The 230,686-nt window shown below is 35.3% G+C and carries 202 protein-coding genes, 3 tRNA genes, 1 pseudogene and 2 riboswitches (1 of these 208 running past the window's edge); of the genes and pseudogenes, 117 read left to right on the top strand and 89 right to left on the bottom strand.

The features are described 5' to 3' along the window. The first annotated feature begins 135 nt into the window (after positions 1–135). Positions 136–313: riboswitch (cobalamin riboswitch) on the top strand. 33 nt (positions 314–346) lie between these two features. Both EL260_RS19915 and EL260_RS19910 read left to right on the top strand, forming a co-directional pair. Continuing rightward, entirely contained in the window at positions 347–2,179 is a 1,833-nt protein-coding gene (locus tag EL260_RS19915) for a TonB-dependent receptor plug domain-containing protein (RefSeq protein WP_123857261.1), read from the top strand. Between the two features lie 18 nt (positions 2,180–2,197). Next, positions 2,198–3,274: a hypothetical protein gene (locus tag EL260_RS19910; RefSeq protein WP_123857260.1), complete on the top strand. Its 1,077-nt coding sequence runs from the start codon at positions 2,198–2,200 to the stop codon at positions 3,272–3,274. Positions 3,275–3,432: 158 nt separating this feature from the next. On the opposite strand, the gene EL260_RS19905 is transcribed toward EL260_RS19910, so the two are convergent. The 12 genes from EL260_RS19905 to gldB form a co-directional block, all read right to left on the bottom strand. Then, positions 3,433–4,854 carry a CCA tRNA nucleotidyltransferase gene (locus tag EL260_RS19905; protein WP_123857259.1) on the bottom strand — a complete coding sequence of 474 codons (1,422 nt, stop codon included), beginning with the start codon at positions 4,852–4,854 and terminating at the stop codon, positions 3,433–3,435. Positions 4,855–4,891: 37 nt separating this feature from the next. Then, entirely contained in the window at positions 4,892–5,236 is a 345-nt protein-coding gene (locus tag EL260_RS19900) for a nuclear transport factor 2 family protein (RefSeq protein WP_123857258.1), read from the bottom strand. A 108-nt stretch (positions 5,237–5,344) separates the two neighbouring features. After that, the gene (locus EL260_RS19895) at positions 5,345–5,893 is read right to left on the bottom strand and encodes an L-threonylcarbamoyladenylate synthase (RefSeq protein ID WP_123857257.1); all 549 of its coding nucleotides are present in this window, start codon (positions 5,891–5,893) and stop codon (positions 5,345–5,347) included. A gap of 316 nt (positions 5,894–6,209) precedes the next feature. Next, positions 6,210–6,638 carry an IS200/IS605 family transposase gene (gene tnpA / locus EL260_RS19890; RefSeq protein ID WP_123857256.1) on the bottom strand — a complete coding sequence of 143 codons (429 nt, stop codon included), beginning with the start codon at positions 6,636–6,638 and terminating at the stop codon, positions 6,210–6,212. 198 nt (positions 6,639–6,836) lie between these two features. Next, positions 6,837–7,319, bottom strand: a complete 483-nt coding sequence (gene tnpA / locus EL260_RS19885; RefSeq protein ID WP_228445550.1) for an IS200/IS605 family transposase — start codon at positions 7,317–7,319, stop codon at positions 6,837–6,839. Between the two features lie 280 nt (positions 7,320–7,599). Beyond that, entirely contained in the window at positions 7,600–8,112 is a 513-nt protein-coding gene (locus EL260_RS19880) for a DinB family protein (protein ID WP_123857255.1), read from the bottom strand. A gap of 77 nt (positions 8,113–8,189) precedes the next feature. Continuing rightward, positions 8,190–8,636, bottom strand: coding sequence for a GNAT family N-acetyltransferase (locus EL260_RS19875; RefSeq protein WP_123857254.1), 447 nt, complete (start codon positions 8,634–8,636; stop codon positions 8,190–8,192). Positions 8,637–8,705: 69 nt separating this feature from the next. Beyond that, the gene (locus tag EL260_RS19870) at positions 8,706–9,845 is read right to left on the bottom strand and encodes a cystathionine gamma-synthase (protein ID WP_123857253.1); all 1,140 of its coding nucleotides are present in this window, start codon (positions 9,843–9,845) and stop codon (positions 8,706–8,708) included. A 115-nt stretch (positions 9,846–9,960) separates the two neighbouring features. Further along, positions 9,961–10,284, bottom strand: coding sequence for a gliding motility protein GldC (gene gldC, locus EL260_RS19865; protein WP_123857252.1), 324 nt, complete (start codon positions 10,282–10,284; stop codon positions 9,961–9,963). A 24-nt stretch (positions 10,285–10,308) separates the two neighbouring features. Further along, the gene (locus tag EL260_RS19860; protein WP_123857251.1) at positions 10,309–12,510 is read right to left on the bottom strand and encodes a thioredoxin-like domain-containing protein; all 2,202 of its coding nucleotides are present in this window, start codon (positions 12,508–12,510) and stop codon (positions 10,309–10,311) included. Between the two features lie 7 nt (positions 12,511–12,517). After that, on the bottom strand, positions 12,518–13,420 hold the full coding sequence (locus EL260_RS19855) for an ABC transporter ATP-binding protein (protein ID WP_123857250.1): 903 nt from the start codon (positions 13,418–13,420) through the stop codon (positions 12,518–12,520). 83 nt (positions 13,421–13,503) lie between these two features. Continuing rightward, a complete protein-coding gene (gene gldB, locus EL260_RS19850; protein ID WP_185145921.1) occupies positions 13,504–14,490 on the bottom strand; it encodes a gliding motility lipoprotein GldB in 987 nt (328 codons plus the stop codon). Between the two features lie 46 nt (positions 14,491–14,536). On the opposite strand from gldB, the gene EL260_RS19845 reads away from it, so the two are divergent. From EL260_RS19845 to EL260_RS19815, 7 genes are all read left to right on the top strand, one after another. Next, positions 14,537–15,181: a leucine-rich repeat domain-containing protein gene (locus EL260_RS19845; RefSeq protein WP_123857248.1), complete on the top strand. Its 645-nt coding sequence runs from the start codon at positions 14,537–14,539 to the stop codon at positions 15,179–15,181. 4 nt (positions 15,182–15,185) lie between these two features. Further along, positions 15,186–15,710 carry a GNAT family N-acetyltransferase gene (locus EL260_RS19840; RefSeq protein ID WP_228445549.1) on the top strand — a complete coding sequence of 175 codons (525 nt, stop codon included), beginning with the start codon at positions 15,186–15,188 and terminating at the stop codon, positions 15,708–15,710. An 8-nt stretch (positions 15,711–15,718) separates the two neighbouring features. Further along, positions 15,719–16,252, top strand: a complete 534-nt coding sequence (locus tag EL260_RS19835; protein WP_123857246.1) for a GNAT family N-acetyltransferase — start codon at positions 15,719–15,721, stop codon at positions 16,250–16,252. 14 nt (positions 16,253–16,266) lie between these two features. Next, positions 16,267–17,061, top strand: coding sequence for an NAD(+) synthase (gene nadE / locus EL260_RS19830; RefSeq protein WP_123857245.1), 795 nt, complete (start codon positions 16,267–16,269; stop codon positions 17,059–17,061). Positions 17,062–17,144: 83 nt separating this feature from the next. Next, positions 17,145–17,660 carry a ribonuclease domain-containing protein gene (locus EL260_RS19825; RefSeq protein WP_228445547.1) on the top strand — a complete coding sequence of 172 codons (516 nt, stop codon included), beginning with the start codon at positions 17,145–17,147 and terminating at the stop codon, positions 17,658–17,660. Between the two features lie 82 nt (positions 17,661–17,742). Next, positions 17,743–18,363: a Zn-dependent protease gene (locus EL260_RS19820; protein ID WP_123857244.1), complete on the top strand. Its 621-nt coding sequence runs from the start codon at positions 17,743–17,745 to the stop codon at positions 18,361–18,363. After that, on the top strand, positions 18,360–18,668 hold the full coding sequence (locus tag EL260_RS19815; RefSeq protein WP_123857243.1) for a barstar family protein: 309 nt from the start codon (positions 18,360–18,362) through the stop codon (positions 18,666–18,668). Before EL260_RS19820 ends, EL260_RS19815 begins: the two co-directional genes overlap by 4 nt. A 462-nt stretch (positions 18,669–19,130) precedes the next feature. Here EL260_RS19815 and EL260_RS19810 read toward each other — a convergent pair whose 3' ends face one another. Beyond that, entirely contained in the window at positions 19,131–19,613 is a 483-nt protein-coding gene (locus EL260_RS19810) for a cytidine deaminase (protein ID WP_123857242.1), read from the bottom strand. A 100-nt stretch (positions 19,614–19,713) separates the two neighbouring features. Between EL260_RS19810 and namA the strand changes: the two genes are divergently transcribed. The 3 genes from namA (at position 19,714) to tssD (ending at position 21,682) form a co-directional block, all read left to right on the top strand. Next, entirely contained in the window at positions 19,714–20,766 is a 1,053-nt protein-coding gene (namA, locus tag EL260_RS19805; RefSeq protein WP_123857241.1) for an NADPH dehydrogenase NamA, read from the top strand. A 39-nt stretch (positions 20,767–20,805) separates the two neighbouring features. After that, positions 20,806–21,090: a DUF2752 domain-containing protein gene (locus EL260_RS19800; protein WP_123857240.1), complete on the top strand. Its 285-nt coding sequence runs from the start codon at positions 20,806–20,808 to the stop codon at positions 21,088–21,090. A 187-nt stretch (positions 21,091–21,277) separates the two neighbouring features. Then, entirely contained in the window at positions 21,278–21,682 is a 405-nt protein-coding gene (gene tssD, locus EL260_RS19795; RefSeq protein WP_045499934.1) for a type VI secretion system tube protein TssD, read from the top strand. Between the two features lie 69 nt (positions 21,683–21,751). On the opposite strand, the gene EL260_RS19790 is transcribed toward tssD, so the two are convergent. The 3 genes from EL260_RS19790 to EL260_RS19780 form a co-directional block, all read right to left on the bottom strand. Next, positions 21,752–23,545 carry an endonuclease gene (locus EL260_RS19790; RefSeq protein ID WP_123857239.1) on the bottom strand — a complete coding sequence of 598 codons (1,794 nt, stop codon included), beginning with the start codon at positions 23,543–23,545 and terminating at the stop codon, positions 21,752–21,754. A 330-nt stretch (positions 23,546–23,875) separates the two neighbouring features. Further along, positions 23,876–24,403 (bottom strand): DUF4136 domain-containing protein, encoded by a 528-nt coding sequence (locus EL260_RS19785; protein ID WP_123857238.1) that lies wholly within the window; start codon positions 24,401–24,403, stop codon positions 23,876–23,878. A gap of 1 nt (position 24,404) precedes the next feature. Continuing rightward, positions 24,405–24,587 (bottom strand): DUF5522 domain-containing protein, encoded by a 183-nt coding sequence (locus EL260_RS19780; RefSeq protein ID WP_007842321.1) that lies wholly within the window; start codon positions 24,585–24,587, stop codon positions 24,405–24,407. Positions 24,588–24,628: 41 nt separating this feature from the next. On the opposite strand from EL260_RS19780, the gene EL260_RS26070 reads away from it, so the two are divergent. From EL260_RS26070 to hemL, 4 genes are all read left to right on the top strand, one after another. Continuing rightward, the gene (locus EL260_RS26070; protein ID WP_123857237.1) at positions 24,629–24,955 is read left to right on the top strand and encodes a hypothetical protein; all 327 of its coding nucleotides are present in this window, start codon (positions 24,629–24,631) and stop codon (positions 24,953–24,955) included. Positions 24,956–25,121: 166 nt separating this feature from the next. Further along, on the top strand, positions 25,122–26,030 hold the full coding sequence (locus EL260_RS19770) for a 1-aminocyclopropane-1-carboxylate deaminase/D-cysteine desulfhydrase (protein ID WP_123857236.1): 909 nt from the start codon (positions 25,122–25,124) through the stop codon (positions 26,028–26,030). Between the two features lie 15 nt (positions 26,031–26,045). Further along, a complete protein-coding gene (locus tag EL260_RS19765; protein ID WP_123857235.1) occupies positions 26,046–27,104 on the top strand; it encodes a glucosaminidase domain-containing protein in 1,059 nt (352 codons plus the stop codon). A 75-nt stretch (positions 27,105–27,179) separates the two neighbouring features. Beyond that, entirely contained in the window at positions 27,180–28,469 is a 1,290-nt protein-coding gene (gene hemL / locus EL260_RS19760) for a glutamate-1-semialdehyde 2,1-aminomutase (RefSeq protein WP_123857234.1), read from the top strand. A gap of 56 nt (positions 28,470–28,525) precedes the next feature. On the opposite strand, the gene EL260_RS19755 is transcribed toward hemL, so the two are convergent. After that, the gene (locus EL260_RS19755) at positions 28,526–28,879 is read right to left on the bottom strand and encodes a hypothetical protein (protein WP_123857233.1); all 354 of its coding nucleotides are present in this window, start codon (positions 28,877–28,879) and stop codon (positions 28,526–28,528) included. Between the two features lie 55 nt (positions 28,880–28,934). Then, positions 28,935–29,270, bottom strand: coding sequence for a hypothetical protein (locus EL260_RS19750; protein ID WP_123857232.1), 336 nt, complete (start codon positions 29,268–29,270; stop codon positions 28,935–28,937). Positions 29,271–29,544: 274 nt separating this feature from the next. Here EL260_RS19750 and EL260_RS19745 point away from each other — a divergent pair, with 274 nt between their 5' ends. From EL260_RS19745 to EL260_RS19730, 4 genes are all read left to right on the top strand, one after another. Continuing rightward, positions 29,545–30,879, top strand: coding sequence for an amidohydrolase (locus EL260_RS19745; protein WP_123857231.1), 1,335 nt, complete (start codon positions 29,545–29,547; stop codon positions 30,877–30,879). A 12-nt stretch (positions 30,880–30,891) separates the two neighbouring features. Continuing rightward, the gene (locus EL260_RS19740) at positions 30,892–31,563 is read left to right on the top strand and encodes an ankyrin repeat domain-containing protein (RefSeq protein WP_123857230.1); all 672 of its coding nucleotides are present in this window, start codon (positions 30,892–30,894) and stop codon (positions 31,561–31,563) included. A 382-nt stretch (positions 31,564–31,945) separates the two neighbouring features. Beyond that, positions 31,946–32,791 carry a helix-turn-helix domain-containing protein gene (locus EL260_RS19735; protein WP_123857229.1) on the top strand — a complete coding sequence of 282 codons (846 nt, stop codon included), beginning with the start codon at positions 31,946–31,948 and terminating at the stop codon, positions 32,789–32,791. Between the two features lie 80 nt (positions 32,792–32,871). After that, entirely contained in the window at positions 32,872–34,110 is a 1,239-nt protein-coding gene (locus EL260_RS19730; RefSeq protein WP_123857228.1) for an amidohydrolase, read from the top strand. 309 nt (positions 34,111–34,419) lie between these two features. Here EL260_RS19730 and EL260_RS19725 read toward each other — a convergent pair whose 3' ends face one another. After that, the gene (locus EL260_RS19725; RefSeq protein ID WP_123857227.1) at positions 34,420–35,826 is read right to left on the bottom strand and encodes a hypothetical protein; all 1,407 of its coding nucleotides are present in this window, start codon (positions 35,824–35,826) and stop codon (positions 34,420–34,422) included. Between the two features lie 46 nt (positions 35,827–35,872). Then, positions 35,873–38,662 carry a TonB-dependent receptor domain-containing protein gene (locus EL260_RS19720; RefSeq protein WP_123857226.1) on the bottom strand — a complete coding sequence of 930 codons (2,790 nt, stop codon included), beginning with the start codon at positions 38,660–38,662 and terminating at the stop codon, positions 35,873–35,875. Between the two features lie 324 nt (positions 38,663–38,986). Here EL260_RS19720 and EL260_RS19715 point away from each other — a divergent pair, with 324 nt between their 5' ends. The 15 genes from EL260_RS19715 (at position 38,987) to EL260_RS19645 (ending at position 61,332) form a co-directional block, all read left to right on the top strand. After that, on the top strand, positions 38,987–39,661 hold the full coding sequence (locus EL260_RS19715) for a response regulator (protein WP_123857225.1): 675 nt from the start codon (positions 38,987–38,989) through the stop codon (positions 39,659–39,661). A 48-nt stretch (positions 39,662–39,709) separates the two neighbouring features. Beyond that, complete coding sequence (locus tag EL260_RS19710) at positions 39,710–40,741, top strand: sensor histidine kinase (RefSeq protein WP_123857224.1); 1,032 nt, start codon at positions 39,710–39,712, stop codon at positions 40,739–40,741. Positions 40,742–40,875: 134 nt separating this feature from the next. Further along, on the top strand, positions 40,876–41,472 hold the full coding sequence (locus EL260_RS19705; protein WP_123857223.1) for an IS1096 element passenger TnpR family protein: 597 nt from the start codon (positions 40,876–40,878) through the stop codon (positions 41,470–41,472). 384 nt (positions 41,473–41,856) lie between these two features. Continuing rightward, entirely contained in the window at positions 41,857–43,206 is a 1,350-nt protein-coding gene (locus EL260_RS19700; RefSeq protein ID WP_123857222.1) for an alpha-amylase family glycosyl hydrolase, read from the top strand. Between the two features lie 118 nt (positions 43,207–43,324). After that, positions 43,325–43,765 (top strand): hypothetical protein, encoded by a 441-nt coding sequence (locus tag EL260_RS19695; RefSeq protein WP_123857221.1) that lies wholly within the window; start codon positions 43,325–43,327, stop codon positions 43,763–43,765. Between the two features lie 16 nt (positions 43,766–43,781). Beyond that, entirely contained in the window at positions 43,782–44,432 is a 651-nt protein-coding gene (locus tag EL260_RS19690; protein WP_123857220.1) for a hypothetical protein, read from the top strand. A 157-nt stretch (positions 44,433–44,589) separates the two neighbouring features. Next, on the top strand, positions 44,590–45,384 hold the full coding sequence (locus tag EL260_RS19685; protein ID WP_123857219.1) for a thymidylate synthase: 795 nt from the start codon (positions 44,590–44,592) through the stop codon (positions 45,382–45,384). Between the two features lie 98 nt (positions 45,385–45,482). After that, positions 45,483–46,922: a hypothetical protein gene (locus tag EL260_RS19680; protein WP_123857218.1), complete on the top strand. Its 1,440-nt coding sequence runs from the start codon at positions 45,483–45,485 to the stop codon at positions 46,920–46,922. 348 nt (positions 46,923–47,270) lie between these two features. Continuing rightward, positions 47,271–47,489: a hypothetical protein gene (locus EL260_RS19675; RefSeq protein ID WP_068944240.1), complete on the top strand. Its 219-nt coding sequence runs from the start codon at positions 47,271–47,273 to the stop codon at positions 47,487–47,489. Between the two features lie 24 nt (positions 47,490–47,513). Continuing rightward, entirely contained in the window at positions 47,514–50,024 is a 2,511-nt protein-coding gene (locus EL260_RS19670) for a M1 family metallopeptidase (RefSeq protein ID WP_123857217.1), read from the top strand. 234 nt (positions 50,025–50,258) lie between these two features. Next, positions 50,259–51,587 (top strand): hydroxymethylglutaryl-CoA synthase family protein, encoded by a 1,329-nt coding sequence (locus EL260_RS19665; protein WP_123857216.1) that lies wholly within the window; start codon positions 50,259–50,261, stop codon positions 51,585–51,587. A 416-nt stretch (positions 51,588–52,003) separates the two neighbouring features. Beyond that, complete coding sequence (locus tag EL260_RS19660; protein WP_123857215.1) at positions 52,004–54,889, top strand: SusC/RagA family TonB-linked outer membrane protein; 2,886 nt, start codon at positions 52,004–52,006, stop codon at positions 54,887–54,889. Positions 54,890–54,967: 78 nt separating this feature from the next. Continuing rightward, a complete protein-coding gene (locus EL260_RS19655) occupies positions 54,968–56,488 on the top strand; it encodes a RagB/SusD family nutrient uptake outer membrane protein (RefSeq protein WP_228445544.1) in 1,521 nt (506 codons plus the stop codon). Positions 56,489–57,049: 561 nt separating this feature from the next. Next, positions 57,050–59,851, top strand: a complete 2,802-nt coding sequence (locus tag EL260_RS19650; RefSeq protein ID WP_123857213.1) for a SusC/RagA family TonB-linked outer membrane protein — start codon at positions 57,050–57,052, stop codon at positions 59,849–59,851. A gap of 14 nt (positions 59,852–59,865) precedes the next feature. After that, positions 59,866–61,332 carry a RagB/SusD family nutrient uptake outer membrane protein gene (locus EL260_RS19645; protein ID WP_123857212.1) on the top strand — a complete coding sequence of 489 codons (1,467 nt, stop codon included), beginning with the start codon at positions 59,866–59,868 and terminating at the stop codon, positions 61,330–61,332. Positions 61,333–61,462: 130 nt separating this feature from the next. Here EL260_RS19645 and EL260_RS19640 read toward each other — a convergent pair whose 3' ends face one another. Beyond that, entirely contained in the window at positions 61,463–62,389 is a 927-nt protein-coding gene (locus tag EL260_RS19640) for an AraC family transcriptional regulator (RefSeq protein WP_123857211.1), read from the bottom strand. A 180-nt stretch (positions 62,390–62,569) separates the two neighbouring features. On the opposite strand from EL260_RS19640, the gene EL260_RS19635 reads away from it, so the two are divergent. From EL260_RS19635 to EL260_RS19625, 3 genes are all read left to right on the top strand, one after another. Then, complete coding sequence (locus tag EL260_RS19635; RefSeq protein ID WP_123857210.1) at positions 62,570–64,099, top strand: aldehyde dehydrogenase family protein; 1,530 nt, start codon at positions 62,570–62,572, stop codon at positions 64,097–64,099. Positions 64,100–64,343: 244 nt separating this feature from the next. Then, positions 64,344–65,378 carry an alcohol dehydrogenase AdhP gene (adhP, locus tag EL260_RS19630; RefSeq protein WP_123857209.1) on the top strand — a complete coding sequence of 345 codons (1,035 nt, stop codon included), beginning with the start codon at positions 64,344–64,346 and terminating at the stop codon, positions 65,376–65,378. A gap of 72 nt (positions 65,379–65,450) precedes the next feature. Further along, positions 65,451–65,834 carry a DUF779 domain-containing protein gene (locus EL260_RS19625; RefSeq protein ID WP_123857208.1) on the top strand — a complete coding sequence of 128 codons (384 nt, stop codon included), beginning with the start codon at positions 65,451–65,453 and terminating at the stop codon, positions 65,832–65,834. A 23-nt stretch (positions 65,835–65,857) separates the two neighbouring features. Here EL260_RS19625 and EL260_RS19620 read toward each other — a convergent pair whose 3' ends face one another. After that, on the bottom strand, positions 65,858–67,057 hold the full coding sequence (locus EL260_RS19620) for a dicarboxylate/amino acid:cation symporter (RefSeq protein WP_123857207.1): 1,200 nt from the start codon (positions 67,055–67,057) through the stop codon (positions 65,858–65,860). 93 nt (positions 67,058–67,150) lie between these two features. Between EL260_RS19620 and EL260_RS19615 the strand changes: the two genes are divergently transcribed. From EL260_RS19615 to EL260_RS19605, 3 genes are read left to right on the top strand one after another with little or no spacing between them, the layout of a single operon-like run. Continuing rightward, complete coding sequence (locus EL260_RS19615) at positions 67,151–68,065, top strand: DnaJ C-terminal domain-containing protein (protein WP_123857206.1); 915 nt, start codon at positions 67,151–67,153, stop codon at positions 68,063–68,065. 3 nt (positions 68,066–68,068) lie between these two features. Next, complete coding sequence (locus tag EL260_RS19610) at positions 68,069–68,371, top strand: chaperone modulator CbpM (protein WP_123857205.1); 303 nt, start codon at positions 68,069–68,071, stop codon at positions 68,369–68,371. Positions 68,372–68,404: 33 nt separating this feature from the next. Beyond that, positions 68,405–68,932, top strand: a complete 528-nt coding sequence (locus EL260_RS19605) for a hypothetical protein (protein WP_123857204.1) — start codon at positions 68,405–68,407, stop codon at positions 68,930–68,932. A 50-nt stretch (positions 68,933–68,982) separates the two neighbouring features. Here the strand turns inward: EL260_RS19605 and EL260_RS19600 are convergent, their stop codons facing one another. After that, positions 68,983–69,966: a PLP-dependent cysteine synthase family protein gene (locus tag EL260_RS19600; protein WP_123857203.1), complete on the bottom strand. Its 984-nt coding sequence runs from the start codon at positions 69,964–69,966 to the stop codon at positions 68,983–68,985. A 116-nt stretch (positions 69,967–70,082) separates the two neighbouring features. After that, positions 70,083–71,312, bottom strand: coding sequence for an ABC transporter permease (locus tag EL260_RS19595; protein ID WP_123857202.1), 1,230 nt, complete (start codon positions 71,310–71,312; stop codon positions 70,083–70,085). A 4-nt stretch (positions 71,313–71,316) separates the two neighbouring features. Between EL260_RS19595 and EL260_RS19590 the strand changes: the two genes are divergently transcribed. Continuing rightward, on the top strand, positions 71,317–72,513 hold the full coding sequence (locus EL260_RS19590; RefSeq protein ID WP_123857201.1) for an exo-beta-N-acetylmuramidase NamZ family protein: 1,197 nt from the start codon (positions 71,317–71,319) through the stop codon (positions 72,511–72,513). Between the two features lie 90 nt (positions 72,514–72,603). Here EL260_RS19590 and EL260_RS19585 read toward each other — a convergent pair whose 3' ends face one another. From EL260_RS19585 to EL260_RS19570, 4 genes are all read right to left on the bottom strand, one after another. After that, positions 72,604–72,810, bottom strand: a complete 207-nt coding sequence (locus EL260_RS19585; protein WP_123857200.1) for a hypothetical protein — start codon at positions 72,808–72,810, stop codon at positions 72,604–72,606. Between the two features lie 4 nt (positions 72,811–72,814). After that, positions 72,815–73,447 (bottom strand): DUF3575 domain-containing protein, encoded by a 633-nt coding sequence (locus tag EL260_RS19580; protein WP_123857199.1) that lies wholly within the window; start codon positions 73,445–73,447, stop codon positions 72,815–72,817. Between the two features lie 8 nt (positions 73,448–73,455). Beyond that, positions 73,456–74,631, bottom strand: a complete 1,176-nt coding sequence (locus EL260_RS19575; protein WP_123857198.1) for a thioredoxin family protein — start codon at positions 74,629–74,631, stop codon at positions 73,456–73,458. A 187-nt stretch (positions 74,632–74,818) separates the two neighbouring features. Further along, on the bottom strand, positions 74,819–75,181 hold the full coding sequence (locus EL260_RS19570; RefSeq protein ID WP_123857197.1) for a winged helix-turn-helix transcriptional regulator: 363 nt from the start codon (positions 75,179–75,181) through the stop codon (positions 74,819–74,821). Positions 75,182–75,328: 147 nt separating this feature from the next. Between EL260_RS19570 and EL260_RS19565 the strand changes: the two genes are divergently transcribed. From EL260_RS19565 to EL260_RS19455, 23 genes and pseudogenes are all read left to right on the top strand, one after another. Then, positions 75,329–76,273 carry an alpha/beta hydrolase gene (locus EL260_RS19565; protein WP_123857196.1) on the top strand — a complete coding sequence of 315 codons (945 nt, stop codon included), beginning with the start codon at positions 75,329–75,331 and terminating at the stop codon, positions 76,271–76,273. A 6-nt stretch (positions 76,274–76,279) separates the two neighbouring features. Then, positions 76,280–76,845, top strand: a pseudogene (locus EL260_RS19560) (cysteine hydrolase family protein). A gap of 255 nt (positions 76,846–77,100) precedes the next feature. Continuing rightward, positions 77,101–78,696: a histidine kinase gene (locus EL260_RS19555; protein ID WP_228445542.1), complete on the top strand. Its 1,596-nt coding sequence runs from the start codon at positions 77,101–77,103 to the stop codon at positions 78,694–78,696. Between the two features lie 113 nt (positions 78,697–78,809). Next, entirely contained in the window at positions 78,810–81,395 is a 2,586-nt protein-coding gene (locus EL260_RS19550) for a zinc-dependent metalloprotease (RefSeq protein WP_123857195.1), read from the top strand. 6 nt (positions 81,396–81,401) lie between these two features. Beyond that, the gene (locus EL260_RS19545; RefSeq protein WP_123857194.1) at positions 81,402–84,734 is read left to right on the top strand and encodes a SusC/RagA family TonB-linked outer membrane protein; all 3,333 of its coding nucleotides are present in this window, start codon (positions 81,402–81,404) and stop codon (positions 84,732–84,734) included. An 11-nt stretch (positions 84,735–84,745) separates the two neighbouring features. Continuing rightward, the gene (locus EL260_RS19540) at positions 84,746–86,065 is read left to right on the top strand and encodes a RagB/SusD family nutrient uptake outer membrane protein (protein WP_123857193.1); all 1,320 of its coding nucleotides are present in this window, start codon (positions 84,746–84,748) and stop codon (positions 86,063–86,065) included. A gap of 73 nt (positions 86,066–86,138) precedes the next feature. Beyond that, positions 86,139–86,903, top strand: a complete 765-nt coding sequence (locus tag EL260_RS19535) for a LytR/AlgR family response regulator transcription factor (protein WP_123857192.1) — start codon at positions 86,139–86,141, stop codon at positions 86,901–86,903. Positions 86,904–87,143: 240 nt separating this feature from the next. Next, a complete protein-coding gene (locus EL260_RS19530) occupies positions 87,144–88,604 on the top strand; it encodes a hypothetical protein (RefSeq protein WP_123857191.1) in 1,461 nt (486 codons plus the stop codon). Between the two features lie 2 nt (positions 88,605–88,606). Further along, on the top strand, positions 88,607–89,158 hold the full coding sequence (locus EL260_RS19525) for a hypothetical protein (RefSeq protein WP_123857190.1): 552 nt from the start codon (positions 88,607–88,609) through the stop codon (positions 89,156–89,158). Positions 89,159–89,167: 9 nt separating this feature from the next. Next, the gene (locus EL260_RS19520) at positions 89,168–89,746 is read left to right on the top strand and encodes a hypothetical protein (RefSeq protein ID WP_123857189.1); all 579 of its coding nucleotides are present in this window, start codon (positions 89,168–89,170) and stop codon (positions 89,744–89,746) included. A gap of 98 nt (positions 89,747–89,844) precedes the next feature. Beyond that, positions 89,845–90,243 carry a hypothetical protein gene (locus EL260_RS19515; RefSeq protein ID WP_123857188.1) on the top strand — a complete coding sequence of 133 codons (399 nt, stop codon included), beginning with the start codon at positions 89,845–89,847 and terminating at the stop codon, positions 90,241–90,243. Positions 90,244–90,391: 148 nt separating this feature from the next. After that, positions 90,392–91,051, top strand: coding sequence for a hypothetical protein (locus EL260_RS19510; protein WP_123857187.1), 660 nt, complete (start codon positions 90,392–90,394; stop codon positions 91,049–91,051). Positions 91,052–91,318: 267 nt separating this feature from the next. Then, complete coding sequence (locus EL260_RS19505) at positions 91,319–91,576, top strand: hypothetical protein (protein WP_123857186.1); 258 nt, start codon at positions 91,319–91,321, stop codon at positions 91,574–91,576. Between the two features lie 524 nt (positions 91,577–92,100). Further along, complete coding sequence (locus EL260_RS19500) at positions 92,101–92,607, top strand: M15 family metallopeptidase (protein ID WP_123857185.1); 507 nt, start codon at positions 92,101–92,103, stop codon at positions 92,605–92,607. 328 nt (positions 92,608–92,935) lie between these two features. Beyond that, positions 92,936–95,083 (top strand): hypothetical protein, encoded by a 2,148-nt coding sequence (locus EL260_RS19495; protein WP_123857184.1) that lies wholly within the window; start codon positions 92,936–92,938, stop codon positions 95,081–95,083. Between the two features lie 29 nt (positions 95,084–95,112). Beyond that, positions 95,113–96,885, top strand: a complete 1,773-nt coding sequence (locus EL260_RS19490; RefSeq protein WP_123857183.1) for a hypothetical protein — start codon at positions 95,113–95,115, stop codon at positions 96,883–96,885. Beyond that, complete coding sequence (locus EL260_RS19485) at positions 96,854–97,432, top strand: hypothetical protein (RefSeq protein WP_123857182.1); 579 nt, start codon at positions 96,854–96,856, stop codon at positions 97,430–97,432. Before EL260_RS19490 ends, EL260_RS19485 begins: the two co-directional genes overlap by 32 nt. A 418-nt stretch (positions 97,433–97,850) precedes the next feature. Beyond that, complete coding sequence (locus EL260_RS19480; protein ID WP_123857181.1) at positions 97,851–104,759, top strand: vWA domain-containing protein; 6,909 nt, start codon at positions 97,851–97,853, stop codon at positions 104,757–104,759. A gap of 11 nt (positions 104,760–104,770) precedes the next feature. Next, positions 104,771–111,019: a hypothetical protein gene (locus EL260_RS19475; RefSeq protein ID WP_123857180.1), complete on the top strand. Its 6,249-nt coding sequence runs from the start codon at positions 104,771–104,773 to the stop codon at positions 111,017–111,019. Between the two features lie 85 nt (positions 111,020–111,104). After that, on the top strand, positions 111,105–112,811 hold the full coding sequence (locus EL260_RS19470; RefSeq protein WP_123857179.1) for a hypothetical protein: 1,707 nt from the start codon (positions 111,105–111,107) through the stop codon (positions 112,809–112,811). 2 nt (positions 112,812–112,813) lie between these two features. Further along, the gene (locus EL260_RS19465) at positions 112,814–114,622 is read left to right on the top strand and encodes a hypothetical protein (RefSeq protein WP_123857178.1); all 1,809 of its coding nucleotides are present in this window, start codon (positions 112,814–112,816) and stop codon (positions 114,620–114,622) included. A 2-nt stretch (positions 114,623–114,624) separates the two neighbouring features. Next, positions 114,625–115,998, top strand: a complete 1,374-nt coding sequence (locus EL260_RS19460; RefSeq protein WP_123857177.1) for a hypothetical protein — start codon at positions 114,625–114,627, stop codon at positions 115,996–115,998. Positions 115,999–116,000: 2 nt separating this feature from the next. Further along, complete coding sequence (locus EL260_RS19455; RefSeq protein WP_123857176.1) at positions 116,001–117,566, top strand: hypothetical protein; 1,566 nt, start codon at positions 116,001–116,003, stop codon at positions 117,564–117,566. Between the two features lie 125 nt (positions 117,567–117,691). On the opposite strand, the gene EL260_RS19450 is transcribed toward EL260_RS19455, so the two are convergent. Then, positions 117,692–117,764 (bottom strand) — tRNA-Phe (locus EL260_RS19450). 202 nt (positions 117,765–117,966) lie between these two features. After that, positions 117,967–118,428: a hypothetical protein gene (locus EL260_RS19445; protein ID WP_123857175.1), complete on the bottom strand. Its 462-nt coding sequence runs from the start codon at positions 118,426–118,428 to the stop codon at positions 117,967–117,969. Between the two features lie 276 nt (positions 118,429–118,704). On the opposite strand from EL260_RS19445, the gene EL260_RS19440 reads away from it, so the two are divergent. Then, a complete protein-coding gene (locus tag EL260_RS19440) occupies positions 118,705–119,700 on the top strand; it encodes a class I SAM-dependent methyltransferase (protein ID WP_123857174.1) in 996 nt (331 codons plus the stop codon). 88 nt (positions 119,701–119,788) lie between these two features. Here the strand turns inward: EL260_RS19440 and EL260_RS19435 are convergent. From EL260_RS19435 to EL260_RS19420, 4 genes are all read right to left on the bottom strand, one after another. Continuing rightward, positions 119,789–119,861: transfer RNA gene (locus tag EL260_RS19435), tRNA-Phe, on the bottom strand. A 370-nt stretch (positions 119,862–120,231) separates the two neighbouring features. Next, positions 120,232–120,304, bottom strand: a tRNA-Phe gene (locus EL260_RS19430). Between the two features lie 109 nt (positions 120,305–120,413). Then, positions 120,414–122,255 (bottom strand): lysophospholipid acyltransferase family protein, encoded by a 1,842-nt coding sequence (locus EL260_RS19425; RefSeq protein WP_123857173.1) that lies wholly within the window; start codon positions 122,253–122,255, stop codon positions 120,414–120,416. Between the two features lie 22 nt (positions 122,256–122,277). Beyond that, on the bottom strand, positions 122,278–123,516 hold the full coding sequence (locus EL260_RS19420) for an aspartate kinase (protein WP_123857172.1): 1,239 nt from the start codon (positions 123,514–123,516) through the stop codon (positions 122,278–122,280). 591 nt (positions 123,517–124,107) lie between these two features. Between EL260_RS19420 and fbp the strand changes: the two genes are divergently transcribed. Both fbp and EL260_RS19410 read left to right on the top strand, forming a co-directional pair. Then, entirely contained in the window at positions 124,108–125,124 is a 1,017-nt protein-coding gene (fbp, locus tag EL260_RS19415; protein WP_068944199.1) for a class 1 fructose-bisphosphatase, read from the top strand. Continuing rightward, the gene (locus EL260_RS19410) at positions 125,124–126,128 is read left to right on the top strand and encodes an o-succinylbenzoate synthase (protein WP_123857171.1); all 1,005 of its coding nucleotides are present in this window, start codon (positions 125,124–125,126) and stop codon (positions 126,126–126,128) included. Before fbp ends, EL260_RS19410 begins: the two co-directional genes overlap by 1 nt. Here EL260_RS19410 and EL260_RS25700 read toward each other — a convergent pair whose 3' ends face one another. The 7 genes from EL260_RS25700 to EL260_RS19405 all read right to left on the bottom strand — a co-directional run bounded on the left by EL260_RS25700 (position 126,129) and on the right by EL260_RS19405 (position 129,419). Then, positions 126,129–126,281 (bottom strand): bacteriocin-like protein, encoded by a 153-nt coding sequence (locus EL260_RS25700; protein ID WP_164464457.1) that lies wholly within the window; start codon positions 126,279–126,281, stop codon positions 126,129–126,131. A 154-nt stretch (positions 126,282–126,435) separates the two neighbouring features. Then, a complete protein-coding gene (locus EL260_RS25695) occupies positions 126,436–126,600 on the bottom strand; it encodes a hypothetical protein (protein ID WP_164466556.1) in 165 nt (54 codons plus the stop codon). 48 nt (positions 126,601–126,648) lie between these two features. Beyond that, positions 126,649–126,819 carry a bacteriocin-like protein gene (locus EL260_RS25690; RefSeq protein WP_164466555.1) on the bottom strand — a complete coding sequence of 57 codons (171 nt, stop codon included), beginning with the start codon at positions 126,817–126,819 and terminating at the stop codon, positions 126,649–126,651. A 249-nt stretch (positions 126,820–127,068) separates the two neighbouring features. Further along, entirely contained in the window at positions 127,069–127,224 is a 156-nt protein-coding gene (locus tag EL260_RS25685; RefSeq protein ID WP_164466554.1) for a bacteriocin-like protein, read from the bottom strand. A 104-nt stretch (positions 127,225–127,328) separates the two neighbouring features. Next, complete coding sequence (locus EL260_RS25680) at positions 127,329–127,499, bottom strand: bacteriocin-like protein (protein WP_164466553.1); 171 nt, start codon at positions 127,497–127,499, stop codon at positions 127,329–127,331. Between the two features lie 142 nt (positions 127,500–127,641). Further along, entirely contained in the window at positions 127,642–127,809 is a 168-nt protein-coding gene (locus EL260_RS25675; protein ID WP_164464460.1) for a bacteriocin-like protein, read from the bottom strand. 479 nt (positions 127,810–128,288) lie between these two features. Continuing rightward, entirely contained in the window at positions 128,289–129,419 is a 1,131-nt protein-coding gene (locus tag EL260_RS19405; RefSeq protein WP_123857170.1) for an alpha/beta hydrolase, read from the bottom strand. A 108-nt stretch (positions 129,420–129,527) separates the two neighbouring features. On the opposite strand from EL260_RS19405, the gene EL260_RS19400 reads away from it, so the two are divergent. From EL260_RS19400 to EL260_RS19390, 3 genes are all read left to right on the top strand, one after another. Next, positions 129,528–131,831, top strand: a complete 2,304-nt coding sequence (locus EL260_RS19400; protein WP_123857169.1) for a hypothetical protein — start codon at positions 129,528–129,530, stop codon at positions 131,829–131,831. 74 nt (positions 131,832–131,905) lie between these two features. Further along, on the top strand, positions 131,906–132,538 hold the full coding sequence (locus tag EL260_RS19395) for a hypothetical protein (RefSeq protein ID WP_123857168.1): 633 nt from the start codon (positions 131,906–131,908) through the stop codon (positions 132,536–132,538). 87 nt (positions 132,539–132,625) lie between these two features. After that, entirely contained in the window at positions 132,626–134,296 is a 1,671-nt protein-coding gene (locus tag EL260_RS19390; RefSeq protein ID WP_123857167.1) for a glutamine--tRNA ligase/YqeY domain fusion protein, read from the top strand. Between the two features lie 164 nt (positions 134,297–134,460). On the opposite strand, the gene EL260_RS19385 is transcribed toward EL260_RS19390, so the two are convergent. Continuing rightward, a complete protein-coding gene (locus EL260_RS19385; RefSeq protein ID WP_123857166.1) occupies positions 134,461–136,401 on the bottom strand; it encodes an oleate hydratase in 1,941 nt (646 codons plus the stop codon). A 90-nt stretch (positions 136,402–136,491) separates the two neighbouring features. Then, the gene (locus EL260_RS19380) at positions 136,492–137,370 is read right to left on the bottom strand and encodes a helix-turn-helix domain-containing protein (protein WP_123857165.1); all 879 of its coding nucleotides are present in this window, start codon (positions 137,368–137,370) and stop codon (positions 136,492–136,494) included. A gap of 304 nt (positions 137,371–137,674) precedes the next feature. Between EL260_RS19380 and EL260_RS19375 the strand changes: the two genes are divergently transcribed. Beyond that, the gene (locus EL260_RS19375; protein ID WP_123860585.1) at positions 137,675–138,868 is read left to right on the top strand and encodes an MFS transporter; all 1,194 of its coding nucleotides are present in this window, start codon (positions 137,675–137,677) and stop codon (positions 138,866–138,868) included. 79 nt (positions 138,869–138,947) lie between these two features. Here the strand turns inward: EL260_RS19375 and EL260_RS19370 are convergent, their stop codons facing one another. Then, positions 138,948–139,928, bottom strand: coding sequence for a YpdA family putative bacillithiol disulfide reductase (locus EL260_RS19370; RefSeq protein ID WP_123857164.1), 981 nt, complete (start codon positions 139,926–139,928; stop codon positions 138,948–138,950). Between the two features lie 189 nt (positions 139,929–140,117). On the opposite strand from EL260_RS19370, the gene EL260_RS19365 reads away from it, so the two are divergent. Beyond that, positions 140,118–140,762: a hypothetical protein gene (locus EL260_RS19365; protein WP_123857163.1), complete on the top strand. Its 645-nt coding sequence runs from the start codon at positions 140,118–140,120 to the stop codon at positions 140,760–140,762. A 108-nt stretch (positions 140,763–140,870) separates the two neighbouring features. On the opposite strand, the gene EL260_RS19360 is transcribed toward EL260_RS19365, so the two are convergent. The 9 genes from EL260_RS19360 to EL260_RS19320 form a co-directional block, all read right to left on the bottom strand. Continuing rightward, positions 140,871–142,163: a glycosyltransferase family protein gene (locus EL260_RS19360; RefSeq protein ID WP_123857162.1), complete on the bottom strand. Its 1,293-nt coding sequence runs from the start codon at positions 142,161–142,163 to the stop codon at positions 140,871–140,873. A gap of 68 nt (positions 142,164–142,231) precedes the next feature. After that, positions 142,232–142,465: a GIY-YIG nuclease family protein gene (locus EL260_RS19355; protein WP_317127337.1), complete on the bottom strand. Its 234-nt coding sequence runs from the start codon at positions 142,463–142,465 to the stop codon at positions 142,232–142,234. Between the two features lie 135 nt (positions 142,466–142,600). Then, positions 142,601–145,141 carry a YfhO family protein gene (locus tag EL260_RS19350; RefSeq protein WP_123857161.1) on the bottom strand — a complete coding sequence of 847 codons (2,541 nt, stop codon included), beginning with the start codon at positions 145,139–145,141 and terminating at the stop codon, positions 142,601–142,603. A gap of 31 nt (positions 145,142–145,172) precedes the next feature. After that, positions 145,173–145,403: a hypothetical protein gene (locus EL260_RS19345; protein ID WP_123857160.1), complete on the bottom strand. Its 231-nt coding sequence runs from the start codon at positions 145,401–145,403 to the stop codon at positions 145,173–145,175. 65 nt (positions 145,404–145,468) lie between these two features. Beyond that, entirely contained in the window at positions 145,469–146,518 is a 1,050-nt protein-coding gene (locus tag EL260_RS19340; RefSeq protein WP_123857159.1) for a DUF6263 family protein, read from the bottom strand. Between the two features lie 32 nt (positions 146,519–146,550). Further along, on the bottom strand, positions 146,551–147,294 hold the full coding sequence (gene rlmB / locus EL260_RS19335) for a 23S rRNA (guanosine(2251)-2'-O)-methyltransferase RlmB (RefSeq protein WP_123857158.1): 744 nt from the start codon (positions 147,292–147,294) through the stop codon (positions 146,551–146,553). 63 nt (positions 147,295–147,357) lie between these two features. Continuing rightward, a complete protein-coding gene (locus tag EL260_RS19330; RefSeq protein ID WP_123857157.1) occupies positions 147,358–147,750 on the bottom strand; it encodes a four helix bundle protein in 393 nt (130 codons plus the stop codon). A 33-nt stretch (positions 147,751–147,783) separates the two neighbouring features. After that, entirely contained in the window at positions 147,784–148,254 is a 471-nt protein-coding gene (locus EL260_RS19325; RefSeq protein WP_123857156.1) for a DinB family protein, read from the bottom strand. Between the two features lie 320 nt (positions 148,255–148,574). After that, positions 148,575–149,912: a peptide-N-glycosidase F-related protein gene (locus tag EL260_RS19320; RefSeq protein ID WP_123857155.1), complete on the bottom strand. Its 1,338-nt coding sequence runs from the start codon at positions 149,910–149,912 to the stop codon at positions 148,575–148,577. A 239-nt stretch (positions 149,913–150,151) separates the two neighbouring features. On the opposite strand from EL260_RS19320, the gene EL260_RS19315 reads away from it, so the two are divergent. From EL260_RS19315 to EL260_RS19260, 12 genes are all read left to right on the top strand, one after another. Continuing rightward, on the top strand, positions 150,152–151,453 hold the full coding sequence (locus EL260_RS19315) for a hypothetical protein (protein ID WP_123857154.1): 1,302 nt from the start codon (positions 150,152–150,154) through the stop codon (positions 151,451–151,453). Between the two features lie 20 nt (positions 151,454–151,473). Beyond that, complete coding sequence (locus EL260_RS19310) at positions 151,474–151,938, top strand: hypothetical protein (protein ID WP_123857153.1); 465 nt, start codon at positions 151,474–151,476, stop codon at positions 151,936–151,938. Positions 151,939–152,226: 288 nt separating this feature from the next. Next, positions 152,227–153,231: an AAA family ATPase gene (locus EL260_RS19305; RefSeq protein WP_123857152.1), complete on the top strand. Its 1,005-nt coding sequence runs from the start codon at positions 152,227–152,229 to the stop codon at positions 153,229–153,231. Next, entirely contained in the window at positions 153,231–153,689 is a 459-nt protein-coding gene (locus tag EL260_RS19300; RefSeq protein ID WP_123857151.1) for a GNAT family N-acetyltransferase, read from the top strand. Before EL260_RS19305 ends, EL260_RS19300 begins: the two co-directional genes overlap by 1 nt. 115 nt (positions 153,690–153,804) lie before the next feature. Beyond that, positions 153,805–154,668: a DUF58 domain-containing protein gene (locus tag EL260_RS19295; protein ID WP_123857150.1), complete on the top strand. Its 864-nt coding sequence runs from the start codon at positions 153,805–153,807 to the stop codon at positions 154,666–154,668. Between the two features lie 56 nt (positions 154,669–154,724). Then, positions 154,725–155,621, top strand: a complete 897-nt coding sequence (locus tag EL260_RS19290) for a BatD family protein (protein WP_123857149.1) — start codon at positions 154,725–154,727, stop codon at positions 155,619–155,621. Next, positions 155,614–156,606 (top strand): VWA domain-containing protein, encoded by a 993-nt coding sequence (locus EL260_RS19285; protein ID WP_123857148.1) that lies wholly within the window; start codon positions 155,614–155,616, stop codon positions 156,604–156,606. Before EL260_RS19290 ends, EL260_RS19285 begins: the two co-directional genes overlap by 8 nt. Beyond that, complete coding sequence (locus EL260_RS19280; RefSeq protein WP_123857147.1) at positions 156,606–157,613, top strand: vWA domain-containing protein; 1,008 nt, start codon at positions 156,606–156,608, stop codon at positions 157,611–157,613. Before EL260_RS19285 ends, EL260_RS19280 begins: the two co-directional genes overlap by 1 nt. A gap of 99 nt (positions 157,614–157,712) precedes the next feature. Continuing rightward, on the top strand, positions 157,713–158,459 hold the full coding sequence (locus EL260_RS19275; protein ID WP_123857146.1) for a tetratricopeptide repeat protein: 747 nt from the start codon (positions 157,713–157,715) through the stop codon (positions 158,457–158,459). After that, complete coding sequence (locus EL260_RS19270) at positions 158,459–160,198, top strand: BatD family protein (protein ID WP_123857145.1); 1,740 nt, start codon at positions 158,459–158,461, stop codon at positions 160,196–160,198. The genes EL260_RS19275 and EL260_RS19270 overlap by 1 nt, the downstream gene beginning before the upstream one ends. A gap of 44 nt (positions 160,199–160,242) precedes the next feature. After that, positions 160,243–160,845, top strand: coding sequence for a MarC family protein (locus EL260_RS19265; protein ID WP_115973180.1), 603 nt, complete (start codon positions 160,243–160,245; stop codon positions 160,843–160,845). Positions 160,846–160,850: 5 nt separating this feature from the next. Beyond that, the gene (locus EL260_RS19260; RefSeq protein WP_045499691.1) at positions 160,851–161,048 is read left to right on the top strand and encodes a hypothetical protein; all 198 of its coding nucleotides are present in this window, start codon (positions 160,851–160,853) and stop codon (positions 161,046–161,048) included. Positions 161,049–161,349: 301 nt separating this feature from the next. Here the strand turns inward: EL260_RS19260 and EL260_RS19255 are convergent, their stop codons facing one another. From EL260_RS19255 to EL260_RS19230, 6 genes are all read right to left on the bottom strand, one after another. Then, a complete protein-coding gene (locus EL260_RS19255) occupies positions 161,350–161,871 on the bottom strand; it encodes a hypothetical protein (protein ID WP_123857144.1) in 522 nt (173 codons plus the stop codon). A 150-nt stretch (positions 161,872–162,021) separates the two neighbouring features. Beyond that, entirely contained in the window at positions 162,022–162,990 is a 969-nt protein-coding gene (locus tag EL260_RS19250) for a chorismate-binding protein (RefSeq protein ID WP_123857143.1), read from the bottom strand. A gap of 221 nt (positions 162,991–163,211) precedes the next feature. Beyond that, entirely contained in the window at positions 163,212–163,640 is a 429-nt protein-coding gene (locus tag EL260_RS19245) for a PaaI family thioesterase (protein ID WP_068944176.1), read from the bottom strand. Between the two features lie 61 nt (positions 163,641–163,701). Then, positions 163,702–164,286: a 1-acyl-sn-glycerol-3-phosphate acyltransferase gene (locus EL260_RS19240; RefSeq protein ID WP_123857142.1), complete on the bottom strand. Its 585-nt coding sequence runs from the start codon at positions 164,284–164,286 to the stop codon at positions 163,702–163,704. A 314-nt stretch (positions 164,287–164,600) separates the two neighbouring features. Further along, on the bottom strand, positions 164,601–166,319 hold the full coding sequence (locus tag EL260_RS19235) for a PspC domain-containing protein (RefSeq protein WP_123857141.1): 1,719 nt from the start codon (positions 166,317–166,319) through the stop codon (positions 164,601–164,603). An 11-nt stretch (positions 166,320–166,330) separates the two neighbouring features. Further along, a complete protein-coding gene (locus tag EL260_RS19230) occupies positions 166,331–166,660 on the bottom strand; it encodes a PadR family transcriptional regulator (RefSeq protein WP_123857140.1) in 330 nt (109 codons plus the stop codon). 404 nt (positions 166,661–167,064) lie between these two features. Here EL260_RS19230 and EL260_RS19225 point away from each other — a divergent pair, with 404 nt between their 5' ends. The 3 genes from EL260_RS19225 to EL260_RS19215 all read left to right on the top strand — a co-directional run bounded on the left by EL260_RS19225 (position 167,065) and on the right by EL260_RS19215 (position 169,578). Beyond that, the gene (locus EL260_RS19225; protein WP_123857139.1) at positions 167,065–168,075 is read left to right on the top strand and encodes an acyltransferase family protein; all 1,011 of its coding nucleotides are present in this window, start codon (positions 167,065–167,067) and stop codon (positions 168,073–168,075) included. 212 nt (positions 168,076–168,287) lie between these two features. Further along, positions 168,288–168,986 (top strand): XAC2610-related protein, encoded by a 699-nt coding sequence (locus EL260_RS19220; protein WP_123857138.1) that lies wholly within the window; start codon positions 168,288–168,290, stop codon positions 168,984–168,986. A 1-nt stretch (position 168,987) separates the two neighbouring features. Further along, positions 168,988–169,578 (top strand): HD domain-containing protein, encoded by a 591-nt coding sequence (locus EL260_RS19215; protein ID WP_123857137.1) that lies wholly within the window; start codon positions 168,988–168,990, stop codon positions 169,576–169,578. A 47-nt stretch (positions 169,579–169,625) separates the two neighbouring features. On the opposite strand, the gene EL260_RS19210 is transcribed toward EL260_RS19215, so the two are convergent. The 5 genes from EL260_RS19210 to EL260_RS19190 form a co-directional block, all read right to left on the bottom strand. After that, positions 169,626–170,009 (bottom strand): acyl-CoA thioesterase, encoded by a 384-nt coding sequence (locus EL260_RS19210; protein WP_047098292.1) that lies wholly within the window; start codon positions 170,007–170,009, stop codon positions 169,626–169,628. Positions 170,010–170,125: 116 nt separating this feature from the next. Beyond that, a riboswitch (cobalamin riboswitch) is annotated at positions 170,126–170,306 on the bottom strand. A 34-nt stretch (positions 170,307–170,340) separates the two neighbouring features. Continuing rightward, positions 170,341–171,138, bottom strand: coding sequence for a hypothetical protein (locus EL260_RS19205; protein WP_123857136.1), 798 nt, complete (start codon positions 171,136–171,138; stop codon positions 170,341–170,343). A gap of 77 nt (positions 171,139–171,215) precedes the next feature. Then, positions 171,216–172,103, bottom strand: a complete 888-nt coding sequence (locus EL260_RS19200; RefSeq protein ID WP_123857135.1) for a hypothetical protein — start codon at positions 172,101–172,103, stop codon at positions 171,216–171,218. 32 nt (positions 172,104–172,135) lie between these two features. Continuing rightward, positions 172,136–172,798 (bottom strand): hypothetical protein, encoded by a 663-nt coding sequence (locus EL260_RS19195; RefSeq protein ID WP_123857134.1) that lies wholly within the window; start codon positions 172,796–172,798, stop codon positions 172,136–172,138. 110 nt (positions 172,799–172,908) lie between these two features. Further along, positions 172,909–175,056: an endonuclease MutS2 gene (locus tag EL260_RS19190; protein WP_123857133.1), complete on the bottom strand. Its 2,148-nt coding sequence runs from the start codon at positions 175,054–175,056 to the stop codon at positions 172,909–172,911. 127 nt (positions 175,057–175,183) lie between these two features. Between EL260_RS19190 and EL260_RS19185 the strand changes: the two genes are divergently transcribed. Together EL260_RS19185 and EL260_RS19180 are read left to right on the top strand one after the other, a co-directional pair. Next, positions 175,184–175,690 carry a GNAT family N-acetyltransferase gene (locus EL260_RS19185; protein ID WP_123857132.1) on the top strand — a complete coding sequence of 169 codons (507 nt, stop codon included), beginning with the start codon at positions 175,184–175,186 and terminating at the stop codon, positions 175,688–175,690. Between the two features lie 116 nt (positions 175,691–175,806). Further along, positions 175,807–176,448, top strand: a complete 642-nt coding sequence (locus EL260_RS19180; RefSeq protein ID WP_123857130.1) for a uracil-DNA glycosylase — start codon at positions 175,807–175,809, stop codon at positions 176,446–176,448. Here EL260_RS19180 and EL260_RS19175 read toward each other — a convergent pair. After that, entirely contained in the window at positions 176,435–176,932 is a 498-nt protein-coding gene (locus EL260_RS19175; RefSeq protein ID WP_123857129.1) for a hypothetical protein, read from the bottom strand. The genes EL260_RS19180 and EL260_RS19175 overlap by 14 nt on opposite strands. Before the next feature lie 18 nt (positions 176,933–176,950). Then, complete coding sequence (locus tag EL260_RS19170; RefSeq protein WP_123857127.1) at positions 176,951–177,442, bottom strand: DUF456 domain-containing protein; 492 nt, start codon at positions 177,440–177,442, stop codon at positions 176,951–176,953. Between the two features lie 181 nt (positions 177,443–177,623). Here EL260_RS19170 and EL260_RS19165 point away from each other — a divergent pair, with 181 nt between their 5' ends. The 9 genes from EL260_RS19165 to EL260_RS19125 all read left to right on the top strand — a co-directional run bounded on the left by EL260_RS19165 (position 177,624) and on the right by EL260_RS19125 (position 187,419). Further along, on the top strand, positions 177,624–178,892 hold the full coding sequence (locus EL260_RS19165) for a mechanosensitive ion channel family protein (protein WP_123857125.1): 1,269 nt from the start codon (positions 177,624–177,626) through the stop codon (positions 178,890–178,892). 160 nt (positions 178,893–179,052) lie between these two features. Beyond that, positions 179,053–179,772, top strand: coding sequence for a pyridoxine 5'-phosphate synthase (locus EL260_RS19160; protein WP_123857123.1), 720 nt, complete (start codon positions 179,053–179,055; stop codon positions 179,770–179,772). Positions 179,773–179,861: 89 nt separating this feature from the next. Then, positions 179,862–180,641: an alpha/beta fold hydrolase gene (locus tag EL260_RS19155; RefSeq protein WP_123857122.1), complete on the top strand. Its 780-nt coding sequence runs from the start codon at positions 179,862–179,864 to the stop codon at positions 180,639–180,641. Positions 180,642–180,755: 114 nt separating this feature from the next. Beyond that, positions 180,756–180,974: a microviridin/marinostatin family tricyclic proteinase inhibitor gene (locus EL260_RS19150; protein WP_123857120.1), complete on the top strand. Its 219-nt coding sequence runs from the start codon at positions 180,756–180,758 to the stop codon at positions 180,972–180,974. 90 nt (positions 180,975–181,064) lie between these two features. Further along, positions 181,065–182,021, top strand: a complete 957-nt coding sequence (locus tag EL260_RS19145) for an MvdC/MvdD family ATP grasp protein (protein WP_123857118.1) — start codon at positions 181,065–181,067, stop codon at positions 182,019–182,021. Next, entirely contained in the window at positions 182,014–183,018 is a 1,005-nt protein-coding gene (locus tag EL260_RS19140; protein ID WP_123857116.1) for an MvdD family ATP-grasp ribosomal peptide maturase, read from the top strand. The genes EL260_RS19145 and EL260_RS19140 overlap by 8 nt, the downstream gene beginning before the upstream one ends. 495 nt (positions 183,019–183,513) lie before the next feature. Next, entirely contained in the window at positions 183,514–184,527 is a 1,014-nt protein-coding gene (locus tag EL260_RS19135) for an NAD-dependent epimerase/dehydratase family protein (protein ID WP_123857114.1), read from the top strand. Beyond that, positions 184,524–186,293 carry an AMP-dependent synthetase/ligase gene (locus EL260_RS19130; protein WP_123857112.1) on the top strand — a complete coding sequence of 590 codons (1,770 nt, stop codon included), beginning with the start codon at positions 184,524–184,526 and terminating at the stop codon, positions 186,291–186,293. The genes EL260_RS19135 and EL260_RS19130 overlap by 4 nt, the downstream gene beginning before the upstream one ends. Positions 186,294–186,363: 70 nt before the next feature. Beyond that, complete coding sequence (locus EL260_RS19125) at positions 186,364–187,419, top strand: diphosphomevalonate/mevalonate 3,5-bisphosphate decarboxylase family protein (protein ID WP_123857110.1); 1,056 nt, start codon at positions 186,364–186,366, stop codon at positions 187,417–187,419. 46 nt (positions 187,420–187,465) lie between these two features. Here EL260_RS19125 and EL260_RS19120 read toward each other — a convergent pair whose 3' ends face one another. Then, positions 187,466–188,581, bottom strand: a complete 1,116-nt coding sequence (locus EL260_RS19120) for an endonuclease/exonuclease/phosphatase family protein (RefSeq protein ID WP_228445538.1) — start codon at positions 188,579–188,581, stop codon at positions 187,466–187,468. Between the two features lie 144 nt (positions 188,582–188,725). Here EL260_RS19120 and EL260_RS19115 point away from each other — a divergent pair, with 144 nt between their 5' ends. Both EL260_RS19115 and gloA2 read left to right on the top strand, forming a co-directional pair. Then, on the top strand, positions 188,726–189,166 hold the full coding sequence (locus tag EL260_RS19115; RefSeq protein ID WP_123857109.1) for a nuclear transport factor 2 family protein: 441 nt from the start codon (positions 188,726–188,728) through the stop codon (positions 189,164–189,166). A gap of 29 nt (positions 189,167–189,195) precedes the next feature. Then, complete coding sequence (gloA2, locus tag EL260_RS19110) at positions 189,196–189,573, top strand: SMU1112c/YaeR family gloxylase I-like metalloprotein (protein ID WP_123857107.1); 378 nt, start codon at positions 189,196–189,198, stop codon at positions 189,571–189,573. On the opposite strand, the gene EL260_RS19105 is transcribed toward gloA2, so the two are convergent. Together EL260_RS19105 and EL260_RS19100 are read right to left on the bottom strand one after the other, a co-directional pair. Beyond that, a complete protein-coding gene (locus tag EL260_RS19105; RefSeq protein WP_123857106.1) occupies positions 189,574–189,957 on the bottom strand; it encodes a DUF1634 domain-containing protein in 384 nt (127 codons plus the stop codon). It abuts the gene before it with no gap. Beyond that, the gene (locus tag EL260_RS19100) at positions 189,957–190,787 is read right to left on the bottom strand and encodes a sulfite exporter TauE/SafE family protein (RefSeq protein ID WP_123318315.1); all 831 of its coding nucleotides are present in this window, start codon (positions 190,785–190,787) and stop codon (positions 189,957–189,959) included. Before EL260_RS19100 ends, EL260_RS19105 begins: the two co-directional genes overlap by 1 nt. A gap of 97 nt (positions 190,788–190,884) precedes the next feature. Here EL260_RS19100 and EL260_RS19095 point away from each other — a divergent pair, with 97 nt between their 5' ends. Both EL260_RS19095 and EL260_RS19090 read left to right on the top strand, forming a co-directional pair. Continuing rightward, positions 190,885–191,436, top strand: a complete 552-nt coding sequence (locus EL260_RS19095) for a DUF1543 domain-containing protein (RefSeq protein ID WP_123857104.1) — start codon at positions 190,885–190,887, stop codon at positions 191,434–191,436. Between the two features lie 24 nt (positions 191,437–191,460). After that, positions 191,461–192,573, top strand: coding sequence for a 5-(carboxyamino)imidazole ribonucleotide synthase (locus EL260_RS19090; protein WP_123857103.1), 1,113 nt, complete (start codon positions 191,461–191,463; stop codon positions 192,571–192,573). Between the two features lie 82 nt (positions 192,574–192,655). Here the strand turns inward: EL260_RS19090 and EL260_RS19085 are convergent, their stop codons facing one another. From EL260_RS19085 to EL260_RS19075, 3 genes are all read right to left on the bottom strand, one after another. Beyond that, the gene (locus EL260_RS19085) at positions 192,656–193,327 is read right to left on the bottom strand and encodes an SH3 domain-containing protein (RefSeq protein ID WP_123857101.1); all 672 of its coding nucleotides are present in this window, start codon (positions 193,325–193,327) and stop codon (positions 192,656–192,658) included. A gap of 181 nt (positions 193,328–193,508) precedes the next feature. Further along, on the bottom strand, positions 193,509–195,632 hold the full coding sequence (locus EL260_RS19080) for a cation:proton antiporter (protein ID WP_123857099.1): 2,124 nt from the start codon (positions 195,630–195,632) through the stop codon (positions 193,509–193,511). Between the two features lie 6 nt (positions 195,633–195,638). After that, positions 195,639–196,202 (bottom strand): hypothetical protein, encoded by a 564-nt coding sequence (locus EL260_RS19075; RefSeq protein ID WP_123857098.1) that lies wholly within the window; start codon positions 196,200–196,202, stop codon positions 195,639–195,641. Positions 196,203–196,441: 239 nt separating this feature from the next. Here EL260_RS19075 and EL260_RS19070 point away from each other — a divergent pair, with 239 nt between their 5' ends. Next, positions 196,442–197,362 carry an alpha/beta hydrolase gene (locus EL260_RS19070; RefSeq protein ID WP_123857096.1) on the top strand — a complete coding sequence of 307 codons (921 nt, stop codon included), beginning with the start codon at positions 196,442–196,444 and terminating at the stop codon, positions 197,360–197,362. A 79-nt stretch (positions 197,363–197,441) separates the two neighbouring features. On the opposite strand, the gene EL260_RS19065 is transcribed toward EL260_RS19070, so the two are convergent. Next, the gene (locus EL260_RS19065) at positions 197,442–198,350 is read right to left on the bottom strand and encodes a DMT family transporter (protein ID WP_123857094.1); all 909 of its coding nucleotides are present in this window, start codon (positions 198,348–198,350) and stop codon (positions 197,442–197,444) included. Between the two features lie 254 nt (positions 198,351–198,604). On the opposite strand from EL260_RS19065, the gene purE reads away from it, so the two are divergent. Further along, positions 198,605–199,108, top strand: coding sequence for a 5-(carboxyamino)imidazole ribonucleotide mutase (purE, locus tag EL260_RS19060; RefSeq protein ID WP_123857092.1), 504 nt, complete (start codon positions 198,605–198,607; stop codon positions 199,106–199,108). 57 nt (positions 199,109–199,165) lie between these two features. Here purE and EL260_RS19055 read toward each other — a convergent pair whose 3' ends face one another. The 4 genes from EL260_RS19055 to ahcY form a co-directional block, all read right to left on the bottom strand. Next, positions 199,166–200,842 (bottom strand): BspA family leucine-rich repeat surface protein, encoded by a 1,677-nt coding sequence (locus EL260_RS19055; protein WP_123857090.1) that lies wholly within the window; start codon positions 200,840–200,842, stop codon positions 199,166–199,168. Positions 200,843–200,989: 147 nt separating this feature from the next. Next, positions 200,990–201,382, bottom strand: coding sequence for an inner membrane protein YiaA (yiaA, locus tag EL260_RS19050; RefSeq protein ID WP_089737179.1), 393 nt, complete (start codon positions 201,380–201,382; stop codon positions 200,990–200,992). A gap of 164 nt (positions 201,383–201,546) precedes the next feature. Then, on the bottom strand, positions 201,547–202,377 hold the full coding sequence (locus tag EL260_RS19045; protein WP_123857088.1) for a hypothetical protein: 831 nt from the start codon (positions 202,375–202,377) through the stop codon (positions 201,547–201,549). A gap of 98 nt (positions 202,378–202,475) precedes the next feature. After that, on the bottom strand, positions 202,476–203,789 hold the full coding sequence (gene ahcY / locus EL260_RS19040; RefSeq protein WP_123857086.1) for an adenosylhomocysteinase: 1,314 nt from the start codon (positions 203,787–203,789) through the stop codon (positions 202,476–202,478). Positions 203,790–203,954: 165 nt separating this feature from the next. On the opposite strand from ahcY, the gene EL260_RS19035 reads away from it, so the two are divergent. Then, on the top strand, positions 203,955–204,473 hold the full coding sequence (locus EL260_RS19035) for a HugZ family pyridoxamine 5'-phosphate oxidase (protein ID WP_123857085.1): 519 nt from the start codon (positions 203,955–203,957) through the stop codon (positions 204,471–204,473). Positions 204,474–204,666: 193 nt separating this feature from the next. Next, positions 204,667–205,281, top strand: a complete 615-nt coding sequence (locus EL260_RS19030) for a 4'-phosphopantetheinyl transferase family protein (protein ID WP_123857083.1) — start codon at positions 204,667–204,669, stop codon at positions 205,279–205,281. Here EL260_RS19030 and EL260_RS19025 read toward each other — a convergent pair. The 4 genes from EL260_RS19025 to porU all read right to left on the bottom strand — a co-directional run bounded on the left by EL260_RS19025 (position 205,262) and on the right by porU (position 213,674). Then, entirely contained in the window at positions 205,262–205,990 is a 729-nt protein-coding gene (locus EL260_RS19025) for a hypothetical protein (RefSeq protein WP_123857082.1), read from the bottom strand. The genes EL260_RS19030 and EL260_RS19025 overlap by 20 nt on opposite strands. 77 nt (positions 205,991–206,067) lie before the next feature. After that, positions 206,068–208,323 (bottom strand): FUSC family protein, encoded by a 2,256-nt coding sequence (locus EL260_RS19020; protein ID WP_123857080.1) that lies wholly within the window; start codon positions 208,321–208,323, stop codon positions 206,068–206,070. 246 nt (positions 208,324–208,569) lie between these two features. After that, the gene (porV, locus tag EL260_RS19015; RefSeq protein ID WP_123857078.1) at positions 208,570–209,718 is read right to left on the bottom strand and encodes a type IX secretion system outer membrane channel protein PorV; all 1,149 of its coding nucleotides are present in this window, start codon (positions 209,716–209,718) and stop codon (positions 208,570–208,572) included. A 59-nt stretch (positions 209,719–209,777) separates the two neighbouring features. Continuing rightward, complete coding sequence (gene porU, locus EL260_RS19010; RefSeq protein WP_123857076.1) at positions 209,778–213,674, bottom strand: type IX secretion system sortase PorU; 3,897 nt, start codon at positions 213,672–213,674, stop codon at positions 209,778–209,780. A gap of 165 nt (positions 213,675–213,839) precedes the next feature. Between porU and gldJ the strand changes: the two genes are divergently transcribed. Both gldJ and EL260_RS19000 read left to right on the top strand, forming a co-directional pair. Next, entirely contained in the window at positions 213,840–215,441 is a 1,602-nt protein-coding gene (gldJ, locus tag EL260_RS19005) for a gliding motility lipoprotein GldJ (protein WP_123857074.1), read from the top strand. A gap of 144 nt (positions 215,442–215,585) precedes the next feature. Further along, positions 215,586–216,857: a UDP-N-acetylmuramoyl-tripeptide--D-alanyl-D-alanine ligase gene (locus EL260_RS19000; RefSeq protein ID WP_123857072.1), complete on the top strand. Its 1,272-nt coding sequence runs from the start codon at positions 215,586–215,588 to the stop codon at positions 216,855–216,857. On the opposite strand, the gene EL260_RS18995 is transcribed toward EL260_RS19000, so the two are convergent. Beyond that, on the bottom strand, positions 216,850–217,461 hold the full coding sequence (locus EL260_RS18995) for an NUDIX hydrolase (protein ID WP_123857070.1): 612 nt from the start codon (positions 217,459–217,461) through the stop codon (positions 216,850–216,852). The two genes, EL260_RS19000 and EL260_RS18995, sit on opposite strands and share 8 nt — an antisense overlap. Before the next feature lie 290 nt (positions 217,462–217,751). Between EL260_RS18995 and EL260_RS18990 the strand changes: the two genes are divergently transcribed. The 3 genes from EL260_RS18990 to EL260_RS18980 all read left to right on the top strand — a co-directional run bounded on the left by EL260_RS18990 (position 217,752) and on the right by EL260_RS18980 (position 219,279). Then, positions 217,752–218,207, top strand: a complete 456-nt coding sequence (locus EL260_RS18990; RefSeq protein WP_198418052.1) for a type VI secretion system amidase effector protein Tae4 — start codon at positions 217,752–217,754, stop codon at positions 218,205–218,207. 11 nt (positions 218,208–218,218) lie between these two features. After that, positions 218,219–218,680 carry a hypothetical protein gene (locus tag EL260_RS18985; RefSeq protein ID WP_123857068.1) on the top strand — a complete coding sequence of 154 codons (462 nt, stop codon included), beginning with the start codon at positions 218,219–218,221 and terminating at the stop codon, positions 218,678–218,680. A 209-nt stretch (positions 218,681–218,889) separates the two neighbouring features. After that, complete coding sequence (locus EL260_RS18980) at positions 218,890–219,279, top strand: SRPBCC family protein (RefSeq protein ID WP_123857066.1); 390 nt, start codon at positions 218,890–218,892, stop codon at positions 219,277–219,279. Positions 219,280–219,314: 35 nt separating this feature from the next. Here the strand turns inward: EL260_RS18980 and EL260_RS18975 are convergent, their stop codons facing one another. The 5 genes from EL260_RS18975 to EL260_RS18955 all read right to left on the bottom strand — a co-directional run bounded on the left by EL260_RS18975 (position 219,315) and on the right by EL260_RS18955 (position 224,355). After that, positions 219,315–220,370, bottom strand: coding sequence for a hypothetical protein (locus EL260_RS18975; protein ID WP_123857064.1), 1,056 nt, complete (start codon positions 220,368–220,370; stop codon positions 219,315–219,317). 70 nt (positions 220,371–220,440) lie between these two features. Then, the gene (locus EL260_RS18970; protein ID WP_123857063.1) at positions 220,441–221,307 is read right to left on the bottom strand and encodes an AraC family transcriptional regulator; all 867 of its coding nucleotides are present in this window, start codon (positions 221,305–221,307) and stop codon (positions 220,441–220,443) included. 117 nt (positions 221,308–221,424) lie between these two features. Beyond that, complete coding sequence (locus EL260_RS18965; RefSeq protein ID WP_123857061.1) at positions 221,425–222,468, bottom strand: anhydro-N-acetylmuramic acid kinase; 1,044 nt, start codon at positions 222,466–222,468, stop codon at positions 221,425–221,427. Positions 222,469–222,479: 11 nt separating this feature from the next. Further along, a complete protein-coding gene (lptC, locus tag EL260_RS18960) occupies positions 222,480–223,070 on the bottom strand; it encodes an LPS export ABC transporter periplasmic protein LptC (RefSeq protein ID WP_123857060.1) in 591 nt (196 codons plus the stop codon). Between the two features lies 1 nt (position 223,071). Continuing rightward, a complete protein-coding gene (locus EL260_RS18955) occupies positions 223,072–224,355 on the bottom strand; it encodes a hypothetical protein (protein ID WP_123857058.1) in 1,284 nt (427 codons plus the stop codon). A gap of 331 nt (positions 224,356–224,686) precedes the next feature. Here EL260_RS18955 and EL260_RS18950 point away from each other — a divergent pair, with 331 nt between their 5' ends. Then, complete coding sequence (locus tag EL260_RS18950; protein WP_123857056.1) at positions 224,687–225,805, top strand: DNA polymerase III subunit; 1,119 nt, start codon at positions 224,687–224,689, stop codon at positions 225,803–225,805. A 34-nt stretch (positions 225,806–225,839) separates the two neighbouring features. On the opposite strand, the gene EL260_RS18945 is transcribed toward EL260_RS18950, so the two are convergent. Beyond that, complete coding sequence (locus EL260_RS18945) at positions 225,840–226,067, bottom strand: hypothetical protein (RefSeq protein WP_123857054.1); 228 nt, start codon at positions 226,065–226,067, stop codon at positions 225,840–225,842. A gap of 45 nt (positions 226,068–226,112) precedes the next feature. Continuing rightward, positions 226,113–227,237 (bottom strand): hypothetical protein, encoded by a 1,125-nt coding sequence (locus EL260_RS18940; protein ID WP_123857053.1) that lies wholly within the window; start codon positions 227,235–227,237, stop codon positions 226,113–226,115. Positions 227,238–227,346: 109 nt separating this feature from the next. Between EL260_RS18940 and EL260_RS18935 the strand changes: the two genes are divergently transcribed. The 4 genes from EL260_RS18935 to EL260_RS18920 form a co-directional block, all read left to right on the top strand. Continuing rightward, entirely contained in the window at positions 227,347–227,973 is a 627-nt protein-coding gene (locus EL260_RS18935; protein ID WP_232534816.1) for a TetR family transcriptional regulator, read from the top strand. Further along, complete coding sequence (locus EL260_RS18930) at positions 227,957–229,273, top strand: TolC family protein (RefSeq protein WP_123857049.1); 1,317 nt, start codon at positions 227,957–227,959, stop codon at positions 229,271–229,273. Before EL260_RS18935 ends, EL260_RS18930 begins: the two co-directional genes overlap by 17 nt. Before the next feature lie 16 nt (positions 229,274–229,289). After that, a complete protein-coding gene (locus EL260_RS18925) occupies positions 229,290–230,393 on the top strand; it encodes an HlyD family secretion protein (RefSeq protein WP_123857047.1) in 1,104 nt (367 codons plus the stop codon). 93 nt (positions 230,394–230,486) lie between these two features. Beyond that, positions 230,487–230,686, top strand: partial view of a DHA2 family efflux MFS transporter permease subunit gene (locus EL260_RS18920; RefSeq protein ID WP_123857045.1) — the 5' portion only. The gene runs 1,378 nt beyond the window's last position; 200 of the gene's 1,578 nt are visible here — the first part of the coding sequence; it begins with the start codon at positions 230,487–230,489; its stop codon lies beyond the right edge, outside the window.

Genomic DNA, 230,686 nt, shown 5'->3' with positions numbered 1-230,686 from the left:
CATTCCACTCCGGAATGTTTTTTTATTTTACATACACTGGAAGGTTATTAATTCTTTTTTAGATCAGGATTCAATCGATTTTGCTTTCGTCTTTCTTTCATAAAATTCACTTTTTGCCTAATACATTTAAAAAGCTATCTTTGCAAAAATTTTGGTTTCCAGTATATTGGAATGAAAAGGGAATTGGGTGAAACTCCCAAACTGTCCCCGCAACTGTAAATCGCAATAAAAGTTTCTGTAAACAGCCACTGTATAAAAACGGGAAGGCACAGAAAGCGAAAGTCAGGAGACCTGCCAGAAAATTAATCAAAAAAACATATTGCTTTCGGAGGAAAAGTAGAAGGATATGGATATAAAAAGATCTCTAATACTATTTTTGTCATCTTATGGCTGTTTTCTTTTCGGACAGGAGAAAGCTGTAGATACTATTTATATTTTCGACAGCCAGATGAACAAGGTGAAACAATTTCACCCTGTGAAAACAATGCATGCTGAAGATGTTGAAAAAAACTCCAGCAATCTTTCCGAAGTATTAAGATTTCAGTCTTCCATTTATATTAAAGAAAACGGACGTGGTGGAACTGCCTCACCATCATTTAGAGGTACTACTGCTCAACAGACTTCTTTTGTTTGGAATGGAATTAATGTTAATTCCAATTTTCTAGGGCAAGGAGATGTGAACAATATTTCCCTATTCGGATATGACCAGATCGGAATAAAAGCAGGGGGAGGAAGTGTGACTTATGGTTCCGGCGCTATTGGAGGGAGTATTCACCTGGACAACAGCCTTAATTTCAATCAAGGTTTTCACGGCAGTCTATTTTCTGAAGCTGGGTCTTTTAATACCTTTAATAATTTTGTTAAAGGCTCATACAGCAATGATAAATTCAGTTTTAAGGCTTCAGGAAATTATTCTATCAGTGAGAATGCTTATGAGGTGAATAAAGAACCCCGGAATTATATAAACCTTAACGGAGAATATTACAACACAAATTTTAATATTTCAGCTGCTTATAAATTAGCTCCACATCATCAGATTTCATGGATTTCTGAATGGTTTAATGGTCAACAGCATTTTCCAATCTTATTTGACAGAGAAACGGAAACAAAATATCAGACTCAAAATGTAAGAAGCCTAATTTCCTGGGACTGGAATAAGACCCGCTTTAATAACTCTTTTAAAGCAGCTTATACGGAAGAAAATTTCCAGTATTTTAATGATATAGACAGACCTAAATTCAGTAGTGGAATTGGAAGGAATTATATTCTGAAGAATGATTTCAATTATTTTCTTACCTCAAAGTGGAACTTCAATATCATTGGAGAATACCAACTTAATAAAGGTGAAGGTTATGGTTCAGGAATAGACCATATCAGTAGAAATATGGGGTCCATTGCTGGATTGATAAGATATTTTCCTACCACTGATTTACGTTTTGAAGCAGGAATAAGACAGGATTTCGTTGGAGTGACTAAGTCGCCTCTTTTATTTTCTTTTTCAGGAAAATGGAATGCTTTAGATTGGTATAATCTGGGATTAAGTGTTTCAAGGAATTTCAGAGCTCCTTCTTTCAATGATTTGTATTGGAGACCGGGTGGAAATGAAAATTTAAAACCGGAAACTTCTTATCAGTTTGAATTGAGAAACCAATTTAAAGCTGGTGATTTTAAACTCTCTCTGGTTCCTTATTATATGGATATCAGAGATATGATAAGATGGCTTCCTACTTCTTTTGGATATTATAGTCCTGTAAATACTGAGCATGTAAGATCTTATGGAGTAGAAGCTCAAGCAGAATTTGCTAAACGCTTTGGAAAACATTTTCTGAATGTAGGTTTAGGATATGCCTATACAAATTCTCAGGATCTTGAAAAGAAGAAACAGCTGATGTATGTGCCATTTCATAAGTTTACCGGAAATATTGATTATCAGTATGAATTTATAAAAGTATATGCTCAGGGATTGTTTACCGGACTTACCTATACAGATTCCAATGAGAAGAAAAGTGAGGCGCTGAAAGAATATTTTGTTATAAATGCTGGTGTTGGGGCTACGTTTTTAAAGAATTATACTTTGGGCTTTAAGATGAATAATATTTTCAATCAGACTTATTATACCATGTTTGCTTATCCGTTACCCGGAAGAAATTACAGTGTAAATTTAAATATCAACTTTTAAAAATAAAATTTAATATATATGAATATCAAAAGAATTTTACCTCTTGCATTTGCGTCTATGCTACTTTTCAATGCTTCTTGTAGCAGTGATAATGATATAGAAATTATTCAGAAACCTTCATCAGGTGCTTATGAAAACGGAATTATTGTTTCTAACGAAGGAGGGTTCTCAAAACCTACTTCTGATGTAACCTTTATTACTAGTAATCTGGGAACGGTTTATACTAACATATACTCTAACAATAATGGAGGAGAAGCATTCGGGAAAGTACTTCAGAGTATAGGCTTCAGTGGAGATAAGGCTTATCTTGTAGCCAATAGTCCCAGTAAAATTGATATTGTAAACCGATATACATTTAAAAAGCAGGTTACAGTAACAGAAAATCTTGATAATCCAAGATATATTGCATTCTCCGGGAATAAATATTTTGTAACAAATAATAATTTTGCTGGTAAAAATAAGCTTAATGCCTATAATATTTCAGATAATTCATTTTTTGGCAGTATGGGATTTCCGCGTTATGCTGAAAAAGTAGTTGAGGCAGAGGGTAATATTATTGTGCAGACAGATGGTATTGGATATGATATTAATCCACCCTATAACTCATTTGCCACTGGTTATACTATCACAGTTGTAAATCCTTCTACAATGGTTAATCCTAAGATCATTACATTACCTACTAAAGGAATTATCAAAGATCTTATTGCTTACAAAGGAATTGCTTACGTACTAGTTTCTGATACAACAGATTCTTACATTTATAAAATCAATTCAGTCACTGGAAACTATACTACAACTACACTTGCTGGAATTGCTGATGTTCAGAAGCTGAGAGCTGATAATAATATGTTTTATTTTATTACAGGTTCTAACAATATTTATAATATGACTGTTGGTTCTTCTTTCGTTTCTAAAGTTCCTATTGTTAAAGCATCCGGTAATGTATATGGTTTTGATGTAATTGACGGTAGAATTTTTGCATCAGATGCCAGCTTTACTGAAGATGGTAAAGTAAATGTTTATGATGCACTAAGTGGTACTCTATTGAAAAACTTTACAGCAGGTGTTGGAACAAACGGGTTCTATAAAAACTAAAAATTACGCTTCGGCGTATATAATATAATTTTTTATTTTTTCATCATTTGTGTTTTTTTCCGGGCGGGTTCTTTAGAACCCGCCCGGCTTTGGTATATACCTTATTGAAGCACAAAAAAAGCTGGATGAAAATCCAGCTTTTTTTTATTGAGTAAAAATTAATTCATTTTTAATCCCAGCTTTTCGGCTTCAGTGATCACAAATTTTGTTGCTTCTTCCTTTTCATTAGCAATTTCACCTTCAAGGATTGCTTCTTTAACTTTTTCCTTTAAAATACCGATCTCACGGCCCGGCTGAAGGTTAAACATTTCCATAATCTCTTCTCCGGTAATAGGAGGCTGAAAGTTTCTTACCTGATCTTTTTCCTCTACTTCTTTGATCTTAACGGCTACATATTCAAAATTTTTCTTGAATTTTTCCTGCTTTTTAGAGTTTTTAGTCGTGATATCTGCCTTACAAAGGGTAAACAGTTCTTCAAGATTTTCTCCGGCATCAAATAAAAGCCTTCTTAGTGCAGAATCTGAAGCATCGTCGGTAATCAGAGCAATAGGTCTGGAAGACAGTTTTACCATCTTCTGAACATATTTCATATCGCTTCCCAAAGGGAGTTTCAATCTCTGGAAAAGAGTTTTTACCATTTTGGAGCCTAAGAATTCATGCCCGTGAAATGTCCATCCTGTACCTTCTACAAATTTTTTCGTAGGTGCTTTTCCTATATCGTGAAGTAATGCAGCCCAACGCAGCCAAAGGTTATCAGTATTCACAGAAATATTATCCACTACCTCAAGAGTGTGATAGAAGTTATCTTTGTGAGTCTGTCCTTCAACTTCTTCAACTCCTTTCAGTTCAATTAATTCAGGAATAATAAGCTTTAAAAGCCCTGTTTGCTCCATTAATTTTAATCCTACAGAAGGTTTTTCAGACACCATGATTTTATTGAATTCCACCATGATTCTTTCCATAGAAACAATCTTAATTCTTTCCGCTTCCTGCTTGATGGCTTCTAAAGAATTTTCTTCAATTGTGAAGCCTAAAGTTGAAGCAAAACGAACTGCTCTCATCATTCTCAAAGGATCATCAGAATACGTTTGAGCGGGTTCCAAAGGAGTTCTTAAAATCTCTTTTTCCAGATCTTCAATTCCATTGAACGGATCTATAAGTTCCCCGAAATTATCTTTATTCAAAGAAATAGCCATTGCGTTGATGGTGAAATCTCTTCTTTTCTGATCGTCTTCCAAAGTTCCACCTTCTACTTCCGGTTTTCGGCTGTTCTCTGTATAGCTTTCCTTTCGGGCACCTACAAATTCCAGCTCAAGATCTTTATATTTGATCATAGCGGTTCCATAGGTTTTGAATACGGAAACCTTTAATTTAGGATCGATATCCTGAGCGACATTCTGTGCCAGTTCTATACCACTCTGTTCCGTCACAAAGTCTATATCCGTAGATGCCTTTCTCTTCATCAGAAGATCACGAACATATCCACCGACAATATATACAGACTGGTTATTCCTTTCTGCAGCCTCAGAAATTATTTTAAAAAGTTTTAAATTCTTATTTTGAGTAAGATTAATTTTCATCGTTTATAATAGCGTCAATTTCTACCAATGCTGCTCATTAATCATAATGAGCGTACATTTTATTTATTTTTCCTTCTTCATTAAAAAACATTACTTCTACAGCATGTTTATCCATGATAGACCTATAAAATAATGCTACAGAATTTACCCCTGCTGTGGAATGAATCAGATCAAAATGCAGATCCGGAAACTTATCCAGCGCCTTTCTCCAGTAATCACGAACGGCTTCTTTTCCCTTTAAAGAACTTTCTTTTCCTCCGGTAGCCATAGCAATCATGGGGGTGGTAATCTCAATATCATCAGAATAGTGGGAGAGTATACTCTCTAAATCGTGAGAGTTCCAAGCATTTATCCACATTTGAGCGAATTCTTGATGATGCATAACATGTATTTTACGAGTTGGATTTTGCAAAGATAGAATTAAAAAAAAGAAATCCTGCCGATATGAACAAGCAAGACTCTAAAAAATAAACGGATTAATACAGAATTTTTATTCTCTAAGAACTTTTATCCTGTTATCACTCCATATTTTGATCACCGAAGATCCTGAGTATTTTGAAACTTTCTCTCTGTCTTCTTCTACAGCATAATCTACAAGACTGATGATTTCCGGAGAAATATCAGAGAATTTCAATGGACTTTTATCACCACTGAAATTAGCAGAGGTAGAAACCAAAGGCTTATTCAGCTTGGTGATTAGTTTTTTACAAAAATCATTTTTCACCAATCTTATTCCGATGCTGCCATCTTCCGCAAGCAATTCTTTAGGCAAACCTTTTGGGTTTTCATAAACAATAGTTACCGGTTTTTCACTTAAATCAATAATTTCCCATGCCATTTCGGGAACTTCTACCAAATCCTGAAGCCTCTTTTCAGACTCAACCAAAATAATCATGGATTTGTTTTTTTCACGTTTTTTGATGTCAAAAATTTTGTTGACAGCTTCTATATTGGTGGCATCACAGCCAATTCCCCAAATGGTATCAGTAGGGTATAGAATCGTTCCGCCGGATTTTAATATTTCAATAATAGGTTCCATATTTTTATTACATTCAAAACAGTGGATAAAGGTAGAGAATATATGAATTTTGTACAAAAAATTGAAGATAAAAAGGATGGTGGCATTGGTATGTTTTTAGGTTTTGGCTAAAGCCAATGGATTTGGAATAAAATTAAAAGACGGGCTAAAGCCCGTCCCTATTGATATTTTATGTATGTAGAATTGTAAATATGTTATTTATTATCTAGGAATGAAAATAAATCTCGATTATAGCGTTCAAAATTATCTTACGACATTGTATCAGATTCAATAGAAACGGGCTTTAGCCCGTTTAATAATAAATAATGTATTCAATTTACACATTAAAATTATATTTTTCAATAAATTCCCGATATTCCTCTGTGAAACTCTTTTTCTGATGATGCTTTTCCTGATTCTTAATATAATTCCTTACAACATCTAATTTAGTTTCGGAAACAGAAACAGCAAAGTATTCATCCTGCCAGGAAAATTTATCTTTGGTAAGTTGATGTTTATTGATCCAATAAGATGACTCTCCCTTCAATAATTGTACAATTTTTTCTATATTCTGATGGGATCCTAAGGAAACCAGGCAATGGCAATGATCTGAATATCCATTGATCATATCTAAGAAAATGCCTTTTTCTGTTGCATATTCTTTGATGTGCTTCCACACTTTTATTCTTAGATCGAATGTATTGAGATGGGGCGTTCTGTTTCTTGTTGAGAAAACAAGGTGAACATAAACTTTGATAAAGGGCATTTGTGTTGTTTTATCAAAAGTAATGTTTTTAAATTAAGTTTTGGCTAAAGCCAATGGATTTGGAATAAAATTAAAAGACGGGCTAAAGCCCGTCCCTATTGATATTTTATGTATGTAGAATTGTAAATATGTTATTTATTATCTAGGAATGAAAATAAATCTCGATTATAGCGTTCAAAATTATCTTACGACATTGTATCAGATTAAATAGAAACGGGCTTTAACCCGTTTAATAATAAATAATGCATTCAATTTACACATTAAAATTGTATTTTTCAATAATTCCCGATATTCCTCTGTGAAACTCTTTTTCTGATGATGCTTTTCCTGATTCTTAATATAATTCCTTACAACATCTAATTTAGTTTCAGAAACAGAAACAGCAAAGTATTCATCCTGCCAGGAAAATTTATCTTTGGTAAGTTGATGTTTATTGATCCAATAAGATGACTCTCCCTTCAATAATTGTACAATTTTTTCTATATTCTGATGGGATCCTAAGGAAACCAGGCAATGGCAATGATCTGAATATCCATTGATCATATCTAAGAAAATTCCTTTTTCTGTTGCATATTCTTTGATGTGCTTCCACACTTTTATTCTTAGATCGAATGTATTGAGATGGGGCGTTCTGTTTCTTGTTGAGAAAACAAGGTGAACATAAATTTTGATAAAGGGCATTTGTGTTGTTTTATCAAAAATAATGTTTTTTTAATTAAGTTTTGGCTAAAGCCAATGGATTTGGAATAAAATTAAAAGACGGCTAAAGCCCGTCCCTATTGATATTTTATGTATGTAGAATTGTAAATATGTTATTTATTATCTAGGAATGAAAATAAATCTCGATTATAGCGTTCAAAATTATCTTACGACATTGTATCAGATTCAATAGAAACGGGCTTTAGCCCGTTTAACAATAAATAATATATTCAATTGGCTTTAGCCAAAACTTACTATTTCATCACATCCATCCCAATTTAGATAAATATCTCTCCTCAATAATATTCAGGTGGTGATAATTATGTCCAATAATCAGTTTCCCTATGGTCTCCACTGAGATTTCGTTACCATTGGCAATACCTGTATATTGTAAAGCTGCTGGATTCATTGTCTCTAATAGAATCTGAGTAGATTTCCTTACCAGTTTATATTCTTCCACTAAAGATTCTAATGATCTTTCACTGGCGAAAGACTGATCTGCGTATTCATTTTCATCAAATCCGGGAAGATTGTTTTTATCACCTCTGGCAAAAGCTAGTATTCTGTATTGAAAAACTCTTTCAGTATCGGATAAGTGAAGGAGTAATGCTTTCAATGTCCATTTACCTTCAGCGTAGGCGAATTTTGATTGTTCTTCAGTAAGATTAGAATAAATTCCTACTGTTTTGTCTTCTGATATTTTTAATTCAGCTAACCAATTCTCTGATGGAATCTGGTCTAAGTATCTTTGAATGTATTTTTGAAAATCTGTCATAGTTTTAGAATTTGACAATTTAGCAGTCTAACAATGTAGCAATCATTGGTAAACTGTTAAACTGATACATTGTTATATTATTTATTTATCCACTCGTAGAAATTGACGGAGTCATACAACTCAAAACCGCAGGCAGGATACAATTGATTACCTACATCATTACTTTTTCCTGTTTCAAGTAGGATTCCACAGGCGTTTGAAGCTTTGCATAGCTCTTTTGCTTTTTCAATAAGCTCTTTAGAGTAGCCTTTTCCTCTATGGTTAGCATTGACGTACAGATCATTCAGCAACCAATAACGCTGCATTCTTGTGGAAGAAAATATTGGGTATAATTGTACAAAGCCGGTTAGGATCTCATTTTCTTCTGCAACAAAAATTTCAGAGTCTTTATTTTCAATTCTTTCCCGGAGAAAGTCTAAAGCTGCAGGGATATCCGAGGATTTGTGATAGAATATTCTGTATTGATCAAACAATTCAGCCAGTTGAGGTAAATCTGCAACGATTGCTTTTCTTGTGTTTTTCATAGGTATTTGGTGGGGTAATAAAAAATGAGAAAGATAGTAAATCCTTCTCATTTTGTGTATTATCATATCTTACGAAAATGCTCTTTCCAGATCTGCAATAAGGTCTTCAGCATCTTCAATTCCAACGCTTAAACGCACAAGGTCATCTGTGATTCCTAATTCAGCACGTTTTTCTGCCGGGATAGAAGCGTGAGTCATTAAAGCAGGATGGTTTGCTAAAGATTCCACACCTCCTAAAGATTCAGCTAAGGTAAATACCCTTACTTTTTCCAGGAACTTGATGGCATCTTCTTTCTTTCCAGATTTGAAAGTGAATGAAACCATACCTCCAGATTCCTTCATTTGAGATTTTGCCAGCTCATATTGAGGGTGAGATTCTAATCCCGGATAAATTACTTTATCCACTGCAGGATGAGTTTCAAGGTATTTCGCTACCGCAAGACCGTTGTCAGAATGTCTTTGCATTCTTAATGCTAGTGTTTTGATTCCTCTTAATACAAGATAAGAATCGTGAGGACCTAAAATACCACCACTTGCAAATTGAATAAAGTGAAGTTTTTCACCCAATTCTGCATCTTTAGCAATAAGAGCACCTGCAATGACGTCAGAGTGTCCCCCTAAATATTTGGTGGCAGAGTGCATTACGATATCAGCTCCCAGATCAATGGGTCTTTGAATATAAGGCGTTGCAAAAGTATTGTCTACGGCAACTAAGATATCTTTTCCTTTAGCAATGTCTACTACAGCTTTGATATCTACCAGTTTCATCAATGGGTTCGTTGGAGTTTCTACCCAGATTAGTTTGGTTTTATCTGTAATTACATCTGCAATTTTAGAAACATCATCAAAATTCACAAACGTGAACTTCAGCTGATATTTTTCAAAAAGTCTGGTAAACATTCTGTAAGTTCCTCCATAAAGATCATCTACTGCGATTACCTCATCACCAGGATTTAATAACTTCAAAACGCAGTCGATAGCAGCAAGACCAGAACCGAAAGCCAAACCTCTCGCTCCATTTTCAATACTGGCTAAAGAATCTTCTAACGCCTGTCTTGTTGGGTTAGCAGCTCTTGAATATTCGTATCCTGAATGTACTCCAGGGCTTTTCTGTGCAAACGTAGAGGTTAAAAATACAGGAACGTTTACAGATCCCGTTGCAGACTCATGATGCTGCCCTCCGTGAATTACTTTGGTATTAAAATTCATATTTATATAATTTGATAATTTGATAATGCGGTAATTTGAAAATTAAACTGATCTTGTTACAAATACCAGTCCTTTTATTTTCAAATTCTCAAATGACTTCATTTCCAAATTGTTTTTACTTTATAGCAGATTTCACTGCAAACTCTTCTGCAATTTCTTCCATCCACTGTGCTACATCCTCTTCACCAGTTGCTCTCTGATAAGTACTTCCTAAAGAAACTAAAATCTGGTGGATAAACATCTTCATTTGATCTACCGGCATTTCTTTTGTCCAAAGGTCAATTCTTAGCGCTTCCATTGCCTTATCATCCCACACAGAGATCATGGTAGCTTTTGTTTCCTCCTTTTCAACACCTCCGTCCTGAGCATTCCATGTAATATTTTCAGGGATGTGGTTTTCATCAAGCTCTACATCTATCGTAATCTGAGTTTTTCTCATATCAATCTAAAATTTTTGACAAAGTTAATACTTCTTAAGCTTATCCAAAATTTCTACGAAATTATCTTCATCAGGAAATGGAGAATTAAAGTTAAAAATTTTACCTTCCGGATCTATGATAATAAACCTGGGAATAGACTGTATTTTGTATTTATTCATAAATTGCTCTGCATTTAGCAGCCAAAACTGCGGAAGATTGGATGTTTTTGTTTTTAAATAATTGGTCCATTTTGATTGATTTTCATCGAGGCTGATAGAAATAAACTGAATATTATCATAATATCTGTATTGATGGCTTCTCGTTTCAAACACAGGTTTGATCTGTTTACATGGTCCGCACCAGGTTGCCCAGAAATCAATGACCACATATTTACCTTTATATTTAGAAAGTTTTTGAGTGATACCTTTATCAGTAAGAAGAGTAAGGTCGGGAAATACAGCTCCCTTCTGAGACCTGTTAATCCGGTCAAGTTTTGCATAAAGCTCTTGCTTGTAATCTGTATTGCCTACCTTGTTGATTTCAGCATCAAAAACCTTATTTCTTGTAAGGCTATCTGTTTGTAATTCTATAGTCTTAGCTAAATGTTTGGATAGTAGCTGGTCTTTTGAAATTCCTTTAGGCATTTGGTTGATCTTTACAAAAAGGATACTGTCAGGGTTGGAGATCTGATCTTTATCAGATAATAACTGATCCAGTTTATATTGAAGGTAATTATCATTTTTGCTTAACAGAGGGCTTGGTTTTTGAATGTTTTCATTTAATTCCTTAATGAAAGATGCAGGAGGAGCAAATTTTGAATCAGTCAATGAAGTCATTTTTCTATAATTATTGATCTCGTTGAGATATTCAATAGACATAAGTTCTCTTCTGTATCTTTTGTAGTCTTCAGAAAGCGCGTTGTTTTCGGGATCAGCAAATACATTCAGGATTCTTTTATTTTCTTTCCAGTCAGATTCGGCTAAGTCATAGAATTTTGTAGGATCATTGATGTAATTCTGTTTTTCCAATGCAGATTCAAACTCGTATCCAAAAGAACTTTCATTGTTGTTGTATACCTGATCTGCTTTTCTGTTAGATCGTAAAAAATAGATCCGTTTTGTATTATTTAATTGGATATCAAAATCAAACCAATCACCACTTGACATAATGAAGTTTATTTTTTTATTCCCGATTTCAAGGATATATTCATCCAATGGAATAGGATGGGCGGTCGTCCAACTGAATATATTGTTTTTGACAGCTGCAGCTCCTATTTTTTTGTGAAAATCTTTAGAATAAATTCTCACAGAGTCTATTTTAATATCAGTTTCCAGTTTTCCTTTAATAGAAACTCCGGTTCCATCACTCTGATAAGGCTTTGGTTTCTGGAAAATGTAAAGCAATCCTGAACCAATGATTAACGCCACGACAGAAATAAAAATCTGTTTTCTGTTTTTAAGAAAAGCATTTTTAAATCCTTTTTTACTGTACCAAAAATAGCCCAGACTAAGAAAAATAATCATCCAGAAAAGGCTCATATACTCAGAGTGAGAAATGAAACTGTTCAGACCTTTTATTTCCGGAGCGTTCCAAAAAGTGTATAGAGAACTATAAGGATTGAAGAAAAAAGCCTGCTTCTGTACAAGAGAAGTAATATTGGAAGCCACTCCCAATGAACCGATAAGAAATGACCAGATGAAGCCTTGAAATGCTACAGAAATACAAAGCTGAAGCGCTGCAATTCCTAAAATAGTCACCCAGATCCTGATAAAGGTTTTTATCATCCAGGCTGCATCGAAAGTAAGCAGTTTCGCTGGATCAGGATGTACATAATAATCTATTAAAGCTAAAATAATATTAAATCCAAAATAAGAAGCAATACATAGGGTACAAAGAAATATCAGAATAATGTACTTTGAAAAATACAACTGAAGCCTGCTTAAAGGCTGCGTTTCCATCAGTTGCCACCCATTGTTTTTATGATCAGTCTGGGCAATCCTGTTGGAAGCGATAATCACAAATAAAAGTAATACGAAAAATGTGAAATATTTAATAGCTTCACCTCCTATGGCTTTTTCAAATACAGAATAGTTCAACATTTCATCTATTATGATGTTCTTTTTGAAAAATTCAGGAACAAAACCCAGCAGAGGGATCAATGCTCCCAAGATAAGAGCAATATAAGTGAGTCCTAACCCTTTTGTTTTTAGCCATTCTGTACCGATGGCTGTTATTAATTTTTTCATCTGTGTTTTAGTTTTTTGTTATTTCCATAAACCAGTCTTCAAGACCTGCATTATTTCTGATCTCAAAGATCTCTGCATGATTCAAAACCAGGTTTTTGATAAGGGTAACAATATGTTCTTTAGATTCTGCAGTGATTTCTACAGTATTCTCATTGATGATTTTAGGAGAATATTGCTCCGGAATTTCATGGATAAACTGGGAGGCATTGTTGATTCCTATTCTGATATGATTGTATCGGTAGAGTTCATTAAGATCCTGTATGCTTCCTGTAAAGCGTATTTCACCATGGGAAATAATGGCAAGATGGGTAATCATTTTTTCTATTTCCTGAAGTAGATGACTGGAAATGAAAATAGTAACCCCTTCCTCTTTGTTGAGTTTCATCAAGAGTTCCCGTATCTCCAGCATTCCATTCGGATCAAGACCGTTTACAGGTTCATCCAGAATCAGCAAATCCGGTTTTCCAAGTAAAGTCATGGCAATAGAAAGTCTTTGTTTCATTCCCAGAGAATACTTTTTCATTTTCATTTTTCTGCTTTCCCAAAGGCCTACGAGATTCAAAACCCTTTCACATTCTGATTCAGGTAAGTCTCGAAGCCTGGAAATGATAATGAGGTTATCCCATCCGGAAAGATGGTCATAAAATGCAGCTGTATCTATCAGGCTCCCAATTTTTTGGAATCCTTCCGGATAGAGATCAGATAAATCCTTGTCAAAAATCCGGATGGTATGGTTGTCGTCAGGAATACTGCCGATCAACATTTTCATCGTTGTAGATTTTCCGGCACCATTGGCTCCCAGGAATCCAAAAATACTTCCTTTGGGGACCGAAAGATCAATGTTTTTCAGAATCAGCTGATGGGGAGTAAATCCATAATTTAGATTTCGAATACTAATTAAATTTTCCATATATACTGTGTTGATGAAAGGTGAAAAATAAAAAAAAGACTTTCTGTAGTTACAAAAAGTCTTATATAGGTATGAAATAACGGTTACTTTGTTACACGAGGCTTATAACCGGATTCGTTAAAAATTTGCGTAGCATCCATTTTCAGGAAGTCTGTTAGCTTTGTTTCAGGTTTCTCTTTAAGATAAGCTTTACAGATCTGCCATCCTGTAAAAATCCCGATTTGTGGGGAAGATTCGTTATCTATTTCAGTATAGAACTTTGAGAATGGTCCCGGAGCAATAAAGCGCTCTCCCAACCTTGGATCATCTCCAAATAAAAGGTTACTTTCTACAAAATAATTCCAGATATTGGCTTCATTGTATGTAGCCCATTCATATTGTTTCTTTGTATAATTCATTTTCAGATAATCTGGAAAATCAGGAAGAAAAGCATCCTGTAGAATCATCACTTTTCCATTAAGAATGACCTGATCTATGAATTTTTGATGGTCCGGAGACTCTGTTACAATATTTTCAGCAAAAAGCTGAGAAACCTTAGGAACAATATTCTGTGGGTTCATCGATTTCTGAAAGTAAACCTCCAGTCCTTTGTAATGAGCATTGCCATCACCCATAAAACCGGTAATATCTATGAATAGAAGATTTCCTTTTTCATCATAAAAGATAGGGTCCTGAACCATTTGTAAGGCCGATGAAAACAGATATACTTTTGGGCTTTTAAATTGTGGAAAGTAATGTTTGATATGTGAAAATAAATTTTGAAGCTCTTTCTGTAATTTCGCTTGGTCTATTTTTCCAATGGCTTCCTTATAGATCTTAATTTCTTCTGAATCAGCTCTTCTTTTAGAGAAGTCAGCATCAGAAACGGTTCCCTGAAACCACGGAAACTGAGCTTTAAACTGGTCTAATGCAACATTAGGATTATAAAACGCTTTGGAAATGTCCGTCATTTCAATTTTTTCGGTGGTATCTTTTACCTCTATTTTCCATTGGTTTTCAGGTTCTTTTTTACAGGAATTCAATCCCGCAACTAAAATAGAAGAAAGGGCAATGTATCTGAAAATCTTCATTATTTTTACATTAAGTTTACAAAAATAAGGATTAAATGGAGATTTCATGATGAAATTTAAAATATTTACAGCATTCATCGGTATTTTCGGATTTGCTTTTTTACAGGGACAGAAGCTTGAGTTTAAAGATAAAAATCTGGAAAAGGCAGTCATTGAAAATTTTGATCTGAATAAAGATGGAATGATAAGTAACTTTGAAGCAGAAGCCGTTAATAACCTGTTTCTGGTCCAAAAAGGGATTACTTCTACAGATGATCTGCATTTCTTTAAAAATGTAAAAATGATTATGCTGGATGAAAATGCTATTTCTACGATCGTTCTGAAGGATATGGATAAACTGAATCTTTTTTCATGTACAGGATGTAAGGTGAAATCATTTAAAGCTGAAAACCTGGGAAATATTACGTCTTTATATATGGATAATAACCTTTTGGAAACTATTTCCCTGAAGGCAACACCAAAAATTGACCAATTAACATTATCTTTAAATCAGTTAAAAACAATTGATTTGTCTCAGCTTAAAAATTTAAGAAGACTGAATGTGGAACATAACAAGATTTCTAAAATTGATATTTCCGGAAATCCTGGTTTGCAGACTTTAAACGTAGGTGGAAATAAAATGAAAGAAGCAGATATAAAGAAAGGCTTAAAGACAGATGTTACCATTTTCGGAACCGATGAACAAAACTAATGATATGAAAATTGAAACCCAAAGATTGATTTTAAGAGAATTTGAAGATGCTGATTTTGAGCAGGTGTTCCTTATGGATTCTGACCCTGAAGTGATGAAATATCTCGGAAAACCAGTGATAAATGTTGATGAATCAAAAGAAGCAATCAAAATGATTCAGAAACAATATGAAGAAAATGGAGTTGGCAGACTTGCGGTAATTGAAAAAGAAAGTGATTTGATGATTGGATGGAGCGGCTTGAAATTATTGAAACAACCTATCAACGGACATGTGAATACATTGGATTTGGGCTATCGTTTTATTCCTGAATTCTGGGGCAAAGGTTATGCCATAGAAGCAGCACGAGCATCTCTGAACTATGGTTTTAATGAGTTAGATGCAGACGCTATTTATGCCTACGCAGATTCTGGAAATACAGGATCAAATTATATATTAAAAAAGCTGGGCTTCAAGAATACAGAAGAATTTGAAGACTCAGGAGTTAAATGCCTTTGGTATGAATTGAAACGTGAAAAATATTTTCAATAGATAAGATAATGATAACAGTAAGACAAGAAGAGGCAAAAGATTATGAGGAGGTTTTTAAATTGACAGAAGAAGCCTTTAGGGAAATGGAGCATAGTGATCATCAGGAACATTTTCTTGTTGAAAAGTTAAGGAAATCTAAGGCATTCATTCCTGAATTGTCATTAGTTGCGGAAGATGAGAATGGAGTGATTGCCGGACATATTTTGTTTACAAAACTTATGATTGAAAATGGTTCAGAAATTTTTGAATCGTTAGCTTTGGCCCCTGTTTCTGTAAAACCTGAGTTTCAAAATCAAGGAATTGGCGGACAATTAATTCGTGAAGGTCATCTTAGAGCTCAAAAGTTAGGATACCAATCGGTGATTTTAATTGGACATGAAGAGTATTATCCAAGATTTGGTTACAAAAAAACAAGTAATTTTGGGATCTCATTTCCGTTTGAAATTCCGGAAGAAAACGGAATGGCCATTGAATTGGTAAAAGATGGATTAAAAAATATAAAAGGGAAGGTAAAATATCCCAAAGAATTTGGAATAGATTAAAAAAAATATAAACGATGCAGACACAGAAAGTGATAGATCATATTGTTGGCTGGTTAAAGGATTATGCCACAAAAGCCAGAGTAAATGGATATGTAATTGGAGTTTCGGGAGGAGTAGATTCCGGAGTGGTTTCTACCCTGGCCGCAATGACTGGACTAAAAACATTATTGATCGAAATGCCAATCCGTCAGAAAGCTGACCAGGTAGACAGAGCACAGGATCACATGAATGACCTGAAATCCAGATTTCCCAATGTGGAAATCATGTCTGTAGATTTAACACCTGCTTTTGAAGAGCTTTATAAGACTTTTGACGTAAAAGATGATCTGTATCCGAATGAGAAACTGGCATTTGCCAATACAAGATCGCGTTTAAGGATGCTTACACTGTATTATTACGGTCAGATTAATGGACTTTTAGTATGTGGAACCGGAAATAAAGTGGAGGATTTCGGAATTGGATTTTATACGAAGTATGGAGACGGTGGAGTAGACGTTTCTCCAATTGGAGACCTTTATAAAACAGAAGTGTATGCTTTAGCAAAAGGGTTGAATCTGATTAAAAGCATTCAAGAAGCAATTCCTACGGACGGACTTTGGGATGTAGACCGTACAGATGAGCAGCAAATTGGAGCAACGTATCCGGAGCTGGAAAAAATTCAGAAAGAATACGGAAGCAAAACAGCTGAAGATTATGAAGGCAGAGATAAAGAGGTATTCCAAATCTTTGACAGAATGCATAAAGCAGCAAAACATAAGATGGATCCTATTCCGGTTTGTGATATTCCTGAAGATTGGAGAGAAACATAAATAAAATGTACTATTTAGCAATGTACCAATCATTGGTATATTGCTAGACTGATACATTGTTATATTAATATTATATTGTTACTATGAATAGTAAAATAAGAGCGGTATTTTTTATATGCTTGGGCCTTCTTTTCGGAATGTCTGTGATGTATATCTATAATAATTTTATTAAGAGTAAGGATCATTCATCCCCAGCTAAAACTGAGGCTGCAAGCTATGGAAGTACTTCCACAGAAGATCAGTATAATACCGGGAATTCATCAATACAGGTTTCTATTGAAAAGCTGACTGAAGAAAAAACAGTGATCAGTTATGTGAAACAAAACCACAGACTTCCGGATTACTACATCACAAAAAATGAAGCCAGAAAACAGGGCTGGAATCCTTCAAAAGGAAATCTTTGTGAAGCAATTCCAGGAAAAGCTATTGGCGGAGATAAATTTGGGAACAGGGAAGGGAGATTACCTGATGGAGATCAATATTTTGAAGCCGATGTTAATTACCATTGTGGTGGAAGAAATGCAGACCGGATTATTTATACCGAAAATGGAGATGTTTACCTTACCAAAAACCATTATAAGAGTTTTGAAAGACAGTAATTATCACTGTGAGGAACGAAGCGATAACAGGATCTAAAGTAAAAAAGGATAATTTGTATTTAAACCAGGATAAGTAGTATTTTTGAAAAATAATAGTTTTGCTTATTTACTGTTTTTATTTCTGATGTTTTCATGCTCGGAAAAACAAGGGAATGTAAAAGTACAGAAACAAAAACCTGCAATAACCATACTCATTCAGCCATTCAGAGGTATACAATCTGAAAAAGTGAAAACAGTAGCTGAAGGGATTAAAAAAGTATATCCTAATGTTAAAGTTCTTGAAGCTATAGATTTTCCTGGAAATGCTTATTATAAAGAAAGAAACCGCTATAGAGCGGATTCAACGATTAAGTTTTTAAACACTAAGACCAGGGAAGGCTTTGTTACCATTGGACTCACTTCAAAAGATATTAGTGTGACCAAAGGTAAAATAAAAGACTTTGGGGTGATGGGTTTAGGTTATAGACCGGGAAAAGCTTGTATAGCATCAGATTTTAGGGTAAACAAGAAAAACTCAGATGAGCAGTTTTATAAGATCGCTATTCATGAGCTTGGTCATACTCAGGGGCTGCCACATTGCCCGGAAAAAATGTGCTTTATGAGAGATGCAGAAGGTAAAAATCCTACTAATGAGGAAACGGATTTTTGTAAGAAATGCAAAACTTTTTTAATCAGTAAAAATTGGAAATTTAGTTCAATATGAAGACAGTATATATAGATTTTACAGAAATAGGCGATTATGAGGATTTCTATGCTCAATTAAAAGAAAAAGTTCAGCTTCCTGAACATTTCGGGGATAACCTTGATGCGCTTTTCGATACCATTACCGGAGACCTTGAAATGCCACTTCACATTGAATTCGTGAATATGACGGTAGATCAGCTTGAAATTTTTGAAGACCTACTGACAACATTAGAAGATGCAGAGGAAGAAGTTGAGGATTTCACTTTCAGCTACTATCTGGAGCAATATGAAGATGACGAAGACGAAGAGGAAACAGAAGACTAGTTGGTAATGTAAAAAGTAATAGGGTTGTTTTAGAAATAGAACAACCTTTTTTATTGTTTAAAGATTAGCTCAATCAGCAAAATCAGCGAGAGTTTTAAGTTATATGGAGAGTGTTTTTAAGTAGATTAAGGGGATTTCACAAGTTTCTCTTTGATACTGTTTGTTGAAAAACGTATATTTTGAGGAATAATATCTATGTACTTATGTGGTTAAAAAATTAAACGACATAGATACATAGGTTTCAGGCTACATATCATTCATGGCTATAGGAGCACAAACACGGTTGCATTAAACTTGAATGTAGACAAAATGTAGGGATTAAAAATAAAAACCAACAGAACGACTGTTGGTTTTAAATTCAATATAACTCACCATAACATGTAAGTCCGTATTATTTTAAATATTACAGCAAAAGCCGAATATTTACTTTAAAATCATACATTACAAATCTACAGGTTCACCTTATAAAAAGGTAGAATCAAAATAGAACGGCAATAAATCCTTCACTGCATGAACTTTCACAACCTCCTCATTCATACTTGAAAAATAAAGGTCAATGTTTTCGTTTTGCTTGGTTTCATATTCTATTAAACTTTGACGACAGGCCCCACAAGGTGGAATTGGTGGATTTTTTTCGTGAAATTCTTTAGGACCACCCACAACGAAGATCTTTTTTACCTTCACATTGGGAAAGTTGGCGGCTACCCAAAAAAGAGTAGTTCTCTCAGCGCAAAGCCCTGAAGGGAAAGCAGCATTTTCCTGATTGTTTCCGGAATATATTTCTCCGTTTTCCAACAGCACAGCACATCCTACAAAAAACTGAGAATAGGGTGCATAAGCGTTTGCGCGAGCCTCTTTGGCTCTTTCGAATAATTGTTTTTCTATATCGCTCAGTTCGCTGCTATTTTTAAAATATTCGTAACTGATCTGTATGTCTTTTTTCATATATTGTAGACTAAAAAAGGGGGGTAAAATTAGTTCTTTTTAATGAGGTGGGCAATATTTTATTCTTCCAATGAAAAGTTCAATTTTTTAAGACTAGAAAATGTTATATACTTCAATACAATTCAGAAATATAGAACTGAAAAACCGCTGGGTAATGTCTCCTATGTGTATGTATTCATGCGAAAACGGGATGGCCAACGACTTTCATCTGGTGCATTACGGGAGCAGAGCACAGGGAGGAACCGGCTTGCTTGTAGTAGAAGCTACAGGAGTAGAACCGAGAGGAAGAATTACCAATCACTGCATGGGAGTTTGGAATGATGAACAAGCAGAAAAGTTACAGCGAATAGTAGAATTTGTTCATGAAAATTCAGACAGCAAAATAGGCATTCAACTGGCTCATGCCGGTAGAAAAGGTTCCACATGGAATAATTTGCAGATTCCTATTGAAGAAGGTTGGGAAACCATTGCACCAAGCTCCATTCCTTATCATCCTTCAGAAAGAATTCCACATGCGTTGAGCACAGATGAGATAAAAGAACAGGTTCAGAATTTTAAAAAAGCAGCCCGAAGAGCAGTAAAAGCAGGTTTTGATGTTATTGAAATTCATGGAGCGCATGGTTATCTTATCCATCAGTTTTTGTCACCGTTATCCAATATCCGGACAGATGAATACGGCGGAAGCTTTGAGAACAGAATCCGTTTTCTCATGGAAATTGTAAATGCAGTGAATGAAGAACTGAATGAAAATACGGCACTTTTTGTAAGGATCTCTGGAACAGAATATGCAGAAAATGGCTGGGATATTCAGGATAGTGTAGCGTTGGCGAAAGTCTTAAAAGAGCATTCCGTTGACCTTGTGGATGTATCAAGTGGCGGGAATATCCATGGAGCAAAAATTTCAGTTTTCAACGGATATCAGGTTCCTTTCTCTTCCCAGATCAAAAGTGAAGCTGGGGTGAAAACAGGAGCTGTAGGCTTAATTACAGAGTTGGAGCAAGCCGAGACAATTCTTCAGCATGGAGAAGCAGATCTGATCTTTGTAGCAAGGGAAATATTAAGAAATCCCTACATTGCAGTTCAGGGAAGTTTTGAAATGAAAGAAGAATGCTTTTTCCCACATCAATATACCAGAGCGAAGATCTCATCATAACAAGACAAGATAGGAATATCATCATCCTAAAGAGAAGAAATGAATATAGAAGACTTTATGCTGACCTGCCCAAGTAAGAAATTTCTGGGGGTAGAATGTTTGGGTTGTGGCGCTCAGCGTGCCATTGTTTTGGTCTTTGAAGGGAAATTTTCAGAGGCATTTAAAATGTATCCTGCTGTATACACGGTATTGCTGTTTTTTTTCATTTTGGGATTAAGTTTTATAGATAAGAATAGAAAATATTCCCCTGTTCTTATGACCCTGATTGTCATCAATCTTGTCATTATGGTTGTTTCCTATGTTTACAAACATTTCTTATTATAGGGAAGGGAAAAATGTAAATCGAAGTTTTTTTTTGAAAATTCTATAATTTTAAAAATCATAGAATCGTAGAATTACTACAATTTATGAAACAGTTCACCCAAAACTTTTTAAATTAGGACCTGAAGTTTATCTTTGTTATAGAAAATCCTTTAAACAGGGCTATCATTAATGATTTAAATTTAAGAATATGGCAGGAAATTCAAGAGGAATCTTAAAATTCAATGGAGGTGAAGGTCAGAAGTTATTAAAACTTAATTACAGCGTTTCAAGAGCTACTGACGTTTCAGGGCGTGTAGCATCAGATCCGTCAAATGCACTGATAAAAGTAACCATCGAAGCAACAGAGAAATCTGATGTTCTGGAAAGTTTACTTAATAGCAAATATAAACCTACATCAGGAGAAATCAACTTCAATAAATCTCACGAAGAAGGTACATTAATTACCTTGAAATGGGAAAACGGATATGTTATTCAACATGAAGTAGACTTTGATGCAATAGACAGCAACAATATGCTGATTAGCTTTGTGGTAAGTGCTGAAACCATTACTTATGGTAATTCTGAATACGCAGGACTTTGGCCAAGCAGCTAAATATTCATCTCTTAAAAACAAAAGACTGTCTTAATCAAAGACAGTCTTTTTATTATAAATATACTTGGATTATTTTACTAAAAACTGCATTGTAGTTCCATCCAGTTTCAAAATATAAACTCCCTGATTAAGATTTCCGGTTCTGATTACATTTCCATTACTGAAAGGTCTGTCAATCGTCTGAATAACTTTCCCCTGAAGTGTATATATTTCAGCTCTTTTAATATCTTTAACTTCACCTTTTACAATGATCTCCTGATTGGTGATCGGGTTAGGAGTAATTTTAAAGTTTTGCGTGGTCTCTTGGGTAACACTTTTAGCTTGCCTGGCAGAAGAGCTTGAATAACATGTCCATTTCAGGTCATCAACAGCCACTCTGTTGCTGGCTGAGTTATTTACCAGACTTACCGTTACATTTCCGGAAACATTAATATTATTAATAGTTGTTGTAGCAGCAGTCGTACTATAAGGAACCGTACCCACTGTTGTTCCGTTCACTTTTACATCAAGAACCCCGTTGCTTCCTGAAAATTTCAACTGTGTAGTTACTGTTAAAGAGCCAATTCCGTTTGCCGAACTTCCGGATGTTAATGATCCATTTCTTACAGTAATAGCCTTATTATTGATTGTTTGGTCTGTTCTGGAATCTGTAGCAGTCCAGGAAATACCGCCATTGCTCCATGTTTTGGTGGAATAAGTAGAGCTTGCAGCAGGAATGGATTCGAAATTTTCATTGGCACAGTCTGTAGATGGATTAGGAGTTGACGTTCCTGTATTCGTTGTTCCTGAAACGGTAGAACTGTTGGACGATGAATTTCCTGCAGCATCTTTAGCTACAATAAAGAAACTGTAATTGGTAGATGGAGCCAATCCTGAAATTGTTGTAGAAGTTGAACTTGCTGTTGTTTTCAAACTTCCATTCATATAAACATTGTAAACAGAAACTCCCACATTATCAGAAGCAGCATTCCATGTAAGAGAAATACTGTTGGATGTTTTGGAAGAAATGGCTAAACCTGTAGCAGTTGTAGGAGCTTGAGTGTCGCTGGTTGGTTGTTGAGATCCCCAGATAAGATTTACATAGCTTGGGTTATCAATGAAAGGATTTCTGTTACCCTGATAAGTATATGATGCATTATTCCTTTTAATTTCGGCTTGAGATACCGGATCTTGATTATGCCATGCTAAAAGAACATTCAGTTCCCAGGTCTGAAGTCCGGGAAATGTAGAACTTCCCAGCATATTTCCTGAAGAAAAAGAAGAAAGCTTACTCTGATAACGCGTTACAAAATAAAAGATCATACGGGCAACATCCCCTTTAAACTCATCAATCGGCTCAAAAACGACTCCGGAATATCCTGAAGAAACAGAATTACCCAGCTTTGATCCATTCTTAGAGGTAAAAGTTGCACTTCCAACCTTTCCAAACGGATAATTGCTTCTCATTCCGTTTACTTTGCCATCTGTAGCTCTGATAAAATGAATGTCAGCCACCATTGGTGAAGCCTGATTAAATAAACTTTGAGGGATAATATGTTCTCTGTTGTAACAGTTTCCTTCTGTAGAATAAGTCCCGCACTGGTTTGATCCTGGAGTATATTTATAGGGGTCAGCACCTACAGGTTTTTCTGAATAAATATCAAGGATAGAACCATCATTTTCGTAGTCTTTATCAATGTCGGTCGTTTTATAGGCAGTCCATAATCCATTGTAGCCTTTGTCCTGGTGTCCGCTGGTAATAATGCTGCTCAAAGCAGTTTTAAGTGCCGCACCACTCAATCCATTGGCCGAGTTGTAGTATCCTGTAGGAGCCTGGGCATAGACAAGTCCCGAGAATACAGAGAATAAGATAATTTTTTTCATATTAATATAATTTCCCACAAGATTACTACATTTTCATGAATAAGAAATTACATTATTATTAATTTTGAATGTACCGCATTTAGCTTTCACCATTGAATGATAAATGATGATTGATTATGATAAATGATCTCCAATTAGTAAACATATATGATAGGAAATTTCTCGATCGCTTTCATCTTGGAGACATTTAATATTGTGATCCATAAACCTAAAACCTGTATTTCTGAACTTGTCCTTCGAATCTCGAAACCTATACTTGAATAACCCCGGTCATAAAAATAAAAAAACCGGCACAAAAGTACCGGCTTATATAATAATAGCTATAATTTTTTATTTTCTCTGTGGCGGATAATTTTTCATAATCTCAGCCAAAATTTCAGGAATCTGTCTCTGTTTAGATTTTGGAGAATCTACAGAAATTCCGCTTCCTATACCTTGCCAAACCAATTTATTGGATTTTGCATCAATAAGGTCAACGATTAAGGCACCTTCATTATAATTGCTTGTCCATGTTCTGTTCATTCCAACACCCCATCCGAAAGGTCCGCCCCAACCCCACATTCCGTAAGGGGAAGAACTTTGTATATCCGTAATTTTTTTATGGTTTGCTTTTACGTTGATAATAAGATCAGGATTCTCTCCGGATTGAAGGCCTTTGCTTTGAAGTTGTCTCGAAAGCTCGTTTAGAACTCTGTCTTTATCAATATCATTCAATTTTAGATCATCAATTCTTATTTTATAAGTTTTGTAAGAATTGAAATTGGCGGTTTCAGCATAATCTGAACGTACCTGAAACGGGCTACAAGAAGTTAAACCTAATGTAGCAGATGCCAACAAAATAAAAATATATTTTTTCATTTTATTTATTTTTTTTATCATTTTTAATGAATGTATCAGTCTTTTTATCGTACCCGTAAGGACAGTGTCTGCAGCCGCTTTTACAGCAATATCCTCTTTTCAGATGAAATTTTTCTGTAAAAACTTTGTATCCCTGTTCATTATAATAAAAGTCTTCACCTTCTTTGATGTCATAATGGGCCATAAGTTAAATGCAAAGTCAAAAAACTTTTTATATTTGTTACTATGATAATTGTATGCCAAAAGCCATTAAAAAAACTAAAAATTAACGGCATTGCTCTTTTTCCCTTTATCTTCATTAGGAAACCCGAAGATAAGGAAAATAATACACTTATCAATCACGAAAAAATCCATCTTCGGCAGCAAAAGGAGATGCTCGTCATATTCTTCTATATTTTCTATGTTATTGAATATTATTATTGGTTTTTCAAACTGAAAGATGGCTACCAGGCATACAGAAGGATCTCATTTGAAAGAGAGGCCTACGCTAATGAAAGTAATCTGAATTATTTGCGTAAAAGAAAATTCTGGAACTTTAGGAAATATTTTTAAAAAACATCAATAGAGGTGGGTTTTAGCCCAACCTAAAAATTTAAATATATTACGCAGCAATACAACATCATTATCCGTGAAAATCTGTGTAATCTGTGGGAAACTTAATAATTAATCTTTTATTATTTTTGTACCCTATAACCCATGAGCAGTCTAAAAAACTAAAATGCTATTACAATTCCCAACAGAACCTATTCCCATTCAGGAAATCCAGATTCATAAAAATGTAACACTCTTCATCAAGAGAGAAGATCTTATCCATCCCCAGATTTCTGGAAATAAATATTGGAAGTTGTTTTATAATATTAATCGTTATCTGGAAGGAAATCCTGAAAAACCTTATATTATTACATTTGGAGGAGCTTTTTCCAATCATATTGCTGCTGTTTCTGCGGTAGGTAATTTAGCTGGTATTCCAATATTAGGAATTATCAGAGGAGAAGAATTACAGCACAAATGGCGGGATAATCCTACCTTACTTTTTGCCAAAAGGAATGGAATGAACCTGAAATTTGTCACCCGTGAAGAATACCGTCATAAAGAAAAGCTCACAGAATTCCTGCAGCAGGAGTTTCCTAATGCTCTGGTTATTCCTGAAGGGGGAACCAATGAAGAGGCTGTGGAAGGGGTGAAAATGATGCTGAATGAGCAAACAAAAGATTTTGACTATCTTTGCACCGCAGTTGGAACAGGAGGAACCATTGCCGGAATTTCAAAATTTTGTGAAGATAATCAGAAAGTTATAGGATTTAAGGTCGTTGACGATGCTTCACTTGAAAATAGAATATTTGAATTAACTTTGAAACAGAATTTTAATCTAATAGATTCATGTTTTGGAGGTTATGGTAAAATAAGTGATGAGAATATCCGTTTTATCAATGATTTCAAAGAGAAATACAACATTCCTCTGGAACCGATTTATACAGGAAAGATGATGCAGAAGGTTTTTGAATTGATTGAAGAAGATTATTTTCCTGAAAATAGCAGGATTTTGTGCTTTCATACTGGTGGATTACAGGGGATTGAGGGAGCTAATCTGCTTTTAGAAAAACAGAATAGAAATTTAATTATATAAGTAAAATTGAAAAACATGAAAAGACTTTTTCTATCCATAAGCCTTTTAGTTTTATCAAAATTTTCTGCCCAGAGTTGGGCAACCGAAGATCAATACATCCAAAAATTTGCTAAATATGCAGTAGAGGAAATGGAAAAATATAAAATTCCTGCTTCTATTACTCTTGCGCAAGGACTTCTTGAAACAGGAGGCGGGCAAAGCAGGTTGGCACAGGAAGGTAAAAACCACTTCGGAATCAAATGTAAAGAAGATTGGACCGGTAAAACAATGAAACATACAGACGATGCTCCTAACGAGTGCTTCCGGGTGTATGACGATCCAAGACAATCTTACGAAGATCACTCTATATTTTTATCTACCAGAAAATATTACGCTAATCTTTTCAACCTGGATATGAAGGATTACAGAGCTTGGGCATATGGCTTAAAAAAGGCCGGATATGCAACCAATCCTCGTTATGCTTCCATTCTGATCACCAAAATTGAAAAATATAAGTTATACGAATACGACAACACCAGTTCTAATGAAGTGTTGTATGCTGTTCTTAAAATGTACCCGGATCTGAAAGATGACAGAACTTTTATGGCACAACTGGAGCCTTCAAAAGCGACAAAGAAGGCCAAAGAGCCGGTGACCGTAGAAGTTCCTTATAAACAGACTTCTTACGCACAGCAGCAGAAAAGAGTGGAGAGAATCAAAACAAAAGCTGAGATTCTGAATTCTATTCTTATCAAAAGTCACCCGAACGACGGGCTGAAATATATTATCATTCCTGAAGATACCGATATTAAATTCATTGCCAATAAATTCAAGGTCAGCGAGAGCCGCCTGATGAAATGGAATGAACTGGACAATGAAGCATTGAAGAAGAATGATATCGTTTTTCTTGAATCTAAAAATTCATCAGGAAATACAGCTACTTATAAAGCCGTATCTGGAGAGGATATGCATGATATCGCCCAGAAATTCGGAATCAAGTTACATAAATTATACGCTAAAAACAGAATGGATGAAGGACAGCAGCCATCTGCAGGACAGCTGATTTATCTGATTGATAAGAAACCAAGAAACTAATTTAAATTTTTTGTTGAGAGTTTATTGTTGACACTTAACCGCCAACCAGTAACTGTCAACCAACGACAAATATATATGAAGTATCAAAGAAGTTCGGCTTTATTTGATGAAGCCTACAAATACATTCCGGGAGGAGTAAATTCTCCGGTAAGAGCATTCAAATCAGTGGGAGGAGTTCCTGTTTTCATGAAATCGGCAAAAGGAGCTTACCTTACCGATGCTGATGATAATACGTATATCGATTACATCAATTCGTGGGGACCTGCTATTTTAGGTCACACGCATCCTGAAGTATTGGAAGAACTGAAAATCCAGGCAGAAAAAGGATTCTCTTTCGGTGCTCCTACAGAACTGGAAACTGAAATTGCTAAATTCATCATTGAAAACGTTCCGAATATTGACCAGATCAGAATGGTTTCTTCAGGAACGGAAGCATGTATGAGTGCTGTAAGACTGGCAAGAGGCTATACTAAAAGAGATAAGATCGTAAAATTTGAAGGCTGCTATCACGGACATTCGGATTCATTCTTAATTAAAGCGGGAAGTGGAGCTGCTACCTTTGGAAATCCAAATTCTCCGGGTGTAACAGAAGGTACGGCAAAAGATACTTTATTAGCTCGTTATAATGATTTTGAACAGGTTCAGGATTTATTCCGTCTCAATCCGGGAGAAATTGCTGCTGTAATTATAGAGCCGGTTGCAGGAAATATGGGATGTGTATTGCCTGAGAATGATTTCTTACAAAACTTAAGAAAGATCTGTGATGAAAACGGAGCTTTATTGATTTTTGATGAGGTAATGACTGGTTTCAGATTAGCATTCGGTGGAGCACAGGAGCTTTTCAATGTAAAAGCTGATCTGGTAACGTATGGAAAAGTAATCGGAGGTGGACTTCCAGTGGGAGCTTTTGCCGGAAGAAACGAAATTATGGATCATCTGGCTCCAAAAGGTGGTGTATATCAGGCTGGAACATTAAGTGGAAATCCGTTGGCGATGAGAGCAGGATTAAAAACGCTTCAATTGATTAAAAACGATGCTGAATTCTTCAACAGATTAAGCAAAACAACCCAAACCTTAGATCTTGAAATTGGAAAGATTTTAAATGAAAAAGGAATTGCTCATAAAATCAACAGAAAAGGATCTATGATGTCTGTGTTCTTCCATACCAACAGGGTTTCAAACTTTGATGAGGCACAGGAAGCAAATCATTCATTGTTCAATAATTTCTTTCATCAGATGCTTCAAAATGGAGTATATCTGCCACCAAGTGGTTATGAAACATACTTTATCAGTGATGCGATCAAAGAAAAAGAAATTGATATGACGCTGGAAGCCGTAAGAAAATTTGAATATTCTAATTTATAAATAACAAGAGACTGTCTTAAAGGCAGTCTCTTTTTTTGTATCAAAAATTAAATTTATTAAGCAAAACCATAGCAGAGTAAACACATCCATCGTCCTTCATGATTCGCCTCATCAGCATCGAAAATATAAAGACCTTTACTTTGTATATGTTCTCTTTGGCTAAGAGCGTCTCCTTCAGAAGCATCCGTAATATATATTATGGTACCATCCTGCTCTTTTCCATATAATGAGTTTCCTTTGGCCGTAAGTTCTGCACGGGTTAATCGGGGAGGTAATAATCCATCAATGGTTAGGACATCTTTTTTGGCGGTCACGTCAAGGGTAGCTTTAGGGGTTTCTGTATTGATCCCTGTTTGGGCAAATACAATAGAAGTTGCACATATCGAAATAATGCTAATTAATTTTTTCATATTTTTTTTCAAAGGTAAATTTAAAATCCAGTCTCTTTTTTATTTATTAATTTGATTAAAGAAAGGCATAGCAATATAGGCACATCCATCTTCCTTCATTGTTGGAAGCTTCCGCATCAAAGATATAAAGACCTTTACCTTCAATATATTCTCTTTGGTTTTGTCGATCGCCTCCGGAAGCCTCCGTAATATATATTATGGTACCATCCTGTTCTGTTCCATATAAAGTATTACCTTTCTCTGTAAGTTCTGCACGTGTCAATCTTGGAGGTAATAAGCCTTCAATTGCTAAAGCGTTTTTTTTTGCGGTAACATCTAAGGTTGCTTTAGGATTTTCAGTGTTAATACCTACTTGAGCAAACGAAATAGATGTGATACCTATTAAAATCAAGCTAATCAATTTTTTCATGTTTTTTTCTTACAAATATAAATTATACAAAAAAAATAAAGTTCATATTTTATTACTTGAAATGTATTAAAGAGGTTGATTTATAGTGTAATAGTATGTGTATAAGAAGTTATTTTGGTGAGAAAATAATTAATAATGTATTATTATAGTGATTTTTATTACAGTGATAAAAAAGTATAAATTATACAGATTTTGTAATAAACTATACACTTTGTTCAGAACACTTCTTTTTAATTTTGTCATAAATAGATTGGAAATGAAGACTTCAGACAATAATATGTCCCGCAAGGATTTTATCAGAAATTCAGCAATGGCAATGGCAGGATTAACTTTAATACCTAATATCATGACAGCATCCCCTTTTTTGGATGAGAAAAACAGTGTAGCAAAAGGAAAGTTGAGCCTAAAAAATGTTCGTTTAGAAACGGGTTTTGAATATGACGAAGGAGAAGTTTCCGCCACAAAAACTGATCTGTTCTATGTAGAAGTTGAAAATGGAAAAATCTCTAAAATTACTGCAAACCAACCTAATTCAAAAGCTATAGATGCGAGAGGTTTATTAATGCTTCCCGCCTTTAAAGACATGCATATCCATCTGGATAAAACATTTTATGGAGACAAATGGCAAGCTGTAAGGAAAAGAACCGGTGGAATAAAAGGGATGATTGAGCTGGAGCAGAAAATGCTCCCTGAAATGCTGAAAAAATCAACATTAAAAGCTGAAAAATTGATTGAATTATTACAATCAAAAGGAACATCCTATGCGAGAAGTCATGTGAATATTGAACCTACCTCAAAACTTCAGTCATTAAAAAATCTACAGAAAGCTTTAGAAAATAAAAAGGAAGGTTTCGGAGCAGAGCTGGTGGCTTTTCCGCAACACGGAGTATTCTATACAGATTCAGCACCGTATCTGAAGGAGGCTGCGAAAATGGATATTGATTTTATTGGTGGAGTAGATCCTTTTAATGTCGATGGGAATATTGAAAAAGTAATGGATTTTACAGTTCAGTTAGCTTTAGACCATAAGAAAGGAATAGATATTCACCTTCATGAAACGGGAGATTCCGGATTGAAGACGGTAGAATATCTGATAAAAAAAGTAAATGAAAACCCTTCTTTAAAAGGGAAAACATACTTGAGCCATTGTTTTATACTGGCGAAATTAGATGAAATAAAGCAGGAAGATATTGCTGCAAAATTGGCCGATGCACAGATTGGAGTTGTTTCTACTATTCCTTTCGGAAGACTGATTATGCCAATTCCTACTTTATACAAACATAAGGTAACGGTACTGACAGGAAATGACAGTATTGTAGATCATTGGAATACTTTTGGAACCGGAAGTGTACTTCAGAAAGCCAATTTAATGGCACAGCTGTACGGATATTCAACTGAGTTTTTATTATCAAGAAGTTTAAAACTGGCAACCGGAAATATTCTTCCATTGGATGATAAAGGAACTCAGCAATGGCCTAAAACAGGGGATAAAGCAGATTTTGTTTTGCTGAATGCCAGTTGTTCTGCGGAAGCGGTATCAAGAATCTCTAATGTTGAATCATTGGTATATCAGGGAAATGTAGTTTTTTAAATTTAATTTAAAATGAAGAAAATATTGGTATTTCTTTTAGCATTCGGGAGTCTGAGTGCCTGTCAGGAGAGATCCGGGAATTTTTCAAATGAGAATATCATGCAGGAAAAAGACATCATCAATCAGGTAAAGAAGAATAATATTTCTGCTGTTAAATCTGCTTTGGAAAACGGAACAGATGTGAACACACGAGATGGAAAAGGACGTTCTCTATTGCTGATCGCAACCGTAGAGAAACAAACCGAAATGGCAAAGCTGTTGGTTTCCTATAAAGCAAATGTTAATCTTCAGGATAACCAGTTAGACAGTGCATTTTTATACGCTGGAGCAAGCGGACAAACGGAATTGGTAAAGCTATATCTTGAAAATGGAGCCCGTTTCGATTTGTTTAATCGTTATAATGGAACAGCTTTGATTCCTGCCTGTGAACGTGGGTATGTGGAAACCGTGAAGGTGCTCGTTAAAACAAAAGGTTTTCCGGTCAATCATGTGAACAAATTAGGCTGGACAGCTTTAATGGAAGCGGTAATTCTTGGAAACGGAACCCAAAAATACCAGGAAATTGTCCAGATCCTGAAAGATCATGGAGCGGATCTTACGATTCCTGATCATGCAGGAAAAACACCTTTACAACATGCCGAATCATTAGGCTTTAAAGAAATAGCTATGATCCTGAAATCATAAAAAATAATATTTACAGCTTATAAAAGTGGTATTAAATTTTATCGGAGATAAAATCTTTGCACGTTAAATACAGCATCATGAACTAAACCTTAGCGCCGTTGCGATTCCCAACATTTGCTTTTAAGTATTATCACCTATGTGCCTATGGGTGAGAAATAATTTTTTTTATAGATTAATTACAAATGAATTATTGATGGTGGAAGTATAAGATTTTTCATCTTATTGGAAATGATCTAGAGATGTTTCAATAGTAAAGAATCATAAAATTCAGATATATAATTGAGTTGGTGTTTTAGCCACAAAGGATACTTATACTTCTTTTGTGGCTATTTTAATTTTTTCTCACATAAATTTTATTAATTTTAGAAGAAATTCAGGTAGCGTGAATTATCATACAGATCATTTTCCCATTTTAGGAATTCAGGAGTTTAGCGAGAACCAGCTTAGTGGCTGTCATTTGCTGTTTAATGAACTCTATGGGGCACGTTCTATTGATGATCCCCATAAACATGATTTTTTTATCATCAATCTTTTTGAACATGGAGTAGGTTCCCACACTATAGATTTTACGGAACATCAGGTAAAGGATTATCAGATTCATCTTGTTTTTCCAGATCAGGTACATCAATGGGTGATTGAAAAAGAGACGGTAGGCTATCAATTGATGATTAGCAGGGATTGGTTTGAAAGTTTTTTGCCATCACTGAGATTTTCAGCCTCTTATTATCAGAATCATCCTGTAATTAATCTTTCCCAAGATGTTTTTAAAACCTTCCTGTATGAATTTCAGGCTATTCAGAAAGAATTGAGTAGTGAAAACATATTTTGGGAACTGATCAAAAAGAGAAGTGAATTGATTGGTTTATTGGTAAGCCAAACTGTGGAAGGCGTTTTTAAGGATTTTGAAGTTTACAATTCAAATCCCATTATTTCTAAATTTTTACACCTGATTGATGAACATTTCAGAACTGAAAGATCTGTTTCCTTTTATGCAGATAAACTGAATATTTCTGCCAATTATCTGAATATTGTCTGTAAAAAAAATCTCAATGCTTCTGCATCATCTCTTATTCAGGATCGTATTTTACTGGAAGCAAAGCGTCTTTTGAAAGTTTCGGAAATGTCTGTAAAAGATATTGTGTATGACTTAGGGTTTTACGATCATGCCAGTTTTTCGAAATTCTTTAAAATGCAAACGGGAATGACGCCATCTCAATTCAAGGAATAATTTATACAAAACAAGACATAATTGATACACCGGTTTTCATAAGAAGCCGGTGTAATTTTGTAGGGTTAAAATATTAAATCATGCAATTTCCCTATCAATTAACTGCAAAAGGAAACTATTCCCTTAAAAATGTCCGCCTGGAAACAGGTTTTGAATACGAAAATGAAGAGGTTATCGGAACAAAAACAGACCTTTTCAGTATCGAAATTGAAAATGGAAAAATTAAATCAGTAAAGGCTAATGATCCTGTATCCAATGCTATTGATGCCAAAGGGTATCTGATGCTTCCTGCTTTCAGGGATATGCACATTCATCTGGATAAAACTTGGTATGGTCTTCCCTGGCAGGCACTTTCTTCTAAAAGAAAAACGGTAAAGGATATGATCGCTTATGAACAGGAGATCATTCCTGAGCTATTAAAAACTTCAGTGGAAAGAGCTGAACAGCTTATCAGTCTGCAACAGCATTATGGAACCCATTTTGCAAGAACTCATTTCAATATTGATCCTACCTCAGGTTTAAAATCATTGGAACATTTAGAACAAGCGCTTCAAAATAAAAAAGATTCCTTTAAAGCAGAGTTGGTTGCATTTCCACAACATGGGGTGTATTATACAGAAACAGCTCCTTTAATGAAGGAAGCCGCAAAATTAAAAAGTGTAGCTTTTATTGGTGGAGTAGATCCGTTTAGCCTTGATGGAAGTATTGAAAAAGTAATGGATTTTACCGTGCAGCTGGCACTGGATCATAATAAAGGAATTGATATTCACCTGCATGAAGTAGGAGAGTCCGGAATGAAGACGATCAACTATCTGATTGATAAAACGATTGAAAATCCTGCACTTCAAGGGAAAACATTTGTAAGTCATGCATTTGCATTGGCTCATCTTTCCCCAAAAGAGGCAGAGGAAATTTCAGAAAAACTGGCAGCCGGAAAAGTAGGAATCGCTTCATCAGTACCCTTTAAAAAGACCATCATGCCAATCCCAACGTTGAAAAAATATGGTGTAAATGTTTTGATCGGAAATGATAATGTACAGGATTTCTGGAGTACTTTCGGATCCGGAAGTATGTTACAGAAAGCCAATCTGATCGCAGAACTCTATGGTTATGCTACTGAATTTGCCTTGTCAAGAGCATTACAGTTTGCAACTCAAAGCATTGTTCCTTTGGATGACAAAGGCAATCAGCAGTGGCCTAAAGCGGGGGATGAGGCCGCAATTGTTTTAGCAGACGCCTCATGTTCTGCAGAAGCTGTTTCCAGAATGTCTAAAATAGAAGCCCTGATGCACAACGGGAACCTATTCTGGAGAAGTTAAATTTTACGTAGTATATATTTTTTATACACTTGTTTTTTGTGAATCAGCCACCGGGTTTTTCCGGTGGTTGTTTTTTTTATTGATATAAAAGTGAAAAGTTCTTTAGCTAAAATTTAAAATCAGAAGGTCAACAGGCTACTCAAATCATCATTTTTATGTTGACAAAAGACAGGTTGATCTTTTACATGTTAAAATGTCTTAATATTGAAAACTGCTATAATCCGTTATTTTGGATAATCATGCTAAAAAAAGCCTTCGGAAAACACTTCCGAAGGCTTTTTATGAATAAAATCTAATTACTATATTATTTTATAAATTGTAGTTGGTCCATCCAGCGTACCAAGTATCATTAATGTCTGCCACAGCACCTTTGTAAGCTACTTTTTGGAACCAGTTACTTACTTTAGTATTGGTGAATTTAGCTCCGGTCAATAGTGGAGATCCTGAAGCAGGAGCAAAGTTCGGAGTAGTTCCGCCAGGAGCCCATGCGTTAGTAAGTTTTATATCAGCTGTAGAACCTAAGATTGAGTTTCCACCATTATTAAACCAAGTGGTAAGAAGTTCTATTGAATACGTTGTAGGAGTAGAAGGTCCGAATTTCAGAGGAGTAGTATTTCCTGCTAAAACATTGTTTTCAAAGAATAATCTATTTCCTGTAATATTAAGATCTGTTGCAGTTCCTTTAGTAGCATCAATAAACAGACCTACAGGATATCCTGTGAATACAGAGTTGAATACAGAGATAGAAGAGTTTCTTCTGATTTGTAATGCATTTTGGAATAAAGCATTGATTTGACCAGGGGCAGCAGAGTTGATTGGCCCAATAATGGTCATGTTAGAGAATGTAGCTGAGGTTTGAGGTGCAGTAACAGAACCATTAGCATCATTATCAGATTCAAATGCGTTAGATCCTGAAACGTCCGCAACCTGAGAATCTCTTACAGCAATACCGAACTGAACATTCCCTGAATAACCATTATCAGTATCGAAATCATCATCAAGACCTTTGTAGGCAATAAGGTGAGAACAGTTTACCGTTCCTCCGAACCACTCGAAGCTGTCATCATTAGCGTAAGCAACCTCAACATAGTCTACAAGAGTTCCGTTACCTACTCCTCCGAATGTGATCCCGTTGATCTCTTTATCCGGTAAGAAAGCATATCCTGCATATTCTACTCTTACATATTGTAATACACCACTGTTATCAGCTGGGTTATTTCCTCCATAAAGTCCAAGACCATCAGCGTCATTGATACCTCCTTCCATTTCTCCAACACCGTTTTGTCCTTTAAAAGTAGCATTGGTAGGTGCATTTCCTAAGATAACAAGACCTGCCCAGTCACCTCTTTTTGGACTAGGTTTTTCTGAAGTAAAGATAATGGGATTGGTAGCAGTTCCTTTAGCCATGATTTTACTTCCTCTCGTAATGATTAAAGCTCCATTTTTATCAGCTTCACCTACGATTTTTGTACCAGGCTCAATAGTTAATGTTGCTCCTTTGGTTACATATACTAATCCTCTCAGCTTATAGATTTTATTAGCTTTAAGGGTAAGATCAGATGTGATTTTTCCTGAAAGAATTAGGTTTTCAGTATCCCCTCCGTTTCCGTTACCTCCATTTTGAACGATGGTCGGTCCATCTTCTTCTATATTTCTACATGCAGTAGTTGACACTAAAGCACCAAGCATTAAAGAATATAAAACGAACTTTTTCATATTGTAAGAATTAAATTATTTTTATTAGATTATTTTGAATGAATTATTAAAAGCTGTACCCTAATGTTAAACTGAAGTTGGTACCTGTTAATCGATCTATGGCAAGAGCATCAGTAGTATCATACTTTTTGTTATTGTTCAGATCATGATAGAATTTTGCACGACGGTTCAGGATATCAGAAACGTTTAGCTTGATTTCTCCTTTTTTATTCCATATTTTCTTAGCAATCTGGAAATCTAAAAGTGGTCTTGGAGCTTCCCAGATTGGTGGAACCTGATCATTTCCTACGTAAAGGATTCTTCTTCCGATCATATTGAATAGTACAGTAGAAGACCATCCTGACTTCTCAGCATCATACTGAAGACTTAAGTTGATGGTGTATGGAGACTGCCCCTGCATGGGTCTGTCAATTCTGGTAGCCTCATCGGTTACTTTATTTTTAATATAAGCGAAGTTACCACCCAATGTGAAGTCTTTAAGAGTGCTTACGAAATCCAGTTTTTTTCTGAATTCCAATTCAACTCCATATGCATCAGCCTTATCTACATTCAGATAATTGAACGTGTTACTTGTTCCTACCCCCGATTGGTTGAAGTACAATTCGATCGGTTTTTTGAAGTTTTTATAGAAAGCAGCTACGGAAAGGATCTCACCGTTTCTTGGATAGAATTCCCAACGAAGGTCTGCATTGGTGATTTTAGTTCTTTCGATATCTTTACTACCAATTACGGTAGCTCCCAAATCAAAATCATAATATGCCAAAGGAGAAACTTCTCGGAACTCAGGTCTTACCACAGTCTGAGAACCGGCAAGACGTATATTCATTTTAGGATTTACTTTGAAAGTCAGGTTAAGTGCCGGTAAGAAGTCTGTAACTCGTGTATTTACAAATCGGTCATCGCTTCTTTTTGTACTCCCTACCAACTGATCAAAGTTTTCAACTCTTAATCCCCAAATAGCTCTTAGCCATGGTGTAAAGTTGTTGTCAAACTGTAAATATCCTGCATTAAGGATTGTGTTGGCAATATATCGGTATTGGTTTCCGGCAATTTCATCAAATGTAAATCTACCGTCAGTTCCGAAGTTTTCAGGATTAAAAATCGTCTCAAAAGGTTGGGAAAGTAATCCCTGGTTGTATTTTTCAAGTCTTACAGAGAAAGGTCTTGAGTTGTATATCCTGTCTTTTACCTTGAATAAATATCCACCCTTGATAGTTTGTTTCTCTCCGAATAAAGTAAATGATTTAGAAATATCACCTCCTGCATTGTATAGATAATCGCTCAATGTAGAATAGAAAACACTTCCTGATTTCTGGGAAAGACCATTCGAGATTAACGCAAGATAAGGACTTCCCTGCATATTCGTATATTGGTTGTACTGCAAACGCTGTAACAATGGAATATACTGATCCAGGATCCCGAAGCTTCCGTACCAGTTTACGGTAAATCCGCCAAGAGCATCTATTTTGTGCGTTCCGGAAAGGGTTGAATTATAGAAAATAGTTTCTTTAAATCCTATTTCTCTTGCCTGAATATTGGTTCCATTGATAGGATCGAATTCAAAATCCTTTCCTGATCTGAAAGACATGTGGTTCACCGTATTGTTGGTGATGATGTTCTTCAGGGAGATTTTATTGTTGCTGTTAAACTTCAGGGCTAGATTCAACATCCCACCAAGAATAACATCGTTGGTATATTTTTCAGTATAATAATCGAAGTTTGTATTGGCTATTTCGTCGTTGATGGTAAAGAAACGGTTGTTGGTTACGGTTCTTCTTTTGTTGTTACTGTAGTTTAAAACTGCAATAACCCCCAAATCTTTTCCGAAAACCTTTGTATTGAAACCTCCGTCTAACTGTAAGCTTACATTTTCAGGATATCCTACCGTATTGTATCCTAAATTTTTAGTAAACCCTTTACCAATATCTGTTTTTTGACCTTCATTCAGAATACTGAAAGCATTCTTTGCAGGCATATTAGTAGGTAATTTTCTATAACCGTCATCAATTCCTAGAAAGTCCCATTTTCCTCCTTTCTGCATAAAGAACTCATGGTTCATGGTAATGTTGTTACCTCCTACACCCACTTGTACATTGAAGAAATCTTTATTGGGAATATCTTTAGTGTTTACCTGAATCAGACCACCTCCCCATTCACCCGTATATTCAGGAATAAAGGTTTTGTTGATGACAAGCGTTTCGATAACATTGGCAGGGAAAAGGTCAAAAGAGAATGTCTTTCTGTCCGGCTCCGTACTGGATAACTGAATACCATTTAACATGGCTTGGTTATAACGGTCAGATAATCCTCTTACTACAATATATTTTCCGTCAAATAAACTCACCCCGGACACTCTTTTCAGAACTTCACCAGTGTTTCTGTCCGGACTTCTTTTAATTGCTTCAATACCGATAACCTGAGAAACTACACCCGCATTTTTCTGTAATCCGATGGTAGAAGCTATGGTTTCTTTTCTTGCATTAGATTTAATGACAACTCCCTCAATCTCTTTCTCTTTAGCAGTTGGTTTTTCCAAAACAATATCAAGATGAGTATTGCCGTCATTTTTTACAATAACTTCACTGATCTCCTTTCTGTTGTACCCGTTAGAGCTTACTGTTATTATATAGTTAGTACCAGGGGATAAGTTGATAGAATAGTATCCGGAAAGGTCTGTAACTACTTCCTGGTCATTTACCTTTACTTTTACACCTTCTATAGGAGTGTTGTCTTTCTCATCCAGTACCCTACCTTCAAGAATTTGGCTTTGTGCAAAAGCATAACCAGCAGAAAACAAGGCAAGCAGCATAATGCTCTTGTGGAGTTGTTTTTTCATTTTACTTCTTTTACTTCTTTTTCAAGGGCAAAATAAGGGCTAAGTTTTTAAGAAAAGTTTAGGAGAATTTTAATTAATTGTGAAGTTTGTATTAATGAATTATAGTTCTTTTAACTTATTGATCTTTGTTTTTTTTAGGGTTTTATTTTGTTTGTTTTTTAAAAAATGTTTCGTATATTTGATTTTAATGTATTCATTTATTCTTTTTATTGTTGATTTTTTAATTCAAATGACAAGATTTGCTTTTTAATAATTAGTTAACATTGGGAGAATAGATGAAATCAATGAAAATAGTTACTTTTGTGGGAATTCTTAAACTAGAAGATGAGCAAAAAAATTCTTTTAATAGACGACGAACTGGACATTTTAGAGATTCTATCTTACAACCTTGAAAAGGAAGGATATGAAATCTATACTGCTACCAATGGTAATGAGGGAATAGAAAAAGCTAAGGAAATAATTCCTGATCTTATTCTACTGGACGTAATGATGCCAGAAAAAGATGGTATTGAAACTTGTCAGGAACTTCGTAAAGTGAAAGAACTCCAAAAGACACTTATTGTTTTCCTTTCTGCAAGAAGCGAAGAGTTTTCTCAGTTAGCAGGCTTCCAGGCAGGAGCTAATGATTATGTTGTAAAACTGATCAAACCAAAAATTTTGATTTCTAAAGTAAATGCTTTATTGAAATTAACTTCTCAGGTTTCTGACAATGCCAAGCTGATCGAAATTGGTGATCTCATAATTGATAAAGATAACTTCAGAGTTTCCAAAAGCGGACAGCAGTTTCTTCTTCCTAAAAAGGAATTTGATTTACTTTACCTTTTGGCTTCTAACACTGAAAAAGTTTTCAAAAGAGAAGAAATTCTTGAAAAAGTTTGGGGTAATGATGTGATTGTAGGAGAAAGAACTATTGATGTTCACATCAGAAGATTGAGAGAAAAATTGGGTATTAATACCATTCAGACTTTAAAAGGAATTGGATATAAACTAATTGTTTAATCCTTTAAAAACCTTACCTTTACGTTCAATCCTTAAAACTTTGTAAAATTGAAATTTTACAGACTTACACTTGTTGCCTCCTGTCTACTGACATTGGTAATGCTTTTCTTAGTGGTCGTTTTCGACTCACTTAAAGATATCTATTATGAGACCCCTTTATTTAAGACGGGTCTTTTAATCTGTATTGTCCTTATCTTTATCATCAACTTTGTAGTATTGGAGCTTCTATTCAATTATTACGGAAGAAAGCAGGTAAAAGGACTTTCCGGAATACTTCCGCAGGAAATGGTAAATGAGAATGATGAGAATATCACCATCAAAGAATTGGGAGAACGATTTTCAGACCTTAATCAGCAGAGAGCCACAGAAATTGATATGATGAAGGAAATGGAGAGCTACCGTAAAGAATATATCGGTAATGTTTCCCATGAACTTAAAACTCCGTTATTTTCCATCCAGGGCTATGTAGAAACTTTAAGAGATGGGGGAGTAGATAATCTGACTATTCGTGATAAATACTTGGAAAGGATTGATAAATCTGTAGAAAGGCTTATTGCGATTGTTACCGATCTTGATATGATTAACAGGCTTGAGGCTGGAGAAATTAACCTTACTGTTTCTAAATTTGATGTCAATCTTTTGATCAAGGAGATTTTTGACCTGCTTGAATTTGAAGCTGAAAAACATAATACCACATTACAGATACAGACTTTGCATCCGCAGATTTTCGTAGAAGCTGATAAACAAAAGATTTCCCAGGTCTTTATTAACCTTATTTCCAATGCTATTCATTATGCTAACAGACAGGAGGCAAAAGTGATTGTTAAAACCAGTGTTTTAAAAAATAAAGTATTAATTGAGGTCATTGATAACGGAATGGGAATCAAGTCTGAAATTCTTCCAAGAATCTTCGAGCGTTTCTATCGTGTAGAAACCAGCAGAAGCAGAAGAGAGGGCGGTTCCGGATTAGGACTGGCCATCGTAAAGCATATCCTTGAGGCTCATAACGAAAACATTACCGTAGAAAGTGTTTATCTTGAAGGAACGAAGTTCAGTTTTATGCTAGAAAAAAGTAAATAATTCCGGCAAAATGTAAGAAAAAAAAATATTTTAAAAAATCCTGAAATATTTTTTTGTCACCTGTCATTTATTATATATTTGCACCAGAGATTTATCATAATTATAAAGGCAAAAAAGTAATTTAAGAAACTGATATGGTTTACAAAGTCCGCGTAATATTAGATGCGAAAGAGGATATTTTCCGTGATATTGAAGTTAAGGGAAAACAAACATTATGGAATTTACATTTAGGAATTAAGAGTGCGTTCAATCTGCAAGGAGAAGAACTTTCTGCTTTTAATTTGTTAGAGAGTGATGGAACAATCGTAAAAAGTGTCCCACTCGAAGATATGAGTGATGATGGTGATGGTGAAATTATGTCAGATGTATATATTGATGAAGCTTTTGAAAATATAGGAGATAAAGCGCAGTTTCAATATGGACTTCTTGATCTTTGGGAGTTTTATTGTGAACTTGTAGAAATCATTGACGAGAAAAAAGGAGTTACCTATCCTATTACTGTTTTCAGATTTGGAAATGTTCCTTTGAAAGCGCCTAGCAAAAGCGGAAACGCTGGAGGATCTAAAAAGAAATCAGCAATGCCTCTTATGGAGGATGATTTTAGCTTTGAAGATGATTTTGGAGCTGGAGGAAACTTCTCAGATGAAGATGACAGTTTCGATGATGATGAAGATGATGACTATAACGATGACATCTTTGATGAAGAGGATGATAACGATGACGAAAGATAAGATGTAGATATAAAATAAAGCCCGGATTTTTTAGTCCGGGCTTTATTTATGGAAACAAAAGAAGCTTATACTCTTTTATTTTTCAAAAGTTATGGATCAGATAGAAGATTCAAGCTTCAATATGACTATAAGAATTAATAAGCTTGATTTCCATCTTCGCTTTCAAAAATATAACAGAATATATTTAAAAACCTTACTTCAAATTTTACCCGTTCATATAAAGCTTTATATTTTCCAACCTTTATGGCTCTCTTTGGATAAAAGAAAAAATTCCCATAAAGCAAATGCTTTTCTAATGTGTATTATTTCAAAATAGCTTTTGTAATTTTAGTTTTTAGCTCCTTTCCCTGAAAAACAATCCTTACTTTTGTTAAAAATAGATTAATGAAGAAATTAATTTTATTAGCCGTAATTGGTCTGGGAATTGTTTCCTGTACCACTCAAAAAAATACTGGGAAGATGACAGAACTGCCAAAAGAATGGAAACATACTACTAATATCTACGAAGTAAATATCAGACAATATACTCAGGAAGGAACTTTTAAAGCGTTTGCAAAAGAGATGCCCCGACTAAAAGCAATGGGAGTACGAACACTCTGGTTTATGCCGATTACCCCAATTGCACAACAAAATAAAAAAGGAAGCATGGGGAGTCCTTATGCTGCGTCAGATTATACTTCCATTAATCCTGAATTTGGGACAATGGAGGATTTTAAAGCGATGGTGAATGAAGCGCACAGACTTGGATTTAAAGTTATTATTGACTGGGTAGCCAATCATACAGGTTGGGATCATGTCTGGACCAAAACCCATCCTGAATTTTATCTGAAAGATCCGGACGGGAAATTCCATATCGCTTCCGGAATGGATGATATTATTGAACTGGATTACAAAAATCAGGAAATGCGTCAGGCAATGATTGATGCCATGAAGTTTTGGGTAGCAGAAACGGATATTGACGGCTTCAGATGTGACTTAGCTTCATGGGTAGAAGTTGATTTCTGGCAGCAGGCACGCCCGGAAGTTGAAAAGGTAAAACCACTTTTCTGGTTAGGAGAATTTGATGAGCTGGAAAGTCCAGAATACGGAAAAGTTTTCGATGCAAGTTATTCCTGGAAATGGATGCATAAATCTGCAGATTATTATAAAAAGAATGAACCGCTTCAGGAGCTGAAGGACCTATTGGTACAATATTCCAACATTGGAGACAACTCAATGAGAGCCTGGTTCACAGCGAATCATGATGAGAATTCTTGGAACGGCACAGAATATGAAAAATATGCAGTCATTACAAAACCAATGGCGGTATTCTCAGCCACATGGAATGGCGTTCCATTGCTGTACTCAGGTCAGGAGCTTCCTAATATGAAGAGACTTGAATTTTTCGAGAAAGATCCTATTAAGTGGACAAAAACTTATCAGCTTGCCGATTTCTATAAAACATTATTGAATTTAAAAGCTTTCAACCCTGCTTTAAGAGGTGGTGATCCAAATGTGACAACTTATTTACTGAATACTACGGCGAATGACAAGATCTTAGCTTATGTAAGGAAAAATGGAAAAGATGAAGTGCTGGTTGTTTTAAACATGTCAAAAGAACCTGTGAACTTTACGATTGAAGACGGAAATATTTCAGGAACATTCAGAAATGTGTTTGAAAAAACAAAAAGAGACTTCGATGAAGGTAAAGACTTTAATTTCAAAGTTTCAGATTACGCCGTATTCGAAAAATAAAATCTTAACCACCAGTTTTTAAACGGTATTCCATTCCCCTCTTCTGAAGGAATGTCAAAATCTGTGATTTTGGCAGGGTGGTCTTACCTATCCACAGTACAACTATTTGAGCATTACAATGAACAAACAGGAAATAATAAATATCATTAAGGCTAAAATAACAGATAAGATCCAGTATTTTGAAAATCTAATTGAAGAAACTCGTGCTTCCAATAATGACACCAAAAGTTCAATGGGTGACAAGTATGAAACCGGCAGAGAAATGCTTCAGCAGGAAATCAATAACCTTCAGAGACAGCTTAATGAAGTATTGAACCAACAAGCTGTTTTGCAAAAGATCACTTCAGATCCTTCTGAGAAAGTGCAGAATGGTGCTTTGGTGAAAACCAATAAGGGATTATTCTATGTTTCAGCTTCCATGGGAGAAATTCTTTGTGAAAAACAGAAAATCATGACTGTTTCTACAGAATCTCCTTTAGTAAAAGCAATGTTTGGCAAGAAAATGGGAGAGACATTTACCATCAACAATATCAATCAGAATATTGAGTATATCTGGTAAATCAATCTTTAATACTATGAAATTTAAAAATTTACTTCTCTTTGCCTTTTTATTAGGCAGTTGGTTGATCAATGCGCAGGTTCGTGCTACTGTTTCAGGGAAAACTTATGATCTTGAAACGGTAAAACTTACCGTAGATGGTTTTGTAATAACCCTTAATGCAGACGGATCCATTTCCGATTTCAATGCCCCTGATCTGAACGGGAAGATTGAATATTATGAGGATAATGTTTTTGATAAGATTAAATACGGGAAACTTAAAAGCATTGGAGGAGTCAAAATAGATTATTGGGATGATTCTTTCACCCATAGAGAAAAAGCAGGTAAGCTAAAAAGTATCGGAAATATTGCTGTAGATTATTGGGATGACACTGCTTTTAACAGAGAAAAAGCAGGGAAAGTAAAGAAGATAGGAAATATTACTATAGATTACTGGGGGGATGATATCATGGATAACAGCAGGCTTGGAAAATTGAAAACAATAGGTGATATCTCCATAGATTACGGAACAAAAGATATTATCGATCAAAGTAAATTCAAGAAATTGGTAAAATTTGGTCCCGTGGAACTGGATTATTCAAACGATAAATTTATTGACAAAAACAGATATGGGCAGCTGAAGTCGATCAATGGAAACAGTGAAAAAATTAGTGTTACCGTATTATAATAGTATCAAAAAGAAATAATTATTTTTAATATCCATACATAGCAGATATACAATTGTTTAATAGAAAACGGGTATACCTCTTATCAAAAGCATTCATATAATGGGTGCTTTTTTTCATGCTTTTTTACTAAATTTGGGGCATAAAATTCCTTTCAAAATGCAAAACTACCTGGATCTTTTACAGCATATTTTAGACAACGGAACTGATAAAACCGATAGAACCGGTACCGGCACAAGAAGTGTTTTCGGGTATCAGTTAAGATATGATCTGTCAAAAGGTTTTCCATTGGTAACTACTAAAAAAGTGCATTTGAAATCCATTATCTATGAATTGCTTTGGTTCCTGAAAGGAGAGACTAATATTAAATACCTTAAAGATAACGGAGTAAGTATCTGGGATGAATGGGCCGATGAAAATGGTGATTTGGGACCTGTTTATGGGGCACAATGGAGAAGTTGGAATGGAGCGGACGGAAAAGTAGTAGATCAGATTACAGAAGTCATTGATCAGATCAAAAAGAATCCAGATTCCAGAAGGCTAATCGTTTCCGCATGGAATGTCGCTGAAATTCCTAATATGGCATTGGCACCTTGTCACGCATTATTCCAGTTTTATGTAGCTGATGGAAAATTATCATTGCAGTTGTATCAGAGAAGTGCAGATGTCTTCCTGGGGGTTCCTTTCAATATTGCCAGTTACGCATTGTTATTGATGATGGTAGCACAGGTTTGTGACCTTGAAGTAGGGGATTATGTTCATAGTTTTGGAGATGTTCACATCTATAATAACCATTTTGAACAAGTAAACAGACAGCTTTCAAGAGAAACAAGACCTCTTCCTACAATGAAACTGAATCCTGAAGTGAAAAATATCTTTGATTTCAATTTTGAAGATTTTACTTTAGAAAATTATGATCCACATCCGGGAATTAAGGCTCCTGTAGCTATTTAATATAGTTTCAACTGTTTATTATCTTTTGTAATTGACGGATTTCTGCTATTTTTGAAGTTTGTGAGAGTTTATTTCACCACAAATTTTGAAAAAATAATATGGAAAAAAAATTAAACAATACGTATCTGATATTTCTGAATATCCTGATCGTTGTTTACAATCTTTATATAGCACTGTGTGTTTTTACAGAAAAGGTTATTGTAACAGATGACTTAAAAGAAGCATATAGCGCCAGATATATCTCGGAATCTTATTTCAGTTATATATATTCCTATTTGGACTCCTCCAATATGGCGGCAAGACCGGTATCCGGATGGGTGACGGGGACTTTAGTTTTTCTTTCAAAGTATGACGCGTCTATTTATCTTTTAGGAATACTTTTTTTTCCCCTCTCATTGATCGCTGTTTATTGGGTTATGCAAAAAATTCTGTCAAAAGAATTAGCGAGTTTAATCACTTTACTGTACTCCTGTTCCTTAATAGGTACAAGTATTCAGTTTTCTCCCATCATGCTGAATTCAAACCTGGCAACAATATTTTTTAGCCTAAGTATTTATTATGTCTATATTCGTAAAAATATTCTGCTCAGTTCTCTGTTTTTTATACTGTCTATATTAAGTTATGAAATTTTCCTGCCGCTTATTCTTCTTAATCTTTATTTAATTAAAGACAATAAAAAAAGACTGGTATTCCTATTGTTAACACTTGGATCAATTCTTCTTTTCAGAAAAGTAATTCAGCCGGGAATATTTGCGAACTCTTATCAAAGGGATGAAGTAGGGAATATCTTTCAATTGAAGAGGGTGATACACATCACTATTTTAGCATCGAAGCTGTTTCTCAAAGATATTTTTGTGGGGATTTATAAAGGAGTAATGAATCTTAAAAGCCTTCATGTTATAGAAATACTATTAGCCTTGCTCATGTCTTCCATTATTTATAAAGTTTTCTCTGGCTATGATTTTAAAAGCAAATTAAAAGATAGTAAAAATACAGGATTGATTTCTTTGGTTTCAATTGTACTGGCTCTAAGTGTTTTCTATGTTTCTGCCTATATTCCTACTCTTTTTGGATTTGATAACCGAAACCTCGGAGCGATAAGATTTTTTTATACACTTTTGGTCATTTCAGGAATCATTTATCTAGGTTGTAAATTGAGGTTTGGAAATAAAATGATCAGTTCCCTTTTTGCAGCAATTGCCTTTTTTCTGCTTACCACTAACCTGAGTGTGAAAAATGCCTGGATCTATGCCAGCCAGTTTAATCATATCATGTTTAATGAACTGAGTAAAACATTGAAAGCTGAAAATATTGAAAGTGGAGTGGTGTGTTTAAGATATGATATGTTCAATGAATTAAAAACTAATCCACATTTTATCCTGAGAGAACCTATTTTTTATAACAATTGGGAATCCCGTATGCTGTCTGAAATGAATGGTATTAATACTAAAAAAGTACAGGTTTACAATGTCGACAGACAGACAGAATGTGAGATGGTATTTTTATATAAAAACGGGAAAATAATCAGAGAGAAATAAATGAGGAAGTTATTTTGCTTATAAAATGACTGATAACTCATTTTTAATTGTTGTTGGTAATAATTATTCTCTTCATTTGAAGGCCTGCGAACATAGTCTAGGAGTGAAATGGAGAATCTATTTACAATTTATAGTATTTTCCAGCGCAGGAGAAGGACTATTTTAGAATGACTGAACATTCAATTTAGGCTCATAATCGCTTCCAGCCTCCTTAATACTACTTTTTCCATAAAAATCTCTTTAAAAAGGACTTACAGGCCTATTGTTTCTAAAATAAGTTTTAAATTTGAAAGAACTTGGTTTCAACCCCTTAACAAAAGGAATAATTATACATCCAATCACAAGATCATGAAGTATTTAAAAATAAATATTGAAGAAAATGCCGATCCTGAAGTACTGAAAAATATTGTGCTTCAGTTAAAAGGTGTTGCTTCAGCAGAAATTGTTGACGACGAAAATCCGGAAAGTGAATTGAAAAAAGCTTTTGCCAAAACAAAAGAACAATTGAAAACAGGAGACTATGAGACATTAGTCAATGATATTTTCGACATCATAATAAAAAAATAAACTCTAAAATTATAAAGTAGACAGATGAGAAAGGCCATTTTATCGATTGCAATACTTGGAATTTTGTTTTCCGCTAATGTATCAGCCCAAACCGAAACTTCAGGAAGAGAAAAAGTGTACAGGGCTACCCATACCAAGGTGACAGAACTGAAACATACAAAGCTAAAGGTAAACTTCGACTATCAGAAAGAACAGATGAATGGGGAAGAATGGCTGACTGCCGCACCTTATTTTTATGCGACCAATGAGCTGATCCTCGATGCAAAAGCAATGTTGATTCATGAAGTAGCTCTTGATAATAATGGAAAAAAATCTCCTTTAAAATACGAATATAAAGATGATATTCTGAAAATAACACTGGATAAAACCTATCAGAGAAATCAGGATTATACAGTTTATCTCAAATATACCTCACGTCCGAACGAAGTGAAACAACAGGGAAGCGTAGCTATTAATGATGCAAAAGGTCTTTATTTCATTAATGCTCAAGGCACAGATCCTGAACTTCCTACACAAATATGGACACAAGGAGAAACTGAAGCGTCTTCTGCGTGGTTTCCAACCATTGATAAACCTAATCAAAAGACAACACAGGAAATCTATATGACGGTTCCTGATAAATATGTGACCCTTTCGAATGGGATACTGAAAGATTCTCAAAAAGAATCCAACGGACTTAGAACCGATCACTGGGTAATGGATAAGAGGCACTCAACTTACCTTTTCTTCATGGGAGTGGGAGAGTATGCTATTGTAAAAGACAAATGGAAAAACATTCCGGTTGATTATTATATCGAGAAAGAATATGAACCTTACGCAAAACAGATTTATGGGAATACCCCGGAAATGATTGATTTTTTCTCTAAAAGAATGAATTATGATTATCCGTGGGCGAAATATGCACAGATTTCCGGTAGAAATTATGTGAGTGGTGCTATGGAAAATACAACGGCAACGCTTCACGGTAGTGATATTCTTCAAAAACCGGGACAGCTTATTGATGAGAATACATGGGAAGATACCATTGCTCACGAATTGTTTCACCACTGGTTTGGAGATCTGGTTACAGCAGAAAGCTGGAGCAATCTTACTGTGAATGAATCTTTCGCTAATTATTCCGAATATCTTTGGAATGAACATAAATATGGAAAAGACCAAGCCGATTATCACTTGATGACTGATGTGAACAGATACATTCATAATCCGTCAGATTTTAATAAAAACCTGGTAAGATTCAATTATGCATCACGTGAAGATGTATTTGACCTGGTAACCTATCAGAAAGGAGGCGGAATTCTGAATATGCTAAGAAACTATTTGGGAGATGATGCTTTTTTTGCTGGAATGAATGATTATCTGAAGACTAATGAATATCAGAATGCAGAAGCTCATCAGTTGAGACTTTCCTTTGAAAAAGTTTCCGGGAAAGACTTGAATTGGTTCTTTAATCAATGGTATTTCGGAAGCGGAAATCCAAAGATCAACTATTCATTTACATTTGAACCTGTAAAAAAACAAGTTGCTGTGACGATTAATCAAACCCAGGACCAGATGTTTGAATTTCCTTTGGCTATTGATGTTTATGATAGCGGCAAGCCGAAGAGATATAATGTTTGGGTAAACGCTGATGCAAAGAATACATTCAATTTTGATGTTTCCAAAGCTCCGGATCTGGTAAATATTAATGCTGATGGTGTTTTATTGGCAGATATTACTGATAAGAAAACTCCTGAGCAGAATCTTTTACAGTTTACAAATTCCAAAGAGTTTAAAAACAGATATAATGCTTTAGCGGGAATAAAAGATCAGACAGGAAAAAGTCCTGCTGTAACAAAATTATTGGCAGCAGCATTGAAAGACCCGTTCTTCAGAGTGAGAATTCAGGCTTTGGAATTAGTTGATCTTAGCAATCCTGAACAAATGAAAGCCCTGGGAGCTGAGGTTGAAAAATTAGCATCCAATGATCCTAAAACATTAACGCAGGCTGCAGCAATTGCTGCTTTGGCAAAAACAAAAGATAAAAAATATCTTCCGCTCTTTGAAAAAGGAATGGGTGCCGTTTCTAATGCTATAAAAAGAAGTTCGTTAGGGGCTATTATTGCTAATGATCCTTCAAAAGCTAATTCATTAGCTGATAAAATAGATCTGGATGGTGCTTCGGATGATTTGCAGGCACAATTACTTCCAATTATTGTAAAAAATAAAGTAATTTCTCAAATGCCAAAAATTGCTCCATTGGCCGCGTTTTATCCATTTATCAAATTTCAGAATCCAGAATTGGGTAAATCAGCAGAAGAAGGATACAATTGGATTATGTCATCTGATAACCTAAAAGCAACTGAAAGCGTAACCAAAATTTTAGGATATGCAAAAAATCAGATAGGAGATAATCCGCAGGCTAAAATGATGGTGGTGCAAATGCTGAAGGATGGTTTAAGTAAAAAAATGGAATTACTGAAACAAAATCCACAAAACGCAGCAAGTATCAATAAACAGATTGATATTATCAACAAAACCATTGAAAATTATAAGTAATATATAAATAAGATCTAGAGCCGGCTATTATGCCGGCTCTCTTTTTATAGAAGGCTCTGAAAAGTATTGCTTACAACATTGAAAGGATTTTACACCTAAAAGAAAAAGATGAAAAAGTGATTTTGTAAAATTTAGCTGCATCTTATTTATTTTTAATAATATTACAAAAATCAGTTATTTTCAGTACTGTTTTTTGCGTTATCTTTCATAAATTCGTTTAAAATTTAAAAAATTATGAGTTTTGGAATTGAGGCGGCGAGCTATCATGTGCCTTCTTTATATTTGGAAATTAAAGAATTAGCTGAAAAAAGAGGCATAGAACCGGCAAAACTGGAGAAGGGGTTGGGGCTTCATAAAATGGGATTGCCTGATGTACATGAAGATGCTGCTACTTTTGCTGCGGAAGCATTGTTAAGATTGATTAAAGATTATTATATCAATCCTAAAGAGATTTCAAGAATTTATCTAGGGACGGAAAGTGCTGTGGATGCGGCAAAGCCAACCGCTTCTTATGCAATGCAAATGGTTGAAAAGGTATTGGAAGCAGAATATGGTGGAAGAGTTTTTAGGAATTGTGATGTAGTAGACATGACTTTTGCCTGTGTTGGTGGAGTAGATGCTCTACATAATGCGTTAGATTTTGTAAGAGTTAATCCAGATAAAAAAGCGGTAGTAATTGCTAGTGACTATGCAAAATATGAATTGGCTTCCTCGGGAGAATATACTCAGGGAGGTGGAGCTGTTGCTCTATTAATTTCTGCAAAGCCTGATCTTCTTGAGATTGAAAATAACTGGGGAGTCGCTACAGAAAGTGTTTTTGATTTCTTCAAACCAAGAAGGCAATATATAAAAGAAGATTTGAATGGTGCGCCTGAGGTGTATCCTGATAAAATAGAAATCTTTACTGATGAACCAGTTTTTGATGGGCAATATTCCAATCAGTGCTATCAGGATAGAATAAAAGAAGCTTATCAACATTATAAAGAGATTGCAGGTAAGGAAAAACCTTATCAGGATTGGAAGTATATTATTTTCCATCTTCCATACGCTTTCCATGGAAAAAGAGTCTTTACAGAAATCTACAGCCTCGAAAATGGAATTTCCTACGAAACTCCGGACGAACAGAAAGCTGTTGCTAAATCGGAAAATTATATACAGTTGATTAATTCGGCTATTGAAAAGACTCAAAGGGCATCTTCAGAAATAGGGAATATGTATACAGCTTCTATTTTTATGGCATTTCTTTCTGGTCTACAGACTTCCTTTAACGAAAATGAAGAGCTATCCGGAAAAGAAATTGGATTCCTGGGATACGGCAGCGGTTCAAAATCAAAGGTATTTGCTGGTAAAGTATCTGCTAATTGGAAAGCTGTAGTAGAAAAATGGAATTTATTTGAAAATCTTAACCATAGAAAGGCTATTGATTTTGAAACCTATGAAAAACTTCATAGAAAGCAGCTAAGTCACTCTGTGAATCCGGACTATAAAGGATTTGGTCTTACTTCCATAGAAGCTGAAAATCCTGTTTTAATAGGGGCTAGATATTATAGCTATCAAAAATAGAGATATTATTGATTTTATTGAAAGCATTCCTAAAATTGGAATGCTTTGATTTTTTTATAGCTTTTTTAGGTATTTTTTTATTGATTTACTATGTAATTTGTTGTTTTTAACACAAATCAATCATTTGTGAATTTGAATTTTATTCATTTAAACATGTTATTTAATTAATATTTTTCATTTTAATTTAATTTTTAATTAATGCTGATTGAAAATTTAATTGTTGTTAATATTATGTTAAAGTTAAATTAAATGTACTTATTTTCATTAATTAATTGAAATTGGTTTTAATTTTTCGCTATTTAAATGTTTTTATTGTAAAATATTAATCTTTATCTATTTTTTAATAGAGTTTTATTATTTGAAACTTTCTTTCTTATTAACATATTTGTCTTCGGAATATCTTAAAATTTGTTAATATGAATGGAAAATTATCTGTGTTAAGTGCTGGGGTTCTATTTTTTATAGGACAGGGCATTATGGCGCAAAAGGTAAAAAAGGATACGATTTCCACAAAGGAAATTGATGAGGTCCTGGTAGTAGGATATGGTACTCAGAAGAAAAAAGAAATTACAGGAGCTGTAACTTCTATTAAAGCTGCTGATGTTGCCAATATAGCTGCTCCAAGTTTTGAACAACAGCTGGCTGGTAAAGCTGCCGGGGTTCAAATTACAAGTACTACAGGAGTGTTGGGAGAAGCTCCTAGGGTAAGGATTAGAGGAGTGGCATCCATAAATTCGGGAACATCACCTCTGTATATTGTCGATGGTATTCCGATTTTTTCAGGGGATATTGGAGGGCAAACCTCAACAAACGGATTGGGTGATATCAACCCAAATGATATTGAATCTTTCGAGGTTTTAAAAGATGGGGCAGCAACGGCAATCTACGGTTCAAGAGCAGCTAATGGTGTAATTCTGATAACTACTAAGAAAGGAAAAGGAGGACGATTAAGTCTGAATTTCAGTAACTATGCAGGGTATGCAATGCCGGTGGGTTTGTATAAATTACTTCAAACTCCAGAGTTTATAGCAATTTCAAATGAAAAAAGATCAAATGCGGGACTTTCTGCTATTGCTGTGGGAACAGAATATAATACAGATTGGCAAAAAGCGGTTTTGAGATCAGCTGCATTTCAGACAGATAATCTTTTGTCTGCCTCGGGTTCATTTGGTAAATCCAATTACTATACCTCTATAGGATATACAAAGCAAGAGGGAGTGGCAATACCTAACGAAATGAAAAGATTTTCTACCCGGGCAAATATAGATCATCAAGCTTTTGATTGGTTGAAGATCGGAACGAATCTCAGTTTTACAAAAACAGACTATGTGGGTTTAAATACTGGATCTTCTTCACTTTCCGGTAATATTTATAACGCAATTAAACAGTTGCCTAACACTCCGATTTATAACCCAAATCATCCAACAGGATACAATATCGATTTTCAAGATCCCCGGATAGTAGGAAGATGGCAGAACTTATTGCAAGCAGGAGATAATATTACCAATATTATGTATGTGCTTGATCATAATAAATTGCAATCCAGTGTAAATAGATTGATTGGGTCTGTATATGCAAATATAAGACTGTATCCTTTTTTAGATTATAGAATTCAGGTGAGTGCTGACCAGTCTCAAACCAAAGGGTTTTATTATTATAACCCAGTACATGGTGATGGGCAGGGAGGAAATGGTGAAATCAGAAATGATTTTTCAGATTATCTAAGAAATAATATCCAAAATATTTTGACATTTAATAAAACATTTGCAGAAAAGCATAATGTCACCTTAGTATTGGTAAACGAATATCAAAAGCAAAAACTACAAAGCTTTTATGGTGGTGGAAAAGATTTATCTAATACGTTTTTTAACAATGGAGTTATTTCAGGTTCTATTGGGACTCCACAATCAGGAGGAGGAATAACCGAACAAGGTATATTGTCATACGCAGCGAGGTTTAACTATAACTATAATGGTAAATATTTTTTACAGGCATCTGTTAGAAGGGATGGATTGTCTTCTTTGCCGTCGAAAAATAAATGGGGGAACTTTCCAGGAGTGTCTGCGGGTTGGACTGTTAGTAAAGAAAACTTTATGCAGCGTTTCAGTAATGTAATATCTGATCTTAAGCTAAGAGCTTCTTATGCCAAAGTTGGAAATACTGATATCGGTAATTATCCATATTTAGGGTTATTTAGTAATTTAAAATATGCAAATTATAATGGCTTGGCGTATTCGCAGATTGGGAATAATGAATTACGATGGGAGACAAGTAAAAAAATTGACTATGGAGTAGATTTAGCATTGTTTAAAAATAAATTGAGATTTACATTTGATTATTTTGAAAACAAGATTTCAGATATGATTTTGGATGCTCCTTTAGCACTGTCGCTTGGAGTGCCTAATAATAGCATTTCTAAAAATATTGGAGATATGCAGAATAAAGGGCTGGAATTTTCAGTAGACTACAATGTGATTAATGCACAAAATTTTGGATTAGATGTCAACGCGAATGTTACGTTTATGAAAAATAAGGTGTTGACTCTTGCAAATAATAATGCAGATATTTTCTCAAGTGCTAATAATATTATCCGGGTTGGTGAGTCTTTGAGATCTATTTATGGATTTGAGTACTGGGGAGTAAATGCAGCTAATGGGAATCCTGTATATTACAAAGCAGATGGGAGTTTGGTTCAAGGAGTTGTGGGGAAGGGGGTTTATGCAGTATTTGATCCTTCTAATCCTAATGATGTGTCGAAAGCGGCTAATTTAAGTGCATTAACAGATAGAAAGGTGTTGGGAAGCTCTTTGCCAAAGTATTTTGGAGGGTTTAGCTTTAAATTTAGATTCTATGATTTCGATTTGGGTACAACTGTTCGATTTAGTGGAGGTAATAAAATATTTAATGCTACCAGAAGAGATTTAATGACATTGAATTTTAACAATAATTCAACTGAGATTTTGGGAAGATGGCAGAGTCCTTCAAATCCAGGAGATGGTATGACTCCGAAATTATTTTTTGCAGATAATACCCTTAGTAATTCTACAAGTAATGCTTCGTCAAGATTTTTGGAAGATGCTAGTTTTATTAAGTTTGATGTGATTAGTTTAGGATATAATTTTCCAAAGGAGGCTCTTAAGGCTATTGGTGTGAGAGGTTTGAGGGTTTATTTTCAGGCTCAAAATGCTTTTATCATTACTAAATATAAAGGATTAGACCCAGAAATGGAGTCTGCTGGTGTAGATTTTAATGGTACACCTCGTCAGAGAGTATTTAGTATGGGGCTTAATGTTTCATTATAAATTAAGATAACAATGAAAAAAAATAATATAATAAAAAAAGGAGTGTCAATTTTATCGATATCGTTATTAATGACAATAATGAACTCTTGTTCAGATAGAGAAACCTTAGACTTGCAGCCGTACAATAATGTAGATGAGAATTTAGCTTTTTCAACAGCAGGGAATGTTGATCTTTCTATAATGGGAGTTTATAATGCTGCACAAAATGGAATTTATAAAACGAGTCCTGATGCTCTGAATACTCCTAGAGGGTATGTGTTTGGGGCGGCTTATGTAGAGCAGAATGATATGCGTGGAGAAGATATGGTGAATACGGCAACTTTTTACCAACTGACATATACGGCAACTTATGATGGTGGTTCACTTAATAATGTTCATTATTGGATGAATGCTTATGGATTGATTAATAAAGCGAATATCGCAATAGAGGGGCTGAAAAAGGCAGGAGGTAGTGGTGTGATTACAGGGGTAGTTCGTGATAATTATTTGGGCGAGATGTATTTTTTACGAGCGTTGGCTCATTTAGAGCTGTTAAAACATTTCTCCAGACCCTATAATTTTACGTCTGGTGCAACTCATCCGGGAATACCTTATCGAGTGACAGCAATTACTAGTCCTAGTACAATTGATGAAGCTCTTAAAGTAGGTAGAGGAACAGTAGCAGAAACATATTCAAAAATTCTTGCTGATTTAGATATGGCAGAAACCCTGACGGTAAGTAATAGTGCTAGAGTTGGCAATATCAAGATTACAAGAGCAACTAAAGAAGCTGCTATTGCATTGAAAGTTAGAGCTTACTTAAATATGAGAGATTGGTCAAAAGTCCTTACTGAGGGAGCGAAGTTAAATTCGGTTTATTCGCTTACTTCTTCTCCTAGTCAACCATTTACAAATAATTATAATAATTCAGAATCTATTTTTTCTATTGAAAATTCTGCTAATACAAATCCGGGGACTAATGCGGGGCTAGCATCTATATATAATAATAGATCATTAGTTTGTATTAGTCCTATCATCTGGAGAAATCCTAGGTGGTTAGCTGATGATAAAAGAAGAGAAGAAACGACAATGGTAAGAACTGCTTCTTCAGGAGTTAAATTTGTCAATAAGTATAAAGATGTTACTAATTTATCAGATGGATCTCCGATTATGAGGTATGCTGAGGTGCTTTTATCTATGTCGGAAGCTAATGCCAGACTGGGTAATGCAGCAACGGCAATTACTCAGTTGAATCAAGTGAGAAACAGGTCGTTGGCTAATCCTGCTACTCAGCAATATACAGCAGCTTCGTTTACTGATGCTACTTCTTTAGTAGATGCTATTATAACAGAAAGAAGAATTGAATTTTTAGGAGAAGGGATGAGATGGGGAGATATCCACAGGTTACTATATGATGATTTAGTACCTACTCCTGGTATTCCTGCTAAAATGGCAAATGCTATGCCTACTGGAGCGTCTTTTGCTTTAGGGACTCCATATACAGGACCATTGGGGGTTGCAATGATTCCTAAAACAGATTTCAGAATTTTATGGCCACTTCCAAATGATGAAGTGGTGAATAATCCCACTCTTGCGGCTCAACAAAATCCAGGTTGGTAAAAAAATGAATTCCAAGGCTGGTTTAAAAAAAACAGTTTATTTATTTTGTAGAAAATATAAACTAAATGGCAAAAATAAAGTCAGAAATTATTCTCAAAAGTAAGCTGGTTTAGACTGATTTTTGGATATCATATATTAACAGATTTTTAATATTATTTTCACGGAGACTACCTTTTTAGTAGTCTTCCTGATTTTTGTCAGGTTATTTTTCATGTTGTTTTAAGAAAAAGTAGTTTTTTTTTTACTTTTTTTGGCTAAAAATCGGAGTGTGCTTATTTTATTTTTTTCTTTTATGTGAATTTTATTGTTAATTTTTTTCATTAAATGTTTTAAATTAATGTACTTTAATTTTTATTTTGATTTTCTTTAAAATCCCACTAATGCATAAAATGCTTTGGTATTTGATAAAATTTAAAATAGAATTGAATTTTTTATTTATCATTTTTTAGAGTTATTTGCGAATGATCCTTATCTGGTGGGCGGTTTTCAGGTTTTAATAAATTGATGGTGTTAATATTTATTAACATATTTGTCCCCTTGAATATATTAAAATCTGTTAATATGAATGTGAAGTTACATGTATTAAGTGCTGGAGCTTTGTTTTTTTTAGGACAAGCTGCCTATGCGCAAAAATCTAAGAATGATTCTATTCTGAAGGAGAATAAGATCGATGAGGTAATCGTTACTGGATATCAGAAGAAAAAAGCAGATGAAATTACCCAGGCTCAGGCCGTTGTAAGTGGTGATGCTATCAGAAGAAACTCTCCTACAACATCTATCGGAAACTCTCTACAAGGTAGAGCTTCAGGGGTATATGTACAAAGTGCTACCGGACAGCCGGGTTCTACTGCTACCATTATGGTAAGAGGGGTTGCCGGTGTTGGTGGATCTTCCGAGCCTACTTATGTAGTAAACGGAATGTATATGACTGCTAGACAATTCAGTGCAATCAACCCAGCGGATGTAGAATCAATTTCCGTACTTAAAGATGCTGCCGCTACAGCTCAGTATGGTGCGAGAGGGGCAAACGGGGTAGTTGTAGTAACTACGAAAGCCGGAAAAGTTGGAAAAACTAACTATTCATTTGAAAGTAAGTTCGGTTTCAGTGAAAAACTGAAGGACAAAAACTTCACAATGATGAATTCCAGGGAGTTAATGAACTACCAGAATGAGTTAGGTTATTTAGGTGTAACGCCAAGATCTCAAGATGAAATTAATGCACTTGCTGTTTATGATCACAACTGGCAAAAAGACCTGTTGAGACCTTCAAGTATTCAGTCTTATTTGTTCAGTGCACAGGGAGGATCCAGAGAAAGTACATTCTACTATTCATTGGGCTATGATGCTGATAACGGTATCCTTAGAGATGTGGACGGACTTAAGAGATATACAGGTAACTTTGGATTTACAAATAAATTAAGCGAAAAGTTAAATGTTGGAGTTAACATTGGTATTCAATATCAGGTTACAGAAAACTTCAGAGACAGAAATAATACACAGAACCCATTTGCGGCAATGTATAAGTATGCTCCATATGAGCCTATTTACAACCCAGATGGAAGCTACAACCAAAAAATGAGAGCGGGTTCAAACACTGTAGAGCAGATTCGTAATAACAGATCTGAAGATCAAAGGTTAAGAATCCCGGTAACTTTATTCGGAGAATATAAGATCACGAACGGATTGAAATTTAAAACTAATTTCAACGGGCTTTACGATTGGTACATGAATACCACTTGGATGAAAAAGGGATCTAACCTGGATTTAACTACCAACAAGATTCCTACAGGTTCATTAGCAAAAAACTCATTATATGGATTTAACTATACATGGAACAACTCATTAAATTATAAGAAATCATTCGGAAAACATAATTTCGATTTCTTAGGATTTATCGAATATAATGACAACTTCACTGAATCATTGAATGCAAGTGCTTATGGATTAAAATCTACTACACTTAGTGTTCCATCTATCACAACTCCTTCTGACAGAAATACATTTACCGGAACTAAAATCAGAAATACTCTTTTCAGTTTAGCAGGTATGGTAAACTATGATTATGAAGGTAAATATTTAGCAACAGGATCATTAAGAAGAGATGCTTCTTCAAGATTTGGAGCTAATAACAAGAGCGGGATCTTCTGGTCAGCAAGTGCTGCTTGGAACATTGCGAAAGAAGACTTCATGAAAGGTGGTTTCATCAACGACTTAAAACTTAGAGGTTCTTACGGTACAACCGGAAATGACGGTTCATTATCTGATTATTACAACGTAGCCAATGTTGGTTTCGATTTATACGGAAATAATGCAGCTTTATTCCCTGGAACCTATAACTCTTCTGAAAAAGTTTACATTATTGGTAATACGAATCTGAAATGGGAATCTAATGCGGTAGCCAATGCGGGGGTTGATTTTGCAATGTGGAAAAGAAGAATTCGTGGATCTGTAGAAGTTTACCAAAACAAGAGAAAAGATTTCGTACAATTAGTACCATTAGATAAGCAGGAAGGATCATATTATCAGTATATCAATGCGGGAGATATGACTCAAAGAGGTCTTGAAGCTGAATTAAGCTTAGATGTGATCAGAAAGAAAGATTTCCAATGGACTGTACGTGCTAATATCTCTTTCCAAAAATCAACTCTTGATAAGCTAGCAGACGGGCAGACTGAAAGAAACCTTGGATATACTTATCTTAAAGTGGGCGAAACTCCATATGTATTCTATAATGTTAGATTTGCAGGAGTAAACGCTCAAAATGGAAACGCTCAATATTACGATAAAGAAGGAAAAATTACTGAAACATACAGTGCTTCTAATGCCGTTCCAATTACAGATAAATCTCCTTTCCCAAAAAGCTTTGGAGGTTTCGGAACTACCCTTCAATATAAAGGATTTGATTTTAGTGCAGACTTCACATTCAAATTAGGAGGATATACATATAACAACATGTATTTACTTGCTAATGATCCAACTCAAGCGAAAGCAGGAAGAAACATGGCGCAATCAGCAGCTAATATGTGGAGAAAACCAGGTGATACAGATGTATTACAAAGAGTAGACTCTAATGGTTTGCGTGATTCTGATCAGTGGATTGAAAAATCAGACTACTTAAGATTAAGATCCCTTACATTAGGATATACATTTGATAAAAAAATTCTTGGAGAAGATTCACCAATTAATAAACTAAGAATGTTTGTACAGGGGCAGAACTTATTTACAGTAACTGGTTTCCACGGAGAACCTGAAATTTCTGTAGGATCTGGCGAATCTACATCATTATTTGTTCCAGGATCATTTAACCTTTATACTTATCCTGCTGTAAGAACGATCATGGTAGGAATGCAATTAGAATTTTAATATTGAATAGCTTTATGAAAAAGAATATAATAAAAATAAGTTTAGCTGCGTTGACTGTTTTTGTATCGTTAACGTCTTGTGAAAGAAATTTGGATCAGATTTCATCAGTGAATGAAGCAGAGGAGCAGGCAATGACTAGACCTGAATCTTTCAGACAGGCTTTAGATGGAGCTTATACGGCATTTAAAAGCGGAGGTTATTATACTAGTGATACAGGTAGTCAGCTTATTATGGGTGACCTTACTACAGATAACCTTATTATTTCAGATGGAGGAAGAAACTCTAACGCTGCAGCTTCAAACTTTGAATTCTCTTCAGATAATTCACAGACGACAGGGTTGTTTAGTGCTGCATATGCGGTAGTAAGCAGAGCTAACTTTGTTCTTTCTTATTTAAATAATGGAGTATTAGCTGGTATTCAAAAAGATAATATAGAGGCTGAAGCTAGAGCAATCAGAGCAGCAGCTCATTTCGATATCTTAAGAGCTTACTCTGTAATCCCTACACAAAAATCATCAGCAAAGAACCAATACGGTATTTATTATTCTGAATCTTTTAATCCTTTGAATAATAATTCATCTAGAAGTTTATCAGTAGCTGAGTCGTATACAAAAGTAGTTAATGACTTATTATTTGCTGCTGATAAAATTACTCAGAATGACGCTGATAAAGGAAGATTCAGTAAAGCTGCTGTATACGGATTATTATCAAGAGTATATCTTTACATGGGAGACTATGCTAATACTGTAAAATATGGTCAGTTAGCATTAGGACTTTCACCAAGTGTTACAACGTTGGATAACTTCAACAGAATCTGGAAAGAAAACGAAGGATTGGCTAAAATTGCCGACGGAGTTTTATTCCAGATCTCAAATGCAGCACCTGAGCGTAATACAGTAGGGGTTGCCTATAACCAGTTAATTGACGGTCAATACAGATCAGAATTTGTTGCAGATTATGCTTTCTTCAACTCTTTTGCTGCTAATGACGTAAGAAAAACTACTTATTTTACTACAGCTTTGTACAACAAAAAAATGTACAACCATATTACAAAATATGCAGGTAACGGTGGACCAGTGAACATTGTTCCAGTTAAATATCTGAGAACTGCTGAAGTATTACTGAACGTAGCAGAAGCATCTTACAGATCAGGCGACGCAGGGACAGCTCTTACTTTACTAAACCAGTTGAGAAAAGAAAGATATACTTCATTTACTCCTGGAACAGAAGCTGGATCGGCTCTTTTAGATGCTATCCTGAAAGAAAGAAGATTAGAGCTTGCCTTTGAAAATGACAGATGGTATACCCTAAAAAGATTAGGTCTTTCCGTTCAAAGATCTGGTAAAGGAGATATTGCTGATGGTAGTGGGTCAAAAGCACTTACCCAAACGCTTTCATCTACTAGCGATTTATGGCAATGGCCAATTCCTGTCAATGCAATTCAGGCTAACCCGAACATTAAGCAGAATGACGGTTATTAAGAATTAATATTTTTAATATACATAAGAAGAGCTCCATGAAAATGGAGCTCTTTTTTTATTTGAATTTGATAATCAGAATTAAATGAAGTAAAAAGGATGGTATAAACCCATGTCTTCAATCTATTCAATTTTATTCTCGTACAATCATCCTATTTTGATAACTCTTCGGTGTTATTCCTTCCAACTGCTTAAAAACCCGGGTAAAATAATTGGTATCCGAAAATCCTGTTTGGTAGGCTGTTTCTTTAATGCTGTTTTGAGTAGCCAGTAATTCTTTGGCCTTACTGATTCTTTCCTGTAGAATAAAATCATTCGGAGAAGTACCTAGTTCATCTTTGAACATTTTGAAAAAATTCGATTTACTCACATAAGCAAGTTTCGCAATACTCTCAATAGACAGTTTCTGGTGTAGATTTCTTTTAATATAATCCACTACAAATCCAATCCTCGATTTATTCTTTACAATATTTCTTTCCACCATACTTCTGGCCTGTGTTTGCATAAGCCGGATCAGAAGTTCTTTCAATGCGAAATCGGCCATGATATCCTTTTGGGAATTATCATCCATAGCGATTCTCATAATATTGTTGGTGGCAGATGCCAATGCCTGATTGTTAAAGAGAAAATATTCATCCAGCTGAATATTCCATTGTGAGGATTCATCTATCTTGGGGAGATGATAGTTTAAATAATTAAGAGAATCCTCTATAAAATCATGATTCAAACTTAAAGAGATGCATTGTGTAGGAGTGTTGTCAGCATCAGGAAAATCAATAACCATGGTTTCACCGGGAGCTACTAAAATGCTTTCACCAGGGAAATAGTCAAAATAATTGGTCTTATTATCCAGCTTCATATGTTTTTTACCTCTCAGCATTGCTGTAAAGGCAATATTTTCAAAATGAAGTTTCACTCCAAAAGCCGTTTTATGCGTTTCGTAGATACTGAACTCACAATTATTTAGATTGAATTTTGTCTGGTTTTCAACAAGACTCAATAGTTGGTTTTCCTTACGTAATTCAGGAGTATTTAATAAAATCTTACTATTGTTATTCATTTCTAAATTTTTTGATAAGGGCAGTGACTCAAATATAATAAATTTGAATCAACGTTGCTGTTAAGAAAATAATAAAATTAAGTTCTGTACTATTTTGCACTTTTTTTATACGATTGTGCTATGGGTTGTTCACACATCCGTGTAATTTGGCAGTATTGAAAAATTAAAATAAATACTGATATGAGTACTCTTACAGAAACAAAATCAACGACTCTTCTACAGCGTCCCGAGTTCAAAAGCAGATACGATAATTATATTGACGGGAAATTCACACCTCCCGTTAAAGGGCAATATTTTGACGTGGTTTCACCTGTTGACGGTAAGAATTTTACCCAGGTAGCCCATTCCTCTAAAGAAGATTTGGAGCTGGCTGTAGATGCAGCTGACAAAGCATTTCAGACTTGGAAGCATACATCAGCAACAGAAAGAAGTATTATTCTTAATAAAATTGCAGACAGGATAGAGCAAAATTTAGAATACCTTGCCACAGTAGAAACCATAGATAACGGTAAAGCAGTAAGAGAAACTCTAGCTGCTGATCTTCCTCTGGCTATTGATCATTTCAGGTATTTCGCATCTGTTATCCGTTCAGAAGAAGGGTCTCACAATGAATTAGACAAAGATACCGTATCTCTGATCGTTCATGAGCCTCTGGGGGTTATTGCTCAGATTATTCCATGGAACTTCCCGATTCTTATGGCAACCTGGAAGCTGGCCCCGGCATTAGCTGCTGGAAATTGCGTGGTTTTAAAGCCTGCAGAAAGTACTCCTGTTTCTATTATGATCCTCATGGAACTGATAGGAGATCTCTTACCCGCTGGAGTTGTCAATATTGTGAACGGCTTCGGTGCAGAGCTTGGAAGAGCACTGGTAACGAATCCTAAAGTTTCCAAAGCAGCTTTCACCGGATCTACAGCTACAGGACGTTTGGTAATGCAGTATGCAACAGAAAATATTATTCCTGTAACGCTGGAGTTGGGCGGAAAATCACCTAATGTTTTCTTTAACTCTGTGATGGATGCTGATGATGAATTCTTAGATAAAGCCATTGAAGGTGCTGTTCTTTTTGCTCTTAATCAGGGAGAAATCTGTACATGTCCGTCAAGACTGTTGGTTCAGGAAGGGATAGCAGATGCCTTCATCGAAAGAGTGATTGAGAGGGTAAAAGCCATCAAAGTAGGTAACCCATTGGATAAAACTGTAATGATGGGAGCCCAGGCCTCAAAAATTCAAAAAGAAAAGATCCTTTCCTATATCCAGCTGGGGGTAGATGAAGGCGCTGAAGTATTGGTAGGAGGAGAGGTAAATCACCTTGGAGAAGACTTGGAAGACGGATATTATATTCAGCCAACAATCTTCAAAGGAAATAATAAAATGAGAATTTTCCAGGAAGAGATCTTCGGTCCTGTATTGGCGTTTACTACTTTTAAGGATGAAGAAGATGCGGTAAAAATTGCCAATGATACTATCTACGGATTAGGAGCAGGAGTGTGGACGAGAGATGCACACCAGCTATACAATATTCCACGTCAAATTGAGGCAGGAAGAGTTTGGGTAAATCAATACCACTCATATCCGGCAGGAGCTCCTTTTGGAGGATATAAGCAATCCGGAATTGGAAGGGAGAATCATAAAATGATGCTAGATCATTATCGTCAGACTAAAAATATGCTGATCTCCTATAACAAAAATAAGTTAGGTTTCTTTTAATATTATGTAGGACGTGCCCGATTGCCTTGGCTTTTCCCAAGGCAAACGGTCGGGCTATGCAGGGCTTCACTGCGTTTTGGTGCTTCATTACATTGCGCACCGGCTCGTTCCTCGCCGCCCTTACTATCCCTCACGCAAAAAGAATACTATTAATATACATACTACACTAAAAAGTAAATTTTAAAAATGAGAATTGGATAATTACTCAAATAACTATGATAAAAACTCATCCAAAAAATAAAATATGATCCCAAAAACGATGAAGGCTGCGGTAGTTCAAGGCTATGGCCAGCCCCTGAAGATTGAAGAAGTTCCTGTTAGAACCCCTGGAAGATATGAAGTACTGGTAAAGGTTATAGCCTGCGGTGTTTGCCATACAGATTTACATGCAGTAGACGGAGACTGGCCGGCTAAGCCCAAAATGCCGCTTATTCCCGGGCATGAAGGAGTAGGAATTGTAGTAGCTTGCGGGCCTGAAGCTTTTGTAAAAGAAGGCGATGCAGTAGGAGTGCCATGGCTTTACAGTGCTTGCGGTTGCTGTGATTACTGTATTACAGGATGGGAAACACTTTGTGAAGCTCAGAAAAATGGAGGGTATAGCGTAGACGGAGGATTTGCGGAATATGTGATTGCAGATTCAAGATATGTAGGACACTTAAAGTCAGATGTAAACTTTCTGGAGATTGCTCCCATTTTATGTGCAGGAGTAACAGTTTATAAGGGACTAAAAGAGACTGAAACCAAACCTGGGGAATGGGTTGCCATCTCAGGAATTGGCGGATTGGGACATGTAGCAGTCCAATATGCAAAAGCGATGGGAATGCATGTAGCTGCTATTGATGTCGCAGATGATAAACTTGAATTGGCAAAAAAACTAGGCGCAGATCTGGTTGTTAATGCAAAAAATACAGATCCTGGCGAGTATTTACATAAGGAAGTAGGAGGAATGCATGGGGCATTGATTACTGCTGTTTCACCAATTGCTTTTAAACAAGGGATAGATGTTTTAAGAAGAAAGGGGACTATTGCTCTCAATGGATTGCCGCCCGGATCTTTTGAACTTCCGATTTTTGAAACTGTATTAAAGAGAATTACCGTAAGAGGATCCATTGTAGGAACCAGAAAAGATTTACAGGAAGCATTGGACTTTGCTAATGAAGGACTAGTAAAAGCTACAGTAACCTCAGCAAAACTAGAAGATATTAATGATGTCTTTGATAAAATGAAAAAAGGCCAGATCGATGGCAGAATCGTATTAGATATTGCAGGCTCAAATTAAATAATGAAGTGATTGATCCCGGTTAAAAGTTTATTTTCCGGGATCTTTTATAAATGCCTTTAAAACAATAAAATGGAAACAAAAATAACAAGACTTTCTGCAACAGAAAATGCTCTTGAAGTCATTCGTGAACTTGAAGAAAAATATGGTGCTCTCATGTTTTACCAGGCAGGAGGCTGCTGTGAAGGAACTCAACCACAATGTTTCGAAAAAGGAGGCTTTTTCCCAAGAATGAATGATGCCATGATTGGAACAATTAATGGACACGAATTCTGGATAGACCGTGATCTTTTTGAATATTGGAAATATTCCCATTTTACCCTTGATGTGACAGACGGTTTCGGACCCGGAGGTTTCTCATTAGAAACTCCGCTCGGAAAGACATTCAAAGTACAATACAGGCTTTTTACTCCTGAAGAATATAAAAACCTTGAGGCGGTAAAGAGAAGCGAATAAATTTTAAAATTTGATATTATTCATCAATCTTTGACAAACCGGTTGACGAACATGGCGGCGACAATATCTCCTACAGAATTCAAAACAGTCGCTAAAGGATCTACCAGGGTTCCGATAATCATCACCGCCGGAATAGCTTCCTGAGGTAATTTATAAACCGAAATCATTAACATTTCCCCAATATATCCACCATTAGGAATTCCACCAGCTACAATACTTACAAAAACAGTGATGCCCAAAGCTAAAAGTAAGTTGGCAGGGTCAAAGAAATCTTTTCCAATAATTAAAAAAGCTACATAGATTTTAATAATTGATGACATGGAAGACCCGTTTTTATGTAACGTTGTCCCAATTGGGATTACCAGATTAGCAATGGAATTAGGAATTCCAATCTTAGATGCGGCCTGTAAATTGGCAGGCATAGTGGCAAAACTGCTGCAGGTACTTATTGCAGTAAGAGTTGGGTAAATAGCATTAGTCCAAAAACTTTTCACTCCTTTCTGTCCGCTCGCCATAAACGCATAAATGGAAAAGAAAACAAGAAAATAAATAATTCCCGCCACATAATATAACCCTAAAGGTTTAGCATAAAATCCAAAAAGCTGTGGTCCTAATGTAGCAACCTGGTAGGCGAAATAAGCTCCCAACCCAATAGGGGCCAGTTTCATCACCAATAAAAGAAGTTCCTTCATCACTTCATATCCTGATGCTATAAAAACTCTGAAAGGTTTTCCTGCTTCTCCCGTTTTTCTGGCTGCAAAACCTGTCATGAAAGCAAAAATAAGGAGTGCCAGCATATTTTGTCTTGAAAACAAGGCAGTGAATTCTCCCACGGTAAAGAAACTTACAATTCTATTTCCCCAATTGTCCTCATTTGCCGCTTCTGTAATCATTTCAGAACTTCCTGAGACCCCGGAAACCGGAAACAGATAGACTGCACATATCGTAAATACAGCAGCAGTAAGAATAAAGAACAGAAAGGTAAGCGCCATAATAAGAATAATCTTCCCGAATTTAGATTGCTGCTCCAGAGATGCTATAGAATTAGATACAGCAAAGAAGACCAAAGGTACAACACTTACAAAGAGAAGATTCAGGAAAATGTCTCCCAACGGTTTAATGTATTCCACAAAACCCGGAGCAACGATTCCTATAATGCTTCCGATTGTGATTCCCAGAAGTAAAAATATAATTCCGGAGTAGTTTTTCAGTACCTCTTTCATGTAGCGGTTTTTATCAAAGATAGGTTTATTTTTAACACTTTGTTATGCAATTTTCAGACCTAAATTTCATAAATTTGAGTAAACATCGTTTCTATGGCTTATATAGATTACTATAAAACTTTGGGCGTAGATAAAAGCGCAACACAGGATGATATTAAAAAGGCTTACCGGAAATTGGCCAGAAAGCTACATCCGGACCTTAATCCTGATGATAAAGAATCAGAAAGAAAATTCAAAGAGCTCAATGAAGCTAATGAAGTTCTCAGCAATCCGGATAACCGTGCAAAGTATGATAAGTACGGAGAAAACTGGAAACATGGTGAAGAGTATGAAAAAGCTCAGCAGCAGCAAAGACAGTATCAGCATCAGCAGAACTACGGTGGTGGTTATTCCGGGGCAGACTTTGGTGAAGGTGAAGACTTTTCAGACTTCTTCCAAAATATGTTTGGCGGTTCTTCAGGAGGCTTTGGTAAAAGTTCAAGAGGAAGAGCTTCAGGAAAGTTCAAAGGACAGGATGTACAGGCAGAATTAACCCTAAATTTAAGAGATGCTGCCGTAACTCATCCTCAAACTTTTGAAATCAATGGCAAAAAAGTAAGAATTACGATTCCTGCCGGAGTCTTTGATGGGCAGAAAATTAAATTAAAAGGTCATGGAAATCCGGGAGTGAATGGTGGTCCCAACGGTGATCTTTATATCACATTCAATATTCCTGTAGATCCTGATTTTGAAAGAGTAGGTGATGATCTTAAAACAAAAGTTACTATTGATTTGTATACCGCAGTTTTAGGAGGAGACGTAAAAGTAAATACACTGGATGGAAGTGTTAATCTTAAAGTAAAACCGGAAACCCAAAGCGGAATGACTGTAAGACTGAAAGGTAAAGGTTTTCCTGTCTATAAGAAAGACGGGGAACATGGCGATCTTTTTGTAACCTACGAAGTGAAAATGCCTGTTAACCTTACCGATAAGCAGAGAGAGCTTTTTGAACAACTTAAAAATTCCTAGGCTATGAGTGAAAGAATATCACGGGAAGAACTCGTAAGAATATACAATATAGAAATCACCTTTTTTGATGAACTTGTAGATTATGGTCTGCTGAACATACACATTGAAAATGAAGTTCATTACCTCATGTATGAAGACCTGCCGGATCTGGAAAAATTTGCCAACTGGCATTATGACCTTGAAATTAATCTTCCAGGCCTGGAAGTTATTCATAATATGTTGAAAAAACTGGATGCTTTAAAACGGAGAAACAGAGAGCTGATGAACAAACTTTCGGCTATCAGTGACCAATATGAAGATATTTAGCTTAGTTTTGTAGCTTTTTAAAGCAACAATATTATGAGTGAGGAAAAAGTGATTACTTTAAAACCTGAGAGAGCGATTTTTGAAGATATTTATTTTAGCGGAAATCAAGGGAGTCTGCTTTTTTCTCCTACCACAAAAAGTAAAACAATAACAACCATTGCTGCTGCTGTTATTTTACTGATTGCATTTCTTCTGAAAGATAATTTCAACAAGGAAAGCCAAGGTATCTTGTACTTTTTTAGTTTTATCTTGTTGCTTTGTGTTGTTTACTTATCTGTAAGTGTTAATAAGGTCTCAAGATGGAAAAAGCAGGTTAATCACTACCTGAATATTTTGGAAAAGTGTAAGGCTTACGAAATCAGAATTGAACAGAATTTTTTCACAGTCAATATTGATGGTGAAAAAGAAACGAGTGAATGGAAGGATTTTACGTTTTTTGACAGCAGCCATGATTTCATTTCCCTTGAAGGAAAATACAACTATATGTTTCCCAGAAAATCAATGAGTGAAAGAGACTATTCTTTACTCAAGACCATTTTAAAAGATAGAATACAATCATAAAAAAATCAGAGCAACGCTCTGATTTTTATTTTATAATATAGTCTTATGGCTTATTCCAGCCAGCCCATTTCCTTCATCCACTCATCATTGTAGATCTTACCTACATATCGTGAACCGTGGTCGTGAAGTAAAACTACGATAACATCATCTTTAGTGAACTGATCTTTCATCTGTATTAATGAAGCGATAGCACTTCCTGCAGAATATCCGCAGAAAATTCCTTCTTCTTTAGCCAGTTTTCTTGCATAGATCGCTCCGTCCTTATCCGTTACTTTTTCAAAGTGATCAATAACAGACATATCATAGTTTTCAGGGATGATATCTTCTCCAATTCCTTCCGTGATGTACGTATACGCGTGGTCGTAGTGTAATTCTCCGGTTTCGTGGAACTCCTTAAGGATAGAACCATAAGTGTCAACTCCGATTATCTTAATATCCTTATTTTTTTCCTTGAAGAATGTTCCACATCCTGTAATAGTTCCTCCAGTTCCTGCTCCTGCTACAAAGTGAGTCAGTTTTCCTTCCGTCTGTTCCCAGATCTCAGGTGCTGTAGACTCATAGTGAGCAGTTCTGTTGGATAGATTGTCATATTGGTTTACATACCAACCGTTTTCTGTTTCTTTAGCCAGTCTTTTCGATACCGAATAATAAGAGCGCGGATCTGTAGGCTTCACATCCGTAGGGCAAACAATTACTTCAGCACCTACAGCACGAAGAATATCACACTTTTCTTTAGATTGTTTGGAATTGGTTACAAAGATACATTTGTACCCCTTGATGATGGCAGCTAATGCCAATCCCATTCCTGTATTTCCGGAAGTTCCCTCAATAATGGTTCCTCCAGGTTTTAATCTGCCGTCTTTCTCGGCATCTTCGATCATTTTAAGAGCCATTCTGTCCTTTACAGAGTTCCCAGGGTTGAATGTCTCAACTTTTGCTAAAACTAATGCTGGAAAATCTTCACCCAGTACATTGTTAAGTTTTACCAATGGTGTGTTTCCTATAGTTTCAAGGATATTTTTTGCGTATTTCATAAATGTTTTATATGCGGTGCAAAGATAATGCTTTTAAAATTATCTGTATGGAGATCATGAGTGATTAAAACTCAAAACAGATGAGTAAAAGCTTAATTTTAAACCTAATAATAAGGTTAATTATACTTAATGGCTTTCACCGGAGAAATCTTACTGATCAGATAACTCGGAATAATTAAGGCAAGAGCAGATATCACCAAAATCCCTAATGAAATAGAAATGATAGCAATAGGGTTAAGATCTACCGGTACTGTGCTTACGTAGTAATTTTCCGGATTAAGTTTAATCACTCCAAAGAATTTCTGAATAAGAATCAATCCCAACCCAATAGCATTCCCATATAAAAGCCCAGGGATCATAATGATAAGGGTATAATTGATAAAAGTAGCCCTGATTTGAGCATTGCTTGCACCTAAAGTCTTAAGTAAACCAATGGAGTTGGTTCTTTCAATAATAAGGATCAGAAGGACCATAATAATATTGATAACCACTACAACCAGCATGATGATGATGATGAGCGCAATATTGGTATCAAAGATGCTTATCCAGTCAGTGATTTGTGGAAATTTTTCTGTTGCCTTTTCAGCATAGTTTTTATAACCGATCAGTTTTTCAATGTCTGGAAAATCTTTATCAATATCATTGACATTTTTCAGGAAAATATCAATTCCGCCAATTTCATCAGGTTTCATATCCTGAATTTTTCTCGCATGATTAATTCCACCAATAACAAACTGTTCATCGATGAGCTTAATGTCTGTTCTGTAGATTCCGATAATTTTAAACTTTCGGTAAAGAGGTTTTTGATCGGCTTTTAAGAAGACAGTAACGATACTGTCATTAACTTTAAGGTGAAGATCATTGGCTATTTTTTGTGAAATAGCAACATCATTGTTGAACCCTACTTCTGTCACCTTGGGAGTAGTTCCGGCAATAAGGAATTTTTTAAACCTTAAACTGTCGAAATCCTTTCCAATTCCTTTAAATATAATTCCTGCAAAATTATGTTCATTACGCATAATTCCGGTAACCGTTACATATTTTTGGATCGTTTCCACATCCGGAAGCTCTTTGATCTTGGCAATATTCAGTCCCTGATTATCCAAAACCGAAGTATTATAGGAAGAGTTGGATCGGGTAGATCTTACTGTGATATGTCCGCTGAAATCTGCCAGTCTCTCTTTAATAGCTTTTTTAGAACCAAATCCGGTGGCTACAGTAATTAGAGAAACAATAATTCCCAGTGCTACGGAAAGCCTGCCAATGAAGATGATAACCCTTGAAAGGTTATTTTTGTTATCTTTGGAAAACGCTATTTTTCTAGAGAAATATAAAGGAAACTTCAAGCTTATGAATTTAGATTTCAAAATTAAAAATTTACTTCTGATTTGCCTAATTTTTTTAGGAGTATTCAACCAATATTATTCTCAAACTCAAGTTCAGCCAGATTTTAAAACCGGGGCAGATCAACCTGAGCTTTATCTACCTCTATTGAAGGATAAAACCATTGGAGTAGTGACGAATCAGACAGGCTTAATGAATGACAGAACTCATTTGGTAGATTTTTTAGTCAAGAATGGAATAAAGATCAAAGCTATTTTTGCGCCTGAGCATGGTTTCAGAGGAGATGCTGATGCAGGAGCAAAAATAAAAAATGGAGTAGACGTGAAGACCGGAATTCCTATTGTTTCCCTGTATGCCAGTAATAAAAAACCGAAGCCTGAACAATTGGCAGGAATTGATCTTGTGGTTTTTGATATTCAGGATGTAGGAGTGAGATTCTATACTTATATTTCTACTTTAGCTTATCTAATGGAAGCGGGTGCTGAAAACAATGTTGAAGTAATGGTCCTGGACCGTCCCAATCCACATGATGGATATACTGACGGACCTGTTTTGAGAAAAAAATGGGCTAGTTTTGTGGGAATGCATGAAGTTCCGGTTGTCTATGGATTAACCATTGGTGAGTATGGAAAAATGGTGAATGGAGAAAAGTGGCTGAAAAATGGAGTTCAGGCCAAATATACCTTAATCCCAATGAAGAATTATCACAAAAAACAACGTTATCCGATGCTGGATAAGCCATCACCGAATTTGCCTAATGATAAAGCAATTAATTTATACCCAAGTTTGTGTTTTTTTGAAGGGACCCAGGTTTCTGTTGGAAGAGGAACGGATCAGCCTTTCCAGATCTATGGTTCACCATGGACTGAAAATCTTCCATACAAATTTACTCCAAAGCCAAGCTACGGAGCAAAAGATCCATTTCTGAACGGGAAATTATGTTATGGTGAAGATTTGTCCAATTATCCTAAAGATTTAAGAGAATTGAATCTTGAATGGATAATCAAGGCTTATCAAAACTATAAAAATCCTCAGCTGGATTTCTTTTTGAAAAATCTTTGGTTTGATACTCTTTCCGGGACTGATGAATTCAGAAAGCAGATTATTGCCGGAAAATCAATTCCGGAAATTAAAGCTTCGTGGAAAAAAGATCTGGAAGATTTTGAAAAGATTAGAATCCGATATGTGGTGTACGAAGATTAATTAGAATAGGCTGGAGATTATGGAAGTCATTGAGTGATAATATGACTAAAAATAATTTCCAGCCTCAAGGTTTCTGTTTCCAACCTTTCATTAATCAAAATTTTGGGGCGGATTTTTATCATTTTTGCCCTTATTTAATATAAAGAGTCCGATTGTTAAACCTACAACTCCTGCAAAAGCAGTTAATAAGGCTCTTTGTAATTTGTCTGGAAGATCATTTCCAAGATAGTTCATTAAAAAAAGGATCATAAAAGTGATCACAGAAATGATAATATGATTTTTTCCGAATGGCTTCATTGTATTATTTAAATTTGTAAGAGATCATAACTCCACCTCTGTAGGGTATAATTTCACCACTTTTGTTAAGTCCTTCTACCCCAATATCATAACGTTTTCCTGTAGTTCTGTCATACCCTTTATAAAAACTTTGTGCAGTTCCAATAGTGGCATAAAGATCAAGATTCCATCTTTCAGATAACTGAAATTGATAACCTCCCGTCACTCCTAACATAATAGAAAAACCTCTTTGATACAGATTAGAAATAATGAAAGTTTCTCCGTTGTCTGCTACAGAGACGCTATTGTCATTCCAGTAATTCCATTTCTGTGCATTATAAGCAGCAACAGAGACATTAGCTCCAATATACCAGTGTTTGAAAGCTTCTTTGAAATAATATCTTCCTTCAGCAGAAACAGAGTAAAATTGCAATTCATGTCCTGAAAAAGACTTCCATGGTGAGATAAAGACATCTCCCTGAAGAGTATATTTGGGACTAATCTGCTTTTCTACACCGAGATTGAGAATACCTATTGGTAAAAAAAGAGCATTACCTTTTACATACAAACTTTTCTCTTCGCTTTGTTCCTGCTCCTGAGCTTTTAGTGAACCTATGCTCAGAAACGCCAAAGCTCCCATTAATACTCTGTATTTCATCAATGTGTTTATTTTATTTTATTTAATAATTCCTCTGCTAATTTGGAATCTCTTTTAGCTTGAACGGCTATATTTCTAGACATTTCAGCATAGTTTTTGGCCATTTCTTTATTTCCTGTTAAGAAATAAAGTTTAGCCAGGATATAAGTGTTTTCTGAGTTCTCTCCCATCATTACCGATTTTTCAGCCCATTCGGTTGCTTTCTTTAATGAAGATGGTGTTTGGATGTTATCAACAAATACCCATGCTGCTCTTAAAAGTTCATCAGGATTAAATGCATCCGAAGCTTTGTAATAATCCAATGCTGCTTTTTCATATTCCGGGAAATTGGCATTTTGCTCGTAATAGGCAAGCTTGGTCTGGTTGAGCTTCGTCATTGCTGTTTGTTTTCCTACCAATGGTTCAGCTATTTTCATAAAGTATTCATCATTGATTTTTTTGTTTTTATCATCAATGGACTGCTCTACGATTTTTGATAGTTTTAACTGAGCATCAAATTCGTTATATGTTTCTTCGGGAAGATATTTGATGATTTCTGCTTTTCTGGAAGCAAAAGCTTTATAGTTGCTATCTTCTGTAGATTTCAGGAAAAATAGCATAAATCCTATTTCATCTTTTGAAAGAGGTTCAGTTGCTTTTTTGTTTTCAAAGTATCTTTCAGAAGCCTTTTTTGCAAACCCGTAATCTGTATCAGAATTAAGTTTCATAATATTGATTAGAAACTCTGGATCTTTTTCTCCGTTAGCAAATCTCTCTTTCAGAGATCCTTTTTTATTTCCTTGTGAATTAATATCTTGTGCCATTGCCACAAACATACTTTCTTCCATATAGCCTGTATTTCTGGAAACAAGCTCGCCTTCACCATTTAGAAAAAGATAAGTAGGGTAGGATCGTACACCAAATTTAGATGCAAGATCTCTTCCTTCTCCTTTTTCCATATCAAATCTTGCATTGATGAAATTGGTATTGAAATATTCACTCACTGATTTCTGAGGAAAAACATTTTTTTCCATCATTTTGCATGGGCCACACCAGGAAGCATATGCATCAATAAAAACCAATTTCTTTTCTTTTTTGGCTTTTGCGATAATTTCCTTAAATGGTAGTTCCTGGAACTGTATAGTCTCTTGAGCAGAGATGACAATAGAGCAAAAAATAGATATCCCGGAGATGATCTTCTTCATTTTCAAATAAGATTTGGAGCGAAGATAAATAATTTTCAAAATATAAAGGTGGGAATCGGGAAGTTGAATGATGATATTAACTAATTTTAAGACTTATACCCTTAGATCTCGATTATGTAAGCAATTTAAAAAGTAGGATAGAGTAACTCAGGTTTCTTTTCTTTCATAACAAAATCATAATGAATAATTACTCCTTTTTCTTAGACTCTTTATGTTCCTTCCCCCAAACTTCCAATTGGCTTAAGACAGGAAGTAATTTTTTACCTATTTCGGATAATTCATATTCTACTCTGAGAGGAACCTCAGCATACACTGTTTTCACCACCAGATTTTCCTGTTCCATTTTTTTGAGCTGAAGGGTAAGCATTCTTTCAGAAATATTGGGAATTCTGTTTTTCAGTTCAAAAAATCTTAGCTTTTCTTGTTTGAGATGATAGCAGATAGAAAGGATCCATCGACCACTGATAAGATTCACTGCATAAATTTCAGAACAGCTGGATTCTAACGTTTTTTTATTCTCGTTATTGGTGGATGTCTCTTTAATACTCATACTAACATTTTTGTTCGCTCCATACAATCTATTGTATGGTTGTACCGTACAGAATTGATGATTTAAATTTACAAATAAAACAGAAAATATAGGTTGTATGTCCTATTTTCAAGGACTTTTATAATAGATTTTTTATATGATAATGTTATGGATTTGAATAGAATTAATAAAGAATTGAAAGCGAGTATTGACCATATTTCCTATTCATTGGAAATCGATGAGAATATATTTTTGAATGCTCCGGAAGTGATCCAAAAAGAAAGAATAGAATTTGTAAAGACACATCCTGTTCAACGGCCGGATCATATCAAGGTGAAAGATATTTTCATCTCAAGTTTGGTGGATGGTAGAGAAGTACGGCTTCATATTTATCAACCTGAGCAGTATGACAGGAATAGAACATTGATTTATTTTCACGGTGGTGGTTATGTTTTTGGTTTGCCAGAACAGGTAGATAGTCAAATGTTTGAGATTGTGGATGAATTACAGGCAACAATTATATCTGTAGATTACAGGTTGTCTCCTCAGCATCGGTTTCCCATTCCTATTTTAGACGGTTTTGATGCCTTGAAATGGGTGATTGGAGAAGGAGAAAGACAGTTGGGAATAAATGTTGAGCAGATTACCATAATGGGGGCAAGCGCTGGTGGGCATTTAGGTGCAGCGGTCACTCAGATGGCTGCCGATCAGAATATTAATAATATAAAACATCAGTTTTTATTGTATCCGGTCATTCATAATAAGCTGAATACTCCTTCTATGCAAGAATTTACAGATTCACCGTTATGGAGTAGAAGATATGCTGAAATAGCATGGCAGCATTTTCTGGACAAAGAAAATAGAGGAAAAAGCATAATGTATTCAGATCTTACCCTCTATCGTAACTTTTCTGTGTTGCCTCAAACTACAATTGTAGCTTGTGAACTAGATCCTTTGAGAGATGAAGGTATTGAGTTTTCGCAACTTTTATATCAGGCAGGTGTTGCCACTGAATTATGGGTAGTTCCCGGAGCAGTACATGTATTTGATCTCTTTGATTGTTCTTTGACTGATGAATACAAAAAGTTTATGATGAGCCGACTTTTCAAATAAAAAAATATGAAACTACGAGATAAAAAACCAGCTTTAATTCTTATTGATATTCAAAAAGGATTTCTTGATGAAAGCTATTGGGGTGGAAACAGAAATAATAAAGAAGCAGAAAAAATAAGTGGAAACATATTGCAAAGATGGCGGGAATTGAATTTACCCGTATTTCATATCCGGCACAGCTCAACCCATCCTCAATCTAAATTGCATGAATCTGATCCGGGATTTGCATTTAATGATCATGTCTTGCCCCAAAATGATGAGTGTATTATCACTAAAAATGTAAACAGTGCTTTTATAGGAACTGATTTGAAAGAAAAATTAGATTTTCAGAGAATAAATACTGTAGTTATTTTAGGAATTACAACCAATCATTGTGTTTCTACCACAACAAGAATGGCTGGGAATTTCGGATATGAAACTTATGTTATTTCAGATGCTACAGCAGCTTTGACAGAGTAGGAATATATGGAGAAGAATACAACGCAGAACTGGTTCATCTCATGGCACTTGCCAATTTACATGAAGAATTTGCAACCGTACTGAATGCCGAAGAATTATTAAAAAAGCTGTAGAAAAAAAACTTGAATCTATTTGAACTGCTATATGTATGGCAGTTTTTGTTTTTTAGAAAGGAAACCATTTTATCTTAATTATTTTTTGCCAGAATTGTTTGTATTTAACATATTTTTAATATAATTTTATTTCACTCGATGGTCCTGGAATCTTTGTTATATCTTTGCAAACGAATAAATTATCTACAAAATAGGTCGTGGAATTAGAGCCTTTTACTTCCAAGTATTACCAGATTCTTTTTGTAGGAATAAAGAATGCAGAAGAAATTGAGTATTAGTTTTAAACACGCCTTATCCCAAAAATCTATTTACGTTGCCGCTTTATCCACCTGCCTGATTGCAGTAGTGGCTTTTGCCATTTTAAGCCTTTTAATCGCTGAAGATAACCGTAAAAATAATGAGGATTTTGCAAAAAAAACGTTTTTCAGGAAATATGAATCAGTAGAAAGTGAATTCAGGAATATTGAAGACTATCAATATTTGCTTCGTGAGTTGATTCAGAAAGATGGATTGAAAAACTACAGAGATTATTCTTTGGTCTTAAATGATTTAAATAAAAAAAGAAATCTGCTGACTTACAGTTGGTATTATTATGACCATAGTAAAACGGGAAAATATGAAAGTAATAATCCTTTATCTGGTCTTTTCAAAGATAGGGATAAGACGGAAAGCTCTATTGCTATAAAAAATAATAGTCCCGGTCATTTTAAAGATCTTCTGATAAGCCGTAAAGATAGTATGTACTGGGTAAGTTATGATTCTCTTGTATTACCGGAAAAAAATATTCTCTATTATGGTTCTACCGTAAGTTTAGATGATCTACATCAGTATTTTACCAATGTAGATAAAAGTTCAAATACTTATGCATATGTTTTTACCAAGGAAGGAATTTGTATTACCCATCCTGAAAAGAAGTACATCGGAAAAAACGTTTTCGATTTTACAGATATTAAAGTAAAAGATACTTTATGTGGTAAGGCAAAATCGGAATATACAGAAGGTGTTGCCACTTCAGAGTATTTGGGAATGGAAGTTACGCGATTTATAAAACCTTTGAAAACGGATAACTTTGATGGGTATGCCGTGGTGAATCATGTCAATTTTATCATTGATGAAAATACAAATAAGGTGAAAGCTTATACCATTTATATATTTCTGGCTGCTTTATTTCTGATTGTTACGGTTTTTATTTTATTCCAACGATCTACAAATATGGCTTACAAGGAAAAAGAAAAGATACAATCTGAAAAGAACCTGCTGCTTATTGATAATGAAAAGATGCATAAAGCAGAAGTTATTAATCAGCTTCAACAACTTAAGAATAATATCAATCCGCATTTTCTGTTCAATTCACTGAATTCTCTTTATATGCTGATTGGAATTAATAAAGATAATGCCCAGAAGTTTACCATGAATCTTTCTAAAATCTATAGGTACCTGATTGTTCCCCCAAAGGAAAATATTGTACCCGTTGCCAAAGAGGTAGATTTTATTCAGAAATATATGGAACTTCTTAAAAGCAGATTTGATGAAGAACTGAATTTTCAACTGATTATAAAGGATCCTGAAAGTTTAAAGAAACGGATCCCGTATTTGTCGCTTCAGATTGTAACGGAAAATGCTATAAAACATAATGTTGCGACCATAGATCAACCCTTGGAAATCACAATAGAAGTGGATGAAAAAGGTGTTACTGTAAGGAATACTTATCAGCCCAAAACGGAAACGGTTCAGGGAGAGAAATTCGGAATTGATTATTTGAATCAGGTTTATGAATATTTTAAACAAAATTCGCTTCATATTTCCGTAGATGGTGAAAACTTTATATGTTTTTTGCCATTAATGAATTAAAATGAAAAAATCCACTCACTCCCGAATAATCACCTTTCACTCCCTAATACACTATATATAATTCACTATACCTATAGCTTTGCCAGCTGAAACTAAGATATTTACTATTTGGAATGAATCGGACTATTTTAATGAAGAATTACAGGCTTGCGCTGTATCTTGGACTGGCCATCGCATCGCCGGCAGTTCTGGCACAGAAAAAAGACACTGTAAAAACGACCAAGGACAAAACCGAAAAAGCAGATCTTTCATCATCAAAGAAGGCAAAAAAGATTGACGAACTGATTAAAAAAGGAACTTACAAAAAAGGGATTTTCAATACCATTCAGGTAAAAACAGATCTTTATTTTGAAATTCCTGACAGTTTGATGGGACGTCAGTTTTTGGTAGTGAACAAACTCTCTCAGGTACCAATGCAGGTGAATGAGGCAGGCCTTAATAAAGGAATGAACTATGAAAATAAGATCATTTCTTTTTACAGGGACAAAGTTGCCAAAAAAGTATGGGTGAAAACTTCTGAAGCGAAGGTATCTTCTCCTAAAAATGATGCTATTACAAAATCTGTTAAAGACAATTTTTCAGAATCTGTGATTGAGGTTTTTGATATTGAGGCCCAAAACAATGATTCTACTTCGGTAGCGATTAAAGTGAATAAGGTTTTTGACGGAAATCAGAAAAGCTTTAATGACGTGTTGGCTAATGTAGGTCTTGGTGGATCAGTAAAATCAAGTCTTTCGTTTATTGAAGGAGTAAAAACATTTCCAGAAAACCTTGTGGTGAAATCTCAATTGAGTACTTCTGTGAATGAAGGCGGTGTGGATCTTCCGGTAACTCTTGGAGTAACCAGTAATCTGGTATTGCTTCCTAAAGTTCCCATGAAACCAAGGGTGGCAGATGCAAGAGTAGGATTTTTCAGTGAAAAGCATTGGTTCTTTAATGACCAGCAGCAGAAAATGGATGAGAAATTCTTCATTACGCGTTGGAACTTAGAGCCTAAAGATGAAGACAAGGAAAAATATCTGAGAGGTGAACTGGTAGAACCTAAAAAGCAGATTGTTTATTATATAGATCCTTCCACACCCAAACAATGGCGTGAAAAGATCATTGCAGGAGTTCATGACTGGCAGGTGGCATTCGAGCAGGCAGGGTTCAAAAATGCTGTCATTGCTAAGATGCCGGATGAAAAAGATGAAGACTTTGATATTGATGACGTAAGATATTCCGTAATCACATACGCTGCTTCTCCTAAGTCTAATGCAATGGGACCATCTGTAGTAGATCCTAGAAGTGGTGAGATCCTAGAAGCAGATATCATTTGGTGGCACAATGTAATGACTTCTCTTCAGGAGTGGATGAGAATTCAGATAGGGCCTATAGATGCTAGAGCAAGAGGAAATAAATTCAGTGATGAATATATGGGTGAAGCGATTCGTTTTGTATCCTCTCATGAAGTGGGGCATACTTTCGGATTGAAACACAATATGGGATCTTCTTTTGCATTCCCGGTAGAATCTCTTCGTTCTAAAGAATTTACCGATAAAATGGGGGGAACAGCTCCTTCTATCATGGATTATGCCCGTTACAATTACGTGGCACAGCCGGAAGATGGTGTTACTGCAATCACTCCGAAGATCGGAATCTATGATAAATATGCAATTGAGTGGGGCTACCGTTGGTATCCTGATGAATTCGTAGAGAAAAAGGCGCTTAGAAATTTAATAGAAAAGCATGAAGACGATCCGTTGTATTTCTATGGTGAACAACAAAGTTACCTGGAAACAATAGATCCGCGTTCGCAGTCTGAAGATCTGGGTGATGACGCGATGAAAGCCAGCGAATATGGAATGAAAAACCTGAAAGTTGTAGCCAATAATCTTTTAAAATGGACTTATGAGGACGGTAAAGATTATACAGATGCAGGAAGATTATACATGGGCGTTATTGGCCAATGGGATCTGTATACAGGACATGTAATGGCTAACGTAGGAGGAATTTACCTGAATAACACGGTTTTTGGTAATAAGAAAAAGGCTTATGAAGCAGTTCCTGCTGAAACCCAGAAAAGAGCAGTGGATTATCTTGTTAAAAACTCGATCAACCTTCCAGAATGGTTATTCTTTAATCCGATTACTGAGAAAACATATTCGGTTAAAAATTCACCTATGGGACCATTTGAGCAGACTCCATATACTTTAGCGAGAGGAATGCAGTATGCTAATATTTACTCCCTGTTTATGGATGACAGATTGCTTAGACTCCTTGAGAACGAGTTGAAGCATGAAGTTTCTGGTTCAAAAGAGAAAATCTACACGGTAGAAAACTTATTTGAACAGGTAAGAACAGCCATTTTTAACAAGAAAGGAAGCCTTACGATGCTTGAGAAGATGGCACAAAAGAACTACGTGGATGCATTGATTGTTTCGGTGAACAAATTATTCGAAAAAACAGCCGTAAAAACATTGAAGACAGATCAGACATTAAATATGCCAATGATCTGCAACTATCATGAAGAAGGTAAAAACCTTAGAAACATCAATTATTCATCCATGAAGAGAGTATCTGAAGTAACTACGTACAAAAGAGCAGAATTACAAAAAGTTCTGAGCTTCTTGAATGGAACCAGATACAGAGGTGATGACGCTTCAAGAGCACATTACACAGATTTAATTATTCGTATTGAAGAGGCTTTAAACAAATAAACAGCAATGAAAAAAACTCTAATCCTTTTACCTCTTTTAGCGGCTCAGGTTGCGTTGGCTCAGGAAAAAAAGACCATTACAGGAAAGATAGAAGACGGTAATACTTCCAGCGTAATTGCAGGAGCATCTATCAAAATAGAAACCCAGTCTGTTTCTACAAAAACTGATCTGGACGGAATTATCGAAAGTGTATCTGTAGGTACAGTAGCTGATAAGGATGGGAAATTTATACTGGAAATTCCAGTAGGAACTAAATCTATCCTGGTAAGTTCTCCAGGGTATGAATCCCGTATCATTCTAATCAATGAAGATAAAACAAACTATATCGTAAGATTGGTTTCTGAAGTTTCAGATAAAAATAAGATTCAGGAAGTAATCATTACGGGATATCAGAAGATTGAAAAACGTAAGCAGACTTCAGCGGTTGCTACCGTAAAAATGGATAACATCAGCCAGGCTGGGGTGGCGAGTGTAGACCAGATGCTATCCGGGCAGATTGCCGGGGTAGTAGTGACTCCGGAAACAGGGTCTCCGGGTGGACCTGCAAAGATCAGAATCCGTGGAACAGCTTCTCTATCTGGGCCGCAGGACCCGCTATGGGTAATTGATGGTCTTCCATTAGAAGGAAATGATGTTCCAAACTTCAGTGATAAAGATAATATTGACCAGCTTCAGAACTTTTCCATTGCTGGGTTGAACCCGAATGATATTGAAGATATTACTATTCTGAAAGATGCTGCAGCAACGGCTATTTATGGAGCCAGAGCAGCGAACGGAGTAATTTCCATTACCACAAAAAGAGGAAAGAAAGGGAGTATGAGGTTAAACTTCTCTGCGGATACTTTCGTAACTGCCCGTCCTGATTTTGAAAAATTAAACCTGATGAATGCATCAGAGAAAGTAGATCTTGAATTAATGCTTGCCCAGCGTGCAGATCTTACTTACCGTGCAGATAAAGGAGAGGTGATGAGAATTTTAACTCAGAATAACCAGCTTAATGATTTTAGAACTGGTGGTCTGGGAGCTTTAAGTCCATTGACTCTTAACCAAATCAATGCGTTAAGAAACAACACCACTGATTGGGGAAAACTGTTATACAGAAATGCCATCAATAAACAGTATGGAGTAAGTATTTCCGGAGGTGGAGAAACTTCAGATTACTATTTCTCTTTAGGGTACTATGATGAAGAAGGGACAACGATTGGTACAGGATTTAAACGTTATAACCTGACTTTAAAGAATAATTATAAGTTAAGTGATAAATTAACGGCTGGGATCTCTGTTTTCGGTACTCAGAGCGAGAAAGAGTCCTTTATGACGGATGCTGATGCTTCTGCAAGCCCTATCAATTATTCAAGAAATGCTAACCCGTACATGAATCCGTTCAATCCGGATGGAAGTTACAGATATGATAAAGATATCGATGGTTTCGCGGATACTTATATTCCTTTCAACTTCCTTGAAGAAAGACAAAATACAAGTTATACGCTGAAAAACCATTCATTAAAGGCTATTTTAGATTTGGAATATAAAGTTTCAAAAAATCTGAAATTCACGTCTCAGTTAGGTATTCAGTATGATACTAACAAGACGGAAAAATATGCCGGACAAGAGACATATTTTACCAGAAAGATGAAGGAAGGTACCCGTTATTATAAAGATGGAGGGTATAAATATTTCCTTCCTGCCGGAGACATCAAACAAAACTGGGATAATGATTTCTTCCAATACAACTGGAAATTACAGGGAACTTACAGTACGAAAATCAATTCTGTACATGAAATTGATTTGATGGCAGGAACGGAGCTTCGTAAAACGGAAGATAACACAACGCTTACCAGAGCTTTTGGATATAACAAAAATACAAGAACAGCAACTCCAATTGCTTTCCCAAGTGCCAATTTCGCTGCTGAAAAGAAGTATGAAACATACCGCGAAATGCCACCTGTAGAGAATGCATATGCTTCTATGTTTGCTACAGCATCCTATACTTACGATCAGAAATATACTTTCTTCGGAAGTGTAAGATATGACGGGACGAACTTATTTGGAGTTAACAAAAAGTATAAATATCTTCCAATATGGGCTGTTTCCGGTTCATGGCTGGTAACGAAGGAGAATTTCATGCAGAATGTAACACCTGTTTCCAACCTAAGATTGAGAGCGTCTTATGGTCTACAGGGAAATATTGACCGTAATACTTCGCCTTTCTTTATTGGGGAATACAATTATGCGAATATTCTTCCGGGAATGAGGGAAGATGTCATCAATGTGATCAGTCCGCCAAATGATAAACTTCGTTGGGAAAAAACAACCAATGTCAACTTTGGTCTTGATTTAGGATTATTCAAAAACCGAATTAACCTTACCGCTGATATATACAGCAGAAAGGGAACGGATATGATCAGTATGAAGGAAACTCCTCTTGAATCAGGTTTTGAGTATACCATGATGAACTGGGGAAGCCTTACGAACAAAGGTTTTGAATTGGCGTTATCTACAAGAAACATCGATAAAGAAAACTTCAAATGGTCTACTACCATCAACTTTGCTCACAATAAGAGTAGAGTATTGAGTGAGCAGCCTCGTGATAATGCGATGTTGCCATCTAGAGAGGGACTTCCTGTAAATGCCATTTTTGCTTTAAAAACAGCGGGAATGGATGCTTCAGGAAACCCATTATTCTGGAGAGGAAATGAAAAAGTATCTGCTGAAGATTTCTTCAAACTGTATGATGTATATGCAGACTTTCTTCCGGGGCAGTTTGTAGATACAAAATTAACAAATGAAGAACTGAGAAACCTCTTTACTTACGTAGGAGACAGAGATCCTAAGTTTACCGGAGGGATCATCAACAACTTTAAGGTTAAGAATTTTGACCTTACGGTTTCTGCAACATTCAACTTTAAGCAGACAGTAATGCGCAGTCCTTCTTACAGAGGAATGGAGCTTGATAGAGGAAGAAACTATACAAGAGAAATCTATGAAGCCGGAGGTTCATTACCAGGAATTACAAGTCCTGATATGGATGCAAACCCTAACGGCTGGATGGCTAATAAATGGTTTGCGGGTAACCGTTCCAACACGTATGGATTGCTTGATGTATGGGCAAAGGAAATCAGTTATGTAAGAATCAGCAGTATCCGTCTGGGCTATACACTTCCAAAAGAGTTTACGGCACCTATGGGAATTAGCAGTTTGAGACTGAGTGTGGAAGGACGTAACCTGTTTGTATTCAGTAATGGGTATAAAGGATATTTTGATCCGGAAACGTATGGTAATATTTATGCACAGCCTATTGCTAAATCTGTGACAGTAGGATTTAATGTTTCTTTTTAAAACTTGAAAAAATGAAAAAAATAACAACTATTATAGCATTAGCGGTTATCAGCTTTACCTCTGTAGGATGTGACAGATTTTTGGATATTCAGCCAGAAGGAAAAGTAATTCCAACCAATGTTGAAGATTACCGTAAAGTTCTTACCTCAGCGTATGCAAAATATCCTAACCATAAATCTTTGTCAGTTCTTCGTACTGATGAGATAACGATCAACGAAAATATCAGTGATTTCAATGTTTATCGTGAAATTGCGATGTGGAAAGATGCGAATAATGATTCCGCAACGGCAGAATTTCCATGGGTGAGATTTTATTCAGTAATTTTTTACCTGAATCAGATCATTAACGAAGGTGTTAAAACAATGGCAGATTCTCCTGAGAAGCAGCAAATTCTTGCAGAAGCCTATGCATTGCGTGCTTATACCTATTTTGATATGGTTAATCTGTATGCAAAACCGTACAATAGTGCTACAGCTTCTACAGACAGAGGTGTTCCTATCAATCTTGAAATGGATATTGAAGCTGTATTGAAGCCATCCAGCGTACAGGAAGTTTATAATCTGATTCATGCAGATATGAGTAAGGCAGAAGGTCTTATGGTAGAGCAGAAGCAGGCCGCGGGTATCAACTATAGATTCTCTAAGATTGCATTAATGGCTTTACAGGCCAGAACAGCTCTTTATCAAAATGACTGGAACAAAGCTTTGTATTATGCAGAACAGGCATTAGCTATGAAAGGGGATTTGGTTGACCTGAATACAAGTACTACTGCACCTCATCACTATATGTCTGTAGAATCTATTATGGCGTTGGATGATGTATTTGACAGTGCTGCACAGAACTTATCTTTTGCCTCTTCTGAGCTGATCTCAAAATTTAATAGCAATACAGATAAAAGGTTCAAACTTTCTTTTGAAAAAAATGGAAGTCAGTATAAGATCATCAAAAAAGGAAGTTCAGAATTTAAGGTATCTTTCAGAACTACAGAAATGTATTTTATAAAATCTGAAGCTTTACTGAAATTGAATAAACTTGATGAAGCAAAGCAAACGTTATTAAAAGTTCTTAAAAACAGATATACTCCGGAAGGATATACTACTGTTCAGAATGCAATAACCCCAATGAATGCTGCAGACTTTATGAATTTCATCCTTGATGAAAGAGCCAGAGAGTTTGCTGTAGAAGGGCACAGATGGTTTGATCTGAGAAGAGCCAACCAGAAAGAAATTAAACATACCATTAACGGTAAAGACTATATTCTTCAGCAGAATGATCCGAGATATACGATAGAATATCCAATGAGTGCGAAGAAGAATAATCCTAATTTATAACATATTCATATTAACAACCCCTGAAACCGCTAGAGCTTAATCGTTCTAGCGGTTTTTTTGTACTTTTGTATTTATGAAAATTGCCATTATAGAAGATGAATTGCTGGCTGTTAATTATCTGAAAGATCTTTTGGATAAACAAAGCATCGTTCCTGTTACGGAAGTCGTAGTTCTTCGTTCTAAAAAAAAGGCAATAGACTTCTTTGAAAACGATGCTGCCGATCTTATTTTTATGGATATTCATCTTGGTGACGGGATGAGTCTGGAGATCTTTGAACAGGTAGAACTTTTTACTCCTATTATTTTTATTACGGCATTTGATGAATATGCAATGCGTGTTTTCAAGCATTTTACCATAGATTATCTCCTGAAGCCTTTTGAAGAAGAAGATTTGCATCAGGCATTACAGAAATTTGTTTCCATCAGGAATAATTTTGATCCTGAACCTGTATTGAAATCTATTTCCACCTTACGGCAAGGAGAAGATGCCGAGGTGATGAAACGTTTTATGGTAAGAGAGGGAAATAAGCTAAAGTCTGTAGATGAACAAAATACTGCTTATTTCTTTGCATCCGGGAAATACCTTTTCCTGACGACAATGGATAACCAAACCTATATTTATGATGATACCATCAAGGATATTATCCAAAAGCTGAATCCACAGGTTTTCTTTAAAGTAAACCGTAAGTTTATTATCAATAAAGAAGCGATTACAGAAATTATCAAGCACTCTAGTCAGAAAGTAGAATTAAAACTTTCTCCGAAACCGGAAGTGAGCGCTGAGGTATTTATTAGTAAAACGCAGATTACGGAGTGTCTGAACTGGCTGAAGAATTAATGGGGCTAAAGGTTTGATGCTGGAATAGGGAAGTACTTGTAGTAAGAATACATTCTTAAGTTCTTTTTATATTGTCATTAAATCCTTTTTTGAATTTTCAAGTTTTGTCATTGGCTACGCCGAATCTTCGATTTCTGACGAAGGAAGAATCTCAATATCCCTCTTCCAGCTTCTCAATCTTTCCCTATCCATTTTTTTTGTATTTTCCCTACCGAAAACTAATTGTTTAAACTCAGGACTATGAAAATATACTTATTGCTTACTGTAATACTTTCAGGTGTCGTATTTTCACAAAAGATACAGCTCAAAAAAGATAAGATTTTTTTCAATGAAAAGGAAGTAGGAATTCTAAAATCACCTTACAGAGATCATTTTGAGTTTTATAATCTGGCTAATGAAAAGGTTTTTGATGCCGATTTAAAAGGCGTTACGCTAGCAAAAGAACAGTTTCTATATTATCTGGATATGAAATCTGCAGATGGAAAAGCCACTCAAATTCCTTATGAAGTATTGATTACCTCATTTAAGGTGGATCGAATTGTAGCGTATCAATTGGCCGTAAAATATCACCTTTTCAATGAAAACGGTTTTGATAAGGCAGAACTGCAAAAATTCTTTACTACTCCGAGAGAAAATCTGGGTGACAAATATCTGGCTGCAAAAACTAGCAGTATTGCAGAAGATAATGCAAGAAAAAGCAGATTGGATAACATCAGAAGTCTTTATAACCCTAGAATGGGATCCAATGGAGAAATTTTGATCAATAATGGAGGCTTTCAATCTAAAATTATTGGATATTCAAGAGCGTTTAATTGTGTAGGATTCAATAATACAGGACCGTGTTTGGAAGTGAGTGATCTGGATGGGGTGAAGGTGGCTTCTATGTATCAAACCAATCAGGGATTAAAGACGTATTTGGTAAGAACTTTTGATAATAATGAATTTACCTTTACCGCGACAAGACCTTATGCGCCTTCAGATTATGCATTTATCAATGAGTTTGTTGCCAATCTTTTTATTGAAGGTTATACGCTAGAACATCAGGCTTACTATAAAAACCAGGAACTTCATCAGGCAAAAATGAATGATGCAGTGAATCGCAGTATCAATTTATATGATGTTCCGGGGTATTTGGTTGAGAAATCAGGTAAGAAAACAGAAGGATCAATGACCATCTGGTTTGAAATGCTCGATCCGGAAAGAACAGGGCAGAAATTGCCGCAGGATGGAGCCGATCGGTTTGGGCAGCGTGTAACGTTGAAGAAAAGATTACCAGGTATGAATAGTATGGCGACCAAAGTATATGATGCCGATTCAGGAGTACATTTCTGTGTTTCTCAGAATGGAAACGAAGAATGTTACTACGGATTGGATGTAAAAGGAGAGTTCATGAAAAAAATGCAGAATTATGGAAGCCTGCATGGTAATAATTCCTATTTCTACAGGTTGGTTGCAAAAGAGAATAAGATTATGCTCCTTCAGGATCCTGTGGAACTTCAAAAATATGTAATCAAAACAGATCTGCAACCTAAAGGACAGATGCTGGACAACAGATCCAATGATAAACTTTCCGAAAAGCTGGCAGACTATCTTAAAGACTGTAAGCTAGTTTCTGATCAGCTTAAAAATGAAAGTCTTGATCTTAAGAATGAGGAAAACCTGATACAGATCATTTCTGACTATAGTAAGTGTAAAAAATAGAGATGAAAACGATAAGTTACGAGAATGTATATGGCCAGCTTATTACGGAAGAAGAGATTCAAAGTGCCCAGATCTTTACCCGAATTATTAAAGTTGATTCCATAGCAAAAATTAAGGAAGAATTCTTTTATGGAAAATTGAGTAATGTTGTATTTTATCAGGAAGGAGAAACTATTGATGAAATATTCGGTCAGTATCCGGAACTCAATGTTATTGATATTGCAAAAAGAAAAGAAGTTCATGGAAATTATGTGATAGAAGAGATCTTCGGATATTGTAAAAATGAAGGATTAAAGCTGCATTCATTTAATATAAATGATGTCGTAAGGGGAAAGACCATTTGTTTTGGAGACTATGATTCACAGACGGGTAATATTATTTTAAAAAGTGTCATGAAAATACAATATGATCAATTTTTGGATATTGCCTATTATTTCTATTATAACAGTTTAGGTAAAATAGATCGTATTGAAGAAGTAAGTGGTGAAAGAGGATATAATGAATACTCTCAATCCTATTATAATAATGTGTTACCTCTGTTTCCTGAAATATAATTAATGTAAATGAATACAATAATAAGTTACGAAAACGAATATTTTGAATCTATCACAGAGGAAAAGGCACTGGTTTCCCATGAATTTGTGAAAGTTATAAAGATTAATGGTCAAACAAAAATCAGAGAAGAATATGTTGGAAATACGATCGTTGAGGTCACTTATTATCAGGAAACAGAAACTATTGCTGAGATTTTAGATCTATATCCGCCACCAATACTGGTTGATATTATTCATAGAAAAGAAATGCAGGGGAATTATCTGAGAGAAGAGGTTGCTACTTACAATGATCGTGTGAGTGGACTTTGTGCATTTAGTATAGTGCATCATACTACTGAACAATGTATTTGCTTTGGCACTTATGATTCTGAAACAGGAGAAGTGAAAAAAAATAGTGTTGTTAAAACGAAATATGATGCTTCCGGGGATGTGGCATATACGTATTATTATGACTTATCTGGTAAAATATATGTTATTGAGAAAGGAGATGGGGGAAATTTTTCCGGAGAATTTCCTGAAAGTTACTATAATTACACTTTACCTTTATTTCCTGAAATAAATAATATCCAAGATATGGGACTTTCGTAACAGATTATAATCCATATTCTAATAACCTCTACAAAAATGAAATTCCTTTGTGAGAATCAGTAGACAAAATTAGCTCAAAATTAATACCAGTAAACATTATGAATCAGAATATAGCAGACCAGTACAACCTCACTTTTGAAGATGAAGTACAGGATTGGGGAATACACGGGAAGAGCATCAATAAAATTGTAAATACTAATTATCAATATTTAACCACTTTTTTGAATAGTTGGAACTCTGCGGAACAGATCAATGCTTCATTATTACCGGATATTAATGATGGATTGAACAATCCACATGAAGAAATTGATAGTGATGCTGCTACCATAGATATTATCATTCACAGGAATGAGGTAGATTTTTATGATGATGTAAAAGGATATGTAGGCAGTATTCCCTTGCAGGACTTTAAAGAAATTATAATAGAATGGAGAGATTTCCTGAAAAGAACCCCATCAGGTGGATCGAAAGTTCGTCGTATTTTTAACTTTTTTTGAGTGTAAACTATTTTCTTTGGAACTTAGATATATTTATGAACCCTTTACTACTAAAGAAAGTTACTTAAATACAAAGTCTTATCAAAATTTATTAATACATATTAAAAAAAAAATAATCTCTGCTTATAATAAATAAAAAACCAATGAAATGAGCGCAAAAATGATTTTTTTTACCACTCCTTATGATGAGGAATTTCTTACTGAAGAAGAAGCATTGGAGATAGGGAACTATAGAAAACAGATATGGATCAATAATGCTTTAAAAAAAGAAGAATCCTATAGAGAAAACCAGCTTTGGGGTGGAGTTTATTATTTATCACCTGAAGAGAACGTTGTAGAGATATTGATTGCATTGGGGCAAAATCTGAATTGGACTCTTAAAGATAATGAGCAGAAAGTAAAGGGTTACACGGTTTGGGATTGTAAGTTTTATAATGCTCTGGAGCAAGCACCTACATACTCAAAAATCGTTTTGGATGCTGATGGAAAAAAAATAGCCACAATCACGCATGACAGTCTTACTCATCAGGTAAAAGGAGGATTGAAGACTTATGAATTTGGAAATCAGTCTATTCCATGGGGAGGTTCTGATGATGTATTTGATGAAGATTCTGATATCGTTTTCATATTTGGTGAAGATGGTGAAGTAGATGCTGTACATGTGAGTGATTTTCTTTTTAGCAATGATTTTACTTATACAGCTTCCCAGTTCTTCCGTGCTGCGGGTAATTTTTTTAAGGAAATGGGGCTTTCTGATCAAGAAATATATTATTATACCCATGCAGAGCCTCTGGTTCCTAATTTTTAAATTTAGCATGGGTATACTTTTGAATGAAAAATAAGAATAATATATTTTGAACTGGATGACTTATGTGATTATCTCATTTGAACCTATACTTTTACCTTCTGTTTAAAATGATTTCAACATGAACTTAAAAGACTTTACCATGATCAATCACCAAATAAGTTTTAATAATCCATATTACGCTAATCTGGAGAACTTATTGAATAACGATTTTAGAACCATAGTAAGTGTAAATCAATTTTTAACTGAGCTGGTTTACCTGAATGAAAATTGAGAGAATATAGCGGTAGAGAAGTATTTATAGAAAAAGAAGGCGGCTATTGGGATTGGCAGGATCTCTTAGATTTTAAAGTCACAGGAAACTGGTTTACATTTTTTAAATTTGAAGATCTTGGAGGTTATATTAATGTTGATACCAAAGCTTTTTATCTTGAAAACGCTCTACTTCCTAATGAATCAGTTATTGATATGCCATTGGAAGAGTTTATAGAAGTTTTACAACAATGGAAGCATATTCTAAACGAATAATTATCCAATAATTCACTCTATTGAGCGGATGTATAGCCTATCGCTTAATCAGCGGTTTGTTGCAAATCTCAGCCCTCTTAAAATAGCACATCTGAATAATTTTCCTCAATTTCATTAAGCTTTTGTTGGGACTCAGATTTTATACTTAATTTTCTATAGGCTTATCTTTCAATTCCTTTGTAAGGAATATAAACCTGTGGGGAATAGATGAGTATAATGAATTACTCAACAACAGCAGGCAGCGCAGTTGATGGATTTTTTAGAAAATTAAAAAAAGATATAATGCGTCAAGTTTTGACGTTGAGGGCTGCTACTTTTGTTTCAGAAATTAAACAACAAGCTATAATGATGATACCACTTTTTATGAAAATGATATTCACTATCCGAAAATCAAAGATCATAACAAAGGACTGTACCAATTTCACATTTTTTTATTAGAAAATATAACACGTCAAGTTTTGGCGTCAGCCTGAAATAGCTTTGCTTAAGAATCAAACACCAAATCACAAAATAGTAAACCATCCATGGATAAACCAAGTGAAAACAGAATAAAAAATCTCCATCCATTGGTAAGAAAAGAAGTCACACAGATTGTAAAAGAATGTGATGAAGCCCTTACCGGGAGAGCAAAAGTGAGGATTACTCAGGGATTAAGGTCCTTTAAGGAACAGGATGCATTATATGCGCAGGGAAGAACAAAAGCCGGAAAGAAAGTCACCAATGCCAAAGCCGGTCAAAGTGTTCACAATTACGGATTAGCGGTAGACATCTGCCTGATTATCGACGGAAAAGCAGCAAGTTGGGACACTGCGAAAGACTGGGATAATGATGGCGTAGCCGACTGGTACGAATGTGTGAAAATCTTTGCCAAACATGGCTGGGAATGGGGCGGAAACTGGAAAACCTTTAAAGACCTGTCGCACTTTGAGCGCAGATTTATCTGGAAAGGAGAGCGTAAGATCAACGCGACCTGGAGAAACTTACAAAATTTACCAAAAGATAAAGACGGATATGTAATTTTTACGAAATAGTCCCGGGATTATTTCCACTGTGAAAATCAATATTACAATCAACCGGAAGGATTGTACAGGAAGGATTTTGTCTTTACCGGAAAAAATAAAACACTTCTTATTGAACATTTGCTAAAACCTAAAAAAATCTGAATAAAAAATTATTGAAGCCGCTAAGATGCATGAAGAAAAATCATATTGGATTTTTAAGAAAAACACTTTTAAAAAATAACCAGGCTTACTATTCTTACAGCCTTCATTAACCTTAAGGGTTCAGAATACTTTTTCAGTTTTATCAGACTTATTATTACCACCGTCTTATCTTTTATTAACACCAAAAAAAATATATATGCCATACGAAATACCAGCGGGTACACCCGATGTATCCAAGAAATATATTGGCAGAAATGTCAGTAAGGAATTGATGCCTTCATCTTCCTTTTTTATTGATGTCAATACTGGTTATACTCAAACACCAGCTAATAAATTTGGAATTATAGGACAGGGAGAAAATTCAACATTCAGAACTACAGCTAAAATTTCCTATACGGGAAGTGTATTTGCTGCCTGTCAGGGATTTGTCCTTATCCAACCCAATAGTGCAGATCCCAATAAGGTAAATCTTATTTTAAAACCTTTTTCTCAACCGATTAAAGGGCTTTCAATTAAATATTTTATTTACAGGGGACTTAATAAGAACAGCTTTTTTACTGCAGACGGAAAAGTTGTTTCAACTGGAGCCCTTTCAGAATTTGTAACATTAGTCAGAAAGGATTTTACTGAATTTTACCAAAAATTAAATGTTACTGTTCCTCCTTTTTTAGCAGAATATATTGGATACCCAAGTTCAGATCCAAATATTCCTTCTAATCAGCGGCAGAAGGTGACCGATTTAATCGATGATTATTTTTTTAAAGCTGTACAAATTGAAAATGGAAATGAAAATGCAAAAGAAGCATACGAATTACCCATTATCCCTCGTGGAACACATTTAGGCAACGCTACCGGACAACTGGGAATTGATATTGTTTTGGATGAAGGAGATTATTCCCTTGAAAACGATCCCAATCCATTCCAGTTGAATCTGGGATTTGCCAGACTGGCAGAACATGTCTTAGATCCAGCTGCGGTTTCAACTATTTTTGAAAAGAAACTCTTAAAAGAATCTGCAGCCAACTTTATGGATATTGCGGCCTTCTACGGAATGCATGCCGAAACAAAAGGGAAAATTTATACGGCTCCGAATACTTCGATTAAAGATAAAGATGCCATCTATAATTTGATCAAAGATTTTAAAACGAGCAATACTTTTTATCTTTATATACAAAGTAACAGACAACGCTCTTATAATTATTATGGCAACTATAAAACCCCAACTGGGCTTAATATTAAAATAGGTGATGATGAGAATAGTTTGCAGACTCAAACTTTTGAAACAGAAACCTGGCCAGTGAAAATTTTTGATGCGAGTTCTTATACCAAGTATTTCCTAAGCTTATTGCATGACAAAAATTATAGGGGGAATTTATTTTTTATAGAAGTCGGAAAGCAGAAAGGAAAAAATAAAAAGAACAATTTTGCTATTGAAGGGGACTACATCAATTTTGCCACAAATGTTCAGTTGGATTACACTTTACCGATTGAATTTGAAATATCAGGTATTGCTTCCATTAACAGACTTATGTATCTGGGAGCCAACGTGACCTATGCAAACAATCAGAATACTTCATTTATTCATTATGATTATATGAAAGAGCTGTATCCTGTTATCAATGTCAGAAGCCGATTTAGCGGAACAGATACTGATGATTTTTCTAAAATTTCATATTACCATAATGCAGCAATTAATTTAAGTGATTTCTCTAATACACAATACCATTCTATCATTCAGAATCAGTTGATATTCTATAATGGAAAGAAAGAGGATGCCGGTAATATGGTTGAAAAAAGAAAGGTTTTATTATTGGGTAAAAAGAAAGATAACCTAGACAATGTCAATGCAAATGATGCTTTAAGTGCTTTCGGATCTGTTAACAGTTTTACTGTAAAACATAATGATAAGGATGATTATCTGAAGTTTTTGATTTTTGGTAACAGCAATTTTTCTATTTATCATAGGGAAATTACTGAAACAGAAGGTGATGTTGCATTTAAAGTTTTGAATATTAAAAAAGATAAAAGAGATGAACGTGCGTTCTTTTCGATAGGGGTTACACATACAGAATTTCAAAACATTATTAGTGCCGTTCCTCAAAATTCAGCCAATGTAAGATACTTTTTAAAGATTGTTGCTCCGAATGTAAGAGCGGATATTCATAATATAGGATATTATAAATATTCTCTTGGAGTTTCCTATGATAGTGCTCAAGGATTAGGTGTATCATTCCCTGCTAACGAAGTGTTTATCTATGGCGACAGACTCAATTTTCTTTGTTCTAAGGAGTTTTCTGAGTATGAATGGGGGACAGTTCCGGAAGAAACAGTTCCGGATGAGTAAATTTATCAAAAACCAACAAAATATTAAAAATGAGTGATCAAAATTATAGAGCCATTAAATTATTGGAATATATAAAATACAAAACCGTTAAGAGACAGGTTGATCCCAATGTCATTGAACATCTTGGTTTCAGCGGGATGGGGGAATCAGATATTTATGTTTCAAAAGATTCTGATTTGGTAATGCCGGAAGGTTTTACAATTAATTTTAAACTAATTCGTTTCAATTGGGCAAGTACAGCTTTTGACGGAGCTGGAAATATTATTAATGCCAGGAAAGCCCTTTACTTTGAATTCAGTAATGGAACTAATGGTTTACTGAAAGAAAATTGGTATAAAATCTTCACACGTAATGGAGTAGAATACAGAAGGTATATTTTTAATTCGAATTTTTATAAAGAGCAGGTCCAAAAAGACCCAAACGGAGTAGCCAATTGGATCAATACCTACGATAATCAGAATTATATCGAATCAAACGACGGTGGTGGAGATTTTCCAATGTCAGCGGTCATCACAATTAAGAACGATGATATAAACAGGGGAAGATTTGAACAATTTATGAAGATGAGCTACACGGACTGGTCTGTATATTTTAATAATAAACTTCAGCGCTTTTTACTGAATGGTGAAGCAGGATTATTTGATTTTTATCCAACCCAGGTTATTGTAAGTCATCTTTCAAAAGGTACTGCCGGAAATGTAGATAATTCTAAACTCATTCAGGTTTTACAAAAAATTGGCCATGGATGGGGAAACAATATTGGTGAGCTTAGCGGAGAAAGAAGAACCCGGATATTACTCGATATACTTTCTCAGATAAAACCCGAAAATGCCAAAGATATTTATGATGAATTCTTTAATACCCCATCTGAAATATTTTACAACAGTCTCTTAGGCTATATGGATGAGGATTATAGAATTCAATTCATCTTAATGTTGTTAAGGCTCTTTTACAAACAAATGTCACAACAAGATTTACAGGCTTATGAAAATAAGATTGTGAACTTAAAAAAAGATAATATTCTTCCTTTTATAAAGAAAGGTATTAAAGCTCCGAATGCAAAAACAGCGGTTGATATTGGACCTTTTCCTGAAATTGAAACATCTGGTTCTGGCATTTTGCTTAAGCGGGTTAGATTTTATACTTATAAAGCTGATGATCCATCAAGAAAAGAACTTTTAGGAACAGATAATCCATTTAACCATTTACAAAATAAGACCTATGCTTTTAATGAGGTCATTGGAGCACTGGCATGTTTTGATAACCAAGATCTTGGTTTTATGCAGCTTAATGTCTATCCGATACCTGCATTTGCCTTTGAAACTTTTCATAAAACCACGTCTTCATACTATAAGTTTAAAGATCTTATCAATGAATTAGCAGTAAGTGCATGTATTGTATTTCCATATTTTAGGATAGTGCAACTTGAAGCTGTTGCAAGCAACATTATATCATTAGTTTTTGGAGGATTTGGTGCAGTTTTGACAGATGATTTTAAGAATTATCTAAATAATCTATCAAATACCCCTAGTGATCCTCATGGATATGGAAAAAAATTTGTACTTATGTATACTCTTTGTAGTAATTTTTGGGTAATTAAAGATCTAACAATAGTTGCTATAGAAAACGTGAAGGACTTAATTGATGTAGAAAATTTGTTAAGTATCTGGGGATTATTACAAACAGCCGACAGTTTTAAGAACGGAAAGCAGCAGCATAAGGAGGCTTTTGATGAAGTTATTAAAACTATGGATATAATGAAATTAAAATATGAGATTGCGAAAAAGAAAAATAAAATATAACCTAGGGTTAGGTTTATTACCATTATTGGTGGTATTTTCATGTAATTCTTTAGACAAAGATGAGTACAAAATTCTGAATACAGTTGTTGATATGCATATTCATCCCGAAATGGATACGGCTCGGCTTAGAGAAATGTTAAAAATGGATTATCCTGTATTCATAAAAGAATTAAATCTTGCTAAGGAAGAAATGTCAACAATGCCATATACTTTTGCGCTTTCCGATACGATATATCCTGTCATATTGCCTGCTTCTTTAAAAGAAGATCTTCATACGAAATTGTTTTTCTCTGAAATAGAGGACAGATCTGATAAGCCTCTTTTAGCTGATTTTAATCAGTTGAAATTCAAAAAAAATCTGAAAAGAATTCCTAAAGCTGTTAATGGAGCTAATTATATTGGACAATTTAAGCTGCACAGAGTACTTTTTGATAAAACAAAAGAGAGAGCTTATGTACAAATTGAAACCCCTCTTAATAATTATCCGTCATTCGTTGGGATTCCATTTAAAAAAGTAAAAGGAGAATGGGTTGTAGGTGATCAATAAACAGTTATTAAGCAATTAATAATTATTTATTCTCTTTAGAAATTTTTTCAAATAATGATCAACCATAGGTAGAATTTACCTAAGGATGCATTCATACTGTCTAAAAACGACATTAAAAAGTAAATGATCAAATCCTCTTTAAAATGTTAATAAATAAGGTAAAGTAAAGAGAATTTGATGATTAAAAAATTCAACAAAGGATACGGATCATTAATGCTATGAAATCCTTTGATGGAATAAATTTCATTTGCATCTATTTCTAATGATAATCATTAATTTATCAAATCTGTAAACTTAATGTTCAAGAAAGAAAATGGAAGAAAACAGATATTCTGCAATTGAATATCGTGATTGCTTTCATTATTTAATTACTGTATAGGCTTGCTTATACATACTAAAACCAAATACAAAATATTTTATGCCAAACCAACCAATAAAGTATAGGTATTATCCTAGACTCTCATCCATCATTTCCGAAAATGACATTCCGGATATTCTGGGATTCGTGAAGGATGGGATAGTTAATTTGCTTGACCACATCTATTTTAAGGATATGCAGTCAAGTAAAAGTCCAAAAGGGGACTCAGCTTTTTATAGCTTATCAATTGTTTCAAAAAAACTTCAAATAGAAATTCCGGGTACAGAGATTGCTCTGGTACTGAATCCGGATTCTGTTGGAGGTAACTCAAATATTTCATCATTTCCTATTACTGTAGAATATCAATGGAAAGTACTTGCATTTTTAAGAATGTTCAGTGTAGGAAATTTTTCATTTGAACCACAGCAGATATTTGAAATATTGCTTACTATCCTTAATGTTTCGGAAGAACAGGCAATTGAAAATTTTATAGAAATTTTTGTTACCCCTGAAAATCAGAATACCACAGCTCTACAACAGCTTGTAAAGGATTTAAATAAAGCAAATCCGGGATGGGCAACTCCAATTCCCCAACCTTCAGGCTCAACCTCCATTACAGAGGTTGTGCAGCAAATTATTTCTAAGGAAGGAAAAGAAGCTGCTATGGTAGCATTTGCTGCCTATATTCTAAGTAATAGTTCGGGCTTGAGCCTGGAAAAAGTCAAAATCTTTTTCAATAAATTTCTTCCGAATGATCTTGATGAATTTATTAAAGAAGTAGTTCTCCCTAAATTCAGAGCAACACTGATGTTGTCTGCAGCCATTGAGTTTCCGAGAAGTATTTTAAAACCTGTATACCCGGCCAAACATCCATCAACACCTTTGGAACCATTGCCAGAGGATAGTAATGGGGGACCAAAAGTAAGCATTAGCTTCGGAGAAGCCTTATTTTATGCGGATACTGAAAGAGGATTCGGGTATAATATGGATATGGTACTCAATATGAGTTACCCTGCTCAGATTGGAAATACAGGATTCGTAATTGATATTCATAATTTGAAAATCGACCTTAGCAAAACGGAAAATATTGCAGAAGCAGACGCCGATGGAAGACCGAAAGAATTCATGGGTGTGTACATGGAATACACCGAAGTTTTTCTTCCTAAAAAATGGTTTGAAAAACAACAGACCGGACAGACCATTGGAATCTCAGCTAACCATTTACTGATCGGAACGGGAGGATTGTCAGGAAATATAGCAATCCGCCCTACTTATAGTACTAAGACCGTGGGAAATACTACTGAAGTAGTTGATTATTTCGAAGATTTCTTCTTTTTGGATTATAACGGTCTGTCAGTAAAATCTATGGATGGAACTTCAACCAAACAGATTGCGGACAAAGTTCAGTTGCTTAAGTATATTAATGAACTAAATTCTCCTTCAGAGTTGAAATTTGTGTATCCTATGAAGTTGACAACAATCACAGGGGAACATAGAACTTTCGATAAAGAAGAAGATTATTACAAATTTATCGGTAGTCTGAAAATCCAAGATCTTGCTGATGTCAAAAAGCAAACATTATGGTTTAAATTAGGAAAAGATCCTGAAAAAGCATGGGAATTAGGATTCAGTAATTTTGATATTGATTTCCATCAGGGACAGGTCGTACGCTCCTCGTTGAAAGCTGCATTGAAAATCAAAAAGTTTAAAGGCTATGATGGAGAGTCTGACTTAATCATTGCCGTAGACGGAGAATGGGAAAGCAAGGAAAACTTTAAGCTTGCTGCTGCATTCCTTCCAAGTGGTTTGAAAATGAACCTGTTTAAGCTTCTTATCTTCAACCTGCAAAGAATAGAAATTGGTAAGAAAGATGATAACTTCTATATTGAAGCAGATACTAAGATTAGTTTCCCTTCGGGTTCATTCGGAGAAAAACTTTTAGGTGAAGAAGGAATTGATCTACCAGCAATCCGCTATTATGCCAACGGTAAATTTGAAATTGCCGGTGGAAGTTCTATTATCCCAATCAATGTTCACCTGAACTTAGGTCCGGTACGTATGGCCGTTACAGCCATCCATATGGGAACCATCCAGAGAATGTTCAATGGTAATATGCGTACCTATAATTATATCGGATTTGATGGTGGTATTAATATCAATCCACTAGGTCTTGATGTAAGAGGTAATGGGGTAAAATACTATTATACTGCTGATAATGATGAATTCGGTGGAACTAAAGATGATTATTTCCATATTTCAACCTTAGAAGTTGATTTAGTAATTCCGGGAACAGCCAGTGCAAGTGCTGCAGTAGCCATTATCAAAGGGGCTCTTACCATTCCTGAACCAGGAAAATCTACAGAATATAGAGGTAAAGTTTCTCTTCAGCTGCCGAAAATGAATATTTCCGGTTCTGCAGAAATGGCTTTTGATCCTAAATATCCGGGATTCCTGGTAGATGCAAGCGTCGAATTGCCATTCGTGATCCCATTAGGTTCATTTGGTATTTTCGGATTCAGGGGGCTTATCGGATACCGATATGTTGCTCATAAGAAAGCTATTGGAATGACAGAAAATGATACCTGGTATGATTATTATGTACATCCGCAGCGAGGAATCAATACCGATAAATTTATCGGACCTCAGTATACTCAGGAGTATAGCGCACCATTCTCCTTTGGAGCAGGGGCATCTCTGGCAACCTTAGACGGACGTCTTGCTTCATTGCGTGCCATGGTATTGCTTTCAGTACCAAGTATGTTTGCGATTGACGCCGGATTAACGATTATCAGTGAGCGTCTCGGATTGACGGAGGATGACCCTAAAGTTCCGCCATTCTATGCATTCGTTATCGTCGGTGACAATTCACTGGAAATTGGAGCAGGAGGTAACTTCCAGCTTAATAAAAATAACGGGTCATTTATTGATATTAAGGCCGAAGTTCAGATGGGCTTCTTCTTTAAAAATCAAAGGCCATGGTATGTCAATTTCGGAACAAGGGACAAACCGATCAGGGCTAGTCTATTTAAAGATTCGGTAAATATTAAGGCAGAATCTTATCTGATGATTGCTGCCAAAGGAATTGAAGCGGGAGCAAGGGTAGATTTCAACCTGAATTTAATTATTGTAAAAGTGTATGCCGCTATTGAAGTGGGAGCTCACATCAGTTTTGAAAGACCACAGGTAGGAGGATATATTTATGTGGAAGGAGGAGCAGAGATCAATCTTTTCATTGTAAGTGTTGCCTTATTTATCTCGATCTATTTCAGGGTAGAACTTATATTCCCGTTCCTGATCCTGGCAGAATTCAAATTCGAACTCAAGATTAAGCTGGTGATCTTTAAAATTAAGCTTAAAGTTCATTTAAGTATCAAATGGGAGAAAGGAGAGAATAAGGTAGATACGAGTGCTGTACCGCCTCTTACTTATGTATCTGATCCACCAAATGTTGATTATCCGAAAGAAGAGCGATTGAAAAATGCAGTCAAAGGAGTTCACATGCTTACCAATGAAACTTTTGATCTTCCAGTAGTACTGGTTAATGAGGTTCCTACATCAGCAATTAAAGATCATGAAAAACTGCCTATCATTCCATTAGATACCTATATTGATATTAAAATTGAAAAAGGGCTTATTCCAACTACAGCTGCAGGAGAGAAAATTGGAGGACATACAAGCGGAGCGACTGAATTTACAGATCTTATCCCGCCTCAGAAAACGCAGCCGGGAGGCCACGTACTTCGCCAGGTGAAGCACCAGTATTCTATTGAAGATGTAGAAATTAAAATCCTTAATAAACAAGGGAAATGGAATAAATACAATCCTTACAAGGCTGTATTAACCAAAGATGAAGCAGATCAAATCACTAATCTTGATAAATTTAAATTAGGATTCTGGCAGAAAACAAATGATAAGTATGATACCATCAGAATTTTGGCATCTACACCATTCTCATTCTTAGATGCTGCACAACCGGGATGGTTTATTCCTGAACAATACGGAATTACGGCTTCGTCACTATTCTGTACAAAAACAGAAAAAGTATGGCATGAGTCTAATGTAAAAGATAAGGCTGTTGGAACGGTATATTATCCACCGGCAGGAGCACCATATAACTTCATTAACGGAGCCTATTACAACCTTTTAGGAACAGTATCGGACGCTGCGGATTATATGACGGTTTCCAATGCATCCAACCCGCATAATTTTTCTAAATCATTGAAGATTACTAATGGAAATACAATGGTTCTCTTACTTCCTGAAGCATCGGCAAGTATAGAATTATTGCTTTCAACAATGGCCAGCTCAGTGACAGTCAGATACTATAAAGATGTATTCTCTACTACAATTTATCAGAATTATGCCCTGATTGAGGAAGTAACCAAAACTAAAGCAGAACTGGCATCAGAACTGATTTATGAAGCAGCTAATCATGGAGGTCAATATGTAAGTAAGATTGAAATTATTCCATACAATGCCAACCAGCAGGAAATTGATGATATCAATGCACAAATTGACCAGATCTGGGCGAATGCAACAGCCAATACGACAGGTGAGGTAACCAGTGTTGTCCTTTCTCCAGAGCAACAGGCTGAATATGACAAGCTTGTTGAAAAGATGAAAGAATTGAAATCAGGAGGATGTACTACTTCTCAATGCAATGAGCTTGATTTTGATGTAATGCATGTTGAAGATGGATATAATGGATTCTGGGGTAATGGGAACATAAACTTTGATATGTCTAATATAGCCACTAAATGGACAGATTACGAAACTCAATATATGATGATAACCTCAGGGAATACCCCACCATATGTTGACTTCAATACACATTCTGTGATCTTCCTGTTTTTACCTAGCGGTCCTCTTAGTCGATTGATTAAGCATAATAGTGTGATCTCAAAAATTACAGATCAATCTAATGGTATTGATATCTGTTACTCAAGTGATTATCCGAAAGAAAACATCAATAAAGTAGTGATCATTAAGGTAAGTAAAACTACACAAAAACCTCTTAACCTGAAGTTTACTCCTGATTGTGGATGTAATTCTAAAGCAGAACCTTGTACAAAAGATACAAAACTTTGTGATTTCCTTACCGGGCTTATGTATAATCTTAATAAATGCATTGTTTATCAGGGAGTAGATGAAGTAACTCAATTAAGATATAGTTCAAAGTGTTTCTTCATGTTCATCGATGCCATCTACCAGTTTGATAAAGCGTTTCCACAATATAATCTCATCCAAGGAGCAGGATATGTAAGAGACCTTGTAGAGAAGTTGAGAAGCTACCTGAATACTGAAGGTGCTAAAATGTCTGTAGCGGTACAATTAACAAAAGACATTTATGATATCATTTTTAAACTAGGAAACTGTGGATGTGGTGATGATGATGGTAATGGTAATACAGTTAACCTTTGTCATACTTTATTTCATCAGGTGAGATGGATGACCGCTGAAGATTATGAATATCAACAGACCATCCCGTCACAAGATGCTGTAACAGAAGATATGCAGCTGATGCAGGAAGCCATGAGTAAAGTGGTACAACCGGTTTGGAGACCAAATAGTGTATACTATATCAATCTTAAACTGAAAGATAATGTAAATGGAGATACACCTCATATCATTGATTATTATTTCGCCTTTAAAACAGCAGGACCTATCGGACACTTTGAGAAGAAAAATGAAGACTACATTGAAGATCTTAAAGATAAAGATGGAAATAAGATCCCTAATAAGAAGAAGAATATAGATGAATATCCAATTACTTCTCTGAAATCATATATCGATATGAAAAAATCATATCCTAATGTAGACGGAGACCTTTTGATGGCAAAACCATTATTCTATGGTAATGAACAGAGTAAAATTGTCCTATCATTTACTAAGCCTTATATCTATAATATGCTGAAAACATGGGCTGCTCATCATGATACTGAAATAGATGTTGAGGAGATCATCGGAAGTGTTAATATCGCGATTAAAGATCCTATTACAGGTATCAGTATTCCATATCCATTACCTTCGACCTGGAAAAAGCATGAAACAATACCGGTAACTAAAGAAAGCTGGGCAGAAGACGATCCAAATTTACCATTGGGAGTTCAGCAGATGCTTAATTATGTGAATCACGTTAATCAGGGGAACACAGGCATGGCTTGTAGCATTGACCTTGGGAAACCGGTTACACCAAAAGCATATAAATACTCCGTTAAACTGGAGGATCTGAGTCCGGAAAAACTATATACAGCTATGATCTACAATGCCTTTGATGATGACGGAGATGGAAAATATGAGCCACAGCCTACACCAACATTGGAAGATCCTTACAAAGTATATGAAGAGAACCAGAAGATTCATGAGTTTGTATTCAGAACTTCAAGATACAAGGACTTTAAAGAGCAGGTAGAAAGTTATAAGCTAAAAAAATATAATGATAAAAACGAAGTGATTGGACAGAAGGATGCGATCTATGAAGTGAAAGCAGATCTTAAGCCACAACAGCTTAATGACCTTTATATCCTAGCTTCAGAAGGTATTGAGAATCCAAACTTAAAAGGGCTTGCAAATACCTATTCAGAAGTATTTGACAGGGCTTTTGAAGGAGTAATGGGACTAAAGCCATTAAATCCTCCTACCAATACGGAATTTGTCAAAATAGTTAATACCAATAATGATGTGGTGGCATTACTTATCAGGAATCCGGAACCATTTAATGATCCGAAAATTCCATTGAAGAAAGTGAAGGAATGCCTTCAGGTTCTTAATGCAGTAAACGAACATATTGAAGATTTCCAACTTATCTATGCTAAAGACTATTCTCAGATTTTAGTCGTGCATAAGAGCAATAGGATCAAAGATCTGAAATTAAAACTGCAGTTTATGTATAAATACTGGAATGGATCAGTCTACACTGAATTTCCGGGAAGCAGAGTGGTAATCAACGAATTAAAACTAAACAATTAATTAAATCTAAAATGAGTTTTTTAAAAAATCATAATTATATAAGTTCCAAAGGATCAGTTAACTCTTCTACGAGGAACCAGGGGAGGGTAATGCAGGTAGGAAGCATAGATCTATCCGGGCTGATTACAGTCCTTGATGAAAGTGGTAAGATGAAATGGAACAGAGGTTTTAAACCCTCCCAAGGAGGATACACTACCTTTGTGAAGGTAATGCCATTCAAAAACGGTGATTTTGCCGTTGTGGGAATCGATTCCTCAACAACCCCTCTTGTAATGAGAATTAATGTGAACGGAGAAGTACTATGGTGTAAAAAATTTCCTTCGATTGTAACCGATGAAAGACGTATTTATGCTGAAATACTTGCTGATTCTTTAGTTTATATTACTTTTTATAGTGTAAGCACAAAAACCAGTGGAACTCTTGTGTTGGGCTCAGACGGAAGTGTAGAATCAAGAACAAATCTTATTAATAAAGGTAATCCAGGGGCAACCCTGGAAGTTACCGGAATCTCTACCTTTAATGAAGTTGTTCATATCTGTGGTAATGAAACCTATAATGGTGTAAAACGAGGTGTTTCCTTCTACGGACAGGTAAATGAACCGGTACTTTCTGCTCAATATCCATCTGTAAATGATACTCCTGTTGTATTAAACGGAGTTTACTGCCACCCGATCCCACAAGGGAATTATGAATTGCATTGGGGAGGTAAAATTAATAATACTCCTGTACTCTTAGCAGATGTAGCTGGTGCAAGAGCATTTTTATTTAAAGAATGGGAATATCAATCAGTACAATTTATTCATGGCAAAGATTTTTTCTACGCAACTACAGGTGCAGGTTTTAATTTCTGCTATTCTACTTATAATTATAAACCTGTATGGACGCAGCAATCATTAATCAAAGGATTTTATATTGATCAGATTGTAGGAAATGAGGTGACCGTAAAAGGAATACATACTTCAGAGTTTACAGGGCTTGTATCCAGTGGGATTAATACTTGTGTTACCTCACATGTTAATAATGTTGATGTATCGGAAACGTCTTTTAAGCTCCATGATGCACCCTATGGCTATCTCAAATTAGATGTAAAGGAAGAGGACATTAAATTTGATATTGTTACTAAGCCCTACGCTAGTGACAATACATGTGGTACGAATGGCGGTGATGGAACAGAGATTACCTTTAATGAGTTTTCAGGACTGCAGACCCCTAATTTCTACCTTCAGGCTGCAGGATCCAAAGGAGATGACAGTACCAAGGGAATTCACCTGAGATGGGGATTCGGAGGTGAATTGGGAGAAAATCACCTCCCTAAAGGAAAACTTACCGACAACAAAAATAACTTCAATAAACCTGAAGATTTCGTTAAAGTATATAGAGCCCCTTATGAAAAAAATATTTTCAACTTTGATTTTAAACAAGCTCCTCAGCTTATTGATGAAAGTAAGAAGATGTGGGTATATAAGTTTAATGGTGACAAGAGAATTTTGTATGTCTATTTCAAAAATAAAACAAAATACACACAGGTAAGACAATCTGTTGACCCGATGTCGGATCCTCTTAAATTCATGCAGCAATATGGTAATGAAATTGTAGAGATTCTTTGTAAAACAGATATTTTCTTTGCTGCAGAGTTAGAAGTGGAAAATCAACAGTCAAATTCAGTAGTTGAGCTGGAAGCGCTTTCTGTAGCAGACCCGAATAATATATCCCAACAGCAGCTTTCTTATAGAGCACACCCTTATAGTTTTAATGAGCTTTCTAATACCTATTTTAATGCTGAAAATGGAAAGACATTGCGTTTCAGACCTACCAATTGTCTTGTTACCGGGATTAAATTTGAGTTCTATTCAGATTTTATCATCAGCAGAAATCAGGCAAATGCATGGGAATTAATGGGTGAATTCTCTCTTACTGATGAGCGCGATAAGGCTTTTGAGAGACTAGATCCTCTGCCTAAAGAGAATCCTGTTCATGGAGCATGGTTAAGATATAATGATGGCGCGTATGTAAATACAGATAATTATCGTACGAAGTGGGAACATGCCTCTACCGGTCCTTTAGACAGAGATATTCAAACGGTAGTCAAAAGATATGTACAGCTGAGTAATGATCAGCCGAATCCAAAAGCCAATGAAACCATTTCAATCAATCTTTCTCCTACTGGTTCACAACAGGTAGTTGATATTAGCACGAATCTTCCTCAGGATGGAGATATGCAGGTGTCCAATCTCGATATTTTAAATATTGCTGCTTTGGATTACCACGTAGCACGAATGCTGGGATTAGGATATCTGGATATCAATGATGAAGTTTTCGGAAACGAATATATTTATATCACAGAATATTATACCAATAAAAATCTGGATATCAATTCGGATGATAAGACCTATCAGTTGCTCTCTATGTCTCTTCCTGTTTCTACAGAAATTGAAAGGCTTTCGTTGCCTGTAAAACTGATGAAACTGAATAAAGGAATGGATTCTAATAATCCGCAATCTGCCGGATTGTATGATAGCGAAGGATATTCTCATAATGGAAAATACCGTTATATCAGTATTTATAATCTGCAGGTACCAGAACTTGAAGTAAACCCTACATTCTTTGGATCATCTGATAAACTGGATGCCTCTTCATTTACATTCCCGGTATATGCAGGTCTTGAATACCGTGTTGTAGAACCAGGCAAAACAGATGATTATATGTGGATTAAGCCGGAACTGTGCCATGATACCAAATATGCAAATATTGATAATGCAGCAGACTCTTTTGAAACGTTACCGCTTCAGATTCCGGATACCTATGCTCCACTGTATATGCATAAGCAGGATAAAAGTGGAACTTATTTTTACAAAGGATATGGAATCAACTGGTTCTCCAGAGCGCAGATTGGAGGAGAGGAACTGTCAATTGACACCAAGATTAAACCTAACAACAGGTTATTACCTCCAACGACAACAACAGCCTTCCTTATCCAGAAAGAATATCCTGTAACCCTTACTTCTCAGGGAGAACAGGATCGTAGAAATGCAATCGCGGATTCGGATAAAACATTGGTAAGACTTGGTTTTGATCATCATATTTATCAGGATGAAATTGTATATTCTATTCCATTTGATTCTACGCTTCAGGATGGTTACTATCTGAATCCGGATGCAATATTCCCGGATGATAAAGAAGTTATGGCTGATGAAGTGGAAATCTTCTACAGAAATTATACAATGAAAGAGATTTCTGCGAAGGTAGCCAGTATCAATCATCATCCGAATAATCAGCTTTTGGCAGAGATCAAAACGGTAGATTATACCCTTCCAAGTTCAGGGGGAGGAACTCCGTCTGCCCAGCCTTCAATTCCATCAAATATCTTAAGATCGGAAATTCCGGCAGGAACAACTATTAATGATTTTATTGGAGGAATTTTCTTATTAGATGGTGAAAGTTATATCATTAACGGAATTGAAGTACAACCTTCAGGATTGAAATTTACAGTGTTCAAAAAAGCACCAAGTGCGGCTATTATTTCAGGGACTTCACCGGTAATCGATCAGAGCAGCCTCGTACTTCCTACATTCAGTCCTGGCACTGAAGGATTGTTCAATGCCACTGAAAATATGCAGAATACGCCAACCTGGGGACCAAAAAATCCGAACTCATTGAAAGTAAAAATCGGAACCAATGATTGGGGAATTCATAGAGAAATTATTCATACCCAACAATCGGACGGATCTGTTCAGAGATTCCTTGAAAAAAGCAGAGGATTCTGGAAAAATACTGAAATAGAGATGCATTATGAGACAATTGATAAGTATCAAAACAGTGAGGGAGTAGTTATAGATAAACCTGTTAAAGAATATAGGGTTCATAGAGGGGTTTATAAAGTGACATTCCCTGGATTCAAGCTGGCACAACATTCTCAGTTTTCATCCAATTCAGATTCTGTAGAATGGCTGAATGGTATTGTAAGGTTATTTACATTAGAAGATTATAATAATGGAGTTCCCAAAGAATCCAGATCGGTTTTCAAAGTAGTAAAAACAGAGAATATTGGAACAAATAAGGATCTTGTAGTATATATTTATGATGAAAATTTCAGAATTAAAGAAGATACAGCTCACTTACCTATATTTAATTATCATCCTGATGATCTGGCAATAATGATATCTAAGCCATTAACCCCACCAGTATATCTTACTGATCCTGTTATGGGCAAAAATATGCTTGTGAATTATTATCCTTCCTATAGAGTATACCTATATAAGAATGCTGCTAATAATTTAATTGAGGACGTTGTTTTACCACCTGAAAATGAAGATGTAAGATACTCTATCTTTGGATTTAAGAGTGTGGATCATGACAATGTAGATATGCAGGGAGCTCAATATAAGTCTAAATTCAGTGTTCCTGCTGTGATGTTTGCTAACAGAATTGTAGAACCTAAACCACCGAGAAAGCCAAAGGGGTCTCAATATGCGACCAGACCGGATAAATTCGGAAAGTCAACCTATAGCTTTATCACAGAATATGAGCATAAGCCATATTCAGTACAGTTTTTCAGAGCGAATAATGCTGTATTGTTAGCTTCTTTATATGAACCAACAAAGATTGAGGAAATTAAAAACAACCTTAATGCTCTTGGAGGGAATGATGAAGAGTTTTTTACTGACAGATGGATGAATTTTGTAGACTTTGAAATGCTTCTTAATACAACTAAAACAGAATTTGAAGCCTTTCCACCGGATGGCCCTGTGAAATTTACTATGCCACTTCCGAACAGTAAAATATTATTTGAAGCAATTAATTATTTCATTATGAATCATAACGAACATTTTGGGCTACAAGTAGGACAAAGTGGATATGCTAACGTATTGGATGAAATAAAGTGGAAAAATGGAAAGTATCCGATTAATTATCCTGTTATTGAGGCAGTACCGGGTGAGGCAGGTCAGCTGCGTTTAGGTCATTTTATTAAAGAAGCAATGATTAATTGTTTCCTACCACTTACAGAAGTACCTATTATTTATCAGCAGATTCATAATTTTGATTTCAATGATCTGAAAGGACATAGACCTAAAAATAAAAAACAGAATATCAGGGATGCTTCAGGGTATTTACTGCCTACTACACATGATGATTTTGATATGGCTCCAATGGCAGCTGTATACAGCCAAGGTCAGGGAGGTGCTGCTCATTCAACATTGTTTACTGACTTTACGCTTGATGGGGCTTCGGATAATTTCTACTTCTATGGAGTAAGAGAATTGGGGAATCAATTGCAAATGGGAGAGTTCAGTAAATTTCAAGGACCTATTAAACTGGTTAATACCAATCCGGCTGAACCACCAAAGATCTTAAGCTTACTACCAATAGTAGATAATGCTACATTAGGAATTTCTGCCAAAGTAAGAATTGAAGTCAATTCTTATACCGATGTTCACAAGATCAACGAAATCTCTATTTACAGAGCAACCAACAAACTGGATGCAGATTCCATATTAAGTATGAAACACATTAAAACGGTGAAGATTACTGATGTAGAAGTAAACCCTGAAAATGGATCATGGACGGTGTATGATGAATTTGAAGATCTGGATGAAAAACCTTATGGTGATCCACTTTTCTATCGTGTAGTGGCTTCCAGAAAAGTGGAGTATACCACAATAGATTATGCTGTTTCACCTCCTGCAGCTAAAACGGAACAGAAACAGGCTCCGTCATTACCTTCAAAGACTACGGTAACCATGTTGGTAGAAAATTATAATCCGCCGGCACCTGTCTTAAGATATCATTCGGAGCCAGTAGATTCTGATGTGATCAACTGGGTAATCTTATCCTGGGATCAGGTTTGCTATAAAGGGAAATATCACCTTTATAAAATGAGTCCTCTGGGGAACTGGAAAGAAATTGCCAGAATAGATACAGATGAAAAAGATACCTCAAAAGCAAAATTGTATCTGTATGGTAATAATCCGGCAACCAATACTGAAGAATGGTTCTTTGCAGAAGCATTTGATATGACGGGGAATGAGTTTTTCCTTCCAGTTGAAAAATTAGGTCTGGATCCTATGAAGATTAAAGATGAAGAAGGAAGAGTACTTTATCATCATTTCAAAATGGTGTCTCAGAATACATCTAATATGTTCAGTACTGAAGAAAAGATTCTTACGATTTACAAAAAAGAAACCTGGACTGATATCGGTGGAATTTCTCACGATGGAACAGACGGTATGATCTTACAGGGGACTTTCATTGTAAGACCTTAATTAACCCTTCATAAATTAATAAATATAAAATAGTTCCTCCTTCCCAGTAGGAAAAGGAGGAACTATTCACCAAAAAACAAAAATTATGGCAAAAAAAACAATTGCAGCTTTAAAAGAATATTTTAAGGTTGGAAAGAGACCAACAGAAAGTCAGTTTGGTGATCTTATCGATAGCTACGCCAATTTAGACGATAAAACTATTTTCCCTGATAACCATAAATATAAAGATCTATATGTCGAATTTCCTCACCAGCAAGGCGACATGGCGGTGGATGTTCTCTTGGGAAATAATTATCTGAACGGAAGTTTGGAAATTGAAATTACGGGTACGTTTGCTCATCAGACAAGTGTTGGGATTATAAAAAAACAATTTGAGGTTGGCCTTAATCCTGATGGGGGCGTTTGGTATCCCACTACAGCCAGAATTGTAGAAGCAGCAGGAACAATTTTAGATAATATTTACATTGGAGATATTGTATGGGATTCAATAAGAAATGAATATAAACTGACCATTTATCATACAAGTACTAATCAGAATCCATATGCTATAAGAATCAAGCAGTTTTCTTATGAGAAAGCATTTGTAGATCAGGCTAGACTTTCGGATATATATGTTAAACCATTTATTGAACAAAAAAAACATTCGGTATACTATAATGGAAATCTTGGATTAGGAACAGATAATCCAAAGTCTAAACTGGATGTTTGGGGGAATGTTCTTGCCGGCAGAAGTGATGCTACGGAAGGAATTAATGCATTTGCCATCCGTTATGAAAATGGATCTGTAAATAACTGGGGTTCATTAAGAAGTGGTGCGGAAACTTATATGAGTTACGGAGTTAAAGCTGATAATAAAACAGCGTATGGCTGGTTATCAGGTAATGGATCTTACGCAGGCTATAAAACGGCGGTAACTGTTGGTGGAGAAGGAATTAAGTTTTTATCTTCTAGTTATCAGCAGGCAGCACAGGATTCACCGGTTGCTCTTTCTGAACTTATGAGAATAACACCCAATGGAAGTGTAGGTATTGGTACAGAAAATCCACAACAAAAACTGGATGTAAGAGGATCAATTGTATCACAGGTAGGGAGTAATGAAGGTGGATCTATCTTTTTTCAGAATCCCAATAAAACAGCACCCGGAACCGCTCACCAATGGGCAATCTATAATATGACCGGAGGATATGGCAACGGATTGCAATTCTGGAGCTACGCCGCAGATGGTAATAATTATGGTTCCAGAATGATTATTGCTGATAATGGGAATGTGGGGATTGGAAACGCAAGCCCTCAGGCTAAATTGGATGTTGAAGGAGGAATTAATATTGCTGCAGGATCTCCTATCCAGTTAGGTGGAAATACTTCATCTCATGGCCTAAAATATAAAAGACAAAACAGTGATAATTCTTTGCTGGATGGCCCTTTTCTTTATGGTTGGACAGGAGGTGCCTTAGGAATTAAGAAAGGTGATATTGAATTCAATGTTTTAAATTGGAAAGAAAGCGGAAATGTTGCTATCCAGGGGAAGTTAGAAGCAAAAGATGTAGTCATTACACAAACTCCTACAGCGGATTATGTTTTTGCTTCAGATTATCATTTAAGAGGAATCAAGGATCTTGGAAGATTTATTAATGAAAACAAGCACCTCCCGGAAATTCCTTCTGCAAAAGAGATGACGGATACAGGGCTTTCCGTGGCAGATTTTCAGATAAAACTCCTACAGAAAATTGAAGAAATGTCACTGTATATCATTTCTTTAGACAAAGAGATTGATGTTTTAAAATCAAAATAATCATGGCAAAGAAAAATAAACAAGAATTAAAAGCATATTTCAAAGCTGGAAAGAGACCTACTGAAAGCCAGTTTGGAGACTTAATAGATAGTTATGCTCATCTAGATGAGTTCTCAGAGTATTCCACTTTTGTAGAATTTCCTGCAAATTATAAGGTAGGAGACTACATAGAGTTTTTAGATTTTGCACCTTCCAGTGCAAGTGCAGGAGGATTCTATGAGATATCTCTGGCTTATACAAGAGGAAATATTGCTTGTGGAGCCACTCATAGGGCAGGCGTTTCACATTCAAATCCGGATATCTGGAAAGAATGTGGAGCAGTTAATAAGAATAATTATATCGATAGTGAACCCAATTATAGTTTTACAGTTGATGTAAATGGTGGAAAATGTAGGTTTCGGATCAGGGCAATTCATACCTATGGATCGACAGACCAGGTGTTAAAAGTTTTTATTAAAATAAGATCGATTAATAAAAATGATGGATGGGCAGCAATAGATAACAGAGGCAATAGCTCCACTTCTGTTCCTCTTCAGCCGATGACCAATGAATGGAGCCTATTGGTCGGAAATCTAGCCTCTAAAGAAAGTGCTAAAATAGCATTAAAAGTAAATAGAGATGGAAATGTAGGTATTGGAACTGCTACCCCTGAAACGAAACTTAATGTAGTGCATGAAAACTCTGCTAATCAGAACGCAACGGTTGCAAAATTTACCACTACCGGAGCTACAGGGGGAAGTAATATATTAAGCCTCTCTTACCATAATAAAGCCAATTTGGAATTAAATTCCGGGTTTTCAGGCTTAGGAAGACGATACGGAGATTACTTTGACTTCAATATAGAAAATGATAATTCTTATGATCCTAACTTTGGATCTATCAATTTCGTAACCAGTCAAAATATTAAAATGACTGTAAAACCTAATGGAAATGTAGGAATAGGAACCGTTAATCCATTATCTAAGTTGGATGTCAGGGGAACTATTTATGCAGGGAACGGAGACGGTACACAAGGGAATAATGCCATGGCGATCCGTTATGAAGATGGTTCGGTAAATAACTGGGGATCATTAAGAAGCAGTGCAGAAACTTATATGAGTTTTGGAGTTAAAGCTGATCCTAATGCTGGATTAAAATGGTTATCGACAACGAGTGCCTTTCCTCGCTTTAATACAGCGGTAGTTACAGGAAGTGAAGGAATTAAATTTTTAAGTTCAGGTTTTCAGCAGACCGCTTTAGATCTTCCAGTCAGCATGAATGAACTGATGAGAATTAGTCCAAATGGAAATGTAGGAATTGGCACAGAAACTCCACAGCAGAAACTTGATGTACAAGGAGCAATCATGTCCCAGATCAGTAGCAATGAAGGGGGAGCTATCTATTTAGATAATAAGACTAAAACAGCACCGGGTACAGCAAACAGATGGGCCATTTATAATATGACAGGGCAATATTCCAATAGTTTACAATTCTGGAATTACTTTTCAGATGGTGGAGGTGGTGCCAGACTCGTATTGTCTGATACCGGAAATATGGCATTACATGGTAAACTCGAAGCAAAAGACGTAGTGATTACAGCTACTCCTACAGCAGATCATGTTTTTGCAGCTGATTATAAATTGCGAGAGATAGCTGAACTTGAAAAATTTATTTCTGAAAAAAGCCATCTTCCGGAAATTCCTTCTGCAAAAGAAATGACTGATAGTGGATTGTCCGTAGGCGATTTTCAGATCAAACTCCTTCAAAAAATTGAAGAATTAACACTCTACATGATCTCTATGAAAAAAGAGATTGACTCAAAACCTAATTAATCATGGCGAAAAAAGAAATTACAGTATTAAAGGAATACTTTAAGGCTGGAAAGAGGCCTACAGAAAGCCAATTTGGGGATTTTATTGACAGCTTTGCTCATCTGGATGATGCCAATATATTTTCACCCAACTATAAAGAGAAAAGTAACTTTAAATTTGTCTTTCCCGAACAAAAGGCAGATCAGGCAATTGATGTATTGCTAGGAAACGTGACAATTCATGGATGCCTTGAAATTGAGGTAGCGGGGTTTTATAATTTTCAAAACAGTGTAGGTACAATTAAAAAACAAATTGTTATTGGAGCTTTTAATGATAATAATATTTGGAGACCTCCGGTATCAAGAATTATAGAAGCTTCGGGAGAAATTGTTGATAATATTTATATCAGTGATATTGTTTGGGATAATACGATTAAACAGTATAAAATAACAATTTACCACACCAATTCAAGAGGGAATGAATATGTAGTAAGGTTGGCACACCAATCAACAGCAAATGCGGTTGTTGATAAAGCGGTTCTTTCAGATATTTATACCAATTCTCTTTCGGGACAGAAGAAACATTATGTACACTATAATGAAAATGTAGGGATAAAAACAAAAAAACCTGTCGCTCCGTTGGATGTTCAGGGAAAAATACTATTTGATACTGAATCTCCTGTTATAGGAGGTGTTGCGATCAGAGGCTACGATACGATGTGGGCTAGAGGGTATCATTTTCTTTCATCCGATGGAACTCAAAATGCAGGAGGTTTTGCAGCGGTGGGTGTACAGGATAAGGTTAATCTCTATTATATCGGAAAGTATGAAAGTAAGGTTGCCTCATTTAATCCGGAAAATAATCACAGTGCTTTCAGTGGAAATATCGAAGTAGCTGGAGAAGTAAAGTCTCAAAGCCAAAGAGTTTTCGACTATTCACCAACTATTTATTTAGATAGAAGTGTTGATTATGGTGGATATACCCAAGGAATCCAGACAAGATTATCTAATGGTACCAACAATTGGTTCTTTGGAAATGCCCATGAAGATACATTTGTAGTATCTACCGGATCATATGATGGAGGAAGGCAGCTTGTAGTGAATAGAAATGGTAATGCAGCCTTTAAGGGAAAAGTAGAAGCTAAAGACTTTGTAGTGTCTACGACTCCCACAGCAGATCATGTTTTTGCAGCTGATTATAAATTGCGAAAGATAGATGAACTTGAAAAATTTATTTCTGAAAAAAACCATCTTCCGGAAATTCCTTCTGCAAAAGAAATGACTGATAGTGGATTATCCGTAGGCGATTTTCAAATCAAACTCCTTCAAAAAATTGAAGAATTAACACTCTACATGATCTCCATGAAAAAAGAGATCGATGTTTTAAAACCGAACTAATCATGGCAAAAAAAAAAATTACAGAATTAAAAAACTACTTTAAAGCAGGAAAAAGACCTACAGAAAATCAGTTTGGAGATCTTTTGGATAGTTATTTACATCTGGATGATCCTACATCATTTCCCAGTAATTTTAAATATAAAGATCTATCAGTTAGATTTCCAAATCTGGAAAGCAATTTAGCGGTAGATATTTTGTTGGGAAATACAATACAAGGAAATATAGAAGTACAAGTTGTAGGAGCATGGAATAATGAAAATACGGTAGGTGTTATCAAAAAACAAATTATCATCGGAGCTAACCCTAATGGTGGTATATGGTATCAGCCTTTATCGAGGATTATAGAAGCATCGGGGCCTATCACAGATCATATTTATCTGGGAGATATCCTATGGGATAGCAGTATAGGGCAGTATAAATTAACAATCTATCATACACGCCAATCCGGAAATTCATATGCTATCAGACTAATGCAGCATTCTAATTCAACTGCTGTAATTGATAAAGCAGTATTATCTGACATTTATACCAATGTTCTTACCGGACAAAATAAACACTATGTTAACTACAATGATAATGTAGGAATAGGAACCAAGAAGCCTCTAGCTCCATTAGATATTCAGGGACGAATTTTACTTAATGCAGGGTCTAGCGTTGTAAGCGGTGTGGGAATTGTGGGATATACTACCCAGTGGTCCAGAGGATATAACTTTGTATCTCCAGATAATACACAACATTTGGGAGGTTTTGGTGCATTAGGTACTAATAGCCAAATTGATCACTATTTTGTGGGAAAATATGGTGGAAGTATTGCTAAATTTTTCGTGGGAGATGATCGTGTTTTTCTTAAGGGAAATGTAGGGATAGGAACCGAGGCTCCTGCAACAAAACTAGATGTGGTAGGAGAAATATTATCAGGAAGCAAATCTGCAACAGAAGGAGTGAATGCTTTAGCTATACGATACGAAAATGGTTCATTTAATAACTGGGGATCATTAAGAAGTGGTGCAGAAACATATATGAGTTATGGAGCCAAGGCATCGCCTTCCACAGCGTATGGATGGGTATCAAGTAATGCTTCATTTTCCAATTATAAAACAGCTATTACTGTAGGGAATGAAGGAGTGAAATTTTTGGGAAGTGCCAATGCACAAACAAGTATAAATTCACCAGTTGCTATGAATGAATTTATGAGAATTACTCCAAACGGTAATGTAGGAATTGGAACAAAGAATCCGGATCAGAAGCTTACGGTAAAAGGGAAAATCCACGCTGAGGATATTGTTGTGGATATGAATGTCCCTGCTGATTATGTCTTTCAAAAATATTTTGACGGACAATCTTCTATCAGACCAGAGTATCAAATGCCAACAATTCAGGAATTGGAATCTTTTGTACGAGAAAATAAACACCTTCCGGAAATTCCTTCCGGAGAAGCTATTGTAAAAGACGGTGTTAATCTGGGTGATTTTCAAATGAAATTACTTCAGAAGATTGAAGAATTAACACTTTATGTCATTTCTCAGAATAAAGAAATAGAACACCTGAAAGCTATTATTAAAAAATAATACGATTCAATATAACTTTTCAATATAAGGACTCCCTCAAATTTAATTTGAGGGAGTTTATTGTTGATCAAAAATCTAGATTATATAAAAACAAAAAAACCTCTGAATGATCAGAGGCTTTAAAGTGGTTTCTCCAGGAATCGAACCAGGGACACATGGATTTTCAATCCATTGCTCTACCAACTGAGCTAAGAAACCATATATTTAGTATTGACTTACTTCGTTGTTTTAAAGTGTTGCAAAAGTATAACATTTTGTAATATCACGCAAGTTTTTCTGGGTATTTTTTCTTGGAAAATACTGTATTTATCTGTTTTTAATTCCAAGAGCTTGCTCATCAGTGACTTGTTAAATGTACTTTAATCGTAAAAATAATACCTTATCTATTATATGGATTGTTTTACTGAATATCTTTTCTGTAAAAAGTAATGTTGTAAGATGTTTCAGAAGCTCCAGGAAATTTTACTACACAAAGTTTAGCAAAATATTCTTTTGATTGGTAAGAAGAACAGACATCTTTGTCACTTGAGGTTGAGCCTTCCAGATTAAGCCCTGTTGTATGGATTTCGTTCTGTATATTTTCAAAATTATTTTTGTCTTCAGGAACATAAGATATAACAACACTTTGATTATCTAATATCCGCATTACAACCATGGTGCGGCTCAGCTTTCCTTTTTCATAGTAAACTTGTTTTGTGCCATCGCCTATTGTTCTTTCCTGCCTGAAAATATAGCCTTTATTTTTTATGTATTCGATATTTTTATCAATTTTGTTACTGGCCAAAAAAGAAAGGTCTTTATAATTCAATTGTGCTATACACCAGAATGGAGATAATAAAAGAAAGAGGAGTAAATTTTTCATAACTATTTTGGATTAAAAAGCGACGGGCAATAAATGTTCTATATCTAATTTTAAAATAATAGATCATTTATTGATTGTGTTTTTCAAATGTAAAAAGTTTTTGAATAGAAAGTTAACAAAAAAATCAGAATCATTCAGATGCAGACCCAGCTTTCATCCCTGTTGAATTGTATTACTTTTTTTAATGAATAATAGACGAATCCAGATCATATGTGTGAGAAAGAATATTTTTTCATTCTTTGTTTTTTAATTAACTTGCGAAGATAAAAATTAGTAATGCGCCTTGTAACATTAGAAGATACCAGAGATATTTTTATTAAATTTCATCAAAGAGGATTACCCTTTCTTTTTTCCAAACTAAAAATAGATTCTTATCAAAGAACGAAAAGTGCTTTTAATGAAAAAGAAATTGAAACATCTAATTTTTGGTGCATTCCTGAAGTTCGGTTAAGATGGAATCAGTTGGTTACGGGTGATCCCAATACTACATATGAAGAATATCTCAGCAGAAATTATTTTAGAGATTCTGCAGAAGTAAAAGTTCTGGCATTGGGTTCTGGAGTTTGTAGTCATGAGCTCCTTCTAGCAGAGCTTAATCCTCACTGGCAAATAGACTGTTTTGACTTCTCAGATAAACTTCTGTCTACTGCTAATGATATTGCAAAAGACAAAAACCTTCATAATATTTCTTTCTATGCAGAAAACATCATGACCTATGATTTCGAACCTGGAAAGTATGATATGGTATTTTTTCACGCTTCTTTGCATCATTTTGAACATATTTTTCAATTTTTAAAAGACGTAGTCATAAAAAGTTTAAAACCTACAGGTCATTTAGTTATTAATGAATTTGTTGGAAAAAGCAGACTTCAATATTCAAAAGAACAAATTCATTATATCAATAAGGCATTAGAGATCATTCCTAAACAATATAGAAAGATATATAAGACCAATCTTTACAAAAACCATTATTATGGAAGTGGAGTCTTAAGGATGATCATAGCAGATCCTTCCGAATGTGTAGATTCTGAAAGTATCATTCCTGCTATTCATAAATATTTTGACATTGTTGATGAAAAAGCAGTAGGAAATAATCTACTTCAAAGTGTATTTAAAGACATTGCTCATCATTTTGTAGGAAATGAGATGCCAGACTCAGAAAAACAAAAAATACTACAGGAAATTTTCCAATTAGAGGATGAGTTCCTGAAATCAAATCTAAGTGATTTTGTATTCGGAGTATACCAATTAAAAGAAAATAATATTGATTAGGCTCAACATATGCCTATCTCTTTAAAAACTTTAGAAAATCACAATACAAAAAAATAAAAAGCCTCTGAATAATCAGAGGCTTTTCAAGTGGTTTCTCCAGGAATCGAACCAGGGACACATGGATTTTCAATCCATTGCTCTACCAACTGAGCTAAGAAACCATTATATTTTGATTTACTTTGTCGTTTTTAAAGTGGTGCAAAAATATACTATTTTGTAATACTATGCAAGTTTTAATACTTTTTTTTGTTTTTATTTAATATTGTAACCTTCAGAATTGTTTTCTAAATCATTCCAACCGAAATCTCTTATTCATTTGCCTGATAAAGGTTTATTTATTCCTACAAAAAGAACCTAAAAATAATAAAGTCATTATCCAAGGTGCAAGGCTGTTATAGTCGATAGAAATGCTGTTAAAAGATTAACAGAAGAAGAAAATGCTACAATATAAATTAGTAACCTTAAGCAGATATATAATTTGTAGACAAATAAGAAAACAAAAAAACCTCTGACTAATCAGAGGTTTTAAAGTGGTTTCTCCAGGAATCGAACCAGGGACACATGGATTTTCAATCCATTGCTCTACCAACTGAGCTAAGAAACCATTATATTTTTGATTGACTTACTTCGTTGTTTTAAAGTGATGCAAAAGTAGTAAGTTTTAGTATACAAAGCAAGTATTCATCGTGCTTTTTTTAATTAAAACTAAAAACTTATTGATTATCAGTTGGATTATTTTCCTGCTCCTTTCTGATTTGTTCACTCATTTCTTCCAGTACAGGTTTTATCGTACTTTCAGGAAGATCACTGATTCTAATATACATCAATCCGTCAATAGCATCGTTAAAGTTCGGATCAACATTAAATGCAATTACTTTAGCATTCTGTTTGATATATTTTTTAATCAAAACGGGTAATCTTAATTCAGGTTCCAGGTCGTCAATAATCTTATCCAATTTGTTAAGATCCGATTCCATTTCGTCAAAGAAAAGACTTTTGTCTCTGTCTCGAAGCTTTACCTTATACTCATTTCTTGGAGTGATATACTGAGCCACTGCGGAATCAAAATAATTGGAACGCATAAACTCAATCATCAGAGATTTGGAGAATTCAGAAAACTTATTCGAGATACTGACTCCTCCCATTAAGAATTTATGATCAGGATTTCTCAGACAAACATGTACAATTCCTCTCCATAAAAGGAAAAGTGGAAGCGGTTTCTGCTGATATTCCTGACAGATGTAAGCACGGCCCATTTCAATTACCTTTTTAAAAAAAGGGTGAATGTCCTGCTCAAATTCAAATAAAGAGCTTGTATAAAAACCTTTGATACCGTATTTTTTCATTACCTCCCTGCCTAATGCCATTCTGTAGGCTCCGGCCAGTTTTTTCTCACCATTATCCCAGAGGAACAGATGATGGTAATGTTTGTCATACTCATCAAGGTCAAATGGAAGATTACTTCCTTCTCCTACCGCACGGAAAGTTAATTCTCTCTGGCGTCCAATCTCCCTCATAATTGAAGGAATTTCTTCGTAGGTGGTAAAGTAAATTTCGTAGTTTCCGTTGCTGAACAGCATTTTTTCTGTCCCTCTCAGTTTATCAACATCTTTTACGATATCTTCTATAGGAGTTTCATCAATAATGTTCTGAACAATATTTTCCTCTTTCAATAAAGGGAATTTTACAGAAAGGTTTTGAAGATTGATGCTTTGGGCCAGAGATTTTCTTTTTTCGTAGTACGATTTCATCATATAAACCTTACGTTTTAGAAATTCTCCCAGTTCCTCAATCGTTTCCATCTCATCCATTGCTTTTACAGAGATTGGTTTTCCAATCCTGATTCTGATAGGTTTCTCTCTATCATTCATCATTTCTGCAGGAAGCATAAGCGTTTGTAAACTTGGGTGAAGTTTAGCTACCTGATAAAAAAGGCGGCTGTTTTTTGCATGGAAATACATAGGAACAACGGGCACTTTAGACATTCTGATAAGCTTTAGTGCCGTTTTTTCCCATTCTTTATCTAAAATTTCTCCATAAGGATTGTTTTTGTTAGAAACTTCTCCTGCCGGAAAAATGCCTACACAGCCTCCATTCTGTAAGTGCTTGAGTGTTTCACGCATTCCAGAAGAACTGCTGTAAGCTTCTTTTCTGTTTTCAAAAGGGTTCACTGAGATTACGTACGGTTCCATAGGCTTGATCTTTTCCAAAAGGAAATTTCCCATTACCTTAAAATCGGGACGAACCTCCGATAAGATCTTGCACATTAGAATTCCGTCAATAGCACCCAGCGGGTGATTGGAAACCAAAACAAATGGTCCCGTTTTTGGAATTTTTGCCAGATCCTCTTCAAAAGCTACATAGCTTAGGTTTCTTTCTCTTACAAATGAGTCGAAAAAGTCTTTGCCTTCCTTATCTTTTAGTTTATCGTATAGTCTATTTACTTCATTTATTTTAGCAATGCTCATCACAGCAGATGCTACCGGGTTCTTAAGGAACCCGATTTTACTTAAGCCGGAAGCTTTGATCAGATCGTTTTTCGAAATTAAACTCATGTGTGTTTAGTCGCAATTAATATTATTGTGTTACCATTTGAAGTGTATTCTTGGAAATTTGTTCCAATAATACATTTTTTTCGTGGTAAAATCTATCAATGTGATCCATCTTCGCATTTCTTACTGTGAATAAAGATACATTTTTAATTGCTTTGGTTTTAAAAATTTTTTGAAGCTCTTCGTTAAGTTCTTCAAGGTGATTAAATTTATCTTCCAGACATAATGCCAGGGATATGGCAGAATTCTGCATTAGGGAAACTTTAATTTTATATTTGGATAAGTATCCGAATATCAAGCTCATGTGGTCTTCGGCAATGAAAGAAAAGTCTCTGGTAGAGATTTTTAAAAGATCCTGATTCTCTTTAAGAATATAAGATTCCTCTTGCTGATTCTTGTCCGAAGCACCTACTTTAGTTCCTTCTTTAGTAGGATCTACGAAAGATTTTACATAAAAAGGAATATCTTTTTGTTGTAATGGCTGTAACGTCTTCGGGTGAATTACACTTGCTCCATAATAAGCCATTTCAATAGCTTCTTCATAAGAGATATTGGAAAGCAGAGAAACATCATCAAATTTTCTTGGATCTCCGGTCATCACTCCCGGTACATCCTTCCAGATCGTCATGGCATCAGCATTTAAGCAGTACGCAAAAATAGCAGCAGAGTAGTCAGAACCTTCTCTTCCTAATGTTACAGTAAAGTTATTGTCATCAGAGCCAATAAAACCTTGTGTTACATAACAGATCTCAGGATTTAAATTGGAAATAAACTCTTCTGTTTTTGCCCAGTCTACAGTTCCTTCTCTGTAGGAATTGTCAGTTTTAACATAGTCTCTTGCATCCAGCCATTGATTGGTAAATTGAATCTCATTCAGATATTCACTTACGATTTTGGTGGAAATCATTTCTCCGCAGCTTACTACCTGATCATACACGAAGTTATAATTAGGTGATTTATTTCTTCTTAAGAAAGAATCAATATCGTCAAAAAAGAGATTGATTTCAGCAAAAACCGCATGATTTTCAGGAAACAGACCGTCCGCAATCTCGATGTGTTTTCGTTTTATCTTTTCAATCTCAGTTTGATAGTTATCTTTCTTGAAATAAAGTTCTACAACTTTTTCCAACTCATTGGTCGTTTTGCCCATCGCTGAAATTACCAGCAAACATTTAGCAAATCCCTGGCTTTGTAGAACCATGGACACATTTTTCACACTGTCGGCGTCTTTCACAGACGCGCCACCAAACTTGAAAATTTTCATTAAATTGTTAAAAATAAAATTGTTAGATAAAAATTACATGAGTTTTTTACGGACGACAAAATTATAAATTTACAGCGAGATATGAAATAGGCTGATGATAACGGAGAATTAAGATTTCCTTAAAATACCCATGAATGAAATATTTGGCAACGGTTGAATGCAGGAATAGAGGGGATTAAGTTATATTAAGAATCTTATTTATTCCATACTTTTATTTGATATTTATTTTTTGGAATTCAAAAAGAGAAATCTGTATCCATAACCTTTGATTTTCAGGAGAGACAACTTTTAGCTTATTTAATAGAAAAATAAAAAACAACTGCCTTAGCCAAAACCTAAAAATTCGCTTAAAAAAGGTTACAATTATAATATTTTTTTCATTTTCTATTCAAGCTTTATATTAAAAATAGATAATCAGAATTTTTCATTGGTTTGGGATAACGAAATGGGAAGGCGAATCATTGATTGTATTTATTATTATGTTTTATTTGGTCTGTATTGTGTTGATATACAGTGTTTAATCTCTTTTGTAATTTAATTTTCTTAATGCAATAAATTTTCCGAAATTTGGGAAAACGTAAAAAGTAAAATATGTCAAATCAACCATTACAGACTTTAGGAGAATTTCTTATCGATAAACAGGACGATTTTCAGTATTCAACAGGTGAATTTTCTCGTCTTCTGAGTGCAATAAGATTGGCTTCTAAAGTGGTTAACAGAGAAGTAAATAAAGCCGGAATTGTAGATATTACAGGAGCTGCAGGAAACCAGAATATTCAAGGGGAAGAACAGCAGAAATTAGATGTCATTGCAAACGAAATTTTTATTACAGCTTTGTCTCAAAGAGAGGTTGTTTGTGGTATTGCTTCTGAGGAAAATGATGATTTCATTGATATTAAATGTGGAGAAAACGGCCATTTAAGTAAATATGTGGTATTGATTGATCCTTTGGATGGGTCTTCAAACATCGATGTGAATGTTTCTGTAGGAACCATTTTCTCAATTTACAGAAGAGTTACCGAACCAGGAACCCCAGTACAGCTTGAAGATTTCTTGCAGAAAGGAGTTAATCAGATCGCAGCAGGATATGTAATCTATGGTTCTTCTACTATGATTGTTTATACAACAGGAAATGGAGTGAACGGATTTACATTAGACCCTTCTTTAGGAACTTACTATTTGTCCCACCCGAACATGACTTTCCCAAAAACAGGTAAGATTTATTCCATTAACGAAGGAAATTATATTAAGTTCCCTCAGGGAGTAAAAAATTACCTTAAATATTGCCAGATGGAAGAAGGTGATCGTCCTTATACTTCCAGATATATTGGTTCCCTGGTTGCTGATTTTCATAGAAATATGCTGAAAGGGGGAATTTATATTTATCCGTCTTATTCTCAGGCTCCCAATGGTAAATTAAGATTATTATACGAGTGTAATCCAATGGCTTTCCTTGCAGAGCAGGCAGGTGGAAAAGCTACAGATGGTTTCAGAAGAATTCTGGAAGTAGAACCTACAGAACTTCACCAGAGAATTCCGTTTTTCTGCGGAAGCATCGACATGGTGGAGAAAGCAGAAGAGTTTATGCGTATTGACAGCGTAAAATAATGAAAGCATCCTATTTTAAATATGTATTAGAATTCAAACGCCCGAGTGGAACATCTCGTGGCGTTTTGCTTGATAAGGAGACCTTTATCCTTGAAATTTCAGAAGATGGAAAGAAAGGAATAGGAGAGTGTGCAGTCTTCAGAGGGCTGAGCTTTGATGATAAGCCGGACTATGAAGAAAAGTTAATATGGCTTTGTGAAAATATTGACCTAAATCCGGATTTCTTAAAAGAAGAATTAAAAGACTTTCCATCTATTTGGTTCGGATATGAACAGGCTGTTCAGAATCTAAAGTTGGGTGAAAATCTTTATTTTCCAAGTGAGTTTACAGAAGGAAAATCTGCTATTACCATCAATGGGTTGATCTGGATGGGTGATGTTGGATATATGGAAGAACAGATCCAGGATAAACTCGAAAAAGGATTTCATTGCATTAAATTAAAAATTGGTGTCGATTGGAAATCTGAACATATTATTCTTCAGGAATTAAGAAGGAAATTTTCAAAAGAGCAGCTGGAGCTCCGGGTAGATGCTAATGGTGGCTTCAGTATAGATGAAGCTGGTATAGTTCTGCAACAATTGGCAGATTTACATATTCATTCTATTGAACAGCCTATTAAAGCCGGAAATTGGAAGGGTATGGCAGAATTGTGTGCTCAGACGCCTACTCCTATTGCTCTGGATGAGGAATTGATTGGAATTACAGACTTGGAAGAGAAGAAAAAGCTTTTAGAAACCATAAAGCCGCAGTATATTATTTTGAAACCTGCGCTAGTAGGAGGTTTTGCTGGTTCCGATGAATGGATTTCCCTGGCAGAGGAGCAGAATATTGGGTGGTGGATTACTTCAGCATTGGAAAGTAATATCGGCTTAAATGCCATTGCACAATATACCTTCACAAAAAAAAGCCCAATGCCACAAGGTTTAGGCACCGGAGCTTTATTTACAAATAATTTCGAATCCAATCTGGAGCTTAGAAATGAGCTGTTGTGGTTCAAAAAATAATTAGCAAGTTGGATTACCTGAATGTTCCCAATCCCATTCTTTGCAACATCTGGCTCTGGAGTCCCATATATTGCAACCTATGGGTACAACCGGGATATTTCCTCCGTTAATGATTTTCAATTCTCTTTTTTCTAATTTTTTTAGATTTTTCATAATTAATTTTTTTATGATGAGGTAATTGGATCTTGACTTAATAAAAAACTCCAATGTTATAAATTTTTAAGTATTGGAGTTTTTATGGATCAATAATTCTGATTCAGTTTAGATCTCAGAAATGAGTCATAATAGTTCAATATGTAGAATGGAATTAGCAAGTTGGCCTGCCTTGATTCTCCAAATCCCATTCTTTGCAACATCTGGCTCTAAAATCCCACCTGTCACAGCCTATAGGGATTTCCGGGGTATTTCCTCCATTAATGTTTTTTAATTCTCCTTTGCTTAGTTTTTTTGAGTTGTTCTCTAGGTTTTTCATGATTGTTATTTAATTTTGTTTGATAGTTTTATCGAGTGATGAGTAAGATTAGCCACAAAATGGTGGTGGTGCATCTGGGCATGTAGGACTGTTACAGTATTCTGTTTGCCACTCCCTACAACATCTTTTTCCTGCATCCCATGTGTCACAGCCAATAGGAATATCTCCTCCTTTAACGATTTTTAGTTCTGCTCTCTGAAGTTTTTTTAGATTTTTCATAACTGACATTTTTAAATAATTGATAATTAGGCATAGTTTGGGAATGAAATTATTCAGGAGATGTAAGGGAAGGGGGAATCCCAAAATTTACAGTATGCTGTAAAATAATTTCATTTCAGAGCCAATAGAAGAGTATTAATAAAAAAGTCCAATGCCACAAGGTTTAGGCATTGGAGCTTTATTTACAAATAATTTTGAATCAAGCTTAGATCTCAGAAATGAGTTGTTGTGGTTCAAAATATAAATATATTAAGGGCAAGTTGGTTTATCCGAATATCCCCAATCCCATTCTTTGCAACATCTGGCTCTCTCATCCCAGAGGTTGCAGCCTATGGGTGCTACTGGAATATTTCCTCCTTGGATAGTTTTTAGTTCTCCTTTTTGTAGTTTTCTTAGATTTTTCATAATTACTATTTTTAATGATTAATGAGTTTTTGCTTATTTATAAAGGTCCAATGTCATAGTATTGAGACATTGGAGTTTTATTTTTTTGATATAATGGCGAAAAATTAATTACAAAATGGAGGTGGTGCATCAGGACAGCTAGGATTGTTGCAGTAGTCAAGTTCCCACGATCTACAGCATCTGTTTCTTCCATCCCATTCTATACATCCCATAGGGATATAACCTCCTTTGATAGTTTTTAATGTTGCTCTTTTTAGTTTTTTGCTATTTTTCATAACTGCTATTTTTGGTGATTTTAACGGAAAAGTCCAATGCCACAAAGTTTAGGCATTGGAGCTTTGTTTGTAAATAATTTCGAATCCCGTTTTAATCTCAGAAAGAGCTTATTTGGGTTCAAAATAGGAATGAAGTAATTAATTAGCAATATGGAGGAGGTGAATCCGGACAAGTGGTACCACCACAGTAGCCTTCTGCCCATGCTCTACAACAAGCTGCAGCCGGATTCCAGTTATTACATCCCAGTGGAGGTCTTCCTCCATTAATTCTCTTTAATTCTCCTTTGTTTAATTTTCTTAGATTTTTCATTGTATATATTTTAATTTGTTTGATAAGTAAATATCTAAAATCATTTTAAATTATACAATATGTGGTGAATTAATTTATTGATTTTTAACAGAATAATAGAATTTTTATATCAATATGTCAAAAGTGAAAGTTGAAATATATTAATCATCATTCATGAAAAAAGTCACTAAGAAAAATCCCTGCAAAATAATGTAGGAATTATAATAATGGAGTTCGGAGATATTTAAAGGGTAAAGTAATTATAGGGTCGGATAATTAATTGTTTTTTTAAAAAAGGTTATTATTCATTTAAATCACATCTTTTACGAAAATGGCTTTCTTTATATAAGTTAAAATATATGAAAACCTTTTTTTTATATTTTTCATGATAAAAAAAATTGTAATTCTCTATTATTTGAATTGGCAATCATTATGCCATTTATAAGGTCCATGGCAACTTTAACATAAGGCTGATTTTATAGGATTTTTTTAATTAATCGTTAAGAAATAATTGTGAAAATATTTTCGTTATTTTTAATTCTATTGCTAATAAGATTCCTATCTACTCCATATAAATTTTGAAAAATATCATTCTGTACCTGTGAACTGGAAAGGTATCCCCAATGGTTTCCGACTTCAAATTTAAAGCTGCTTAATACATCATCTTTCACGAAAGTACAATCGATGATAGAAACGATATCTTTATAAGGCGTAATATCACTCGGTCCGTTTTTACCAAGTCTTGGAGTAAGAATATTCTTGGTAAACTGGGAGACTCCCAGGATGAGATCCTGCCTGTTCAGATAAATAGAAATCCGGTTAGCCAGCAGAGGTAATTTATTGAAAGAATCTTCAGAGTCTTCAAATACTTTATAAGAAACATCAGCATTCAATAAAATTACCTGATCGATAACCCTTAGAATATTTTCTCTTTTAAAACTGTACAGCATACTTTGAAGTACTCTGTTTCCCAAAGAGTGAGCCATAATATGAATTCTCTGGTTGCATGGGATCAGGTCCCGGTTGGAAAAAATATCCTTTAAAAATTGGGTGTAAAAATAAAACAGTCTCAGCAATGATGTTCCGGAATTGATGCTTGATGCCTTGTCATCAAAATAGCTCAATGGAATAATACTGCCGGAAGCCGGCCAGCTCACAAATAAAATATGTTCAACAGGAGAAGCTGGATTGTCAATGAATATTTTTTTTAGATCAAGAATAGCCTTTAACTCATCATCAAAGTCATACAGATAACCATGGATGAATATTAGAACATCACTTCTGTCCTTGGTGGCAGACATATTTTTGTATAATTCGTAGAACAGTCGTTGGGTTCCGCCAAGATTATTGGCTGTAAGGGGAGAGGATTGAATCCCTTTTTCATTCAGTAAAACTTCCAAAACTTCTTCATAGCCTTGCTTTTCAGGTTCAGAGAACAATTTGTAATTCAGAATGTTTCTGTTGGTATAGTCTTTTTTCTTTTTGGCCGCAGCTGTAGGTTCCTTATAACTGTCAAAATCACATTTTGCAATCCTGAAGTTAGGAATTGAATATTCGTCATTGGAAAAAGAATCTACTTTTTCGCCTTTATGACGGACGATTTTCCGATTGCTTAAGATGTAAACGGCCATGATTAGTTTTTTATAAAGTTAATAAAAATAATGAATCAAAATACCCCTTTCGGGTGATTTGTTAAAACTCCTGGTTTAGGTAATTTTAATACCACTAAAACTAATACCATGGAAACCTTTATCTACTATGTGGAAAAGATTTATAATACCATTAAAGCGAATGGGATTTATATCTTTTTGTCTGTTTTCTTTGTCTTTTTACTATTCGTAGTTTCGGATGTAAGTAATGATTTTATTTATGCTTTGGGTGATGCAGGCAATCTGCCTAATATCTTTTATATTGTGTTAGCATTTATATTACTTACTATTTCCTTATGGGTAATTCCAGGAGCATTTTTAAAAACATTTTTAGGTTCTAAAACAGAGCCTAAAGTCGTAGAATTTTATTATCGTGGTTTTGAAAAGATCTATAACGGCCGGAGAAACAAAAAACGAAACCAGGTTCCGGTAAAGTATATAGCGATAGCTCCCTGGATTATTTATAACACTACATTAGTGGTGTGTTTGGCAAAATCTTTAGTTGAGTTGATAAAGAAGGAGGAACGTAAAGAGTGGATAGATAAAGACTTAACATATATTGCCTTATTTGTACTTATATTGATTTTATCCTTTACTGTTTTAGCTGTATTAAATCAAAAATCAAGTAAGCTATATCGTCTTTTTATAGCCAATAGAAATCACAAAAAGGTATTGAATGCATTTTTGATGTTTTTTGTCACTTTTCTTGTATTTCCGTTAATAGTTTTCATTTTTAAAGATATACAATTGGAATTAAGTACAGAAATATCCTATTGCTACTTTTTGATTGCTCTGATCATTTACAATTTCTTATGCATTTTGATGACATTTTTATTTTTGATTTATAAGGAAAAAGAGAGAGCAGATACAAAATCCAGGTATGAATTCAGTAGAAAAATTCATCGAGCAGTACTGATTTTGAGTGGACTTTTTTTATTAATTTTCTGTGTGCTGAGTTTATATTCCAAGCTGATATGGATATCTCCTACAGTGATATTAATTATTGTTTCTGCTGTTTTGGTATTGGTCTTCGAATTATTATATACAACCCCAAGAATTATTATTACGATCAGCTATAGCAGAAAGAAACCAACAGCTAAGTATGATTGGCAGGAGTATATTTTTTTGGGAAGCTTAATTCTGTTAGCTCTCTATTTTTTAATTCTTGGGGATAAAAAAATCTATATGATAAAAGGCTCAAATGAGGATGTATTTCAATTTACAAAAAAACCAGATACATTGATAGATAAGAGAGATACCTTAGAAGATAAATTTTGTGAATGGCTTCGTCATAACCACCATATTGATGATCCAAATAATGATGAACCTATTGATGTGTTTCTTATTTCCGGGCAAGGAGGTGGGTCTACTGCCGGAACGTGGCTGCTTTCGGGATTACTTAATGCGGATGCTACCAATCCACAGTTTTATAAAAATATTTTTAGTATTTCCACAGTTTCAGGATCGTCTAATGGAGCCAATTTTTACCTCGCCATTAAAACTAATAATGTTTTGTCTGAAGATATCGATGCCAGTTTTATTAAAGAAGAAAGGGATAATATAGTACGTAAAATTTATAACAGAAATTATTTTAGCAGTAATTTTTTAGGGTTGATGTTTTCTGATTTCACGATTAATCCTCTTATTTCCATTTCCAGTAAAAAGATTGATAGAAATTATATCCTGCAAAAGGAAGAAGCTAATGCAATGGGAGAAGCAGCTGAATTAATACATGTAAAGAATTTGGATTCTGTTAGATCTTATTTTGATCAGAATTATTTCAATTTGTGGTATCCTAAGGAGGAGAAGATGAACTCTCAAAAGCCTTTAAACCCTTTGCTTTTTCTTAATACAACGTTAATGAATACAGGCGAGAAAGCCATTTTTTCTCCTGTTAAATTTTGTAATCGAGGAATTCGTGCACGAGATATTGCTGAAGAATTTGCCAAAACAAAAGAAGGTGAAAGTAGTTATATTCCCATTTCTGCTGCTGTTGCACAAAGTCAGGCATTTCCAATATTGAGTACCTATAATTTGGTGCCTGGCACAAGAAATCTTGGGGATGGTGGATTTTATGAAAATACAGGAACATCTACTACACTGGCAATTTATAAAAAGCTCAAAAAATATTATAAAGGAAGCCTTTCAGATCAGTATCCCAATAGGAAAATCCGGTTTATACTCATGTGCTTCATTTCAGAAGATGAGGAAGAATTAAAAAAGAAAAAAAATCTAGAACCTGCTAAAGAAAATACCTTTAATATTTTTGGGAAATCTATGATCTATTATACCATAAGCCAAACATATAAAACACCTTTTAAAGGACATGCTGAGGACGCATTAAAAGCTTTAGAGGAAGAAGTGAATATGATAAGCAAGAAGAAGGCGGCATAGATGAATTTTTAAGAATAGAGAATTCTGAGAAATTTGCGACCACAAGATTGATCAGTAAAAAAACAATTAACGAAATGCTTCAGTATGGAAGAAAAGATAAGGGAGCAGGAGTTATTATTGGTAATTTAAAAAGAATAGAAGCTAGCCGGAATGATTATTTCGCAAAGAATAAAGAGATTTCGGAAAACGAAAGAATAGTTCAGGGCCCAAAAAGTATGTATCATGGTTATGAATTGACTTCTAATGTGAAAAATATGGCAGGTGAATTGGGCGGGAATGCTGTAAGATATAAAAGGTTTTTAGATAGTATATCGACTGCAATGCGTAAAAATATTTCTGTCCCTACAGATAAAAAGATGTCTACAGTTTACCTTAATTATACTAAAAATGTTGATGAAAAACTTGTTAATGATATCAGTAATTATATCCGCAATAAAGTAAGTGCGACAATTTCTGAAGGAAGAAAAAACAACACCTATGTGTTTACGGTGCCAGGATATCAGAAAGTCTCTTTCTCAGGAGAAAATACGATACGGTATTTCAATATAGGAGATAAGGATTTGGCGGAAAGTCTTCAGAAAGAACTTTCTAAAAAAGGGGTTTATTTTGGGGTAAAGCCTGCTGGCTCTGAAAAAATATCAACTGTTGCTCCAAAAGGACGATTGGACATTTTAATCAATGATTTAAAAAATTATGAAAAAAGATAGTAAAGCTGTTATAAATTAGGGTTTTCTGAACCCCAAATTTTCCGTAACTTTGTACCACTTTTTTTGCTATAAACAAAAGCTAATTTAATGGAAGAAGAAAAAAAATCACTCAATTTTATTGAGCAAATTATTGAAGATGATCTGGCAAACGGTTTGAACAAGGATCAGATCCGTTTCCGTTTTCCACCTGAACCTAATGGTTACCTGCATGTAGGGCACACAAAAGCCATCTGCATCAACTTTGGGCTGGGTGAAAAATACAATGCTCCCGTAAACCTTCGTTTCGACGATACGAATCCTGAAAAAGAAGAACAGGAATTCGTAGATTCTATCATGAAAGATGTTGAATGGCTAGGTTTCAAATGGGATAAAGTTTTGTACGCATCCGATTACTTCCAGCAGCTTTACGATTGGGCAGTACAATTAATTAAAGATGGAAAAGCTTATGTAGATGAGCAACCCTCTGAAGTGATTACCGAGCAAAGAAAAAACCCTTCAGAACCAGGAATTGAATCTCCATATAGAAACCGTCCTGTTGAAGAGTCTTTAGATTTATTCGAAAGAATGAAAAACGGAGAATTCGAAAGCGGTTCAATGTCTCTTCGTGCAAAAATCGACATGGTTTCACCAAACATGAATATGCGTGACCCTGTTATGTATAGAATTTTAAATAAGCCTCACCATAGAACGGGTACGGCTTGGAAAATCTATCCAATGTACGATTGGGCTCATGGTGAATCCGATTATATAGAACAAATTTCGCATTCGCTTTGTTCTTTGGAGTTTGAAAATCACAGACCGTTGTACAACTGGTATTTGGATCAGGTTTATGAAGAAGGTAAGGTTAAGAACAAGCAAAGAGAATTTGCAAGAATGAATGTATCTTACATGATTACTTCTAAAAGAAAACTACAAAGATTAGTAGCTGAAGGAGTAGTGACAGGATGGGATGATCCAAGAATGCCTACCATTTCAGGAATGAGAAGAAAAGGTTTCACACCCACTTCTATCAGAAATTTTATTGATAAAGTAGGGGTGGCAAAAAGAGAAAATCTGATCGAGATCCAATTGCTTGATTTCTGTGTACGTGAAGACCTGAATAAGGTGGCTAAACGTGTAATGACCGTAGTAGATCCGGTAAAATTAGTGATCGAAAACTATCCTGAAGATAAAGAAGAATGGGTGGAAACTGAAAATAATCCTGAACAGGAGAATGCAGGAACCAGAGAAATTCCTTTCTCTAGAGAACTGTATATCGAACGTGAAGACTTCAAAGAAGAAGCTAATAATAAATTCTTCAGACTGAAATTAGGGGGTGAAGTTCGTTTAAAATCAGCATACATTATCAAAGCTGAAAGAGTAGAAAAAGATGAAAATGGAGAAATCACAACCATCTATGCTACTTATGATGAGAAGAGTAAGTCCGGAAGCGGAACAGAAGAAAGCTTAAGAAAAGTAAAAGGAACACTTCACTGGGTGTCGGCTAAACATGCAATCCCTGTAGAAATAAGAATTTACAACCAATTGTTTACCGTAGAACAGCCTGATGCTGAAAAAGATGTAGACTTCTTAAACTTTATCAACCCCGAATCTGTAGCTACGATTCAAGGTTTTGCTGAACCAAGCCTGAAAGATGTAGCTGTGGGTGAACCACTTCAGTTCCAGAGAATCGGATACTTTACAAAAGATCAGGATTCTACGGATGATGCATTGGTATTCAACCGTACAGTAACATTAAAAGATTCTTTTAAGCCTTAATAAGCTATAAGGAATAATCCATAAATAAAAAACAGGACTTAGAAATAAGTTCTGTTTTTTATTTATGTAAATTCTATGTGACTATGGGGTTCAAAATAATTTAATTTTTATTTTACCACATAGATACATAGAATATGACTTCCAATATTAATTGTCAAAATGTTTTAGCCTTTCACGCCTTTGATCCAATCCTGGAATTTACCAACCTGCTCCATAAAGAAAGATTCATGTTCCTCTTTTTCTTCAGGACGGTCAACCAATATATGCTCAAAGTAAGTATTTTTCAGGATCTTTCTTAAAATTCCTTCTCCTAAGAACGGTTTATAGTCATTTAATGCCTGAGTCGCTTTTAATAAATGTCGGATATCATACTGTAACGGGTTAATATCTGGAACCTGCTTGTTGAGATTAAGAAGATTATATACCGCTATTCTGGCTGTTCTTACAGAACTTTCCATAGTGAACACAACATCATTGTTAGTTTCTACAAATTGCCCAACCAAACCTAAGTTAGTACAGCCTTCAGGAACTACTCTTGGACGGTCTCCCTGAGCTCTAGGCATAAACATAGAGGTAATATAAGGCATAAATGCAGTACGGACAATTGTATTTTCAATCACATTATCAAGCTGATCTGTCATTCCGAGGTGATGGCATAATTCAGCAAGAATTTCATTTCCAGTACATTCTGGCATTGTTTTTTTGATGTAATTTCCTTCTTTATCCATCAATAAGGCATATACCCATACTACTAGGATATCATCCGGCTGGGTCGGGTAGTGTGGCTGTCTGTTGCAGGTAAAACTCATTACCCAGTTAGAATCTGTAATTGTAATAATACCTCCAGTAGCTGTTTTTCCGGAATAAGGATCATTCACACATAATTCTTTTAATTTTTCTGTAAATGCAGAAGGACGGCACGTTAATGTTGCAGATTCCCATGAAGACTTTTCAATATGGCTACAGAATTTTTCAGGTTTCCCGAAGACCTCAGATTTGGCGGCAAGATTTTTCCATAATTTCCATCCGGCACTTTGTCCGGCACTGCTGTTGTCTATGGTGACTTCCGGCACTGTATTGTTATCTCCGTAGAAAGTACTTTCCGTCATAGATCCGGTAGTTACAATTACGTAATCATCTTTTCCGATGGGTATTCTTACTTCTTCTCCATTTTGTTCAGTAATAATGCCTTCTACTGTTTTTCCTTCCGTATTAATATGAACATCAAGATCTTTTACCAAAGTATCGAACTGGATTTGTACTCCTTTCTCTACCAGGAAGTTCTTCAGAGGGGTAACAAAGGTATCATACTGGTTGTATTTAGGGAATACAAGGCATGAAAAGTCTTTCATTCCATCAATAGCGTGGAGGAATCTGTGCATATACAGCTTCAGTTCCAGTAAGCTGTGCCAGTTTTCAAAGGCAAACATTGAACGCCAGAAGAACCAGAAATTACTGTTCAGGAATGATTCTGAGAAATAATCTTCAATGCTGAGATCATCAAGCTCCTCTTTTTTCTTTAATAAAAGTTTGACAATAGCCAATTGATCTTTTTTCTCCAATCCGAATTTGCTGAAATCCTGAATTTGTCCCTGGTTATGAATTAATCTTGCTTTTGAATAGTTGGGGTCATTATCATTGATGAGACGGTATTCATCCAGGACACTGTAAGGTGCAGGCAATTCCAAAGCAGGAATATCCTGGAATATATCCCATAGATTTTCATAAGTCATATCCATTTCACGTCCTCCACGGATGATATAACCATCTTTTGGATTCCCGGCTCCATCTAATGAACCGCCTTCTATAGCAAGCTGGTCCAGGAAAATGATGTTTTTACCCGGAACATGGCCGTCACGGATGAAATAGTATGCTGCAGACATCCCTGCAATTCCGCTTCCGACAATATAAATTTTGCTGTTTTCGTAGGATTGTAAAGGAATCCCTTTATTTCTTTGATAGTTTCCGATCTGGTCTGAAAAAGGCATGGTCTTTTCAGGAGTGTTAATCTGAACTTCTTTGCTTGAATCCGGTTCGTGATTTACTTTCCCAAACTGATCAGAGGTATTTAAAACGTTGTCGAATTTTGAATTGATCGTACTCATTTTGTTTTTGTTTTTAATGAACATGATAAAGGTACCCCTATTCAAAATGCGATGTATATCCCTAATGTCAGAATTAGTATCCCGAAATTCCTAGGACTGGATATTTTCCGTTATTCTGTACTCAGAAGGAGCAAAGGATGTATGTTTTTTGAAAAAACGACCAAAGGCAGAGGTGGAATTGAACTGAAGTTCAAAAGCTATTTCTGAAATTGTAAGGTCCGGATTTCCCAGCATGACATAAGCTTCTTTCAATAAGGCTTCGTCAATAACTTCATGCGGAGTCTTTCCACTGGCTTTTTTGATGACCTCGATAAGGTATTTATTGGAAACACAAAGCTGATCGGCATAGAATTGAACCGTTCTGTGTTGTCTGATATTTTCCCGGATCAGTTGACTGAATTTAAGGAACAGATCTTTTTTTCCTTCTTCCTTATCAGAAGCTGTCATATGTTTCGTTTCCAGGATTTCTGCGGTTTCCAGCAGAAGATTGAAAATAATGGTACGAACAATTTCTTCAGTAAATTTTCCCTGTTTTCTGGATTTCTTTTTGAGGTAATTCAAAAGATCTTGTAATACTAAAGCATTTTTAGGAGTGGTTTTTACAATACTGTAGGAACCTTTGGAAAACAGGTTCATTTTCTCAATGATAAAAGGGTTAGAGATATTTTTGATCAGAAAATTCTTATCGAAGAATAATAGTTTCATCCTGAAATCCTGACTGGTTTTCAGAAATTTTACAATTGTAGACGGAGCAGCCACCAGAATACTGTGTGCATCTGCTTTATACTGATGATGATCTATTTCAACACTTATTTCTCCCGCAGTACAGATACAAAGCGCATAATAATCCATTCTGAAAGACGTTTTTGGGAATTCAAAAATGGGTTTTCCGGAGGATATGTAGTAGGATTCGCGGCAGTCAATACTATAAAAAGACAGCGTATCGTGTAAGTTTTCGTAGGTTACCATTCTTACTGTTGGTTGATTTTTTATAGATGTTCAATAAAATTTAAGGTTAAAAAACCTGTTGTTACTGCAATTTACGAATTTTATAAATGATTTTAAATCTTATATATCGAAAATATTCGTTTTTATCCGGATACAGTTGATTGTTTATTCTTATAAATGTTATTCGTAAAAAAGGCTTAAAATAAAGGGTGTTACAGTGATTTTTACCTAACTTTGCACTTTCAAATTTTCCCCCCAACATATTATTGTGAAACTAATAAACATATACACGAGTTCTTTCAAAGGACTCTCGCAGGAGAGTTGGATGCTGGCGTTGGTAATGCTCATCAACAGGGCAGGTTCTATGGTACTTCCTTTTTTGGGAGTTTATATGACAGATCATTTACATTTTAGCATTGAGAATTCAGGGATTGTCCTGAGTTTTTTTGGAATCGGTTCGGTTATTGGTTCATGGCTGGGTGGAATGGTCACCGATAAAATTGGTGAATATAGGGTACAGAGTTTGAGTTTACTGCTCAGTGTACCTTTGTTCTGTATGATTCCTTTATTTGAAACTGAAGCAGGGCTGGCAGGGATTATCCTTGCTCAGAGTATTGTAAGTGAAACATTTCGTCCGGCAAACTCCGTAGCAATTACCAAATATGCGAAACCGGAAAATATAACAAGAGCTTTTTCTCTGAACCGTATGGCCGTTAATTTAGGATTTTCCATAGGCCCTGCATTGGGAGGAATTCTGTCTGCTATTTCCTATGAATTCCTGTTTTACAGTAATGCGCTGGCTGCCTTATTGGCTGGACTGATGTATATTTGGTTCTTTAAAGGCCGGGCAAAATTGGCTAAACAGGAATCGAAAAAAGTAAAAGAAGCAATAATTATTAAAAAAGAGAACTCACCTTATCAGGACACTAAGTTTTTAATTTTCTGTTTTCTATGTATGCTGTTCTCGATTTGTTTCTTCCAGCTATTCAGCACGCTGACAATCTTCTATAAAGATACAGCTCATTTGAGCCAGCAGAATATAGGTTATATTTTAGGATACAGTGGTTTCCTGATTGTTCTTCTTGAAATGGGATTTGTACAGCTTTCAGAGAAGTATTTTACATTGGCTTTTACGATGTTGGTCGGAACATTTATATGTGGATTATCCTATGCAATGTTAGCTTTTGACTATAGCATGATTACTTTATTGGTCTCTATGACGTTATTATGTATTGGGGAAATCTGGACGCTACCTTTTATGTCAACCATTACTGCATTACGTTCAGGAGCGAATAATAAAGGAGCATATATGGGACTGAACGGGATGTCTTTTTCCATAGCATTTATCATTACACCTTATATAGGAACTCTGATTGCGGATAAATTAGGCTTTAACACTTTATGGATTGGAACAGGAGTACTGGCAACGGGAATTGCCATTGCCTTTTATTTTGTTATTCCGTGGATGCTTAAAGGAAAGAATCAAAAAGAAGAAGATCTTGTTTTTAAAGAGAATTAAGAAATAACCATAGCCCCTGATTACATATGACTTAATCAGGGGCTATGGTTTATACTTTCTAATTTTTTAACAGGAAAAGCTATGATTGATTTACAGAAGATTTAGATAAAATAGAATTAACAATCAAATGGGCATGAATCCTTGAATTTTCGATGAACCAAAGATGTGTATCCTTTCCACCACAAACGACTCCTGCAAGATATAGATCAGGAATATTAGTTTCCATGGTTTCAGAATTATAAAACGGATTCAGGCAATCCCCATTCAGGACAATTCCGGAATTTTTCAGAAATTCAAAATCAGGAAGGTAGCCTGTCATGGCCAGAACAAAATCATTTTCAATCTCATGAATTTGGTTTTTTTCATCCTTGAAAATCACAAAATTTTCTTTTACCTCCATCATTTCAGCATTAAAATACGCTTTAATATTTCCTTCTGCAATTCTGTTTTCAATATCCGGTTTTACCCAATATTTCACACTTTTTGAAATCTCGGAATGACGGATAATCATAGTCACTTCAGCTCCTTTTCTATACGTTTCCAGAGCAGCATCCACCGCGGAATTGCTTGATCCTATCACGACCACTTTCTGCCTTGCATACGGATAAGGTTCGGTATAATAATGCTTTACCTTCGGAAGTTCCTCACCCGGAATATTCATAAGGTTCGGAATATCATAAAACCCTGTGGCAATCACGACATTTCTAGCTTTATAATTTCCTTTTGTTGTTTCGATATCAAACATATCAAGGGTTTTGGATATGTTCAACACTTTTTCATAAAGGTGAATATTCAGATTCTTTTGCCGGGCAATTCCCTGGTAATATTCCAAAGCATCCTGCCTTCCCGGTTTGGGAGCGGTGGAAATAAAGGGAGTTCCATCAATTTCCAGTTTCTCAGCGGTAGAAAAGAACCGCATATATAAAGGATAATTGTATAATGAGTTGACAATGGTTCCTTTTTCTATGATTAAATAATTCAAGTTGTTTTTCTGGGCTTCAATGGCACAGTTGATACCAATAGGCCCTGCTCCTATAATGAGAATATCCAAAATTTCCATACCCCAAAGGTACAATGTAATTGGGAAAAAGCCTTCATTGAAACAGAGAAGATTACTGATAAGCAGCCATGAAGAATAAAATAGGAAAAATAAAACTATTGAAAGAATACTAACTTGGAACCTTACACTTTAAAACACCGCATTGGCATCAGTTTTGGTGTTTTTCTATCTATTACAAAACTAAAAGATATGAAAAAACTATTCGTTTCAATACTTATGCTGAGCCTGGTGGTAGCCTGTAAGAAAGAAGCTGGAAAGCCGGTTCCCAGTGAAATTGATACCATTACCCGTGTAACACCATTGGATAGTGCAACAATTGCTAAAGAAAAAGTAAAGAAAGAAGGTGATATTAAAAAGGTCAATGATGAGGTCTTACAAGCCTTGAAAGCTAAGGATTATAAAACATTTGCTTCATTAATTCATCCCGAAAAGGGAATTAGTTTCTCCATGTATGCTTTTGTAGATCCCAAAGGAGATAAACATTTCTCTAAAGAAGAGTTTGAAAAATACCAGCCTACCAAAACATTATTTACCTGGGGGGCAAAGGATGGTTCCGGAGATCCTTATAAAGCAACAATTAATGACTATCTTGGAAAATGGGTTTTTGCTGCAAATTTTACTGCATCTCAGTATTCTTTGAACAAATTTATTGGTGGTGGAAACTCTCTGAATAACCTTGAAAAAATCTATCCTAAGAAAGATTTTACAGAAAACTATATCAAAGGAACTGAAAAGAATGGTGAAATGGACTGGAAGACCCTTCGTTTTGTATTTGAAGAGTTTCAGGGAAAATACTATCTGATTGCCGTGGTGAATGACCAATGGACAATTTAAGAAGGGTAAAAAAAGATTAGATACTTTCAAGTTTAATCACAAAAGCCACAAAAGTTTTATCTTAAACACTTTTGTGGCTTTTGTAGTTTGAAAATTTCTGATGCTTCTTTATAAAATTTTGACCAGTTGTTGGGTGAGATTTTTTCTGGAAAACTGGTCAATATGTTGTGTGTTTTCAGAAAGATTCCCGTTTTTCCAAAGTTCAAACTTTTCAAGGATGAATCTTTTTACGGTTTCGGAATCATTATAGCTGAAATGTTTCCCTGCATGGGTTTCCTCCAGTATTCTGGCAACATCAGCCTGATTAGGGCCAAACGAAAGGATTTGTTTTCCGGAGGCCAGGTACTCAAATATTTTTCCGGGAATAATTCCTTTTGAAGATTCGTTCGGAAAATTGGTAATCAGCAATATTTCTGAAGTCTGCATTTCTTCAACCGCTTTGCCATGTGAAAGATAACCCAAGTTCAAAATATGATTTTTCAGATTTGAGTTTTCTAGGGTATTCAGAATCTTATCATCAATTCTGCCTACAAATTTTAAGCTGAAATACTTTGCAAATTCTTCATTTTCCTTTACCAGTTCATCCAGTGCTTGCCAAAGATTTTCAGGGTTTCTAAGTTGTTCCAGAACTCCGATATAACTTAGTACAAAGGCTGTATTGGACTCTTTTTGTTGTGCTGTATTTTCTTTTGAATCACTTTCGTCAAAACCATTCGTAATACAAACCGTATTGGCACCGGCTTTTCTGAAGTTGTCGGCATCCGTATAACTTGTTGCCAGGGTAATGTCTGCATTTTTAAACACAGCACTTTCCAGTTGACGGTGTTTTTTATCTGAACTCTTGGTAAGCTTCAGGTGTTTATAATAGGAAATTTCTGTCCATGGATCGCGGAAATCAGCAATCCATTTAAGGTTGGGTAATTGATCTTTTAAGCCTAATCCAATCAGATGAAGGGAGTGGGGCGGACCAGAAGTTACAATGGTATCAATCTTATTTTCCTGTAAATATTTTTCCAGAAATGTAATAGAGGGTTTTACCCAGAAAACTCTGGCATCAGGAATGAAAAAGTTCCCTCTTACCCAAATAGAAAGCTTGGATTTCCAGCTTTGGTTTTTTCCTACATCAAATTGTCCAGCCTTGAATTTTTTATTGCTTTTATTAAGCTTTTCAGCAAGCTGATAAGGCTCCCAGATCTTGGTTCTAACGATTTCAATATTTTCAGGAACATCCTTCATCAGTGTTTCATCCATCAATGGATAGCTTGGGTTCTCTGGAGTATAGATCACAGGTTTCCATCCAAAATCCGGCAGATATTTAGCAAATTTCAGCCACCTTTGAACACCAGGGCCTCCCGCAGGAGGCCAGTAATAGGTGATAATTAATATTTTCTTTTGTTCCATTTCTTGGGTAAATCAGACGTTTGTCATTCATTTGTCATTCTGAACGAAGCGTAGCGTAGTGAAGAATCTCATTCTACCTCTTCATTCAGAAATTTCCAATCAGAATTGAATTCTGTAATTAAGTTTTCTTTCTTTTCTCGAGTCCAGCCTTTTATTTGTTTTTCTCTTGCTATTGCGGTTTCAATAACATCAAAATGCTCAAAATAGATTAAATAAAAGCATTTATATTTTGATGTGAAACTCTTATCAATAGCTTCTGGATGTTGATGCCAATATAATCTGTTTTTCAAATCATTGGACACCCGTATACAATACTGTTTTTACTTTATTGGTTAGTATATAAACATAGTAATTATGTATTCCTAATGTTTTCATTTTGACTTGAGATTCTTCATTGCGCTATGCTCCATTCAGAATGACAGTACACAATGTTTACATTAGGCACTCGGTTCAGCTAAAGCTTCTTTTTTCTTATTCTTATTCATCCAGAAAATTCCAAAGGCAGCTAATGCAATAAATAATCCGAAGCTTAAAAGTGAGATCCATTTTCCTTTTTCAATCACTTCCGGTTCAAATACCATTCTGATGTGGTGATTTCCTGCAGGAACGTGTACCGCACGAAGCAAATAATCAGCTTTGATATAAGGGACCTCTTTTTCATCTACAAGAACCTTCCATCCGTGAGGATAATAGACTTCAGAGAAAACAGCCAATTGAGGCGTTTTAGACTGCGATTTAAATTCTAACTCGTTAGGTTGGTACGTCGTTAAATTGATAAATGCTGTAGAGTCAGCCTGAACAGGTTTATTACTGAAATAAGCCTTGTCAGAAGCTGCAATGACAGCTGTTTTTTTGTTGTCGATTTCCCCGATAGATTTAATTTCTTCGTTAGGCGTATCTACAAACTTAAGATCACTTACAAACCATGCATTTCCGTTGGCTTTAGGATTAGGAACAACCTGAGGCTGATCCGGACCTCCGAAAACCATATATTTTGCATTCAGTAAGTTAAGGATTTTAGGAGTTCTCACACTGTCGATATTGTTGATATAAGCATTCAATACATCATCATATCTTCTTAGCTTTACAGCATGATAACCTCCGATAGAAGCTTTAAAGTAAGAGGTGTTGGTCTCACTGGTAACCCCTAGAGTTTGGTTGTAAATTCTATAATGTGCCTTGTCTTTATCCGCGATAGTCTCTAAAGCCTTATTAATATTTACAGTAGATAAAATAGATTCAAGGTTTGGATTTCCTTGTGTCTTTTCTACTAATAGATCTGAGCTTTCTGTCTGGAAAGGGTTTTCTGCAAAGATTTTGTCTACATAGTTTTCGTCATTTAAATAACGTTTGTTAACTGTCCACAGATCAAATAAACTTACTATACCAATCACTGCCAAAGCAATATTAGGACTAAGTTTTTTCTTCAGGCTAAAGAATAAAGCAGCAGCAGCAATGGCTACATAAATGAATGCTTTTACAGCATCTGCTTTAAATAACTTATATCTTTCATCCACTAAATAATCCAACAAGAAAGGAGGGAAGTAAGTCTTCTCACCCGCAGTAGAAAACCCTAGCAATGGTTTACCGAATAGTAAAAGAACTAACAGTAACCCTAAAGTCCCACCACTTACATACATCAGAATTTTCTGTTTGTATTCTTCTGTCAGCTTTTCATCGGTGAAGAATCTGTATAATCCTAAAATAGCAATTAAAGGGAATAGCAACTCTACTACCACAAGGATAGAAGAAGGTGCTCTGAATTTATTGTAAAACGGAACATAATCAATAAAGAAATCGGATAAAGGCATAAAGTTGCTTCCCCAGGCCAATAAAATGGTCAGAATAGAAGCTCCTAAGATCCAATAACGGTATTTTTTTGATGCAAAGAAGAAGCCTAATAGCGCAAGGAAACATACGATAGCTCCCTGGTATGCTGGTCCTGAAGTTCCCGGTTGATCTCCCCAATAGGTCATTCCGCTGAAACCTTTCGAAATTCTGTCCATTTCAGCCTGCGAACCTACATTTTCCTGAACAAGCTCCTGTACCTTGTTCATCATTTCCTTAGCTTCCGGTTCCTGGCTTCCGCCACCCATTAATCTTGGAATGAAAAGGTTTAAAGTTTCCAGTTGCCCGTAGCTCCACATCAGCATACTTTCTTTATCCATTCCGGATTTTCCTGAAGTATGGCTGTCATTGGTTAAGATCTGTTTTCCACGAACAGTTTCCTTTACATATTCAGAATTGGCCATGATTCTTTGGGAATTCATTCCAACACCAATAATACAAGAGGCTGCAATGATTCCTGAAGAAATAAGGAAATGTTTCATCGGAGTCTTTTTCTGGATCGCTCTGATTAGTTCAGAAAGGAATAAAAATCCTAAAGCCAGAAACAGATAATAGGTCATCTGCGGGTGGTTCGCTGCAATCTGAAGTCCCATAAAAAGGGTCGTAACAATAAATCCCCAGATGTATTGTTTTCTGATGTAAACCAGTAAAATACCGGCTAAAAGCGGTGCGAAATATTCAATGGTATTTACCTTTCCATTGTGTCCCGCAGCAATAATGATATAGAAATAAGTGGAAAGCCCGAAAAAGGTTGCGCCCAATAAGGCATATTTCCAGTTTCTGACCACTACCATTCCCAAAAGGAAAAAACCTGCAAAAAGCAGGAAGAGATAATTGACCGGTCTTGGCAGGAAGTTCAGGTTGCTGTCGATTTTCTTGATGATATCGCCCTTAAACTGGCTACCCATCTGATAAGTCGGCATTCCCCCGAACATGGAGTCACTCCAATAGGTTTCATTTCCTGTGTTAGCTCTATAGTCTAGAAGTTCTTTTGCTCCCCCTCTGTATTGTACGATATCATGCTGGAAAAGCTGTTTTCCTGAAAATACAGGAGTAGAATATAAAAATGCTAAAACTATAAATACTACTAATGAAACTGCAATATAAATTAAGTTTTTGTTTTTTGCCATGCTGGTTATTATCTTTTATTTCTTGGATTTTTTACCTTTTGTCATTACTCTCTTTTACCTCTTCATAGTCTACGGTTTCTGCATCCCATTTAAGGTCTTTTTTGTTATTCTTATTCGAGTTGTGGATATCCTCTCTTGAATTATTATGCTGTTGGTTATTGAACCTGTAGCTGTAAAATGTCTTAAAGAAAATTCTTTTCAGAATATTCCAGACAAAGAAAATAATAATGGCAGACAGTACTAACTCAAGAATGTACTTCATAATAAATTGATTTAAGGTTTAAAGAGTAAGAGTCAATGTTTGATCCTTACTCTTTTAAGCTTTAATTATTTTACAGAAGGGTTTACCATTACAGAAGAATTGGAAACGCTCTTCATAGATTGAGATTGTTTTCCGTCTGAAATGCTTTCAATCTGTGTTGTTTTTACATTGATGTTCTGGTTGGTGATCCATCCTGTATTTTCATCAAATTTGATGGTCCCGTTCTGAACAAGCTCACTGCTCATGCTGTGGGTGATAGGTCCCTGAGCCTTCTTTTCAGTTTTCTTAGGAATACCTCCGGTTACAGCAATTTCAGCAGTTCCGTTTCCTAGGCTTTTTAAAACATAGTTTGAAGTAACCTTAATGGCTCCACTTGGATCTGCATTTTCAGAAGTTGTCCATTTTTCTCCTATTTTTACTCCTTTTTTAGGAATAATAGAAAGATTTTTGCTGAATTGATCTTTCAATACCTTTTCATTAAAAGACTCTTTAAGACTTGCGACAACACTTGCTCTTTCATTAGCATCCTTAATAAGAGTTCCAATAGCTGCTGTAACTTTGGTATAAACAGCATCAAAACCTGTAATGGAAATAACATTCCCTTTTGTATCCATTTTCATATCAAGTTTATTGCTGGTAAGCGCTTTGTTGATATTCCAGATCATTTTAAGATCATCTTCCTTAGGAAGAGCCTGTTTAGTGTCTACAACTACTGTTTTACCTTGTGCAGACTGAGAACTTCTTTTGGAAACCAGGTTAAGAGTCATATCATATACATTTCCTTTGATATCGTTTACTACGAAGTTCATTTCATCTGTAGATTCTGAAGTCGCAGTGATAGATTTCCCCTGAGGATCCGTCATTGTTTTTACATCTCTCTGATAAGTGGTAAGAGGATAAGTTTTCCCTTTTTCAAGCTTGAAAGTCTGAATAACGATTCCAGCAGAGTCTCTGATAGCTGGATTTTCTGCAACTTTCGCTACAGAATCCGCAGGAACTTCTACCGTTACTGTTTTTCCTGTTTTAGGATCTACTTTCGTGATTTTTGCCGTTTCTTTTTTACAAGACACAAGAGCTATAGATGATAATAGCGCTATTGCTGCTATGTTTTTCATTTTCTGATTTTTTTAAGTGTTGTGTTATCGAATTAATTTATTTTCAAACTCTTCTGTCTCACTGCTTCATATAAAATGGCTCCACATGCTACGGAAACATTCAGAGATTGAGTTTTTCCTTCAATAGGAAGTTTTATTTTTTCATCAGAATGATGTAATACTTCTTTAGAAATTCCTGTTTCCTCATTTCCCATAACAATAGCGCATGGTTCTGTGAAGTCTACATCATAGATTAATTTCTGAGCTTTTTCAGAAGCAGAAAATACAGTAATTCCACTCTGTTGAAGGAAATCTACTGCATGAGCAAGATTGTTTTCCTTACAGATTTTAATATTATAAATAGCGCCTGCAGAAGTTTTAATCGCATCAGAATTGATAGGAGCTGCTCCTTTTTCAGGAATAATGACAGCATCTATACCCACACATTCTGCCGTTCTGCAGATGGCTCCAAAGTTTCTTACATCTGTAAGTCTATCCAAAATTAACAGAAAAGGAGTTTTCCCTTCCTCAAATAATTGTGGAATAAGATCCTCCACCTTATGAAATGGAACATCTGAAATAAAAGCAACTATACCCTGGTGGTTTTTTCTTGTAAAACGGTTCAGTTTTTCAACCGGAACATAATTGGGACGGATTTTATTTTTCGCTAAAATCGCTTTTAGTTCAGCATAAATAGGACCCTGAAGTGCATTTTGCACAAAGATCTTGTCAATCGTTTTTCCCGCTTCAATTGCTTCAATCACGGGACGCAGCCCGAAAATAAAATCGTCTTTCATTGATTTGTCTATAATTTTATGTTAGGGTTCAAAGTTTATTGTTTAAAGTTCAATGTTTTGAGTTTAAGGTTTATACTTTGTTCCCTTTAAATCTGTTGTATTTAAATATTTTATAAAAGAATTAATCTTTTTACTTAATGTTTCCGTTACTTCAATTAAAGTTTCGAACTTTTCCTGTGAAATAAAATTTCTGTCATAAACCCGATATAACTGTGATCTTGTTTCTCCGCAGGAAGCCTTTGCAATTGAAAGAAATTGAATAAATTCTCTATTTCCGTTTCTCTCAAATCCCTCTGCTATATTATCCATAATGGAACCTGAAGAGCCATCAATCTGGCTGCAAAGTTTAAAATTGTTTTTAAGATGAGTAGATTCAACGATATGATAAACCTCTTTGCAAAGTTCTCGCGACAACTTCCAGATCTCTAGGTCCTCAAATCTTTTAATGGTTCCCATAACCTTAAACTATGAACTGTAAACTTTAAACATTTAGTACTTTTCTCCTAAAATTGCTCTTTTCTGCGCCATAACATAACCATAATGCAGGCTTTCATGTATATTATTAAAGATAATGGCATCCTGAATGCTTTTCAGATCCATTCCAAAACTTGTGGTGTAAGGCGTATAGTCTGAAAAGAAATCGCTGTCATAATCCTTCATTAATATCTTAGAGGTTTCGGTTAATAAAAACTCCAGATCTTCAACCTCGGATTTTTGGACATTTAAGTTGGGTAACGTCCCTTTTTTGTATGTTTCAACCCAATATTTATCAATACGGAAAGGGTTCCCGCTTAGGTAATAATGCAAAAGCTGCTGAGTAGCAACCGTGTGGGCAATATTCCAGTAAATATTATTGTTGAAACCATCAGGAATCAGCAGAAGGTCCTCATGGGAAGTGTTCTGCAGGATATCTAAAAGGTTTCTTCTTACCTGTCTGTGTGCTTGAAAATGATAATTCATTTTGCAGAAATTTTAATCACCAAAAATAGTTTAATAAACTGAAAATGACAATTTTTTGGGTAAAGGATTAAAGTAAAAGTTCCATAATGTCAAAAAAATACATTGTTTATTATTTTCTTTTTGCATAGAAATTTGACAGAATCATAATAGGTTTTAGAAAATTTAACTTCTCCTTTTTAGATATTTATCAATTTTTATGAAGCTAAAAACTCTCCGATGATTTTTATCAAAGGAGAGTTTTTTATTATTTTATTAACTATTTTTTTTGAGTTATTTTATCTTTTTCAAAAGGTTTTTAATGAAAAGAGGCTTTCTTTTGCTTATTTTTTAATGATTTTATGCTTAAAAGTCGTTCCGTCCTTAAGAACAATGTTTAGAAAATAGACTCCTGTGCTGTATGAAGAAAGATTGATTCTGTTTTCCTTGTAAACTTCAGTCAGTTTTCTTCCATCCATACTAAAGAGGGTCATGGATGTCACATCTTCTTTTGTTTTTATATTGACAAAATCACTAGTAGGATTAGGGTAAATGTTTACATCAATGGTCTTTATATCCTTTACATTTAATGAAGCATTGCTTTTACCCTGCATATAAACTGACAAATAGACGTCTCCCTGTTGCCCATTAAAAACGGCAGTAGGAATTGTATGTTTTAAAGTATGATTTCCTGCAGTCATAGAAGGTAAAGTAAACCCTCTGATAGGTACAGAATTACCCGGACACCAGTTGTTCCATGAGGTCCAGTCTTCAAATGATTTTGGGACGGTTCCGTAAATCCCGTTACCCTGTGTGTTATATACTCTGTAGGGCTCACAAGATATTCCTCCTGGAGTGTAAGTCAGCATTTGGACATCATCTATATAAGTATAATTTTGTCTTCTGATATATTCTTCTCCTCCTGCATTCGCGCCGTGAGGAGTAGAAATGACAACGAAATTAGCATTGTTAACAGCAGTAGGAAGGTTGAAGGTGACAAGTCTTACCGTTTCACCCGGAGCATCAGTACTATTATAGTTGTTAAGTCTATTATAGCTCAATATAGGAACAAGGGTATTATAATCTGTAGGAGTAGCTCCTACATCTGTTGAAAAGAACGTTAGATTTCCTGAAAAAACATCAATTCTGCCTGTGCATCCTGCGACCTGAGTCTGCGCAGCATAAGGTACTCCAAAAACATCAAGCTCCATATACATATCATAAGTATTCCGCAATTCTGTATTGTGAAATACACTGTACAGATTACTGATATCATAGGTGTAGGGAACTTCTATGGGAGAACGGTTTTTGCTCATGAAAGGTGTAATGTAGCGGGCAGCTTCAATTCTTTTCACATTCGCATCATCTATAGTATAAGTAGGCTGATTCTTAGGAACCAATGCCAGAAATACTTCTCCCAGGCGATCGTAATTATCACATAGAGCGCCTATGGTTACTCTCATGGCAATTTTTGCTTTAAAAGAATCTAGTTCAGTATCGGTAAGTTTTCTTGCATATCTGGTATTTCCCAGTCTGATAAGGCCGTTAGGAACCGGATTGGTAACCGGTGCAGCATAGCCGTCATAGTATACCGCATCTGAAATCAGATTCGTCATAGTTGTCGTCTGTGATTTGAATAGACCTGTAAGGAATAGACTTGCAAAAAATAGTCTTTTATACATATCGTTGATATTTAATGTAAATATATTAAAATAGGTATTAAAAATAATGATTATTTGATTTTGTTTTTAGGTTAATAGTGTTTTTGTTGTTGAATGTTTAAATATTTTAATTAAATAATAGAATTAATGCTGATAGTCTTCATGTTAATTAATAGAAATGATTGAATATTTTTTTTTATTAGAGGAATCAATATTTTATTGTTAAATTAGCATTGTATTCAATGGTAATATTATTAATAATGAAAAGAATTTTACTTTTATCTCTGTTGTTAGCAGTGTTTACTGTTAATGCTCAGATCAATATCAATATAGGAAGTACAAGTGTGGGAACTGCACCAGTAAGTAGTTTTTTTTCCTATTCATATGTTCAGCAGATATATCCCAAGCAGGAACTGAATGCTAGCGCTGCTGGGACTATAACAGGACTTACGTTTTATCTTGATCCTTCTGCCACTATTAATGACTCGTCCAATTGGACTGTTTATCTGGGGCATACTCCAAAAGTCTCTTTTGCCTCTGGCACAGATTGGGTGCCTGCTGCTCAATTGACTCAGGTTTTTGCAGGTACGGTAACAAAGAATGCTAATAAAGTTGAAATAGTTTTTACAACGCCGTTTGCTTATAATAATATGGATAATCTGGTGGTGGCTGCAAAAGAAAATTCGCCAAGTATTGATATTAATAATTTTGATGAAGCTTTCCGTGTGTATCCATACTTACAGAATTCCACTCTTGTTTACAAAGGTGATCGTGCTGTTGTTGATCCGGCATCTCCACCTGGAGGGATAAGAGTAGATTATAAATCTGCTGTAACAATTTCAGGTTTGAATGCTAATCTTACTCCAGGTTGTCCTTTTGTGATTTCTCCGGCGAATAATGCTCAATTTGTTTCTTTGTCACCTAATATTAGCTGGCAGTCGGTAACGGGAGCTACTTCTTATAGGGTATCTTTAGGAACTACTCCTGGAGGGATAGATGTTATTAACCATCAAACAGTGAATGGGGTGGGTTATAACCTTTCTCCATCTGTTGTTCTTAATAATGATACTAATTATTATTTAAAAGTTACAGCTGTTTCTGCCAACGGAGAGTCTACCGGTTGCGCAGATTATACTTTTAAAACTATTCCTCCTGTGCCTGTAAATGATGCATGCTCCGGAGCATTGCAGGTTTCTGCGTTTCCTTATGCTTATACACAGGCTGATGGAATGTCTTCTACTAATAACAGCGGATTTATATTGGCCTGTGCTAATGATGGAATGAATGATGGCTTATGGTTTAAATTTACAGGAGATGGAAGTCAATATACCATTAAGGCTACTCCTTCCGCAGCTTCTTTTGATCCTAAAATAGGAGTATTTAGCGGAACTTGTAATAGTTTGGCTTGTGTAGGGACAATGGATAATGGCGGTGGCGGTTCTGCTGAAACAATGACTATCACAACAACCGCAGGAACAGAATATTACATCAATATAGGATCTTACGAAGATTCTGTAGATATGCCAGAGGGGGCATTTACAATAAATATTACCAAACTATAATTCTATGCAAAAGGAGTATTGTGGTAAAATATAAATTGTATCTTGGAATCTGTTGTTTGTTATTTCTATTTTCTTGTAATAGAAAAGTAGAGCTGAATCCTGGTTCTTCATTTGGCTATGAAAGTTTGACCGACAGCTATCATTCGAAAACTAATATTTTTGAAAGAAGATATAGTGATGATACCATCAAAATAGAAATGAAATTAACAGAAAATGAAAGAGAAAAAATATTAAAGGCATTTTCTGAAAATCAATTTCAACGTTTTCCTCATGAAATTGATTGTTCTAAATGGGGGACTAATCCTAAAATATATGATGAACTTTTTATAGATGATTTTTCCGTAAAATATATACACAATAGAGATGATGGATGGTTTTGTTCAAATGGTAAAAGATTTAAAAAAATAAATACAATCATTCAGGACATTATTTTAAACAAGCCAGAAATAAAAAAAATAGAATCTTCGGATATTGCTTACGAATAGTAAATTATTGAATTTTTATTCTGATAGAATATCTAAAATAAACTCTATTGTATAAATTGATATAAAATTGTTGTGGCAATTATTTGTCACAACACTTTTATAATAGATTGAATGATAGGGTGAAAGATTAAAATATACCAATGGAATTATCGCAATAAAATTTATTTTGAATTCACAATAAGTTGTTAAACCCGGAATATTTAACAAACTTTAACTCAAATATGGCATTCATTATGTTGATTAATGCAAGTATTTATCAGAAATTTACCACTTATTTTAAATCAAGCTATGTCAGATACATATCAAGCCGAGGATATCCGTCAATTGACGGAAAAAGTAAAAGAAAAAAACTACTTATTTTCTCTTCTGAGACAGGAAATCAACAAGGTGATTATTGGGCAGGAATACATGGTAGACCGTCTATTAGTCGGGCTTTTAGGGAATGGTCACGTTCTTTTGGAAGGAGTTCCGGGACTGGCAAAAACCTTAGCTATCAAAACCCTGGCAGATGCGGTTCATGGTGAGTTCTCAAGAATTCAGTTTACACCGGATTTGCTTCCGGCAGATGTTGTGGGAACCATGATTTACAATATCAAAGACAATGATTTTTCTATAAAAAAAGGTCCGGTATTCGCAAATTTTGTCCTTGCGGATGAGATCAACCGTGCCCCTGCAAAAGTACAGTCGGCACTCTTAGAGGTGATGCAGGAAAAGCAAGTGACCATTGGTGACGAAACCATGAAGCTTCCAAAACCATTTTTGGTACTGGCTACTCAGAACCCGATCGATCAAGAGGGTACTTATCTGCTGCCAGAAGCACAAAGTGACCGTTTCATGCTAAAATGTACTATTGATTATCCTGCTTTCGAAGATGAAAGAAAGGTAATGAGAATGGTTTCTACATCCCATCAACCCACTGTAAATCCTGTAATTTCACTCCAGGATATTGTTGATGCAAAAGAAATTATCAACCAGATCTATTTGGACGAAAAAATAGAAAAGTATATTCTGGATATGGTTTTTGCAACCCGTTATCCTGAAAATTACGGACTTTCTGAGCTTAAAAATTATATCAGTTTCGGAGCTTCTCCAAGAGCTTCCATTAACCTTGCGATTGCTTCAAGAGCGTATGCATTCTTAAAAGGAAGAGCTTTTGTAATTCCTGAAGATGTAAAAGCATTGGCTAAAGATGTGTTGAGACATAGAATGGGATTAACCTTTGAAGCGGAGGCAGAAGAAATCACAACAGAAGAGATCATTAGCAGAATTTTAGCAAAAATCCAGGCGCCATAATGAGTGATGTTATTATTAGAAAAGCAGTTGAGGACGATTGTGCTTCTATGCTTGAGTTGATTAAAGAACTGGCAGAATACGAAAAAGCATTACATGAAGTAACCGTAACGCTGGATGAGTTTACTGAGGATGGCTTTGGGAAATCTCCGGTTTGGGGAGCTTTCGTTGCAGAATGGAATGGTGAAATTGTAGGGATCTCATTATACTATGACCGATATTCAACATGGAAAGGAAGAAGGCTCTATCTTGAAGATTTGGTAGTAACAGAAAAAATGAGAGGAAAACAGATTGGAAAACTTCTGTTTGATGCTACCTTAGAACATGGAAAATCAAATGAATATAGTGGAATGGTTTTCCAGGTGTTAAACTGGAATGAACCTGCCATTAATTTTTATAAAAAATACAGTCCAAAGTTTGACGATGAATGGTTGAATGTATCCATTGAGTTTAAGAACTAGAAAAGTGATAGAGTTTAAACAGGATATAGTCATATATTTCAATTCCCGAAACTCGAGTCCCGGATTCCGAAACCCTTAAACCCAAAACCTTCAAATTTAAACATAAAAACCCTCTATGCAGATAAAAGATATTGTAAAAAAAGTAAAACAGATAGAAATCCGTACCAGAAAAAAGACGGAGGCTGCTTTGATGGGACAATATCACAGTGCCTTTAAAGGACAGGGGATGACTTTTTCAGAAGTCCGTCCCTACCAGTTTGGTGATGAGATCAGAAGGATCGACTGGAATAAGACGGCACGTTTCCGTGAACCTTTCGTAAAGGTAATGGAAGAAGAAAGGGAACTGACCATGATGCTTGTGGTAGATATTTCTGCCTCTATGGATTACGGAACAAAGAATCAGCTGAAAAGAGAATATGTTGCGGAAATAGCAGCCAGCCTTGGGTTTTCAGCAGCAGGGAATAATGATAAAGTGGGATTGATCCTGTTTGCAGATAAAGTATATAAGGTCATTCCGCCTCAAAAAGGAAGGAAGCATATCCTTTCTATTATCAGCAATATTCTTACTGCAGATTATGTTCCGGCAGAATCTAAAATAGACAAAGCACTGGAATATATGATGGGGATTTTTAAAAGAAAATCTCTTGTGTTTTTATTTTCAGATTTTCAGGATGAATATGATTCCAAAATGTTGAGAGTCGCCTCCAAGAAACATCAGCTGTTAGGACTGAGGATATATGATGAAAAAGACAATGAAATTCCTGATGTAGGCTACACATTATTATATGATGCAGAAACAGGAAAAGAAATATGGGCCAATACTTCCAGTGCAAGATGGAGGTATACCTTTGCAGAAGCTCAGAAACAAAAATTAAGAGCTTTGGAGGATGATTTTTCCAACAGTTCAGCCAGTTTTATGAATGTAAATACCGGTTCAGATTATTCAAAATTGTTGTATAATTATTTTCAGAAAAAATAACCCCGGGTTTTGCCCGTCAATAAAACATCAGGCTTAGCCTTTATTATTATTTAACATTGAAAAAAATACTTTTAATACTATCTTTTCTAATCTGTGCAAATGCTTTTTCACAGATATTATCCTCCAATGTAGAGAAGAAAACCATTGCTCTGGGAGAAACCAATCACCTTGTTATCAAGATTGATAACCTTCATGACGAGCAGGTGAATTCTGCAGCAAAAAATGAATTGCTGCCCTTTCACTTTGAAGAAACCAAAGACAGTATTGGCCAGAATGCCAATTCATACGAAAGAAAAATAGAGTTTGCGGTTTTTGAAGAAGGGAAGTTTACCATTCCTGAACTGGAGTTCAAAGTAGGAGATAAAATTCTTAAAACAATTCCCTACGAAATAGAGGTCATTAATACAGCTCAGAAAGCCGATCAGATTAATGATATTATGAAAAATAAGGAAGTTAAGCTTGAAGCCAAAGATTATTGGGAATTGTACAAGTTTTATATTCTAGCGGCATTGGCAGCTATTGCTTTGATTATTGCTATCATTATGATTGTAAAATGGGGTCGAAAAGCGAAAAGCTCTCCAGTAGTGGCTACGAATCAAACCCTGAAGGAATTAGACTCTCTTAAAAAGAAAAAATATATTGAAGGAGGAAACTTCCGTTCATTTTATGTGGAGTTGATCGAAATATCAAGGAATTTTATTACCAAACAATACCATCTTCCGGCAGATGTTCTTTTGACTGATGATCTTATTGATGTTATGAAAAAGAACAATACCATTTCTCAGGATAATGAGAAAATTGTAGAAGAAGTATTCCTGAGAGGAGATTTGGTGAAATTTGCCAAAACTTTCCCGGATCAGGCTACTATGGAGAAAGATTTTGCAGATATAAGAGACTTTGTGAAAAGATCATCCAAAGATTTAGAATTCGAAAACTTAAGAAAAGATGTTTAATTTTGAGTTTTACAGTCCGTGGTTTTTACTGCTTTTTTTGCTGTTTATTCCTCTTTTGATAAAAGATGCGGGTAAAAAGAAAAGAAAAGGCATAAAAGTTCCTACCATCAAAAATATGGGAACGAGCGGGGGAATACAAGGAGTTCTTTTCTTATTAAAAATATCAAAGTACATTATTCTGTCGGCGCTTATTATTGCCATGGCAAGACCAAGGACTTTTACGGTTTCACAGGACAGGGATGATACCAAGGGAGTAGATATTATGCTGTCTATTGATGTTTCACTCAGTATGCTGGCAAAAGATTTAAATCCCGACCGTATTACTGCTCTTAAAGATATTGCCGTTAAATTTGTTCAGAAACGCCCGAATGATAGGATTGGAGTAGTTGCTTATGCCGCAGAAGCATTTACCAAAGTACCTGTTACTTCAGACCATCAGGTAGTCATTGATGAGATCAAAAATCTTAATTCTACAGGTCTTGAACCAGGAACAGCGATAGGGGAAGGACTTTCTGTGGCTGTAAATCATTTAACTAAGAGTAAAGCTAAAAGTAAGGTTATCATTTTAATGACGGATGGGGTAAGTAATATTGAAAATGCAATCCCACCACAACTTGCTGCGGAACTTGCAAAAAATAATGATATAAAAGTATATACTATTGGTATTGGTACAAATGGTTATGCCCTGATGCCAACAGCCGTAGATTTTTTCGGAGATCTTATTTTTACTGAAGCTGAGGTGACTATTGATGAAAATACACTGAGAGAAATTGCCCAGACTACAGGAGGGAAATACTTCAGAGCGACTTCTAACAGCAGTCTGGAAGAAGTGTATGATGAGATCAACCAGTTGGAAAAATCAGATGTGAAAGTGTCAAAGTTGTACAACTACGAGGAGTATTTCAAGATCTTTTTGTGGGCAGCTCTGGCCATGTTGATGCTGGATGCATTATTGAGATGGGTGTTTTATAAAATTTTAAGCTGATGAGTTGGTCTTTAGGAAATTACTGGTATCTATTTTTACTGTTGCTACTGCCGCTGTTAGCTGTCTTTTTGGTTCGTTTTTTAAAATGGAGAAAGAAAAAGAGAGATGTTTTTGCTGCCGGCCAGTTTCATGATAATTTATTTGAAAAAAATTCAGGATTTACAAGGTTTTTTCCTGCATTATATCTATTGGGTACATTATTCCTGATATTCTCGATCATTGATCTTCTGAATGGTTCAGAAGAGGTGAAAAGCAATCAGAGATTAAATAATGTAATTTTTATGCTGGATGTTTCCAACTCTATGAATGCTGAAGATATTGAGCCGAGTCGGCTTACAGAAGCCAAAAATCTAATGATACAGACGATGTCGAAAATGAAGAACGATAAGATCGGGATTGTTATTTTTGCCGGGCAGGCCATATCAATAATGCCTTTAACAACAGATTATAATTCTGCTGAAACCTATATTGGTGCCATTGAAACCAATTCTATGAAGATTCAGGGGACAGATTTCCTGAAAGGAATGCAGGCTGCCACGGAGAAATTTAAAAATGTAAGCAAAGGATCGCGAAAAATTATACTACTGAGTGACGGTGAGGATAATGAAGGGAATGATAATGCCGCCATAAGGCTTGCTAATAAAGAAGGAATAACCATTACCTCTGTAGGAATAGGGACAGATGAAGGAGCGCCGGTTCCCGTATACAATGACGGACAGCTGATGGGCTATAAAACAGATGTCAACGGAAGCACTGTTATTTCCAAAAGACAGACTGAAGCCCTAAGTAAAATGGCGGGTTCTACGGGAGGAACATATATTGATGGTAATAATATCAATGAAGCTCCGGACAGGATTATTGATGCCATTAATAAGAAGTCTTCAGGATCTGAAACACTGGTGAAATCTCAGAATGCAAACCATTATTATCAATATTTTTTAGCAGTATCTATCCTGTTTTTCTTTTTAATTTATATTTTTAATCCCAAAAATGATTTTAATCTGTAGTTTCCCTTTATTTATAGAAGAATATCTACAGGTACTTTAACCGAATTTTAACAAATAAACCCCTGTTTCTTAACATATAAAGGAATAATTTTGCAGGTAATGAATACTAAAACCATATTTTTATCGTTTATAGTTGCTTTCTTCTTCTCAAGCTTCTTGTTTGGGCAGGAAAACTATAGAACTTTGGTTCATGAAGGCAATCAGAAATTTGACGGTAAAGACTATGATGGAGCTTCTTCCAAATATATGGAAGCCGTGAAATCCAATGATAAAGATTTTACAGCTCATTACAATATGGGAAATGCGCTGTATAAAAATAAAAAGTATGAAGAAGCAAAAGCCGAGTTTGAAAAAGCACAACAGCTGTCACAGACTCTTCCGGATAAGGCTGCAGCCCTTCATAATTTAGGAAATACCTATATGCAGATGAATCAGCCGGAAAAAGCGGCAGATTATTATAAAAAATCGCTTAAACAAAACCCTTACAGTGAGGCTACCCGTAAGAATTATGAAATTGCCAAACTGAAAGAAAAAGAAAAGCAGCAAAATAAAAACGAGCAGAATAACTCCGGAAAAGGAGGTGGAGGCGGTAGCGATCAAAACAAAGGTGAAGATCAGAAAGGTGATAAAAAAGACCAAAGGCAGGATCAGGGAAATGGCCAACAAAATGAAGGCAAAAGTGACCAGGGTACCCCTCAACAGAATCAGAATAATGAGGGCAAAATGCCAAAAAATCTTGAAAATCAGCTCTTAGATAAAATAAACGAAAAAGAAAAAGAAACCGCCAGAAGAATTTTAAATAAGAATTCTTATTCGATGCCCGAAAGCAACGAGAAAGATTGGTGATGAAAGACAAATTGATTTACATATTGCTTACTTTGGCATCCGTAATTACTTACGGACAGGTAAATCTTTCTCTTGACGCAGATAAAACCGAGTATGGTGGAAAGGATATTGTAAACCTTACCATTGTTCTTGAGCTTAATGGAAGCGACCTTGTTCAACAGACAGGTTTTCAGCTTCCGGACCTTTCAAAATTCAACATTATCGGGAGTGGATCTGTAACCAATACAGTCATTGATCCGGCTACCAATACGCTTATTACTCAAAAAGTATCCAGAATTGCTCTTGAACCTAAGAAAAAAGGAAAGATCAAAATAGGGTCTGTGCTGGTAACTGTAAATAATAAAATTTATAAAACCGAACCTTTCGACGTTAATATCCGTGATATTATTGAAAAGAAATCTCTGGCCAGTAATACTTCCAATGAAGTCTATCTGAATATGGAGATTGAAGACAGGGATGTCTATCAGGATCAGCCTACTGTTGCTGTTCTGAAAGTATATTCCAGAAATATGGATAATCTTAGAAAAGTAAAGAATATCCGCCTTCCACAGCAGGATAATATTAATGTACATCCTATCAATTTCAATAAATCGGAAATAGATCCTTCTGATAATGGAAATATGGCATCCCAGATATTAGCGGTCTTTATGGTATTCCCAAATGAGGCTGGTTATGTTGAAGTTCCTGGAGTTTCAGCATCTGTGAGTACTTATTCAAATAAAAATAAGATTGTTTCCAATAAAGTAAAGATTAATGTAAGAAAGCTTCCGGAAGGAGCACCAGACGGTTTTAAAAATGCAGTTGGAAATTTTAATGTAAGTGTTTATAATACGACTAAAGAAAAACCTGAAGCTAAAAAGCCTCTGAATGTTGTAGTAAAGGTTGCCGGAGAAGGAAACTTACCGGACCTTGTACTTCCGAAAATTGCAACATCTCCTGATTATGAAGTTTTTGCTCCAAAGATTACATCAAAAGTTTCTCCGGGGAAAACCGGAATGAAGGGGGAGATTCTGGCCAATTATGTAGTAATTCCTAATAAATCAGGAGCCATTTCTATCAAGATGGAACCATTTGCTTTCTTTGATCCTGAAAACAAAGAATATGTGGATGTAGGTCAAAGAATATTGGATGTACAAACATTTTCGCACGATCAGGTATTGGAATCCCGTTCTACGGTAGAAAAGGTAAATGAATATACCAATAATCTTCTGGAGACCGTAGATACGCCGGTTTTGAAAACCACTTCATTTAAAGTAAAAGAGAAAAGCAAGTTCCATTGGAGTATTCTTTTAACCAATATCGGGATTCTTTTAGGCTTATTTGTTGTATATCTGTTATTTAAGACTTGGCAAAAAAAACGTACATTAGTTAGGGAAACTGTATCTCAAAAACCTTTGGGTTCAGTGGCAGAAACAGAAAAAGAAATCCGAGACTTGCTGAAAACGGATATCAATGATTATTTTGGTTATCTTGAAAACCTCAAAGATAACGCCGAATATGAAAAGTTCTTTATTACATTGGAAGAATTGGATCAGGAAGTAAGGAATCAGTATTTCCAAGGCTCTGTTACAGAGTTTAAGACTTTTCTTGAAAAACACAAAGGTTCATCCTTGGCAGAACAATATGGAAGACTGCAGCAGAAAATTCAGATGGAGAAATATTCTCCTGTGAAATCTCAAGAGGGAATTGAGGAACTTTTGAAAACAATTGTTAATTTATATTCACAAATTAGCAAATAGTCAGTTTATTTTCATATTTTTGCGAAATTTTTAATTACAAAGAGATGGAAATTTTTGATGGTTTCTCTTTTAAAGAGATCGTTACCAGCTTTATGGTTCTTTTTGCCGTTATCGATATTATCGGCTCAGTTCCCATTATAGTAAGCCTTCAGCAGAAGTTCGGAAAAATTGAGGCTGGAAAGGCTTCGATTACAGCTGGAGCAATTATGATTGTTTTCCTGTTTGTAGGAAATAAGATTCTAAAACTGATTGGAGTAGATGTAAATTCATTTGCCATCGCCGGAGCTTTTGTGATTTTTGTCATAGCGCTGGAAATGATTCTAGGAATTGAGATCAATAAAACAACCGAAGCAAAGGCCGCATCTATCGTTCCCATCGCATTTCCTTTGGTAGCTGGTGCCGGAACTTTAACAACAGCATTGTCCCTCAGAGCTGAATTTCATGATATTAATATTATTTGCGGGATTATTCTTAATACAATTTTCGTATATTTGGTGCTGAAATCAGCGAAATGGTTGGAGCAGAAAATAGGAGATGCTACTTTGATGATTCTTCAGAAAGTTTTCGGTATTATTCTTTTAGCGATTTCAATTAAATTATTCACTGCAAATTTTGCCCAATTGGTGCTGAATTATGTTAATTTTTAAAAATTATGAAGAAGTTTTATAAAGTATTTTTAGTACTGTTCATCATTTTCATCGCTATTAATTTATATGCTATCAACTGGCAGAATGACCTTATCGCTGATGAAGATAACATTAAGTTTGTATTTTCTGCATCTGCTGCAGCAATAGGCCTTATCCTGCTTTTTGTAATGGATACCTGGAGCCGAATCGGTGTAAAAAAGTAAATTAAATTTTATTGAGTTATCCAAATAGCTTCTGTTGTTTAATATGTTTATTGTCAGTTGTTTATAGGTTTGTTTTGAGTGAAAAATCGGATAACTTTCTAAAAGATTAGGCAAAAATCATAATTAAAAATTATAACTATTTGAAATTCAATATATAATTATTTCAAATGATGGAATTTAAAAGTATAACTCAAAAATTTTATATAGATATAGCCTCTTTCGTTTTGAAGGAGGTTTTTTATTGCTTACTGTGGGTTTTTCCGGCTAAAGGAGCATAACTAATCAATATGGAATAAAAGAGTTACAAATTATTGGCTTGATTAAAACTTTTGAGTGCTTTTTGGAATTCTGATTGTTTTTCAGCAACTACTTTGTACAGATCTAATTTTTTTCGGTCAATTTGAAGCAGGCTGTCTTGAGCTTTATCTATTTTAATGGTATCCTTAGTAAAAGTAAGTTGCTGTTGTTGTTCAATAGACAGCCGCTCGATGAGAAATAAGTTCTTCATTGCTTTGTAATACCCAATGGCAGTTGTTTTTACAGGTGAGCTTTCTTTAATGCCATCAGTGGATAATCCTGATAACGTTTTAATAATTGAATTAAAAAGCTGTTCTTGCTGATCTAAAGAAGTAAGAGCACCCTCGAAATTCTTTTTAATTAAATATTGGTTCTTTTGGATTTCATATCCGTTTTTACCAATCAGTGTATTAGAGGCAATCTGCTCTTGGTCTGTAACTGTTTTTTCAAAATTGGCTGTTTTTTCAGACTTACAGGATAAGAGCCCCAAAAGCAATAATTGAGCAAGAAAAAGATTTGATTTCATAATAATGTTTTTTTTCAATTGGTGTTTTGTAAAGGTATCAAAAGTTTATCACTTAAGATTTTTTTATAAATTACCAGTTTTTATAGTCCATTAGAACAAAAGGATCAGCTGATTTCCTGTAATAGATTTATAATATGAAGAGAAAGAATATTAAGAAACAACCAAATTCTTCAAAATAGCCTCAGACTTAAGCTCTGTTTCCGTCCATTCCTTTTCCGGGTTACTTTGAGCGGTAATTCCTCCGCCTACAAAAATATGTACTGAACCTTTATAAAGTCTTGCGCATCTAAGATTCACAAAATAAAGAACACTCTCTTCTGTTTCCACTTTGATATAACCAGCATAAAATTCACGAGGGAATTTCTCATATTTTCGGATATTTTCATTGCAGAAATCTTTAGGAATACCACATACTGCAGGAGTAGGGTGTAAATCCTTTATTAAACTGTCAAGGTCATTGGGCTTTATTATCGTTTTAAAGTCCGTACGAAGATGTTTAATATTTCCGGAAATATGGTCATAGGTTTCAGACTGCTGAATGTTGTCTGAATAGTTTTTCAGAATATTCTGAATGTAAGTGGTAACCGGTTTCTGTTCATCAATCTCTTTTTCTGTCCATCCTTCAGATGTAGGAAGAGTTCCTGCCAGTGCCATAGTTTCAAACTCATGGGTGATTTTATTAAACTTACCTAGTACTTCGGAAAAAGCCCCCATCCATGCATTTTCTCCATCGTTAAAAAGATACCTGAAGGCATTGGGGTAGGATTGACATAATTTATCGAAACTTGCCTTATAATCAATCGTATTAAAGTCTGTAAAGATCTTTCTCCTTGCATACACCAGTTTAGGAAGATCATTTTCTTTAATAACCTCAATTACCTGTTGTAGAGTATTGCAGTATTCTTCTTTAGTTTCTGCTGTAAAAGCCGTTGTATCTTTTACCAGGGATTCATTAGTGATCGTAATGTTATTAAATTTTGAAGCATCAACCTTGATGATGTTTCCATTAAAGTTGATCTGATTCAGGTTGTTATAAGAATAAAAATTGACTGCGTTTTTATCAGTTGTTTCTTCTACAGTATGCAAGCCTTCGTTGAAGGGAAGTTTGAAATAAATCATGAGTTATGAACAGATTTTGAAAATCACTAACCGGAAATAATATAGGAAATTCCGAAGTTGATTTTCCTTTCTACAAAGGTATTATTAGTCTTAAAGATGTCAAAATTATATGAGCTGTTTTTTATAACAACATCATTAAAGGGGCAGAAAATAAAAGATTATGGTAGGGAAATAAAAAAAGCCCAATTTTTTTGAGCTTTTTAATGGTATGTCTGTTCAACCTACTTATTGATGATATTATTTGTCATCGTCGTATGGTTAATAAGCGTTCCTTTCTCATCCCTGATCTCAATTTCAGAGACATGCATTGTTTTTCCTTTTCTGATGAAACGGGCAGTAGCCGTTACTATTCCGTCCTTTTTACTTCTTAGGTGGTTGGAATTAATGTTGGTGCCTACACCATAATATTTATCACCATCAATGAAGATGTTAGATAGGCTTGAACCCAATGTTTCAGCCAGTACGCAGCTTGCTCCTCCGTGCATAATCCCAAAAGGCTGATGAGTCCTTGGGAGTACAGGCATTGTAGCGGTAAGAGTTTCATTTTCAAGATCTATATCAATGAATTTGATTTCCATTGCTTTTGCCAGGGTTTCACCGCCCCAGTTATTGATGAATGCTAATATTTCTTCTTTTGTTTGACCTTTCATTTTTTTATAGATAAGAGATGATTGATAAATGATGATGGGAAGATCGTAATTTATTTTACTTTTATTCCCCTGAACCCATAATATTAGGGTTCCAGTTGGCAGAAACCTTAGGAACAATATCGTTTTTCACATAATAATCCTGAATTTCCTGCATGATCTCAGAAAACGGAACGGACGCAATTCTTTCATAAGGAATCGTGTAACCAAGGTATACGATGTTTCTTTTGAAATCTCCTGCCGCCAATACAATAGGTACTTTTGCTGCCATTGCCATATGGTAGAATCCTTTTCTCCATTTCGGAACCCAGCTTCTGGTTCCTTCCGGAGTAATTACAAGACTGAAATCTTCTTTGGCAAACTTGCTGGCTACAAAATTGACAAGGTCATTTTTCTGACTTCTGTCAATACCAATACCTCCAAGTCCCCTTACAACACTTCCATACCATGCTTTGGTGTGAGCATCTTTAATGATAATTTTTAAAGGTTTATTCAGGGACCAATAAGCAAAGTTTCCTAAAATGTATTCCATATTATGCGTATGTGGTGCCACCACCAGAATACATCTGTTCAGGTTGTTAACGTCGCCCTGCAGAACAACTTTCCATCCTAATAATTTTAACATCAGTTTGCCTATCAGCTTTTTCATAGATTCTTTGGATTAAAAACAAAAAAGTATAACCAAATTGGTTATACTTTTACAAATATATTGAAATATTATTGCTCTTAAAATAAACCGTTGATTAAATCTACGATTTTCATTACGAATTCCATTGCAAATTGTATCATGATAAGAGTGTTTTTTAGTGTTGGTTGGTTATTAAATTTTAACTATACGAAATTAAAACAATTTTTTCACATAGAGAACTAAATACTAGTTTTTTTCACTTTTCTGAGAGAAGAATGGTGTGAATTTCAAACGGTTGCCTTCCATTCACACCTTCTACCACTCTCTGTAGTTAATTATTTAGTTTGTATGGATATTTCGTTTTTTCCGTCTTTTATTTTGATGTCCACATCTTTGTTGGTCTTTTTGATATCAGATGCTACGGAATCAATAACTTTCTTAGCCAGGTTGTTTGGAACTTTTTTACCATTAATGATAACACTGTCTTTATCATCAGAGTTGTATTCTATACTGGAACCATTGACTGTAATCTTATTTTTTTCGATTCTGATTCCGTTGTGATTTTCATCTCTGTCCTGGTCATCATCATCGATACCGTCTCCGTTCAGGTCACCGTCAAAATCAATTCTGTCTTTTTTCAACGGAATGACCACTGCATTTTGAGGAACTACAAGTTCATAATTTACTCTGTAATCTCTGAATCTGTGCTCATACGGGTATTTAATGTAGTTGGGAAGTATTACTTTATTGTTTACAACCTCTACCGGTACTGTTACCTGAATTGGGAAGTTATAACCGTTTCCTTCTTTTTTGATGATTAAGTAAGGGGTCTTTACTTCCGGTTTTCTTGTCACTTCTACTGAGATATAATCTTCTTCATACACTGATCTTTTATCAGAATAGATATCATCGTCATACGCTTTATAATTTTGTGGGATGCTTACCTGTTTTACGTCTACATATACGGTGTCGGAAGTAGTATTGATGGCTACATTTTCTACATCTTCTTTACTTCCTTTGTAGATTAGGTTTTTCTTAGCCATGCTGATTCCGAAATAAGTCCCCAGTCCGATCAGAAGAAGGAATAATCCACCAACTACCCATCCAAGGTTTCTCAGTTTTGTCTTTGGAGAGAATATCTTAATACTTAGTAAGCTGAAAAGAATGGCCGGAATCAAGCTTCCTATAATCATGATAGCTGCCAGTACTTTATCCAGACCATTATCATCCATATAGAATCTGATCTGATTAGCTCCAGGAAAATCTGTATCCATCCCGAAAAGGGCAAATAGTACAAATACTCCAATAATACTTCCTACAGCTACCAATACAGAGAATGCACCAATTATATATTTAAATATATTCCATATTCCACTTCCTGCATTGTCAATGTAAGGTTTGTTTTCGTTGTAGATTTCTCCGACCCTCTGAGTAGATTCATTGGCAAACTGTACCAATTTATTAGACTCATTCTTAAGATTGTCGAAGTTCATAGGCTTTCCCTGCATCTTCAGGAAATCTGAAGCGGTTTGTGCTTTTGGAAGTACTAACCAAAGGATCAAATAAAGAAGTAAGATCACTAAGGCGCTTCCTGCAGCAGGAATCATCACTAAGAAAACAACTACCCAGATAATTCTCATGGCAGTAATGTCCATTCCTACATAATGAGCTAAACCTGCGCAAACCCCTGCAATTTTCTGCTTTTCAGGATCACGGAATAATTGTTTTTTGTCTGTATAAGGATTTCCTGTGTTTGTATTTTTAGTCGTATTTTTTTCAGAAAAATAAGCCTCTTCCTGTTCTTCAATCTTTTCAGGTGTTCCGATCTGTGCGATTACTTTTTCTACATCCGTATCGTTGATCACTTCACGTTTTCCCAGAGAATCTCTGAAGATCTCCACCATTCTTATTTCTATGTCATGCATTACCTCATCTGCTTCTGAAGCATCCAGTGAGCTTCTCAGAGCGTTCAGGTAATCGCTGAGCTTTATATATGCGTGTTCTTCTATCGTAAAAGAAAAACCTGCGAGTCCTATTGAGAGTGTCTTGTTCATAGCTTTGTTTTTTAATGTTTTTGTGTAATTTGGTTTACTGAGGCTGTAAGCTCATTCCACGTATTTTGAAGTTCATCCAGAAAAAGTTTTCCTTTTTCTGTGATCTGATAATATTTTCTGGGTGGTCCTCCAGTTGATTCTTCCCATCTGTAAGAGAGAAACTCTCCATTTTTAAGTCTTGTGAGAAGAGGGTAGAGGGTACCTTCCACAACATCCAGTTTTCCTTTTTTCAGTTCGTCAATAAGATCAGAAACATACATTTCGCGATTATTGATGAGACTTAGAATACAGAATTCCAGAATTCCTTTTCGCATTTGCGCTTTGGTATTTTCAGTATTCATCTTTTGATAAGTTTTGTTAATTAAGGTTATGTTTTTAGAAAGATGCTCCTAGCTAGTTGAGCCTATTCTAATTTTACATTACAAAGATATATAAATAAAATGGTATTATGCAATACAAAGTAGTGTAATTTTGAAAATAAAATAATTAATAGGTTGATAATCAGTTAAATAATTTTATAAGTAATTTTTATTTGAATAGATTTTGATTGATATTTTTAAAAAAATCAAATTTTTAGATAAAAATATGGGAATATAAACTAATCAATATTAAAGTATTAGGTGATTAACACAATAAACTTTCAATATATGTTAAGTGGTTGCGAATCAGGTTTATAACATTAACTTAAAGACGTGTAATTGTTTAAAATATATTTCAAATGGTATTTATTTGTTAAATTAGTTCCATGAAAAATAATTTTAATTGGCTTCGATTAATTTTCTCAACATTAGTGATTTTTTCCCATTCATTTGACCTAACCGGAAATTCAGATTTCCTTTTTGATTTGACAAAGACAACTTCATTGGGAGCAATTGCAGTAGCATTTTTCTTTGTTTTAAGTGGTTACCTAATTTTTCAAAGTGTTGAAAACTCTAAGAGCCTTTTCGATTATTTTTGGAAAAGATCACTAAGACTTTTCCCTGCATTATTAGTTATGCTTTGTTTTTCAATGGGGGTAATGGTTTTACTAAATTATAAAGTGGTTTTTCAAAAAGATTTTTGGTATTATTTACCAAATAATTTAAGTCTATATAACGTTCAATACAATGTCCCAGGTATGTTTGTAAACAATCCTTATCCCAAAGCTACAAATGGCAGTCTTTGGTCATTGGCTTACGAGTTTAGCATGTACATAGCTATAAGTTTTTTGTTTTTTATTAAATCGTCAATAACTAAAAGAAACTTGTTAATACTTGGTTTTTTAATAAGTGTATGTCTTACAGCGTTTAACCCTAATTACCTAAGCTCCTTTTTCAATACAATTAATCTGGAATCTATTCTGTTTTACAAGCTTTCTGCGTTGTTCTTTGGCGGGGCATTAATGAATTTTGTAAAATTCAGATTCAATTGGCTTGTGTTTGTCATACTATTAATTTCCTTAGCCGTTAGCTTTTATTTTGGTGTATTTCATATAACCTCATCCTTTATATTCCCGTTATTAATTATTCTTTTAGGTGAAGATTATTTTCAATCATTTCAACTTCCAAAAAAGTTAGGAGATATATCATATGGCGTTTATATTTATGCCTTTTTTATCCAACAAGTTTTTATGAACTTTTTGAATTTGTCTCCTATTTTATTGTTTACTTTATCAACAATTGTAACTTACATCTTATCTTATTTTTCATGGCATTTTGTAGAGAAAAAGATGAAACGATTTAAAACCATTTATAGTCCGCAATTACAGTCCCAGTAAGATATATTTCAAGGGCTATCTTTTATAATAACATAAAACATAAAACCACCATTAATTCTGAAAGTATTTACTTTCCTATACCTGTATATTAAATATTTCCAAAACAACTCATTGATCATAATTCGTTCTTTATGAGTTTTGAAATCGAAACTATGATTCGTATTTTTGTTTGAAAGTTTGTATAAACATTTGAATCCAATATTACTATGAACATGAATATTTTGAATTATTACAGGAGTATATCCGCTTTTATGCTATTAGGTCCTTTATGTTTTGGACAATATCAATTTGAAGTTAAAGAGGCATCCAAAAACTATAATGCTATCATTCATATAGACAATTGTTTCGATGACCAATGTATGGATAAAGGAACTGTTGAGTTATTTGATAATAAAAACAGTAAAGTGCAGAGCTTTACATCAGATAAGCTGGTTTTACAACTTGGAAAAGGACAGAGGCTGGAGCGTGGAAAAGTAATAGCCCTAACAAATGAACAAAGCCCTGTAATTTTTGGTGACTTTAATTTTGACGGAACCGAAGATCTTGCCATAAGAAATGGGAATATGGGAAACTACAGTTCGGCATCTTATGATGTGTATGTATTCAACAGCACCAGAATGTCTTTTGTAAAAAGTGCAGAACTTACAGATTTAGGGTCAAACTCTTTTGATTTTTTCGAAACAGATCCGGTACGTAAACGTCTTATTGCCTATGGAAGATCAGGATGCTGCAATTTCTTTACTACAGAATATGAAGTCATTCCAAATAAAGGACTCGATAAAGTGCTTGAAAAAGAAGAAGACGAAAGCGAAGATGGCTATGTGAAAGTTATCATCAAAGAAAAAAAGAATAATAAGTGGACTACCAGAACCAAGGTATATCCATCAGATCAATATAATAGAGGAAAGTAAAATGAAAATCCAGAAAGAAATCGATTTTATCCTGGCTGTAGATGCCTTAAAAAATGTACAGAGAAGAAATTATAATGCAGATGATTCCAGAAGAGAGAATACAGCCGAACACTCCTGGCAGATCATTATTCTGGCCCAAATCCTTTATCCCTATGCTAAAAACCGTATGGATATTGATTTGTTGAGAGTGATAAGAATGCTTTCCATTCATGACCTTGTCGAAATTGAAGCGGGTGATACTTTTCTTTTCGACGAAGCTGCTATGGTAGGAAAGTTTGAAAGAGAAAAGATGTCCGCACAGAAAATTTTCGGAATTCTGGATGAGCCTTTACGTTCGGAATTCTTCAATCTATGGCTTGAGTTTGAGGAAGAGGTAACTCCGGATGCCATTTTTGCCTGTTCTATTGACAGGATTATGCCTTTTATTCTGAACTCCTATACTTCAGGAAAAAGCTGGACAGAGGCTGGGGTTACCGAAAAACAGATCAGAAATATGCTTGAAAATGCCATTACCAGAGCTTCGGATGAAATGGGAGAGGCCTTTGAACTGCTACTGAAGAAAGGTTTGGAAACGGAAAAAGTTTTAAGATAAATTGTATGAAAAGTTTCGGGCGGCCAAAGGCCGCCCGAAACTTTTATTTATAGGATCTGAATTGGTTTCTTGAATTCATCAATTGCTACAAAGGTAAAGTCTCCCACAATTGCTTTTTCTCTTTCGTAAGAATACATTTGTTCTGTGTAGATCTCAACACTTACTTTCATACTGGTTTTTCCAACGTATGAAACTTTTCCGATCAGTTCTACAATTGTTCCGGCAGGAATTGGTTTTTTAAAATCGATCTTGTCACTGCTTACTGTTACCACTCTTTTTCTTGCGAAACGGGTGGCAGCAATAAAGGCTACTTCATCCATAAGCTGCATGGCTGTACCTCCGAAAAGAGTATCGTAATGATTGGTTGTGTTAGGGAAAACCGCTTTGAAGATTCTGGTTTCTGCAGCTTCAATTCTTTCTTCTGTAGTCATATTTCATTATTAATTAAGGCGAAATGAAATAGTATCAAAACAACAGAATAATGACAGGAACGTTGGAAGCCCCTGAAACAATCCATCAGATCAATAAAACTTCAAATCGCGAAAGTTTCTTGTTTAAGAAATCGGCAGGTCTCCTGACTTGTAACATCTTTTACCTCCTTCCCATGCCTCGCACAGTGGATCTTTTGATAAAGATTTTAGTTACTTACAGTTGCGCGACAGTCCGTGATTTTCACACGGTTCCCTTTTAATCTGCGGTTATGCAGAACCAGTTTCTATGATGAATAAGTGTAAAACTTTTTCGGCTGCAAAATTAATGAATTTATTCCGGATTATGATAAATAATCTGGCTGATTACTCTTCCCTTCTTGATCGTCCATAGAGTAGTGTATCTGTACTCTCCGGAACCATTGATCATATAAAGGAAAATGTTGTCATTGTCCAGAGAAGTTACGCCTATATTGTTGAAATCCATGGTAGGCTGGAACATATTTTTGATGGCTTCTCTCACGAAAACAGAACCTCTTCCAGGTTGTTGAAGTCTGATTGATTTAATTTCCGTCATTCCTTCAGGAAGATCATTTCCAATTCCCCATGGCTTTACTTTATCAATGGTAAGAAGCTTTCCTTCGGTATCTTTTTCCTTTTTACGGTAACTGGCATTAGATGGATACACGTCAATCACCACTTTACTTCTTTGGGCAGTAGGAATTTTAGGGTCAGAATTATCTGTAAAGATCAGTGATTTTCCGTTTTTAGATTTAGAAGGTGTATAGGCGGGAAGCTGATCAACAAAAGCAATACGCTCTTTGTTTACCATTCCTTCTTTGTCAAGGGTTTCATAGCGTACAAAAGGTTTTTCCTCGTCCTGCTTTTCAGGGTATTTGATCCAGATCCATTCCGTTTCTCCGGGAGCAGGTTTTACATAAACAAAAACATCCCCTTTACGCATACGGATCTTATCTACAATTTTCCTGTAGTTATCCTTATGTACACGTACATTGGCGTAGCCTTCTTCAGCTTTTACAACACCAAAAGGAACTTTATTCTGACCTTTAACAAAGGCTAAAGAAAAAATACTGAAAGCAGACAGGTACAATGCTTTGTTTACTGAAATCATCTTAACAAATTTTAGATTCCCAAATATATAAATTAAATGTTTTTTGGATGGGTAAAATAAAAAGGTATTTATTGAAATTACCAATACCCTCTAAATAATTTATAAAATTCTTCATCAGGAATGTAGTACTTGTCATTTTCCAGTAGCCATTTCAGGGACTCTTTGCTAAGGTTTAGGCTGTCATAGGTTTTGGTTTTCAAATACTTTTTTTGTCCATCCACGATACTGTATATTATTTGCCCTGTTTTATCATCTATCAATAGGGTTCTCTCTTTTGTCGTTCTATCTTCTGGATGTGGAAAAAGTAAAATATACCAATAGGAATGGATGTCATTAAAAGCTCTATTAATACCTATATAGGGAGAGCCAAATGAATCCGCTATAGCCAAAAGATCATAAAAATTCATTCTGAAATGAGAGTCATGGTCTATTTTCTGTTGTAATGTACCATCTTCAGAATAGGCATACCATATCCCTGCCGGATAGCCGGAAGCTTTTATTCCATATCCAAAATGTCTTATGGTATGAATGAAGCCATTTTTATAGAAATCAATTTGGGTCTGAATTGCGTTAGAGAATTGCTGGGTATAACCTGAATTTTCAGTTGTTCTTGTATATTTCTGTATATCTCTTTTGCCTGTCATAATAGAATATATTACTCCGTCCTTGAATTCATAAGTGGTTAATGGAATAACGCTGTCAGCTTTGTCTTTCAATTCTACAGTATGTGTATTGGTGTCTTGATTATAGGTTTCGGTGTAAAATATCTCATTGACAGGCTGCTTTTGTTTGGCATAGGAAACCAGAGTCTCATAAGTAGGTATAATTAGGTTTTCCTTTGAAATATCATCAATTTTTATCGTACTGAATTTTTGTGCAGGATTTGGTGTTTTCTGCTGTGCATTCATAAAAGACAAAATACTGAAAATCCCAATTAAAAATACTGAGCGATAGATCTTGTACATATTAGAATAGTTTTTGATCTATAAATCTTGTACTAAGATTCTGATCTTTGATTAGATGAATCATAAATAGCCTTTGGATCATTTTTAAGATAATAAGAAAATACTCCAAAGAATAAAAAAACAAGCAGGAATAAGACCCCACACACATAAAAAGCAGTTCCAAAACCATAGCTGATGGTGACGCCGCCGCCCAATCCCATTCCAACTTTATTATTTCCGAGACCTTCCATCTTGGATTGGAATGTTAAATAGAAAGTTAATAAAGAGATAAGACCTAACAGGGAAATAGCAATATGATAGATGTATTTTTTCTTAATACTTTTTATCAGATGAATGACAATTCCTGCAATGGCAGCTAAAAAAGCAAGAATGATAAACGGACTTGGGGGAATATTCTCTTTGTTATTTTTATCATTGGAAGCATTAAGTGGTGAATATTCACTGTCAGCATTTGACGATGAGTCATTAGAATCATTTCCAAAAGCGGACCCAAAGGGAGAGTTCTGTTTTAAATTTTCTTTCATGCGTTCATTCATTGTCTGTTTGGAAACTCCTGTTACCAAATCTGTTCCTTTAATAGACATTAAGGTGGTATCACCACATTTTATCAAGAAAAAGGGAAAGAAAAAACATAGAATAATGACAGTGTAACTTGGTATTGGAATAAGGTCTGATAATACTTTTAATGGCTTCATAATTATTGTTTTTGTTAAAAATAAGAAATTATCATGAGAATATACAAAAGAAAAGAGAGCATCCTCAGACACTCTCTTCCATTATTGTATTCAATTAATTTTCAAATGTATTAAATTCTCTCTAGTTCATCTGCATCAATCGTCGTTTTGAAAGTTCCGTAATTGACAATCACTTTATTTCTGGAGATTTTCTCAATCGTTCCTACGCTGGTACTTCCGGTAATTCGGACACGCTGCCCTATTTTCATCCATATTTCGCGGTCACTCTTGCGTTTTTCTTCCAGTTTTTCGTTGGTTTCAGCAATTTTTTCAATCACTTCTTCCTTTTTAAGCTGTTGTGTGATCTTTCTCTTAACCACCTGAAGACGTTTGGATTCATCCTTATCAGCACCAATCTTTCTAAATTTTTCCTGTTCAAGCAGTTTCACAAAGTCCTTCACCACATCTTTTCTGGATTTTCCTTTTGTATAGCTGTCAATGAACGTTTCAATCTTATTCCCGAATTGAAGTTTACGGTGTTCCTCTTCATAAAGTTTCTGGAAATTGAATAGTTTCTGCTGAAGTTGGTCATTCAGTTTCTGAAGATTATCACGCTTGTCTTCTACAGATTCTTTTCTTTCCGCAAGATCCGATTTCAGTTTTTCAACCTCAAATTTCTCCTGTTGAAGCTTTACAATCGTTTTATCAAGATTTACAATGTCATGTTCTACCTTTTTCTTAGCAGAATGAATGATGAACCTTGGGATTTTATTCTTTTCAGCAACTTCAAAAGTAAAAGAACTTCCTGCTTGGCCAACCTCCAGTTTGTACATGGGCTCCAGGGTCTCTTCATTGAAAAGCATTGCCGCGTTCTGAGCATTTGGAAGCTGCTCTATAACCAATTTGATGTTGGTATAATGCGTTGTAATGATCGCAAAGCTCTTCTTATCGTAGAAAAATTCCATAAAACTTTCAGCCAAAGCACCTCCCAATTCAGGATCAGAACCCGTTCCAAATTCGTCAATCAGTAAAAGTGTATTTGCGTCAGCCTCACGGATGATTCCAGACATTTTCTTTAACCTTGATGAATAGGTGGATAGATGGTTTTCAATGGATTGGTTATCACCAATGTCAGTCATGATTTTTTCAAAGAAAAACATTTCGGACTTTGGATGAACAGGGACCAGAATCCCACTTTGAATCATCAATTGCAGCAAGCCTACTGTCTTTAATGTAATTGATTTTCCACCGGCATTAGGTCCGGAAATACATATAATTCTATTATGATCCGTTAAAGCCAGAGTTTGTGGATGAATTGTTTTGTTCTCTACCTTATTTCTCAACCATAATAAAGGATGGAAAGCATCTTTCAATCTCAATGTTCTATGACGGTTGATCTTTGGAAGAACTCCGTTGATAAGCTCTGCAAACTTAGCTTTAGCCATTACCAGGTCAAGATCAAAAATATACACCTGATATCTCCAAAGTTGAGGCTGGAATTCTGCCAGTTCAGCAGTAAGCGTTCTTAAAACTTTATCAATTTCTTTTTTCTCTTCCTCTTCATTCTCACGAAGCTTGAAATAATGTTTTACAACACTGTCCGGCTGGATATAGGTGATAGATCCGGTTTTTGAAATGCCCAGGGTTCTTCCCGGAACTCTTTTCTTAAATCCTGATTTTACCGCCAACACCCTTTGGTCATCAATAATTGTTTCCCTTATATCATCCAAAAAATCACTCTGTCCATACGTAGTCAGAGCACGATTGAAGTTTTCCTGAATCGCTTTTTTAGCATGCTGAATCTCAGTTCTTATCCCTTTTAAAGCTGGAGAAGCATCACTTTTTACCTCACCAAACCGGTTGAATACTTTATCTACCTTCTCGATGATTTCTTTTCTGAATTCCAGTATAGAAACTTCTTCCAATAAAGTAGGAAACGTTTCTGGCATGGTAGGCAAGAACTTTTGCAATCTTCCGATCTGTTCTGTGATGGCTTTTATTTTGATGAAAGCACTGTTTTCCAGACGGTAATTTTCAATCAGCATCAGTTTCAGCTCACTTTCAATATCTTCATACTCATCAAACGGAATTGCATTTGAACTTTCAAAACTCGACAGATATTCTGATGTTTTTTTCAATGAAAGTTCCGCCTCGTCAATTTCCATCGGACGAAGTTGAAGAATTTTTTCTCTTGTTTTCGGAGAATACGCAAATGGGGAAATTTCCGCGAGCAATTGCGGAAACTCTAATTCGTCTAAATCTTCTTTATCTATATACACAGTGCAAATTTAGTGAGAATTTTGATTATTACGTATATTTGAGCGATTTACAAAATAGATTGATGAAAGAATTATTGTTTACTCTGTATTTCTTTTCAGAGATTGGATGATAATTTTTAATGAAAATATGAAACTTGAAACAGAAAGACTGGTCTTAAAAGAGATCCATGAAGGTCATATAGAAGATATTCTTCGAATTAGAAGTAATGAAGTAACCAATCAATATGTGCGAAGAAATTCTCCTAAGAGCAACTATGATGCATTGGAATTTATCTTACACATCAAAAGAGAAACTCAGAATAAGAAAGTTTTTTTTGCGGGAATTTCATATAAAAATGGTTGGAATCTTATCGGAACAATTTGTCTGTGGAACTTTTCAGAAGATAGGAAGACCGCAGAAGTCGGATATGAACTGCTGCCGGATTATCACAGGAAAGGAATTATGTCTGAAGCTCTCAGTGCTGTTTTGGATTATGGATTCAAAAACTTGCAGTTACAGAAGATTGTTGCAATTACCAGTCAGTTTAATGAAAATTCTAAAGGACTTCTTTTAAAGCATCATTTTATCCTTGAAGAAGGTAAAAAAGACGAAGGTCATCCGGATAATATTATTTTTGGTTTAAAAAGGAGATAAATGCTGATAGATTTCTATTGCTTCTATAGTGTTATATCATTTTTAATCAAAAATAAAAGTGAAGATATTTAAAGTCTGAATTATGCTTTTATTTTAATATTAATTACTTTTGCAGTATGACCTGGACAGAAATTTTAGCCCCGATAAAAAGCACTGAATACTTTACGACCCTTTGGGAAAAAGTAAAGAACGAATACGCAACCACCAAAGTTTTTCCTCCGAAAAATCAAATTTTCAGAGCGCTTGAACTTACACCGTTTGAGGACGTTGAGGTAGTGATTATCGGTCAGGACCCTTATCATAATGATTATCAGGCGAATGGATTGTGTTTTTCTGTTTCTGAGCAGGTTACAGCGCCGCCATCTCTTAAAAATATTTTTATCGAACTAAAAGATGATCTTGGAGTGGTAAGAACTTCCAAAGAATTAGATGACTGGGGGAAACAAGGGGTTCTTTTGCTAAATGCAACGTTAACGGTACGGGCACATACTCCAAACTCTCATAAAGATCTTGGTTGGGAACAATTTACCAACTTTATCATCAAGGAGATTTCAGATAAAAAAGAAAATGTAGTCTTCGTATTGTGGGGAGCTTTTGCACAGAAAAAAGCCGAACTGATTGATCCGGCTAAGCATTTTATATTGAAGTCCGCACACCCGTCACCGTTTTCTGTTTATAGAGGATTCTTCGGAAGCAAACCTTTCTCAAAAATTAATGAATATCTTGTATCCAAAGGAAAGAAGCCTATTTCGTGGTAGTGTCAGATGAAGCCCCGGCTTTTTTAATACTGACTCCTATCTTATATTTTCCATTTAATGCTGTGGCTCCTTCTGATTTAGGATATGGAGTTACCTCTTGTAACGTAATAGTATAACCGTTGAAATCTGTCGATTGGCGATAGTTTCGATTGGGGAAGTCCATGCTTGCAAGGTTCAGAAGTACAGGTCGGGTAGAGGTTCCCATGACTTCAACTTGTGCAAGAGCCACTCCGGCCCAGATACAATTTACGCCTTCAGGACAACGGCTGTCTTCAGAAATCCCTTTGAAAGTAATATTCATCTGATATTCTTTCAGGAATTTATTTTCTCCTTCATTCAGGTAAATGAGATCATTCTTCTGATCATTAGACTTTGTATTGGTTGTCATTTCAGGGGCTTTTGTGTCCGCCTTAGCTTTCTTTTGGGCATCGCATCCCGTTAATGCGAAAATTCCCAGGCTGAATATAATGGCTTTATGGAACATGATTTTTCTTTTTTTGAGTTAAATAATATCAAACATATTAAGAAGTACTACCAAAAACATTGCCACACCTACTACAAAACTGAACCCGGTACCATAAATAAATCCGATTAAAGCCCCTTTAGTAGATTGTAAAGCTTTGTTCATGTCTTTACTGTCGTGAAGCATTTCACCAATAAATACACCTGCAAACATTCCAACCAGAAAGCCTAACGGAATTGGAATGAATATTCCCACAATAGTTCCTATTACAGAACCAATGCTTCCCCAACGTGTTCCGCCATATTTTCTGTTGGTTCTTGCGGGGATCACATAGCTTAAAACCACAGAGGCAGCTGTGAGGATTCCGAAAGCCCATACATAGAGCATGGGAAGATCAGCGTCAGTTCCGAATTTGTAGATCAGCAAGCCACAAATACTTAATAAAAGTCCTGGTAAAACAGGGAGGAATGTTCCCAATATTCCTACAAACAATAAAATAAGACAGAGAATATTAATGACAGTTGTATCCATTCTTTTCTTTAAAATATAAACGAAGATATGAAACCTTAGTGATTCAACAAATAGGCCTGATTGTGAAAATACAGGAGTTTCCTGAATAGGATAAAGAAATTTTGTGCCCCTTTTAAAATTTGGGATGAAAATTGATTGTGAATAGTAACATCATCATCCTTAATTTTATAAATTTGCTGTAATGAAAGATGACCTACAGGATACCAAGAACTATTTGCAGGAAATAAGCGAGCAGTTGTACATTTATATCACCCAGATTTCACCCTCCGGGCTGGATTGGGTTATTCATATTATTGTAAAGTTGGCATTGCTTTGTGCAGTATTTTTAATTGTAGACTTTGTTTTTAAATTTGTTATCAATTTTATTTTCCGCCTTTTTCACAACGAAGAAAAATTTCCGGTTCTTAAATCCATCTATCAATCCAAAATTACCAATTCAGTAGCTCATTTTGCGGCTCTGACTATAGTAGGAGGGATACAGGGCTCTATTTTTCCAGAAGGAGCATTACCTAAGACAACAATTTTTATCATACGCTGTGTTAATCTGGGATTGGTAATGATTCTTGCAGGCATGTTGTACAGATCATTAACCGCATTGAGAAATTACTTTTCTATCAAGCAGGATTTCTATAAAATTATGGCATTAAATGCCATTTCAGAAACAATGAAAATCCTTGGACTCTTTGTGTTTACGGTTGTAGGTATTTGTGTGGTCTTCGGGATCAAAGGAACAACCATTGTAGGAAGTTTGGGAGCTATTACAGCAGTTTTGGTGCTTGTTTTCAGAGATACTATCTTAGGGTTTGTAACAGGAATTCATGTAGCGACTTCCAAGAATATGAAAGTGGGAGACTGGATTAGTATTCCCAAATACAGTATAGAAGGCAATATTACAGAGATCAGCCTTCTGACTACAAAAATTACCAATTTTGACAAAACGGTTTCCACTATTCCTACCTATGATTTCCTGACTACGGAGATCAAAAACATGCAGATCATGTCTGAATCCAATAACAGGAGAATTAAAAAATCTATTTATTTCAATATCAACTCCTTTAAGTTTCTTACGGATGAGGATATTGAACGGTTAAAAGAAATTAACCTTATTGCAGATTATCTGGAACAGAAAAGAGTGGAGATCAGGAGAGAAAAAGAAAGCCTGAGTAATAACGATAAAATTATTAACGGAAGGCAGCTTACCAATATTGGTGTTTTCAGATATTATGCACAGAGATATATAGAAAATGATCCTGATATAGAAAAGAATGCAACAAGAATGGTTCGCCAGCTGGAAATTACTCCGCAAGGTCTTCCGCTTGAAGTGTATTGTTTTGCGAATGATTCCAAATGGGAACATTTCGAGCAGATCCAGGCTGATATTTTTGATCATTTATTGGTAGCATCCAAAGAATTTGAACTTCAGGTGATGCAGGTAAGTGTTAAATTATAAATAGAAAGCGTAAAGCAAGCAGTTGAACTCTTTCCAAAAAATAAATAAAATTTTAAATGATAAAGAAATTAGAACACCAAAAAGAAGCAATAAGTCTGGATGAATTTCCAACTTTTGGCTTCACTTTCTAACTTCTGCTATCTAATATCTAAATATAAAAATGACAAAACTAAGCGTAAACATCAATAAGATTGCGACATTAAGAAATGCAAGAGGAGGTGAAACACCGAGTGTGACAGAAGCTGCTATAAAGATTCAGGAATTCGGTGGACAGGGAATTACGATTCACCCAAGACCGGATGAGAGGCACATTACAAGAAAAGATGTCTATGATCTGAAGCCATTGGTGACGACTGAGTTTAATATTGAAGGAAATCCACATCAGTCTTTTATTGATATGGTATTGGATGTGAAACCTGAACAGGTAACTCTGGTTCCGGATGCAGATGATGCCATTACTTCTAATGCAGGATGGGATACGAAAAAGCATCTGGACTATCTTACCGAGATTATTGCAGCGTTTAAAAATGCAGGTATTCGTACCTCCATCTTTCTTGATCCTTTACCTGAGTTGGTAGAATATGCAGCAAAGACTGGAGCAGACAGGATTGAACTGTATACAGAAGCATATGCCAAAAATTATCTATCCAATAAAGAACAGGCGATCAAACCTTATTATGACACTGCCGTTGTGGCCAATGAATTCGGTTTAGGGATCAATGCCGGTCACGATCTTAGTTTAGAGAATCTGAAATATTTTGCAGATACTATTCCTAACTTATTAGAAGTATCCATTGGGCATGCTTTGGTTTCTGAGGCTTTATATATGGGCTTGGAAAATACAGTTCAGTCTTACTTGAAGAGATTGGCAACATGGTAATAATAAATACAAGGTCCCGGAGTGTAAACAGTATAAGGCAACCAAAATTATCCGGAATCTGTATTTGAAATCTATTATTTAAAGAAAATATGGAAATCTTAAACTCAAAAATATTTGGCGAAGGTTCTAGCGCTACGCCGCTTTTAGTATTCCACGGGCTATTTGGAATGCTTGATAACTGGGGAAGCTTCGGGAAAGACCTTGGAGAATACCTTCCTGTACATCTTATTGATCTTAGAAACCACGGAAGAAGTTTTCATTCCGATGATATGTCCCATGATGATTTGGCGGATGACATTGTTCGTTATATGGATCATTATGGCATTCAGAAAGCGCATGTTTTAGGACATTCTTTAGGTGGCAAAGCAGTGATGCAGTTTGCTATAAAATATCCCGAAAAAGTAGAGAAGCTGATTGTTGTAGATATTTCACCAAAAGCTTATCCGCCCCATCATCAGGGGATTATCAAAGCTCTTGAAACGGTAGATTTTAATACAGTAGGTTCAAGAAATGATGTGGAGGCTGTATTGAATCAGTACATTCCTGAAAAATCAACAATACAGTTTTTAACAAAGAACCTATACTGGGATGATAATAAAAAGCTGAACTGGAGATTCAATCTTAAAACCCTGTCTGAGAAGTATAATGAATTCGTATCCAATGCTATTAAATTTGGTGTTTTTGAGGGAGAAGCTTTATTTATAGCAGGAGAGAAGTCTAATTATATTCTTCCACAAGATGAATATGGAATCAAACAGCAATTCCCAAAAGCGAAGATAGTGACTGTTAAGAATGCAGGGCATTGGGTTCAGGCTGAAAATCCTGTTGATTTTGCTATAGTTGTCAAGCAGTTTCTTGGTTTGAATTAAAAATATACTTTATGTTTTGATAATATGTTAAAATTATCTTAAAGTGTTTATTTATTTCTCCATGAGTTGAAATTTTTGTACATTCGATTATCAAATAAACAAACATATTAACTTATGGAAAACAAAAACTCAAAAAAGAAACCGTTTTTCGCATCATTTCTTGAAAAACAACTTAAAGATCCTGAAACAGTAAAAGGAGGAACGAATATTACAATTCCAGAAAGGGATGTTATTACAAAGCCCATTATCGATGATGTAACTTCTAAGTTGAACGATATGGAGCATACTATGAAATATCCTTCTGACGGTGATGATGATGCCGCTCAACTATAAAATGATTATTTTACAGTAACATATTAACAAAATTGTAACAAAGGGGGAAACTTAACAGGTTAAGTTTCCCTTTTTAATAAAAGGGGCAAAATGATTTTCTGTATTACCCATTCAAAGGATTTTTATACTATTGATCGTTTCTTTCAACACCTTTCTTCTAAAAATATCCCTTATTTCAGACTGAATTCTGACCAACTGAACCATCTTCAGAAAATCAGTATTAATGAGAACTCATTTGAGATAACTGATGAGAAAGGAAATTTTATTCATTCTGATCATATCACAGGAGTGTGGCATAGAAAAGCATGGCGTATTAGCGTTCCTGAAGAACTGGATCAGGAATATGAAAAAATCTTTCGAAATGAATATGCAAGTCTCCGCTACAATCTGTTTACCCAACTGGAGCATCTTCCATGGATCAATCCTTACGAAAATGAAAGGAAAATAGATGGAAATAAAATGCTTCAGCTAAAAATAGCTCACCAAAATAATCTGATTATTCCAGCTACTATTTTTTCTAATGATGAAGAGAAAGTAAAAGCTTTTTTTGAGCAGCATTGCTCAGGAAAAGCCATTGCCAAACTTCATGGGGTAACCCGGAAAACAATGAATGGTGAAGATCTGATCTCCACGATGATTATCGAACAGGATACATTGGAAAACCTTTCAGATATTATCTATTGTCCTATGATTTTTCAGCCTTATATTGATAAAGAATATGAATTGAGGATTATGTATGTAGATGGAGAATTTTTTACAGGAAAGATCAATAACAGTGAAAATGCAGATTGGAGAGTAGGTCACGAAGGCTATTTTTGGATCGCTTATGAATTGCCTGATGAGGTCAAAACAAATCTGGTTTCGATGATGAAGGAAATGGGATTGTATACAGGCGCTATTGACATGATCCGGGGAAAAGATGGTAAATATTATTTTCTAGAAGTTAATCCACAGGGAGAATGGGGAATGCTTGAAAAAGAACTAGGGTTTCCTATAGCAGAAAGAATTGCCGATAATCTTATTAAAAGAATTAATATCCATGAATAAAATCTTAATTATAACACATACTGCAGATAATTTTTCCATTGAAAAGGTAACGGAATATATCAAAGAAAATGATTGCGAAGTTATTCGCTTTGATGTTGACCTATATCCTTTACATAACAAACTGTCCACTGTTTTTCAGGACGGATCATGGGTGACATTTCTTGAAACATCTGAAAAAAAATATCGTTTGAATGATATTTCAGCAGTCTGGTACCGCCGGGCTTACAATATAGGGAAAGGACTAAAGGAGGAAATGGATCCTAAATTCTATAGTGCAGCCATGGGAGAAATCCGTAATACATTGTTCGGATTCTTTGAATCTATCGATGTGTATGCATTAGGAAAACCAAGTGTCTATAGAAGGCTGGATAGTAAAGAAGAACAGTTGAAAATTGCTCAGAAAATAGGACTCACCATTCCGGAAACTTGTCTGACAAATAATCCTGAAGAGGCCAAACAGTTTATTCTGAAACATCAGAATGTAGTGGCCAAAATGCAAACAGGTTTTGCTATCTATGAAAACGGTGTGGAAAATGTAGTCTTTACCAATGTAGTTAGTGAAGATAAACTTGAAGAACTTGATTCACTTTTGTATTGCCCAATGCAGTTCCAGAAAATGATTCAGAAGAAAAAAGAACTTCGGGTTACCATTGTAGGAAGAGATGTCTATGCTTTTGAAGTGGATTCTCAACAGTTTGAAGATGCTAAAGTGGACTGGAGAAAAGACGGAGTTAATCTGCTGGATAAATGGACACAGACAGAGCTTCCCACTGATGTTAAAGAAAAGCTTCTGGAGCTTCTTGATATTTACAATGTAGACTATGGAGCAATAGATATTATTGTTTCTCCTGAAGATGAATATTATTTCATCGAAATCAATGCTGCAGGAGAATTCTTCTGGCTGGATAATCTCACAGAAGCGAACCTTATCTCTAAAAGTATCGCAGATGTTCTTTGTGACAAAGCTCCAAGAAGAGATAATGTGGTGATGGTATAAATGATTAACTTTTTATATAGTAGTCCCGGAAGTTTTTGAATGCTTTCGGGGCTTTTTATGTAATGGTGACTATCCTGGCAATATTCAAATAATTTTTGCCATTCCTTCAAAGGAAGCGTGTTTTTACGTTTTCAAATAAATTAAATATTGTTGCGGTATTCACTTCACCTCAATAAAAATATAAGGTTTTCGTAAGGCTTAAGGATACTTCTAATACATACAATTTATCAACGTAAAAATCTTAAGTGTTCAAAAGGGTTGATACCTTTTGGCTTCTTGGAATCCATAATTTGTGGTTTAAATAATAAAATACTTCATTTAAGTTTCAAATTTTGTGATTTCCAGAATGATAATATTGGTTAAATAAAGTTGAATTTTGCTTTAAAAATCGCAAATTTGCAAAAGCAGTTTTTGGGGTAACTTTTACAGGAACCTTAAGAATTGTAAGATAGAAAATATTATCATATTTTAGTCAGCAATCAAGCAACATAATTAATGGTTTTTGTAACGGGTGCAACCGGAATTCTGGGAAGAATAATCGTGTTGGAACTTCTTAAAAGAGGTAAAAACGTACGTGCTTCCAAAAGATCGGGCAGCAATTTAAACGAAGTAAGGCATTCATACAGCTTTTATACGGAGAATCCTGATGATTTTTTTAATAAGATCGAATGGGTTAATGTAGATTTTGATGATATTGATTCCTTAAAAGATGCATTGAAAGAGGTAGATGAAGTCTATCACTGTGCTGCAAAAGTAAGCTTTCATCCCAAAGATGAAAAAGAAATGTACCGTACCAATATTAAAGGTACCGAAAACTTATTGTTTGCCTGTGAAGGATCTGGTGTTAAAAAATTTCTGCACGTAAGCTCTGTAGCTGTTTTGGATAACTATAATGAAAAGGGAGAGTTGGATGAAGATTCTGACTTCAATCCGAAACTGGAACATTCTGCCTATGCTATTTCCAAGCATTTATCCGAAATGGAAGCCTGGAGAGCGTCTGCTGAAGGCTTGAATGTAGTTATTATCAATCCGGGAATGATCGTAGGAAGCGGAAACTGGACCCAAAGCAGCGGTGAACTGTTTTCAACTTTTGAAGACAATAGCTTTACTTTTGCAGGCGGGTCTGCTTATGTAGATGTGAGAGATGTTGCTAAAACAGCCATTGAACTCATGGAAAACAATGTTTTTGGAGAACGTTTTATTATTGTTTCTGAAAACAACAGATATGCTGATCTGGCAAAACAGATCAGAACCCGATTAGGTCTTAAAGAGGCAAGAATTCTTACAAGATCTCAATTAAATATAGGAAAATTAGCCAGTACCCTCTTCGGATGGCTGATTCCCAAATTGAGAATGGCTACAGAATCAAATATTGAAGCCATATCCTCATTCAACACCATTTCCAATCACAAAGTCAGGGAGAAACTGAATTACCAGTTTATTCCGATACAAGAGAGCATCGACTTTCACCTGAACAATTATATTAACGACAAAAAGCTGAAGAAATGAATCTTGCAGAGGCAATAATCCTTAAAAATGTAGAAAAACATCCTATAAAAGGGGCAATCGGTTTTAAAAAGAAAGAAGAAGCCTGGAAAGAGCTGAGCTGGAAGAAATTCAGTGAGATTATTTTTAAAACAGCCAATGCCTTAAAGGAAGCAGGAGTTCAGGAAAACGATAAAGTTGCTATTTATTCAGACAATTCATCTGAATGGATGATTATGGATCTGGCTGCAATGGCTATAGGAGCGATTACCGTTCCTATTTATTCTACGAATAATGCTGAGCAGGCAGAATATATCATAAAAGATTCCGGAGCTAAGGTAGTTTTGGTAGGAAATCAAATGCAGTATGATGCCTGTCTGGAACTTTTACACAAAGAGGATAACTATCTTGAAACCATTATTATTGCTAAAAAAGCAGTTTGGATCAAGAAAGAATTCAATAGTTTTTATCTTGAAGACTTTATCGCAAAATCTTCTTCAGAACTAGAAATCTGTAAGAAAGAAGATGAAGATACAGCAACACTTATCTATACTTCCGGAACTACCGGAACGCCCAAAGGTGTTATGCTTACCCACGGTAATTTCATCAAAGCATTTGATTCTCACTTTGAATTTTTTAAGTTTAAAAACTTTGAAGAAGAACTTTCATTGGCGTTTCTACCTTTAAGTCACGTTTTTGAAAGAAGCTGGAGCCTATTATGTCTTTATGGAGGAGCAAGAGTGTACTTCCTTGAAGATCCGAAAAATGTAGCCAAAGCCTTGGAAGAAGTAAAGCCTACTGCGATGTGTGCAGTACCAAGGTTCTTCCAGAAAGTATATGCCGGAGTGTTAGAAAAGGCAGAAGAAGGATCATCTTTCAAGAAAAAGATTTTTGACTGGGCTTTGAAAACAGGATGGGAAACTGCAGAATTAAGAAGAAATGAGAAACCGATTCCTTTTGGATTAAAAATAAAAGAATCCATTGCCGATATGTTGGTCTTCAGTAAGATCAAGAATAAAATGGGGGGAAGACTATGGTTTTTGCCTTGTGGAGGAGCTTCGCTATCACCTGAAGTAACCCGATTCTTTGAGTCGGTGGGAATTCACGTTACTGTTGGATATGGATTAACAGAAACTACAGCTACTTTGACCCTTTTCCCTTTAACGCATTTTGAACATGCTACGAGCGGAAAACCATTACCGGGGGTAGAAATCCGTATCGGAGAAAGTGATGAGATCCAGGCCAGAGGAAACGGAATCATGAAAGGGTATTATAACAGACCTGAAGAAACTCAAAAAGTATTTACAGAAGACGGCTGGTTTAAAACCGGTGATGCAGGTAAAATTGATGATAAAGGTAACCTGATTATTACAGACCGACTTAAGGATCTGATGAAGACTTCTAACGGAAAATATATTGCTCCACAACAGATTGAAAACCTTCTGACCAATAATAATTTCATTCAGCAAATCATGCTGGTTGCAGAAGGAAGACAGTTTGTTTCTGCTTTAATCGTTCCGAATTTTGAATTCTTACAGGATTATATTAAAAAGAATAATATTCCTTTTACAAACTGGGAAGATGTGGTGAAAAATGAAAAAATAATCAGTCTTTATAAAGAAAAGATTAAGGAACTGCAACATCAACTTGCCGATTATGAGAAAGTGAAAAAATTCACTCTGATGCCAGCAGAATTTGATATCAATACCGGAGAAATCACTCCAACATTGAAAGTGAAGAGAAATGTAGTTCTTAAAAAATATGCAGATATTATAGAGAAGATGTATTAATCGACTTGTCAACTACAAAAAATGCGAAAACAAGCTTTAAATACTTAAGTTGTATCACTTAAATTAAACTATGACAACACCATTTATAGGAAAAGAAAATTTCACCATTCATACACAAACGGTTTCAGAGAGCTGCCCTTCTAATATTGCCTTGATTAAATATTGGGGAAAATATGACAATCAGATTCCAGCCAATCCAAGTATCAGTTATACATTAAATCATTGTAAAACCAATACTACGATGGAATTTTTGGCTGATGAACCTTTTTCTGTACAAACCTTTTTATCAGGGAATGAAGAAGTGAAATTTGCTGAAAAGATTGAAAAATACTTCAAAAATATTGAACAGTATCTTCCATGGATTTTAAAAGGAAAATACATCATCAGAACAGAAAATACATTTCCACACAGTTCAGGAATTGCAAGTTCTGCTTCCGGATTCGGGGCTATTGCTAAATGTCTGATGGCATTAGATGAAACATTTACTGGAAAAACTTCTGAAGAAGAGTCTCTGAGAAAAGCTTCATTTTTAGCCAGATTAGGAAGTGGAAGTGCATGCAGAAGTTTATACAATGGATTGATCGTTTGGGGTGAAACAGAAGAAGTTCAGGGAAGCTCAGATCTATTTGCAGTAGAATATCCTGAGACTGAAATTCATGAGGTATTCAAAAATTTCAATGATTGGGTGTTATTGATCCATGAGGGGCAGAAAAGCGTTTCTTCAACTGTAGGACATGGTTTGATGAATACCAATCCTTATGCAGAAAGAAGATTCCAGGAGGCAAGGGAAAACTTTGTTCCAATGAAGGAAATTCTGAAAAGTGGAGATATGGAACGTTTTATCAAATTGGTAGAACATGAAGCTCTTACCCTTCATGCCATGATGATGATGAGTGATCCTGCTTTTATATTGATGAAAACAGGAACATTGGAGGTCATCAATAAAATATGGGATTTTAGAAAAGATACTGGTTTACCATTATTCTTTACCCTGGACGCAGGTGCTAACGTCCATCTTTTATTCCCAGGGGATACTTCAGAAGAGCAGATTAAAACATTTATAGAAACTGAATTACTACAACACACTCAAAAGAATGGGGTAGTGAAGGATGTAATGAAGTTTTAAAAACAAACATAATATTCAATAGGTGGGCTTTTGCTCACCTATTTTGTTAATCTTCAGTGACTACAGCATCGCGTTCGCCATCTTCCTGCTTTCCTTCCTTTATCATTTGTTCCGCTTCTGCTTTTTCTTCAGGGCTGGCTGTTTCTACCAGTTCCTCTTGTTCATCATTGTGGTGATCTATGAAAAACTCACAATATACCGGCAAGTGATCTGATCCAAAATTTTCCAATGTCTTCAGTTGTCTGATAAAAATATCTTCGCTGTGAAACATCAGATCAATGGGAAATCTTAAAAAACGATATTTTGCATGGAAAGTAGAAACAAAAGAATGTCCTATTCTCGGATCTATAAGATGGCTTGTTTTTCTGAAAAGTACAGATGATCTTGACCAAGCAACATTATTGAAATCTCCCACAACAATAACTGGTTTTTTGATATCTTTTACCCGTTTGGCTGTACTTAAAAGATCGCCGTCTCTTTCCTTGGAAGTTTCCTCTTCTGTAGGGCTTGGTGGTGGTGGATGGACCCCAAAGAAAACAAAAGAGAACCCATCATTGGTTTCCATATGTACCTCAATGCTCGGAATATCATCTGCTACAAAATAATGAGTTCTGGCTTCCTTAATTTCAACTCTTGAATAAAAGTGCATTCCATAAGTATTTTCAAGGGTCACTTTGTGCTGGTATGGATATTTTTTTTCCAGATTTCTCATTGCTTTTTCCCAATCACTATTGCTTTCCATAGTCATGAAAAAATCAGGCTCATATTTTTCAATAAGTTTAAAAAACCTTTCATATTCATTATTGAATTGATACACATTGGCTGAGACAAAATGGAGTTTTTCCGAGGATTTGTTACGGTGTTTATGTTTTTTTACAGGATAGAAGCGAGTATATTTAATAAGGGTTTGGCTGTGATAAACAAACAAAACAAGCAGAAATCCCTGATAATACCATAAATATGCTTTAGAATCAATTATGAATCCTAATAGAAACGTAAAAAATATAAGATAAGTGACCTGTATTTTAGCAAATTCGGGAACCCGGAATATCCAGTGAGAATGCTGAATTTTGGGCAGTACAGTGAAGACCAGTAAAAGTATGGTCAGAATCAGATAAATAATCCACATATGAAAATTCTTTGGCTGAAATAATTTTGTCACAATTTAAGAAAAATGAATTTTAAAATCCTCTAACCAATTTAAATTTTAGGTAATTATATACAATTTTACACTAATGCGAATGTAAAATTGTATATAGCCACTAAATTTTATTTTACCTATTTTAGTTATCTAAACCTGTTTCTTATGAATAAAATAGCAGCAATTCTTTTCGTATTCAGTAACTTCTGTTTCGGACAACATAATCAGGAAATTGAGAAACCTATCCGTAACCTGTTTCTTGGCATGAAAAATGCTGATCCTGAGCTTGTAAAAACAGCCTTTGCTGAAAATGCCAGTATGCAGACCATTACAAAAGAGGGAATTGTAAAAAGTGATCAGGTACAGGATTTCATAGCAAGTGTTTCTAAGTTTACAAAGGATGATCTGGATGAAAGAATTAGGATAGAAGCTGTGCATACAGATGGAAATCTGGCAAGTGTGTTTACACCTTATAGTTTTTACCTGAAAGGGAAATTATCCCATTGCGGAGTCAATAGTTTTCAATTGGTGAAACAAAATGGTGAATGGAAAATTCAATATGTTATTGATACCAGACGAAAGGATCATTGTAAGGAAATAAAATAATAGAATTTTAATTATTCAGGAAATAAAAAATGAAAATCCATCATATTGCCATTATTGGCTCAGACTACGAAGTATCAAAGCAATTTTATACAGAGGTTTTAGGATTACAGATTGTTCGTGAGGTCTATCGTGAAGAAAGAAAGTCTTATAAATTAGATCTGGCTATTGGAGATCATTATGTAATCGAACTGTTCTCATTTCCTGATCCTCCTGCAAGGCCCTCCCGGCCTGAAGCTTGTGGATTAAGACATCTTGCTTTTTCGGTTGAAAATGTAACGGAAAAACGAAACGAATTGATAAGAAAAGGACTTACTTGTGAAGAGATCCGCATAGATGAATTCACAGGAAAAGAGTTTTTCTTTACCCAGGATCCTGACCAATTGCCATTAGAGTTCTATGAAATGTAATTAGTGGGCGTAACCTGCAAAGAAGCTAACCGCCATGATCGCTAAAACAACTGAGGAAATGAATACATATATGTAATCTTTTTCCTTTAAATAACCTATTAAAGCGAAGACAATTCTCATCAGCGGAGTGACGATCAATAAAAGAATTCCCAATTGAATAATAGCCATTCCTTCCCCTTTGCATAAAGAGTCCCAAAAGTGGCTCCAGACCTTCTCAGAAGAAGTTCCCACTACAAGGCTGGTGTATTTTTTAGGCATTTCAAAACCTTCGGTAAAAAGTTTGATAAAACCGATGAGTGAGGTAGCCACAGATAGAATTACACCCAGTCTTAGGAGATTTCCTACGGAGCGGTTCAGATCGACATCTGTAAAATTCTTTTTCATTATCTGAAGCTTTTATTGATACCGTTATACATCATATAGACCGAAAGGATTGTAATCACAATAGCAAAAAATACCTTTAGTTTTTTAGTTTTGGATACCATGAGTGTTTTAGAACCGATAAAGCTTCCAATAACCACTCCTATCAGTACAGGTGCTGCAATTACAGGAATAATTTCGCCTCGCTGGAAATAAATCAGTGCACTGGCAACAGCCGTTACCCCAATCATAAAATTACTGGTGGTTGTAGAAACTTTGAATGGAAGTTTCATCATATTGTCCATAGCCAAAACCTTTAAAGCTCCTGAACCAATTCCTAAAAGCCCGGACATTGCTCCGGCAAACATCATCATTAAAAATCCAGGAACTGTATTTCTTGCAGAATAATTTTTTAATATCCCTTTATCCGGAAAAGTACCGTAAAGTTTTAGTTTCTCTTCAAGACTTCCATGAATCAAAGGTTCCTGATGGTCTGGTTTTCCTTTAAGATTCAAAATAACTGTTAAAAGAAGAATACTTGCGAAAATAATTCCAATGGTATTCGGATTAAGCATCCCCGAAACTAAAGCCCCTACAATAGCTCCAGCCGTAGTGGCAATTTCGAGAAACATACCGATTCTCATATTCGTAAAACCTTCTTTTACAAAAGCAACTGCTGCACCGGAAGAAGTTCCGATCACAGAAATGAGTGATGCACCGATAGCATAATGCATTGGAACACCGAATCCCAGCGTTAATAAAGGAATAATGATAACCCCTCCTCCAAGCCCTGTAAGTGAGCCTAATAGGCCCGCAGAAATGGCGCCAAAGAAGAGTATGATGATTTCTGACATACTACAATTAATGTTACAAATATAAAATTATTGTAGTAGTCTGCCAAACATTTGAAAAAGATAAATTTAACGTATTTTTGTATGCATGAAAAATGAAATGAAATTATTTTATGTGATCCTTGGGGCAACTCCTAAAGGAAGAAACATAGAGCAGCATGACGTGTTTTTTGGAATTGCTGAAAGTCTGAAGGACTTGATTCCAGATATGAAAGCCTTTTGGAAGGAGGCGGAAGGAAAGATTCACCTTGACTGTTATCAGGAGGTAAGATTTGCTGATGGCTATGAAGTGAAAATCGTTGAAAAAGGAGAAACTTCATCAGAAGACCAACTGTTCTTTCTTAATTTGGGAGGATATAAGCCCGGTTTTTTTGAAGAATTTCATGAACAACATCTAATGGTAGGACAATCGATGGGAGAGATCGTGAAAAGAGCAAAAGCAACAGAATTCTATAAGACTATGGGATTTGAAGGAGCAGTAAGCCATATTGATGATAAGCATGGAGTAGATATTGATGATATTTTTAATGTCAATGATATTCTTCCGGAAGCTATGAAAGAAAAATATTCTATTGTTCTTACAAAATCTGATGTTGAAAATCAAGAGAATCCAATGGGGCTAGGATATTTAAAAATTGATAAAATTCAATAAGCGTAAATCTAATAAAAATAAAAAATGAAAATAGGAATTCTGGGAGGCGGACAGCTGGGAAGAATGTTGATACAAAGTGCCTTGAAGTATGATGATGAGTTTTATACTCTGGATCCGGCTTCTGATGCACCATGCCACAATATCTCATATTTTACGCAAGGAAATTTCAATGATTACGATACTGTTCTGAACTTTGGGAAAGATAAGGATGTGGTAACCATTGAAATAGAACACGTAAATGCAGATGCATTGGCTGAACTTGAAAAGCAGGGAATCAGAGTGGTTCCTAATGCCAGTATCATCAAAACCATACAGCAAAAGATCCTCCAAAAGGAATTTTATAAAGCTCACGATATCCCAAGCCCGGAATTTCAGGTAGTGTGGAACAGTGATGAGAAGATCATGATGCCATTACCGTTTGTTCAGAAAATGAATACAGGCGGATATGACGGAAAGGGAGTACAGGTTATTAAAACAGAAGATGATTATCAGCATCTGTGGAAAGAGGCTTCAGTCATTGAAAGCCTGGTAGATATTGATAAAGAACTTTCTGTAATTGTTGCCAGAAATGAAAAAGGAGAAACCAATACTTTCCCGGTAACAGAAATGGTGGCTGATCCAAAACTTAATCTTTTAGATTTTAATGTATGTCCGGTTTTACTTACTGAAGATGTTCAGCACCAGATTGATGTTATCACTGAGAAGTTTTTAAACGCAGTAAATTCTCCAGGACTTTTTGCCATTGAATTATTCCTTGATAAGGAAGGTAGAGTATGGGTTAATGAAACAGCTCCAAGATTGCATAATTCAGGACATCAAAGCCAGGAAGGAAATACGAATTCTCAGTTTGAACAGATGTATCGTGTGGTAAGAAATCTTCCTTTAGCAGATACGGATGCTATTACCTACAGCGGAATGTTGAATCTGGTAGGAGCAGAGGGCTACGCTGGAAAGGTAGTATACGAAGGAATGGAAGATGTTCTTAAATTACCTGAGACTTACATTCATTTATACGGAAAAACAGAAACCAAACCGGGAAGAAAAATGGGACACATCAATGTGTTGGCAGACTCCAGAGAAGAGCTTATGGAAAAGCTGGTAATGGTGAAGGGAATGGTAAGAGTGATTTCAGAATAACTGAATTGAACAGATATAAAAAAGGCAACTGTATATAAAAACAGTTGCCTTTTACTTTTTCCATAAGCATCTCTGCGATAGCTTAAAAAGGAATTTCCAATGTTCTTCCTTTATATTCGCCTTTTTCTATGGTAAAAAGGGCAACATAAGTACCGGCACCATCAGAATTGAGCATTGAAATGTATAAAGTATCATTCTCATGATCATAATAACATTTTGTAGATTTATTATTGACTTGAAACAGGTTTTCAATATCCTTGGTAGGAATTTGAACGGTTTTGTCTCCAATCTGTGCAGTAATGGAAAGGTAATGAGTCTTAGGGATTATCCCGTCTAACCCCCAAACTTGCTGTTCTTTATAGAAATCACCATATAATGTTGAGGTGAAGTCTTTTTCATTTTCCTTAAAATTAAATTTTCCGGAAACAATATTTACTTTAATATTTCCTGATTTAAAAATTGCTTTATTTCCATCACGTAGAGTGGGGGGAACAGCCTGATAAGTTTGTATATATTTCAGTCTTGAACTATGGATATAACCATTACTTACATTAGCCCAATTCTTATTCGTCGGGTCAGACTCAAAGATATAGACGATCTCATCCGAATTCACCTTTCCTACGATATTACTTTTTGCATCTGCATTTTCCCTTACATTAACATAGCCTTCTTTATCCACAACTTTTGCAAACTGAGCAAATGATAATTGTACACTTAAAGTGGCTGTTAAAAGGAATATCTTCTTTGTTTTCAATGAATTTTAATTTTGAACAAAAATAGTTTTTATTATTTGAAAAAGCTGCAATAAGGGAGCTGGAAGTTACTTATAGACGGATATTTACTTCTCAATTTCTTGAGAGAATTGCACAATGATATCTTGATTATTTATCATGTATCATGCTCAATAACTTCCAGCCTCCAGCTTCAAAATTTCCTTACTTAAATATCTTCTGTATCACATTTCCGATTTCCACAAAATCTCCATGATTACCTACAGAACGTATTTCAAGGCTATTTTTATCATATTCTGAGAATGGGAAAATCAAGAGATAATTATTATCATTCAAGTACTTGTTCAATAATTCTGGAATAAGTCTCATACGTGGAATATAAGATTGCATTCCGCGTTTGGCCATCAAAATGATCAGGGCTTCATCGGCTTTCAGCTGAGCTGCTGTTTTTTCACCATCCTGCCATGTATTCATAATGATGAATTCAGCTTCTATATTGGCTTTTTTAATGATCTTTTGAAGAATATCCAGAATGTTTTCAGGGGCATAAAAGATAACTGTAGCTCCGGAATTTCTGGCGATGTTCCAAACCCTTAAAAGTGCATGGAAGAACCCGGCCTCTTTATGGGCATTTTCAGGAATCATTACAGCATACTTCTTAATCGTAGAAAGTGGCTGGGCAGCATGGTACACCAATACGTTCACATCATCATTCTGAAGGTAACCGTTATAAAGATTGTAGACAAAAGATGGTGAAAAACCTTTTTCGTCTTCCAATCCGATAATTAAATCCGTAATTTTCTGTTCTTTGATAACATTGTTTACCCCGTTGATAACATCATTGTCATATCTTTTAAGAGCCTGTATTTTGACATCAGCTGCAGCTGCAGTATCAGCCGCCTGGTGAAGAAGCTTTTCTGCATTCTTTACAGAGGATTCATTTTTATCTTCATTAATGACATTTAAAGCAAAAAGATCCTCGGTGTTAGAATGTGCTTTAATCAGAATCCCAAGGTTCACCATTCTCTCTACAGTTTCTTCGTGATTAATAGCCAACAGGATATTTTCTTCCTCATGGCTGTCTCCGGAAACGGTATCTTCATTGTCTGTTTCTGCAATTTTTTGAGCACTGGACATGGAAATAAATGAGGAGATTGTACACGAAATCAGGATCAATAAAATACTTCCGTTCAGTACATGTTCATTCAATAATCTTATGGGTTCTCCAGTTTCAGTTTCGGAAAGAATAATATTATAACCTACCATCACTGTGGCTAATGTTGCAGCAGCAGAAGCAGAACTTAATCCGAAAATAAGTCTTCCCTCTTCTTTGGTAAACTTGAAGGTTTTTTGAGTAATGACTGCAGAGATATACTTACCACCAATGGATGCAACAAGCATGATGGCTGCTACTATTAAGGTATCAAAACTTTTGAAAAATACGGTAAAGTCAATCAGCATTCCGACACTGATCAAAAAGAAAGGAATAAAGATAGCATTTCCTACGAATTCAACCCTGTTCATCAGAGAGGAAGTATGAGGAATTAACCTGTTTAATGCCAATCCGGCAAAGAAAGCCCCGATAATAGCTTCTACACCGGCAAGTTCAGCCAGCATGGCAGCCAGGTAAATCATCACCAATACAAAAATATATTGTGAAATTTTATCCTCTACCTTTTTGAAAAACCAACGTCCTATAATAGGAAATACAATCAAAACAATCAAGGCAAAAAGGATAAAAGAAACAGATAATTTGACCCAAAATGAGGTGCCAACATCTCCTTGAACCATTCCAACTACTACCGCTAATACCAATAGTGTAGCAATATCTGTGATCATTGTTCCTCCCACTGTAATATTGACGGCCTGATTTTTTGCAATTCCCAGTTTACTGACAAGAGGATAAGTAATAAGCGTTTGCGAGGAAAACAAGCTGGCAAACAAAACAGACGTTAAGGTTGAAAATTCCAGCAGGTAATAAGCGCCCAGGAATCCTAAGATAAATGGAAAAATAAAAGCATAAACTCCATAACCTAAGCTTTTCCATTTGTTTTTCTTAAAATCTCCCATATCGATCTCAAGCCCTGCGAGGAACATGATGTAAAGAAGTCCGGTAGTTCCGGTTACTACAATACTGCTGTCTCTGGATAATACATTAAATCCATTAGGGCCAATAATAGCTCCCGCAATGATAAGGCCCAGAAGGTGTGGGACTTTTATTTTATTCAATAATAATGGAGCCGCAAGGATGATGATCAGTACCAATAGGAACTTCAGTACCGGATCCTCTATAGGAAGGCTCAGGGTGTGTATACTCAGTAAAGTCATAGGTGTTTATTTGGTGGAACGTACTAATTCAACAGAGAACTTAGCGGTACAGCCATCAGATGTAATGGTTCTTGTTCCCTTGATCTTGTTGTCAGAAATATCATTAAGCAGAACGCTCATTTCTACATTTTTTTTAGCGGTGGAATCTGTCTTGAAAGAAAGCTTGATTTCGTTATTTTCAAATTTACCAGAATACAATCTTACCAGATTGTTATTATTAATGATCTTTGTGACAGGTTGGGTAGAATCATTATCAAATTCCCAAATATCTGTACGCTGATCACCTATAGCATAATCACTGCAATTGGATTCTGTACAGATTACTTTTCCGTTCCATGGGCCGGAAATCTCTGCAGGCCATGTAGCAATGATCACAGAGTCTTTTTTTGCAAAAATACTGTCTCGCATTTTTAAAAGGGACTGGTATTCTGATTCTTTCTTGGCGAATGTTTTTTCTTTTTCTAATAATTGTTTTTCTCTGTCCGTAAGGTTCTTCTCCTTTTCCTTGTAATCACAGCTTACCAGAATAAAAGAAGCAGCAAGAAGGATGAAAAATGTGTTTTTTAGCATGTTGTATAGGTTGAGTATACAATATAAGAAAAATGAAAAGAATATGAAAATCGATTTTTCTGTGTTTTTTCATTTTTTAGGTTGGGATTTGGATACTATATTTTTTATAAATTGGTAATAATCTTCTCTTTATCTCTTGATTTTTTTCTCAATATATATTATTTTTAATGTTACAATTTGATGGTGTAATGAAATGAATTTTACCAATCTTATAGTATCGTTAAGTAAAACTCAAGGAAATGAAAAATACATTTTGGATTATCTTTCTTTTTTCAAATTTATCTTTCGGACAAAACAAAGCTGAGGTTCCGGGTGTTTTACCGACCATTACTCTTTGGACCAAAATGCCGGATAGCCCCGGCCCAAAAGGAAGGGAAATTATTTCATCAAAAGGTTCTTTTACCAATATTAGTACCTCTAAATTGATTATTCATCAGCCTGATGAGCCTAATGGAATTGCAGTTTTGGTAATAAGTGGAGGTGGATATGCCCATATTGAATCCGGTTCCGAGGGCAATCCTACAGGAGAGTGGCTAAAATCACAAGGGATAACAGCTTTTGAATTGATATACAGACTGCCTGGTGAAGGTTGGGAAACTGAATCAGTCCCTTTTCAGGATGCTCAACGTGCCTTACGAATTATCAGAAGTAATGCGGAGAAATATAAAATTAATCCTGATAAGATAGGCGTTTTGGGCTTTTCTGCAGGGGGGCACCTCGCGGGCTATATTTCTTCTACTTTTGACAAAGTGTACTATCCCTTACAGGATGCCATTGATCAAGTTTCAGCCAGACCAGATTTTACAGCAATGATTTATCCTGTTGTATCTATGCTTCCACCTAATAACAATACACATTCGTTTAAATCATTATTGGGAAAATCATCAGACACAAAAGATCAGATAAAATATTCTGTTGAGAAGCAGGTAACAGTACAAACTCCAATCACCTTTCTGGCTCAGTCTGAAGATGATCCTATTTCATCAGTTGAAAACAGTATCCTTATGTATCAGGCCTTGAAGGACCACAAAGTTTCTGCGGAATTACACTTGTTTCAATCCGGAGGGCATGGCTGGGGATTGGGTAAAAAAGATACCAATACGGGTGAATGGACAAATTTGTTTTTAAACTGGTTAAAAATAAACGGAATCTACAAATAATGTATAGTTTGAACAATTATAGAATTCTTCCTGAAAACCATTGAAAAAAGGAGTATTCATGCTCTCATACTCATTTATTTTATGCAGTCATCTTTTGTCTTTTAAACATTTCCGGTTTGTAATTAATGATAAATACTCCGCAAATAATTAAGGCAGCAGCAAGAATGAATTTCATTGAAATCTGTTCATCCATAATCAGCCAGCCCAGGAATATGGCAATAATGGTATTGATATAAGCCAATATGGAAACCTGCACCGGAGAGATTTTGGTTAATGCATAATGAAATGCAAAAAAGGCAGCTACAGAACCAAAAATAGACAGATATAACATTGCTGAAACACTTTTTAAAGACCAGTTTCCAAAGTTATAGTTCTCTGAAAATAGAAAAGCCAGGATGATCTGAACAATTCCTGCAAACAGGAACTGGTAAAACAGATTAAGGGTGATATTTCCGCTTTGGATATTCAGTTTCTTGGTGAAAATTGTTCCAGATGCCCATCCTGAAATGGCACAAAAAAGGAAGATCATTCCCATTCTGTAATCGGGGTTGGCGAGGTCCTGCAGGCCGTCCCAGAAAATAAAAAGAATTCCACTGAAGCATAAGAGAACACCGAGAAAGGCCCGGATGCTAAACTTTTGTAACCCAACGGCCACACTTCCCAAAAATACGAGAATGGGAGAGCAGGCACTAATAAGAGATGCCAGACTGCTTGATACGGTTTCTTCCGCAACAGTAGTCATTCCGTTAGCGATAACTAACATCAAGGTAGCAAATACAATCTGGTAACCCAAACTTTTCCAGCCAATCCATTTGAATTCATTTCTTGAAATAAGAACAATAAGCATAATGATGGAGGCTAAAAACTGACGGATTCCTGCTACAAACCATGCCGGGATGGTTTCTACAGCCACCCGAATGGCTAAAAATGTAGTTCCCCAGACAAAAGCAACGGTGAGAACAGCGAAAATAAGTTTATAATCTTTCAAAGTAAATGAAGTGTAACAAACAAATGTAACTGTTTTTTTATGATACTGATGGGTACAGTTGAGAAGATTTTCTGTGATACAGATGAAAGGGAAGGAGGTCCGGAAAATGGAAGTTATAGCAGTTTTTTTAGAAATTGCAGTATGAAATGAATTGGTATTATGTTGTTCGGAAATAAATTTCAAGCTTTCCCGTCTGCTAACTTCCAGCTTTAAAATTTAATTTTTTATCTTTGAGCATCTAATAAAAATTGAAGATGGTAGGTATTATTATGGGCAGTCAGAGTGATCTGCCGATTATGGAACAGGCTGCAAATTTCCTTAAAAGTTTGGATATTCCTTATGAATTGACTGTAGTTTCAGCGCACAGAACACCGGAAAGGATGTTTGATTATGCAAAAACAGCTCAGGAAAGAGGACTGAAAGTGATTGTTGCCGGAGCTGGAGGAGCAGCTCATCTTCCGGGAATGGTGGCAAGCTGTACAACACTTCCTGTAATTGGAGTGCCAATTTTGTCAAGTAATTCTATTGACGGATGGGATTCTGTACTTTCAATTCTTCAGATGCCGGGTGGAATTCCGGTGGCAACCGTAGCGTTGAACGGAGCATTGAATGCCGGAATTTTAGCAGCTAAAATCATTGGAAGCGGTAATGAAGAAGTAGCAGCTAAACTTCGAAAATATCAGGATTCTTTGAAAGATAAAGTATTGGGGACTGTGGAAGACATCAAAGCCCAGCATCCTAATCATTTTGATCAATAGTTTACCTCTGAACTCAATATATAAAAAGCCTCACTTTCCAGCGAGGCTTTCTTATTTCTATTTTTTAATGAATTTTAAAGATTGAGTATTGTCCTTCAAGTGAAGTTGTAAGATATAATTCCCAGGAGGCAAGGCTTGAATATTGATTTGTTCATTCGCCAGACTTCCTTTAATAATAATTCTGCCAGTCGGATCCAAAATGGTATAACGATCTGCATGGGTATTTTTTGTATAAATGAAATTTGTTGCAGGATTAGGGTAGATACCTATTTTATTATTTGTTTTTATATCAGAAGTTCCAAGTTGAGATGCACATTCCGGATTATAGGTATCTCCTGTGATCGTCCAGCCTTTGTTGTTTATTAGATAATTTCTTGCCGTAGCGGCTTGTGGAGTTGAATAAACAAGAGAGGAAACTGGTGATATATTGATAGTATTAGATATTGATTGATTTTGACTCCATCCATAAAGAGTATTGTTATAGTTCTGGCAGCTAATAGCAGTATTTGCTATAAGACTGTTTGCTATTTGTAAAGAGTTGAGTTTCCAGTTCCCTAAATTTTGATTAAAAGTTTCTGCATCACTAAACATACCAACCATGTTTCTCACGGAGCTTACATCCCATCCATCAATATTTTGATTGAATTTTTTTGCTCCGTTAAACATATTGGACATGTCTTTTACATTGCTTACATTCCAGTTTGAAAGGTTACTGTTGAACTTTTCAGCCATAAAAAACATATCTCTCATCAATTTTACATTACCCGTATTCCAGGTATTGATGTCCTGGTTAAAATCTGTAGCAAACTGAAACATAGCGTGCATGTCAACAACATTTGAGGTATTCCAGTTTCCTATGGGTTGATTAAATTTTGCAGCATTGACAAACATCAGTTCCATTTGGAGGTTATTGGACATATTCCAACTCCCAATAGGCTGATTAAATTCGGAAGCATATAAAAACATAGAAGTTGTAGTTACTACTTTAGAAGTATCCCAATTTCCTATGGGCTGATTGAATTTTTGTGCCATTAGAAATGTGGTTCCCATTGAGGTAACATTTGAGGTATTCCAGTTTCCTATAGGTTGGTTAAATAGATAGCATGTATTAAAAGTTCCTACTAAGGAGGTAACATTGGAAATATCCCAGTTATTGATGGTAGGGTTTCCCACCAGATTATGACAGGAATAAAACATGAGAGACATATTGGTTACCGCAGAAAGATCAGGAGTATCGGTTGCCGTAATATCGAGATTCTGACAACGGTAAAACGCCTGTTGCATGGAAGCCCACTTTATATTTCCCCATTGTTCAACGTTTATTATTTTAAATGAATCTCCTACGATATCAAGAGGTTGGTTTCCGTTCATAACCTGGGAATTCATAAATTGTATTTGGTTAAAATTACCATCTCCATTACTTATCTTCACCCGATAAGTGGCATCAGAAGGAACAGGATTTAATGGGTGTCCGAAATCAATAAAAATCTGATAATCTGAAAATACATTTGATATTGTGGCATTATGAGACGGATAGCCGATTTCTTCCCAATAGATATGGTAATTGGTTCCTTTTCCGGGCAGCCAAATCTGATTTTCATTAGAATTATACGGAATTCCTACAGAAGAAGATGAAGGGAGGCTTGGTTTCCAGACAGTAATAAACTCACTTTGAGCTTTTGTGATCTGAAAGAATACAATAAAAAAGAGAAAAGGTAAAAATTTTTTATGCATATCAGTATTTTGTGAAATAAATATAATTAAAATAAAATAAACGTTTATTTTGTTAATTATTTTAAGCTTTTAATGTGTTTTCATTTGTTAAAAAGAGATTGGGGTGTATAAAATAAAAAACTCTCCCTGTGTGGGAGAGTTTCTATATTATTCCTGAAGCATATTGTCTCGGGTGTTCTTCTGAACGGCAATAGCACCAAATAGTGCCAGAAGGAAAGCGAAGGCATAAAATCCTTTTTCACTTGGAAGTATGGTGGCATTCCAAAGCCCGATCGCCAGTAATACGATGGAGGACAAGGTAGCAAACCAACAGATGCCATAATAAATATCTGTTACCTGAATGTTTTCTAATTTATCACGAACCGCTTTCTGTAAAGATACAACGGCAAATAAACCATATAATAAGATCGTAAAATAGTAACCTTTCTCATTCAGCAGCATTTCTGCTCTTGCAAGACCTACGATATAACCGATCATTCCTGCTCCCAATGCGACCCAAGAGGCTGCGACAAATGCATTTGATACTCTTTGTTTTTTCATGAATTTAATGTTTTGTTTAAAGAGCTAAATATATTCATTTTTTGTTAACATTGTTGCTATCATTGGAAAATATGGGAAAAATACGGAGTGATGAACCTATGATCTTCATCTTTCGTCTTATTATATGTAAGCTGATAATCTGATTTTGAAAAGGCAAAACGTTCCTAACCTGGAAAGGTTGTATATTGTTTTTGTAAAGTAATATATTCGTAATTATACTCTATCAAGGTCTTGCCATCCTCTTTTCCTATGACCTTAGAAGGTAATTGAGAGCTATTGTATTGAATTTCATAGGTCATATTTTGAATCTGAATCCAATTTCCTTCACTATCCTTACGGCTTATTTTTTCTGACGTATAATTATTTTGACTTAAAAATTGTGTGCCCGCTAAATAAGTTCTAAAGTATATATTGGTAAGAGAATAAGGATTGATCTTGTTATCGTAGGAAAACTCTCTTTTAAAAGTAAATGGACCACCTATATTATCACTGAATGAGATTTCCGTTGAAACATTATCACCGCTGTAAGTATATGATGAAGTAGATGGAAGAGTACAATTTAATGAAGAACAAAGGGAAGTACCAGTGATTTTATCGTTGTTATAGGTATAAACCTTTGTTGTGTTACCATTAGAATCTGGATAGATTGATTTAATTGTAGTTAGTTGATTTTCATTATAAGTCCAGGTGGTATAATATGCAATTGTTCCATCCGTATTATAATAATTTGTTTTTGAAAGTTTTCCGGTAGTATCATATTCAAAGCTTGTTGCTCTGCCTTGTGATGAAACTTTGATTAATTGTTTTTTGCTGTTATAATCAAATGTTACTACACTTGTATTACTGTTAGAAGGATTAGTATAATTAATAGTGGTGACTTTACTTAAGAATATTTTAGCTTCAGGATTATTGGGTGTATCATGATCATCATCACCGCTACAACTGCTAAAGAATAAGACTGAGCTTAGAGCCCCCAGAAATAAATAAGTTTTCATAATATAATTTTTGCACTCAAAAATAGAAAATGTTTAATAATCCACATAAAAAAATCCCACTATTTCAAAATAGTGGGATAATATCATATTTATGAATCTTAGTATCTGTAGTATTCAGGCTTGAATGGGCCTTTTACATCTACTCCGATATATTCAGCCTGCTCAGGAGAAAGTGTTTCAAGCTCTACGCTTAATTTCTTAAGGTGTAAAGCAGCTACTTTTTCGTCTAAGTGCTTAGGCAGCATGTATACTTCGTTTCCGTATGCTGCAGAATTGTTCCATAACTCGATCTGAGCCAAAGTTTGGTTTGAGAAAGAGTTAGACATTACAAAACTTGGGTGACCTGTAGCACATCCAAGGTTTACCAATCTTCCTTCTGCTAGGATGATTACTTCTTTTCCTTCGATGGTATAGATATCTACCTGAGGCTTCACTTCAGATTTAGTAGAACCGTAGTTTTCATTTAACCAAGCCATATCGATTTCGTTATCGAAATGACCAATGTTACAAACAATAGCCTTATCTTTCATCTTAAGGAAGTGTTCTCCTCTTACGATGTTGAAGTTACCTGTTGTAGTGATGACAATATCTGCGTTATCTACCACAGTATCTAATCTTTTTACTTCATATCCATCCATTGCAGCCTGAAGCGCACAGATTGGATCAATTTCAGTAACCGTAACGATAGAACCAGCTCCTCTGAAAGAAGCAGCAGTCCCTTTACCTACGTCTCCGTATCCGCAAACTACCACTCTTTTTCCAGCTAGCATGACGTCAGTAGCTCTTCTTACAGCATCTACTGCAGATTCTTTACATCCGTATTTGTTGTCGAATTTAGATTTAGTTACAGAGTCGTTTACGTTGATAGCCGGCATTACCAAAGTTCCGTTCTTCATTCTTTCGTACAATCTGTGTACTCCGGTAGTTGTTTCTTCAGAAAGACCTTTGATATCCTTTGTAAACTCTGGGTATTTATCAAAAACCATGTTGGTTAAATCTCCACCATCATCAAGGATCATGTTCAATGGCTTTCTGTCTTCACCAAAGAATAAGGTCTGCTCAATACACCAGTCAAAGTCTTCTTCATTTAAACCTTTCCAAGCATAAACCGGAATTCCTGCAGCAGCAATAGCAGCAGCAGCGTGGTCCTGTGTAGAGAAAATATTACAAGATGACCAAGTAACTTCAGCTCCTAAAGCTACCAATGTCTCGATAAGCACAGCCGTTTGGATCGTCATGTGAAGACATCCAGCGATTCTTGCTCCTTTAAGCGGTTGAGACGGTCCGTACTCTTCACGGATAGCCATCAAACCTGGCATTTCTGCTTCTGCAAGGGTGATTTCTTTTCTTCCCCATTCTGCAAGGGAGATATCCTTAACTTTATAAGGAACGTATTGTGTTGTTGTACTCATATGTAATGAATAAATTTAAATTCAATTGATAACGAAAGGCAAAATTACAATTTATAATTAAGATAAAAAAACGGCAGTTCAATTTCAGTTTCATGAGATTAAACATGATTTAAAATTATTTAGTCTTAATATAAATAACTACTTTTATCTGACAAATACTATATTATGAATACTACCCATACAGAGAAAAAGGCAAAGCCTGTAGCTCCTAAAGTAAAGGAGCTCATTGAAAGATCGAAAAGTGTAATTCTTGCTACTGTTGACGCAGAAGGAACTCCTAATTCAAGTTATTCACCGTTTGTTCAGGTTGATAATACGTTTTATATTCTGGTTTCCTTTATGGCAAAACATACTAAAAATCTTTCTGAAGGAAGAAAAACCTCAATCATGTTTATCGAAGATGAATCTGCTACCAAACAGATATATGCAAGAGAGCGTTTAACAATAGAAGCTAGCACTTCCCAGATTGAAAGAGATTCAGAAACATGGAATAGTGTAGTGGCAAAATTAAAAGAAACTCATGGGAAAGTAGTGGATGTCATTTCTGGAATGGGTGATTTTATTCTAATTGCTTTACATCCAACAAAAGGTTCTTATGTGAACGGATTCGGAAGTGCTTACTTTGTGGATGCCAATCTGGAAATTCTAGAACACAGAAATGATGTGAATCATCAGTCTAAATAAATAAGAAGGGAAGCTGGAAGAGGGAGGTTATAGTTGTTAAACTAATTAAAATTCTGCTTTTTAGGGATTTTCTAAATAAGTTGACGTTCGTTTTATCAACCCTGCTTACTTCCATCTTCCGGCTCCCATCTTCCATCTTTACCCTATTTTCTCTTTCCGCTTCTTTTCACTATTTTTACCGAATAAAAAAAGAATGCCCCTTTACCGAGATTTTTCAGATGATAATGCCACGATTTTAGTTTGGAAGTACGATGAAAGTGAAGAACTTGATATCAACGAACTTCTGGAACCGGAAAATGCTGAAAAAGTAAAGGATTACCATCCTAAAAAACTCTTAGAAGTATTGATGGTCCGTAAGCTTCTGAAAGGATTAAAACCTGGCTCCAAAATTCTATACAATGAAAGAGAACCTTTTCTTTCTCCCAAGGATGCAGAAATCTCCATCACCCATTCTTTCCCGTTTGCAGCTATTGCTATTTCTAACAATAAAATAGGAATAGATGTTGAAAAATTCAATCCCAAAATTTTAAGAGTGATTGATAAATTCACCTATGAAAATGAAAGAGGGTTTATTCCTGAAGATAAAGCCGATACTTTTTACACTATTATCTGGAGCGTAAAGGAAAGTATGTATAAGATCCATCATTCTAAATATTGGTCATTGAAAAAAAATTATGAAGTAAAACCTTTTGAGTTGAAACACCTTCATAAAATCAGCTGCCGTGTATATGACGAAAAGTTTTCAGATGAATTTAAAGCCAGAGTGGAATTTTTTGATGACTATTGTTTTACGATTGTGGAGGAGTAACAGGTTTCTGCTTTAAGAGTTGCCGTATCGAAACCAAATGCCCAAAAAGAACAATAGGAACAATAAATGTAGGAAGCCAGCTGAATGGAAAGTACAGTATGGCAACGTTAGGCTGGTTAAATGCGATTTTCTGTAATGGTGAGGGCGCTGAGAGAAAAGCAATTGTTACTATATTGAACAGCAATGCAAGACCTGCAATATTCCAGCATAATACCATGTTTCTGCCTATCTTTGACATCCTGATTCCATAGTAAGCAATAAATGGAGCCGAAATACCTACCAGAATATCAAAGTTAATCCCTTTAAATGTAATGAGTTCTGGCACCATTTTATAGAGGAATAACTTATGCAGAATTATTTCAACAAAGATCCTTATTATATTAAGGTAAGTAATATGTAACAGTGACAGACTATCGATAAAGAGTTTCCCTTTTTCAAGATTAAAAATAAGTATAATACCCAAAATCGGAGGAAGTATTCCCAATAGTAGAATTTTTGGTGGGAGTGAATTTAAATCGTTATTATAGATACCATTCAAAGATAAAGCTGCTTGAATCATCAGCCAGCAGATTAAGATAAGGAAGATCATTCCTGTTCTGGATCTTATCCTCTCCGAATCAGAATTTTTGACCGCCCAGCAAAATAGGAGCAATGTGGCCAGGGTGATGATTCCGAAAAATAATGAAATAGTAAGGGGCAGACTTTCCATGGTTGATTTTTAACTAAGATATTACAATTCGTTAAAAATCAGGTTGCCCTAAGACAAGAAACCTAAAACATACAATGTTAGGATTCCTCTACTTTTTCAGCTTTGTATTTCTCAATAACTTTTCTCTGCTCTTTTGCAACATCATAGATCAGTTCCAGAATATCATGAATATTTTTAAGCTCTGTTAGATGCGAAATTTTATCAGGATCTCTTCGGTCAATAATTTCATTTTCCTCAATTTCTGTCTTTCTCTTCAACAGCATGTCTTCAATGGAAGAATCTTCCGGTTCCAGACGGCTTTCCATTCTAAGAGCTTCAGTAATATCATCTCCATTAAGTAACGTTGAGGTTTGCTGCATTTCTGCTTCAATTTTTCTGCTCCAGCTTTCTGCATCTATTTCAGGATATTGCTCGTTGCTTTTAGAGTATTGGGACAAAGAAGCGGTATACGCTGTAACAAGATGTGAGGTGGCTACAAACTGATGAACCACTTCCAGTTTTTTCTGCTGATTTTTAGGATCAGAAATCATTCTCTGGAAATTATCAGAAAGATTGGCTAATGAAATGATAGCATTTTTTCGCTTTACTTTATAATCTTCAAGGTCAAAATCTCCCTTCAGAAATTTAGACATTACACTCTGGAAATAGATAAGGTTATCTGCTGCGGATTTTTTCATAAGATCCAGATTTTGCGTGTGTTCCCAGACAGGCAATACAATATATGAAACTGCAAATGCTATAATCCCGGCAATGGCAGTATCTACAACTCTGTCTTTGAAAATGATATTTACTTTTCCGGGGTTTAAAAAATTAAAACTTAGGAAAACATAGATGGTCATAAATAGTACTGCCCAAAAATACCTTCCTTTCAGAAAACTGAAACACATAATCATACTGATTAGCAGAATGGCGAGCAAGACACTGTTGATATGTATAAAATGTAATATGATATAGGCAATTGTTGCTCCCGTAACAGTTCCGTAGAGACGGAGGAGGTTTCTTTGTTTGGTGATGGAGTAAGCTGGTTTTAGAATAGCTGTAATGGTAATTAATATCCAATAGGTATGCCCCAAGCCAAGAAAATCAAACATAGAAAAAAGATATCCAACCAGCAGGGCTGTTGTAATTCTTATTGCATGGCGGAATTGGGATGATGATAATGAAATATTGTTCCTTAAAACCTTAGAGTTTAGTTTGGGTTCATTAGGCATGAACTTCTTTAAGTCTAACCCTGTGGATAGACTTTTTGCCAGTTTTACGTCCTGTGAAAATACTTTGTAAATCTCATTAATCTCCTTGGTGATTTCGTTGATACGCATCAGGATCTGACGCAGAACCATGAAGTTTTCCAGACTGTCAGGAGAGAGCTGCTTATTTCTAAGTTCGAAATAATTATAGTTAAGATTTTTTAATTCAAGTTCAAGGTTAAACATTGGTTTTGCCCGTGTCCCGCTTTGGAGAGCAATTCCGATATTGGTGATCTCTTCAGCTAACAGATTAAGATAATCATGAATATTAACAAGGATCATGCTATCTTCAAAGCTTTGCTGCAGCTTTTGATAATCACTTTCGGAAGTCATCAGCTTTTCATGAAGGTCCATCGAATTAAGAAACATCAGCATCAATAGACGACTCGTCGTTGTAGATTCATTAACGATAGTTCTTGTTTTAAAAACAGTTTCTCTGGTGTCTTCCTGAAGGTTTTTTATTTCAATCTGTTTAGCTATAACCTGAATGGTAAGTTTATCAAAATCAGGATTTTTCTGATAATAATTGGCTTTGATCTTTAAAAATTCAGCCAATTGAAGGTAATTTTCGCCAATCATCTGGCTTGCCAATTTATAGGGACGAATGGTAGTTACGATAAGGAATATCAACAAAAACCAAATACATCCACAGGCAAAAATGAGGAGGCTTTTAAAAATATTTGCTCCTGTAAGGTGTCCGTCAATAAAGATGGCAAGTACTACCAGTGATAATGAGCCCACTGCCGCAAGTCGCTGGCCATATACCCCAATTAAAGAGAAGAACATCCCGAAGACTATAATCTCCAATAATACCAAAATTTTAAAATTCATCACCAGACTGGCAATCAATGCCACAAAAACAAAACAGCAAATGGCAAATGCCAGTGCATTTCTTCTTCTGATAAAAGGTCCGGGTTGATCGGTAAGGGCTACAAAGCTGGTTCCGAGAGGGAAGAGGAAGTATTCTTTTAAAATTCCAAAGTGAGCAAGAACTAAACATGGGAGAACAGTGGCTAATGTAATTCTGATAGCAGAATACAGATATTGACTGGTTACAAATTTTTTTAGCTCCGCCGAATAGTTCATACTACAAAAATAGCTATTGAATTTAAAAGAATGGTCATAAAGGATAGACTTTTGTAAACTTAAATGTTATATTTTTTTAATAAAGAAAATGAAGGTATTACGAATGATCAATTTTTGCTTCACAAATTGAATGGCCAGTTGATGAGTGATAGAAATTACCAAATGCGGCAGATTGATAATAGGAGTTAATTAAATAAAAAAAGCCTCATTCAAAATGGATGAGGCTTTGTATGCTTGTTGAATAGATTAACGATCGTTATTGGATGTTTCTTCACCAATGTTCCAGGTAAGCCCGAAACGAAGAGTGTTATCCAATGCTGTATTCACTTTAGACATATTGATCAGATAAGAAAGATCTAATCCGAAAGAACGGTATTTCAATCCGATACCTGCAGTAGCGAACTGTCTTGCTCCCTGTTCTTCACTTTCATGGAAGTAACCTCCTCTTACTGAGAAAGCATTGTCATAGGAATATTCTAATGCACCACTATACATGATACTGTTTGGGTTTTTGAATGATTTTCCGATGCCGGCAATTGGACCTACATTTGGAATTTCATATTTAGGTCTTCTGTAGGCATCTACTCCTACATATTCGGATCCCGGTACCAAAAGTTTTGAACCTTCGAATGAAATCCCGATTCTGTTCAGGTCATCCATATACATATCATACCCAATCCCTAATCTTGCCATTGTTGGAAGATAAGATCTTGATTCTTCATTTCCTGTATAGTCTAACTTTGGACCCAGGTTTTGTATTGCCAAACCGGCATTTAATTTACCATCATATCCTCCAAAACTTGAAAATCTTTCAGAAGTATAGTATGCTGAAATATCTACAGCAAAAGAGTTTGCTGCTTTTAGTGTATTATCTGTATTGAATCCTCCGGCTAAGTCTGAGCGGATAAATCTACCCGTTACAGCCATGGAGTAGGAGTCAGAAAGTTTCAAACCATAAGCTACATCAATGGAAAATTCATTAGGCTTTGATACCCCATTTGAAGTAACATCATTACCTACTAATTGAGTAAGGTCTACTTCTCCCATATTGAAGTAATAGATACTCGCGGAAATGGTAGATCTTTCATCCTGCCCAAGAAATTTATGAAATGCTCCGTATAATAAGAATACATCATTGGTAAGTTTTCCCATATAGGGTGTATAGGTAAGACCTATGGAAGAACTTGTTCTGCTAAAAGGATATTTAGCTGCATTCCAGAATTGTGAGAATGCATCAGGAGAGGTTACCACCCCTTGATCTCCCATACCTCCCGCTCTTGCGTCTGGCGCAATTCTCAGGAAGGGAGCTCCGGTTAGTACTGGGTTTATTTGTGAATAGCCTAGAAAACCAGCACTTAACCCAAGTCCTAAAAGCAGTTTAGTAGTTAAATTCATATGTTGTCTTTTATATATTATCAGTTTTTTATAATTTTTATTGTCTATGTATTACTTAATTATTTCAAAAGTACCATTTTTTCTACAGCTGTGGCACTTCCTTTGCATTTTTCTTGGTTTTGACTTTTTGCAAATATCTTAAAAATATATGTACCTTTTGCAACGGTAGACCCAAAATCATCTCTTCCATCCCATTCTATGGCCTGACGAGGGGTTCTAAAGCCCTGTAGGAAAGGTTCTGCAACGACCGGCTGAGATAAAGTTCTTACCAATCTACCTGTTATGGTATAAATCTGTACATTCACATCCAGGATGTCATCACAATTGTGTTCAAACTGAATATATGTTTTATTGGTGAACGGATTCGGCCAGTTTAGCGGGCGGTTGATTGTCAGATGCTGGTCAGCTTCATCTTTAACCTCAAAATTTAACGTAGTAGTTGTTGAATTATTGTTTATATCCCAAACTTTAAATGTTAATTGATGCTGCCCAACAGGCAGATTTCTGAAAGGGTAGCTTACATTTCCTTTTTGATATTCAGCAAGGCCTGGATTTAAACATCCGTTTCCTTCTCCTGCAGCGTAAAAATCATTCAGGATAACAGTATTGATAACCTGACCATCTAGATATACCGTAATATCATGACCCACACCGGAGCCTGTAGAGTTTATTCCTGTATCATCAGTAAGACAAGCCAGAAGCATTGGGTTCTGATTGGTAATTCCACCATCTGCAAAGTTGGTGTTATTCATATACAGTTTTACTTTTGGTGGCTGGTTATCATTGATTCCGTTCGGGTTGATATCTCCTACCTGAATCGCCTGATTATTGAATACATCGGTTACCTTATTATCAGCATATCCTAATATTCTCCCTTCACCAACAGTATAGTTGATATCTTTAGGAACATAGAATTCTGCAGTGAACACACCGTTTACTGCTATTCCGGAAGCTTTGACAATAGCACTTCCTTCTTCTGTGTAATTTAATACAGGGTATGGCCAGTTATTGTTATTCAGTGTCTTCTTATTCAGTCTTTTATCGAAGATGTTAATAGAAACTCTTCCGTTGAAGGTCGTGTTCAGAGTTCCGTTAGGACTATTGATATGACCTTTTATTTTAACAAAATCCAGTCCTCTGACTAATCCGGGAACAGGAGTTTCAATATTATCAATGACTAATAATCTTTGAGGTCTGCTCAGTTTCATAGCAGGATCACCCAGTACATTTACTCTTAAATGATTAGCATTTACACCCTTTTCTTTTTTTGCATTTAAATGAGCATAGCCTAACGTATTAAAGTCATCATTTGTTAATTTAAAAATATTTCGGGTAAAAATATCAGTAAAGTCACGTCCATAATCAATTCCAATAGCACGGCTGGAAGTAATCATGGTAGCAGGACCTCCTTGCTTAAGTTTTATAAACTGTTCTCCGGCAGAATTGGTGCCAGGTTCATCCCATAATGTAAATTCACAGGTTATAGTAGATACGAACGGGAACCTACTGTATACATTAGAAAAATTATTAGAATTTTGAATCTCAGTACTTGTTAATACTCTTTCCTGAGCCCAGCCATTAATTCCTCCATGTCCAAAATAGAACAGATATAAACTATTTCCTATGCTGTTAGAGATAGCCTGATTTACCTGCGGATATCTCGGTCCTCCAGCGGTACTTTGTACAGTAAAAGCGTCCTGATACAGTTTTTTTACATTATATTCTTTTAGGGTCTGTACCCCAGGTTGTTCAAATACATTTGCCAATGCACTATTCATCACATTATGGAAAGGTCCGCCACCTTCCTCATTATCATCCACCACAAAATCAAGTCTCATTCTCCAATCACCAAAAGGGCTGGATTGACCTGGAAGTGCATTGTAATAGGCCAGGGTTTTATCAATCATATTGGCTGCCTCTGTATTATTAGCTGCCGGAATTCTTCCTACAGGAAGGTTCGGTAGATTGTATATTATACTAGTTGCAGTCTGAGGCTGGGTCATTACAATATAGTCATCTGTAACGAAGGACTGTACGTAATCTGAAGAATGTTCACTTTGATAAGCTGAGACAATATTGCTGTTATTGGAAATTCTATTCTTATAATCATAAGAAGCATCTCCAAGAATAAATACATACTTAAGTCTTCCTTCCGGAGTATTTAATTTGGTGACAAAATCTCTTACTGCTGTAAGATCTTTACTTCCGTTTCCAAATTCTTCATAAACCTTATTAACATCTACAATTTCTACCTTGTAATTGTTTTTTGTCTGATGATAGTTCGCCAGTCTTTGTGCCTGTCCCATCAATTCAGGTACAGTAAGGATCAGGTAATCTATATTACTGATGGCAGAAAGGTTCTGATTGGCAATTCTTCCTACAAACTGAGGACTAAAAGCCGCATCAGCACGGAAAGCTACAAATTCATTGTTGAAATTCTGATCAGCAGCAGTATAGGCAAAATTGAAAGAGCCAGCTCCAGCCTTATTCACTCTTCTGTTAGCATTCGTGATATCAGTCACGTCCCATACCTGCTCCAAACCAGACGCGTTAGAAATACTGAATCCATAATCCGTATTACTTCCACTTACAATAGAATAGTCTCTGAAGCTCATCTGAGAACCATTGAATGCAAGATTCTCTTTGTATTGTACTTCAAGGTAGTCAAAGTAGAAGGTCCCGTTAGGGTTTGTAGAAATATCCGGGTTGTATTTCAAGGTAATTTGGTTTCCTGTCTGATTGGTAATACTTCCGCTATATCTTATAGGATAGAAAATATACGAATAGGTTGGTTCATCAGTAGGAACACTATCATGGAAAGGGTTTACACCATTGATTTTAATATCAATAGAATTCTTTTGAGACCTGTATCCTATTACCTGCGATCTGTATTTTATAATATCTGTAGGCTGTATAGGAGAATTTGTGGTAAGAGTGATGGTCTTTTCTGTAGTAAAGGGAGGGTCTTCTACCCATATTCTTCCTACTTTCAATACATTATTCTGATCATTGTTGATGACCTGGTAGTTATCATACCTGGTAATCATTTGAGCGGGTAAATTTCCGTCTATGGTTGCAACTCTTTTTCCTGCACCTTTGTCAAAATTGATATAATAATAGGAAAAGTCATCATATATATTCTTGAGATTATTGCTGGTATCTGATCTTGTCTCTTTTCTTTTAAACCCCTGTCCATTACTGTTGTCATAAAGGTTGTATCCATTGGGACCTTGTGCATAGAATAAAGCATAGTCATTATCATTCCACACTCCATCATCTTCACCCACTACCTGAATGGCGTTTTCCTGTAAAGAATTATATCTAGGGTCCTGATTGAACTCAGGCAGCATAATTCCTCCATTTCCATAAATTCTCAGGTTCTTTGGATTTACAGAAGCGGGATTAATTCCGTTATCTCTTAAAAATTGGGCTGTAATTTTAAAAACTCCTGATTTGTCAACCTTTATTTTGTAAAAGTTTCCACTGGCGAGAGGGTTACCGGTAGTTCCTATTTTATTAACACTTCCAAAAGTATTAATGGGAGTAGAAGCTTCGGAAACATTAAACGAAGACAATCTTTGAATACCTCCTTTTGTTTTTTTGAACAAACCTACACTGATGCTGGCATACCTTTCACCATCTAATGTATAATAGGTAACTTCTGCAATATCTCGTTCAGGAAGTCCTCCTTTGTCTAATTCAAATAAATCTTGGTTGGAAACTCCATCCCAGGCAAGGTCAGAAACTTTTAGCTCCTTTTCTCCGATTTTTTGCTTTGTTACTATAAAAACGTTATTTTGGTTAAAAGAAAAACCTTCATTTTTAAAATTTGGAAGATTTAATTTTATGTCACCAAAGTCCTGAATTTTGGAACCATTCCATTCTATAGTGTTTCTTTGGGCGTAAAGTGTTGATGCAAAAGCGATTAAAGATAAAAGCGTGACTTTTCGTTTCATGTTTATTATTGAAATTGCTAAATTACAAAATAAATGAAAATTTTAGAATTAAATTGTAATACAATAAAATTAATTTGTTATCGTTGTTCAAAAAAATCAAATCTTTATTTGATTTATTGAATAATTTATTTTTTCTTTGTACTCTTGAAAATATTTATATCGACTATGAAAAAACTAAAGTTGTTTTCATTAATAGCATTAAGTTCTACACTTGCATTAACCAGCTGTGGCGGATCAGGGACCAGCAAAGGTGGCGGTACCAAAAAATTTGTCAGTAAAACAGGTTGGAAGCCAAACGAAAAACAGGGTTGGTTTTTTGCAGGAAAGCAACAGAAGCAGAAGGGTTGGCCGGGAATGGTATATGTAGAAGGTGGAACTTTTACAATGGGATTAGTGAAAGATGATGTTATGCACGATTGGAATAACACACCACGCAGAATGCAGGTGAGTTCATTCTTTATCGGAGAAACAGAAATTACTAACTATGAATACCGCGAATACCTTACATGGTTGAAGTATGTATTCCCACCAAGTGACCCAAGCTTTAAGGAAATCTATAACGGAGCTTTACCGGATACCTTATTATGGGACAACAAATTATCTAGAAACGATTATAATGAAACCTATCTGCGTTCTCCGGAATTCGACTACTATCCGGTGGTAGGTGTTTCATGGACACAGGCAAACAGATACTGTGAATGGTTGACAGACAGAGCTAATGAAAAAGCTTTGATGCAGGCAGGTATTATTGCTAAGGATATGTATATCAACGAATCCAATAACCAAGGTGGAACAGCATTTAACATGGATAAATTCAAAGCGAATGATCCTGAAATGCAAGGGTATATCAACGAAAAAAGAATGCAGCAGAAAGCTGGTATGAAAACTACCAACCAAAGATTGCTGGCAGCAAACAGAGCTCCTAATGGTGCAATGGTTCAAAAATTCAGACTTCCTACAGAAGTTGAATGGGAATATGCAGCTTTAGGAATGGCGAAAAACAGAGAATATAACCAATACCTTGGTAAGAAACCTGAGATCGAAAGATTAAGAGGTACCAAAGGAAAAGAAAGAGGAATGTTCCTTGAAAACTTTAAAATGGGTAAAGGAGATTATTCTGGTATCGCTGGATGGAAAAACGATGGATCTGCACAGACTTCAGACGTAAGACAATATCCGTCTAACGATCTTGGAATCTATGGTATGTATGGTAACGTTGCAGAATGGACTGCTGATGTTTACAGACCTATCATTGATGAAGATTACAACGATTTCAACTACTACAGAGGAAATATGCCTCAAGCTATTGTAAGAAACGGTGACGGAACTTATAAAATGGTTGATGAAGGTAACATTAAGTATGATACCCTAGCTGATGGTAGATTAGTATACAAAGGGCTTCCTGGACAATTCGAAAGAGAAACGATTGCTGATTACAGAAACTATAGAGATGGTGATAAACAATCTTCTTTAGAATACAGAAGAGAATCTGATTCAGCTGCAGGATTTGATATGTACAACGCTCCTAGAAAGAGCTTTATTGTAGATGCAAACGGTAGAGTTAAAATGCAGAAAGATTCTAAAGACAGAACATCCGGAATTTCTAACGACGTTAGAGTAGTAAAAGGAGGTTCTTGGCAAGACACTGCTTACTGGCTTGATCCGGGGCAGAGAAGATATAAAAATCAAGGTAAAGCTTATGGTTGGATTGGTTTCCGTGTTGCACAGGATGCCAGAACTAATGATAAGAGCAGAACTAGAAGATAATATTTATCAAAAAATACTTTTAAAAAACCTTCCGGATTTTCGGAAGGTTTTTTATTTTTGAACGATGAAATCGCTTCACTAAAAAAAATCAAAAATACTGATACAGATGTAGCGATTACTATTTGAAAAAATATATATTTCCACATGAATATAGAACAGTTTTATCCTTTATTTTTACAGGCCGACAAAGTAACGATCGATAGCCGAAAAATAACCAGAAATGACATCTTTTTTGCCTTTACTGGTGATAACTTTAATGCAGCAACGTTGGCCGAAAAAGCCATAGAAGAGGGTGCTTTAGCTGTAATTGTTGAAAGGCCTGAATTTGAAAATAAGGATAAGAATATTTTCTATGTTCCGTCTACTCTTGAATTTTTACAGCAATTGGCTATCTATCATAGAAGCAAACTTACCATTCCTTTTATAGGCCTTACAGGGAGTAATGGGAAAACAACTACAAAGGAGCTTATTCATGCCGTTCTTTCGGAAAAGTTTAAGGTTCAGTATACCTATGGAAATCTTAATAATCACATCGGAGTTCCACTGACGATTCTTTCCATTAGACCTGAGCACGAAATAGCCGTGATTGAAATGGGAGCTAACCATCAGAAAGAAATAGAACTTCTTTGTACTATTTCACAACCAGATTTCGGGTATATTACTAATTTTGGCAAAGCACATCTGGAAGGATTCGGTGGTTTTGAAGGGGTGATTAAAGGAAAATCTGAGCTTTATGATTACCTTAAAGAGAATCATCAGACCATTATTGTTAATCAAAATGATCCTATTCAGGTTGAAAAAACAGAAAACTATTCACCTAAGATAACTTTTGGAAAAGTAGAGTCTGATTATAATTTTGAAGCTTTCTCAGAAGATCATTTTATAGGATTAACTTATCAGGGAGAACAGGCTGTATCTAAGCTGACCGGAGCATATAATTTTACCAATCTTTGTGCTGCTGCAAGTCTTGGTCTTCACTTTGGAATTAGCTTTGACAAAATCAAATATGCTGTAGAGCAGTATACTCCCACGAATATGCGTTCGCAGGTCGTGAAAAAAGAAAACAGAACATTAGTACTGGATACTTATAATGCCAATCCAAGCTCAATGACAGCTTCATTGCGTAACTTTATCACTTTTGAAGGTCGCAAAACAATTATCATTGGTGACATGCTGGAATTGGGTACTGAAAGTGAAAAAGAGCACCAAAATATCCTGGAATTAGCCAAAATACTTGGATTTGATGCCATTATTACCGTTGGAAAACATTTTAAAGCAGTGAGCTCATCAGATCTTGCTTTTGAAAACACTACTGAACTGATAGAATATTTACATGAAAATAAAATTCAGTCAGAGAATATCCTATTGAAAGGATCAAGAGGAATAGCCTTGGAAAAAGTAATTGATTTTATTTAGACTTTAAAGCCCAGAATTCTTTTACAATAAGCTTAATATTCTGAAATGTGCTTGGGAAAACTTCATCTTCAATCTGAGAGATGTTTTTCCAGGCAACTTCAGTAATCCCTTCTTCTATTTGTGGTTTCGAAGTATCTTCGCCATTGAAATTCATTTCGAACCAATGGGTACATTTTAGGATTTTTTCACCGTTTCTTTCAATATAGATATGATAAGTGGTATTAATGAACTGTATAAGTTCTACATCCCTTAAACCAGTCTCTTCTTCAATTTCTCTTACGGCAGACTCTTCTCTGGATTCTCCTTTTTCCATTTTCCCTTTTGGAAGATCCCATTTACCTAACCTTCTAATGAAGAGCATTTCGCCCCCAGGTTTAATAACAAGCCCTCCGGCTGCTTCTATAATTCTGAATAGCTTTTGGAATTCTTGCCAGATTTCATCAATATTCTCACCATAAACGTTAAGTTCATTTACAGAAGTATTCTCTAAAAGATCCAATGCGATCTCTAAAGTAGTGAAACTTTCATACCCAAGCTTTTTTTCAAGTTCTTCGGGATGCTTAGATATCAATAATTTTTTTTCGTTCACAAAAACTTTATACATCTCAGATAGTTATAGTTAGTATTGATCCTTAGAGGGTAGTGGCTTAAAAAGATGGGAAATCCAGTTGTTTTTACCGCGCTTTTTACCACAACTTATACGCAAATATATCAAATTATAGCTATAAAATAAACCATTTGAGATTCTTTATTTTCTTGTGTGAACAATTGTTTGGGTTAAAATGGTATTCTTTCTTAGGGAGAGTTATCCTGAGTGGAGATGTCTTCATTAATATAGATTTTACTAATCAAATATTCCCGTGATAGAGATTAAAAAAATATTTATTAATTTAAATGAAAAATTATTTCGAGATGGTACGATTTGAACAGTTATGGAAAAAACATCCTGGCAAAGGGGGCTTTCCTTGTGATAGATCAAAGCACGAAAATCAATGTGCAATTCGAATGAGCGTAGCATTTGAGGAATCAGGGGTAGATTTAACATCATTTGCCGGAGTTAAATGTTGGGAAAAACATGAGAATGGATTTAAACATATTTTAAGAGCTCAGGAATTAGCTAATTGGGTTGATAAACATCCTGAAGTCTTCGGAAATACAATAAAACTTTCAAGAAAAAAATTCCCCAATATGAATAGTAAAAGTTTTAAACATAAAGGTCTTGTATTTATTATGGATGGATGGCTTGGTGGGGTAGATCATATTGATTTATGGAATGGGATAGAAATGAAAGCAGGAATGCCTGACTATTTTGAAAAAGGAAAGGAAATATGGTTTTGGGTTCTTATTTAAATGATTGTATTATGAAAAAAATAGTATATATAATAATTGTATTGTTGTTTGCCTTTTCTTGTTCAAAGGAGTCAAAAAAAAATTCATTAACAAAATCTGATAGCAGGAGCATACTTACGGATACTACTTTAGTCAACAATATTTTATTAGAACTAGCGGATAGTGCGGATGTAGGAGTATTAAAAATTTATTCAGATCAATATAAGGTTTCAGGGAAAATAAAGATTAAGCCCCCTTGTTATTTTTTGAAAAGAGATGGAAAGGTTCTATCTTTTTCTTATCCTAATATTGCTGTAGATAAAACTATTATTATGCAAGGTAAGAATGGTGTTCAGGGTATTCTTTTTAAAAAAGACAGTATTATATATGAAGATTATTTTCCCACGAATTCTCCTTATAATATAAAAGAAGGCGCCGATGAAATAGTGTATCAGGACTTTGCTTATAGATTTTATAAAAATAAGTATCAATAGGGTGATGCTCTTTTAGAAATTATTTTTGTTCTTATTTCAAAATATTATATTTATATAAGCTTCATGTACCGTAAGTTTTTTTCTAGAGTAATCTTCTGCCTTCAAAAGTATGCTTTGGATAACGTCTTTGTAGATTTTTTTTATAATTTTGTTGTTATCATAAATGTAAAGAACCTTATCTTTATAAGAATTTAAATACAAAATAAAAAATGAATTTAGAAGGACGAAAAATTATTGTCAATAAATCATCTAAGGAGTTATCCGAATTACTGAAAACCCCTGAAAATTACAAAGATTTCATGCCAGATGGTCTTCAGAAATTTGAAACGAGAGATAACGGGTTCAAATTCGGACTACAGGGGATGCCGGAAATTGCATTGAAAATAGATGAGGTAGATGATCAGAAAGCAGTACTGAAATCAGCAAGCTCAAGTTTAGATTTTACTTTAACTGCTACTTTAAACCCGATCAATGAGAATCAGACAGAAGTTCAGATGTTGTTTGAAGGGAAATTCAATCCGTTCATCAAAATGATGGTAGAAAAACCATTGCAGAACTTTATCAATACATTGACAGATAAAATCGAAGCCTACAAATAATACATAAAAAACCTTCAGAAATGAAGGTTTTTTTGTTACTGATTTTTTTTAAAAAGTCCGGCTTTTAAATTTAAGCCCATCGAACCTTCTGCTAATTGCAGATAATTGCGTTTACTCTGATCTTTCTCAATGGTTACACTTCCAGTAGTCTGTACATTTTCCATTTCCAGAAAATCTGTTGAAGTTGCATCACTGTCGCTTAACGGACCGCTTCCATAACCTGCCAGTTTGCTATAGTTGGCAAAGATGCTATTGGAAGCTTTGTATTTGCGTTTACTGCCTTTTTCTCTGATCCATACCGTATTGGTGTTAGCAATTATGTTGTGGTGAAAATCAAATTCGTCTCCATTAGTTCCTTGTGTTGTCCAAACACCACAGAAATAGCCACCGTATACCAGTGAATAACGCATGGCACTGCGGCTTCCGATTCCTCCATTATTTTTCCAAAAAACAACAGGTATTTTACAGTTGAAGAAGACACAGTGATCGATAGCCAGTCCATAGCCATTTGCTATAACGCCTACATGCAATGGTAATACATCTACATTTCCGGCAAACAGACATTGTGTTACAAGCAGATCGTCCAGGTTTTTTCCGTCACGCCATATAGGGTAGGAACGGCGTAGATTAGTACCATCTATATAAGAATAATCCGGACTGCCACTAAAGCGGAGCCCTTCAATCGTTACATGGCTAACCTCTGGCTGTATGCCTCTTGCTTCTTGTCCTCCTATACCGGGTTCCAATGGAGTAGCTGTTACTACAACCGGCATTTTTTGAGGAGTCCATTCTGTATCATCAGGCATAACATCTGCGCGAATAACAAGACGGTTTTTAAGAGTATACTTGTCATTGGTAAATACAACGGTTTGAGTCAACAAGTGTACACCTTCTGAAAGGATAATGGTGGTTGCTTCCAGGTCTTTGTTCACATTGACCCGTTTTGCGGCCTCCAGAATGGTTTTTAATGGCTGTGCTTTTGTTCCTGCATTGGCATCATTGCCAGTCTGAGGATTAATGTATAACTGTTCTGCTTTTAATAAGGTTATACTCATTACAAACAACAGAAAAGTAAATGTATATTTTATCATATTCCTTTTTTTGTAAAATTAGGAACAGTCTCCCTTTATAAAAAGGTCATTTTATCTTTAAAAAGGTCATTTATATATTCTTTCTGTATTGTTGAGGAGTGATGCCTGTAAGTTTTTTAAAGAAACGATTGAAATTAGAAGGATCCGAAAAGCCAAAATCGTAGGAAATCTCTTTAGCAGATTTGTTTTGATATAGCTGTTTTTTTATTTCTGAAATTAACTTGTAATGGATCATCTGCTGGGCTGATAATCCACTAAACTGTCTGCAGATTTTATTAAGGAATCCCGAACTGATATTCAACATTTTTGAATAAGCTTCCACACTTCGGTCATTTACAAATTTCTTTTCCAATAAAGATCGGAATCTATAAAAATCAGAATGAATAGAAGTGTCTCTCTGAACGTTGTAAACATTTGCATAATATCGATTAAGAATGACCAGTAACTGATAGAGAAGCGATCTGATCAAATGATTGCTGTCATTCTGAAGCTGTCCGAATTCCTGTTCCATTCCACATAAAAGATCCAGACATTTTCCAAATGATCCCTCTGATATTTGCATTTGGGTAGGGCTTGAATATTGATGAAAGTATTGAAAACGATACAGGAACAATTCATCCGAGAAGAAAAGATGAAGAAAATCTTTTTCAAAAAGTAGTGTATAACCCTTAACTTTTTCTTTAATTTCCCAACGACGTACTTGGCCTGGGCTTGTAAAGATAATAGTTTGTGGAGCTATTGGCATCTCATTTTCGTCTAATGTAAAGCTGCCTGCTCCCTCTTCAATAAAAATGATTTCGTAAAAACTAAGCTGATGTAATGTATTGTCTAATACGTAATTATTTAGCGTTTCAATACGTCCAATATCCAATAGGATCTCCTGGCCATACTTACAGGGGAGAAAATGATACGTTTTAATTTTTGCGACTGGTGCCATTTCTTTTTACAATTTCTTCTCATTCTAGAGATGAGTTAAAAATACAAATTTTCAGTCGACCTCTAGTATTGGTGGCACAGTTTGATATGTTTAGGAGGATGTCAATACAGGGTTGGATTAAGCAATTATCCCTGAACAATGGTCAGCGATACTTCCTGTAGCGGAAGACAGAACATTGATTTCATTATTCATTTTTAAAACTCCCATGAACGCAAAGATTAAAGCTTCCTTATATTCTATAATTTCCTTTTCCGGAATAATGATCTTGGATTCTGTTTTTGCTTTTATTTTCTCTATTAAAAGGGTGTTATAAGCACCTCCTCCGGTGATCAATATATCCTTTATGTTATTTTCATTGATGACCTTAGAGATTTGTTGGGCAATATGTTCAGTAAACGTAGCCAAGGCTTCCAGAGGGGGTATATGTTCAAGCACTGGAAAAATATATTGATGGCACCATTCTATGCCCAGCGACTTAGGATGAGCCTGTTGATAAAAGCCTAAAGAATTAAGTTGATGTAGTAATGCTTCATTTACTCCTCCTTTTCTTGCCAGATTGCCATTTTCGTCAAAGCTCTCATTCAGTTGTTGAGCCAGATGATTCAATACAATGTTGACAGGAGCAATATCAAAGGCGATCCTTTTACCTTCTGATGTCAGAGAAATATTTGAGAATCCGCCCAGATTCAGACAAGCGTCATATTGTGAAAAAAGAAGTTTGTCACCTATAGGAACTAAAGGAGCTCCATTTCCTTTCATTAAGACATCCTGACTTCTGAAATCATAAAGTACAGGTATCCCTGTTTCCAGTTTAATAGCTCTGCCGTCCCCAATCTGAAGTGTAAATTTTCTTTGAGGCTGATGGAAGACTGTATGGCCATGAGATGCGATCAGATCAATATCCTCAAGCTGATGCTTTTCAATAAATTCTTTAGCTTTTTGTCCCAGATAAAATCCGTAATCGGAATGCAGTTCTAACAGGTCTGTTACCGAAAGATGAATGGAATTTCTGAGTTTATTTTCCCAATCTGTAGGATAGGGTAGAGTTTCAGCTTTCAGGATCTGAAAATGCCATTTGTCCTTTTTTTCAAATTCAGCAAGACAGATATCCAAACCGTCCAAACTTGTTCCGGACATCAATCCTATGGCAAGCGTTTTCATGGTAACAGAGGCTATTTTTTATTCTCAGAAAGCCTTTTAGAATTAAAGTCTCCTGAATTATTATAGAAAGTATATTCTGAAAAATCATCCTTAGCAGTCATTCCATTAGCACCAACTAATGTAGAACCATCTTCCATTGTTACATACACCGTATCCTTGGTATAGATCCTTTTTTTGATCTGATCCCAATACACACTCTGCATGGCAAATTTTTGACCTTCGTTGGTCGTAATTCTTACATTGCCTTTCGCTTCGTAAAACTTTTTGTAATCAAAAAACTTAGCGTATTTGGCTTTGATCGTTCCCGGCATTTTGGGCTTTTTCTTATCGAAAAATTCAATATCAATGCCTTTTCTGGCTACTGTATAAGGACTATCGATCAGCTCATATTTTTCAATGATAGGAGCTTTGGCTTTCAGAATTACAAATCCGGAATCACGTTGTATGATATTCGCATTGTTAATGACCTGTGAAGGAAAATTTTTGCTGTTATTCCCATTCTTTTTGGTAAGATCCTCTTCACAGGATGTGAATATAAAAAATATAGCACAACTAAAAAGGTATGCTATATTTTTATATACTATTTTTTTTGAAAAATTCATTCTAGTTATAAAGAGACTTTCTGAACCACTTGTCAGCAAAATTGAAGCCGAGTTTCAGGTTAATAAAGTTCTGGTTGATAAGATTATTTTGAAGAGTACCTCTCTTACCTAGTTCTATACCAATCTCTAAACCGCTCATTCTTGTAATACTGCTGTTTTTGAAAGGAAGCATTACTCCGGCAGAAATACCGAATTTATTGATGCTGTTACCCTCCAGTTTAAGGTTTCCTCTTTCATAGAAAGCTCCATATCTGTAGATTACCCTTGAAAAATAACTTCTGAAGTTGTTATAGTTAGGTAAGTACCATCCACCGGCAGAAACTCTGTAAGTATCCTGTAGACTGAAAGACTGTCCGAAATAAGCAATATCTTCCCCTTTTTTATAATCAACCTGTCCGGAAAGGAACCAGTGATTTTCACTTCCATATCCAACTCCTACGGATGCCTGAAGCGGAAGAAGATTCTTAGACTTGGTTTCTTTATAATCAATCGGATTGATATCTGTTTTTGTGCCTGCAGCATCAGCATATCTGTAAGTACTGTTGGTATAATCAGTAGTAATATTACCAATATTCCCGAAAGTTGCCGTAGCTCCAATCGTTAATTTCTTATCAGTACGGCTATTCAGTTTCTGATAGCTTGTACCTAAGGTAAAGTTGAAGTTTCTGACTCTGTTTTTGGTTTCATATCCTGCAATATATTCTGAACCTGCAGCGCTGTATTCAGTAAGATCAGACAGATCCCCAAAATATAAATTAGCCCTTGCTCCCACAGAGAACTCCTGGTTGATCTTGTAAGATAAGGCCACAGCTGCAGTGTTTAAAGTACCACTACCTCTAAATTGGTTTTGGTCAATAATAGTACCATCTGCTGCCTTATTCTGGCTAAGAATATCATAGCTCTTAGAACTGTATGGTTGGTAGGTAATTCCCATTTTAACCTTTGAGGAAATAGGAAATGCCAGTGAAATATTGGAAAGATACGTAGAATGCTTTGTAGATTTCATATCGTTTAAATTCGATTTGAAATAGTTATTTTCGTTGGTAGCTTCCAGTTTTATACTTGTAAGTTCAAAATTAGCGTTGTTTGCTGGGTTAGCAAAGTTGAAATTACTGGTGAAATCACTTATAAAAGCAGTAGAGATACCTCCCATGGAAGCAGTTTCGATCGTATTATCATATTTTACATCCCCAATTCCATATTTTGCATACGGAGAGTTACTTAGACTCTGTGCATTCAGAAAATATCCAACTGATATGAATGATACTACAAAGATTTTTTTCATTCTTTATTTTTAAAACAATGCGCAAATATCTTAAATATTAATGAATTGTAAAAATTATATGTGGTTAAAGTTTGTTAAGGGCTGTATAATGGGGAATTTTTAAGCTTTAGAGATTATTGCTGTCAATTGTTAATCATGACTTTACTTTATTTATCTATTTGGATAATTTATTACTATAATTCACTATTTGTATTCAGGTGAATGGTGAAAAGGCAATTCGTTTCATACTAGAATTTCTCTTACTATCCATTTACTATTGACTTTGTAAAGCAAAATTGACCATTCACAAATTTAACTCTGAATTCTTGTCCAGTTTTTTTATCTTTGAAACATGAATTGGGAGAACATCGCAGGACAGGAAAATCTGAAAAAACTTCTTAGAGAAAGCATAGCCGAAAACAGAGTGAGCCATGCCCAGCTTTTCGTAGGAAAGGAAGGTTATGGGACTTTACCTATGGTGTTGGCCTATGCAAAAGAGATTTTATACCAGGAAAATGAGCATGCTGCCTCAAAAGTAGAACATCTTAATCACTTGGATCTGCATTTCAGCTTTCCTGTATTTACAGATAATAAAAACTCTTTGAGCAAAAATAAATTTGAAGAGTTTCGGGAAATGATTCTGGCTTCTCCTTATGCAAGCTACGATGACTGGACCGCCTTTTTAGAATCAGAAAACAAGCAGCTTTTTATTTCTGCAGATGAAGTTGATGATCAGAATCAGAAATTTTCATTAAAAAGTTTCGAAGGCGGAACCAAAATACTGATCGTATGGAGAGCTGATAAAATGAATATAGCTGCATCCAACAAGTTTCTGAAGTTCCTTGAAGAACCACCGTCCAAAACTATTATCCTTCTTACCGCAGAAAGCACCAATGATATTCTTCCTACTATACTTTCCCGTACTCAGGTGGTAGAAATTCCAAGGATTCATGATGAGGATATTGAAGCGTATCTAAAGAAAAATTTCTCTGTTACTGAAGAGAAAGTAAGAGAAATTGTTCATGAAGCACAGGGTAATCTTAATGAAGCAATAAAACTTCTGAATTCCGGAGATAAGAGTAATGAATTTGAGAAGCTTTTTGTACAATGGGTTCGTGATGCCTTTATGGTAAAAAAGAAACCCGAGTATCTGCGAAGTATTATTTTTTGGGCGAGAGAAATTGCGGGCTGGAACAGAGAAAAGCAGAAGAATTTTTTAAATTACTGTTCTGAAATTTTCAGATTGGCACTTCTCCAGAATTATCAATCGGAAAATCTGGTGTATAAAAAAATTGATGCTAATGATTTCAACTGGGCAGGTTTTTCAAAGTTTATCAGTGGGGCCAATATTGAAAGTATTTTGGAAGAGATCAATACTGCAGATCTACATCTTACCAGAAACGGAAATCCTAAAATAGTCTGGACAGATTTAGGGATAAAATTATCAAGATATATCCATAAAAGTACATAATATAAAACTCCGGAAATTTTCCGGAGTTTGTTTTTTAGGCTGTTTTCTTTTCTTTTGCAGTCTTTTTATCTTTTGAAGTGTTCTCTGCCGTTTTTGCTTTTGCTTCACAACCTTTATGATGAGCATCGGAACACGCTTTTTTATCCTTTACAGAACATTCTTTTTTGTCTTTTCCAGCGCAGCAGCCCCCTTCTTTAGGCTTTTCCTGAGCATAGCTGAAGGTAAATAAGCTGATGGCAAGAATTGAGATTATTTTTTTCATGATTAAAATTTTTAAGTGGCTAAATGTAATGCTTTTTTGCATACACTATATATTTTTTAATGAAGCCTGGAATTCTTGAAGTTCTTTTTCCATAAAATCAGGATTATCGAGCTGTTTTCGCATCGATTTTATATTACCAATAGTACTCTCAAGAGCTGTTCTGAACCATGGAAACTCCTGACTTAAAGAGGTAAGTTTTGCCAATGCTCTCAAAGAATTATCGGTCTGAGCCAATTGTACAGCATGTTCATATCTGAATACAGGGCAATAATAAAATTCTTCAGCAACATAATCCCATGTATCATTATCAGCTTCCGTATTCATCAGATAAAGCATGGCAAAAATAGAAGAATCCGTATAGCCATCGGAGAACCTGAAACAATCAAAAACTGATTCCGTATCATTTTGTTGTATTTTATTATCCAGTACTTCATGAAATAACTGGTGGGAAAGTCCTTTTTCAGAGTGATTTCCTATAATATGGAGCACTGTTGCATATTCTACTTTTACAGCATCATCATCAGGATGACCTTCATAGGCTTTTTCAATATAGTCCTTGGCTGCAGGGTTATTCAATAACGCCCGATGAAGTTTTGAAAGTGAAACAAGCTCTTCCTTAGTGAAATGCCTTTTATCCGACATATTTTCTTCAAAATATTGAAGTGCTTTTTTAGAATATCGATCTTTTACAAATCTTTCGATCACCTGCCAGTCTTCAAGCTTTTCAAATTGAGATGGGTCCCAGAAACGGTAAAATAAAGACATGCGGTCCCATTTTGATTGAATATCTTTCCATTCTTTAAAAAGGGTTCCATAAGCTTCATGAGCGAGGTAGGTATTACCTCTGTCATCTTCAAGCGGAAGATTGACATCAAGAGTAGGATTAGAATGATATCTTTTGAAAGCTTCAATGATTTCAAGGTCGAAGCGATTTCCATCTTCATTGAATGAATCAACCGTTTCTTCTGATAAAGCAGGGATGTCTTCAATGGATGTGGTATCCGTCTCTTGCGTTAACGGAGTAATTTTTTCTTCTAATGGAGCTAGTATCTCTTCATTGGTTGGAGTAATTGTCACTTCCTGCTGAGAATCGTTCTTAAAAGTTACTTCATGTGTCTGTTTTTTTTTCTCTCTCTTAAATATCTTTAAAAAGAAATCGAATAAGCCCATAGAGTTTGTTTTTTGTAAATATAAATTAAATCTATATTAAAAAATCAATCAATCGTTTGATTTGTTTCAAAACTTGTGTAAATTTGCACCCTGAAAAATGAACACTAACATGATTTCAAAAGAAGAAAATATATTATTCGCAGCAGAAAAACTCTTTGCAGAAAAGGGTTTTGAAGGAACTTCAACCCGGGAAATTGCAAAAGCGGCTAATGTAAACATCTCTATGATTTCATATTATTTTGGATCAAAAGAAAAACTTTATGAGAAATTGGTTGAATACAGAATGAATGAAGGGCAGTTTTTTTCAAGAGATATTGTAGAAAGAACAGACCTTAATGAATGGCAAAAGATTGAAAAAATAATAGACCAGTTTTCTAACAGAATAAGAACGCAAAAATGCTTTTACAGGATTATGCAGCGGGAACAGCTTCATACCTCTAACCCGCAGATCGTAGAGTTTTTGAAAGAAACCAAAATGTCATTCCTCTCCATGTATTCCAGAATACTGGAAAGTGGTTTGAAGAGTGGTGTTTTTACAAAAAATCCTCCTATTTATCTGCTTCATTCTACCATAAGCGGAACCCTATTTTATGCATTTAATGCCAAAGAAATGTATAAGGAGTTTCTAAATGATACAGAAGATGAGGATGTTTTTGACGAAAAATTTTATACAGAACTTAATAGACACATAAAACATTTACTAAAAGACCTTTTAGGTTATGAAGAGAATAAATAACTCAGTGATTGCATTATCACTATTCGTAGGAATAGCAAATGCAAATGCTCAGGAGAAAAAGACCCTTTCTCTTGACGAAGCTGTGCAGCTGGGAATCCAGAACAGCAAGAATCTCAAGATCGATGCAGCCAAGATCGAGGAGGCTACCGCTGATCTTTTGGAAGCTAAAAACAGACAGCTTCCGGAATTAAAGGTTTCAGGAAGCTATATGTATCTTCCGATAAAACCCAATGTTGATATCAAACTTCCTGGAGTTTCAGGAGGAGCTGGAGGCCCAGAGGTTCATCAGGTAGCGTATGGCTCAGCTAATCTTAGCGTACCAATTTACAGTGGTGGAAGAATCAAATATGGGATTCAGTCAGCAAAATATTTGGTAGAAGCATCAAAATTAAGCACCGAAAATGACAAGACTGCCATTGCTTACAATGTTGCCCAGGCTTATAACAACTTGTTTAAAGCCAACCAGTCGATCAAGGTTTTTGAAGAAAATCTTGCCGCTTCTCAAAAAAGAGACGAAACTTTCCTGAAAATGGAAAATAACGGATTGATTGCGAGAAATGACAGATTAAAAGCAAACCTGCAAACTTCTAATATCGAACTTCAGTTGCTTGAGGCTAGAAACAATTACAATATTGCCAATATCAATATGGATTTGTTATTAGGAATTCCTGAAACTACAGAAATTGAAGTAGATCAGAATTATATTGAAGAAGGTTCAGAGGTAAAACCTGTTGACTTTTATGTAAGCGAAGCCAGAGAAAATCGTAAAGATCTACAGGCTTTGGTTCAACAGAGAAAAGCAGCGCAATTGGGAACAAAAGCTGCTAAGGCAGAAAACCTTCCGTCAATAGCTTTTACAGGAGGATATGTAGCGGCAGATATTCCTAAGTTTCTTACGGTGTATAATGCCATCAACGTAGGTGTTGGAATTTCTTATAATTTATCCAATATCTGGAAAGAGAATTCTTCACTAAGACAATCTCAGGCTAGAGAAAAGCAGTTAGCAGCTACAGATGAATTACTGAATGATAACATTAAGCTTGATGTAAACAGAGAATACCAGAATACAGATTTTTCTAAAAAGAGAATTGTTGTTTTCGAAAAATCTGCTGAACAGGCTAATGAAAACTACAGAATTACAAAAAATAAATATGATAACGGTCTTGCAACCATGACAGAATTATTGGATGCGGACGCTGCTCAGATTGCCGCTAACGTTGGGGTAATCAATGCAAAGGCAGATGCAGCCTTAGCATACAGAAAACTATTGCAAACAACAGGAACTTTAACAATTAAATAATCAGATCGAAACCAAAATGGAAAATAATAATACACAGGCAGCTGAACCTAAAAAGAAAAAAAGTTTAGTTTTTCCTATCATTTTAGCAGCTGTAGTAATCGGAGGCGGAATCTACGGTTACAGAGCATATAGCTACGGACAGTATCACGAAGAGACTGACGATGCTCAGATTGCTTCCAATATGTCACCGGTAATTTCTAAAATCTCAGGATATGTAGCTCAGGTAAAAGTAAAAGACAACCAGTTTGTAAAGAAAGGAGATACGTTGGTGATTTTGGATAACAGAGATCAGAAAATGGCTCTTGAACAGGCTCAGGCAGCATTATCTACAGCCAGAAGTAATATTTCAAATGCAGAAGCTACTACAACGGCTACTTCAAAAAATATCGGTTCTTCAGAAGCAGCGGTAGTAACTGCTAATGCTCAAATTGAAGCAGCAAAAGTAAACGTTTGGAAAACCTCTCAGGATTTAAAAAGATACGCGAATCTTGTAAAAGACCATTCTATTACAGAACAGCAATATGAGCAGGCTTTAGCAGCAAAACAATCTGCAGACAGACAATTACAGGTTTTAGTTGATCAGAGAAATCAAATTGCTCAGCAAACTCATATCGCTTCTTCTCAAACGGCTGCAAGTTCACAACAAATCAGTGTTGCCGGATCTGTTGCTAAACAAAGAGAAGTAGATGTAGAAAATGCAAAATTGAATTTATCATATACCGTAATCCTTGCCCCTGAAGACGGACATGTAGGAAAAGTATCTACACAGGCAGGTCAGTATCTGCAGGCAGGATCTCAGTTGTTTGCCTTGGTTAAAAACGATCAGAAATGGGTGGTAGCCAACTTTAAAGAAACACAGGTAGATAAAATGGTAGAAGGACAGAAAGTGAAAATCGAGATTGATGCTTTCCCTGATCAGGAATTTGAAGGAGTGGTAAGTTCATTCTCTCCAGCTACAGGAGCTACTTTCTCTATTCTTCCTCCGGATAATGCGAGTGGTAACTTCGTAAAAGTAGTTCAGAGACTTCCTATAAAAATCGATTTTGTAAATCTTGATAAGAATATTGCAAAAAGATTAAGAACAGGAATGAACGTGAAGGCTGAGGTTGCTTTGAAATAGTATTCATGTACTTACGTAAAATGTATTCATGATGAATTGAAAATCATTAATACATCCTACATTTTACATTAATACAAATATTCAAATAAAATTATGCAAGATTCATTAGTAGAATATGGAGCGCGGAGAGTAATCATTACGATTACAGCTATCCTATGTGCCCTTCTTGAAATTGTAGACTCCACGATTGTCAATGTTGCCTTGAATGAAATGAAGGGAAATCTTGGATCTACACTTTCAGAAGTGGGTTGGGTAATCACGGCTTATGCCATTGGTAATGTAATTATAGTACC

Origin of the sequence: Chryseobacterium nakagawai, from assembly GCF_900637665.1 — a bacterium.
GTDB classification, from domain to species: Bacteria; Bacteroidota; Bacteroidia; order Flavobacteriales; family Weeksellaceae; genus Chryseobacterium; species Chryseobacterium nakagawai.
This window is presented reverse-complemented; position numbering and strand designations above follow the sequence as displayed.

Bases quoted from the DNA above. Each gene is read 5' to 3' on its own strand.
- EL260_RS19915 (WP_123857261.1), top strand. From the start codon at position 347: ATGGATATAAAAAGATCTCTAATACTATTTTTGTCATCTTATGGCTGT.
- EL260_RS19910 (WP_123857260.1), top strand. From the start codon at position 2,198: ATGAATATCAAAAGAATTTTACCTCTTGCATTTGCGTCTATGCTACTT.
- EL260_RS19905 (WP_123857259.1), bottom strand. From the start codon at position 4,854: ATGAAAATTAATCTTACTCAAAATAAGAATTTAAAACTTTTTAAAATA.
- EL260_RS19900 (WP_123857258.1), bottom strand. From the start codon at position 5,236: ATGCATCATCAAGAATTCGCTCAAATGTGGATAAATGCTTGGAACTCT.
- EL260_RS19895 (WP_123857257.1), bottom strand. From the start codon at position 5,893: ATGGAACCTATTATTGAAATATTAAAATCCGGCGGAACGATTCTATAC.
- tnpA (WP_123857256.1), bottom strand. From the start codon at position 6,638: ATGCCCTTTATCAAAGTTTATGTTCACCTTGTTTTCTCAACAAGAAAC.
- tnpA (WP_228445550.1), bottom strand. From the start codon at position 7,319: ATGCCCTTTATCAAAATTTATGTTCACCTTGTTTTCTCAACAAGAAAC.
- EL260_RS19880 (WP_123857255.1), bottom strand. From the start codon at position 8,112: ATGACAGATTTTCAAAAATACATTCAAAGATACTTAGACCAGATTCCA.
- EL260_RS19875 (WP_123857254.1), bottom strand. From the start codon at position 8,636: ATGAAAAACACAAGAAAAGCAATCGTTGCAGATTTACCTCAACTGGCT.
- EL260_RS19870 (WP_123857253.1), bottom strand. From the start codon at position 9,845: ATGAATTTTAATACCAAAGTAATTCACGGAGGGCAGCATCATGAGTCT.
- gldC (WP_123857252.1), bottom strand. From the start codon at position 10,284: ATGAGAAAAACTCAGATTACGATAGATGTAGAGCTTGATGAAAACCAC.
- EL260_RS19860 (WP_123857251.1), bottom strand. From the start codon at position 12,510: ATGAAAAAATTAATAACAGCCATCGGTACAGAATGGCTAAAAACAAAA.
- EL260_RS19855 (WP_123857250.1), bottom strand. From the start codon at position 13,420: ATGGAAAATTTAATTAGTATTCGAAATCTAAATTATGGATTTACTCCC.
- gldB (WP_185145921.1), bottom strand. From the start codon at position 14,490: ATGAAGATTTTCAGATACATTGCCCTTTCTTCTATTTTAGTTGCGGGA.
- EL260_RS19845 (WP_123857248.1), top strand. From the start codon at position 14,537: ATGATGAAATTTAAAATATTTACAGCATTCATCGGTATTTTCGGATTT.
- EL260_RS19840 (WP_228445549.1), top strand. From the start codon at position 15,186: ATGAAAATTGAAACCCAAAGATTGATTTTAAGAGAATTTGAAGATGCT.
- EL260_RS19835 (WP_123857246.1), top strand. From the start codon at position 15,719: ATGATAACAGTAAGACAAGAAGAGGCAAAAGATTATGAGGAGGTTTTT.
- nadE (WP_123857245.1), top strand. From the start codon at position 16,267: ATGCAGACACAGAAAGTGATAGATCATATTGTTGGCTGGTTAAAGGAT.
- EL260_RS19825 (WP_228445547.1), top strand. From the start codon at position 17,145: ATGAATAGTAAAATAAGAGCGGTATTTTTTATATGCTTGGGCCTTCTT.
- EL260_RS19815 (WP_123857243.1), top strand. From the start codon at position 18,360: ATGAAGACAGTATATATAGATTTTACAGAAATAGGCGATTATGAGGAT.
- EL260_RS19810 (WP_123857242.1), bottom strand. From the start codon at position 19,613: ATGAAAAAAGACATACAGATCAGTTACGAATATTTTAAAAATAGCAGC.
- namA (WP_123857241.1), top strand. From the start codon at position 19,714: ATGTTATATACTTCAATACAATTCAGAAATATAGAACTGAAAAACCGC.
- EL260_RS19800 (WP_123857240.1), top strand. From the start codon at position 20,806: ATGAATATAGAAGACTTTATGCTGACCTGCCCAAGTAAGAAATTTCTG.
- tssD (WP_045499934.1), top strand. From the start codon at position 21,278: ATGGCAGGAAATTCAAGAGGAATCTTAAAATTCAATGGAGGTGAAGGT.
- EL260_RS19790 (WP_123857239.1), bottom strand. From the start codon at position 23,545: ATGAAAAAAATTATCTTATTCTCTGTATTCTCGGGACTTGTCTATGCC.
- EL260_RS19785 (WP_123857238.1), bottom strand. From the start codon at position 24,403: ATGAAAAAATATATTTTTATTTTGTTGGCATCTGCTACATTAGGTTTA.
- EL260_RS19780 (WP_007842321.1), bottom strand. From the start codon at position 24,587: ATGGCCCATTATGACATCAAAGAAGGTGAAGACTTTTATTATAATGAA.
- EL260_RS26070 (WP_123857237.1), top strand. From the start codon at position 24,629: ATGATAATTGTATGCCAAAAGCCATTAAAAAAACTAAAAATTAACGGC.
- EL260_RS19770 (WP_123857236.1), top strand. From the start codon at position 25,122: ATGCTATTACAATTCCCAACAGAACCTATTCCCATTCAGGAAATCCAG.
- EL260_RS19765 (WP_123857235.1), top strand. From the start codon at position 26,046: ATGAAAAGACTTTTTCTATCCATAAGCCTTTTAGTTTTATCAAAATTT.
- hemL (WP_123857234.1), top strand. From the start codon at position 27,180: ATGAAGTATCAAAGAAGTTCGGCTTTATTTGATGAAGCCTACAAATAC.
- EL260_RS19755 (WP_123857233.1), bottom strand. From the start codon at position 28,879: ATGAAAAAATTAATTAGCATTATTTCGATATGTGCAACTTCTATTGTA.
- EL260_RS19745 (WP_123857231.1), top strand. From the start codon at position 29,545: ATGAAGACTTCAGACAATAATATGTCCCGCAAGGATTTTATCAGAAAT.
- EL260_RS19740 (WP_123857230.1), top strand. From the start codon at position 30,892: ATGAAGAAAATATTGGTATTTCTTTTAGCATTCGGGAGTCTGAGTGCC.
- EL260_RS19730 (WP_123857228.1), top strand. From the start codon at position 32,872: ATGCAATTTCCCTATCAATTAACTGCAAAAGGAAACTATTCCCTTAAA.
- EL260_RS19725 (WP_123857227.1), bottom strand. From the start codon at position 35,826: ATGAAAAAGTTCGTTTTATATTCTTTAATGCTTGGTGCTTTAGTGTCA.
- EL260_RS19720 (WP_123857226.1), bottom strand. From the start codon at position 38,662: ATGAAAAAACAACTCCACAAGAGCATTATGCTGCTTGCCTTGTTTTCT.
- EL260_RS19715 (WP_123857225.1), top strand. From the start codon at position 38,987: ATGAGCAAAAAAATTCTTTTAATAGACGACGAACTGGACATTTTAGAG.
- EL260_RS19705 (WP_123857223.1), top strand. From the start codon at position 40,876: ATGGTTTACAAAGTCCGCGTAATATTAGATGCGAAAGAGGATATTTTC.
- EL260_RS19700 (WP_123857222.1), top strand. From the start codon at position 41,857: ATGAAGAAATTAATTTTATTAGCCGTAATTGGTCTGGGAATTGTTTCC.
- EL260_RS19695 (WP_123857221.1), top strand. From the start codon at position 43,325: ATGAACAAACAGGAAATAATAAATATCATTAAGGCTAAAATAACAGAT.
- EL260_RS19690 (WP_123857220.1), top strand. From the start codon at position 43,782: ATGAAATTTAAAAATTTACTTCTCTTTGCCTTTTTATTAGGCAGTTGG.
- EL260_RS19685 (WP_123857219.1), top strand. From the start codon at position 44,590: ATGCAAAACTACCTGGATCTTTTACAGCATATTTTAGACAACGGAACT.
- EL260_RS19680 (WP_123857218.1), top strand. From the start codon at position 45,483: ATGGAAAAAAAATTAAACAATACGTATCTGATATTTCTGAATATCCTG.
- EL260_RS19675 (WP_068944240.1), top strand. From the start codon at position 47,271: ATGAAGTATTTAAAAATAAATATTGAAGAAAATGCCGATCCTGAAGTA.
- EL260_RS19670 (WP_123857217.1), top strand. From the start codon at position 47,514: ATGAGAAAGGCCATTTTATCGATTGCAATACTTGGAATTTTGTTTTCC.
- EL260_RS19665 (WP_123857216.1), top strand. From the start codon at position 50,259: ATGAGTTTTGGAATTGAGGCGGCGAGCTATCATGTGCCTTCTTTATAT.
- EL260_RS19660 (WP_123857215.1), top strand. From the start codon at position 52,004: ATGAATGGAAAATTATCTGTGTTAAGTGCTGGGGTTCTATTTTTTATA.
- EL260_RS19655 (WP_228445544.1), top strand. From the start codon at position 54,968: ATGAACTCTTGTTCAGATAGAGAAACCTTAGACTTGCAGCCGTACAAT.
- EL260_RS19650 (WP_123857213.1), top strand. From the start codon at position 57,050: ATGAATGTGAAGTTACATGTATTAAGTGCTGGAGCTTTGTTTTTTTTA.
- EL260_RS19645 (WP_123857212.1), top strand. From the start codon at position 59,866: ATGAAAAAGAATATAATAAAAATAAGTTTAGCTGCGTTGACTGTTTTT.
- EL260_RS19640 (WP_123857211.1), bottom strand. From the start codon at position 62,389: ATGAATAACAATAGTAAGATTTTATTAAATACTCCTGAATTACGTAAG.
- EL260_RS19635 (WP_123857210.1), top strand. From the start codon at position 62,570: ATGAGTACTCTTACAGAAACAAAATCAACGACTCTTCTACAGCGTCCC.
- adhP (WP_123857209.1), top strand. From the start codon at position 64,344: ATGATCCCAAAAACGATGAAGGCTGCGGTAGTTCAAGGCTATGGCCAG.
- EL260_RS19625 (WP_123857208.1), top strand. From the start codon at position 65,451: ATGGAAACAAAAATAACAAGACTTTCTGCAACAGAAAATGCTCTTGAA.
- EL260_RS19620 (WP_123857207.1), bottom strand. From the start codon at position 67,057: ATGAAAGAGGTACTGAAAAACTACTCCGGAATTATATTTTTACTTCTG.
- EL260_RS19615 (WP_123857206.1), top strand. From the start codon at position 67,151: ATGGCTTATATAGATTACTATAAAACTTTGGGCGTAGATAAAAGCGCA.
- EL260_RS19610 (WP_123857205.1), top strand. From the start codon at position 68,069: ATGAGTGAAAGAATATCACGGGAAGAACTCGTAAGAATATACAATATA.
- EL260_RS19605 (WP_123857204.1), top strand. From the start codon at position 68,405: ATGAGTGAGGAAAAAGTGATTACTTTAAAACCTGAGAGAGCGATTTTT.
- EL260_RS19600 (WP_123857203.1), bottom strand. From the start codon at position 69,966: ATGAAATACGCAAAAAATATCCTTGAAACTATAGGAAACACACCATTG.
- EL260_RS19590 (WP_123857201.1), top strand. From the start codon at position 71,317: ATGAATTTAGATTTCAAAATTAAAAATTTACTTCTGATTTGCCTAATT.
- EL260_RS19585 (WP_123857200.1), bottom strand. From the start codon at position 72,810: ATGAAGCCATTCGGAAAAAATCATATTATCATTTCTGTGATCACTTTT.
- EL260_RS19580 (WP_123857199.1), bottom strand. From the start codon at position 73,447: ATGAAATACAGAGTATTAATGGGAGCTTTGGCGTTTCTGAGCATAGGT.
- EL260_RS19575 (WP_123857198.1), bottom strand. From the start codon at position 74,631: ATGAAGAAGATCATCTCCGGGATATCTATTTTTTGCTCTATTGTCATC.
- EL260_RS19570 (WP_123857197.1), bottom strand. From the start codon at position 75,181: ATGAGTATTAAAGAGACATCCACCAATAACGAGAATAAAAAAACGTTA.
- EL260_RS19565 (WP_123857196.1), top strand. From the start codon at position 75,329: ATGGATTTGAATAGAATTAATAAAGAATTGAAAGCGAGTATTGACCAT.
- EL260_RS19555 (WP_228445542.1), top strand. From the start codon at position 77,101: ATGCAGAAGAAATTGAGTATTAGTTTTAAACACGCCTTATCCCAAAAA.
- EL260_RS19550 (WP_123857195.1), top strand. From the start codon at position 78,810: ATGAATCGGACTATTTTAATGAAGAATTACAGGCTTGCGCTGTATCTT.
- EL260_RS19545 (WP_123857194.1), top strand. From the start codon at position 81,402: ATGAAAAAAACTCTAATCCTTTTACCTCTTTTAGCGGCTCAGGTTGCG.
- EL260_RS19540 (WP_123857193.1), top strand. From the start codon at position 84,746: ATGAAAAAAATAACAACTATTATAGCATTAGCGGTTATCAGCTTTACC.
- EL260_RS19535 (WP_123857192.1), top strand. From the start codon at position 86,139: ATGAAAATTGCCATTATAGAAGATGAATTGCTGGCTGTTAATTATCTG.
- EL260_RS19530 (WP_123857191.1), top strand. From the start codon at position 87,144: ATGAAAATATACTTATTGCTTACTGTAATACTTTCAGGTGTCGTATTT.
- EL260_RS19525 (WP_123857190.1), top strand. From the start codon at position 88,607: ATGAAAACGATAAGTTACGAGAATGTATATGGCCAGCTTATTACGGAA.
- EL260_RS19520 (WP_123857189.1), top strand. From the start codon at position 89,168: ATGAATACAATAATAAGTTACGAAAACGAATATTTTGAATCTATCACA.
- EL260_RS19515 (WP_123857188.1), top strand. From the start codon at position 89,845: ATGAATCAGAATATAGCAGACCAGTACAACCTCACTTTTGAAGATGAA.
- EL260_RS19510 (WP_123857187.1), top strand. From the start codon at position 90,392: ATGAGCGCAAAAATGATTTTTTTTACCACTCCTTATGATGAGGAATTT.
- EL260_RS19500 (WP_123857185.1), top strand. From the start codon at position 92,101: ATGGATAAACCAAGTGAAAACAGAATAAAAAATCTCCATCCATTGGTA.
- EL260_RS19495 (WP_123857184.1), top strand. From the start codon at position 92,936: ATGCCATACGAAATACCAGCGGGTACACCCGATGTATCCAAGAAATAT.
- EL260_RS19490 (WP_123857183.1), top strand. From the start codon at position 95,113: ATGAGTGATCAAAATTATAGAGCCATTAAATTATTGGAATATATAAAA.
- EL260_RS19485 (WP_123857182.1), top strand. From the start codon at position 96,854: ATGAGATTGCGAAAAAGAAAAATAAAATATAACCTAGGGTTAGGTTTA.
- EL260_RS19480 (WP_123857181.1), top strand. From the start codon at position 97,851: ATGCCAAACCAACCAATAAAGTATAGGTATTATCCTAGACTCTCATCC.
- EL260_RS19475 (WP_123857180.1), top strand. From the start codon at position 104,771: ATGAGTTTTTTAAAAAATCATAATTATATAAGTTCCAAAGGATCAGTT.
- EL260_RS19470 (WP_123857179.1), top strand. From the start codon at position 111,105: ATGGCAAAAAAAACAATTGCAGCTTTAAAAGAATATTTTAAGGTTGGA.
- EL260_RS19465 (WP_123857178.1), top strand. From the start codon at position 112,814: ATGGCAAAGAAAAATAAACAAGAATTAAAAGCATATTTCAAAGCTGGA.
- EL260_RS19460 (WP_123857177.1), top strand. From the start codon at position 114,625: ATGGCGAAAAAAGAAATTACAGTATTAAAGGAATACTTTAAGGCTGGA.
- EL260_RS19455 (WP_123857176.1), top strand. From the start codon at position 116,001: ATGGCAAAAAAAAAAATTACAGAATTAAAAAACTACTTTAAAGCAGGA.
- EL260_RS19445 (WP_123857175.1), bottom strand. From the start codon at position 118,428: ATGAAAAATTTACTCCTCTTTCTTTTATTATCTCCATTCTGGTGTATA.
- EL260_RS19440 (WP_123857174.1), top strand. From the start codon at position 118,705: ATGCGCCTTGTAACATTAGAAGATACCAGAGATATTTTTATTAAATTT.
- EL260_RS19425 (WP_123857173.1), bottom strand. From the start codon at position 122,255: ATGAGTTTAATTTCGAAAAACGATCTGATCAAAGCTTCCGGCTTAAGT.
- EL260_RS19420 (WP_123857172.1), bottom strand. From the start codon at position 123,516: ATGAAAATTTTCAAGTTTGGTGGCGCGTCTGTGAAAGACGCCGACAGT.
- fbp (WP_068944199.1), top strand. From the start codon at position 124,108: ATGTCAAATCAACCATTACAGACTTTAGGAGAATTTCTTATCGATAAA.
- EL260_RS19410 (WP_123857171.1), top strand. From the start codon at position 125,124: ATGAAAGCATCCTATTTTAAATATGTATTAGAATTCAAACGCCCGAGT.
- EL260_RS25700 (WP_164464457.1), bottom strand. From the start codon at position 126,281: ATGAAAAATCTAAAAAAATTAGAAAAAAGAGAATTGAAAATCATTAAC.
- EL260_RS25695 (WP_164466556.1), bottom strand. From the start codon at position 126,600: ATGAAAAACCTAGAGAACAACTCAAAAAAACTAAGCAAAGGAGAATTA.
- EL260_RS25690 (WP_164466555.1), bottom strand. From the start codon at position 126,819: ATGAAAAATCTAAAAAAACTTCAGAGAGCAGAACTAAAAATCGTTAAA.
- EL260_RS25685 (WP_164466554.1), bottom strand. From the start codon at position 127,224: ATGAAAAATCTAAGAAAACTACAAAAAGGAGAACTAAAAACTATCCAA.
- EL260_RS25680 (WP_164466553.1), bottom strand. From the start codon at position 127,499: ATGAAAAATAGCAAAAAACTAAAAAGAGCAACATTAAAAACTATCAAA.
- EL260_RS25675 (WP_164464460.1), bottom strand. From the start codon at position 127,809: ATGAAAAATCTAAGAAAATTAAACAAAGGAGAATTAAAGAGAATTAAT.
- EL260_RS19405 (WP_123857170.1), bottom strand. From the start codon at position 129,419: ATGGCCGTTTACATCTTAAGCAATCGGAAAATCGTCCGTCATAAAGGC.
- EL260_RS19400 (WP_123857169.1), top strand. From the start codon at position 129,528: ATGGAAACCTTTATCTACTATGTGGAAAAGATTTATAATACCATTAAA.
- EL260_RS19395 (WP_123857168.1), top strand. From the start codon at position 131,906: ATGCTTCAGTATGGAAGAAAAGATAAGGGAGCAGGAGTTATTATTGGT.
- EL260_RS19390 (WP_123857167.1), top strand. From the start codon at position 132,626: ATGGAAGAAGAAAAAAAATCACTCAATTTTATTGAGCAAATTATTGAA.
- EL260_RS19385 (WP_123857166.1), bottom strand. From the start codon at position 136,401: ATGAGTACGATCAATTCAAAATTCGACAACGTTTTAAATACCTCTGAT.
- EL260_RS19380 (WP_123857165.1), bottom strand. From the start codon at position 137,370: ATGGTAACCTACGAAAACTTACACGATACGCTGTCTTTTTATAGTATT.
- EL260_RS19375 (WP_123860585.1), top strand. From the start codon at position 137,675: ATGCTGGCGTTGGTAATGCTCATCAACAGGGCAGGTTCTATGGTACTT.
- EL260_RS19370 (WP_123857164.1), bottom strand. From the start codon at position 139,928: ATGGAAATTTTGGATATTCTCATTATAGGAGCAGGGCCTATTGGTATC.
- EL260_RS19365 (WP_123857163.1), top strand. From the start codon at position 140,118: ATGAAAAAACTATTCGTTTCAATACTTATGCTGAGCCTGGTGGTAGCC.
- EL260_RS19360 (WP_123857162.1), bottom strand. From the start codon at position 142,163: ATGGAACAAAAGAAAATATTAATTATCACCTATTACTGGCCTCCTGCG.
- EL260_RS19350 (WP_123857161.1), bottom strand. From the start codon at position 145,141: ATGGCAAAAAACAAAAACTTAATTTATATTGCAGTTTCATTAGTAGTA.
- EL260_RS19345 (WP_123857160.1), bottom strand. From the start codon at position 145,403: ATGAAGTACATTCTTGAGTTAGTACTGTCTGCCATTATTATTTTCTTT.
- EL260_RS19340 (WP_123857159.1), bottom strand. From the start codon at position 146,518: ATGAAAAACATAGCAGCAATAGCGCTATTATCATCTATAGCTCTTGTG.
- rlmB (WP_123857158.1), bottom strand. From the start codon at position 147,294: ATGAAAGACGATTTTATTTTCGGGCTGCGTCCCGTGATTGAAGCAATT.
- EL260_RS19330 (WP_123857157.1), bottom strand. From the start codon at position 147,750: ATGGGAACCATTAAAAGATTTGAGGACCTAGAGATCTGGAAGTTGTCG.
- EL260_RS19325 (WP_123857156.1), bottom strand. From the start codon at position 148,254: ATGAATTATCATTTTCAAGCACACAGACAGGTAAGAAGAAACCTTTTA.
- EL260_RS19320 (WP_123857155.1), bottom strand. From the start codon at position 149,912: ATGTATAAAAGACTATTTTTTGCAAGTCTATTCCTTACAGGTCTATTC.
- EL260_RS19315 (WP_123857154.1), top strand. From the start codon at position 150,152: ATGAAAAGAATTTTACTTTTATCTCTGTTGTTAGCAGTGTTTACTGTT.
- EL260_RS19305 (WP_123857152.1), top strand. From the start codon at position 152,227: ATGTCAGATACATATCAAGCCGAGGATATCCGTCAATTGACGGAAAAA.
- EL260_RS19300 (WP_123857151.1), top strand. From the start codon at position 153,231: ATGAGTGATGTTATTATTAGAAAAGCAGTTGAGGACGATTGTGCTTCT.
- EL260_RS19295 (WP_123857150.1), top strand. From the start codon at position 153,805: ATGCAGATAAAAGATATTGTAAAAAAAGTAAAACAGATAGAAATCCGT.
- EL260_RS19285 (WP_123857148.1), top strand. From the start codon at position 155,614: ATGTTTAATTTTGAGTTTTACAGTCCGTGGTTTTTACTGCTTTTTTTG.
- EL260_RS19280 (WP_123857147.1), top strand. From the start codon at position 156,606: ATGAGTTGGTCTTTAGGAAATTACTGGTATCTATTTTTACTGTTGCTA.
- EL260_RS19275 (WP_123857146.1), top strand. From the start codon at position 157,713: ATGAATACTAAAACCATATTTTTATCGTTTATAGTTGCTTTCTTCTTC.
- EL260_RS19270 (WP_123857145.1), top strand. From the start codon at position 158,459: ATGAAAGACAAATTGATTTACATATTGCTTACTTTGGCATCCGTAATT.
- EL260_RS19265 (WP_115973180.1), top strand. From the start codon at position 160,243: ATGGAAATTTTTGATGGTTTCTCTTTTAAAGAGATCGTTACCAGCTTT.
- EL260_RS19260 (WP_045499691.1), top strand. From the start codon at position 160,851: ATGAAGAAGTTTTATAAAGTATTTTTAGTACTGTTCATCATTTTCATC.
- EL260_RS19255 (WP_123857144.1), bottom strand. From the start codon at position 161,871: ATGAAATCAAATCTTTTTCTTGCTCAATTATTGCTTTTGGGGCTCTTA.
- EL260_RS19250 (WP_123857143.1), bottom strand. From the start codon at position 162,990: ATGATTTATTTCAAACTTCCCTTCAACGAAGGCTTGCATACTGTAGAA.
- EL260_RS19245 (WP_068944176.1), bottom strand. From the start codon at position 163,640: ATGAAAGGTCAAACAAAAGAAGAAATATTAGCATTCATCAATAACTGG.
- EL260_RS19240 (WP_123857142.1), bottom strand. From the start codon at position 164,286: ATGAAAAAGCTGATAGGCAAACTGATGTTAAAATTATTAGGATGGAAA.
- EL260_RS19235 (WP_123857141.1), bottom strand. From the start codon at position 166,319: ATGAACAAGACACTCTCAATAGGACTCGCAGGTTTTTCTTTTACGATA.
- EL260_RS19230 (WP_123857140.1), bottom strand. From the start codon at position 166,660: ATGAATACTGAAAATACCAAAGCGCAAATGCGAAAAGGAATTCTGGAA.
- EL260_RS19225 (WP_123857139.1), top strand. From the start codon at position 167,065: ATGAAAAATAATTTTAATTGGCTTCGATTAATTTTCTCAACATTAGTG.
- EL260_RS19220 (WP_123857138.1), top strand. From the start codon at position 168,288: ATGAATATTTTGAATTATTACAGGAGTATATCCGCTTTTATGCTATTA.
- EL260_RS19215 (WP_123857137.1), top strand. From the start codon at position 168,988: ATGAAAATCCAGAAAGAAATCGATTTTATCCTGGCTGTAGATGCCTTA.
- EL260_RS19210 (WP_047098292.1), bottom strand. From the start codon at position 170,009: ATGACTACAGAAGAAAGAATTGAAGCTGCAGAAACCAGAATCTTCAAA.
- EL260_RS19205 (WP_123857136.1), bottom strand. From the start codon at position 171,138: ATGATTTCAGTAAACAAAGCATTGTACCTGTCTGCTTTCAGTATTTTT.
- EL260_RS19200 (WP_123857135.1), bottom strand. From the start codon at position 172,103: ATGTACAAGATCTATCGCTCAGTATTTTTAATTGGGATTTTCAGTATT.
- EL260_RS19195 (WP_123857134.1), bottom strand. From the start codon at position 172,798: ATGAAGCCATTAAAAGTATTATCAGACCTTATTCCAATACCAAGTTAC.
- EL260_RS19185 (WP_123857132.1), top strand. From the start codon at position 175,184: ATGAAACTTGAAACAGAAAGACTGGTCTTAAAAGAGATCCATGAAGGT.
- EL260_RS19180 (WP_123857130.1), top strand. From the start codon at position 175,807: ATGACCTGGACAGAAATTTTAGCCCCGATAAAAAGCACTGAATACTTT.
- EL260_RS19175 (WP_123857129.1), bottom strand. From the start codon at position 176,932: ATGTTCCATAAAGCCATTATATTCAGCCTGGGAATTTTCGCATTAACG.
- EL260_RS19170 (WP_123857127.1), bottom strand. From the start codon at position 177,442: ATGGATACAACTGTCATTAATATTCTCTGTCTTATTTTATTGTTTGTA.
- EL260_RS19165 (WP_123857125.1), top strand. From the start codon at position 177,624: ATGAAAGATGACCTACAGGATACCAAGAACTATTTGCAGGAAATAAGC.
- EL260_RS19160 (WP_123857123.1), top strand. From the start codon at position 179,053: ATGACAAAACTAAGCGTAAACATCAATAAGATTGCGACATTAAGAAAT.
- EL260_RS19155 (WP_123857122.1), top strand. From the start codon at position 179,862: ATGGAAATCTTAAACTCAAAAATATTTGGCGAAGGTTCTAGCGCTACG.
- EL260_RS19150 (WP_123857120.1), top strand. From the start codon at position 180,756: ATGGAAAACAAAAACTCAAAAAAGAAACCGTTTTTCGCATCATTTCTT.
- EL260_RS19145 (WP_123857118.1), top strand. From the start codon at position 181,065: ATGATTTTCTGTATTACCCATTCAAAGGATTTTTATACTATTGATCGT.
- EL260_RS19140 (WP_123857116.1), top strand. From the start codon at position 182,014: ATGAATAAAATCTTAATTATAACACATACTGCAGATAATTTTTCCATT.
- EL260_RS19135 (WP_123857114.1), top strand. From the start codon at position 183,514: ATGGTTTTTGTAACGGGTGCAACCGGAATTCTGGGAAGAATAATCGTG.
- EL260_RS19130 (WP_123857112.1), top strand. From the start codon at position 184,524: ATGAATCTTGCAGAGGCAATAATCCTTAAAAATGTAGAAAAACATCCT.
- EL260_RS19125 (WP_123857110.1), top strand. From the start codon at position 186,364: ATGACAACACCATTTATAGGAAAAGAAAATTTCACCATTCATACACAA.
- EL260_RS19115 (WP_123857109.1), top strand. From the start codon at position 188,726: ATGAATAAAATAGCAGCAATTCTTTTCGTATTCAGTAACTTCTGTTTC.
- gloA2 (WP_123857107.1), top strand. From the start codon at position 189,196: ATGAAAATCCATCATATTGCCATTATTGGCTCAGACTACGAAGTATCA.
- EL260_RS19105 (WP_123857106.1), bottom strand. From the start codon at position 189,957: ATGAAAAAGAATTTTACAGATGTCGATCTGAACCGCTCCGTAGGAAAT.
- EL260_RS19100 (WP_123318315.1), bottom strand. From the start codon at position 190,787: ATGTCAGAAATCATCATACTCTTCTTTGGCGCCATTTCTGCGGGCCTA.
- EL260_RS19095 (WP_123857104.1), top strand. From the start codon at position 190,885: ATGAAATTATTTTATGTGATCCTTGGGGCAACTCCTAAAGGAAGAAAC.
- EL260_RS19090 (WP_123857103.1), top strand. From the start codon at position 191,461: ATGAAAATAGGAATTCTGGGAGGCGGACAGCTGGGAAGAATGTTGATA.
- EL260_RS19080 (WP_123857099.1), bottom strand. From the start codon at position 195,632: ATGACTTTACTGAGTATACACACCCTGAGCCTTCCTATAGAGGATCCG.
- EL260_RS19075 (WP_123857098.1), bottom strand. From the start codon at position 196,202: ATGCTAAAAAACACATTTTTCATCCTTCTTGCTGCTTCTTTTATTCTG.
- EL260_RS19070 (WP_123857096.1), top strand. From the start codon at position 196,442: ATGAAAAATACATTTTGGATTATCTTTCTTTTTTCAAATTTATCTTTC.
- purE (WP_123857092.1), top strand. From the start codon at position 198,605: ATGGTAGGTATTATTATGGGCAGTCAGAGTGATCTGCCGATTATGGAA.
- EL260_RS19055 (WP_123857090.1), bottom strand. From the start codon at position 200,842: ATGCATAAAAAATTTTTACCTTTTCTCTTTTTTATTGTATTCTTTCAG.
- yiaA (WP_089737179.1), bottom strand. From the start codon at position 201,382: ATGAAAAAACAAAGAGTATCAAATGCATTTGTCGCAGCCTCTTGGGTC.
- EL260_RS19045 (WP_123857088.1), bottom strand. From the start codon at position 202,377: ATGAAAACTTATTTATTTCTGGGGGCTCTAAGCTCAGTCTTATTCTTT.
- ahcY (WP_123857086.1), bottom strand. From the start codon at position 203,789: ATGAGTACAACAACACAATACGTTCCTTATAAAGTTAAGGATATCTCC.
- EL260_RS19035 (WP_123857085.1), top strand. From the start codon at position 203,955: ATGAATACTACCCATACAGAGAAAAAGGCAAAGCCTGTAGCTCCTAAA.
- EL260_RS19030 (WP_123857083.1), top strand. From the start codon at position 204,667: ATGCCCCTTTACCGAGATTTTTCAGATGATAATGCCACGATTTTAGTT.
- EL260_RS19025 (WP_123857082.1), bottom strand. From the start codon at position 205,990: ATGGAAAGTCTGCCCCTTACTATTTCATTATTTTTCGGAATCATCACC.
- EL260_RS19020 (WP_123857080.1), bottom strand. From the start codon at position 208,323: ATGAACTATTCGGCGGAGCTAAAAAAATTTGTAACCAGTCAATATCTG.
- porV (WP_123857078.1), bottom strand. From the start codon at position 209,718: ATGAATTTAACTACTAAACTGCTTTTAGGACTTGGGTTAAGTGCTGGT.
- porU (WP_123857076.1), bottom strand. From the start codon at position 213,674: ATGAAACGAAAAGTCACGCTTTTATCTTTAATCGCTTTTGCATCAACA.
- gldJ (WP_123857074.1), top strand. From the start codon at position 213,840: ATGAAAAAACTAAAGTTGTTTTCATTAATAGCATTAAGTTCTACACTT.
- EL260_RS19000 (WP_123857072.1), top strand. From the start codon at position 215,586: ATGAATATAGAACAGTTTTATCCTTTATTTTTACAGGCCGACAAAGTA.
- EL260_RS18995 (WP_123857070.1), bottom strand. From the start codon at position 217,461: ATGTATAAAGTTTTTGTGAACGAAAAAAAATTATTGATATCTAAGCAT.
- EL260_RS18990 (WP_198418052.1), top strand. From the start codon at position 217,752: ATGAAAAATTATTTCGAGATGGTACGATTTGAACAGTTATGGAAAAAA.
- EL260_RS18985 (WP_123857068.1), top strand. From the start codon at position 218,219: ATGAAAAAAATAGTATATATAATAATTGTATTGTTGTTTGCCTTTTCT.
- EL260_RS18980 (WP_123857066.1), top strand. From the start codon at position 218,890: ATGAATTTAGAAGGACGAAAAATTATTGTCAATAAATCATCTAAGGAG.
- EL260_RS18975 (WP_123857064.1), bottom strand. From the start codon at position 220,370: ATGATAAAATATACATTTACTTTTCTGTTGTTTGTAATGAGTATAACC.
- EL260_RS18970 (WP_123857063.1), bottom strand. From the start codon at position 221,307: ATGGCACCAGTCGCAAAAATTAAAACGTATCATTTTCTCCCCTGTAAG.
- EL260_RS18965 (WP_123857061.1), bottom strand. From the start codon at position 222,468: ATGAAAACGCTTGCCATAGGATTGATGTCCGGAACAAGTTTGGACGGT.
- lptC (WP_123857060.1), bottom strand. From the start codon at position 223,070: ATGAATTTTTCAAAAAAAATAGTATATAAAAATATAGCATACCTTTTT.
- EL260_RS18955 (WP_123857058.1), bottom strand. From the start codon at position 224,355: ATGAAAAAAATCTTTGTAGTATCATTCATATCAGTTGGATATTTTCTG.
- EL260_RS18950 (WP_123857056.1), top strand. From the start codon at position 224,687: ATGAATTGGGAGAACATCGCAGGACAGGAAAATCTGAAAAAACTTCTT.
- EL260_RS18945 (WP_123857054.1), bottom strand. From the start codon at position 226,067: ATGAAAAAAATAATCTCAATTCTTGCCATCAGCTTATTTACCTTCAGC.
- EL260_RS18940 (WP_123857053.1), bottom strand. From the start codon at position 227,237: ATGGGCTTATTCGATTTCTTTTTAAAGATATTTAAGAGAGAGAAAAAA.
- EL260_RS18935 (WP_232534816.1), top strand. From the start codon at position 227,347: ATGATTTCAAAAGAAGAAAATATATTATTCGCAGCAGAAAAACTCTTT.
- EL260_RS18930 (WP_123857049.1), top strand. From the start codon at position 227,957: ATGAAGAGAATAAATAACTCAGTGATTGCATTATCACTATTCGTAGGA.
- EL260_RS18925 (WP_123857047.1), top strand. From the start codon at position 229,290: ATGGAAAATAATAATACACAGGCAGCTGAACCTAAAAAGAAAAAAAGT.